We start from the raw sequence: 223,299 nt of genomic DNA, 5'->3' as shown, positions 1-223,299 counted from the left end.
ACAGTCTCGCGGCAGAGGGAGGCTTGCGCTGGAACTGGAAGACGCAGGAGGGCGGCCACCCGGTTGGATGACCGCCCCTATCGTCCGACCCATCAAAAAAATCAGGCGAGATCGACCTTCTTGGTCTCGGTCTTGGGCGACTCGCCGGTGAGCGCGGCCTTCACGTAGCCGTAGATGTGCAGGGCCGTGGCGTTGGGGCTGTCCCAATACTCGCCCTTCTCCGGGTGGATGCGGATGAGCGCGACTTCCGGGTCGTCCTTGCCGTTGGGGAACCAGGTCTTCATGCTCTCGCTCCACTTGTCGTCGACGATGGCCTGATCGGTGACGATCTCGGCCTTGCCGGCGATGGAGACGTAAGTCTGGCTCGACGGGTCGGAATAGGCGAGGTTGACCTGATTGTCCTTGCCGATCTCCGCGGTCTTGGGCGTGTGCAGCTTGGTGAAGAACCAGATGTCGCCGTTCTCGTCGATGTCCTGGCTCCACATCGGGCGGCTGTAGAGCTTCCCGTCCTGATCCGCCGTGGTCATCATCGCGACCTTGATATCCTTGACGAGATCGAACAGCTTCTTCGCGCCCTCGTGGTCGCGGTGGTTGCCTTGATGCATGAACATGGTCTCCTGAAGGTCTGTCGTCCGTATCGGGGCGCGGCGCTCCCGGTCGCGGGCCGGCCCTGAAGGCTGCACTCACAACGGGCCAGGGCTCGCTTGGTTCAGCGCCGTTCGGAGAAGAGGAAGAATGTCTTTGCCCATCCCGACCCGGGGAATCCTCAATCTACTCTTGGGCGTCACCTGCGCCCTCCCCGTCCTCACCGCGCCCGTCGCGGCGCAGGTCCGCTTCGGTCCCGGCGTGCGGATCGGCGGTCACGATTTCTCGAACCGGCGCTACGGCAGCGTCCATATCCAGCGGGTGAAGCGGCTCCCCGGTCCCCCCGGATGCCGCCATGTCCGCAACGGGACGTATCGGCGCGGCGACGGCTCGGTCGTGCGCGGGCCGATGGAGCGGTGCAACCTCATCGCCATCCCGCCGGGGCGGCGCTGAATCCGTCCTCGTCGCGCATATCGGGGGGGTGAGACCGCAAGAGGTCTGGCGTTCTCGTCTTCGTCGGTTACATGCAGAGGGGCGTCCGGTCCGCCGTGTCCGCCTGCCTCGCCCGGAGAACCATCTTGGCCATTACTCGCGACGACGTGCTCAAGGCGCTGTCCGCCGTCACCGTCGATGCCGGCGGGACCACGCTGCCCGCATCGGGCCGCCTCTCGCAGGTGGTGGTCGACCCCACCAACCGGGTCATGTTCTCGATCCTGATCGACCCGAGCGAGGCGGAGCGGTTCGAACCGATCCGTCGTAAGGCCGAGGGCACCGTCCTGGCCATGGCGGGTGTCTCCGGCGTGTTCGCGAGCCTCACCTCGGAGCGCGGCCCGAACCAGCCCGCCCCGCCGGCGCAGGCCGCCGCCCCGCAACCGCCCCAGCCGGGACGGCCCGCTCCCCCCCGCACCGGCCCTGCTTTACCGGGCGTGCGCCACATCGTGGCCGTCGCCTCCGGCAAGGGCGGCGTCGGCAAGTCCACCACCGCCTGCAACCTCGCCCTCGCCCTCTCGGCGCAGGGGCTGAAGGTCGGGCTGCTCGATGCCGACATCTACGGCCCCTCGGTGCCCAAGCTGTTCGGCCTCTCCGGCAAGCCGAAGGTGATCGAGGAGCGCCTGCTCGCGCCGATGGACGGCTACGGCATCAAGGTGATGTCCATCGGCTTCCTCATTGAGCCCGAGACGGCGATGATCTGGCGCGGCCCGATGGTGCAATCGGCCATCACCCAGATGCTGCGCGAGGTCGCCTGGGGCGAGCTCGACATCCTCGTGGTCGACATGCCGCCCGGCACCGGCGACGCCCAGCTCACCATGGCCCAGGCGACGCCGCTTTCCGGGGCCGTCATCGTCTCGACGCCGCAGGACCTGGCGCTGATCGACGCGCGGCGCGGGGTGACGATGTTCCGCAAGGTCTCGGTGCCGATCCTCGGCGTCATCGAGAACATGGCGACCTTCATCTGCCCGAATTGCGGCCATGCCTCGCACATCTTCGGCCTTGGCGGCGCGCGCGAGGAAGCGGCGCGGCTCGACGTGCCGTTCCTCGGCGAGATCCCCCTGAACATGACCATTCGTGAGACCTCCGATTCCGGTCGTCCCGTGGTGGCGGTGGACCCGGACGGGCCGCACGCGAAGGTCTATCGCGGCATCGCCGCCCAGCTCTGGGCCAACCTCACCGGCGGGCCGGCCCCCCGCGCCGCGCCGCGCATCGTCATCGAGTAGCCCGGCGTGGCGCCCGTGCTCGGGGTGGTCCTGGCCGGCGGCCTGTCCCGCCGGATGGGCGGCGGCGACAAGCCGCTGAGACTCCTGGCGGGGCGCACCCTCCTCGACCGGGTGGTGGAGCGGTTCACGCCGCAATGCGGTCTCGGCATCGTCCTCAACGCCAATGGCGACCCGGCCCGGTTCGCGGAATTCCCCGGCCCGGTCGTGCCGGACGGGGTGCCCGACAATCCGGGGCCGCTCGCGGGAATCCTCGCCGCCCTCGACCATGCGGCTGCGCATCACCCCTCCGCCTCCCATGTGGCCAGCGTCACGGGCGACGCACCGTTCCTGCCCCTCGACCTGGTGGACCGTCTCCGGACCGGCCTGTCCGGCGCGCCCATCGCCATGGCCTCCTCGGCCGGGCGAGAGCATTTCACCGTGGCGCTCTGGGCCGTGTCCCTGCGCGACGATCTCCGCACCGCCCTGGTGGAACGCGGCGAGCGGCGCGTCGGCGCGTTCCTTCGCCGTCATGGAGCCGTGGCCGTGGACTGGCCGGCGGAACCGCTCGATCCGTTCCTCAACGTCAACACGCCGGAGGATCTGGCGCTGGCGGAGGCGCTGCTTCGTCAGGCCGATCGGTGATCGCTACGCAGGAGATGCGGGAAACCCGACCTGCGTCGGCTCGTAGCCCAGCATTTCGCCATGCGTGCAGACGGCTTGCGTGATGGCGATGCGCCCGGTCTCGTCGAGGCGTGCGACGCCTGTTTCCAGGTGACGGCGCCAGGAGGGACCTCGGCTCCACGCCTCGACCCAGGAGGCTGCCAGGGCAACGGGCTGGTTCCTGGCCAGGGCCGCGATCAGGAAGCTCGCCTGAGTCAGGTCCTTCGCCTGTTTCTCTCGCTCGGTCCGCTCGTTCGCCACGATGAGTTTGTGGACGGCGTAGCGCTCTGGAGCAGGCACCGTGACCGAGATTCCGCCGGCATGGAGCAGCGTCGAGCGGACCGGGTCCCTGATGAGGAAATCGAGATAGCGAAGCGGCTGGGCGCTGACACCGCCGAGGGCCGGCATCGGGATGAGCGCCCCGGTCAGATCGTCCGAGCCGCGGACCGAGACGAGAAACTCGACCCGAAACCCGTTGGCGTTCGCGAAAGCGCTCGTGCGGTCCGGCCGCGACAGGTTCGGCACCGGACGGAAGCTCGCATCCACGGCCTGAAGTTCTTCGTGAACGGGAGGCATACTCTCTCCGATCGCGACCGAGATGCCGTAATCCTGTGCGAGATCGATGTCGCCGGTCCTGAGCGCTCTCATCGGGCGCTCTCCGACGAGGCCCGGATAGGTCTGGAACGCCACCGTGCCGACCAGAACTCCGCGCAGCCGAAAGAAGCCTGCCTGCGCCAGACGTTCGACGACCCGGCCCGTCAGGGCGTCCGCTGTCGGAAACCCGGCGCTCCGCAACATCCGAACCGCGTCGATACGGGTGCGGTAATCGACTCGTTGGCGGTCATGGGCCTCGACTCGCCGCGTGGTCTCGGAATCCGCCACCGTGCCGACATAGCGGTTGGACTTCGTGCCGGTGGCGGCATCGTAGCCCTGGTAGTACCAGTATTCGCGCGCCTTGATGGTGCGCTTGATGAACTTGCCGTTCTCCGGAAAGTCGCGGTCGAACTCCGCATCGGCGCAGCGCTGATTGAGATCGGCGAAGACCGTCTGCGCGGCGGCATCGATGGACGGCATGGCTCGTACCTGCGTTACAGGAAAATCGCCGTTTTCCTGTAACGCGCGGGGCTGAGCCCCACAAACGAGAAAGGGCGTCCGCGCGGGTCACGCGCGGACGCCCTTTTCATGGACAGGCTGTCGGATCAGGCGGTGCCGACCGTGGCCTTGACGATCTTGTCCGGCGAGCGGGGCGGCTCGCCCTTGTTGAGGCTGTCCACCACGTCCATGCCTTCGGTCACCTTGCCCCAGACGGTGTATTGCTTGTCGAGGAAGCGGGCGTCGCCGAAGCAGAGGAAGAACTGCGAATTGGCCGAATGCGGGAAGTTGGTGCGGGCCATCGAGCAGGTGCCGCGCACATGCGGCTCGTCGTTGAACTCGGCCTTCAGGTCCGGCAGGTCGGAACCGCCCGAGCCGGTGCCCGTCGGGTCGCCGGTCTGGGCCATGAACCCGTCGATGACGCGGTGGAACGGCACGCCGTCGTAGAATCCCTGTCCCGCCAGCGTCTTGAGGCGCTCGACATGGTTGGGGGCGAGATCGGGGCGCAGCCCGATGACGACGCGGCCCTTGGTGGTTTCGAGGATGAGGGTTTCGGTATCGGCCATGGGGTCAGACTCCTTGTCCCTGGGGACCTTGGTAGATGAACCGCAGGGCGATCGGGCGCCCCGCGATGGCGGCGCCGAGCGCCGGCGTGATCGCGACCGGCGTGCAGCGCCGGATCGCGTCGAGGGTCGAGCGGGTCAGGATGTCCCTGCCGCGCTGATCGGCATTCTGCATCGAGAAGGTGATGCGAGGCTCGCCGATGACGGACCCGTCGCGGCGGAGCGCGAAACGGGCGGTGATCTCGGTACGCGGGAAGCCGGCGAGGCCCTGCGGCACCTCCCAGCAGGCGGCGAGTCGGGGGTAGAGCTCTTGGAGCGTGTTGGCCGGACTCGCGGCGATACCGCCCTCCGGGGCCTGCACCGTGGAGCGCAGGGACGCGGGCGGCGTCAGCGGCAGTCCGGCTCCCGCCAGGGCGGCCGATGCAAAACCCGCCGCGAGCGGGATGGCGACCGCCGACGCGGCGACGGCGAGGCGCGTCGGGCGCCTCACTGTCGCGCCTCCGGTCATTTCGCGCCTTGGGCCATCTGCATCTTCACGATCTTGTCCGGGTTCTGGACCGCGCCGCCCGGAGCGCCCGCCGCCGCCTTCTTGATCTTGTCGACGACCTCCATCCCGGAGGAGACCAGTCCGATCACGGTATACTGGCCGTTCAGGAACGGCGCGTCGCCGAGGCAGATGAAGAACTGCGAGTTCGCCGAGTTCGGATCCGACGAGCGGGCCATGCCGAGCGTGCCGCGCCGGAACGGCGATTGGGAGAATTCGGCCGGGATGTTCGGCAGGGAGGAACCGCCGGTGCCGTTGCCCTTCGGGTCGCCGGTCTGGGCCATGAACCCGTCCATGACGCGATGGAACTTCAGCCCGTCATAGAAGCCCTTCTTGATGAGGGTCTTCAGCTGGGCCACGTGCTGCGGCGCGAGATCGGGGCGCAGCTCGATGGTGACGCGGCCGTCCTTGGTGTCGAGATAGACCGTGTTGTCGTCCGCCGCCCGTGCCACGGGCGCGAACCCGATCATGGCGGCAAGCGCCAGGGACAGGAAGGCGGTCCGCCGATGGAGGGTCCGATGAGTCATGAGGGGGCGGTCTCCGGTCCGTTGAAGGAGGTGGATGGAAGGGATCAGGCTTGCGCGAAGCGCGCGGCGAGCCGTTCCGCCACGAGGGGAGGAACGAAGGGCGAGACATCGCCGCCCATGGCCGCGATCTGGCGCACCAGGGTGGCGGTGATCGGCCGAACGCCGGTGGAGGCGGGCAGGAACACGGTCTGCACCTCCGGCGCCATGGCGCCGTTCATGCCGGCGAGCTGCATCTCGTAGTCGAGATCCGTGCCGTCGCGCAGGCCGCGGATGAAGATGCTCGCGCCCGAGCGCCGTGCGGCCGACACCGCCAGATCGCCGAACGTGACGATGTCGAGGCTGGCGCCTTCGGCCTCCGCCAGGGGCGCGCAGGTCGCTTGCAGCAGATCCGCCCGTTCCTCGGGCGAGAACATGGGGGCCTTGCCCGGATGCACGCCGATGGCGATCACCAGGTGCTGCACGAGCCGGCATGCCTGACGGATGACGTCGAGGTGTCCGTTCGTGACCGGATCGAAAGAGCCAGCGTAGAGCGCGGTGCGGATCATCACCGGTGGGCGTAGAGCATTTCGCCCCGAAACGGAACCGCCCGCGACCATCCCGGCGCGCTCGGGGGCTCCCGGCGATCGAGCGGCGCACGAAAAAGGGCGGATGCCCCAATGGAGCGCCCGCCCGAAGTTTCGGTCTTCGAAGTCTGGTCGACGACGTCCGGCTTATGGATTCGCCAAGCGAGGTGCCGGAACGGCAGAGCCTTTTCGCAACTCCACGCTGCGCCGAACGTCTCGTTCGGTCCGGCGCGGACGATGGAGCGATATCTCTCTGGGGCCGAACTTATCCGTGCACCGCGGCGCCGGATATGACTTGGCTGCAACACCGAAGATCAGTGACCGAAACGAAAATGCCGGCCAAGTCTTGCGACATGACCGGCATTCGGGTCGAAAGTTTTTAGACTGATTCCGAATGATTCCAGATTAGTTGGAATAAGGCCTCTTTCAGGGGGCGTCTCCCGTGGGATCGATTGCCGTCACCTCTCCGGCATCGTCCTCACCTTCGCCTTCACCCTCGATATGCTCGACCGAGACCACGCGCTCGGTCTTCTCGGTGTTGAACACCGTGACACCCTGCGAGGCGCGGCCGACGATGCGGATATCGTCCACCGGCACACGGATGAGTTGTCCGGCATTGGTCACCAGCATGATCTGGTCGGAGGGCTGGACCGGGAAAGACGCGACGAGGTTGCCGTTGCGCGGGTTGACCCGCATGGCGGTGATGCCTTTGCCGCCGCGACCCGAGATCCGATACTCGAAGGACGAGCTGCGCTTGCCGAAGCCGCGCTCGGAGAGGGTGAGCACGAATTGCTGGGCCGCGCCCATTTCGGCGTAGCGCTCCTGGGAGAGAAGCGGCGCATCGGTGGCGATGTCCTCGGAATCGGCATCGCCGCCCTCGGTGTCGCCGATCACGGCCCGCTGCATCTTCAGGAAGGCGCCACGCTCCTCGGGCGTCGCGTCGAAGCTGTTGAGGATCGTCATCGAGATGACGCGGTCGTCCTGCGCCAGGCTGATACCGCGCACGCCGGTGGAATCGCGCCCCTTGAAGACGCGGACATCCTCGACGGGGAAGCGGATGCACTGGCCGGCCTGCGTGGTGAGCAGGACGTTCTGATCGGCGCGGCAGATCTCCACGTGGACGATGTGGTCGCCTTCATCGAGCTTCATGGCGATCTTGCCGGCGCGGTTCACCTGCACGAAGTCGGAGAGCTTGTTGCGCCTCACGCCGCCGCTGGCGGTGGCGAACATGACGTCGAGCGTCTCCCAGGAGGCTTCGTCCTCGGGCAGCGGCATGATCGTGGTGATGCGCTCCGTGCCCGCATCCATGGCGAGGATGTTGACGAGCGCCTTGCCGCGCGCGTTGGGGGCCGCCATCGGCAGGCGCCAGACCTTCTCCTTGTAGACCTGGCCCTGGTTCGAGAAGAACAGGACCGGCGTATGGGTGCTGGCCACGAACAGGCGGGTGACGAAATCCTCGTCGCGGGTGGACATGCCGGAGCGGCCCTTGCCGCCCCGGCGCTGGGCCCGGTAGGTCGAGAGCGGCACGCGCTTGACGTAGCCGGCATGGGACACGGTGACGACCATGTCCTCTCGCTGGATGAGATCCTCGTCCTCGACGTTGGAATCCCAGTCGAGGATCATGGTCTTGCGCGGCGTCGCGTAGGCCTCGCGGACTTCGCGCAGCTCGTCCTTGACGATGGTCATGATGCGCAGGCGCGAGCGCAGGATGTCGAGATAGTCGGCGATCTCGTCGGCGAGCTTCTGGAGCTCGTCGCCGATCTCGTCTCGTCCCAGAGCCGTGAGGCGCTGCAGGCGCAGGTCGAGGATGGCGCGGGCCTGGATCTCCGACAGGCGGTAATTGCCGTTCTCGTCCACGCGGTGGCGCGGGTCGTCCACCAGGGCGATGAGCGGCGCGATGTCGAGGGCCGGCCAGAGGCGGCCCATCAGCGCCTCGCGGGCGGTGTTCGGATCGGGCGAGGTGCGGATGAGGCGGATGACCTCGTCGATATTGGCCACCGCGATGGCGAGACCGCACAACACGTGGGCGCGCTCGCGGGCCTTGCCGAGGAGGAACTTGGTCCGCCGCGAGACGACTTCTTCGCGAAAATCCACGAAGGCCGTGAGCAGGTCCTTCAGGTTCATCAATTCGGGGCGGCCGCCGTTCAGCGCCACCATGTTGCAGCCGAAGGAGGATTGCAGCGGCGTGAAGCGGTAGAGCTGGTTCAGCACCACGTCGGCCATCGAATCGCGCTTGATCTCGATGACGATGCGCATGCCGTCGCGGTCGGATTCGTCGCGCAGGTCGGAGATGCCCTCGACCCGCTTCTCCTTCACCAGCTCGGCGATCTTCTCCATGAGAGTCGCCTTGTTCACCTGATACGGGATCTCGGTGAAGATCAGCGCCTCGCGCTCCTTGCGCAGCTCCTCCACATGGGACTTCGCCCGCATGATGACCGAGCCGCGGCCCGTGGCGTAGGCCTGCCGCACGCCGGCGCGGCCGAGGATCGAGCCGCCGGTGGGGAAGTCCGGGCCGGGGACGTATTCGGTCAGCTGCTCGATGGTGAGGCCCGGATCGTCGATGAGGGCGATGCAGGCGTCGATGAGTTCGCCGAGATTGTGCGGCGGGATGTTGGTGGCCATGCCCACCGCGATGCCGCCCGCTCCGTTGACGAGGAGGTTCGGGAAGCGCGCCGGCAGAACCTTCGGCTCCTCGCGCGACTCGTCGTAGTTCGGCTGGAAGTCGACGGTGTTCTTGTCGATGTCGGCGAGCAGCGCGTTGGCGGGCTTGGCCAGACGCGACTCGGTGTAGCGCATGGCCGCCGGCGGATCGCCGTCCACGGAGCCGAAATTGCCCTGCCCGTCGATGAGCATGAGCCGCATCGAGAAGTCCTGGGCCATGCGGACCAAGGCGTCGTAGATCGATTGGTCGCCATGCGGATGGTAGAGACCGATCACGTCGCCGACGATACGGGCCGACTTGACGTATTTCCGCTCGGGCAGGTGCCCGCTCTCATAGGCCGAGTAGAGGATGCGCCGGTGCACCGGCTTCAGGCCGTCCCGCGCATCGGGCAAAGCCCGGCTCACGATCACGCTCATGGCGTAATCGAGATAGGAGCGGCGCATCTCGTCGGTGATGGAAACGGGCTTGATGTCCGAGGCGGGCGGCGTCGCGCCGGCGCCGGTATCGTCTTTCTCTGCCAAGGTCTTCGATCTCTGCCTGTGACGGTCCCGGCGGGCCGGGTCCGCGTGGAGCGACGGGCGCTATGGAAAGTGGGGGCGGGTCGTTCCGCGTGGCCTCGAAAAGGCCGGCCGCGTCACGTCCTGGCTCGGACGTCCGTCATACGCCATCCGGTGCCGCTGCGCCACCGCCACGCATCGCGACGACATCGACAAACCCCATGCGTCGCAAGCGCTTGCGATACCGATCCCGGCGAATGCGGGCCTGTCGGCTTCCAGCCTCTTTCCCGGGCGGGTCGAGCCTCGGCGGAACCCGCTCCGGGGCCTCTCTCGCCGCGTCTCGAGGCGGCCTGAAAGGCGGCGTAAGAGCGCCGTTCCCCTCACCCCGCCGCGGCGCCCGCGAAATCGGACATCTCGTAGAGCGGCCGGATCTCGATCTCGCTCGGGCCGGGCATCGGGTTGGGACAGCGCTTCACCCAGTCGAGCGCTTCCGCCATGTCCTTCACCTGCCAGAGCCAGAAGCCGGCGACCAGCTCCCCGGTCGAGGCGAAGGGACCGTCACTGACGGTGCGGGAGGCGCCGTCGAAGGCGACCCGCTTGCCCCTGGCGGACGGGTGCAGGCCCTCGCCGGCGAGGAGGATGCCCGCCTTGGCGAGTTCCATGTTGAACTCGCCCATGGCGGTGAGGAGATCGAGGGAGGGCATGATCCCCGCCTCGCTGTCCGTGGTCGCCTTGACCAGAACCATGACGCGCATCGATTCGCCCCCCTGCTCGATCGAGCCCATGGAAGCACGAAGGCACGGTTCGTGTGAACTCACAGACCGCTGGGCCGGTTACCCGACGCCATCGATCCCGCCGCATCCATCGACAGGGGCAAAGTCATGCTCACTCGCCCGAAGGCCGTGGCCTTCGACATCATCGGCACCGTGTTCAGCATGGAGCCCATGCGGCCCGCCCTGGTGGCGATGGGCTTGCCGCCCCTCGCCCTGGATTTCCTCTATACCGCCGGCCTGCGGGACATGTTCGCCCTTGCGGCCACCGACACCTTCGCGCCGTTCCAGTCCGTCCTGTCGGGGTGCCTAAACGAGGTGCTCGCCAAGCACGGCCTCTCCGCCTCGCTGGAGGACAGGAATGCGGTGCTCGGCATGATGAAGGCCCTTCCGCCGCACGATGACGCCAAGGCGGCGTTCCAGCTTCTCGCCGATTCCGGCGTCAGGGTCTTCGCCCTGAGCAACGGCGCGGCCGCGACCACGAAGGGACTGCTCAGCGCGGCAGGCATGGAAGATCTCGTGGAGCGGGTTCTGTCCGTGGAGGAGGTGAAGCTGTCGAAGCCGCGCGCCGAGGTCTACCACCACGCCGCGCGGGCCGCCGTCCTCGCTCCGGGCGACATGGCGATGATCGCAACCCACCCCTGGGACCTCCACGGCGCCAGGATGGCCGGCCTCATGACCGGCTACGTCGCTCGGGGTGTGCCGTACTCACCAGCACTTGAGCCGCCGGACCTGACCGGGGAGACCCTGCTGGAGGTCGCATCGGCGATGGCGCGGCTCGCGCCGTCGCAACCCGACGCCTGATGCTTGTTGTCTATCGGGGAGCCCGTCCGTCCGCTCCGTGAGCGGCTGCTGGAGTCACCCATCTGCTCGACCCCCTGTTTATGAGGAGACGATGTGAGGCGCGACGGCACCCCCTCTCCTTCCAGGAGAGGGGCCCCGCGCTGTCCGCGAGATATGTGACTATCGTAGCCGTGAGCGGACTTGGTGGACGCCGATACACAATGCGTCCCATCTGTCGGATGCCGACGACGGGAACGGCAGATCCCTAGAACGGGATATCGTCGTCGAGGTCGTAATTGGGCTTCGACGAAGCCGCCGCGGGCCGACGCTCGCCGCCCGAGGAACGGCCGCCGCCGTATTCGCCGCCGCGATCGCCGCCCCGGTCTCCGCCACGGCCGCCGCCGTAATCGCCGCCGCGGCTGATCTGGCCGCCGCCCTCGTCGTCGGCGCCCATCTCTCCGCCGCCGCCGCTGCGACCGTCGAGGAGCGTGAGTTCACCGCGGAAGCGCTGAAGAACCACCTCGGTGGTGTATTTCTCCACGCCGGACTGGTCCGCCCATTTCCGGGTCTGGAGCTGGCCCTCGATATAGACCTTCGAGCCCTTGCGCAGGTACTGCTCGGCCACGCGGGCGAGGTTCTCGTTGTAGATCACCACCGCATGCCACTCGGTCTTTTCCTTGCGCTCGCCCGACGCCTTATCCTTCCAGGATTCGGACGTGGCGATGCGCAGGTTGACCACGGGATCGCCGGAGGCGAGGCGCCGGGTCTCGGGGTCGCGCCCGAGATTGCCCACCAAAATCACCTTGTTGACGCTGCCGGCCATGCCGCTCTCCTCTCGATCGATCTCACTGACGGAAAGGGCCTCACACGCCGTCCGTCCCGTTCGCCCTTCATGAACTTCGGACAGGCGGCCCGCAATCGGGAGGGCGAATTTGTCCCCACCGATCACAGGTCGATGTTCTATCTTTGTTCGTTTTGGCGCGCAAGGATCGCGCGCCTGGCCGTCACGCGATCCGCACCAGCATCTTGCCGAAATTCCGCCCCTTCAGCAGCCCGATGAAGGCCTCCGGCGCCGCCTCCAACCCGTCGACGATGTCTTCCCGATGCTTGATCCGCCCGTCCCGCAGCCATGTTCCGACCTCGCTCAGGAACTCCTCTTCCTGGTCGGCGAAATCCCACACGATGAAGCCGCGCAGGGTCAGGCGCTTGGTCAGGATGGCGCGCATGACGACGGGGCTGCGGTCCGGTCCCGGCGGCAATTCGGTGAGATTGTAGCCCGAGACGAGGCCGCAAACGGGGATGCGGGCGAAGTCGTTGAGGAGCGGCAGCACGGCGTCGAACACCGCACCGCCGACATTCTCGAAATACACGTCGATCCCGCCGGGACAGGCGGCAGCGAGCGCGCCGGGGAGGTCGTCGGTGCGGTGATCGACGGCCGCGTCGAAGCCGAGTACGTCGGTGAGGTAGGCGCATTTCTCAGGGCCGCCCGCGATGCCGACGGCGCGCGCGCCCTTCAGCTTGGCGATCTGGCCGACGAGGGAGCCCACCGGCCCGGCGGCGGCGGCGACCACCACGGTCTCCCCCGCCTTCGGCTGGCCGATGGTGAGGAGGCCGGTATAGGCGGTCATGCCCGGCATTCCGAGGACGCCAAGCGCCGTGCTCACCGGCGCGGCCTCGGGATCGAGCTTGCGCAGGCCACGGCCATTTGAGATGGCAAAGTCCTGCCAGCCCCCGAAGCCGGTGACCACGTCGCCCTCATGGAAATCCGGATGCCGCGAGGCCGCGACCTCCGACACGGTGGCCCCGACCATGGGCGCGCCGATGGCGACGGGCTCGGCATAGGATTTCGCCGCGCTCATCCGCCCGCGCATGTAGGGATCGAGGGAGAGGATGCGGTTGCGCAGCAGCACTTCCCCCTCCCCCGGCGTCGGGGTGCGGTTCTCCTCGAGCCGGAAATGCGCGGCCGTCGGCTCTCCGTGCGGGCGGGAGGCGAGGACGATGCTGCGGTTCATAGCGACCATGATCTGACGCTCCGGTTGGGGTGAAGGATCTTCTGGACGGGCGTTCCAGTCTCAGGGGACTTCTCGACAAGGCCGATCGGGCGCCGGTGTTCCAGCAATGAGGCCGAGGCACCGCCTGCGCCGAGCGGCGTTGATGCGCAAGTATTCCTGCTCCGTCCCGATAGGACCGTCTCGATGACCCGCATGCTCCCCCTCGCCGCCATCGCCGCGATGTCCGGCTTCGCAGCGCCGGCTTCGGCCGACGACCCCCTCGCCGCCCATCGCTGGAAGTCACGGGTGCTCGTCATCGTGGCCCCGGAAGGCGGAGATCCGCGCATCGAGGCGCAAAGGCGCGAGGCGCGGGCGAGACGGGCGGATTACGCCGAGCGCGACCTCGTTCTTGTGGAAGCGATCGGGACCGGTGCCGAGGCGGACCGCATCCGTCATCGGTTCGGAATCGGCGCGGGGGATTTCCGCGTCGTGCTGGTGGGCAAGGACGGCGAGGCGAAGCTCACCGAAGCCGCACCAATTCCGGCGGCCCGCCTGTTCTCGACGATCGATGCCATGCCGATGCGCAGGGATGAGAAGGTCCGGCGATGAACGCGGCGACCGTAACGAAAAAGGGGCCGCCGAAGCGACCCCTTCCCAGATAAATCCTCCCGAGCGGAACCGCTCAGTAGCAGCGCTCGATCAGGACGCGGCGGGGTCCGTAGGGGGTCCAGCGGGTGCGCGGGACGGTGTAGCAACCGCCACCGTAGCCGCCATAGGCCGCAGGAGCGTAGCCGTAGCCATAGGCCGGGTATCCGCCATAGCCGCCGTAGCCGCCATAGAGCCCACCGGCGGCGAGGCCGAGGCCGACACCGAGGCCGAGACCGCCGAGGCCGTAACCGTAGCCACGACCGTAACCGCCGCGCCAGCCGTAGCCGCGATGTCCACCCCAGCCGCCGCCATAGCCGCGGAAGCCCGCGCCACGGAAACCGCCTCCATAGCCGCGGAAACCGCCGCCGTGTCCACCCCAGCCACCATGGCCGCCATGCCAACCACCGTGGCCACCACCCCAGCCGCCGCGGGCTTCCGCCGTCGCCGGGATCATCGCCAGAGCGCCGACCATCGCGGTCGCTGCCAGAACAATGCGTTTCATCGTCTTGTCTCCAAAGACAGGTTCTTGTCCCCAGTGGTTATAGAACACCCATGGTCCATGAACGGTTCATGGCACATTTTGTCCTGCACGCATCCGGCCGATCACAGGTCGGTGAGAGCGGCGGTCGGCACGCCTTGAAAACGCCTTCCGTTTCGGGCGAGGACACCGCGCGCCACCTCGTCCGCACGAGAGGGCGGAAGATAGCTCCGCCTCGGGATTCAACGATGATGTCACTGCGACGCGCATTTGCCGGAGCCATGCTGTTCGCGTTCGCTGCGGGTCTCGCTCCCCAGCCCGCGCGGGCCGCGCCCGCCGTCGCGTCGCCGTGCAAGGCGGTTCAGTCCGAGGGCGAGACCTTCACGGTCTGCACGGTGGATCTGCGCCGCGAGCGGGTGCGGGTGTTCTGGCTCGGCGCCGACGGTCTGCCCTATTCGTCGCTGTCGACGCTGGGGGAAAAGATCGGGCCCAAGCTCAGCTTCGCCATGAATGGCGGCATGTACGACAAGGGCCAGGCGCCGGTGGGCCTCTATGTGGAGGAGGGCCGCGAGATGAAGGGCGTCTCCACCGCCAACGGGCCGGGCAATTTCCACCTCAAGCCCAATGGCATCTTCTACGTGAAAGGCGAGCGCGCCGGCGTCGCCGACACGGCCCGCTACCTGCGCCAGAAGATCAAGCCGGATTTCGCCACCCAATCGGGGCCGATGCTGGTGATCGACGGCAAGATCCACCCGAAGATCTCCACCGACGGGCCGAGCCAGAAGATCCGCAACGGCGTCGGCGTCCGCGACGACGGCCGCACCGCCATCTTCGCCATTTCCGAGCGCCCCGTGACCTTCGGTTCCTTCGCCCGCCTGTTCAAGGACACGCTCGGCTGCGCCAACGCCCTGTTCCTCGACGGCAGCGTCTCCAGCCTCTACGCGCCGGGCATCAACCGGTCGGACATCAGCCGGCCGTTGGGGCCGCTGGTGGGGGCGGTGGCGAAGTAGGGCGGGCGGATCAGGCCAGCCGTGCCCGCTTGCCGAAGGCGACCCTGAGCCGCGCCTTGGCGAGTTCGGCGATCTCGGTCATCGATTCGATCCGCACCATCGGCATCTCCGCCCCGATGAGGCTCGTCGGCTCGAAGCTGAAGAGCAGGTGGCGCACGCCGATCTCCAAAGCCGTCACCCCGTCGGATTGGGTGAGATCCTCGCCGAAGATCTCGATGAGCGGCCCGTCCGGGTCGCCCTTCTCGATCTGGACGATGAAATAGCCGGCGGGTTCCTCCTCGTCGTCCGCGCCGGAGATCAGGCTGATGCCGTTCTCCTCGTCGTAGCGGACGCGCTGCACCGTGATCGTCGTGATGTCGTCGTCCATTGTCTTTGCCTGAAATCGGGTCAGCGTTGCCCGAACTGGGTGTCGCGGAACAGGGTCTTGAACTGGCGCGGCTGGCAGCGCCAGTACTGCTTGGGCGCGCTGACCTGCGCGCCGAGTTCGGCCGCCGCATGCCACGGCCAGCGCGGATCGTACAGCATGGCGCGGGCGAGCGAGACCGCGTCGGCCTTGCCCTCGGCCAGGATCGATTCCGCATGGGCCGCCTCGGTGATGAGGCCGACCGCGATGGTGGTGAGCCCGGTCTCGGCCTTCACCCGCTCGGCGAAGGGAACCTGATAGCCGGGCGAGAGCGGGATCTCCTGGCGGGTGGAGAGGCCCCCGGTGGAGACGTGGATCGCCGCCGATCCGCGCCGCTTGAGCGCATGGGCCAGTTCCACCGTCTCGTCGAGCGTCCAGCCGCCCTCGACCCAGTCGGTGGCCGAGACCCGCATCCAGACCGGCTTGCCCGCCGGCACGACTTCGCGCACCGCCTCGAAACATTCCAGCGGAAAGCGCATCCGGTTCGCGAGGCTGCCGCCGTAATCGTCCGTGCGCTGGTTGGAGAGCGGCGAGAGGAACTGGTGCAGCAGGTAGCCGTGGGCGCCGTGGAGTTCGAACCCGTCGATCCCGATGCGCAACGCGCGCTTGGCCGTCTCCACGAACCCGTCACGGATGCGCTTCAACCCCTCCGAATCGAGGGCATGGGGCGGCACCTCGCCCTCGCCATGGGCGATGGCTGACGGCGCCTCGGTGCGCCAGCCGTCCGGCATCTCCGGCTCGATCTGCGAGCCGCCATCCCAGGGGGCGCGGCTCGAGGCCTTGCGGCCGGCATGATTGATCTGGATCGCGATGGGGATCGGCGCCCGGAGCCGCACCGCATCGAGCACCCGGCCCAGCGCCAGCTCGGTCTCGTCCGAGTAGAGGCCGAGATCGGTGGGCGAGATCCGTGCCTCCGGCGAGATCGCGGTGGCCTCCAGGGTCAGCAGTCCCGCGCCCGACATGGCGAGCTGCCCCAGATGCATCAGGTGCCAGTCGCCCGCCTGCCCCGCATGGGCCGAATACTGGCACATGGGAGCGACGATGATGCGGTTGGGCAGCGTCAGGCCATCGAGGGCCAGGGGCTCGAACAGGCGTGCGGTCATGTGCGGGCTCCGGCTTTGGCTGACAGCCTAGATGGAGCACCTGAGTCGCCCGCGCCAGGGATGGACGGCTCCGTATCCGCGTTTCCATGGCGCTACGCATCTCTTTATAGCTGGCCCCCGGATCGGGTTCCGCTGGAGCTGCACCGGTCGAGGGAGGGAACGCTCACCCCCCGATCCCCCTCCCCTTCAAGCTCTCGCCGATCTCGTCCAGCACGGCGGCGTCGTCGATGGTGGGTGGAGTGGTCCAGGCTTCGCCGTCGGCGATCTTCTTCATGGTGCCGCGCAGGATCTTGCCCGAGCGGGTTTTGGGCAGCCGTGCCACGGTGAGCGCGAGCTTGAACGCCGCCACTGGGCCGATGCGCTCGCGGATGGAGGCGACGAGTTCGCGCTCGATCTCGGCGGTGTCGCGGGAGACGCCGGATTTCAACACCACGAAGCCGCAGGGCTGTTCGCCCTTCAGCGCGTCGCGGATGCCGATGACGGCGCATTCGGCGACATCGGGATGGGCGGCCAGCACCGCCTCCATGCCCCCGGTGGAAAGCCGGTGCCCGGCGACGTTGATGATGTCGTCGGTGCGCCCCAGCACCGTGACGTAGCCGTCCGCGTCGACGATCCCGGCATCCGAGGTGTCGTACCAGCCCGGATAGGTGGTGAGGTAGCTCTGGCGGAAACGCTCGTCCGAACCCCACAGGGTCGGCAGGCAGCCGGGCGGCAGCGGGAGCCGCAGGGCGATGGTGCCCATCGTGTCGGGCGGCAGCGGCTTGCCGGCCTCGTCGAGCACCGCGAGGTCGTAGCCCGGCATCGGCACGCAGGCGCTGCCATGCTTCACCGGCAGCATGCCGACACCCACCGGATTGCCGGCGATGGCCCAGCCGGTCTCGGTCTGCCACCAATGGTCGATCACCGGCCGGTCCAGCGCCCGCTCGGCCCAGGCCACGGAATCCGGGTCGGCCCGCTCGCCGGCGAGGAAGAGGGAGCGGAAGTCGGAGAGGTCGTAGGAGGCGACGAGTTCGGCGCGCGGGTCGTCCTTCTTGATCGCGCGCAGGGCCGTCGGCGCCGTGAACAGGCAGGCGACGCCGTATTCCGCGGCCACCCGCCAGAGCGCCCCGGCATCGGGCGTCCCCACCGGCTTGCCCTCGTAGAGAACGGTGGTGCAGCCGTGCAGAAGCGGGGCGTAGACGATGTAGGAATGGCCCACCACCCAGCCGATGTCGGAGGCGCAGAAATACACCTCGCCCGGTTTCACGTCGTAGAGGTTGGGCATCGACCACGACAGCGCGACGCAGTAGCCGCCGGTATCGCGCACCACGCCCTTCGGCTTGCCCGTCGTGCCCGATGTATAGAGGATGTAGAGCGGGTCGGTGGCCGCGACTGGGACGCAATCGGCGCTGATCCCGGCGGCCTTCGCCCGGGCCACGGTCTCGGCCCAGTCGCGGTCCCTCCCCTCCACCAGGCCCGCCTCGGCCTGCGGGCGCTGGAGGATGAGGCAGGCCTCGGGCTTGTGCGGCGAGGCCGCGATGGCCGCGTCCAGCAGCGGCTTGTACGGCACGATCCGGCTCGGCTCGATGCCGCAGGAGGCGGCGAGCACCACCTTCGGGGCGGCGTCCGTGATGCGGATGGCGAGTTCGTTGGCGGCGAAACCGCCGAACACCACGGAATGGACCGCGCCGAGGCGCGCGCAGGCGAGCATCCCGAACAGGGCTTCGGGGATCATCGGCATGTAGATGACGACCCGGTCGCCCTTCTCCACGCCGAGCAGCGAGAGGATGCCGGCGAGCGTCGCCACTTCGTCGCGCAAGGCCGCGTAGCTGATCGTCCGCTTCGTCCCGGTGACGGGTGAATCGTACAGGATCGCCGCCTGCTCGCCCCGCCCCATCGCCACGTGGCGGTCGACGGCGTTGTGGCAGGCGTTCAGCGTCGCGTCGGGGAACCAGCGCCCATAAGCGCCCGCCTCCGGGTCGAAGGCGCGGGAGGGGGCGGTCTCCCAGTCGAGGGCAGCGGCGGCGTTCAGCCAGAACCCTTCGGGATCGGCGAGGGACGCCGCGTGGATGGGGCGGTAGGCGTCCGTCCCTTCGGTCGAATCGGGAGGTGTCGCAGCGGCCTGCATGGCGGTTCGTCCCCGGGCGGCCGGTCTGAGGATGCCGGCATCTGCGGGGGAATGTAGCCCAACCTGCCCACGACGATACAAGGGATGGCGATACAAACGAAAACCGCCGCGCTGGGCAGCGCGGCGGCGAAGGTCAATCAAGGAAGGGGAATGATGGGGAGCTGGCTAATGCACCGAGTCCGTTTCGGCACGCAGCCGATTGATCTCGTCCTTCAGGTGAAGTTTGCGTCGCTTCAATTCCGCGATCCGTAGATCGTTCTCGGAAGGGCTTTGAATCGCGGAGTGGATTTCCCGCTCGAGGGCTTCGTGCTTGAGGGCGAGCTGGCTCAGATGCGTCTGCAGCGACATGAGTCGTTTCTCCTGTCTCGTTCCGACTCAGGCAGATTGGCACAGTATGAGCCGGCTGTCGAAACCGAAATCGGCCCTGGGGGCAACATTGGTTAATCACGATCGCCGGAGCCCTCCCCGGTGGAAGAAGCGTCTTCCAGAGCCAATTGCGGGCATCGTCTTGCCGCAAGAGCGCCTGTGCCGCATGGTTTCGGGACGGTACGTGTCGAGGCTGCAGGTGCGATGGCGGGCGAGTTCGAGGATAACGGGACGGCGGAATTCGTCGAGGAACTGGCGCGGCTCCGCCAGGAGCACCGCGACCTCGACGGGGCCATCGACGCATTGGAACTGAGCGTCGCCGGCGACCAGCTGCAGATCCAGCGCCTCAAGCGGCGCAAGCTCGGCCTGCGGGACCGGATTTCCTATTTGGAAGACCAGATCACGCCCGACATCATCGCCTAGCTTCGGTTTGCCTTGATCACAGGATTGGCCCGGGCACCGTCTTGCGGGCGGTCGCCCGCCCGCGTATGCGGCACGGTCCGGGTGCAGGATCGCGTCCCGGGATCGCGCCGCCACGAAGACATGGCCTGAACCCGGCCACGCAGACCAGGCGACCGCGATCGTCTCGGGAAGGGAGTGACGACGATGGCGGGAGCGCCCCCGGTCGCGATCATCATGGGAAGCCAGTCGGACTGGGCGACCATGCAGCACGCCGCCGACACCCTCGACGCCCTCGGCGTGCCGCACGAGGCGTTCATCGTCTCCGCCCATCGCACGCCGGATCGCCTCGTCGCCTTCGCCAAGGGTGCGAAGCAGGCGGGCTACAAGGTCGTGATCGCCGGCGCTGGCGGGGCCGCGCATCTGCCCGGCATGACCGCATCCATGACCCCGCTGCCGGTCTTCGGCGTTCCGGTGGAATCGAAAGCCCTGTCCGGCCAGGACAGCCTGCTCTCCATCGTGCAGATGCCGGCCGGCATTCCCGTGGGCACCCTCGCCATCGGCCGGGCCGGAGCCGTCAACGCGGCCCTCCTCGCCACCGCCGTCCTGGCGCTGACCGACACCGCCCTCGCCGAGCGCCTCGATGCGTGGCGGGCCGCGCAGACCGCATCCGTGGCCGAGAGGCCGGAGACACAGATTCCGTGACCGACATGTCCCTCGCGCCCGGTTCCACCCTCGGCATCGTCGGCGGCGGCCAGCTCGGCCGTATGATCGCGCTGGCCGCGGCCAATTACGGCCTGAAGGTCCATGTCTACGCCCCCGATGCGGCGAGCCCGGCCTTCGATGTCGCGGCCGAGACGACCTGCGCCGCCTATGACGATGCCGAGGCGCTCGCCCGCTTCGCGGCGAGCGTCGATGCCGTGACCTACGAGTTCGAGAACATCCCGCGCGAGACCGCCGACCTGCTGGCGCGCCACGCGCCCCTTCGTCCCAGCGCCGACGCATTGTCCACCACGCAGGACAGGCTCTCCGAAAAGAGCTTCATCAACGGCCTCGGCATCGCCACCGCGCCGTTCCGGCAGGTGGACACGCCGGACGACCTCGCCCGTGCGCTGGAGGCGATCGGCCTGCCGGCCGTGCTGAAGACCCGCCGCTTCGGCTATGACGGCAAGGGCCAGCGCATCATCCGCACCGCCGAAGAGGGCGACCGGAACGCGATCTTCGCCGAGTTCGGTGGCGCGCCGCTGATCCTCGAAGGGTTCGTGCCGTTCGAGCGCGAGGTTTCGGTGGTGGCAGCGCGGTCCCCCGACGGGAGCTTCGCGGCCTTCGACCTGTGCGAGAACGAGCACCGCGATCATATCCTGGCCCTCACCCGCGTGCCCGCCCCGAACCTGTCGGAGGAGACCGCCCGGATTGCGGTGGAGATCGCCCGCCGGATCGCCGAGGCGCTGGATTATGTCGGGATCCTCGCCGTCGAGATGTTCCTGGTGCGCGACGAGGCCGGCGAGCGTCTGATCGTCAACGAGATCGCGCCGCGGGTGCACAATTCCGGTCACTGGACCATCGAGGGCGCCGTGACCTCGCAATTCGCTCAGCATGTCCGCGCCGTCTGCGGCTGGCCCCTCGGCGATGCTTCGCGCGTCGCCGGCGCCTCCGTGGAGATGCGGAACCTGATCGGCGACGACATCGACGCGTGGCAGGCGCTCCTCGCCGAATCCGGCGCGCATCTTCACCTCTACGGCAAGGGCGACGCCCGGCCGGGCCGCAAGATGGGCCATGTCACGCGGGTGATCCCGGCTTCGTGAGGACGGCTCAACCCTGCCGGAGGGCGCGGACGTCCTTCGCCGACATGCCGAACCGCCGCTTGAAAGCCTTGCTGAAGCCGGGTGCATCGGTGAAGCCGCAGGCATGCATCAGGACGTTGATGGGCGTGCGGTCGTTGGAGGCCGATGTCAGCCAGCGATGGATGCGGTCCAGCCGGGCATCGCGGATCTCGGCGGCGATCCCTTCGCCGTCGGCGAAGGCACGATAGAGTTTCGAGCGGGAGACGTTGAGCGCCGCGGCCATCGCTCGAGGCCCATACGACGCGTCATGCGAATGCCGTTCGATGTGCACGCGCGAGAGAGACCGGAGCACCTCGGACGAAGCCCGATCCCCATCGTCCCGATCTCCGACGAGCGAGCGCACGATGTGAAGCGCGCCCTCGACCGCGAGCCCGGCTTCGGCCTCCGACATCCCCGTGGCAGATCGCGCGACGTCGTGCATGTATGTCGTCAGCAACTCGGTGGAGGGACTCGCGCGGATGCGACGGCCGGTCAGGGCGTCGGCGTTCCCGACCCGTGCCTCGAAATTCACGCGAGGGACGCTGAAACGGAGCTCCCGATACGGCGACAGACCTCCCACGGCAAAGGGGCGGTCGAGCCTGATGAAGCCGATATCCCCGACGCCGACCACATGACCGCAACTGCCCTGTTCCAGGTAGCCATGCCCCGACAGGAAGAAGCTGACGACGACCTCGTCGCGGCCGGCCCGCCGGATATGGCGTAGATCGCCCTCGACGCTCACCGGGCTGCTCTCCGTGAGAAGCAACGTCGTGTGCGCTGAAAGGGCGGCCAACCGGTTGGCGGAAAATGCTTCGTGGGGGTTCGGCCGGTCCACGATGCCGAGATTCTTCAACGCGGTGTTTCGCCAGAATTCGAAGGCTCGAACAGGCTCGACGTGCTTCGTCGTTTCGACAACCGTGAGCACCTTCGCGGGGGGAAACACGCACTACTCCTGGTCTCGTTCGAGGGGAACTCATGGCCGGCGCCCGCCGCACGCGTGGAGGGGCGCATCACGTCGTGCCGACGTCACGAGCGTAATCGTCAGCCGACCCAACAACATTCGATGGCGCTGTTGGTTCAATGATGAAGTCTTGTGGCAGACTGCGTAAGTATGGAGCGGCCTGTCGCGCCGCTGCATCCGCAGCCATGATTTTGGGACGGAGAGACAATTTCTGAACGTTGACCTAATCCGCTCGATGCGGGTATTTCCATTGGCGCAGCCCGCACGTTGCGCCATCTATGACGATTAAAAGTAATAAGTATTTCTTCCAATGTCTCCTAAATGCTGTGATCATATCGAATGGCATATTTCTTATAATAGAACGTTATTTTGCTTTCTATAACAAGAATTATTCCTGTAGAACGTTACGCAATTGCGGGCTGTGCTAATAACGTGAGTATTTTTATCGAGAATGATAACTCTGGTTGTAATGTATAAAAGTTTTCTATTATTGATCTACTATCGAAGTCACCAAGCGAGTCTTGCGCCGTATAGTTCGTTTCACCTCTCGCGAGATGGTGGGGAATGCTGCAAGACATCGGTCGTTCAGTCGCCGAGTTGCCTTCCGCGATCGTCATCGTTGAGATGTCGATCCACGTGACATGGACAAATACTGATCGAGCATCGTCGTCGCGCCATCAGTGAGACTGGCGACGAAACAAAGTTCAACTTGAAATAGCAGCATGAACAGGAGAAGTTCCATGGCTTGGATCAAGCTCACGAAGGGGTCTGGTCAAGAAATTTACGTCAATACGTCTCTTCTGGTTGATGTAACCGCGTCCGGTTCCGGCTCACGGATCAGATATGCCGGACATTCCGGGGCCGCAGGTACTGTGAAACCGATATCCAGCAACGTCAATCAACCGCCTGAAGAAGTCATGGATCTGATCCGTCAGATCGAGACATCGAGACAATCAGGTCATTACTAGACCACTCTCGACCTTGGGCCACCTTATTCGTCGGTCGAAGGTGATTCGTATGCCGGCGACGTCAGGGGCACTAGTGCATACATACTAGTATCGATGTTGGAGATGCTTGGCGTTATCTTTGGTGAATCTTGAGATTCTTAAGTGAATACAATTTATTTCACGGACATTTAACGGAACATCTCGTATTGTCGCGTTGTGGCCGCTGAAGGCTGGGTTTCAGGGCTCATATCAGATGAGTTCGCCAATAAATTATGTTATTCGAGGGACCTCGCCGTGGAACGGACAATCGTCGCATTCGCCAAACCAATAGCTCTGGGACTCATTTGTTTCGTATCGATACTCTACATATCGAAGAATGTTGGAGCAGCCTTCGTCATCAGCCTCGTCCCGTTGCTGTTGGGCTGGCTCGGGATCATGGAAACGTTTGCCTACGCGGTTGCGGCGATGGTATTCTTGGCAGCGGTGGCATGGGCCGCGACGCCGGTATCGGTCAAAAGTATTCTGGCCGAGCATTCGGAGCGTGCGCTCACCGATATCCAGCAGGAAATAAAGACGCGATAGGGCGAGGCGGTTGTATCGGGCCGGCGTGCTGATCGGGGGGGCAAGGGCAAGGGCCGCAAGGATTCCCTGGCCTTGCCCTGCCCCGTTCCGTGGACTCGTCCTCCATCGCCAATCCGCTCAATGGATGCATTGCGCCGGGCGGATCCCGCTGGGTTTCCTCACCCTTGGGTGTTCGAGCCAGAGGCGTCGCCTCGTCGGCCGGGCTCGCGAATCTTCGATCCGGACGCCGGGCGTTTGTCCGAGACGGCCGGTCGAGCCATGGCGGGATAACCTCCAGGGCCATCGTGTAGGGCGTCGAAACTGCGTCTTGTCGGACACAGTCTGTCCTCGCCGTGACCTGCCGGACGGCCTTCGCGACCCCGCGCGGAAGCGAGCCTTACCTTCGCCACATCGCGCCGCTTGAGCGGGTGAGCCGGCGGGTTTTAAGCGCGTGTTCACCGCGATGCGAGACTGTGCCGGCACTCGTCGTCTTGTCCGGCATCCGAAGCGCTTCGAGGCGCCATGGTGGATGGGATGATCGATTGCAGCGGACGGGAGCGTGCCTCGGGGGGCATGGCGATCCCGAGGGGAGAGGGGCAATGACGTTTGTAGTGCCGCGTGCGAAGGCGGGTCTGGTCGGGGCCGTAGCGATCGCGGCGGCTTTGGCCGGGTGTGAGACCTATGGCGGTGGCGGGGCTTCGGCGACGCGCCAGTTCGCCGTGGTCGAGAGCGACGCCACGGGTGCCACCAGCGTCAACATCGCCTCGCTCACCGAGGTGATCCAGCGTAATCCCAACGATGCCGGCGCCTACGTCACCCGCGGCGCGGCCTATGCCCGCTCGGGCCAGTTCAACGACGCCATCGGCGATTTCACGAAGGCCGTCCAGATCGATCCGAATTCGGCCTCCGCCTACTACAACCGGGCGCTGGCCTACCGCCAGACCGGCCGCAACGATGGGGCACTCGCCGACTTCTCGAAGGCCATCTCGGCCGATTCGAACTACGGTCCCGCCTATATCGGTCGCGCCAACGTGCTGCGTGCCCAGGGCGATCTCGACGGCGCGATGTCGGATCTCAACCAGGCGATCCGCCTGACGCCGGAATCGGCCGAGGCCTACCATGCGCGCGGCCTCGTGCGTCAGCGCCAGGGCCAGAACACCCAGGCCATCGGCGATTTCGATGCCGCCATCGACCGCAATCCCTTCGTCGCGGCGCCCTACGCCGCGCGGGGCCAGAGCCTCATCGCCACGAACCAGTTCGACAAGGCGATCGAGGATTACAACGCGGCCCTCAACGTCAACAACAAGGACGCCAGCTCCTGGGCCTATCGCGGCCTCGCCTACGAGAAGACGAACCGCAAGAAGGAGGCGATGGAGAGCTATCAGCGCGCCGCCCAGCTCGAACCGGGCAACCCCGTGGCCAAGCAGGGGCTGGGACGCGTCTCGGGCGGTGTCGGATCGCTGTTCAACTGATCCGTCGCTAGGTTACGCCGCGGCTTCACGAAGGGCGTCGCCGCATCGGCGACGCTCGCGCCGTCGTCCAGACGGATCCGGGCCGTCGGGCCTCGTCCGACCTCGCGACGATCGAGCGCCGCGTCGGAGCCGCCGGGGACGGACGACACACCCAGCCGATCAGCCGACGAGCCGGTTCGTCCGCTTCGTCGTCAGTTGCCTCAGAATGCGCCCGAGCTGTTCGGCCGAGTATGGCTTGTGCAGCAGCTCGAAGCCCTCCGCGCCATCCTGCGCCAGGACGTGGCTGTACCCGGACGCGAGAAGCACCGGCAGGCTCGGCAGACGCTCGCGCAATCGCTGGGCCAGGGCGATGCCGCCGATGCCCGGCATCACCACGTCCGAGAACACCGCATCGTATCCGTTGCCGTCCGTCCCGAGCTGCTCCAGAGCTTCCTCGGCGTTGACGGCCCAGGTGGTCCGGTAACCGAGATCTTCCAGGATCTGCGTGGCGAAGCGGCCGACCTCGATATTGTCCTCGACCACCAGGATGCGCTGGCCCACCCCCATCGGCGAGCCTGGCTCCGGTTGAAGCATCTCCCGGTCCGCGCCGTTCTGCTCGATCACGATCTCGGGCAGGTAGAGCGTGAACGTCGTGCCGTGCCCGAGCCTGGTCGACACGTCGACATCGCCGCCGGACTGCTTGGCGAAACCGAACACCTGGCTGAGGCCGAGGCCGGTTCCCTTGCCCACCTCCTTGGTGGTGAAGAACGGCTCGAAGATGCGGCCCAGTTGCTCAGGCGCGATTCCGGTGCCCGTATCGGTCAGCGAGATCGCCGCGAAGGCTCCGGGAGCGACCGCATGCCCACGGATCGGCGGCAGCTTCTCCTGCTGCACCAGAGTCAGGGTCAGGGTCCCCTCCCCGTTCATCGCATCGCGGGCATTCACCGCCATGTTGACGAGGGCGGTCTCGAACTGGCTCAGATCCGCCTTGACGAAGCAGGGTTCGTCCGGCGTCTCGACCGTCAGGCGGATGCGGGCCCCCGTCACGGTGTCGATCATCTCGGAGACGGCGCGCAGGCGCTCGCCGACCTCGAAGACCTCGGGCTTGAGGGCCTGGCGGCGGGCGAAGGCGAGGAGCTGCCCGGTCAGCTTCGCGGCGCGGTCTACCGTATCGGACACCGCATCGAGGTAGCGCCGCTTGCGCTCCTCGGGCAGCTCCGGCCGCCGCAGGAAATCGACGGAGGAGCGGATGATGGTCAGGAGGTTGTTGAAATCGTGCGCCACACCGCCGGTCAGCTGTCCGACGGCCTCCATCTTCTGCGACTGGCGCAGCGCCTCCTGCGTGCTGGCGAGCTCGGCCTCGGCGCGCAGCCGCTCCGAGATGTCCTTGGCGTAGTGGAACGCCCCGACGATGCGTCCTCCCTCGTCGCGCAACGGCGAGTAGGACACCTCCCAATAGGGCTTCGCCAGGTCGGGGTCGCCGAACTCCTCGGTGACGGTGAACGTCTCGCCCCGGAGGGCGCGTTCCATCAGGCCGCGCATGACCGGGGCCTGGTCCGCCGGGAAGAGGTCGGGGAACACCTCGCCGACCTGCACGCGGTGGGCGAAGATGCGGAAGAACTCGTCGCTATGGGCTTGGTTGAAAGCGATGAGCCGGTACGCGGTGTCGAAGGCGCAGATGGGCGCGGCGCTCGATTGGAGAATGTCGCGCGAGAGACGAAGCTCCGCCGTCCGCTCCGCGACCTGCCGCTCCAGATCGTCGTTCAAGGCCTGCAGCGCCTCCGCCCCGGCTTGTCGCGCAGTCTCGGCCCGGTAGCGCTCGGTGATGTCGCGGGAGATGCCGACGAGCTTGAGGGCACCGCCCTCGTCGGGCTGGAACGGCGCGAAGCTCACCTCCCACCAGCGGAGGTCGCCGCCGACGGTCTGGGCCTGCCCCTCGATGCGTGAGACTTCTCCGGCGGCCGCCCGCCGGACGGCATCGCGCAGCTTGGCGCGCTCGCCTTCCGGCCAGAGCCCGGCATATTCCTGCCCGACCACGTCCTGGAGCGATCCGATCCGGTTCAGTTCCAGGCCCCGCGCACTCATGAATTCCAGCGTGCCGTCGGCGGAGAGCACCTTCACGCAATCCGGGCTCGCCCTGAGGATGCCTCTGACGAAGGCGTCGCTGCGCTGGAGCGCCTCCCGGTCGGCGAGGCGCCTGTGCGCGTCGAGATGGAAGCCGATGAGGTCGGCGAACATCCTGAACATGCCGACGATCTCCGGCGTGTTCAGCCGGGCCGGGCGAGGGTCGATGGCGCAGAGGGTGCCGAAGAAGCTGCCGTCCGGCAGGTTGATCGGCATCGAGATGTAGCTCTGGAAGCCGTACATCTCCGGGGTCGGATGCGCCTGGAACGCCGGGTCCTCGGACACGTGATCGATGACCACGCCCGTCCCGGACGAGCGGATCGCGTCGCAGATCGTGGTGGCGACCGGCAGCTCGCCGCCGGGCACCAGACCGAAGGCGATGTCGTCCTTGACGCTGCAGGCGACCCAGCGGTCGTCCGTCACCCTGGCGACGGCGGCAAAGCCCATGCCCGTCGTCCGACAGACCACGTTCAGGATGGTCTGAACCGCGGCGATGCCCTCGACCGCAATGATATCCGCCTGGAAGTCGTTCTGGGCGGACGGAACGGCGATTGAGGTGGTCATCATCGGTCCGCCGCTTAAACGGAGCTATGGCCGCGGGAGCGAGGCACCTTGTGGTCACGCTCGATCAAAAGGCGGAGACCGGCACGGACGACTTCGCTGGCATTCGCATAATGCCCACTCGCGACCTGACCCTTGATGTAGCTCTCCAGCTCATGGGTCAGGGCGATGTTGCGGGTCGGCGTATTCGACATGGCCGGACGGTGTCATAGGCCCCCGGAGCTGTCAAAAGTTGGCAGCCCTGAGTTCCGCCGGGCATCCGCCTGAACCGTCGGCAACGCCCCCGATCCGAAAGCGGCCGGCCCGACATCCGCGCGATTCTGAGAACCGGGGCGGGGCTCGCATGTGGGATGCCGGCCACCCAATCATCCGCTCAGCCCGGACCCAGGATCCGGCGGTACTGGATGAAGCCCGACCGGTCGGCGAGCCTGTCGTAGAGGGCGCGGGCCTGGGTATTGTCTTCCATGGTCAGCCAATGGACGCGGTCGGCGCCAGCGTGCCGGGCCTGCGCGGTCACGGCCTCGATGAGAGCGCGGGCGATCCCCCTGCCCCGTGCCTCAGGCGCCGTGAACAGGTCCTGCAGGTAGCAGTAAGGTCCGCGTGTCCAGGCCGAGGCGTGGAAGAGGTAGTGGACGAGGCCGACGGTCTCGCCGTCCGCTTCCGCCACCAGGGCGTGGAGCGGCACCAGCGGGTCGTGCAGGCGAGACCATGTCAGGTCGCGCATCTCCGGTCCGATCGCGGCCCGGTAGAAGTCGAGATAGCCCGACCACAAGCCCTCCCAGGCCTCGCGCTCGTCGGGCCGTACCGGGCGGATCGTCGGATCCGACACGGCGCTCAGGCCTCGAAACGCTCGGGCCGGCGATGTTCACCGACGATGCGGCGGACCGTACCGGTGGCGGACCGGTAGATGACCGTCTCGGTCACGATCATGCCGGACTTGAACCGCACGCCCTGCAGGAGCGCACCGTCGGTGACGCCGGTGGCGGCCACGATCACGTCGCCCCGCGCCATGTCGGCGAGCTCGTACTTCCGGTTCGGATCGCTGATGCCCATGCGGGCCGCGCGCTCGCGCTTGTCGTGGCTGTCGAGGATCAGCCGGCCCTGCATGTGGCCGCCGATGCAGCGCAGGACGCCAGCCGCGATGACCCCTTCGGGCGCCGCGCCGATGCCGAGATAGATGTCGGCACCGGTCTCGTCGGGGCTCGTCGTGTGGATGATGCCGGCGATGTCGCCGTCCGAGATCAGGCGGATTCCTGCGCCGGTCTCGCGCACGGCCGCCACGAGGGCCATGTGGCGCGGCCGGTCGAGGATGATCGCGGTGATCTCGGATGGGGCGCAGCCCTTGTGCCGGGCGAGCGCGGCGATGTTGTCGGCCGGGCTGGCGTCGAGATCGACGAGGCCCTGAGGATAGCCGGGGCCGATGGCGATCTTCTGCATGTAGACGTCGGGCGCCGCCAGCAGCGACCCGTGCTCAGCGAGCGCCATCACGGCGATGGCGCCGGGCATGTCCTTGGCGCAGAGGGTCGTCCCCTCCAGGGGGTCGACGGCGATGTCGACCTTCGGGCCGGCGCCGGTGCCGAGCTGCTCGCCGATATAGAGCATCGGCGCTTCGTCGCGCTCGCCCTCGCCGATGACGACGGTGCCGTTGATGGGCAGGAGGTTGAGCTCGCGCCGCATGGCGTCGACGGCGGCCTGGTCGGCCTCCTTCTCCCGCCCCTGCCCGCGCAGCCGGGCGGCGGCGATGGCGGCGCGCTCGGTCACCCGCGCCAGTTCGAGGCTCATGGTGCGGGACACCGGACGTCCCACCCCCCCAACGATATCGTCCGCCATCTTGGTCCCGTCCCTCACCTGGTGTCTGGGCCGCGATGGGCGGCCTTCTTATTCGCGTTCGATTCGGATCAATTGCGGCGCCTCGGCGAGGAGGCCATCTGCCGCGATGGCGTCGAGCGCCGCGCGGATGGTTCCTTCGGTGGCGGCGTAGGTGATCAGCACCAGGGGCACCGGCTGGCCGGAGCGGCCATGCGGGTCCTTGCTGGCGGCGCTCTCCGAGCGGCGCTGCAGGATGCTCTCGATGGAGATGTCGCGCTCGGCCATCCGCGTGGCGACGCCGGCCGCGACGCCGGGCCGGTCATGGACCGTGAGGCGAATGTAGTAGCCGCCCTCGTGCCGCTGCATCGCCACCCGCTCCGACGGGGCGAGACTCGCGGCGGGGCGTCCGAAGGTCGGGCGCGCGACGCCGGCCGCGATGTCGGCGATGTCGGCGACCACCGCCGAGGCGGTCGCCTCGCCGCCGGCTCCCGGGCCGATCAGGGTGAGTTCACCCACCGCATCCGCATCGATGGTGACGGCGTTGGTGACGCCCATCACCTGGGCGATGGCGGAGGATTTCGGCACCATCGTCGGGTGGACGCGCTGCTCGATTCCGCCCTCGGCCACCTGCGCGACGCCGAGCAGCTTGATCCGGTAGCCGAGTTCCTCGGCCATGGTGAGATCGAGGGGTTGGATCGCCGAGATGCCTTCCACCGAGACGCCCTCGGCATCGATCTCCACACCGAAGGCGAGGCTGACCAGGATGGCGAGCTTGTGGGCGGTGTCGAACCCCTCGACGTCGAAGGTCGGGTCGGCCTCGGCATAGCCCAAGGCCTGCGCGTCCTTGAGGCAGGCCTCGAAGGTCAGGCCCTCCCGCTCCATCCGGGTGAGGATGTAGTTGCAGGTGCCGTTCATGATTCCGTAGACGCGCGACACGGCATTGCCGGTGAGCCCCTCGCGCAGGGCCTTGATGACGGGGATGCCGCCGGCCACGGACGCCTCGTAGGCCAGGGTCACGCCCTTGGCCTCGGCGGCCTTCGCCAGGGCCGCGCCGTGATGGGCGAGGAGGGCCTTGTTGGCGGTGACCACGTGCTTGCCGGCAGCGATGGCGGCTTCCACCGTGGCCTTGGCCGGCCCTTCCGAGCCGCCGATGAGCTCCACCACGCAATCGACCTCGCCCGAGGAGGCCAGGGCGACGGGATCGTCGAACCAGGTCACGCCGGTGAGATCGAGGCCGCGGTCGCGAGTCTTGTCGCGAGAGGAGACGGCGGTGACGCGCACCTCGCGGCCCGTGGCGGCGGCGATGGCTCCTGCGCGGCGAGCGACCATCCGAACGACGGAAGCACCGACGGTGCCGAGACCGGCGACGCCGAGGCGGAGGCTCTGTGACATGGACGCGATCCGTATCTGACTTCGCTCGGCCGAGAGCGGGTTACCCGTCGTCCAAGCCTGTGCGCGACGCCGCTCCTTCGAACGGCCGGCTCTTCTGCAACGAATCCCTGTGTGGTGCAAGAAAACCCGTGGTTCCTCGCGACGCGGCGTCGAGGGGGAAAATCGGAGACCGACGGAGCCGTCCTCCTCAGGGTGCGGAACGCCGATCGTCAACCGCTGCCTCGAAGCGCCAGGCCGTGGCGATGAGGCCGTAGAGGACGGCTGCGTTGAGGCAATGCCAGAGGAAATGGGTGCCGATCGGCAGGCTCGGGCAGATGGCGGCGTCCAGGGTCCGGAAGGTCAGGGAGAGGGCGAACAGCGCGGCGATGGCGAGGAGCGAGAGGCCGGCGCGGCTCCGTGCCGGGCCGAGGAAGCATGTCTGGGGCATCAGCAAGCCGGCGGCGACGCCGACGAGGGCCAGGATGGCGGGCGCGTAGGCGATGGAACCGTTGCTCAAGCGGTCGACCGATTGGCCCGTGAGCGCGTCGAGGGCCGGTTCCAGCCCGGCCGCGAAGCCGGCAAAGCCGAGTGTCGTCAGGATCGCCGGAACGAGGGAAAGGCCGAGGAGACGCCGAAGGGCCAGGAAGAAATAGGCGTAGATGAAGAGGGCGATGGGGATGACGTCGGCGAGCATCGCCCAGCGGACGGCGAGGGTGTGGAACAGGAACGACCCGATGCCGACGAGGGCGACGAGCCCGGCCAGCGCCGTCGCCGCCCGGTCGCGTTTCGGGCCGGAGCCGGCGAGGCGGAAGGCCAGGAACGCGGCGACGAGGAAGGCGCCGTTGGAGGCGGCGTTCAGCGGCTCGGCCCAGAAGCTCGCATCCCCGCGCTCGCAATAGGCCCGGATCGGTGCGAACCAGCCGTCGGACATCCTGACTTCCTCCCCCGCGCATGCCTTGCCAGCCCGACGCGAAGGCCCGATGACGGGCGGCCCTCTCCGACCGGATCTCAGAGCCCATGCGGATCGCCACCTGGAACGTCAATTCGATCAAGCAGCGGGTCGGCCATCTCGTCGGCTTCCTCGACGAGGCCAAGCCCGACGTGGTCTGCCTGCAGGAGTTGAAATGCCAGGACGAGGGCTTTCCCCGCGCCGAGATCGAGGCGGCGGGCTACGCCGTCGAGACGCTCGGGCAGAAAGCCTATAACGGCGTGGCGCTGCTGGTGCGGGCGCCGCTCGGCATGAGCGAGGTCCGCCGTGGCCTGCCCGGCGACGAGACCGACGAGCAATCCCGCTACATCGAGGCGCTGATCTCGGGAGAGGACGCGGCCCCCGTCCGGGTGGCCTCGATCTACCTGCCCAACGGCAATCCGACGCCGGGACCGAAATACACCTACAAGCTCGGCTTCATGGAGCGGTTGAGGACGCATGCGCGTGCGCTCCTTGCCGCCGAGGAGGCCCTGGTGCTGGCGGGCGATTACAACGTGATCCCCGAGCCCGAGGACGCGGCGGATGCCGCCGCCTGGGTGAACGACGCGCTGTTCCTTCCCGAGACCCGTTCCGCCTTCCGCGCCCTCCTCGCCGAAGGATTCACCGAGGCCCTGCGCGCCTGCGACCCCTCCCCCGACCTCTACACGTTCTGGGATTACCAGGCCGGCTGCTGGCAGCGGAACCAGGGCATCCGCATCGACCACCTGCTGCTTTCGCCGCAGGCGGCCGACCGCCTTGTCTCCGCCTCCGTGCAGAAGCACCTGCGCGGCCTGGAAAAACCCTCGGACCACGTGCCGGTGACGATCGAGCTGCGACCGCGCTGAACGGGGCCCGCGCCATGGATGTGCCGGGCGGGGCAGGACAGGTGAACGAATGATCCGTCCCCGGAGCCATCCGGAGACGATCCTCCGTCACCGGGCGGTCATGCGGATGCCGTAACGGCCCTGGCGTCGATCACGCCAACCAGCGACGCGAGACCTCGCATGACGCGCGCAGCACGGGCCATCCGCCGCGAGACGAGTCTGGGGCTCACCCAGGCCGTCCATCGCAACCGGGCTTTCTCGAAGGCGGGCGTGTCGGAACGCCTGTTCACGGCGGCCTTCAGCGGTCTGGTCTATCCGCAGATCTGGGAAGATCCGGTGGTGGACATGGCGGCACTCCGGCTGCAGCCCGACGACCACGTCGTCACCATCGCCTCGGGGGGCTGCAACGCGCTCTCCTACCTTACGGCCAACCCGGCCCGGATCAGCGCCGTCGACCTCAACGGCGCCCATGTGGCCCTGGGGAAGCTCAAGCTTGCCGCCCTCCGGCATCTGCCCGACCATGCCGCTTTCTTCGGCTTCTTCGGCCGCCCTGCCCGGCCCGAGAACGTCGCTGCCTATGACGAGATCATCCGCCAGCATCTCGACGCCACGTCCCGCGCCTATTGGGAGGCCCGACGCCTCGACGGGCGCCGCCGCATCTCGGCCTTCGAGCACGGCTTCTACCGCTACGGCCTGCTCGGCCGCTTCATCGGTGCGGGGCATTGGCTCGCCCGCCGCTACGGCTGCGATCTCGGCGCCGTGCTGACGGCGCGGGACCTCGCCGAACAGCGGACGATCTTCGAGGCCGAACTGGCCCCGCTCTTCGAGAAGACCTTCATCCGCTGGCTCATCCGCCAGCCGGCCTCGCTCTACGGTCTCGGCATTCCGCCGGCGCAATACGTCGCCCTTGCGGGCGATGGCCCCGGCGGGATGGCGGCCGTCTTGCGTCACCGTCTGGAGCGTCTCGCCTGCGGCTTCCCGATCCGGTCCAACTACTTCGCCTGGCAGGCCTTCGGCCGCGCCTACGACACCGCGCCCGACGCATCGCTGCCGCCCTATCTCCAGGCCGGGAACCACGCGGCCCTGCGCGAGCGCGCCGGCCGCCTCGACTTCCGCCAGCAATCGATGACCGAATTCCTGCGGGAGAGCCCGGCCGCCAGCGTCGATGCCGTGATCCTCCTCGATGCGCAGGACTGGATGACGGATGCCGACCTCACCGACCTGTGGACCCAGATTACCCGCGCGGCCCGGCCCGGCGCCCGCGTGATCTTCAGGACGGCGGCGGACGAGCGCCGGCTGCCCGGCCGGGTGCCGGATTCCATCCTCGGTGCCTGGGATTATGCCGAGGAGGAGAGCCGCCGCCTCGGCGAGCAGGACCGGTCGTCAATATACGGGGCGTTCCACCTCTACCGGCTGGCCTCGTCGTGAGCGAGGCGGCGCGGCTGATGGACCGGATGTACCGGCACCAGCGGCACATCTACGATGCGAGCCGGAAATTCTACCTCCTCGGCCGCGACGGCATGATCGCGGATCTCCGCCCGCCCGCCGGGGGCAGCGTGCTGGAGATCGGCTGCGGCACCGGGCGCAACCTCGTGCGCATCGCGCGGACCTACCCGGATGCCCGCTGCTTCGGCCTCGATGTCTCGTCCGAGATGCTCGATACGGCTGGCCGCGCCACCGCCCGCGCGGGCCTCGCCCACCGCATCCGCCTCTCGCGAGGCGATGCCACGGCCTTCGATCCCGCCCCCCTGTTCGGGGAGGCCGAGTTCGACCGGATCGTGATCTCCTACGCCCTGTCGATGATCCCGCCCTGGCGCGCCGTCCTCGCCGAGGCCGCCGGTCACCTCGCGCCCGGCGGCTCCCTGCACGTGGTCGATTTCGGCGATCAGGGCGGTCTGCCCATGCCGGCCCGATGGCTGCTCAACCGATGGCTCGCGGGGTTCCACGTCACTCCGCGTCAGGGGCTCGCCGACACTCTCGGCGAGGTCGCGCGGACGTCGCGGCGACGCGCCCGGATCGTGCAGCGGTTCGGCGGCTATGCCGTGCATGGGGTGATCGAGCCGGATCGAAGCCCTATCTGAGGGGACGGACGGCAAGAGCCATTCGGCCTGCCCCTTCCTCCCGCCACAACAGGTTGTTTCTCCGCATGATTCTCTACGGCACGAGCTATTCGCCCTTCGTCCGCAAGATCCTCGTCACGCTGGCCGAGAAGGACGTCGCTTTCGAGCACAAGCCCGTTTTCTTCCACGCGCCGGACGAGTCGTTCCAGGCCTGCAGCCCGCTGGGCAAGATCCCGGCGATCGAGGATGACGGCTTTCGGCTGGCCGATTCCTCGGCGATCTCCGCCTATATCGAGGCCAAGCACCCGAATCCGGCCCTGTGGCCGCAGGCGCCGAAGGAGCGCGCACGCGCCGTCTGGTTCGACAAGTTCGGCGATACCGAGCTGTTCCCGGTGCTGATCAAGCCCTTCGCCGAGCGCGTGGTGAAGCCCGTCCTAATGGGCAAGCCCGGCGACGAGGCCGTGGCGGTGAAGGCGGTGACGGACGAGTTCCCGAAGCTCTACGATTACCTGGAGAGCCAGATCGACGGCCCCTACCTCGTGGGCGGCGTCTTCAGCATCGCCGACATCGCGGTCGCCACGACCTTCCACAACCTCCGGCTCGCCAAGGAGCCCGTCGATGCGAGCCGCTGGCCGAAGCTCGCCGCCTATATCGACGCGACGCTCTCGCGTCCGTCTTTCGTCACGGCGATCGCGGCGCCGACGAACTGAGCCAGCCGGGAGCCGGATGTCGCTTCCTTCCCGGATCGCCTGGAGCGCTCTGCGCCGAAGGGGATGCCGGTTCGGCGAAAAGGAGCGCGGCACAACAAAAGCCTAGAGATGTGCCCCGACCCGAGGTGGTCGGGCGCAGCTCTAGCGACGGCGCCGGGACGATCCGGTGACCTGCGACTGAGCCTGGAGGGCCTGGGCCTGAGCCTGGGCCTTCTCTTCTTCCGAGGCGGTGGCCCATGCCTTGTCGGACAGGGTGACGATCCAGTCGTCCTTGCGCCCTTGCGCCGATTCCCGCGCCAGCGACAGCCACATCAGGCCACGGGCCCGCTGGGCCGGAACGCCCTGCCCGTTGACCAAGAGGTCACCCAGCAGAGCCTGGGCCGGAGCATGGCCCTTTTCGGCCGCGAGGTTGAACCAGCGCGCCGCCTGACGTGGGTCGGCATCCACGCCGGTCCCTTCGAGGTAGAGTCGCGCGAGATTGTACTGGGCGTTCGGGTCGCCGAAATACGACGCCGCGTAGTTGAACATGTCGTAGGCCCGCTCCGGGTTCGGGCGCACGTAGGTGCCCTTGATCCCGTCGAGGAAATACGTGCCGAGCGCCGTGAAGGCGCTGGCGACCACGCCCGAATTCTGGGTGTCCGGCCCGTCATCGGTGTTGTCGTCGGCGATGCGCGAGAAGAACTCGAAGGCCTTCAGGTCGTCATGGGGCACGCCGTCGCCCTCGGCATACATCCGGCCGAGCTTCCACAGGGCAAGGGCGTGGCCCTGGCCTGCGGCGTATTCGAGGGCGCGGGCGGCACCCTCCTTGTCGCCGGCATTGTAGTCGCGGACGCCCGAGCGAAGGGCTTCGCGCGCCGTGCGGTAACCGCCCGTCGCGGGCACGGGCGTGCGCGCGGCGGGGTCAAGCGCCAGGGCCGAGGTGGCGCCGACGAGGAGCAGCGCGAGGGCCGCTCCCATCCGCCTCACCCGACGTGCGGCGCGACCGGGATCGGCCCCTGCCGGCCGCGCGGGCCGGCGAAGGTCAGTCCTAGACATCCGCATAGGTTTGAATCTCCTCGGCGCCCCCGGGATGGGTGACGGCGCCGTCCACCGCGGGACCGACGGTCTGCATGTATTTCCAGAGATAGCCGGAGGTCGCGGTGTTGGTCCGCGGCGTCCATTCCGCCCGCCGCTTGGCGAATTCCTCGTCGGTCACGGCCACGTCGAGCGTGCCCTTGATCGCGTCGAGGGTGATCATGTCGCCATCGCGGATCAGGCCGATCGGCCCGCCGATGGCGGCTTCGGGACCCACATGGCCGACGCAGAAACCGCGCGTCGCGCCGGAGAAGCGGCCGTCGGTGATGAGCGCGACTTTGTCGCCCATGCCCTGGCCGTAGAGCGCGGCGGTGGTCGACAGCATCTCGCGCATGCCGGGGCCGCCCTTCGGGCCTTCGTAGCGGATGACGAGAACCTCGCCCTCTTTGTAGGTGCGCTTCTGGACCGCCTCGAAACACGCTTCCTCGCCGTCGAACACGCGGGCCGGGCCGGTGAAGACCTGCTTGTCTTCCGACATGCCGGCGACCTTCACGATGGCGCCCTGGGGCGCGAGGTTGCCGCGCAGGCCGACGACGCCGCCGGTGACGGTGATGGGCGCGTTGGCGGGCCGGACCACGTCCTGGTCCGGGTTCCATGCGACGTGCTCCATGTTCTCGGCGATCGTACGGCCGGTCACCGTCATGCAGTCGCCGTGGATGAAGCCGTGATCGAGGAGCGTCTTGATCAGGAGCGGAATACCGCCGACCTCGAACATGTCCTTGGCGACGTAGCGTCCGCCCGGCTTCAGGTCGGCGATGTAGGGCGTGCGCTTGAAGATCTCGGCCACGTCGAACAGGTCGAACTTGATGCCGCATTCATGCGCGATCGCCGGCAGATGCAGGGCCGCGTTGGTGGAGCCGCCCGAGGCCGCAACGGCGGCGGCGGCGTTCTCCAGGCTCTTGCGGGTGACGATGTCGCGCGGGCGGATGTTCTTGGCGATGAGCTCCATCACCTTCTCGCCCGCGGTCATGCAGAATCTGTCGCGGATCTCGTAAGGGGCCGGGGCGCCGGCCGAGTAGGGCAGCGCGAGGCCGATGGCCTCGGAGACCGTGGCCATGGTGTTGGCGGTGAACTGCGCGCCGCAGGCCCCGGCCGAGGGGCAGGCGACCTGCTCCAGCTCGTCGAGATCGTCGAGGCTCATGTCGCCGACGGCGTGCTTGCCCACCGCTTCGAACAGGTCCTGCACCGTGACGGGCTTGCCTCGGAACGAGCCGGGCAGGATCGAGCCGCCATAGATGAAGATCGACGGCACGTTGAGACGCACCATGGCCATCATCATGCCCGGCAGGGACTTGTCGCAGCCGGCCAGCCCGACGAGAGCGTCGTAGGCATGGCCGCGCATGGTCAGCTCGACCGAATCGGCGATGACCTCGCGGGAGGGCAGCGAGGCGCGCATGCCGGCATGGCCCATGGCGATGCCGTCGGTGACGGTGATGGTGCAGAACTCGCGCGGCGTTCCGTTGGCGGCGGCGACACCCTTCTTCACCGCCTGCGCCTGGCGCATCAGCGAGATGTTGCAGGGCGCGGCCTCGTTCCAGCAGGAGGCGACGCCCACCAGCGGCTGGTGAATCTGTTCCTTGGTGAGACCCATGGCGTAGAGATACGAACGGTGCGGCGCCCGCTCGGGCCCTTCCGTGACGTGGCGGCTCGGAAGCTTCGACTTGTCTGTGGTACGCACGTCCATCGTCTCTCTCGGCCCCGGTCTCAGGCGCTTCGGGTGAAGCCCGGCTGTCGGCTCTCAACGCGATGGCATGCGACGCCGGTGAAGCGTCGTTCGACACCGTGAAACGCAGTCTCGGAATTCAGCGGTAAAGTGTTGGGGAAACTGTCGTTTACCGCGGATGTTGAGGTGGTCCCGGTTTATGGCGGGATCGCGGCGAATGAGGGCGTGTCCCAAGGCGAAGTCGGGATGCTTTCGCGGTGTTGCGACCCCGCCACAGCCACGCTTCGTCGGTGAGGACGGCGGGCGGGATCGGAGTCGGGGAGCGTTCGGCAAGACGACGCGCTGCGCCGCGAGCCGTGACGCGGCCCTAAATGGCGGATCTTCCGGGGCGAGGGAGCGCGTGACGCTCGGGCTTCGCGTATGGCGTAGGCCGTTCCGTCAGGTCCGGGATGCGGTATCGATTCCGTCTTCCAGAGCCTGCTGACGCGGCGGCGGCTCCAGTTCCGGCCCGCTGCCGTCCTTGAGGTTCACGCCCGTGATTCCGCGCACGAAGGCCTCGCGCAGGAGCCAGTCGAGCTTGAACGCGGCGAGGTCGTGCGAGAGCCCGGCGGGGCGGACGTTCGAGATGCAGTTGCGTTCGGCATCCGAACGTCCGACGCGCGGGTCGAGGGTCAGGTAGATGCCGAGGCTGTCGGGCGAGGACAGGCCGGGCCGCTCGCCGATGAGCACGGCGACGGCACGGGCCTTCAGCGCCGCGCCGATCCCGTCGCCGAGGGCGACGCGCCCCTGCGTCGCCACCACGATGGGCGCCAGCGTCCATCCGGCCTTGTCGATATGCGGCTTGAAGGCGGCGAGGAACCCGGCCGCGCCCTCGTGCACCGCCCGGGCCGAGAGACCGTCCGCCACGACGATGGCGAGGTCCACCGGCTCAGAAGGTTTTTCGGCCAGGATCGTCGCGCTGTCGTCACCGAGCGTGCGGCCGAGGTCTGGCCGGCGCAGGTAGGTGGCGCGGTCCGGCGCCGCCGAGGCGAGGGTGAGGGTGGGATAGCCCAGCGCCTCGATCCCCGCGGCGACCTCGGCGGCATCCATCGGCGTGTGGACCGCGTCCCGCGCCTGGGCATGGGCGAGGCCGAAGCGCAGCACCTCGATGGTGGGCATGCCGGTGCCGGCGCGCCCGAGGCCGATCCGCGCCGGCGTCAGGCGGCTCAATCTGGTCCACGGATCCTCGGAGATGTCCTCGGCGCTCATGCGGCGATTCCCTTCTGCGCGGACAGGCCGGGAGCCGCCGCGATGAGCCGCGCGCTGGGCCCATCGGGCAGGAGCGCGCCCTCGGCGTCGGTGAGGCCGATCTGTTCGAGCCACGCCTCGAATTCCGGCGCGCGTTTCAGGCCAAGCACCTCGCGCACGTAGAGCGAGTCGTGGAACGAGGTGGATTGGTAGTTCAGCATCACGTCGTCGGCGCCGGGAATGCCCATGACGAAGGTGCAGCCGGCCGCTCCCAGCAGGGTCAGCAGCGTGTCCATGTCGTTCTGGTCGGCTTCGGCATGGTTGGTGTAGCAGACGTCGCAGCCGAGCGGCAGGCCCATGAGCTTGCCGCAGAAATGGTCCTCCAGCCCGGCCCGGATGATCTCCCGCCCGTCATAGAGATATTCCGGCCCGATGAAGCCGACCACGGTGTTGACGAGGAGCGGCCGGAACGGGCGCGCGACGGCGTAGGCCCGTGCCTCAAGGGTCTGCTGGTCGATGCCGTGATGGGCATTGGCCGAGAGCGCCGAACCCTGACCGGTCTCGAAATACATGCAGTTGTCGCCCACCGTGCCGCGTTTGAGGGCGAGCGCCGCCTCGTGCGCCTCCTTCAGGACGGCCAAGGTGACGCCGAAACTGGCATTGGCCTTCTGCGTGCCCGCGATGGACTGGAACACGAGATCCACCGGCAGGCCCCGGTTCATCGCCTCCAGGGTGGTGGTGACATGGGTGAGGATGCAGCCCTGCGTCGGGATCGCGAGACGCTGGATCAGGTCGTCGAAGAGGTGGAGGAGACCGCTCAGGGTGGAGACCGAGTCGGAGGCCGGGTTGAGGCCGATCACCGCATCGCCGCAGCCATAAGACAGCCCGTCGACGATGGCGGCGGTGATGCCGGCGGCATCGTCGGTGGGGTGGTTGGGCTGGAGGCGGACGGAGAGCCGGCCGGGCAGACCGATCGTGTTGCGGAACTTCGTCACCACCCGGCATTTGAGCGCCACCAGGATCAGGTCCTGATGGCGCATGATCTTCGAGACGGCGGCGGCGATCTCCGGCGTGATGCCGGGCGAGATCCGGGTCAGCGTCTCGGAGGACGCCTTGATCAGGAACTCGCGGAAATCGCCGACGGTGAGATGCGCGATCTCCCTGAAGGCCACCGCATCGTGCGTGTCGAGGATGAGGCGGGTGACGTCGTCCTCCTCGTAGGGAATGAGGGGTTTCGCCAGGATCTCCGACAGCGGCACCTCGGACAGGCACCAGCGCGCCGCCATCCCCTCTTCCGCCGATTCCGCCGCGATGCCGGCGAGCCGGTCGCCCGAGCGGAGCGGCGTGGCCTTGGCCATCAGCGTCGCGAGATCCGCGAAGACGTGGGTCTTGGGGCCGACGATATGGCGATAGGTCATGTCTCAATGCTCCTGCATCGCCGTCGCGAAAACCATGCGTCGCGAAAATCGAGCCACCCGGCAGGGTGGTTATCCCACCTCTCGCCTTGGGCTGAAAAGACCGAGGTCTCTAAAGACCTGCGCCTCGAGGACGGCGCGAAGGACGAGGCCGAACAGGGAGAACGGGAGAATCAGAATTTCCGTGAGGATCGAGGGCGGCGTCCCTGCCCTACCCGCTGGCTGATCGCTGGAGGCGAAGACCAGAACGCCCAGAAGGAGCGCGAGCGCCACGAGAGGGAGGGCCACGCGAAAGCCGATGTAGAAGATGGTCCAGACCTGACCGGCCGTGGCCCGAAACGCGGCCTGCGGCGTGACCTCCAACCCCTCGATCGCGAGGGTGGGTCCGACGGTGAAGAGACGGCTCGTCAGCCAGATGGTGAGGACGAAAGCGGGAATCATCAGGAGACCGAGCGCAGCCATGGGAAGGATCGCCACCCGCGCCCACAGGATGCCGATGAGAAACCATCCGAGGTGATAGGCGATAAGATCCTTCCGCCGCATCGCCTCGTTCAGCAGGGTCTGGGCGCTCTCCGGCCGCAAGCCGAGGACATGACGATAGATCGCCATCGTGTAAGGGACGAGGAGGACGGTGACAGCGATCTCGATGAGAGCGGCCGTCAGTGATCCGCTCGAGTTTTTCGAACCGCTCATACGGGCGGAGAGGAGCGACTGAACGATCAGGGCGAGGGCGACGAGCCCCGTCTCGCGCCACAGGGAAGTGACCGCGCGAAACGCATCGCGGTAAGCCGCGGATGTGGATCCGCGCGTCTGAAGAGGGGCTGCCATCGTGCCTCGTTCCCTACCGTCGTGCGCATGGGAAAAGCCGATCTATAGCCGGCCGAACCATCGTTCGACTGAAAAAAGCGAGGGTGATCCCCTTCAGTCCAGTATCAGGCATGGGAGGGGGCAAGGCTTAGCGTCCGGCGGGATGTGTCGGCTCGATGTCGCCCCCACATGACATCCCAGCCGAATATCGCGCTTGCCTCCTTCCAGATCAACCGGGCTCGGATCACAGGATGCCGTCATCCTGTGATCCTGTCGTTCAGGCCGCGCCCGCATGCGGGGCCGGCAACTCCGTCGAGATCGCGTCCACCGTGCGCTGGGGCGGGCTGCCGAGGCCGTCGGAGCGGGCGATGCGGATCTGCTGGTTGACCGGCTGCATGTTGCCGTAGGGCGTCGAGAACGCGATCTCGGCCGCATCCCGGCCGACGCCGATGCGCACCAGCCCGTCGAGATCGGCCTGACGGGTGGCGTCGAACAGCCACCAGCGGCCGTCGAGATAGGCCTCGAACACTGCGTGGAAGTCGCTCGGCACAAGGCCGTGGGCGTAGCAGCTCACGAAGCGGGCGGGGATGCCCAGGGCCCGGCAGAAGGCCGTTCCGATATGCGCGAAATCGCGGCACACGCCGGCGCGCTTGAGCAGGCTCTCGTCGGCGGTGGTCTCACCGTCGCTGGTGCCGGGCTGATAGGTCAGGTGATCGTGGATCCAATTGCAGATCGCGTTGACGCGCTGATGTCCCTTGGGGTGCGCCCCGAACTCGGCCTGCGCGAAGGGCGTCAGCCGGTCGGAGGAGACGAAGCGGCTCGGCAGCAGGAACGGAAGGATGTCGAGGGGAAGCTGCGAGATCGGCGTCTCGTTGATCGTGGCCGGATCGGCCCGGTGGACGGTGAGTTCGACCTCGGCGTTGTACTCAAGGGAGAACTGGCCGGCGGGGACGTTCACGCCGAGATAGCGGTTCTGCAGGTCGGGCGAGATGTAGATTTCCCGCTTCAGGTCCGGCTTGAGCGTCAGCGTCTCGCTCAGAATCTCGAGGCTCTTCAAACGAGCCACTTCGATATTGAAGATGAAGGTCGTGTCCGAGAGTATGTTATAAGACAGACTGCAACCGAGCGTGTAGCGCATGGACGTTCCTTCCTCCGTTAGGGATGTCCTAGCAAGGATTACGCCCGTCGTGGCGACAAGGATCCTGCGGGAAAGGCCGAGTTCTGCCGTTTCCCGGGGGCAGTGCCAGGGGAGGCGTAGCCCACCCGTCGCCCCTTGAGGCCGACCCGTCAGGCGCGGGGGAGCAGGATCACCGTGAGCGAGCGCACGCCCTGCGCGCCGTGGATCAGCACGCCCTCGATATCGGCGGTGGCCGACGGACCGGTATGGAGCACGGCATAGGCGGCGCGGCCGAAATCCGGCCGGCGATAGGCCGCCTGGATGTTGACCAGGATGTCGGCGGGATCGAGTAGCACGACGAGGTGCTGGGCGAGATAGGCCACCGCGTTCACCTTCAACTCGTCCTGTGTGAACAGCACGGACCCTGTCTCGGCCACGCCGAACACGGCGCGGACGACGGCGACGTCGACATCGGCGAGATCAGTGGGCAACGCCACGCGGGAGAGATCGCGGTTGCCGGCGATCTCCGGCACCGCCGAGGCGATCACCGCGCTGTCGTCCAGCCGCTCGCGCACGGCGGAGAAGGGGTCCTCACCCGGAGCCGGCGCCGCGATGCGCCCGCCCATGCGCTTCAGGCGCTCGCCGAACTCCGCCACGAGATCGTCACCGACAAGCGGCTCGAAGTCCGGGATGTCCGGCAGCTGATGGTCGCCGGCGGGGCGGTTCTTACGGATGCGGGCCAGGGTGTCGTCGCGGGAGTTCATCGGCCGACACTCCAACGACGATCACTCGGCCATAGGGCGTCTCTCAGGACGTGGCTCCTCTGGATACTCCCCCTCACCTTCGGCTGCCGCCTCGGCGCGCTCCCCGACGAGGGGGAGGCGCGCCTCGGCCGGAGTGAGCCGTGGAGCACGACATTCGGCCCGCTCACGCGTCCGTCTCCGGCTTCTTGTCCATCCGGTTCTGCTTGTACCAGCTGTGGAAGCTCTGGCGCGGGCTGTCGGGCATCTCGCGTCCCTTCCCCCAGGTGTTGAGCGGGTTGTAGACCGCAAAGCGCGGCAGCGCCCTGAGGGCGGAATCAGCGGCACCGATGGCGGCGCGGTAGGTGGCGGGCCGGCTCAGCACCTGCCCCGCCGCCTTCATCATGCCCTGCTTCAGGAGCGGGATCTGATGCTCCTCCGCCAGGACCTTGCGCCAGGCGAAGATCTGCTCGTGAATGTTGATCTTCACCGGGCAGACATTGGTGCAGCTGCCGTTCATGGTCGAGGAGAACGGCAGGGTCGAGTATTTCCGCTTGTTGAAGGTCGGGTCGATGATGAGGCCGATCGGGCCGGAATAGGTCGCACCGTAGGAAAGGCCGCCGCTGCGCCGGTAGACCGGGCAGGTGTTCATGCAGGCGCCGCAGCGTATGCATTTGAGCGAGGTCCAGAATTCCTCCATGCCGAGCCGCTCGGAGCGGCCGTTATCGACCAGCACGTAGTGCATTTCGCTGCCCTCGCGGGGCGCGCGGAAATGCGAGGTGTACTGGGTGATCGGCGAGCCGAGGGCCGAGCGTGCGAGCAGGCGCAGGAACACGCCCAGATGTTCGATGCGCGGGATCAGCTTCTCGATGCCGATGGAATGGATCTGAAGCTTCGGCACGTTGCCCGAGAGGTCGGCATTGCCCTCGTTGGTGCAGGTCACCACCGTGCCGGTCTCGGCAATGGCGAAGTTGCAGCCGGTCATGCCTGCATCCGCCTCCAGGATGAGGGGTCGCGTATGCATGCGCTGGCTCTCGGCCAGGTAATGGGCGTCGTCGTTCTCCGGGTCGGTGCCCATGGTCTTGGCGAAGACGGCGGCCACGTCGAACCGGGTCTTGTGCACCGCCGGCACCACCACGTGGCTCGGCTCCTCGTTGTCGAGCTGCTGGATGCGCTCGCCGAGATCGGTCTCGATCACCTCGATGCCCGTGCCGGCCATGTAGTGCCGGAAGCCGCATTCCTCGGTGAGCATCGACTTCGACTTAATCAGCGACTTGGCGCCGTGATCCTTCAGGATGCCGTGGACGATACGGTTGTGCTCGGCCCCGTCCGCCGCCCAATGGACATGGACCCCGTTTGCCTTCGCATTCGCCTCGAATTCTTCGAGATACCGGTCGAGATTCGACAGGGTGTGCGCCTTGATCTGCGAGGCGAGGTCGCGCAGCTCCTCCCATTCCGGAATCCCGAACGCGGCCGTGTCGCGCTTCTTGCGAAGATCCCACAGGCGTTCGTCATGGGCCTTCTGGTGAAGTGGGGCCGCAAGGAAGCGCTCGGCGGCCTCGGCCTGATCGATCGGCCGGTTACCACGAATTTTTGCGCCGCGCGGTTGCGCTTCGCGCACCGCCTTCGCTTTGGGCTCCGCTCCGATCGGCCTCGTGGTCGCTTCGGCATGGTCGAGGCGGCGGCCATCCTGGCCGCGCTCGCTCTCGTCGCCGGCCTTGGCGACGTCCGGATGGATCATACGGTCGCGGGGACCGCTCTCCTCATGCGCGCTCATGCCGAGACTCCGTTGAGGATGCGGGCGATGTGGATGAACTTGAGCGGCACGCCGATCCGGGCGGCGCAGCCCTTCTGGTGCATCATGCAGGATGAGTCGGAAGAGACGACGTATTCGGCCCCGGCACGGCTGTGGTCGCTGACCTTGTCGTAGCCCATCTTGGCGGACACGGCCGGCTCGAACACGCTGAACGTGCCGCCGAATCCGCAGCATTCGTCCGGCCGTGCCGGTGTGACGATCTCGATCCCCTTCACCTTGGACAGGAGATCGAGGGGCTTCGAATAGGCCGGCTTGTTGAGCTCGGAAGGCCGCGCGTGATGGATGCCGCGCAGGGCGTTGCAGTTCGAATGGTAGCCGACCTTGTGTGGGAACTCCGCCCAGGGGAAGGCATCGACCTTCAGCACGTCGTGCAGAAACTCCACCAGTTCGAAGGTCTTGGCACGGACGTCCTTCACCTCGTCCGTCTGCGGGATCGCGGTGAGATGCTCGCGCACCTGATGCACGCAGGAGCCGGACGGGGCGACGATGTAGTCGAACGGGGCGAAGTTCCTGACGAAGAGCGCCTCCGTCGCCGCAGCCTCGGCATGGCAACCGGTATTGGTCATCGGCTGGCCGCAGCAGGTCTGGTCGAAAGGATAGGCCACGTCGAGGCCGAAGCGTTCCAGCAATTCCAGCGTCGCGATGCCGACTTCAGGCTCGAAAGCATCGACGTAGCACGGCACGAACAGTCCGATGCGCATGGAAACCGGTCTTCTCTCCTGGGATGCGGCCGCCGTTCAACCCGTCGGCCGCATCACCGTTCAGTTTGGATACGTTCAAAGATAGAGCGTGGTCTACCGGATGATGTTGGTCTTGGCGAGATCGAGAACCGAATCTCCGCGGCCACTCATCACCGCACGCAGCACGTAGAGGCTGAACCCCTTCACCTGCTGTCCGTCGATCTTCGGGGGGATCGAGAGTTCCTGGCGGTTGACCACCACGTCGAGGACGGCCGGTCCGTCATGAGCGAGCACATCCCGGACCGCGCCCTCCAGTTCGGCCGGATCCTCCACCCGAACCGCGTGAAGGCCGACGGCCCGGGCCATGGCGGCGAAGTCCGGATTCTCGAGGGCGACACCGGTCTCGAGATAGCCAGCGGCCTTCATCTCCATCTCGACGAAGCCGAGGGAGCCGTTGTTGTAGATCACGACCTTCAACGGTAGCTTCTCCTGCCGCAGGGTCAGCAGATCGCCCATCAGCATGGTGAATCCGCCGTCGCCCGAGAGGGCCACGACCTGCCGGCCGGGACAGGCCGCCTGTGCGCCGATGCCCTGCGCCATGGCATTGGCCATGGAACCATGCACCCACGAACCGAGGAGACGGCGCTTGCCGTTCATCTTCAGGTAGCGAGCGGCCCAGATCGTCGGTGTGCCGACATCCGCCGTGAAGACGGCGTCGTCCGCCGCCGCCTCGCTGACGAGCTTGGTGAGGTATTGCGGATGGATCGGGGACTTGGCCGATTTCAATCCGAACCAGCCCTTGGTCGGCGCCCCGGTGGCGAGATCGTCGAGGTCTTCGCGGGCCTTGGCGTAATGTTTCAGGCTGGCATCGAGCCAGGCCCGGTCGGACTTGACGCCGAGCTTCGGCAGGAGCGCCGCGATCGTGTCGCGCACGTCGCCGACCAGGCCGAGATCGAGCTTCGTGCGCCGGCCGAGCTGGTTCGGCCGCAGATCGATCTGCGCCACCTTGGCATGGGCCGGATAGAACTGCTTGTAGGGAAAATCGGTGCCCAGCATCAGCAGCGTGTCGCAGTCGCGCATCGCCGCGTAGCCGGACGAGAAGCCGATGAGGCCGGTCATGCCGACATCGAAGGGGTTGTCGTATTCCACATATTCCTTGCCGCCGAGGGCATGGACGATGGGGCTCTTCAGGGCCTCGGCGAGTTGCAGCAGTTCGGCATGGGCGCCGGCGCAACCCCGGCCGCAGAGCAACGTGATTTTCGACGAGCCGTCGAGCAGTTCGGCGAGCGCATCGAGCTCGGCATCGGCGGGGCGGATAACGGGTTTGGTCGGCAGCAGGCCGGCATTGGGCGCGATGGCCCGGGCCGGCGCATCCTTCAACGCCACGTCGCCGGGGATGATCACCACGGCGACACCGCGCTCACCCACCGCGGCGCGGATGGCGTTCTCGAGGACGAACGGCAGCTGCGAGGGATCGGACACGAGTTCGCAATAATGGCTGCACTGCGCGAACAGGGCCTTCGGGTCCGTCTCCTGGAAGTAGCCGGAGCCGATCTCGGCCGAGGGGATATGCGCGGCGATGGCCAGGACCGGCGTCCGGGTCCGGTGACAATCGAACAACCCGTTGACGAGATGGACATGGCCGGGGCCGCAGGAACCGGCGCAGACCGCCAGCTCTCCCGTGAGTTGGCTTTCCGCGCCCGCCGCGAAGGCTCCGACCTCCTCGTGGCGTACATGCACCCAGTCGATGACGCTCCGCGCCCGGATCGACTCCGTGATGGCGTTGAGGCTGTCGCCGACGACACCGTAGATCCGCCGCACACCCACCTGCTGCAAGGTTTCGACGACGAGATCCGCGACGATGTCGATCTTCATGGGTTCAACTCCTGCTTCAGAAGCCGAACGATGATGCGCCGCACACGTTCCCGTCCGGCGGATACGAGGCGCCGGGACGGGTCAATCCGCGATGTCGCCGACACCCGGAGCGATCACGGCAAAGAGATCGCCGAGGGTGGCTAGGCTCGCGGCCTGCAGAGCGCTCGCGCTCACCACCAAACCATCGGGGCCGGGCAAGGCACGGGTGGCCGTGGTGGACGCCACAACCGTAGGGCTGAAGCCGAGGTTGAAGGCGCCGCGCGCCGTCGAGTTGATGCACATATGCGTCATGAATCCGGCGAGCAGCACCGACTGTACGCCGGATTCCTCGAGATGGTTCTGCAGGTTCGTGCCGACGAAGGCGTTGGGGTAATTCTTGACGATGACCGTCTCGCCGGATTGCGGCGCCACCTCGTCGCTGATCCGCCCGATGGCGGTGGAGATGTCATAGGGCGAGCCCTGCCCGGCGTCGTGCTGGATGTGGACAATGGGGATGCCGGCCTCCCTGGCACGGTCGAGGAGTTCGCGCGCGGCGCGGATGGCGGGCTCCACCTGCTCCAGCCGCATGATTCCCTCGCGGTAGGTGTTCTGCAGGTCGATCATGATCAGGGCGGAGGCGCGCAATCGGGCCGGCGCCGGGCTCAGGCCCGAGACGTCGCGAAGGGTCTTGAGGTCTGGCATGGCGAGGTTCCGATCTGTCGAAGGCATGGTGGGCGTAAGAACGCGGCGGGGGAGGAGACCCCATCCACGGTCGACGTCAATCCCATCCGTCACGGCGGGGGCGCCCGCACCCGGTCGGAGCGTAAGGCTCGCGTTCGCGCCTTTCTCAATCACGAAATCGCGCGTTGAAGCACCGGGTCGCCGTCGGTTGGCGCAGGCAGCGAAAATGTCAGAATTTGTTCAGCGGTCGGGTGTCTTGATGCAGCACGCCCCGAGGTGAAGCTGTGGTCCCGAGGGGATGCGATCCGGAGTTGATGTCATGAAACACGTGAAGACTTTCGGCCTCATCGGCGCCGTCATCGGTGGCCTGACGATGGCTGCCGCGAGCACGACGACAGCCCAGGCCGCCGGCGGCTGCGGCTACGGTTTTTATCCGTCCGCGTTCGGATGCCGGGCCACATCCCGTGCGTACGGCTACTACGCGCCTCGTCCGGTGCCGGTCTACGGCTATGGCTATAGGCCCCGTCCGTATTACCGGCCTTACGCCTATGGCCCCGTCCCCTATGCCTACGCCCCCAGACCCTACGTGCGGTTCGGCTACTGAGCGGTGAAGGGCTATGCTCCCGGCCGGGCCGGGAGCATCCTTGCCCACGGGCGAGGCCCGGGGTGCACCCATGACGATCCACAGGGCGCTTCCGAGCCAATCGGAGGCGCCTTCTTCATGTCCTGAGAGGAAGCGGAGACCGAGGTGACCGGATCAGCCTCGCGTCATCACCACGAAGGTGTGCGTGGCGACCCCGGTTGGGCTCGAACCAACGACCTGCCGCTTAGAAGGCGGCTGCTCTATCCAGCTGAGCTACGGAGTCGGGGTGCCGCGCCCCGTCTAGCACCGCCCTCCCGACCTGTCATTAGCTTCGGGCGAACCCTGGCTTCACACGGCGAGAGCCTGCCGGAGGAAGCGACGACGTGCGTTCGGTCGCCTCGGCGGGGGCCGGTCTGGGATCCCGCAGCCTCAGCGACCTCGGGACCGGGCTAGGCATGCCGCGCAGGCCTTCCGCTTATCGTCGGCTCTACCTGGGCAAGCTCGCGCAGCGGAAGTCTCGTGAGAGACGGTCGGACAAGAGGTCCGCTATGGACCTGCAAGGCTATAGGCCGACACAGACGGTGCGTCTTCGGCCGGGGGAACTCATCGACGGGACTCGTAATCGACCTCGCCAAGGCGGCGGGTGCCCTCCGAGGCCGTGACCGAGACGACAAAATCGAACGACCCGACAGCGCGGCCTCCTTGCCAGAGGTCCCGAATCTGCATCGCCGAACTTCCGGCAGACCTCTCAGCAGCAGCGCCGGCCCTCCCCGGCCTCAGCGAGGAGACTGATGGTACAAGTCCAAACCCGCAGTCGATAATGAAGCTGCCATGCATCTTACGATGACCGATCGTCAGCTCTCACCACAGCCGCTCATATATTCAGCAAAGCTGTCCAGTCACGAGAAAGCCCACTCCCGGCATCGCGCTGGGAGTGGGCTTTCTTGTCACCGATTGGATACATCCGACGTCGACCAAACAGGCGCCGTCGGACGGGCATCAGGCCGCCTGCTTCTTGCGGGGGCCACGGCGCTTCTTTTCGGGCGGGGCGGCGACGGCTTCCTCCTCCGGCTCGCTCACGACCTCCTCGGGCGCAGCCTTGGATACGGGGGTTACGGTCTTGCGGCGCTGCTGACCGAGACCAAGGGCGCGAGCCAATTCTGAACGCTGTTCGGAATAGGCAGCCGACGTCATCGGGTAGTCCGGCTGCAGGCCCCATTTGGCCCGATACTGTTCGGGGGTCAGCCCGCGGAGGGTGAGGTGCCGCCGAAGCGTCTTGTACTGCTTGCCATCCTCGAAGCTGACCAAGTAATCCGGCGTCACGGAGCGGCGGATTTCCTGTGGCGTCGCCTTCGGCGGGCCGGTCTCAGTGGCAGGTGCGCTGCTCGTGCTCACCGAGCGGATGGCCTCGTGCACATCGCTGAGGAGCTTAGGCAGTTCGGCGCTCTGGACGTGATTGTTGCTGACATACGCGGAGACGATATCCGCTGCCAAGGTGATGAGACGGGCTGAGTCGGTGTCGGATTCACTCATGATATTCGCGCCATCGGTTCGCTATGTTGATACTGTACGCTAGCCTATGCTCCGTTCGCGCGTGTAGCAAGATGTTATTGAAAGAAATCCACTGGTTTACGGATCAAGCGTTCAAATATTTCGCGTGTTCGCCGTCTGCGAGCCCCACATCCTTGGTTGCGCATACGTTTGGAGGGTGAAGCGAACAGAATTTACCGATTGTTCTGCCGCATTAGAGCGTCACGGAAGCCCGCTCAACATAGGGTCCAGCGAAGGACGGCATGAAGAACTTTGCCACCGGCGCGAGGCATCGGTAAAAACGGTCTCAACCAATCATTGCAGATTTTTCGGCTTCGGAAGCCCAGGCGGTCGAGCCTGGCGTTCATGCCAGTCGATCCCAACTGCGGATATGTTTGACAACGGTCCGTGGGCGGACACCGTGCGGTCGCCAGCCGCGATCGTCGCTCTCTCTTTGGCGGTACTTCCGTTCAAGTGTCCGTCAGAACGCTCCCCTTCCAACACTTGCCGGTCTACGAACGAGTCGGCCACATAACGCTTGGCAGCCCTCGAATCGCGATCATCGTGGTCTATGCCAGCAGATTGCACGGAGTCTGCGATGATGTGTACTCTCATAAAGTCGTATGTATGCTCTCCCTCTAATGTTTTAAGCTGAGGCGCCGGATGGCGCGGCAGGTGTGTTTGTATCTCTTTCGCCGGAAATCGTCTCCACCACCGGACAAACGATCATCTTGTCACAGGACGGAGCAAGGCCAATCGGCCACGGTCAGAGAATCCCCAGGGGATCCCGCTTCTCTTGTCAAAAGTGAATGAACCGCCTCTCTCACAACGTCATCGAGCATCGATCCCTAACTTGATCGATCATAAACAGTTCCTCGGCTGCGCATTTAAACCGTATTTTTAGACAATAAAATCGATCGGTCTTGCTAGCTTCGGTGGCGAATTTTGCAAAATAATTCGGTCATCACTGGTCTCTCGGCACCAGAAAGCCGGTCTGTGACTGGAGGCGACGGTGGGCAGCCTCGCTGGAACGCGATCGACAGGCGTTAGCGGTGCCCCAATAGGCTGGCACCGATGCAATTCAGGCGCGCGGAGATGGCGGGGACTGGGCGCCCGCAGGAATAGCTCGGCGCGAGTCGGGAAACGGCTTCCGCGATGGGCGGAAGACATTGCTGTGCCTCTTCTGGATAATTGGATCGTGCTTTCCCGGTGCGCGACCGGTTGCATGCTACGGGCTGATCCCCGCGCAGACCCTCGATGATGGTGCTGAACGACCCAGTGGCGGTCGTGATCCCGGCCCCTGGAATCGCGACGTGCCGTCGTCGCGCGAGGTCATCATCGCGAGGGGCGGGAACGTAGCGATCGGGCGGATTGAGGCATGTCCGGCACCGAGGACATGACGTTATTCGACCTCTTCCCCAATCCGCGTCGCGATATCAATCCAGACCGAGCATGAGGCCGATATTCTGCACGGCGGCGCCCGATGCGCCTTTGCCGAGATTGTCGAGCCGGGCCACGAGCAACGCATGAGCATGGTCAGGCGTACCATAAACCCGTAATTCGAGGTGATCGCTGTCGTTCAGAGCTTCGGCGTACGGCTTATCGTCCGGGTTGGTCCGAACCACGGTCACCATCGTGCTTCCGGCGTAATGCGCAGTGAGGGCCGCTTGCAGCGCAGCAGCATCCGGATTCCCCGGCAGAGTATCGAGGTGGAGCGGGATACTCACCAGCATGCCCTGGCGGAAGTTTCCCACGGACGGGATGAAGATCGGCCGCCGGGTCAGGCCGCCATAGACCTGCAGTTCCGGCAGGTGCTTGTGAGCAAAGCCGAGACCATAGAGCTGAAAAGCCGGTGCCTCTCCGGCCTCATATGCCTCGATCATGTTCTTGCCGCCGCCGCTATAGCCGCTGACCGCGTTGACGCTGATCGGCGTATCGGGCGGCAGCAATCCAGCATCGACCAGTGGCCGCACGAGAGCGATGGCACCGGTGGGATAGCAGCCGGGATTCGCGACGCGCCGCGCCTCGCGGATCACTTGTGCCTGACCGGCATTCAATTCGGCAAAACCGTAAGCCCAGCCAGGGCTGACGCGATGGGCGGTGCTCGCATCCAGGATGCGGGGTCCGCCATTGGGCAGGCCATCGGCCAAGGCCACCGTTTCCTTCGCCGCATCGTCGGGCAGGCAGAGAACGACGAGATCCACATCCGCCAGAAGGGCGCGTTTGACTGCTATGTCCTTGCGGCTCTCGTGCGGGATGCTCTTCAGGGAAACACGGCCCTCGCGCTCCAGGCGTTCGCGAATGCCAAGGCCGGTGGTGCCGGCCTCCCCATCGATGAACACTGTAGGCTTTGCCACTGCGCTCTCACTCATTCCAAAAGTCCCGTTCGTCTCGCCTGGGATGGGAGCCGCCCTGCGCGTTCGCGGGGTGGAGGCTGCGGCCTCTCAAGTCAACATCGCGGTTTTACGACGTTTCCGGCTGCGCCGCCTGTATCGTGTTGCTTTTTCACGGATTGATGACACGCCGTCCACCGGGAACCGGCCCCCTCGGTGCAGGTTGATCGCACGGAAACAAGCATAGGCTCGAACGATGGCGGCCAGCGCTGAAAAGACCGACCCTAAACTATGGGACAGGATCAAGTCCGAGGTGACCGCTTCCGACAAGGGAGGCAAGGCTGGGCAATGGTCGGCCCGCAAGGCCCAGGCGGCAACGAAGGCTTATAGGGAGGCCGGAGGCGGCTACAAGGGCAAGAAATCCGACGAGAACAGCCTGACGCAATGGTCGAACGAGGAATGGGATACGAAATCCGGCAAGCCCAGCGGTAAGACCGGGGAGCGCTATCTTCCAAAGAAGGCCCGCTCATCCTTGTCGAAGGACGAGTATGACCGCTCCACGAGAAAGAAGCGCGCGGACACCAAGGACGGCAAGCAGTTCTCCAATCAGCCAAAGGATGTGGCCGAGAAATCCGCGGCCGCCAGGAAGGCCGGGACCAAGCAAGGAAGAGCGTCCGGCGGCCCGACGAAGGCAGAGCTGATGCGGAAGGCCAAGTCCGCGAACATTCGTGGCCGGTCAACCATGTCGAAGGACGAACTCGAAAAGGCGCTTCATGTTGCGTGACCGCATGGCCATGCGGATGCCCAAGCTCGTCTTCCATATCCGTTTTGAACGGAACTGAACCGCGCGGAGTTCTGCCCCAGACATCACCCGCCGTTCAGGAATTTGCCTAGATGATCGCCAGACCCGTCGTTCTCAGCCTATGTCTCGCCCTGTCACCGACGGGAGCCGTCGTCGCGCAGATCATCGAAGCGCCGGCCGGTATCGGTACCGTTCCGTCGAGCCGCGGTGAGGCTATGACACCGGAGGGTGGACGCAGCCAAGCGCCGTCGAGCGCGGCAGTACCAGCCAACGGATCTACGGAAAAATCTCGTGCCAGCCAGGCTCCCGTCGGTGGTGCGGGCGTGGCAACGGGCACGTCGTCCGGCGCGGGCGTCGGCACCGGCGTCGGCGGCCCGCCCGGAACCGGGGCCCTGCCCGGCACCGGCGGGACCTCGGGCGGCCCGGGCGGGATCAATCGCTAACCTGACCGGCACATCCGTATCGCCGCCCTTCCCGAAATTCTGAAACTCGAAAGGCTACGCTATGCCTATCCGCGCGACGCTCGTTTTCGCAGGTCTCGCATCTTTCACGGTTCTAGCGACTGGCGTGGGTACGGCCGAAGCATCGTGCCTGCGACAGGTCACCAACCGGTCCACATTCACCCTGGTGGTGGGCCAGGAGGGTAGTCCCACCGTGACGGTTCGCCCCGGCACCTCGCGGACGATCAGGATCGACGGGCCCGCCCCTGTGGATATCTCGGGCTATTGCGGCCGAGGGCTGCGCGGTGGCGTGCCCCTCGGACAACCTGTCCTTCGGCGAAGCTTCGCTGTGACGGCCGTGAAGGACCGCTGCTTCTACCAGGTCGGCAATGGCTTCTTTGAGCGTGAGCTTGGTCCGAGCTTTTTCCTGCGTGAGGATGCCGGCGCTTTTGCCCTCAATAATCCGCGTCAGGGAGATCTCGCACTCGGTCCGTCCGCTGCCGCCTGCGCCGCCATCCGCTGAGCGACGAGCTGGAACGAGAAAGGCCCGCATGATGGCATGCGGGCCTTTCTTCATAGAGCCTCTTACCCAGGAATCAGTAAGCAGCGACCTTCCGGTTGATGACGAGCGCGCTCAGGGTCGCGACCGCGCCGGACAGGAGATAAACGCCGACCCAGGCCAGACCGAACCGGCTCGACAGGCTGAGGGCCACGAGCGGCGCAAAGCCGGCTCCGATCAGCCATGCGAGGTCGGAGGTAAGCGCAGCGCCCGTATAGCGGTAGCGCGTCCCGAGATTCTCGGTCACCGACCCGGAGGTCTGGCCGTAGGATAGGCCGAGCAGACCGAAGCCGACGAGGACGTAGATCGTCTGCCCGGTCTCGCTATCGCCGAACAGCAGGGGCGCGAGGATGCTGGCGAGGCTGAACAGGCCGATGAGGCTGGCTGCGATTCCCACCAGTCTGCGCCGGCCCACCTGATCCGCCACGATTCCCGAGATCACGATCGCGCCAGCAAAGACGATGGAGCCGACGAACTGCACCAGTAGGAACTCGCCGGCCGAGCGTTTCGTGAACAAGGTGATCCAGCTGATCGGGAAGATGCTGACGAGGTGGAACAGCGCGAAACTCGCCAGCGGCACGAAAGCGCCGATGAGGACGGTCCGGCCCTGTGCGCGAATCATCTCCCAGACCGGGGTCGGGGCGAGTTCACGGGTCTCGAGCAGCTGAGTGAACTCCTCCGTCGCGACGAGGCGAAGCCGGGCGAAGAGGGCGACCACGTTCACCGCGAAGGCGACGTAGAACGGATACCGCCAGCCCCAATCCAGGAAGTCGTCCATGGTCAGATTGGCGAGGAAGAACGAGAATAGGGCACTGGCGAGCCCGAAGCCGATGGGCGCTCCGAGCTGCGGGATCATCGCGTACCAGCCCTTGCGATCGCTGGGTGCCTTGATCGACAGGAGCGAAGCCAGGCCGTCCCAGGCTCCCCCGAGGGCGAGCCCCTGCCCTATCCGGAAGGCGGCGAGCAGCCAGATCGAGGCCATGCCGATGCTGTGATAAGTCGGCAGAAAGGCGATCGACACCGTAGAGCCGCCGAGCAGGAACAGGGCGATGGTCAGCTTCACGCCCCGCCCGTGCCGCCGGTCTATCTCCATGAAGATCACCGAACCGATGGGCCGTGCGACGAAGGCGAGGGCGAAGAGAGCGAACGCGTAGAGAGTGCCATCCAGCGCCGGCACGAACGGGAAGAAGACTTTCGGGAAGATCAATACCGAGGCAATGCCGAAGACGAAGAAGTCGAAGAACTCCGACGTCCGGCCGATGAGGACGCCGACGGCAATGTCGCCGGGGGCGACTTCGGGTTCGGTAGCGCCGGCCCGGGCACCTGTGCTCAGATGCGGCGGGGTCTGCAACGCGTAATCTTGGCTCATGGACGGCCACATTCGCTGCTTGAAGGGTGGGAGGACACGCCGCACTTGGCGCGCCCCTGTGTTCCGATTATGAAGGCTTGTTGCACTGCGGCAAAGCGATGCAACGGCACGTTTCGCGGATCGCTATGGCATATTGTCCGCGATTGATGCTCCCCTTCTTACTGCCTCTCGTCAGAGAAATCAGCTATGCTCTAAACGCCCGGCTGATTGAAGCCGCAGGCCCTTGCCAGGGCGCCTTTGCACTGCGCAGGAGAAGCCCGTATCGAACCGGTGTCGCGGTAAGCGGTCCGGTCCGAACCGCCGCTTCTCGTAAACCAGATGTTTCCTCCCGACGTTCCGTCCACGGACGTCTCACTGCAGCCGGTCGGATGTCATCCAGATCCTTGCGCGCTCTCGCTATCCTGCCTCTCGTGGCCCTTCTGTCGGGCTGCAACATGGTCGTCATGCAACCCGCGGGCGACATCGCCACGCGCCAGCGTGACCTGATCGTTGCCTCGACGGGGCTGATGCTGCTGATCATCTTACCCGTGATCGCATTCACGCTCTTCTTCGCCTGGCGCTACCGTCAGTCGAACACCGAAGCCGAGTACGATCCGGACTGGCACCACTCGACGCAGCTCGAGGTGCTGATCTGGTCCGCCCCGCTCGTGATCATCATCGCCCTTGGCGCGCTGACCTGGATCAGCACGCATACGCTCGATCCCTACCGGCCCCTCAGCCGCATCGACGCCTCGCGGCCCCTCTCGCCGGATGTGAAGCCGTTGACCGTGGAGGTCGTGGCCCTCGACTGGAAATGGCTGTTCTTCTACCCCGATCTCGGCATCGCCACGGTGAACGAGCTCGCGGCACCGGTGGATGTACCGATCAACTTCAAGATCACCTCGGCCTCCATGATGAACTCGTTCTTCATCCCGGCTCTGGCGGGGCAGATTTACGCCATGGCCGGCATGGAGACTAAGTTGCACGCCGTCATCAACAAGGCTGGCGTCTATGAAGGCTTCTCGGCCAATTACAGCGGCGAGGGCTTCTCGCGGATGAACTTCAAGTTCCACGGCGTAACCCAGGAAGGGTTCGACCAGTGGGTGGCCAAGGCGAAAGCCGAAGGTAAGGAGCTCACCCGCGACGCCTTCATCGCACTGGAAAAGCCGAGCGAGCGTGAGCCGGTGAGCTACTACTCCTCCGTCGCTCCAGGCCTCTACAACGCGATCCTCAACATGTGTGTCATCGAGGGTAAGATGTGCATGGGCGAGATGATGAGCATCGATTCAAAGGGCGGCGCCGGCAAGGAGAGCCACGCCAACCAAGAGCGGCTCCGCTACGACAACCGTCATGCCGTCCGCGGCGAGGAGGCGCAGGGTGCGACGTTCCCTGCCTCCGAGAAGAAGCCGCGTACCCAAGAGGTCGACCCCGCCAAGGGGCATGACCACCACCACGACCATTCCGGGCCGGACACAAAACAAAGCGACCCTGCCCCGGCACAATTGAACCGCTAGGCCGACGCGATGACGCGCGGCCTTCGGGACAGGCGCGTCACAGCGACGGCACCACTAAATTGAACCCATGAGAGACGGGTACCGAGTCGATCGGTACGTCCCCTCGCCGACAACCGGGAACGAAGCGATCCCATGTTTGCCAATCTCGATCTTCAGAAGCTCGTCTTCGGGCGCCTGACTCTCGAAGCCATCCCATATCACGAGCCGATCCTGCTCGTGACCTTCATCGGCGTCGCCATCGGTGGCGTCGGGCTTCTGGGCCTCATCACCTACATGCGCTGGTGGGGTCCGCTGTGGCGCGACTGGTTCACCTCCGTCGACCACAAGAAGATCGGCATCATGTATGTGGTGCTCGCCCTGGTGATGCTGCTTCGCGGCTTCTCCGATGCGCTCCTCATGCGTTCGCAACAGGCCATGGCGTTCGGTGCCAACGAAGGCTATCTGCCGCCGCATCATTACGACCAGATCTTCACCGCCCATGGCGTGATCATGATCTTCTTCGTGGCGATGCCCCTGGTCACCGGCCTGATGAACTTCGTCGTGCCGCTGCAGATCGGCGCGCGCGACGTGTCGTTCCCGTTCCTCAACAATTTCAGCTTCTGGATGACCGTCAGCGGTGCCGCGACAATCATGGCCTCGCTGTTCGTCGGCGAGTTCGCCCGCACCGGATGGCTCGCCTATCCCCCGCTCTCCGGCCCTGCCGGCAGCCCGGGCGTGGGTGTCGACTATTACATCTGGGGTCTCCAGATCGCCGGTATCGGCACCCTGCTCTCGGGGATCAACCTGATCGCCACCATCGTGAAGATGCGTGCCCCCGGCATGACGATGATGAAGATGCCGATCTTCACCTGGACCGCCCTCTGTACGAACATCCTCATCGTCGCCGCATTCCCGATCCTCACGGCCGTTCTCGCGCTGCTCTCCCTCGACCGCTACGTGGGCACGCACTTCTTCTCGAACGACCTCGGCGGCAACCCGATGATGTACGTGAACCTCATCTGGATCTGGGGTCACCCGGAGGTCTACATCCTGATCCTGCCGGCCTTCGGCGTCTTCTCGGAGATCGTCTCGACCTTCTCCGGCAAGCGGCTCTTCGGCTACGCGTCCATGGTCTACGCCACCGTGGTCATAACGATCCTGTCCTACCTCGTCTGGCTGCACCACTTCTTCACGATGGGCTCGGGCGCGTCCGTGAATTCGTTCTTCGGCATCACGACGATGATCATCTCGATCCCGACGGGGGCGAAGCTCTTCAACTGGCTCTTCACCATGTACAAGGGCCGCATCCGCTTCGAGGAGCCGATGCTCTGGGCCATCGGCTTCATGGTGACCTTCACCATCGGCGGCATGACCGGCGTTCTGCTCGCCGTGCCCCCGGCCGATTTCGTGCTGCACAACAGCCTGTTCCTCATCGCCCACTTCCACAACGTCATCATCGGCGGCGTGCTGTTCGGCATGCTGGCCGGCATCACCTACTGGTTCCCGAAGGCCTTCGGCTTCCGGCTCGACCCGTTCTGGGGGAAGATGTCGTTCTGGTTCTGGCTCTCGGGCTTCTACTTCGCCTTCATGCCGCTCTACGTCCTCGGCCTGATGGGCGTGACCCGCCGCGTCCAGCATTTCGACGACCCGTCGCTGCAGATCTGGTTCATCATCGCTGCCTTCGGCGCCGGTCTGATCGCACTCGGCATCCTCTCCTTCATCATCCAGCTCGTGGTGAGCTTCATGCGGCGCGAAGCATTGCGTGACCACACCGGCGATCCGTGGGGCGGTCGGACCCTCGAATGGTCGACCTCCTCCCCACCGCCGGACTACAACTTCGCCTTCACGCCGGTGATCCACGACCACGATGCGTGGTCGGACATGAAGCGTCGCGGCTATGCGCGACCGCTCAAGGGCTTCCGTCCGATCCACATGCCAAAGAACACCGGTACGGGCATGATCCTGGGTATCCTCAGCATCGGCTTCTCGTTCGGTATGATCTGGTACATCTGGTGGCTTGCGGCGTTGACCTTCATCGCCATGGCCGTCGTCGCCATCGGTCACACGTTCAACTACAACCGCGACTTCTACATCTCGGCGGACGCCGTCATCGGTACCGAGACTGAACGGACGCGGATGCTCGAAGGTCGGGTCTGAGAACCATGGCGTCGCATTCCCCCACCCTCGCCAAGGACGGCGAGGCACCCTCCTTCTACATGGAGGAGGATCACCATCCCGAAGGCGGCACCATGCTCGGCTTCTGGATCTACCTGATGAGCGATTGCCTCATCTTCGCGGCTCTGTTCGCCACATACGCCGTTCTCGGTCGCAACTATGCGGCGGGTCCGTCCCCGAAGGACCTGTTCGACCTGCCGCTGGTGGCGCTGAACACCTCGATGCTGCTGTTCTCCTCCATCACCTATGGCTTTGCCATGCTGGAGATGGCCAAGGGCGACCAACGGCGGATGCAGCTCTGGCTCGGCGTGACCGGCCTGTTCGGCCTCGCCTTCATCGGGCTCGAACTCTACGAGTTCGCTCACCTCATCCATGAGGGCGCCGGACCCCAGCGTAGCGCCTTCCTGTCGTCGTTCTTCACGCTGGTAGGCACCCACGGCCTGCACGTGACCCTCGGCCTCGTCTGGCTCATCGTCCTAATGGTTCAGACCGAACGGAAGGGCCTGATCCCGGAGAACCAGCGGCGCCTTCAATGCCTGTCGATGTTCTGGCACTTCCTCGACGTCATCTGGATCGGCGTCTTCACCTTCGTCTATCTCATGGGAGTGCTGCAATGAGCGCCGCCAGCCAGTCCGCCCATGCCGCTGACCATGAAGAGGACGTGAAGGGCCACGGCGACCAGAGCGGTCATGGCTCCTTCAAGGGCTACGTCACCGGCTTCGTGCTCTCCGTCATCCTCACCGCCATTCCGTTCTGGCTGGTGATGGGCGATGTGCTTGGAAACCCCCGCCTCACGGGCCTTGTCATCATGGGCTTCGGCGTGGTGCAGATCGTGGTCCACATGGTCTACTTCCTCCACATGAACACCAAGTCCGAGGGTGGGTGGACGATCCTGGCGCTGATCTTCACCCTGACGCTCGTGGTGATCACGCTCACGGGCTCCGTCTGGGTGATGTATCATCTGAACACCAACATGATGCCGATGACGCCGACCAGCCTCCATCAGCACCATTAGCGCATCGCCCCGGAACGGTATCCTGTTCGCTAGACAGACGATGCGACATCGGAAGCCCATGGCCCCGTCCCGGATGCGAAATCCGCGGCGGGGCCATGGATTTTGTGCCGACCCGCTTCGATGAATACGGGGAGATCCTCGCGACGCGCGACGCCGACGCTTGTCGCGGTCGGCGTCCTGACACTCGTGGTCGTGGTGGCTTTCGCGGCACTCGGGACATGGCAGGTGCAGCGCCGCGCGTGGAAGCACGACCTGATCGCCCGGGTCGACGCGAGGATCCAAGCCGATCCGGTCCCCGCCCCAGGGCGCGCGGACTGGCCCGCGCTCGATGTCGGGACAGACGCCTACAAGCGCGTCGTCGCCACCGGGACCTTCGCATATGACCGGGAGACCCTGGTCCAGGCGGTCACGGAACTCGGCGGCGGTTTCTGGGTGATGACGCCGCTGGTGGGGGCCGATGGTTCCACCATCCTTGTCAATCGCGGCTTCGTTCCGGCGCAGATGCGCGATGCCGCGACCCGCGAGATCGGTCGGCGGGCGGGTGAGGGCCGCGTCACTGGTCTGCTGCGCTTGTCCGAGCCCGGTGGCGGTTTCCTCCGCCGCAACGACCCCGCTGCCGATCGCTGGTACTCACGCGATGTGGCGGCCATCGCCGCTTCGCGTGGCCTCGGCCCGACCGCGCCCTACTTCATCGATGCCGATGCGGAGCCCAATCCCGGCGGGTATCCCGTGGGCGGGCTCACCGTGGTCGCCTTCAGCGACAACCACCTCGTTTACGCGCTGACTTGGTATGCGCTCGCCATCATGGCGGCGGCCGGTGGCGCTTACGTGATCCGCGACGGGATGCGCCTGCGCGACGCCTGACCGGTCAGCCCTCCTCCGGAACCCAGCCGATGGTCTGCCGGAGGAATCCCATGCCGAGGGCGAGGAAAGCGGCCGTCTCGGAATTGTCCTTGCCATAGCCGTGGCCGCCGGCCGCCGGCTCGAAGAAGGCCGGGTCGTAGCCGAGATGGCGCAGCTTCTCCGCCATCTTGCGGGCATGCCCCGGATGGACGCGGTCGTCCCGTCGTGTGGTGGCGATGAGGATCGGGGGATAGGGCTTGCCCGCTTCGGCCGTGTGATAGGCCGAGATGGCGCCGAGGAAACTCCAATCCGCCTCCACATCGGGGTCGCCGTATTCGGCGATCCAGCTCGCGCCCGCCAGGAGTTTCGAATAGCGCCGCATGTCGATGAGGGGGATCGTGCAGAACAGGGCGCCGAAGCGCTCGGGGTAGCGGGTCAGCATGTTGGCGATGAGGAGGCCGCCATTCGAGCCGCCCTGCGCGGCGATGCGCTGGGGTTTCGTGATGCCGCGCGCCACGAGATCCGCCGCCACCGCCGCGAAATCGTCATGCGCCAGCGCCTTACCCTCGCGCCGGCCGGCCTGATGCCAGCGGGTGCCGAACTCGCCGCCGCCACGGATGTTGGCGACGACGCCGATGCCGCCCTTCTCCAGCCAGAGCTTGCCGAGCACGGCCTGGTAGGTGGGAAGCAGCGAGATCTGGAAGCCGCCATAGGCTGACAGATGCACGGGCGTGTCACCGCTCGCTCCGGCGGGGCCGACCTGGACGTAGGGGATGCGCTCGCCGTCCACCGAGACGGCCTCGTGGCGGGTGATCGTCAACCCCTTGGTGTCGAAGGCCGATGGCGTCGTGCGCAGGATGGTGGGAGCCGAGAGGTCGCCGGGGATCGACAGCAGCGTCGGCGGCGTCAGCGGATCCTGAACCATGGCGAGGAGCGACCCGTCCGACTCGCTCGGCTCGGAATCGAAGGGCCAGACCGAGACGCTGCCGATCTCGGGCAGGCCCGGAAGGCCGAGGCGCTTCCAGCCGCCCTCCTCTGGTTCAAACACGCTGTAGGACGGGCGCAGATCGTCGAGGGCGTCGACGATGAGGCGCGGCCCGGCCCAGGACACGTTCTGCAGCGCCCTGCGGTCGGAGGGCGTCCACAACACGGTGAAGGCGCGATCCCCGTCGAGGAAGGCCGGTAGGCCGATGGCCAGGACCGTATCGGGCACGTGGAGCGCGCCGCCGATGCTCCAGTCCGAGCGGGTCCGGATGACGAGATGGTCGCCATGGAGGGAGATTTCGGCGTCGGTGGGGGCGTCGATGCGGTGGGTCGGCCCAGTTCGGTCGCCGATATGCAGGATGCCGTCGAAGAAGCCGGTGCGCTCCATGAACACCACGCGCTCGGAGGGCGCGGCGTGGTCGACCTCGCCCCACAGGCCCATATTCTCGGGCGCGGTCTCGAACAGGATGGTGGCCGCGAGCGGGTCCTGGCCGCGCGTCCAGAGCCGAACCGTGCGCGAATAGCCGGAGCGGGTGGCCATGCCCTCGCCGAGGGCGCTGGACAGGATCAGCGTGTCGCGGTCGAGCCAATCGGCCCCGCCCTTCGCCTCGGGCAGGGTGAAACCGTCGGCGACGAAGCTGAGCGTCGGCAGGTCGAATTCGCGCAGGATGGTGGCGTCGCCCCCTCCCCGGCTCAGCTTCAGCAGGGCGCGGTCATGGGTGCCGGGGATGAGCGTCGCGCCGCCCCAAACCCAATCCACGCCTTCGGTTTTCGCCAGCGCGTCGATGTCGAGGAGGGTCTCCCAGGCGGGGGTGCCGGCGCGGTAGGAGGCTTCGTCGGTGCGCCGCCACAGGCCGAGGGGATGCTCGGCATCGCGCCAGATGTTGTAGAGGAGATGGCCGCGCCGTGACACGAGGGGGATCTTGTCAGGCCGGTCGAGGATGGCCTTCACCGCCTCGCGGTCGCGCTCCATGACAGGGTCGGTGAAGCGCGCCAGCGTCTCGGCATTGCGCGCCTCGACCCAGGCGACGGCGTCTTCACCCTCCACCTCTTCGAGCCAGAGATGGGGGTCGTCATCGGGGTCGGCGCGGGTGGGGCGGGGGTCGAAGGTGGGTGTCGTCGGCTCGCTCATGCCCCGAAACTAGGGCGATTCCACCGGAATGGCGACGGCTTTCGAGCGGAATCGGACCCCCCTTTCGACCGGTACGCGACGGGGCTTGGCGCGAATCTCTAACCCTCGAGCGTTCCCCAGCTCGGCTTCCAGGCGCTTTGCGGATCGATGACCACGATTTCCATGCCGCCCTCGTTGGCCACGTGGACGGCGATGCCGAAGGCCTGGGCGATGGGAAGCACCCCGGTGGTGCTGAACTGGCGTCCGTCGGCGAGCTTCACTTCGCCCTTCACCTCGCCGTCGGCCTTCGACAGGCAGAGCGTGACCGCGCTGACGACGGGGGCGTGAACGCGCCGGAAGACGTTGGGCATCGAGAGACCTTCGGACTGTGTCGCGACAAACGAAAAGGGCGGCACGAGGCCGCCCTTTCCAAAACTCGAGAGAACCGAAACGCTCAGCGCTTCGAGAACTGGAAGCTGCGGCGAGCCTTCTTGCGGCCGTACTTCTTGCGCTCGACCACGCGGCTGTCGCGGGTCAGGAAGCCTTCGCGCTTCAGGGGCGCGCGCAGCTCGGGCTCGTAATAGGTGAGCGCCTTGGACAGGCCGTGACGGACGGCGCCGGCCTGGCCGGAGAGACCGCCGCCATGCACCGTGACCGTGATGTCGTACTGGTCGACGCGGTTGGCGATGGTGAGCGGCTGGCGCAGGATCATGCGCAGCACGGGGCGGGCGAAGTAGGTCTCGACCGTGCGGCCGTTGACCACCACGGTGCCGTTGCCGGGCTTGATCCAGACGCGGGCGACCGCGTCCTTGCGCTTGCCGGTGGCATAGGCGCGGCCCTGGGCGTCGAGCTTCTGAACGTGGACGGGGGCCGCGTTCTCGGGATCTTCGACGTTGGCGCGGTTCAGGTCGGAGAGGGACTGGAGGGTCGCCATGATCAAGCGCTCACGTTCTTGCGGTTGAGGCTGCCGACGTCGAGCGCCTGCGGCTGCTGGGCGGTGTGGGGATGCTCGGTGCCCTTGTAGACCCGGAGGTTGCCCATGATCTGGCGGAACAGCGGTCCACGGGGGAGCATGCGCTCAACGGCCTTCTCGACCACGCGCTCGGGGAACCGGCCGTCGAGGATGAACTTCGCGGTCCGCTCCTTGATGCCGCCCGGGTAGCCGGTGTGGTGGTAGTACACCTTCTGCTCGCGCTTGCGGCCGGTGAACTTCACCTTCTCGGCATTGATGACGATGACGTTGTCGCCGCAATCGACGTGGGGCGTGTAGGAAGGCTTGTGCTTTCCACGCAGGCGCATCGCGATGATGGTGGCGAGCCGGCCGACGACCAGACCCTCCGCATCGACGATGATCCACTTCTTGTCGACGTCGGCGGGCTTCAGAGAAAAGGTCTTCATCCCGTGGCGTTCCGTATGATGTCTTGCAAAACGATGCGCCGCCACGTGAGACACGCAGCGGCGTTGGAGGCTGCAATACGGGGCTGCGGATGAGTCGTCAAGGCATTTCGGGTGAGCGGAATCGGCAAAAACCGTAAGCGGATGAAGCATTTCGGGGCTGAGGTATCAGGATACCGCAACGGATAACCCCTCTCCCCTCTGCGGGAGAGGGTGGCCCGCGAATGCGGGTCGGGAGAGGGGAGCGCCATTTCCGGAGAGGTCGCCCCCTCTCCCGCCTGCTCCGCAGGCACCCTCCCCCGCAGAGGGGGGAGGGTGAGGCGGCCGATCACCGCTCCGGCGGGATCGAATACGTCCCCGTGGCGTGGCAGACGAGGTCGTCCGAGCCGGCGGCGAAGAGGCGCGCCTCCCCCACCGCGAGGCGCTTGCCGAGCTTGAGGAGCGTGGCCTCGGCGACGAGGCCGGTGGGGCCGGGTTTGCGCAGGAAATTGAAGGAGAGGTTCGTCGTCACGGCCAGGCCCACCGGGCCGATATTGGCGAGGATCGCCGCGTAGAGGGCGTAATCGGCGAGCGCCATCATGGCCGGGCCGGAGATGGTGCCGCCGGGGCGCAGGAAGCGCTCGTGATGGTCGAGCCGCATCCGCGCGGCGAGCGGACCCACCGATTCGAGGTGGAAGGCCGGCCCGTCATGGTTCATCTGCGGGAAGTCCCGCTCCAGAAAGGCGATGGTCTCAGGCAGGCTCATGGCAGTCGTCATGGCTCGCCTTGCAGCACGGGGCGCGATGACGGACAAGTCTATGAGCCCGTCACGCAAGAGTCCCGATGACCGACCCCGTCGCCGTCCGCCATGATCCTTCCCGGCACGACCGCTATCCCGATGCGCTGATCCGCCGGCTCCTCACGGAGACGAAGACCATCGCCCTCGTGGGCGCGTCCGCGAACCCGGCCCGGCCGAGCTGGATCGTGCTGAAATACCTGCTCTCGCGCGGTTACGACGTGATCCCGGTCAATCCCGGCCTCGCCGGGCAGATGCTGCTGGGCAAGCCCGTTGCCGCCCGCCTCGCCGACCTCCCCGGCCCCGTCGACATGGTCGAGATCTTTCGCAATTCCGAGGCCGCCGGCGGCCTCGTCGACGAGGCCCTGGCCCTGCCGGTGCTGCCGAAGATCGTCTGGATGCAGCTCGGCGTCCGCGACGACGCGGCCGCCGCCCGCGCCGAGGCGGCGGGCATCCAAGTGATCATGAACCGCTGCCCCAAGATCGAGTACGGGCGGATCTCGGGTGAGATCGGCTGGACCGGGGTGAATTCCCGGATCTTGAGTTCGAAGCGGCCGGTTTTGGGGGGGAAGGGGGTGCAAAGGCTGACGATTGAGAGGGGGTGAAAGCTTGAGATAGGCTCGTGTATAAGCTTGCTTCCCCCATGTAGTTTTTAAAAAAATTCTATGTGAGACCGGAATAGTATTAGCATTTTCCGAGTATCAATCTATGGTTGTTCTCTCACGGCGATTCGCGCAGGCGCGACGTATGTGAGCTTGGTGACCTAATTCTTTTTGTCTTGTAGGCTAATAGTCGCAGCAGATGCCAAAGCCAAAATCTCAGAGACTTCGCGATCCAGTTCACAATCTGATCGAGTTTGACAATAGTCAATTCGAGAGCACGTTATGGCAGGTTGTTCAAACTCGACCATTTCAGCGACTTCGCCGCATTCGGCAGCTTGGGTTCTCAGAATTTGTTTTTCCGGGCGCCACACATACGCGCTTCGCTCATAGTATTGGGGTTTTTCATACAGCTCGTCAGCTAATGCGAGTTATCGAGAGGTACGTTGCATCGCATGATCAGCAATTTAAGCAGCAGCAAGCCCAGTTTGCGCTTGCCGCAGCGCTCTTGCATGATGTCGGGCATGGGATGTTTAGTCACGCCTTCGAGTCTGTTGGTAAAGAATTTAAATGGCCGATGGCAAAACACGAAGATGTAAGCCAGCAGCTAATTCGCGATAGTGAGATTGGAGAAATACTTAACAAAGAGCTTGGAAAAGGCTATTCTGGAAACGTTGCTGATATAATAGCTCAGGAAATACCAATCGATCTTTACGGATCGCTTGTATCTAGTCAGTTTGATGCTGATCGATTGGACTATATGCAACGCGACCGATTGATGACGGGCGTTCAGAGTAGCGGAGTCGATCCAACTTGGCTTTTATCAAATCTTGAAGTTGCAGAGGTCCCAACCGGTTCTGATGAAACAAGTACCGGCACGGTCGAAACGTTAGTCCTTGGCCCGAAAGCAGCGCAAACTGCTGAAAGTTATGTTCTGGCATTATTTCATCTATATCCTAATGTTTATCTACACAAAGCTACTAGGGGCGCCGAAGTAGTATTTCAGGCTATGATACGTCGTATTGTTAAGCTGACTAATGATGGGAACATTGATAAAACGGGTCTGCCTATAAACCACCCAATAATTCGATTTATTGCGGAGCCAGGGAATCTAAGTCGGGCAACGGCATTAGATGACACTGTTTTTTGGGGCGCGCTTCCTATGCTTGCCGAATCGGGCGATGAAGATGTCCGTAAACTAGCGCATGCTCTAAGTGAACGCCGTTTGACTCGTTGCATTGATGTGCGGCAACACGTTGAGTCAGAACTGCCGCAAAAGGCTGGCGAAAAGCGCGACCAGCGGCAGGCTCGAGTAAAGTTGACTTGCGATAGTGTTGCCGCTGCACTCAGAGAAATCAACATTGAGAAGTACGGAGACAGTTCTAGAATTATGTTAGACCAATACGTTCGACATCCTTACAAGCGGTTTCAGGACTCAAAGACGCCTCTTAATCAAATCTTAATTCGACTTGGAGATGGTAGATCTAAGGACATGGCTGATCTTTCTCCTATCATCGGGAATGCGGAATCTTTTAATCTTTGCAGGGCATATGTGTTCCGAGATGACGTTGAAGCCAGCGAGATTGTGTGGAACATAATGAGAACAAAGATTGAGGAGTGCAACGATGCCTAGTCGTGATCCGCATTTGGCCGCGGCCCGCATCGTTCAGGACGCTGGAGGAGAGCTTGTTGGGCGTACCCGACTCCAGAAGATCGCCTTTTTAACGCAACTGGCCGGCTTCGGAGATGAATTCGCTTTCGAGTATCGCCACTATGGACCTTATAGCGAAGAGCTCGCTCAGGCGATGGAGATCGCAGTCGTCTTGGGTCCTGTTGTTGAGGAAGAACGTGTAGCTGATTGGGGTGGGCGATATTCGATCTATACTGTCGCCGGAAGTGATAATGATAGTGATCAAGACAGAAAGAACTTTATACAAGAAGCGAAGCGCATTGATGCCGTGGAGCTTGAACTGGCTGCGACGGCCGCCTATTTTTATGTGATTGAAGGTATTGGAGATAAAGTCGAGGGTAATCCCTGGGAGGAGACTCGGCGTCGTAAGCCAAGCAAGGCTACTGGTCAAAGATTGGATCGTGCTTTTAGGGCTTACGAAGAGCTTCGAAAAATGAAAACTTTAAGCCCTCTTCCTTACATATCGATAGGATAATTCCTCCGCAGCTAATTGTGGCGAGATAAATTCTCCATCCCGCCCGTCTCCTCCATCAACGCCACAGCCACAAAGCTAACCCCAGCCGCCACGGCCAGATACAGCCCAACCCAACCGATCCCGCCCCACTCACTCAGCTGCTGCGCCAGATACGGCGCGGCGGAGGCGCCCAGTATGCCGGCGAGGTTGTAGGTCACCGAGGCGCCCGTGTAGCGGACGCGGGTGGGGAAGAGCTCGGGCAGCAGGGCGCCCATGGGGCCGAACAGCCAGCCCATGGCGAAGAGGCCGAGGCAGAGGAAGCCGAGCACCAGGCCGCCCTGCCCGCTTCCCAGCATCGGGCCGAGCAGCAGGCCGAGCGAGGCGGTGAAGGCGAGGCCGGTGAGGAGGACGGGGCGGCGGCCGTAGCGGTCGGCGGCCCAGCCCGAGAGCGGGATGCCTAAGCCCATGAACAGCACGGCGACGCATTCGAACAGCAGGAAGGTCGGGCGGTCGAAGCCGAGTTTCGAGACGCCGTAGCTGAGCGCGAAGACGGTGGAGAGGTAGAACACCGCGTAGCAGGCCACCATGGCGAAGGTGCCGAGCAGCGTCGCCTTGATGTATTTCGTGAAGATGGTGGCGAGCGGCACCCGCTCGGGCGGTGCCTTCTCCATGGCGGCCTTGAAGACCGGGGTCTCTGTGAGCTTCAGGCGGACATAGAGCCCGACGCCGACGAGCACGGCGGAGGCGAGGAACGGGATGCGCCAGCCCCAGGCCTGGAAATCGGCCGGGCTCAAGGCCAGCGCGAGGCCGAGGAAGCCCAGATTGGCAGTGATGAAGCCCACCGGCGCGCCGAGCTGCGGGAAGATGCCGTAGAGGGCGCGTCGCCCCGGCGGGGCGTTCTCCACCGCCAGCAGGGCAGCACCCCCCCATTCGCCGCCGAAGCCGATGCCCTGGCCGAAGCGCAGCACGCAGAGGGCGAAGGGCGCCCACCATCCGGCGGTGGCATAGGTCGGCAGGCAGCCGATGAGCACGGTGGAGAGGCCCATGATCATCAGCGAGGCCACCAGCGTCGCCTTGCGCCCGACCCTGTCGCCGAAATGCCCGAAGAACGCCGCCCCCAGCGGCCGCGCGATGAAGGCGATGGAGAAGGTGGCGAAGGCCGCCAGGGTCTGCACCGAGGGATCGTCGGCCGAGAAGAAGATCGGCCCGATCACCAGGGCGGCGGCCGTAGCGTAGACGTAGAAATCGTAGAACTCGATCGCCGTGCCGACGAAGCTGGCGATGAGGATCCGCGCGGCGGGAACGGAAGGGGGCGGAGCGGGCTGGAGCATGTGCGGCGCTATAACCGCAGGCGGGGCCGAGTGCCATGCGAATTCGTGCAGGATCGTGCCGGGGGTGCGCGCCCTCCCCCCTCTCCCCGCCGGGCGGGGAGAGGATCGTGGACACCTCGTTGTGTCCGCGATGAGCGCAGGCGAAGCCGGAGCGAGGGTGAGGGGGTATCGCCGAGTGGTGCTCTTCCGGACGCACCCCCTCACCCTCGGCTGCCGCCTCGACGCGCTCCCCGACGAGGGGGAGACGCGTCCCTCTCCCCGCCCGGCGGGGAGAGGCGATGCACCGCTCGCGACACCACTCACCCTTGACCCGCGCGCATCGTCCGCCATAAAGAACTTCTGTTCGTTTAAGCGGAACGGGGATGTGGCTCCTCTTCCGTCTGGCCCGGCACAGGCGCTAGAACGACATCCAGTGCGTGCCCGCCGGCCCCCGGAGTAAGTGATGACCGACCGTATCCCAGGCTTCAACACGCTGGCGATCCATGCCGGCGCCGCTCCCGATGCCACCACGGGCGCGCGGGCCACGCCGATCTACCAGACCACGTCCTTCGTGTTCGACGACGTGGACCACGCCGCCTCGCTGTTCGGGCTGCAGGCCTTCGGCAACATCTATTCGCGCATCACCAACCCCACCAATGCGGTGCTGGAAGAGCGCATCGCGGCGCTGGAGGGCGGCACCGCCGCCGTGGCGGTGGCCTCTGGCCATGCGGCCGAGTTCCTCACCATGCACGCGCTGATGCAGCCGGGCGACGAGTTCGTGGCGGCCAACAAGCTCTATGGCGGCTCGATCAACCAGTTCAACCATTCCTACAAGAGCTTCGGCTGGAACGTGGTCTGGGCCGATACGGACGACCCGGATTCGTTCGAGCGGGCCATCACGCCGCGCACCAAGGCGATCTTCTGCGAATCCATCGCCAATCCGGGCGGGGTCATCACCGACATCGCCGCGCTGTCGGTGATCGCCCGGCGCCACAACATCCCGCTCATCGTCGACAACACCATGGCGACGCCGTACCTCATCCGCCCCTTCGAGCACGGGGCCGACATCGTCGTGCATTCGGCCACCAAGTTCTTAGGGGGCCACGGCAATTCCATCGGCGGCCTCGTGGTCGACGGCGGCACCTTCGCCTGGGCCGGCGACGACCGCTATCCGATGCTGTCGCAGCCGCGCCCGGAATATTCCGGCATGGTCCTCTCCGAGACCTTCGGCAATTTCGGCTTCGCCATCGCCATCCGGGTGCTGGGTCTGCGCGATCTCGGGCCCGCGCTCTCGCCGTTCAACGCCTTCCTCATCCTCAACGGCATCGAGACCCTGCCCCTGCGGATGCAGCGCCACTGCGACAACGCGCTGGAGATCGCGACCCATCTCAACGCCCATCCGGCGGTGGAATGGGTGAGCTATCCGGGGCTGGAGACCGACAAGTATCACCAGCTCGCCCGGCGCTACACGCCCCTCGGCTCCGGATCGGTCTTCACCATCGGCCTCAAGGGCGGCTACGAGGCCGGCGTGAAGCTGGTGTCCAATCTCCAGCTGTTCTCCCATGTGGCGAATATCGGCGACACCCGCTCGCTGGTGATCCATCCGGCCTCCACCACCCACCGCCAGCTCACCGACGCGCAGAAATCTGCCGCCGGGGCCGGGCCGGAAGTGGTGCGCCTCTCCATCGGCATCGAGGACCCGGCCGACCTGATCGAGGATCTCGACGCGGCGTTAAGCGCTTGATTTTGCTGGCAGGCCTGGGCGCGTCTCCAGCCCGGCGCCCCCGGGTTGACCCTCGGCGGCGTCGGGACTACCCCGCGAACCAATCCCCCATCGAGATCGTTCGCATTGCATGACGCATGATCCTTTCGAGACTTCCGGCGAGCCCCCGGTCATCCTCCTGGTGGAAGACGACGGCCTCCTCCTGATGGAGGCGGCCGATACCCTGGTCGATGCGGGGTTCCGCGTCCTCGAAGCGCCGCAGGCCGACAAGGCGCTCACCATCCTCGAACGCAACGAGGAGATCGACCTGATGATGACCGACGTGGACATGCCGCAGGGCTCCATGGACGGGTTCGCGCTGGCCCGCCTCGTCGCCCATCGCTGGCCGACGATCCCCGTCCTCGTCGTCTCCGGCATGGGCACGCCCGGCCCGCACGACATGCCCGAGGGCGCGCGCTTCATCCCGAAGCCCTACGCGCCCAACACCCTGGTCCGGACATTGCGGGCCTTCGCCAGGCGCGCTGCCTGACCCCGCCACCTCTTTCGAAGATCGCGACGCCCATCATGGCCACCGAGACCCGCCCGCTCCGCTTCGCCACCCAGGCCGTCCATGCCGGCGCGGCACCCGACCCCGCCACGGGCGCGCGCGTCCAGCCGATCTACTTCACCAACGGCTTCGTGTTCGAATCCACCGAGCAGGCCGCCGACATCTTCGCCATGCGGCGCACCGGCTTCTCCTACTCGCGCGGCTCGAACCCCACGGTCGCCGCCCTGGAGCGCCGGGTCGCCGCGCTGGAAGGCGCCAAGGCGGCCGTGGCCGTCTCCTCGGGCCAGTCCGCCCTGCTCCTCGTGCTGATGACGCTGATGAAGAGCGGGGACGCCTATGTGGCCTCGCCGCGCCTGTTCGGGGGCTCGCTGGGGCTGATGAACCGGCTCGATGCGCGCTACGACCTCAAGCCGCTCTTCGCCAAGGGCCTGACGCCCGCCGATTTCGAGGCCGCGATCACGCCGCAGACGAAGGCCATCGTCTGCGAGTCGATCGTCAATCCCTGCGCCACGGTGATGGACATCGCCGGCATCGCCGAGGTCGCCAAGCGGCACAACCTGCCCCTGGTGGTGGACAACACCCTCGCCTCCCCGGCCCTGATCCGGCCGATCGAGCACGGGGCCGACATCGTGTTCCACTCCACCTCGAAGTTCCTCGGCGGGTCCGGCCAGACCATCGGCGGCATCATCTGCGACGCGGGCACGTTCGACTGGCCGGCGGCCGTGGGGCGCTACAACCTCATCACCGAGCCCTGGGCCGATTACGACGGGCTGGTCGTCTCCGACCGCTTCCCCGATTTCAGCTTCGCGGTCGCCTGTCGACTCTTCGGCCTGCGCGATCTCGGCCCCGGCCTATCGCCGATGAACGCCTTCCTGACGCTCACCGGCATCGAGACCCTGCCCCTGCGGATGAAGCGGCATTGCCAGAATGCCAAGGCGGTGGCCGCCTTCCTCAAGGATCATCCGGCGGTGGAATGGGTGAGCTATCCGGCGCTGCCCGGCCAGAAGGGCGAAGAGCTCGCCGCCCGCTACGTGCCCGATGGGCCGGGCTCGATCTTCACCTTCGCGCTGAAGGGCGGAGAGCCGGCGGCCGTGAAGTTCATCATGGGCCTGGAGCTCGTCTCGCACCTCGTGAATATCGGCGAGATCAAATCTCTGGCGATCCACCCGGCCACCACGACGCACCGCCAGCTGAGCGCGGCCGACAAGGCGGCGGCCCTGGTCGGGCCGGAGACGGTACGCTTGTCCATCGGACTGGAAAACGTCGAGGATCTGATCGCCGATATCGCCCAGGCGCTGGATCAGGTCGACGCCTGATCAGGCGAATTTGAGCTCGGCGGAGACCGCCGCTCCCAGGGAGGCGGCCCTGCCGCTGTGCTTGTTGAGCAACCACGGCACCCGGCTCTGCGGCATGGGCTTGCTGTACAGGTAGCCCTGCGCATAGGCGCAGCCTTGCCCGCGCAGGAATTCCGCCTGCGCCTCGGTCTCGACGCCCTCCGCAGTGACGTCGAGGCCGAGATTCTGGCCGAGCTGCACCACCGCCGTGACGATGGCGGCGTCGTTGGGGTCTCGTTCGAGGTCGCGCACGAAGCTGCGGTCGACCTTGATCTCGTCCACCGGATATTGCTTCAGGTGGGTGAGGGAGGCGTAACCGGTTCCGAAATCGTCCAGCGCGACGCGGACGCCGGCGCGGTGCAAGTCCGAGAGGATCGCCGAGACGCGGTCTCCATGGCCGCCGAGGAGCACCGTCTCCGTCACCTCCACGCCGATCCTGTCATGGGCGAGCCCCGCCGCGGAGAGATCGGCGATCAGGCATTCGGCGAGGTTGTCCTGCGCGAACTGCGCCGAGGACAGGTTCAGGAACACCCGGCCGGGATCGTATCCTTTCGCGATCCACCCCGCGATGTCGGCGAAGATCTGGCGCGCGAGGACATGGCCGACCGCGATCCCGATCTCGGCATCGTCGAAGACCGTCGAGAAACTCGCCGGCGAGAGGAGGCCGCGGGTGGGATGCTGCCACCGCGCCAGGGCCTCGAAGCCGATGATCCGGCCCGTGGCGAGGCAGATCTTGGGTTGGTAATAGGGAATCAGGCCGCCGACTTCGAGGGTCGACCTCATCTCGCGGGCGACGGACACGCGATGTTCGATATCCGCCCGGAGCGCCGGAACGAAGAGCGTCGCGCGGTTTCGTCCGGCCGCCTTGGCCGCGTAGAGGGCGAGGTCCGCGTTGGTGAAGAGGTCGGTCGAATTGGCGGCGTGTTCCGGGTAGAGGGCGAGGCCGAGACTGGCGCGGAGCGAGACCACGCGCCCCGATACCGCCATCGCCGGCTTCAGGACATCGAGGATCGCCCGTGACAGGGCATGGATACGCCGGCTCGGCTGGTGACGGTCCTTCTCGCAGGGGGCGATGATGACGAACTCGTCGCCTCCGAGACGGGCGACGAGATCGCGTTCGCCTATGGCTTTGCCGAGACGCCGGGCGACCTCCTTGAGCACCGCGTCGCCCGCTTCGTGGCCGAGGGTGTCGTTCACTTCCTTGAACGCATCGAGATCGATGAGGATGAGGCCGATGCGCTCTCCCGACGCCTCTGCCCGGCTCAGAGCCGCATCGAGGGTGGTCTGGAACAGGGCACGGTTCGGCAGGCCGGTGAGGACGTCGCGCTGGGCAGCGAGGCGAATCCGCTCTTCCACCGCCTTGCGGCTCGTCATGTCGACGAGGCTGGAAATGATGCGGGTCGACCCGTCCATCTCGACGGTGACCGCCGACAGCATGGCGTCCCGTCGCACCCGCCCCTGGGCTCCCGTGCTGATCTCGATCTCGTCGGCGGTGCCGGTCCTGTCGAGTTCCGCCTGGATCAGGCGGCGGGCATCCCCGTCGAGGAGATCGCGCGTCCTGTATTGTGTCAGGTCTTCACCGTCGTCGAGCCCGTAGAAGCGGTTGGCGGCGTCGTTGGCATCCACGATCTGGCCGTCGTCTCGGCGTGACACCACGATCGGGATCGGCACCGCCTTGAACATGGTCTCGAACAGGCGGCGGCTTTCCGCCAGTTCCGTGTTGGCACGGCGCTCGGCCTGGGTCGCCATCCATTCCAGACGCCTGAGGCGGTTCGACCGCACCACGAACAGCAGCATCGCGATGTTGGACACCAGCACCGCGAGGCAGACTCCAAACGCCGTGGAGGACAGGGGCGCGGGCAGGAGATAGCCCGCCGTGAGCGCAACCGACGCGAGCGCGCTGCTCGCCACGCTCCAGAAGAAGCGCGTCGGCACGACGATCATGTAGATCGCGGGCAGCAGGAGCATGACGAAGAGCGCGATGTCGGACCGCGACGAGCACAGGACCGCGACGCAGCCGGCGACGATGATCTCCCACGTCACCATGACGGCCTGCAGCCTGCCGAAGCTGGCGACGTTCCGGGTCGCCAGCAAACAGATGAGCGAGATCAGGATGACGCCGCCACGGGCCGGTACGGCGACCCAGAAATGGGTCTGACCCGCAAAGCGCCAGTCACTCAGGAGAAAGAGCGTGTTGAGGAAAAGGCCGCAGAGGAAGACCAGCCGGGCATGGCGCAGGGTCTCGGGCAGGCGCTCCTGCTGGAACGCCGCTTCCCGCGCGACCGAGACGAATTCGCCGCCAATGGCGCTGAGACGATGCTTCCACATGGTGCATCACACTCTCACGCAATCGTCGCGCAGGCGTTAAGAACCGGCCACAGCGATAACAATAATCACTCTTTCGCCTTGATCCTGGTCATGGCGCGCAACGCCCCGCGAAACGTCCGGACATCCTGCTCCGTCATGGCCATGCGGTGCAGCATGTCGCGCATGTTGCGGGCGATCACGTCCCGCTTCTCGGGCGGATAGAACCCGCCCGCCTCGAGGCTACCCTCCAGGCTGGCGACGAGGGAGGCCATCGCCTCGCGCGTGGCGGGCGGCGACTGCATCTCCCCGGTGAAGGGGAGCCGGGCCTGGCCCGAGGCCTTGCGCCATTCGTAGCCGACGAGGAGCACCGCCTGGGCGAGATTGAGGGACGGAAAGTCAGGGGAGACGGGAAAGGTGACGATGGCGTCGGCCAGCGACACCTCGTCGTTGGTGAGCCCGATCCGCTCCCGGCCGAACATCACGCCAACGCGCTGTCCCGCCCGCGCGGCCACATCCGCCATCGCCTCGTCGGGGGCATAGGCGCGCTTCATCTGCCCGCGCTCGCGGGCCGTGGTGGCGAGCAGATAGTTCAGGTCGGCGATGGCCTCCGGCACCGTGGCGAAGACGGTGGCGTCGTCGAGGACATGCGTCGCCCCGGAGGCGGCCTCGCGCACGCCCTTCTTCGGCCAGCCGTTCTTGGGGGCGACGAGGCGGAGTTCGGAGAGGCCGAAATTGGCCATGGCGCGGGCGACCATGCCGATATTCTCGGCCAGCTGCGGTTCGACCAGGATGACGACGGGGGCGATCATCGTCGCCCTCTGCCATGGAGCGGGCCGGACGCATAGTCCGTATGGGGAGGATGGGGAGCCGCGGGGCGATCGCCTCGAGCGATGACCCTCGGGAGAAGCGCCTTACAGCCTGTTCGATTGGATTTTTCGGCGGATTTTCGTGCCAATTGAAAAGATCATCCAATCAAATCTCCTCATCCTGAGGTGCCCTTTGCAGGAGCAAAGGGCCTCGAAGGAGCCCTCCAGCGGTCGCGGGATCCCTGGAAGGCTCCTTCGAGGCCGCTACGCGGCACCTCAGGATGAGGTAAATGCTTGGAAAAAACGACTCAGACAGGCGCTCAGATCTTACCGTCGAGGCCCATCTGGTAGTATTTGTGGATGATCTTGTCCTGGTTCTCCAGGAGCCAGTCGATCGAGGGCTCGTTGGTCATGGCCTTGCGGATCGCTTCCGTCATGCCCTTGCGCTGGATCTCGAACAGGGCCTTGTGGTCGACCGTCTCCGCCTCGATCACGCCGGGGCTGAGCCAGACCGAGCAGATGATGCCGAGATCGTTGGCCTTCTCCTTGGGGATGTAGCCGAGGCGCACGGCGTCGAGGACGCCGTTGGCGATGGCGAACTGCACCGTGCCCATGAGGATGGAGGTGTACTTGGATTCCGTGACGCTGACCTTGGAGACGCAGAGCGTCACCGGCCGCACCATGATGTCGGTGTTCAAGAGCGCGAAGACGCGGGAATGGCCCACCACCTGATCGCCCGTGAGGGTGGCGAGCGCCGTGCCGACCGGCCCGTCGAGCTCTCCGATGATGACCTCCGGCTCGGAGGCGGTGTTGGGCGGGCCGCCGGCGACCAGGGCCTCGCCGGCCCGCAGGATGATGCGTTCGCTCATGGACATGTCCTTCTCGATGTCGGAATGGCCCGCACATTCCCGCCCCGTCGCCGGATGTCCAGGGGGATCGGCGAATTTCGAGCCCGCCGACGCCCCGCCCGATCTGTAAGGGGCACGGCTTTCGCGTCCTGTTGCAGCGCGCTATGACCGCCGCAGCGGGAGCGCGGCCGGCCCCGGCCGCGTGATGAGAAAGGTTCTGAGGATCATGTCGAAGATCAAGGTGGCGAACCCGGTCGTCGAACTCGACGGCGACGAGATGACCCGGATCATCTGGAGCGAGATCAAGAACAAGCTCATCCACCCCTATCTCGACCTCGACCTCGACTATTACGATCTCGGCGTCGAGCACCGCGACGAGACGAACGACAAGGTCACCGTCGATGCGGCCGAGGCGATCAAGCGCCACGGCGTCGGCGTCAAATGCGCCACCATCACCCCCGACGAGCAGCGGGTGGAGGAGTTCAAGCTCAAGGAGATGTGGCGTTCGCCCAACGGCACGATCCGCAACATCCTCGGCGGCGTGATCTTCCGCGAGCCGATCATCTGCAAGAACGTGCCGCGCCTCGTGCCGGGCTGGACCCAGCCCTTCGTCATCGGCCGCCACGCCTACGGCGACCAGTATCGCGCCACCGACTTCAAGGTGCCCGGCAAGGGCCGCCTGACCATCAAGTTCGAGGGCGACGACGGCACAATCATCGAGAAGGAAGTGTTCAAGTTCCCCGCCGCCGGCGTCGCCATGTCGATGTACAACCTCGACGAGTCGATCCGCGACTTCGCCCGCGCCTCGCTGAATTACGGCCTCGCCCGCAAGTACCCGGTCTACCTGTCCACCAAGAACACCATCCTCAAGGCCTATGACGGCCGCTTCAAGGACCTGTTCCAGGAAGTGTTCGACGCCGAGTTCAAGGCGAAGTTCCAGGCGCTCGGCATCACCTACGAGCACCGCCTCATCGACGACATGGTCGCCTCCTGCCTCAAATGGTCCGGCGGCTACGTCTGGGCCTGCAAGAACTACGACGGCGACGTGCAGTCGGACACCGCCGCCCAGGGCTTCGGCTCGCTCGGCCTGATGACCTCGGTGCTGATGACGCCGGACGGCCAGACCGTGGAGGCGGAAGCCGCGCACGGCACGGTGACGCGCCATTACCGCGAGCATCAGAAGGGCAAGGAGACCTCCACCAACTCCATCGCCTCGATCTTCGCCTGGAGCCGTGGCCTCGCCCACCGGGCCAAGCTCGACGACAACGGCGACCTCGCCAAGTTCGCCAACACCCTGGAGAAGGTCTGCGTCGACACGGTGGAAGCCGGCTTCATGACCAAGGATCTCGCCCTTCTGGTGGGCCCCGATCAGCGCTGGCTTTCCACCACCGGCTTCCTCGACAAGGTCGACGCGAACCTGAAGACCGCCATGGCCTGAGGGCGAGGCTCGGGTTCCCCCTCTCCCCGCCGGGCGGGGCGAGGGGAATGCCCGGCCATCGCCGCTTCAGGTTGAAGACCTTGCCGCCTCGGCGTTGCGCTTGCGGGTCGCGGCGGCTTTCTTTGCCGAGGCGGAGCGCTGCTCGGCGGTGCGGGAGGCCGAGGCCTTTCCGCCGGCGGCGCCGCCCTTGTGGGCCGCCGGGTGGGAGCTCGATTTGCCCCTCCCCGATCCGCCCGGATGCTTGCCGCCGCCATCGTCCTTGTTGACGGTCGCCCAGGCGCGGGCCTCGGCTTCCTTCTCCGGCACGCCGCGCTCCTCGTAGGAGTCCGCGATGTGCTCGGCCTTGCGGATCTGCTTGTCGGTGTATTTCGACTTGTCACCCTGTGGCATGGCGCGCCTCCCGTAGCGGGCCCCGCGCCGCTGCCTCAGCTGCCGTCGGTCGGACCGTCCAGGATGGCGCGAACGCGGCGGATGAGATCGGTCCGGCGATAGGGCTTGTTCAGGAGATCGAACTCCGAACCCCCGGCATCGGTTCGCTCGAGACTCGCCTCGGCGTAGCCGGTGGTCAGCAGGACCTTCAATCGGGGTTGCCGCCGCTTGGCCTCGCGGGCGAGCATGATGCCGTTCATCCCGCCCGGCATGATGAGGTCGGTGAACAACAGGTCCACCGAACCGCTCGAATCCAGGATCTCCAGCGCCTCGCGTCCGTTCCGGGCCATCAACAGCGTGTAGCCGCTGTCGCGCAGGATGGTTCGCGCCAGTTCGGCCACGTCCTCACGGTCGTCGACGATGAGGATGGTCTCGGTCCCCTGCCGATCCACCGTCCCCGGCACGGCGCGGTTGGGCTCCCGGTCGTCCTCGGCGGCGGCGGGGAAGGACAGGCGGACGCGCGTTCCCTCGCCGACGACGGACTCGATCTGCGCCGCGCCGCCGGATTGCTTGGCGAAGCCATAGACCATCGAGAGGCCGAGCCCCGTGCCCTTGCCCTCGTCCTTCGTCGTGAAGAACGGCTCCATCACCCGCGCCAGGGTCGGCGGCGAGATTCCCGCCCCGGTATCGGTGATGGTCACGGTGACGTAGCGACCCTCACCCAGGGGTTCCGACCCGCCGAAATCCTGCGAGCCCAGATCCTGCGCGCCGATATCCCGGTTCTCGGTGGAGATCACGACGGTGCCGCCCTCCGGCATGGCATCGCGGGCATTGATGAGGATGTTGAGGAGGGCGACCTCCGCCTGTGCCGGGTCGACACGGCAGTTCCAGAGGTCTTCGCCCAGGTCGAGCCGCAGCGTGATCGCGTCACCCAGGCTGCGCGCGGCCATATCCTCCATGCCCTTCACGAGGGCGTTGAGATTGACCGCGCGGCCGTCGAGACGCTGCTTGCGCGCGAAGGCGAGAAGCTGCTGGGTCAGGGTGGTCGCCCGTTCGGCGGCGGTCCGGATGTTGTCGGTTGCGCGCCGAAGGCGGTTCCGGTCCGCATCCGGACGGTCGAGCCCGTGGCTCAGAATATCGATGTAGCCGACGATGACCTGGAGAAGGTTGTTGAAGTCGTGGGCGATGCCGCCGGTCAGCTGGCCGAGCGCCTCCATCTTCTGGGCCTGACCCAACGCCTCCTCGACGGTGCGGCGGCGGGAGACATCGAGCTGCGAGGCGAAGAAATACACGAGCTCGCCGGCCGCATTGTAGATCGGCGCGACGAACAGCGCGTTCCAGAACGTCGATCCGTCCTTGCGGTAGTTGACGATCTCGGTGGCGAATTCCCGCCGGGCCTGGATCGCCTCGCGCAGGGCGTTCACGCTGTCCCGGTCGGTGTCCGGTCCCTGCAGGAAGCGGCAGTTGCGACCGATGATCTCCTCGGTTGCATAGCCTGTGAGGCCCAGGAAAGCCTTGTTGACGAAGACGATCGGATTGTCGTCCTGCCGCGGGTCGGTGACCACCATCGGCATCCGGGTCGCTTCGACAGCCGTAAAGAAGATGTCGCTGGTGTGATCGGCGATCTCCGACACCGCTCCCGTTCTCACGCGCGGCGGTACACCAGCAGGCGGCTTCTCGGGGCTATCGGTCATCATCTGTCGGTTGTCGTGCCAGGGAATGAAGGTGGGTCAGAAATACCCAACGGCTGGCACATCATCCGTTTCCCTCGACACATCTCGCGATGACGACGCAGGCGCCCCCGTCGTCATCGATCGAAACGGCCTGGAGTTGCGCCCGACCGGCGGGGTCGGGACGCATCTCCAGGCCTTCGTCGTGCCGCGCTCGTCGTGGCCGACGCAGCATTCACCTCGGCGGAGCGCGGGTCAGGTCGCCGAGGGGGCGAAGCGCACGCTCTCGATATTGGCGCGTTCGAACGCCTGCATCACGTGCTGGTACGAGCGCTCCATCTCGGTCGCCTCGTCGCCTTCGGTTTCCTCGGGCTTCAGCACGAACATCAGCATCGAGCGTCCGGTGACGTCGTAGCGGTCGCCGATGGCCCAGGTGCCGACCTCCTGGCTGTCGGGCAGGTTGGTGTCGAGGAGCCGCGTCCAGCCGACGCCGCCGACGGAACCCGGCAGGGTGAAGGAGACGAGATCGCTATAGGCGTTGTAGAGGATCAGCAGCGTCGCATCGCCACCCCGGCGGTGGATGCCGGAAGCCTGGGCGCGGCCGTCGAGCAGGACGGCGATGGAATGCGCGCCGCCATCCGTCCAGTTCTCCGTGGACATTTCCTCGCCGTCGGGCCTCAGCCAAGTGACGTCCTTGACGCCGAGGTCTTCGTCATAGGCGCCGGAGAGGAACCGGCCGCGGGTGAGGATCGGCAGGGCCTCGCGCAGGATGGTGAGGCGCTGCGTGAACTCGGCGAGGTCCCGACCGGCATCGTCGATCCCCTCCCAATCGAGCCAGGAGATCTCGTTGTCCTGGCAATAGGCGTTGTTGTTGCCGCCCTGGCTGCGGGCGAACTCGTCGCCGGCAAGCAGCATCGGCGTTCCCCGCGAGAGGAACAGCGTCGCCATCATGTTGCGCATCTGGCGGGTGCGCACCGCCTTGATCGCCTCGTCGTCGGTGGGGCCTTCGACGCCGTAGTTGTTCGAGAGGTTGTGGGAATGCCCGTCCCGCCCGTCCTCGCCATTCGCGAGGTTGTGCTTCTCGTTGTACGAGACCGTGTCGTTCAGCGTGAACCCGTCATGGGCGGTGAGGAAGTTCACCGAGGCCCAGGGCTTGCGCCCGCGCTTGTTGAACTTGTCGGCCGACCCGGTGATGCGCGAGGCGAGGCTCGGCAGAAGACCGGAATCGCCGCGCCAGTAGCCGCGGACATCGTCGCGGAAGCGGTCGTTCCACTCCGCCCAGCCGGGAGGGAAGCCGCCGACCTGATAGCCGCCCGGACCGCAATCCCATGGCTCGGCGATGAGCTTGACCGAGTTCAGCACCGGGTCCTGCCGGCAGGTGTCGAGGAAGCCGCCGCCCTCGTCGAAACCGTGCGGCTCGCGCCCGAGGATGGTGGCGAGGTCGAAGCGGAAGCCGTCGACCCGCATTTCCGTCGCCCAGTAGCGCAGGGAATCGGTCACCAGCTGCAGGACGCGCGGGTGCGACAGGTTGAAGGTGTTACCGGTGCCGGTATCGTTGATGTAGTAGCGCTCGTCGCCCGGCATCAGGCGATAGTAAGAGGCGTTGTCGACGCCCTTGAACGACAGGGTCGGCCCCTTCTCGTTGCCCTCGGCTGTGTGGTTGTAGACCACGTCGAGGATCACTTCGAGGCCGGCGCCGTGCATGCGCGCCACCATCTCCTTGAACTCGGAGAAGGCGAAATCCGGCACCGCCGCGTAGCGCCGGGCGGGCGTGAAGAACGAGATCGTGTTGTAGCCCCAGTAATTCACCAGGGTCTTTTCCTGGAGATAATCGTCCTGCACGAAGGCATGGACGGGCAGGAGCTCCACCGAGGTCACGCCGAGGCTCTTGATGTAGTCGAGCACCGCCGGGTTGCCGAGGCCGGCATAGGTGCCGCGCAGCTTCTCCGGCACGGCCGGATGCAGCTTGGTGAAGCCCTTCACATGGGTTTCGTAGAAGATCGTCTTCTCCCACGGCACGTGGGGCTTGCGGTCCCGTCCCCAGGTGAAGGCCGGGTCGATGACGCGGCTGCGGCGGGTGAAGGGCGCGGAATCGCGCTCGTCGAAGGTGAGGTCGTCGCCCGTCTCCATCTGGTAGCCGAACAGGGCCGGGTTCCAGGTGATCGAGCCGACGAGGCCCTTGGCGTAGGGGTCGATGAGCAGCTTGTTGGGATTGAAGCGGTGGCCGGCCTTGGGCTCGTAGGGGCCGTGGACCCGGTAGCCGTAGATCGTGCCGGGACGCGCGTCGGGCAGGTAGCCGTGCCAGATCTCGTCGGTATATTCGGGCAGTTCGATCCGCTCGAGTTCCTGCTCTCCGGCATCGTCGAACAGGCAGAGCTCGACCTTGGTGGCATGGGCCGAGAACAGGGCGAAGTTGACGCCGAGGCCGTCCCAATTGGCGCCCAGCGGATAGGGCGATCCCTCTTTGATGCGCGATCGTACCGCCTTCGTCTGCGTGGCGGCTTGCGGCATCGGGGGGTTCTTGGCGACCATGATCACTCCAGGGGGGGCTCGCTGCCTGAGGCGGAGCCCGACGGCATGAATTCTGCCGAGTGAACGTTCATGCTTGACCGTAAGGTCCGCCGGCGCGGAAACTTTTTGCGGTGCGAGAGGCACTTTCGCGTCAATGCCGTACTATGGTCGGGTCGCTTTGCCGCGCTCGACATCGTCGCCGTTCTGGAGCCAGCCCATGCCCGACAGATCTTCCGTTTTGCAGACCGTCGCCGACCGGCACGGCGTCAGCGTCGACGCCGTGCGCCATCTCATGCGCGCGCTGGAAGCGGGCAATGGGACCATGGCCCAGTTCAACCATCCCGAACTCGGAGGGTTCGGCCAATGGTCGTCCGGCGGCATGACCATGATCGGCAACATGTTCGACGCGAATCTGAAGTCGCGCGTGGCGGCGATCTGCTCGGATCTCGCCCAATCCCTGCCCCCCGGCGGCTGGGACGACGGCTCGGCTTCCGCGACCTGGTGGCCCGCCGAACTCGGCCGACCGGCGACGTCCGGCTCGCAGAACGGCATGCGCTACGCCTATTTCCCGGATAGCCGGTTGCTCGCGGTGGAAACCGCGGGAACGCTCGTCCTCTACGATACCGGGCATTACGACATTTCCGGCGTCTCGCAGCAGCAGGGCGATACGCAGAGCCTCCGCTTCAGCGGCCGCAACGGTTACGTCGACCTCGAATCGCTCCAGCGGGTCAGCGTGGCCCCCACGCCGGAACGCTCCCTCGAACCGAAGCCGTTCCACCCCGAGCCGATCGTGGCCCCGCCCCGCACCGAAGACCGTCCGCGTCCGGCCCCGGAGCCGGACTTCCACCAGACCGGAGCCCCCTCGGGGGACGTGATCTCGACCCTCGAGCGCTTGTCCGAACTCCACCGCAAGGGCGTGCTCACCGAGGCGGAGTTTTCGTCCAAGAAGGCCGAACTCCTGGCGCGGTTGTAGGGGGCGCGGTCGGCGACGAGCGATTGCGCCGGGACCTCCCTCCCCACGGCGTTTCCCTTGCCGCGGGGCTCGGACCGGAACTTGGAAGTGTCGTCAGGCCCGTCGCGCGCGGCCGGTCATGCAACTGCGCGCGTCATCGCCCGACTGGGCGGAATCACCGGGGACCTGGTCGATCGATCCGACGGCATGCTTCCGGCGTCGAGAGCCCCGCCATACACGGTACGACACAACGTGCGGCGTCCCGAATACCTCCCGGCATCCGGACCCGCTCCCATTTCCGCGGCTTTTATCGTAACGAAGGCTCGATGACCGATAACGAAATGCGCGAATCACGCGCCGCACTCATTCTGCTCGCCGTCGCCGTGGCGTCGGTCCTGATATTCGGCGCGATCACGATTCTGACTCAGATCTGAGCCGAATGCCCCGGCGATCTCAGTGGGTCCAAGGCGCCGTGCGGTTGAATTTGAAATTGTCCGAATAGGACAGGCCCTTGCGGATCGCGGGCTTCTGGGGCTGCTCGACCCGGAAGGTGATGCCGTTGCGGGTGGCGTAGGCGACGGCCTCGTCCTGGGTCTCGAACGACAACCTGACCTGCTGCAGCATGTCCGACGATCCGGTCCAGCCCATCAGGGGGTCGGTGTCGCGCGGGGAGCTCTGGTCGAATTCCAGTAGCCAGGCCTTGGTGCGGGCCGTGCCGGATTGCGAGGCATCCTTGGCGGGCTGATAGATTCGAGCACTCGGCATCGTGGGGTCGATAGCTCCAGCAGGAGAGAACGGCCGATACGCACGCGATTGGTCGGGGCGATAGGATTCGAACCTACGACCCTCTGGTCCCAAACCAGATGCGCTACCAGGCTGCGCTACACCCCGACACGCTCGCGCGCAGAGCGGAGGTACGGTTTTTGGAAGCAAACAGCAAGCGCGCCGCAGAGATAAGCGCCACGATGGTGAAGGCGAGCCGAACTCTGCGGCCCCTCCCCTGTCGGCGGCTCTGCGGATCAGACGGAGAACGCCACGCCGAGCTTCCGGTCCCGTCTCCAGACGACCGTGCAGGCGCGCGGCTTGGCGTAGGCGGTCATCACCAGGATGAACTCGTCCGGAACCTCCTCGGGAGACTCGACCTCGATCTGTGCGCCGGTCTCGGACTGGTCCCAGACCAGGCAGTCGATATCCGCCCGCTCGCCCGCGAAGGAGAGCGCCCCGATGCGAAATGCACCTTTCCGCGAGGCGCGGCGACGATTGGTAGTCACGTCATGGATCCAGCTCTAACCTGACGCCGACTGTCACCCTGGCCGGTTAATTTTCAGGCTATCGGTACAATGTCAGACCAACACGTCGACGACGCGGTTCTGACCTGTCGGGCGGGCGTTCGAGGTTGGTTCGGTACGCGCGCCGACATTGACGGAGACGACGTTCGGCTCGGCCTCGCGTTGGCGCAGGGCGTCGCGTCGGGCATCCGTCACGACGTCGATGGCTTTCAGCAGTCCAAGTGAGCTCAGCGAAACCGTGATCGTCATCGGGAGGGGCCTCCGTCGATGGATGGGGGTGCTATGCCTCGAGCGCGGAGCGGTCTACGGGCGGGATGCTACACGAGGATGTCGAGGACGCGCTTCTCGGTGTCGAGGGTCGATTTCAGCACCGCCGTGTTGACCTCGAAGCTCGCCTTGCTCTCCAACAGTTGCATGGCCGAGCTCGACAGGTCGACCTGGGTCGGGCTGGGGAGGATCTGATCCACCTGGGTCGGGCTGGGCATGGTCATGCCGACCGAGGCGATCTGTTCCGCCGCGTTGCTGAAGCGCTGGGAGGCCGCCACCATCCCGCCGCCGCTGATCGAGATAGCGCTGCTCATCCTGCCGGTCTCCCGCTCGGGTACCCCCGTGAGCGATCATGCAAGCACGAGAACCCTGAAGCAATCGGTCGAACAATCCCTCGCATTCTAGTGACCTGCCACTCGACCAGCCCGGTATTCGCGTGACCGGCGCGGCTTGACCTCGGTGCCGGCGGTCGCCAACTCGACCTTCGGCGCTGCCCGGCAATCGCGGCGCGCTGAAAGGAATTTCGATGATCGATCTGCATTACTGGCCGACGCCGAATGGCCACAAGGTGACGATGTTCCTGGAGGAGGCTGGGCTTCCCTACACGATCAAGCCGGTGAACATCGGCAAGGGCGAGCAGTTCAAGCCGGACTTCCTCGCCATCGCCCCCAACAACCGGATGCCGGCCATCGTCGATCACGAACCGCCGGGGGGCGGCGCTCCGATCACTCTCTTCGAATCGGGCGCGATCCTGCTCTATCTCGCGGAGAAGACCGGACGCTTCATCGCCGCCGACCTGCCGGGTCGGGCCGAGGTGCTGCAATGGCTGTTCTGGCAGATGGGCGGACTCGGGCCGATGCTCGGCCAGAACCACCACTTCTCCCAATATGCGCCGGAGAAGATCCCCTACGCCATCGAGCGCTACGTCAAGGAGACGAACCGGCTCTACGGCGTCCTCGACCGGCGTCTGGCCGACCGGGAGTTCGTCGCCGGGCCGGATTACTCCATCGCTGACATGGCCTCCTATCCGTGGATCGTCCCCTGGGAGAAGCAGGGCCAGAACCTCGACGATTTCCCCAACCTCAAGCGCTGGTTCACCGCCATCGCCGAGCGTCCCGGCACCAAGGCGGCCTATGCTCGCGCGCCCGAGGTCAACCCCGACCACGGCAAGACCATGAGCGAGGACGCCAAGAAGGTAATGTTCGGCCAGACCGCCAAACGGGTCTGACCTATCGCCGGAGGCTGTCCAGCCTCACCGGGGCGGCGTGCGGGCGGGTCGCCAGCATGCCGTCGATGAGCGCCAGCACCTCGGCCCGGCCGCAATTGGCGGCCGGCTCGAACGGGGTCCAGGTCTGGGTGAAGTCGAGTTGGGCGAAGACGTCGCGGTAGCGGCGCAATTCGTTGGTGGTCAGCGGCACCCCGCGCACGAAGGCCTTGTGCGCCGAGATCGTCTCGGCCCGGCGGAAATCCTTCGGGTCGAGCTCGAATTTCAGGGCGTCGCCGCAGAACAGGATCTTTCGCCCCCGGTCGAACAGGATCGCGTGGCCGTCGAAATGCCCTGCCGTGCGGTGGAGTTCGAGGCCGGGCAGCGGTTCGAGGAAATCGTCGTAGGGCCAGGAGACCTGCAAGGCCGCGCTCCAGATGAAGTCGGCGGCCGGCAGGCACAGTTCCGGGTCGAACCGGTCCTGCAGCTGCACCAGCGCCCCATAGGCATGAGGGTGCGAGGAAGACAGCACCTGCATCCCGCCGAGGGACGCGATGTGCTTCAGCGCCGCCTCGCTGAAGACCGGGCAGGCCTCGAAGCCCATATTCCCGTCGGGCGTCTGGATCAGGTAGGCGCTCGGCCCGATGCCGGAGACGGGATCGTTCCAGAAACGCCAGATTCCCGGCTCCAGCTCCTCCCAATGGCAGGGGAAGCGGTCCTGCGCCTCGCGCTCGCTCCAGAACTGCCAGCCCTTCTGCGGCACCACGTGACGTGCGTCGAGGCACATCGGACACGAGGGCGGCGGCGCGAAATGGCGCTGCCAGAACCCGCAATTGTCACAGGTATAGGCGGGGAGATCGAGGGCGCCGGCGAAGGGCAGGTATCCGGGAGACACGGTGGCGTTGCTCGGGTTCGGGGCGGGAGGTCGAGGCCCAGCCATATAGGTCGTGCCGCGAGGCTGTCGCGGGTCGGATGACGAGAGGATCGCTTCGGCGCCGGCCGGAACGCATGGCTCCTGCGCCGGACGGCCCGGTTGCGAAGCGGCGGCGGCGTCGCGATCTCTTCCGGGTGGGGACGTTCATGGCCGGCGCGAGCCGGTCGCTCATGCAAACGGACACGCGATTCATGATCCCTCTTTCCGTTCTCGACCTCGCCTTCGTGCCGCATGGCGCGACGCCCGGCGACGCCCTGCGGAACACCCTCGACCTGGCGCGGGCCGCCGAGCGCCTCGGCTATCGGCGGTTCTGGCTCGCCGAGCACCACAACATGGTGGGCATCGCCAGCGCGGCGACCTCCGTGGTCATCGGCCACGTGGCCTCGGGCACGAGCCGAATCCGTGTCGGGGCCGGCGGGGTCATGCTGCCGAACCACTCGCCCATGGTCATCGCCGAGCAGTTCGGCACGCTGGAGACCCTGTATCCGGGCCGGATCGATCTGGGCCTCGGGCGCGCTCCGGGCACAGACCAGCGGACCTTGCGCGCCCTGCGGCGCTCACCCGAGACGTCCGACCAGTTCCCGCAGGACGTCCTCGAACTCCAGGCGCTGCTGGGCGACGCGCAGCCGGGCCAGGTGATCCAGGCCGTGCCGGGGACGGGCACCAAGGTGCCGCTCTGGATCCTCGGCTCCAGCCTGTTCGGGGCGCAGCTCGCCGCCATGCTCGGCCTGCCCTACGCCTTCGCCTCGCATTTCGCGCCGGATGCGTTGATCGAGGCGCTTTCCGTCTATCGCGAGCGCTTCACCCCGTCCGAGCAGTCGACGGCGCCCCATGCCATGGTGGGCGTCAACGTCGTGGCGGCCGAGACCGATGCCGAGGCATGCCGCCTGTTCACCTCGGCGCAGCAGCAATTCGCCAATATGTTCCGGGGCACGCGGGGCCTGCTGCCGCCGCCCATCGACGATATCGAGACCTATTGGTCGCCCTCCGAGAAGCGCCAGGCTTCGGGGATGCTGGCCCGCGCCATCGTCGGTTCGCCGGAGACCGTGCGTCGGGGGCTCGCCGACCTGATCGCCGAGACCGGGGCGGACGAACTCATGGTGGCGAGCGCCATCCACGACCATGCCGCCCGCCTGCGCTCCTACGAGATCCTGGCGGATGTCGCCGCGGCGCCGGTCCGGGCCGCTCCGGCGCGGGAACTCGTCGCGGGTTGATCCCGGCTGCGCCGGGCGGGGTCTCGCATCGCTTAGGAGGTGTGCCTATGGTGCGCCACCAACCTCACGGGCCGACATGATCAAGAAGACGCACCTTCCCTCCGACGCGACTCTCGCGGACGTCGTCCCCACCCTGGAGGAGGCCGACGCCTATCTGAGCCGGCTGCTCACCAACATGCGCTTCTGCCAGAAACGGCACGGCAATGCCTCGGTCCGCATCGCGGTCACGGGCAAGGGCGGCCACCCGTCCTACCGGGTCGATTACGTCAAGCCGGTGGCGCCGGACCCGGACGGCACGCCGTTCGACGCCTATGGCGGCAAGGCCCATTACAGCTTCACCGCCATCAACATCATGGAGACCAACTGGAGCAGGTGCTCGATGAGCATCGACGAGGTGCTGAAACTCCAGGCGGACTTGCGGAAGCCGAAATTCGAGGAACGGTGAGTCCGGGGGCCTCGCTCTGATCGCTCTCGGCCGAGCCTGCTGCATTTATCCCTCTGCTTTTAGGCAGGGCGCGTCCCTCTCCCCCTTGTGGGGAGAGGTTAGGAGTGGGGGTGGCTCCGCCAGCCTCCGCAGCGTGAGGGTCGCCCAACCACCCCCACCTCCAACTCCTCCCCACAAGCTCGACGGATCTCGGGCAGGCCCGAGATCCGCTGGGGAGGAGGGTCCCGCGCATCCCGCGAGATGCGTGACTCTCATAGCGCTCGACCGCAGGCGGTCGGTTCAGCCTGCCAGCGGGATGCGGGAGGCCCGGTCGGGCAGGCGCGCGGCCTTCGCCCCGCCCGCCTGACCTGCGCCGAAGCCCGGCCGGGACGCGAAGGGCAGGAATGTCCAGCCGTCTCGTGTCCGGCCCTTCGTGGCGTAGAGCGCGGAATCCGCGCATTCGATGAGTTCCTCCGGCGTGTGGTGTCTGCCGGGGACGGCCGAGGTCACGCCGATGCTGATCGTCAGCCCGATGGTCTCCCCACGCCAGAGGAAGGGCGAAGCGCGCAGGGCCGCGTTGGCCTGCTCGGCGATCTCGGTTGCCGCATCCCCCTCGATCCCGCGAAGCAGGATGCCGAATTCGTCGCCGCCGAGCCGCGCGAACACATCGGCGGGGCGGATGCTTCCCCGCACCGCGTCCGCCACGTGCTGGAGCGCGGCATCGCCGGCCACGTGGCCGAGGCCGTCATTGATCCCCTTGAACCGGTCGAGGTCCATCAGCATCACGCTGAACGGCTCGCCGGTCTCGCGCGCGCACTCCCCGGCGAGCTGCCGCATGAACTGGCGGCGATTGGGCAGGCCGGTCAGGTCGTCCTCGGCGGCCAGCCGCTCCACCGTCGCCATCAGGCTGTCGACCACCGAGACGAGGAAGCCGAAATTCCAGACGATGCCCGCCAGGATGAAGACCAGCAGGTCGATGGCCGCGAGGAAGACCAGGGAGACATCCGGTGCGATGCCGCTGAGCCTCACCGTCACCGCGCAGGCGACGATGCCATGGGCCGTGATCGCGGTCGCCAGGGCGCTCATCGTGATGAGTGCGCCGAGCTCCCGAATCCGGCGCCGGGCGAGATAGAGGACGGCGAGCGCGAGAGGAATGCATTGCGACGTGACGTAGAGCGGGTTCTGGCCCCACCAGGGTTGCCAGGTGAGCGCCATGGCGAGCACGCTGGCGGCCAGCAGCCCGGCATGGAGAGCCCAACGCGGCTTGTCCCCGTGGAAGCGGCGCAGGCCGACCGTGTTCAGGTAGAAGGCCAGACAGGCGACGGCATTCCCGCCGACGGTGGTGGCGAAATTCCCGACGCCGCCATCGAGGGCGAGCAGGATGCCGCCCGCCACCTTGGCCAGGCTGCCCGCCAGCCAGTAGCGCACCCCGGCCAGCTCCCTGTAGCGATAGAGGACGCTGGCCCAGAGCACGCAATGGGAGAGCCCGGCTATCAGCACGACCAGATACAGCGTGTAAAAATCCGGCATGCGGGACGGGCACTCTCTCTTTCGGGTCACACGCTCACTGACCAAGCTTGGCGGTTTGGATGTCTGAATACGCTATTCACCGCCGTTTGGGCGACTCGGTGTCTCTCACAAAACTCCCGCTGCGCCGTTGCGCCGTGAGCGAGAAGGGCCGTGAGCGGGAAGCGACCGGGAGTTTCGTGAGGTACTCCCAAGGCGGGCATCGACATGAATGCATCGCCCGCTCGACCATGATCTTGACTTGCGCGGGCTCTCGGACTAGTCCGCCAACCTCATATCCGACGACATGTCGTCAATACGAACGCCGACCGGCCCTGTGAGGCCGGAGGTCAACGCCCGACAGCGCGATGCGCCCTCGGGCGAGTTTCGCGTTGGAAACAGGCCGTCGCTCCGCCGATCCAGACGAGTGAGTCTCGCCCTGTCGCAAGCGCATGAACCCCTTCGCATCGAGGATGCGGTCAACGATGTCTGCCCCTGGTCGGGCAAGCCGATCGCGGCCGATTCCCTGACGCTCTACAACGGGTCCGTCGTCGGGTTCTGCAATCCCGATTGCCGGGACAAGTTCGCGTCGGCGATCAACGCCTTCGAGGCGGCGCTGCAGGTGCGGCGCGTCTCGTCCGCCGGCCTGTTCCAGTAGGTTCGGAGAGCCAGACGATGTTCGAAGGCCTGTCCGACCGCCTGTCCGGTATCCTCTCGGGGCTCACCCGTCGGGGTGCGCTCACGGAAGCCGACGTCACCGCCGCCCTGCGTGAGGTTCGCCGCGCGCTGCTGGAAGCCGACGTCGCCCTCGAAGTGGTGCGCGGCTTCACCGAGAAGGTGCGCGAGAAAGCGGTGGGCGCCGTCGTCGTCAAGTCGGTGACGCCCGGCCAGATGGTCGTGAAGATCGTCAACGACGAACTCGTGGCCATGCTCGGCTCCGAGGCCGGCCTCATCGATCTCAACGCCCCCGCCCCCGTCGCCATCCTGATGGTCGGCCTCCAGGGCTCGGGCAAGACCACCACCACCGCCAAGATCGCCCGGCGCCTGACCAACCGCGACAAGCGCAAGGTGCTGCTCGCCTCCCTCGATACCCGCCGCCCGGCCGCCATGGAGCAGCTGGCGATCCTGGCCAAGCAGGTCGGCGTCGACAGCCTGCCCATCGTCGAGGGCCAGTCGGCGGTGCAGATCGCCCGCCGCGCCATGGATGCCGCCCGCCTCGGTGGTTTCGACGTGGTGATGCTCGACACCGCCGGCCGCATCACCCTCGACGAGGCGCTGATGGCCGAGGCCGCCGAGGTCAAGGCGGCGACGAATCCCCACGAAGTCCTGCTGGTGGCCGATGCGCTCACCGGCCAGGACGCGGTGGTCACCGCCCGCGCCTTCGACGAGCGCCTGGGCGTCACCGGCATCGTGCTGACCCGCATGGACGGCGATTCGCGCGGTGGCGCGGCGCTCTCCATGCGCGCCGTCACCGGCAAGCCGATCAAGCTCGTCGGCACCGGCGAGAAGGTGGACGCCCTCGAGGAGTTCCATCCCTCGCGCGTCGCCAACCGCATCCTCGGCATGGGCGACATCGTCTCCCTCGTGGAGAAGGCGGCCGAGACCATCGACCACGAGCAGGCGCTCCGCACCGCGGAGAAGATGCGCAAGGGCAAGTTCGACCTCGACGACCTGTCGATGCAGCTCGCCCAGATGGAGAAGATGGGCGGCATCGGCGGCCTGATGGGCATGCTGCCCGGCATGGGCGCCATGAAGAAGCAGGTCGAGGGCGCCAATCTCGACGAGAACATGTTCAAGCGCCAGCGCGCCATCATCTCGTCGATGACCGCGCAGGAGCGCAAGAATCCCGACATCCTCAAGAATTCCCGCAAGAAGCGCATCGCCGCGGGGTCGGGGACGAAGGTGGAGGAGCTCAACAAGCTCCTCAAGATGCACCGGACCATGGCCGATATGATGAAGGCGATGGGGTCGGGCAAGCGCGGCATCGGCCAGGCGCTCGGCTCGATGTTCGGTCTCGGCGGCGGTGGCGGGATGGGCGGCATGCCCGGCCTTCCCCCCGGCATGCCCGAGCCGACCCCCGAGCAGATCGAGGCGATGCAGAAGCAGATGGGCGGCAAGCTGCCTCCCATGCCGCCGGGCTTCGGCGGCGGAAAGATGCCGGGCCTTCCGGGGCTCGGAGGACCGAAGGGGCCGGGCGGTCTGCCGGGCCTCGGCGGTTTCCCGTTCGGGAAGAAGAAGTAGGGGCGAATGGGGAGTAGCGAATAGCGAAGGGGCGGCAGGCCGGCCCTCTTCGCTACTCACTACTCGCTATCCGCCCAGAACGATCAGATCACCAACCTCCAGGAGCACACCATGTCCCTCAAGATCCGTCTCACCCGTGGCGGCGCCAAGAAGCGCCCGTATTACCGCATCGTCGTCGCCGATGCCCGCGCGCCCCGCGACGGCCGCTTCATCGAGAAGGTCGGCGTCTACGACCCGATGAAGGCCAAGGACGATCCGGCCCGCATCGTGCTCGAGTCCGAGAAGATCCAGGCCTGGCTCGCCAAGGGCGCCCAGCCCACCGACCGCGTCCTGCGCTTCCTCGACGCCGCCGGCCTCGCCAAGCGTCCCGCGCGCAACAACCCGCAGAAGGCCGAGCCGGGCGAGAAGGCCAAGGAGCGCGCCGCCAAGCGCGCCGAGAAGGCCGCCGCCCCGGCCGAAGACGCCGCGGCCTAAGGCGTTTTCGCGATGGCGCGCCGTCCCGGAGGCAGCAACCCCACCGGCGATGGCGGCCGTCGCGACCGCCCGGGCCGCATCGGCTCGGGCTCGGCGACCTCCGCGCATCGGCCCCGGCCGATGCCGGAGGTGCCGCTACCGTCCACCGATCCGAGCCTCGTCCAGATGGGCGAGTTCGGTCGCGCGCACGGGCTCAACGGCGAAATCCGCCTGAAATCCTATACCGGCGACCCGCAGGCCATCGGCTCCTACGGGCCGCTCATCGGCGCCGGGGGCCAGCGCATCGAGCTCACCGACGTGCGCCGGGCCGGCGGAGCCTCGCCCGACCTGCTCGTTGTGCGGGTGAAGGGCGTCTCCGACCGCAACGGTGCGGAAGCCCTGAACCGCCTCGCCATCTACCTTCCGCGCGACCGCCTCGGCCATGTCGAGGACGAAGACGAGTTCTTCACGGCCGACCTCGTCGGCCTTGACGTGGTGGATGTGTCCGGCGCGCTCCTCGGCACCGTCACCGACGTGCCGAATTACGGCGGCGGCGATCTCCTCGAGATCAAGCCGACGCTGGGCGGTCCCACCGCGCTCCTGCCTTTCACCAAGGCCTTCGTCCCGATCCTCGACGTCGCCAACGGCCGGGTCGTCGTCGATCCGCCCGAAGACCTGTTCGCGCCCGCCGGGCCGAAGCCGCCCGACGAGCCCGCCTGAGGCGGGAGCGACCCGACCGGGCCGTCGCTCAGGGCTTGACGGTCGTCATCGCCGTCCGTGCCATCTCCAGCGGCGCCGACGTCACCGGCATCGGCCCGTCGAAGGGCCGCTCGTGCAGTCCGATCATGCCCAGCGTCGTCACCGTAGCGACCGAGAACAGGATCATCGCCACGGCCTGCGGCACCGGCTTGTCCACGTGGATCAGCCCGATGGACACGAGGGTGAGCAGCGCCAGCACCATCAGCGTCAGCCATTTCGACTGGTCGCCCTGAACGTCGGCGAGGCCGAGGCGCGTGCCGCGCTCGGCCCGCAGGTTCATCACCGCGTCGAGAAGGCTCCCATGCGCGGCGGCTCCCGCCTCGGCGCTGTGCCGGGGATCGGCCACGGACTGCATCAACTCGCCCAGGGCCTCGTTGGCGGTCGCCGACGACTCGCCCACCGTCATCTTCGGCCATTCGTCGTCGATCAGCGCGTTCGCATAGGCGACCAGCTTGGTGCGGATCGCGGACATGTCGGAGGCCGTGGCGAGGCTCAGGTCATGCACGGCGAGGAGGTTGGTCTTCTCCGACTGGACGATCTTCGTCGCCTGCCGCTGACGCTCCCAGGCGTCGTTGGCCACGAAGCCCGTGAGCAGCGCCAGCATCACCGAGATGGCGTTGAAATAGGGGGCGACGACGCCGATCCCGAGCTTGTGCATGCCCGGCCGCGTCGCGGACCAGGTGGAGAGAAGGCTGATGGCACCCATGCAGACCGCGAAGACGGCGCTCAGAAGGACGAACATCAGCCAGACAGGCTGATCGAGCCAAAACGTCAGGACCACGCACTCATTCTCCCGCTCGGTGTTCGAGGAGGGGCCACCCTAGCGCTTCGCCGCTACCGAACCGTGAATCCGGGCGCGATCACCGCTGGTCGGATCGCGTCGCCACGTCCTTGCAGGGGGAGATCGCGGAGGGGACGGGACGCGCGTCGACCGTGGGCGCCTCGAAGATCGCGAGATAGCCGACCCCGCCCTCCAGCACCGAGAAGCCGGTCTCCCGGTAGCCCGCCGCCGCGAGTTCGCACCGCAGGAGGGCCGGCGGCGTCCCGTGCTGCGAGGGAATCGCGTCGGCATCGACGATCCCGACCCGGCCGCCGGGTTTCATCGCAGCGGCGAGGTTGTGCAGGAGGCCATAGGGCTGGCTGATCTCGTGATACATGTGGACCAGCAACGCCGCGTCGAGGGAGCCGGACGGGAGCCTCGGATCGTGGGGCTCGCCCCGTACCACGGTGACGTTGCCGAGCTTGGTCTGCGCGATGCGGGCCGTCAGGTCGGCGAGGTAGCGCGGCGTCACGTCCTCGGCGACGATCCGCCCCTGCGGCCCGACCCGCTCGGCCAGACGCACCGTGTAATAGCCGCTGCCGGCCCCGATATCGGCCACCGTCTCCCCGGGCGCGATCCGCATCAGCCGCGCCACCTGGCCGACCTCGTCGACCTTGTCGCGCTGGGCTTCCGATGCCCAGAGCGGCGCGATGATCTCGGCCACCGGCCTGTCCGGCTTCGGAAAGGCGGAGGCGGGGGCGCCGGGAGGTGCCAGCGGTTCTGTGGCGAAGGCCGGGACAATGAGGGCGAGGAAGGCCGCGAGGGCGAGACGAGGAGACATGGCGGGACAACGAGGCGGCCCGCCCGGAAGTGCCCTCCCCCCGGTTGCGGCGCGTTGGCGTTCGTCGGCGGAGCCCGTAGAGGCATGAGACCGGAAGGGCGTTGTTGACCCGCCCTCACCACACGCGCCATCAAGCGGCATGACGAGCGCGCCCTGGTCCGCCACGATCCTCACCCTCTACCCCGAGATGTTTCCCGGCCTCCTCGGGATGTCGCTCTCGGGCGATGCGCTCGCGCGCGGAACCTGGACCCTGGAGGCCCGGCAGATCCGCGAGCACGGGATCGGCCGCCACCGCGCCGTGGACGACACTCCTGCCGGCGGCGGCGCGGGCATGGTGCTGCGCTGCGACGTGCTGGGTGCGGCCATCGATGCCGTTGCCTCCCCCGGCGATACCCGCCCCCGCCTGCTCATGAGCCCGCGCGGCCGCCCCCTGACGCAGGGTCGCGTGCGCGAACTGGCGGAGGGGCCGGGCATCGTCGTGGTCTGCGGCCGGTTCGAGGGGGTGGACGAGCGGGTCATCGCGGCGCGGGGCCTCGAGGAGGTCTCCATCGGCGACTACATCCTGTCGGGCGGCGAGGTCGCGGCCTTCGTCACCATCGATGCCTGTGTTCGCCTGCTGCCCGGCGTCATGGGCAAGTCGGTCTCGGGGGAGGAGGAGAGCTTCGAGGGCGGCCTCCTCGAATATCCGCATTACACGCGCCCCCGTGAATGGGAGGGCCGTGCGATTCCCGACATCCTCACCGGCGGCAACCATGGCGCCATCGCCCGCTGGCGGCGGGACGAGGCGGAACGGATCACCCGCGAGCGCCGGCCCGACCTGATGGGTGCGAGCAAGTCTCCCCCGACAAAGGCCTGATTCTCAAAGACTTGGTCGGAAATACCCGCTCCGTTGTGCCGGGCGGGACTGAATTTATCGCCCGAGCATCTTGCTAAGTCGCCGGGACGGGTCCATTGGCAGCGCCGGGCCACTCCTCCCCAACGAGGAGCATTCATCTGTAAGGATGGACTTTGTCATGACACGTCCCACCACGCGCCCCCGCGTGCCGAATTTCTCGTCCGGCCCCTGCACCAAGCGTCCCGGCTGGACCCTGCAGGCCCTTCAGAACGCCGCGCTCGGCCGCTCGCACCGCTCCCCCGCCGGCAAGGCCAAGCTGGTCGAGGCCATCGAGCTGACCCGCACCGTGCTGCGCGTGCCCGCCGATTACCGCATCGCCATCGTCCCCGCCTCCGATACCGGCGCCGTCGAGATGGCCATGTGGTCGATGCTCGGCCCCAAGACCGTCGAAGTGGCCGCCTGGGAAGCCTTCGGCTCCGAATGGGTCACGGACGCGCTGCAGGAACTCAAGATCTCGCCCATCGTCCACGAGACCGCCTACGGCGTGCTGCCGGACCTGTCGGCCATCGACACCAAGCACAACGACGTCATCTTCACCTGGAACGGCACCGCCGCCGGCGTCCGCGTGCCGAACGGCGACTGGATCGCCGCCGACCGTGACGGTGTGACCATCTGCGACGCCACCTCGGCCGCCTTCGCCATGCCGCTCGACTGGGCCAAGCTCGATGTCGTCACCTTCTCCTGGCAGAAGGTGATGGGCGGCGAGGCCGCGCACGGCATGCTGGTCCTCTCGCCCCGCGCCGTCGCGCGCATCGAGAGCAACACCCCCGCCTGGCCGATCCCGAAGGTCTTCCGCATGGCCAAGGGCGGCAAGCTGATCGAGGGCATCTTCAAGGGCGACACGATCAACACGCCCTCGCTCCTCGCGGTGGAGGATTACCTCGACACCCTGCGCTGGGCGCAGAGCATCGGCGGTCTCGACGCGCTCCATGCCCGCGCCGACGCTAATGCCAAGGTCGTTCACGACTGGGTGGCGCGGACCCCCTGGATCGGGCACCTCGCCGTCGACCCGGCGACGTATTCGAATACCGGCGTCTGCCTCGTCATCACCGATCCGGACGTGCTGGCCAAGGGTGACGCCACCGTGGCGGCGGTCGCCAAGGGCATCGCCGACACGCTCGATGCCGAGGGCATCGCCTTCGACATCGGCGCCTATCGCGACGCGCCGGCCGGCCTGCGCATCTGGTGCGGCGGCACGGTGGAGACCTCGGATCTCGAGGCCCTGATGCCGTGGCTCAACTGGGCCTATGCGGCCGAGAAGGCGAAGCTCGCCAAGGCTGCCTGAGGCAATGCTCCCTCCCCCCTCTCCCCCCTGCGGGAGAGGGTGGCCCGCGCAGCGGGTCGGGTGAGGGGAGCGCGCTGTCCGGAGAGGTCATCCCCTCTCCCGGTCGCTCCGCGACCACCCTCCCCCGCAATGGGGGGAGGGCCGAGATCTGCCGCGCCGTCACGCCTCACCTGCGAAATAATTCCCTTCCTCAAGAGCCGGAGGCCATCATGGCTGCTCCCAAGGTGCTCATTTCCGATTCCCTCTCGAACGCGGCCGTTCAGATCTTCCGTGACCGTGGAATCGACGTCGACTTCTTCCCCAACCTCGGCAAGGACAAGGAACGCTTCGCGGCCGTCATCGGCCATTACGACGGTCTCGCCATCCGCTCGGCCACCAAGGTCACGGAGAAGGTGCTGGCCCAGACCTCGCGGCTGAAGGTCATCGGCCGGGCGGGAATCGGCGTCGACAACGTCGATGTCGCCGCCGCCACGGCGCGCGGCGTCATCGTCATGAACACGCCCTTCGGCAATTCCATCACCACCGCCGAACACGCCATCGCGATGATGTTCGCCCTGGCGCGGCAGATCCCGCAGGCGGATCTCTCCACCCAGGCCGGCAAGTGGGAGAAGAACCGCTTCATGGGCGTCGAGCTGACGGGCAAGACGCTGGGCATCATCGGCTGCGGCAATATCGGCGCCATCGTGGCCGACCGCGCGGTGGGCCTGAAGCTCAAGGTCGTGGCCTACGACCCCTACCTCTCCCCCGAACGCGCCCTCGAGATCGGCGTGGAGAAGGTCGAGCTCGATGCGCTGCTGGCACGGGCCGACATTATCACGCTCCACGTGCCGATGACCGACAAGACCCGCAACATCCTGTCGGCCGAGAACCTCGCCCGGACGAAGCCCGGCGTGCGCATCGTCAACTGCGCCCGTGGCGGCCTCGTGGACGAGGTGGCCCTCCGTGCGGCCCTCGATTCGGGCCATGTGGCCGGGGCGGCCTGCGACGTGTTCATCGAGGAGCCCGCCACCGCCAACCCGCTCTTCGGCCACCCGAACGTCATCTGCACCCCGCATCTGGGCGCCTCCACCAACGAGGCGCAGGAGAACGTGGCGCTGCAGGTCGCCGAGCAGATGTCCGATTACCTGATGACCGGGGCCATTACGAACGCGATCAACTTCCCGTCCATTTCCGCGGACGAGGCTCCCCGGTTGAAGCCGTTCGTGGCGCTGGCCGAAAAGCTCGGCTCGTTCCTCGGCCAGCTCACGGACGCGCCGATCAAGGGCATCCGCATCACCTACGAGGGCGCTGTCGCCGGCATGAACACCCGCGCGCTCACGGCGGCGGCGGTGACCGGGGCGCTGCGGCCGTTCCTGCAGGACATCAACATGGTCTCCGCCCCCGCCTTGGCGCGCGAGCGCGGCATCGTGGTGGACGAGATCAAGCGCGAGGGCGGGGCGAGCGACTACGAATCGGTCATCCGCATCACCGTGGATGCCGAGGACATGCCGCGCGACGCCGCCGGGACGGTGTTCCATGACGGCAAGCCCCGGATCATCGAGATCCGCTCCATCGCCATCGATGCCGCCTTCGCGCCGCACATGCTCTACGTGCGCAACCACGACAAGCCGGGATTCATCGGCCGGCTCGGCACCATCCTGGGCGAGGCCGGCGTCAACGTCGCGACCTTCAATCTCGGCCGCGAGGAAGAGGGCGGCAACGCCATCTGCTTCTGCGCCGTGGATGCGCCGATCTCGGAGAGCGTGAGGGCGGAGATCGAGACGATCCCGCAGGTGAAGCGGGCACGGCCGGTGAGCTTCTGACCGGGGCGAGCTTTCGTTCGGTCTCACCCTACTACCCCCTTTTGCGGGCTTTCAGATTCGCACATGTCGCGGGATGCGCGGCTCTCCTCCCCCTTGTGGGGAGGAGTTGGAGGTGGGGGTGATTGGGCGACCCTCAGCCGTCGGAGGCGGGCGGAGCCACCCCCACTCCTGACCTCTCCCCACAAGGGGGAGAGGGACGCGGTCTGCCTACGAAAGCAGGTGTGCAAATCAAGCCAGGAAGGTAGGGCGGGATTTCGAGCGGCTGGCCTTCCAGCTCGCACGTCCCTTAAGGACCGAAGCGACAAGCATGGCGCGTGGCCCCAGGACTGGCCCTTGCGCCCGGAACATGCGAGAGGCCCGCGCATGAACATCGACGGCACACCCTACCGCACCATCCTGCCCGCCGCCGACGGCGCGTCCGTCGAGGTCATCGACCAGACCCGCCTGCCCTTCGCCTTCGAGATGAAGCGGCTCGCCACCCTGGACGAAGCGGCCATCGCCATCCGCACCATGATCGTGCGCGGCGCGCCGCTCATCGGCGTCACGGCGGCCTACGGCCTGGCCCTGGGCCTGCGACGGGACGCTTCCGATGCCGGGATCGACCATGCCGTCGAGACCCTGGCCGCCACCCGCCCCACCGCCATCAACCTGCGCTGGGCGCTGGACCGTGTCGCCGCCAAGCTGCGCGAGGTCGAAGTCTCGGAGCGCGCCGCCTACGCCTTCGCCGAGGCCGGGCGCATCGCCGAGGAGGATGTGGAGAGCTGCCATGCCATCGGCCGCCACGGCGCCGCGATCCTGGCCGATCTGCACGAGGCCAAAGGTCGCCGCCTCAACGTGCTGACCCATTGCAACGCCGGTTGGCTCGCCACGGTGGATTGGGGCACCGCCCTCGCGCCGATCTATGTGGCGCACGAGGCCGGCATCCCGGTCCATGTCTACGTGGACGAGACCCGGCCGCGGAACCAGGGCGCGGCGCTCACCGCCTTCGAGCTCAATGCCCACGGCGTGCCGCACACCGTCATCGCCGACAATGCCGGCGGCCACCTGATGCAGCATGGCGAGATCGACGTCTGCATCGTCGGCTCGGACCGCACCACGGCCTCGGGCGACGTCTGCAACAAGATCGGCACCTACCTGAAGGCGCTGGCGGCCTCCGACAACCGCATCCCGTTCTATGCCGCCCTGCCCTTCTCCACCATCGACTGGACCCTCACCGACGGCGTCGCGCAGATCCCGATCGAGGAGCGCGACGGCCGCGAGGTCTCCCACCTCACCGGCCGCCTCGCCGATGGCGGCTTCGCCACGATCGAAGTGGTGTCGCCCGGCAGCCCCGTGGCGAACCCCGCCTTCGACGTGACGCCGGCGCGGCTGGTGACGGGCATCATCACCGAGCGCGGCGTGGCCTCGGCGGATGCGGAGGGATTGTTGGCGCTGTATCCGGAGCGGCGCTCGGCGGTTTAGCCGAGGGACGACTCCGTGCCGTTCCCGGCGGCTGCTCAGAGCCCTTTGTCCACTCGACCGGTCATATCGAGGCTAGACCAAGGAAAACGAAGATCGCCCGGTCGAGCCGGGCGATATCGTCCTCGTCCAAAGTTCCAATCTTGTTGCCGAGCTTAGACTTCGGAACGGTCGTCACCTTGTCGGCCATCAGGCGGGACGCAGCGCGCAGACCATTCCGCATGCTTGGCGTCAGTGGAACCCGGAATAGGGGTGCGTCCGTCGGATCGGTCGTCAATGCACAGACCGTGATGGAATCGGTCGCGTCGAAGCGATCATCCTGAATGATCACGACCGGACGTGGCTTACCGGCGTAATCCTTTCCCCCTGAGACCGTCCAAACCTCCCCTCGCCTCACGCCTCGTCCCAAGACGAGGCGGCATTGATGAAGCTCTGATCGTCCTCGGCATGACGGCTCGTGGCGACGGCCGCCGATTGCCGATGCGCTTCCTCGGCGAACGATGAGGAGCTTGGGTCCGGAATCCAGATTCTCACCGGCTTCAGACCCTGGCGGCGCAAGCGAGCGTGACGCTGACGGATCGTCTCTGTGGTCTGTTCGGACTTCGGTGGGGCGTTCATGGCAAACCTCGGGGCTTGACGGCCCATGCTAACCACGTCGGAGCACGAATGCCAAAGGCATCTGCCTTCTCGGCATCGGACCGTCTCCATCAAACGGGGGCGTCCCATTGCCAGAACACTGACCCCGTGAACTCGAACACCCGCTCCCCGCGCTGGTTCTGCGCGGTGTTGTGATGGGTCGCGACGCCCCAGCCGGGGCGTGAGGCCGACTCGCGCTTGTCGAGGAGGGTGCAGGCGTAAGAGATCGTGTCGCCGGCATAGACCGGGGCGAGCCAGCGCATGTCGCGAAAGCCGGGAGAGGGGCCGAGCTGCGGCACAGGACCGGCCCGTTCCGTCAGGGCGATATCGCGCTGGCGGGTGATGTGCAGGCGCTTCATCCACACCGCCGCCGTGTGCCAGCCCGAGGCGCAGAGGGCGCCGAAATGGGTCTTTCGGGCGGCGTCCGCATCGAGATGGAAGGCCTGCGGGTCGTAGTCCCTCGCGAAGGCGATGATCGCCTCCGGGGTGAAGGCGTGGCGGCCGAGATCGCGGACCGTGCCGAGCTTCGCCTGTTTGAGGAAGAGCAGCATTTCCGCGTCGTTGCCCTCGATCACCTCGGCCGGGTCTCCGGGCGTCACCGCGCGGGGCGGCAGGGGCTTGGCCCCGCGCCGGGCGAACATGACGGTAAACGCCTGGGTCATTACCGACTCGTCGCGCCCGTTCACGACCGTGAGGGTGAAGCGGACGAAGCCGCGATCCGGCTTCGAGTTCGAGGCGCGGCACTCCTCCACCTTGGTGACGATCCGCAGGGCGTCGCCCGGCAGGACGGGGCGCAGCCAGCGCAATTGCGAGATGCCGGGCGAGCCCATGGAGGTGGCGCCGCGAAAGACATGGGCCTGGAGCAGGCGCATGCCGAACCCGGCCGTCTGCCAGCCGGAGCCGATCAACTGCCCCGCCAGCGTCGCCTTAGCGGCCTCCTCGTCGAGATGAAACGGCTGCGGATCGAACTCCTTCGCGAAGGCGACGATCGCCTCCCGCGTCACCGTGAGCGGGCCGCCCTCGATCACGTCGCCGGGGGTGAAATCCTCGAAGGTGATGCCGGTCATTGAACCTCTCGTCTTCGGATCTGAGGATGGCGCCGCGCGAGCCAGAGTGGTGGACCCCCTCTCCCCGCTTGCGGGGAGAGGATCACGAGCACCTCGTCGTGCTTGTGATGAGCGGAGCGAGGGTGAGGGGGCCGGCCCGGAAGAGGCGCATTCCGGACGAGCCCCCTCACCTTCGGCTGCCGCCTTGCCGCGCCGACGACGAGGTCGTCGCGGCCCTCTCCCCGCGTGCGGGGAGAGGGGATGCACACCGTCCTTTTTGCAGAGGCGGCCAAGCGCCGGCCGAGGCTGTTTTGGCCGCTCAATTGGCGAAGCGGAAATGCAGCACGTCGCCGTCCTGCACCACGTATTCCTTGCCTTCGAGGCGGAACTTGCCGGCCTCCTTGGCGCCGCTCTCGCCCTTCAGCGTGGTGTAATCGTTGAACGCGATGGTCTCGGCGCGGATGAAGCCCTTCTCGAAATCCGTATGAATCACGCCCGCCGCCGCCGGGGCGCGGGTGCCCTTCTCGATGGTCCAGGCGCGCGCCTCCTTCGGACCCACGGTGAAGTAGGTGATGAGGCCGAGAAGCTCGTAACCGGCGCGGATGACCCGGTTGAGGCCCGGCTCCACGAGCCCCACCGCTTCGAGGAAGTCGCCCTGGTCGGCCAGCGGCATCACCGCGATCTCGCTCTCGATCTTGGCCGAGACCACCACCGCGCGCGCACCCTCGGCCTTGGCCTGGGCGATCACCGCCTCGGAATAGGCGTTGCCCTTGTCGGCATCCCCCTCGTCCACGTTGCAGACGTAGAGGACGGGTTTGGCCGTCATCAGCCCGAGGGTCTGGAACAGCTTTTCCTCCTCCGGCTTGCGGCTCACCAGACGGGCGGGCTTGCCCTCGCGCAGCAGCGGCAATGCCCGCTGGACGAGGTCGAGCATCTCCTTGGCTTCCTTGTCGGCGCCCTTGGCCTTCTTCTCGAGGGCGAAGAGGCGCTTCTCCAGGCTGTCGAGATCGGCGAGCATCAACTCGGTCTCGATGGTCTCGATATCGGCCTTCGGGTCGACCTTGCCCTCCACATGGGTCACGTCACCATCGGTGAAGCAGCGCACCACATGGGCGATGGCATCGACCTCGCGGATATTGGCGAGGAACTGGTTGCCGAGCCCCTCCCCCTTCGAGGCGCCGCGCACGAGGCCGGCGATGTCGACGAAGGTCAGCCGCGTGGGGATGATCTCCTTCGACGTGGCGATCCGCGCCAGATCGTCCAGGCGCGGGTCCGGCACCGCCACCTCGCCGACATTCGGCTCGATGGTGCAGAACGGGTAATTCGCCGCCTGTGCCGCCGCCGTCTGCGTCAGCGCGTTGAAGAGGGTCGACTTGCCGACGTTCGGCAGGCCGACGATGCCGCATTTGAAGCCCATGATCGCGTGTCCGTCAGGTGAGTGCCAGCGTAGCGCTGGCGTGAGGCGTGAACGGGTTGATGACCCGAACCGTGTCGAGGATCTGTCCATCGGACAGGTCTTCGGACACGAAAGATTTGCACCCGGCCTGGATGGCCGATGCGATGGCCAGGCTGTCCCACCAGGAGAGGCGATACTGCATCTCCATCGCGATCGCCGTGCGGTGGGTCTGCGTATCCAGCGCTGCCGTGCAAGCAGGATAGAGGGTCGCCAGATAAGCGGCGGCGGCGCTCGGCGTCACGAGTTTACGCTTGTGCACCAGGACGGCGTAGCACTCGTTGAGGATTTGCGGACTGATCACGAGCCGGCGTTGACCGAATGCCAGTTTGATCAGGCGCACACTCGTCGCCCGCCTGTCAGCCGCCGCCGGATCCATGGCGTAGACCAGCAGGTTCGTATCGAAGAACAGCCGGTCGGTCATAGAGCTCCTCGCGCCTGGGCAGGTTTTCGGACACGCCCGACCAGCCGGGACCGTCGAGAAAGGCGCTCAAGGCGGCCAACTGATCCGCGACCTCGGGTGTCCTGCGATCGGCCAAGGCCTGGCTCACGAAACGCGACAGGCTTTGCCCGCGCTTCGCCGCCTCGACCCGTGCCCACGCGAAAAGGTCTTCCTCCAGCGTGATGGTGAGGTTCTTCATGATGTCCACCTCCAGGACCGGAGATATCGTGTTCCCGTGTTTTCGTGTCAATCACGGCCGGTGGCCGCCGCATTGACCTGCTTGACGTCGTCCCAGCCCCGGCCCGCCATGGCGAGGTGGACCTTGTTCTGGAAGCTCGCATCCTCGCCCTGGGCCAGCAGCGGAGCGTGGTCCGCCACGGCGCGGCAGAGATCCTCCACCCAGGCCCGCTCGCCCTTGCCGAAATCGTTCAGCACGTAGGCATGAACCAGGGCCTTGTCGCCCGGATGACCGACGCCGAGGCGGACGCGCCGGTAATCGTTGCCGCATTGAGCGGTGATCGAGCGCAGGCCGTTATGGCCGGCATTGCCGCCGCCGAGCTTCACCCGGAGCTTGGCCGGGGCGAGGTCGAGTTCGTCGTGCAGGACGATGACGTCGGCGAGGGCGATCTTGTAGAAGCGCTGCGCTTCCGAGACCGAGCGGCCGGATTCGTTCATGAAGGTCTGCGGCTTCAGCAGGACGACCCGTTCGCTGCCGAGCGTCGCCTCGGTCACCTCGCCCTGGAACTTGCGCCGCCAGGGCGCGGCGCGGTGGACGCGCGCCATCTCGTCGAGGGCGAGAAAACCGATATTGTGGCGGTTGCCCGCATAGCGGGCCCCTGGATTGCCGAGCCCGACGATCAGGCGCATGGCATCATCTCCAAGACGAGTTCGTCACGAGAGCGCTCTCCGCCGAAGTGGATGCCGGTTCGGCGGAAAAGAGCGCGGCAAAGCAGAAGATCTGGAGCTGCGCCCGACCCAACGTGGGCGGGCGCAGCTCCAGGACGGACGACGAAGAGGCGACGTCAAACGAAAAGGTGCCCCGACCTCGCGGCCGGAGCACCCGTGGAGAAAGACGAGACCGGGGCGCGAAGCCCCAGGGCCTCAATCCTCCTTCTTGTCTTCCTCGGCCTCGGCGGCCTCTTCGGCCTCAGCCTCGGCCTTCTCCTCGGCAGCTTCCGTCGACTGCGCCTCGGCGATCGCGGCCTCTTCGGCCTCGACCTCGGCGCCGAGCACGGTCGGCGGCACGACGTTGGCGACGACGGCCTCGGCCTCGCCGGTGAAGGTCGTGTTGGCCGGCAGCGTCACGGCTTCGATATGGATCGAATCGCCGATCTCGAGACCGGTCAGATCGACCTCGACCGCGTCGGGGATCGCGTCCGCCGGGACTTCGAGCGAGAGCGTGTGCAGCACGACGTTGAGGGTGCCGCCGTTCTTCTTGATGCCGGGAGCCTCGTCCTCGTTGATGAAGTGCACGGGCACTTCGACGGTGAGGTTCTGGCCCGCGACGACGCGCAGGAAGTCCACGTGCAGCGGCACGCCGGTCACCGGATCGAGCTGGAAGTCGCGCGGGATCGCGCGGGTCTTCTTGCCGCCGGCGTTGATCTCGAACAGGGTGGTCTTGAAGCCACCGGCGTAGATCAGGGTGCGGGTGCGGACGAGGTCGATGGCGATGGCCTGCGGAGCCTGACCGCCACCATAGATGACGGCGGGAACGTTGCCCTGGCGACGAACTTCCCGGGCGGCCCCCTTGCCGACCCGGTCGCGTGCCACGGCCTCAAGCGGCTTTACTGCGCTCATGGCGTGATCCTTCAAAAAAACAGAAAAAAGCCGCGCAACGCCAAAGGCCGCCCGAAACGGACGGCCCTCACCGATCCACGACGCGCCCGTGCCTCCAAGGGTGTCTGGCGAGCGCGTGAGGTGCATACCCGCAAGAGCCGCGAAGCGCAATAAGAGCCGCGACGCGATGGGGTGAATGCCCGGCATCCCACCAAGGCGGCGTTCATCATCCGAACGGTCCCCTCCCCGCCTGCGCGGACAAGCGAAGACTTCGTTCATTCGCTCCGCCGAGGATCGTACCCCGTGTGGCGAGGGATCCATCGATGACGCAGCCGGTCCTCTGGGCGCTGGGAGTCACCTCCGTCGCGGCGGCGGTCAGTTTGACCCTGGTGACGCGCTTCGAGAACGCCGCCCGCCCTCGGGAGCGCGGCGACGCGGTCCTCAACCTCGACAGCGCGAGCCTCGGCGGGACGAACCCGACGCGTTTCGCGCCCAACTCCGTCATTCTGGCGGCCGATACCCTCGGGCATTTCTCCACCGAGGTCGACGTGGCGGGGCGCAGCCTGAGAATGCTGGTGGATACCGGGGCGAGCATCTGCGCCTTCAGCTACGAGGACGCGCAGCGCCTGGGGCTCCACGTCTACGAGCGCGACTTCAACCGTCGCGTCGACACCGCCAACGGCTCCGTCTCCGTCGCGACCGTACGGATTCCGGTGATGCGGGTCGGGACGATCGGCATCCGCGACGTCGAGGCCGTGATCCTGCCCAAGGGGCGTCTCGGCAAGAGCCTCCTCGGCATGTCGTTCCTGCGGCGTCTCGACGATTTCAAGATGTCCGACGGCCGGTTGACGCTGCGCGGCTGACGCGACCTCGCACCGCGCGCCGCCCTACTTCTGGCCGCCCCCGCCCCCGCCCCCGCCCCCGCCCGTGGCCAGGTTGCGGCGGGCATCGGCCTGTCCGCTCACGTCTCCGAAATACTTCGTCGCGTCGCCCAGCTGCATCGACGGCATGCAGTTCGGGGTGCAGGAATAGGATTCGCGGTCGAGTCCGCGCTGGACCGTGACGATCGACCCCTGCGCGGCCTGCACGCTGATGGTGGTTTCGGCGAGCATCGCACCGGACGCGTCGAGGGCGATGAGGTTGGTGGAGCCGAAGCTCTTGCCGGTGAGGATGACGATCCCGTTCCGCTGAAGGGCGACATCCGCCACGAGGGGGTTGCCGACGATGACCGTCTGCGTCCGCTCGGGCAGGCGAATGACCTTGGCGTTGTCGACGCTCACCGCCACGATGGCCGGCGCCGTCTCCGCTTGGATCGGCGCCGCACCGAGGGCGAGGAAGAGCGCGATTCCCGCCGCTCGGGCGCAACGCTGCAAGGGCGAGGGTGTCGGCATTGACCGGTGGCCCATGGCTCGGGTGATCTCGGCTGCGACGGCGAGGTTTCGACAGGAGCGCGCGCACCGGAGGGGTCGGCCGCCCTTGTCGTCATGACAGTCTTATCGGCGTGTTGGTAAACGAAGATCTAACACCGGAAGGTGACGCGCAGCCGTCCTTCCGGCTTCGCCCATGTCCGCTGCTGCGTCTCGAACGCTTATTGCCCGCGCGACAGTTGCAGCCCGTAATATTTCCCGGATCTCCGCCTGTAACGCTGTGCCGGATCTACTGAAAAAGTGTCCATTTTCCATTTAAAGTTTTTTTACCAAACCCCAACCGAGGGGCGTGTGAGGCCGTTTTCGGGCCCGGATTAACGTAATTTCAAGACAGAACAGGCCATCTTCATCCTCAGTCGCCGGTCGAAATACACCGCTCCTCGACGGCCACTTCGCAAGACGAACCATCAAGGAATACGATCATGTCGAACCTCTTCAAGCGTTTTGCCGCCGACGAGTCGGGTGCAACGGCGATCGAATACGGCCTCATTGCTGCGCTCATCGCTGTCGCGGTCATCACCGTACTCACCACCATCGGCACCAACCTGAATGCGACCCTCACCAAGGTTGCAACCGGCGTTAACAAGTAAGATGGTTTGAGGCGGTCCGGGTTCGGACTGCTTCCCTTAATCTTGCGCAAATGGTCGTCCACGCAGGTGATGCGTGGATCGGACACCTCGCCGGACGATCCGCCCCGATCGTCCGGCAGAGCTCGTTGAAGTCGTCCTGCTCGACGTGGACGGTGCGACAGCGAGCGTCCACCTCCGGCGGGGTCCCGACACGGCCTTTGCCGCCGCGACCGAACACCCTGCGGCGACGGCGTTTCACGGGCGACGATCCGACCTTCGACTCCAGACCGAGACGTCCCCGATGGCGAGTGTCACGCTCCTGATCGTCTTCCCGTTCCTGATGGCCTATGCGGCCGCTCGGGACCTGCTGACGATGACGATCCCGAATGCGGTCTCCCTGCTGCTGCTGCTCGGATTCGCGGCCTTCGCCGGCGCGACCGGGATGTGGGGGTGGGATCTCCTCAGCCATCTCGGAGCCGGCGCGGCGACGCTGGTCGTGACGTTCACCCTCTTCGCGCTGGGCAAGATCGGCGGAGGCGATGCCAAACTCGCTGCCGCCACCGCGGTGTGGATCGGGTTCGACCAATTGGCGCAATACCTGGTCGTCGCTTCGCTTGCCGGTGGCGCTCTCTCCGTGGCGATCCTCGTCGCGCGGGCGCATCCCCTGCCGTCACTCCTCGGTCGCCTTCCCTTCGCCATCCACCTTCACGATGCGAAGACCGGCGTGCCCTACGGCATCGCCCTCTGCCTCGGAGCGCTGATCGTGATTCCGGAAACGGTGACCTGGGCAAGAATGATGGCATCGTGAGGCCGGACACACGTAGCGGGTGAAGTTGCCGGGCCGGGTCCGAAGGTTGACGAACCCTGTGCTTTATCGACCTGACCTATCGTGGGTCGAACAAGATTCGCATGCGTTAGTTTTCGTTAACCGTAATTTGAGGAATCCCGGCGAAGCCTGGACGGCGACGGCAGCAGGCCGTCCTGTCAGGTTCGAACACGGCGATGAAACCAGCCCGCCTTGCCGTCATCGCCATCGCGCTCGCCGCCGGTTCGGGCGCCGCCTTTCTGATGAGCGGCAGCGATGCGCCGCCCCCGGTCCAGGCCGTGGTCGAGGCGCCCCCTCCTCCCCCGCTCCCCGTCACGGATGTCCTGGTGGCCGCCGCCGACCTGCCGATGGGGCAGAATATCCAGGCCGCCGACCTTCGCTGGCAACCCTGGCCGGACCAGGCCATCACCGCCGGCTACATCACGCGCACGGCCTCGCCCAACGGCATGGACACCATCGTCGGCTCGATCGTCCGCACCGCGTTCCTCGCGGGTGAGCCGATCCGCCCGCAGAAGCTCGCGCGGTCCGACGGCGGCTTCATGGCCGCGATCCTGCCCTCCGGCATGCGCGCGGTCGCCATCGTCACCGATACGCGCGGGTCGAGTTCGGCCGGCGGCTTCATCCTTCCCAACGACCATGTCGACGTCATCCGGACCTATCGCGACGAAGACGCCTCGCGTTCCGGGGGCGGCGAAGTCCAGATTTCGGAGACGCTGCTCACCGACATCCGCGTGCTCGCCGTCGGCCAGATCGTTCAGGAGCGGAACGGGACCAACGTCGTCACCGGCGAGACCGCGACCCTCGCTCTGACACCCGCCCAAGCCGAGACCGTCACCCTGGCCCAGAAGGTGGGACAACTCTCCCTCTCCCTGCGCAGCCTCATGGATGCCGGCCGGACCGTGGATGCCCCGCCGGAGACTCAGCAGGACACGGCCCTGACGGTCGTCCGCTTCGGTGTCGCCAAACAACAACCGCGTCGCTGAGATGCCGAACCGCGCGATGATGAAGGATTCTCAGATGACCACGAGACACCGGGTCCGCGTGGGCAGCCTGTCCGTTCTCGCGACCCTCGCCGGCCTGGTCCTCGCCGCCACCGCCGTGGCTGCGCCGCGGGATGGGTTCACGGCCGCCCCGATCGTCGATGTCGGCGGCAACGAATCCGGGACCTCGCGTCGCGTCGAGCTCACGACCGGGCGCTCCCTGGTGATCGACCTGCCGCGCGACGCCAAGGAGGTCTTCGTCGCCAATCCGAAAGTCGCCAACGCCGTCGTGCGCTCGACCCGCAAGGTCTTCGTCATCGGCATGGAGGACGGCGCGACCTCGATCTTCATCATGGACGCCGAAGGCCGCCAGATCACCGCCCTCGACGTCACCGTGGCGCGGGACCTCAAGCTCGGAACCCTGCGGCAGATCCTGCTCCAGAGCATCGCGGGCGGGCGGTTCGACATCCGGACCGCCGGCGATTCGCTGATCCTGTCGGGCTTCGTCGGCTCTGCGGCCGAGTCGGCCCAGGCCATGGACATCGCGACCGCCTTCGTCGGCCAGGCCGGCGGTACCCCCGGCGGAGCCGGGGCCCGGGGCGCCGTCATCAACAACCTCACCATCCGGGGCAAGGATCAGGTGATGCTCCGCGTCACCGTCGTCGAGGTGGCCCGGACCGTGCTGAAGCAGTTCGGCGTCAATCTCAGCGGCAACTGGTCCGGCCTCAACCTCGCGAACGTCGCGCCCTTCGGTCTCAATGGCGGCCAGTTCCCGAACGGGAACGAGATCAAGGCGACGATCAACGGAGGCGGCGGAGCGAGTGTTTCGGCCACCTTGCGGGCCTTCGAACAGGCCGGTGTCTCACGCATTCTCGCGGAGCCGACGCTCACCGCGATCTCGGGGGAATCCGCGAAATTCACCGCCGGCGGCGAGATTCCCGTCCCCGCCTCGCAGAACTGCACGGGGGGCGTCTGCTCCATCGGCATCGCGTTCAAGACCTATGGCGTGACCCTGAACTTCACCCCCGTGGTGATGGCGGAGAACCGCATCTCCGTGCGCGTCGCCACGGAAGTCTCCGAGATCGACCAGACCAACTCCTTCACCTTCGTCCAGGGCGATTCCACTGTCGCGGTGCCCGCCTTCACCCTGCGCAAGACCGAGACCACCGTCGAACTCGCCTCCGGCGGGACCATGATGACCGCCGGCCTGATCCAGCAGCGCAGCAAGGCCGCCGTCGGTGGACTGCCCGGCCTCGTGAACCTGCCCATCCTCGGTGCCCTGTTCCGCTCGCGGGACTACCAGCGGCAGGAGACCGAACTCATGATCATGGTCACGCCCTACATCGCCAAGGCGATGGAGGCGAAGCAGGTCGTGCGGCCGGATGACGGCTTCATCGATGCCCAGGACGGTCAGGGCATCCTGCTCGGCCGCCTGAACCGGGTCTACGGCTCGGGCCGCGCCGCGCCGCTGGGCGCCAATTACCGTGGCCGCGTCGGCTTCATCACGGACTGACGCGGCGATCTAAGATCGCGACGCCACGATCTCGCAGGACGAAGCGGCCCAGGCACCATCAGGACCCGACCCCTCAATGTCACTCCTTCCCTTCCGCTCCCCCGTCGCACTCCTCGCGTCGATCGCCCTGGCCACCGCTTTGGGCGCATGCCGTGCCGACCGCGCCGAGACCACCGGCTCGCTCTATCCGGCCGATTACCGGGTCCGCCATCCCATCGTGCTCGCCGATGCCACGCGCTCGCTGGACGTCTTCGTCACCGGGACCGGCCATGTCGATCCGCGACAGCGCGCCGATATCGAAGCCTTCCTGCTGGAATTCCGCCGCTACGGGCGCGGCACCCTCATCCTCGACATCCCGCGCGGGGTCTCGCCGTCGCAGGGTGCCGCCGTGGAGCGGACCGGGGCGGCGATCCGCAGGCTCGGCGCCGACAACGGCATCGGCGGACGGCAGATGATCGTCACCGGCTACGCGGTGGCGGACCCGTTCCTCGCCGCTCCGCTGCGGCTCAGCTTCCAGCGCATGGAGGCGAAGGTCGCCAGCCAATGCGGCGTCTGGCCCCAGGATCTCGGCGTGGGAAGCCCGGGCTTCTCCTCGCGCAACGAGGCCCACTGGAATCTCGGCTGCGCCATGCAGGCCAATGTGGCGAGCCAGGTGGCCGATCCGGTCGATCTCGTTCGCGGCCGGCCGGAAGGGCGCATCGACTCGATCCGGCGCACCGTCGACATCAATAAGCTGCGCGAGGGCAAGGATCCATCAACCATATGGCGTCAGGATGGGAAGACGTCGGTGAAGTCAGCCATCGAGAACTGATCGGCGCGTCCCTTCCCGTCGTTCGACAGAGCTTCGGCCCTCGTTGTCACCCACAGCCCGGACCCCGCCCCATGCCTGACTTCAACGAGTCACCCGAGCGCGTCATCGCTCCGGTGCCGCGGATCACGATCCAGGCATTCTGCGAGACGGGCGAGACGGCCGCGTCGATCGAGGCGGCGGGAAGCGACAGGCGGCTGCAGAAGGCCCAGATCAAGATCCAGATGGGCGGCGGCCCCGCCGCCGTCGAGGCGTTCCGCCACGCGCCCACGCCCAACGTGGTCATCATCGAGACGCAGGGCACGAAGTCGCGCCCCCTGGAGATTCTCGATTCCCTGGCGGAGGTCTGTGACGAAGGGACGAAGGTCGTCGTCATCGGCCACGTCAACGATGTGCAGCTCTACCGCCAATTCATCCAGCGCGGCGTGAGCGAGTATCTCATGGCGCCGGTGGAGCCGATCGTCCTGATCCAGGCCCTGTCCGACCTGTTCACGGCGCCCGGTGCCAAGCCGGTCGGCCGCACCATCGCGGTGGTCGGCGCCAAGGGCGGCGTGGGCTCCTCCACCATCGCCCACAACCTGGCATGGACCGTGGCGCGCGAGCACGGAATGGCGACGGTCATCGCCGATCTCGACATCGCCTTCGGTACGGCGAGCCTCAACTTCAACCAGGACCCGCCGCAGGGGATCGCGGAAGCGGTCTTCGCGCCCGAGCGCCTCGATTCCAACCTCCTCGACCGCCTGCTCTCGAAATGCAGCGACAACCTCTCGCTGCTCTCCGCGCCGGCCACCCTCGAACGGACCACGGACCTCACCGAGCCGTCCTTCGACAACCTGATCGACCTCCTGCGCGCCGCCGTGCCCTGCGTGGTCCTCGACGTGCCCCATACCTGGTCGGCCTGGACCCGGCGCCTGCTGATCTCGTCCGACGAGATCATCGTCGTCGCCCAGCCGGAGCTCGCCTCCCTGCGCAATCTCAAGAACCTGCTGACCCTGCTGCAGCAGAACCGGCCCAACGACGCCCGGCCGCGCATCGTCCTCAACAGCGTCGGCGTGCCGAAGCGCCCCGAGATCTCGGCCGGTGAGTTCGCCAAGGCCCTGGACGCCACGCTGACGGCGGCGATCCCCTACGATCCGGCCCTGTTCGGCACGGCGGCCAACAACGGTCAGATGATCGCCGAGGTCCAGGCGGGCGCCAAGGCCTCGGACGTGTTCTCGGAGCTCGCCGCGCGCATGATCGGGCGTTCCGAGACGCGTCGTGTCCGCGGGAACCTGTTCGAGCCTCTCCTGTCGCGGCTGTCCCGACGCAGGGCGTCGTGATGGCGGCGCGCTGCGTGGAGGTCCGTCATGTTCGGTAGGAGGAGCCCGGCCTCGGAGATCCCGAAGGCGGTCGCGGTTCCGTCCGCGCCAAAGCCGCAGGTTCCGATTCCCGTCCTCGACGACCAGCCGGGCGTGGCGAAGACCCAGCAGGTGGAACGGCTCGTCCCCGTCCGGGAGGCGGTGAAGTCGGAGGATTACTTCCGCACCAAGAGCATGATCTTCGGTGCGCTGATCGAGGCCATCGATCTGGCGCAGCTATCTCGCCTCGACGTCGAATCGGCGCGCGAGGAAATCCGCGACATCGTCTCGGAGATCATTGGCCTCAAGAACATCGTCCTGTCCATCGCCGAGCAGGAGGAACTCCTCGACGACATCTGCAACGATGTCCTCGGCTACGGACCGCTGGAGCCGCTGCTGGCCCGGGACGACATCGCCGACATCATGGTCAACGGCGCCAACCGGGCCTTCATCGAGGTCGGGGGCAAGATCCAGCTGACCAACGTGCGCTTCCGTGACAACCAGCAGCTGATGAACATCTGCCAGCGCATCGTCAGCCAAGTCGGCCGGCGCGTCGACGAATCCTCGCCGATCTGCGACGCGCGCCTCCCCGACGGGTCCCGCGTCAACATCATCGCGCCGCCGCTCGCCATCGACGGGCCGGTGCTCACCATCCGCAAGTTCAAGAAGGACAAGCTCACCCTCGACCAACTCGTGACCTTCGGGGCGATCTCGCCCGAAGGGGCCCGCATCCTGCAGATCATCGGGCGCGTCCGCTGCAACGTGGTGATTTCCGGCGGTACGGGGTCCGGCAAGACCACCCTGCTGAACTGCCTGACGCGCTACATTGACGAGGACGAGCGGATCATCACCTGCGAGGACGCGGCCGAGCTGCAGCTGCAGCAGGCCCACGTCGTCCGCCTCGAGACCCGGCCCGCGAACATGGAAGGGTCGGGGCAGGTCACCATGCGCGACCTCGTGAGAAACTGCCTGCGCATGCGGCCGGAGCGGATCATCGTCGGCGAGGTGCGCGGCCCGGAGGCGTTCGACCTGCTCCAGGCCATGAATACCGGCCATGACGGCTCGATGGGCACCCTCCACGCCAACTCGCCGCGCGAGGCGCTGGCCCGTATCGAATCGATGATCACCATGGGCGGGTTCAGCCTGCCCTCGCGGACCCTGCGGGAGATGATCGTCGGGTCGATCGACATCATCGTCCAGGCGACGCGCCTGCGCGACGGTTCGCGCCGCATCACCCACATCACCGAGGTGATGGGGCTCGAAGGCGACGTCATCATCACCCAGGACCTCTTCGTCTACGATGTGCTCGGCGAGGACGCGAACGGCAGGCTGGTCGGGCGCCATCGCTCCACCGGCATCGGCCGTCCGCGCTTCTGGGAGCGCGCACGCTATTACGGTGAGGAGAAGGCCCTGGCCGCCGCCCTCGATGCGGCGGCCGACAGCGCCGGCAGCTCATGAACGCGCTGCAGATGCCCCTCGCCGTCGGGCTCGCGGCGGTGGCGGCCGGGGCCATCGCCTATGTGGTGCTGACCCCCCTCCTGTCGGGGGAGAACCGCGCGGCCAAGCGCATGCGAGCAGTCAGCGTGGTGACGTCTCCCGGCAGTCGCGCGGTCACGGCCAGCCGGCGCGAGCAGGTGGCCAGGAGCCTGAAGGAAGTCGAAGCCAAGCGCGGCGGGACGAAGGTCACGCTCGAACTCAGGATCGCCCGGGCCGGCCTGGATTGGACGAAGCAGAAGTTCCGTCTCGTCTCCGTGCTCATGGCCATCGTCGCCGGCCTCTTCGTCTTCGTCCTGACCTCGCACAAGCTCGCGACCCTGGCGGCCCTGTTCGCCGGCGGGTTCGGCCTGCCCCTGTGGATGCTGAGCGTCCTGCGCAAGCGGCGCATCGCCGCCTTCATCGCCGAACTGCCCACCGCCATCGACATCATCACCCGCGGCGTGCGCGCCGGCATCCCGGTGGGCGACTGTTTCCGCATCATCGCGCGGGAAGCCGAGGAGCCCATCCGCAGTGAGTTCCGCCAGGTGGTGGAATCCCAGACCCTCGGTCTCAGCCTCGGCGATGCCATGGTGCGGATGTACGAGCGGGTGCCCGTCTCCGACGTCAACTTCTTCGCCATCGTCATCGGCATCCAGGGCCGGTCCGGCGGCAATCTCTCGGAAGCCCTGAGCAACCTCTCCAAGGTCTTGCGCGAGCGCAAGAAGATGGCCGGGAAGATCCAGGCCATGAGCATGGAGGCCAAGGCCTCGGGCGGCATCATCGCGGCCCTGCCCTTCATCGTGGCGGTGCTGACCTACCTGTCGAGCCCGGCTTACGTCTCGCTGCTGTGGACGACGGATACCGGCAAGATGGCCCTCGTCGCCTCCGCGATCTGGATGTCGATCGGGGTCTTCGTGATGAAGAAGATGATCAGCTTCGAGGTCTGACCGCCCATGTTGTCCCTCATCGGCGAAAAGCTCATCGATCCGCGCTTCATCGGCATGGTTCTGGCCGGGGTGGCGGCCGCGGCGACGGCCTTCGCCCTGCTGCAGCCGCTTCTGGAGCCCGACAAGCTCAACAAGCGCATGAAGCTGATCGGCGACGAGCGCGAGGAGCTGCGCCGCCGCGAGCGTGACCGGCTCAACAATCGATCCACCCTGCGCGTGGCGCCGAAGGCGTACATGAAGCGGGTTGTGGACCAGTTCAACCTGAGCCGCTGGCTCGGCACCGATACCGCCCGGCGACAATTGGTCATGGCCGGATACCGCTCGCCGGGCGCGGAGACCGGGTTCCTGTTCTTTCGCATGATCACCCCGATCGCGGTCGGACTGGCGGCGATCTTCTATCTGTTCGTCCTGAAGGTGCTGGACTACTCCGTCACCGTTCGTCTCATGATGGTCATCGCGGCCCTGCTGCTCGGCATCAAGGGACCGGAACTCTACCTGCTCAATGCCACGAAGAAGCGTCAGGCCGAGATCCAGGCGGCCTGGCCCGATGCCCTCGACCTCGCCCTGATCTGCGTCGAATCCGGGATGTCGGTGGAGCACGCCATCCGCCGGGTCAGCATCGAGACCGTGACCCAGTCGGTCGCGCTGGCGGAAGAGCTCGCCGTCACGGCGGCGGAACTGTCCTACCTGCCCGATCGCCGCATGGCGTTCGAGAACCTCGGCAACCGTGTGGGCCTCGATGCCGTCAAGGCGGTCACCACCGCCTTGATCCAGGCCGAGCGCTACGGCACGCCCGTGGGCCAGGCCCTCCGCGTGCTGTCGCAGGAGAGCCGCGACCACCGCATGAACGCCGCCGAGAAGAAGGCCGCCGCCCTGCCGCCGAAACTGACCGTGCCGATGATCCTGTTCTTCCTGCCGGTGCTGTTCGTCGTGATCCTGACCCCGGCGATCATCCAGATCTACCGCTGAGGCGGCGCTCAGCCCCGCGGCATCTCGCCGGCGAGCGAGCGGCTGGAGGATCGGGGGGCTTTCTGCGCCCGGGCCTGGGCGGTCATCGCCCGCAGGGAGGCGGCGTTTGCGGCTGCCTCCTCCGGGGTCAGGTCGCCCCGGGTCAGTTCCTCCGCCTCCGCGAGCTTGCCCCTCAGGCCGAGGACCAAAGCGAGGTTCTGGCGCACCCGTGCATCCGCGCGTGGCTGGGCCACGGCGTTGCGCATCACGGTCTCCGCCTGATCGAGCTGCCTCGCCAGAGCGTAGGAGAGGCCGAGATTGGACAGGACCGTGGGATCGTCCGGCTGGATCTTCAGCGCGGCCTCGTAGAAGCCCTGCGCGCGGGCATGGTCGCCCATCTGGTCGGCCACCGCGCCCTGAGCGGACAGCACGCGCCAGTCCGGCCGGGCCGGGGTATGGGCGTTCTGGAGCACTTCGGCGGCCTCGGTGAACCGTCCGACCTCCGCCAGGGCCTTGCCGTAGGCCGCCAGCACGGCCGAGTTCTTGGCGTTGCGCAGGGCCGTCTGCTGCAGCACGGCCACGGCCTGCGGCTTCTGGTTCGTCGCCTTCAGCGCCTGCGCATAGCGCAGGGCGAGGCCGACATCGTTCTGATCGGCGTTGTATTTCTGGCCGAGCGCATCGACGTCGCGCAGGGTCACCACCTCGCGGCCCGGCGCACGCCCGAACGTCTTGAGGGAGAGCCCGCCGATCGAGCCGGTGGTCTCCGGTGAGCCCGACTGGCAGGCGCTCGCCAGGAGGCCGAGCAGCGTCACGCCGGCTAGACGCAGCGGGAGCGTCATCCCCGTCCGGGCCGGCCGCGATGACGAGGGCTGGTTTGAACGCAACGACACCATGACGTGCTCCGCACGAGCCTGCCGGTCGACGCTTCACGTCGCCGGTCGTGCGGTGATAGACCGTTAACCCTAATCGCCGGTTAACCCCACTTCAGGGCTTCCAAGGGTCAGCCGGCCGCGCCACGCAATGCCCCCGAGATCCGACCCTGCCCCATCTCAGCGCCGACGATCCCGCCGCCCTCCCGATCTTCTGCATCCGGAGCGAGGACTGGAGCAGCTTCGAAGCGGAACTCGGCGCGAGGCACAGGGCCTTCGCCAAGGCGACCGACTTTCAGCCGAAAGCCGGGCGTGTGGCGCTGCTTCCCGCCGAGGATGGCCGCGTGGATCGGGTCCTGTTCGGCCTCGGGGACGGAGCCGATCCGTTCCTGGTCGGCAAGCTGCCCGCGCTGTTGCCCCCCGGAACCTACCGGCTCGAACCCCGGCCCTCCCTCGACGGGCAGGCCGCTTGCCTGGCCTGGCTGCTCGGAAGCTATCGCTTCACGCGCTACCGCAAGCCGCAGCCGAAGGCCCCCGTCCTCGTGACACCGGAGGGTGTCGATGCCGCCGAGATCCGCCGGATCTCCGAGGCGGTCGCCCTCGGGCGCGATCTCGTCAATACGCCCGCCAACGACCTCGGCCCCGAGGAGATCGAGGCCGTCGCCCGAGCCCTGGCCGATCGCCACGGTGCGGCGATCTCCGTGACCGAAGGCTCGGAGCTCGCCCGCGATTTCCCCCTCGTCCACGCGGTCGGCGCGGCCTCCCCCCGCGCGCCCCGCCTCATCGACATGATCTGGGGAGACGCGGACGCTCCGAAAGTGACCCTCGTCGGCAAGGGCGTGGTGTTCGATACGGGCGGCCTGGACATCAAGCCGTCGAGCGGCATGCTGTTGATGAAGAAGGACATGGGCGGTTCCGCCGCCGCCCTCGCCGCCGCCGCGATGATCATGGGCTCCGGCCTGAACCTGCGCCTGCGCGTCATCGTTCCCACCGTCGAGAACGCCATCGCCGGCAACGCGTTCAGGCCCGGCGACGTGTTCCGGAGCCGCGCCGGGCTGACGGTGGAGATCGGCAATACCGATGCCGAGGGGCGCCTGATCCTCGCCGACGCCCTCGCTTTGGCCGACGAGGAGAAGCCCGATCTCCTCATCGATTTCGCCACCCTCACCGGAGCGGCGCGGGTCGCGCTGGGGCCGGATCTCCCGGCCTTCTTCACCGAAGACGACGCCCTGGCCTCGGCCGTCTACGATGCGGGACAGGTCGCCGCCGACCCGGTCTGGCGGCTGCCGCTCCACAAGCCCTATGCGAGCCTGCTCGATTCCAAGGTCGCGGACCTCAACAACGTCTCCGGCGGCCCCTTCGCCGGGGCGATCACCGCCGCTCTGTTCCTGCGGCGGTTCGCGCCGGGTACGCGGGCGCATGTGCATTTCGACCTGTACGGCTGGAACCCGTCGACCAAGCCCGGAAGGCCGGAAGGCGGCGAGGTCCAGACCGCCCGCCTCGTCTACGCCCTCCTGAAGGAGCGCTATCCGGCCCGGTAGCGGGCGACTTCAGGCCGCGAGCTGCGCCTTCTCGGCGATATAGGCGACGCGCACCACGTCCTTGCCATAGGTCCGTTCCAGGCGGCGCACAGTAAAATGGGCGCGTGCCATCGCCTGGAAATGGTTCATGAAGGCGGTGTTCACGGCCGCCCCCCCGACCGCGCCGAGGATCGGCACCGCCTGCGCCGCGACCTTCTGCGAGACGACGAGGCCGAACCGCGCCGCGATCTGCGTGGAGAAGCGGATCAGGGCCGGGGCCGCCTCGTCGAGCAGGGCGCGGTTGCCGGCATAGCGCGCCGCTTCCGACATGGTCTTGGCGAGTGCGGCGCGCACGGCGAAATACCCGCTCTCCGTCAGCGCCGTCTCGGCGCCGCTGCGTCCGCCCAGCGCGAAGACCTGGACGCAGGCCAGGGCGTTTTCCGGGTCCGACAGGTCTTCGCCCTCTTCCCGCGCGATCTGCGCGATGGAGCGCAGCATCAGCGTGGTCGAGACCGGCAGTTCCACCGGCAGGGTCGCGATGCCGAAGGCACCGCCCACGGCGCCGGACAGGGCCGCCATCGCCTTGTGTCCGAAATCGCCGGTGGGCAGGAAGCGCGCGAAGCGCTCGCCCGCCGTGCTCGCCGCCGGCACGGGGAGGTCGTCGAGCACCGGCACGGCGGTCGCCCCGGCGGCCGAGGCCGGGACGATGGTCTTCTCGGCCTCCGGCAGGGTCGCGAGGGCCACGCGCAGGGCCGTCCGCATGGCCCCTTCCGTGGCGCGCGACACCGCGTCGGTCACGGGCGCCGGAAGGCTGCGGCTGATCATGTCGAGGGGAGCCCCCGCCACCGCGGACAGGCGCGCGGCGAGGCCGGGCGTCTCCAGCGTGCGGACGGCACGCACGAGTGCGGCGCGGTCGGCATCGTTGAGGTCCGGGCCGGCCGACGCTTCGGCCGGGATGGAGCGGGTATCGTCGACGAGGGAAATGTTGCTCACGTCTGCGGTCTCATCCGTGTTTCGGGCGCCGGCGCGCCGGGTCGATCGCTGGAAGCAAGCGTGAGGCCCGCGGGATGGTTCCCGCTCACGGTCTCGGTGTCGCCCGAGGCGGCGGTCTCGGCGGCGGCGCGGGCCGCGCTGCGTTCACCGGCGCGCCCGACGAAGAAGCACAGGATCAGCACCGGGATGCCCACCGCCGCCGTGAAGGCGAAGAAGACCGGGTAACCGTAGCTGGCGACCATGAAGCCGGACGTGCCCGCCACGAGCTTTCCCGGCAGGGCGTAAAGCGAGGAGAACAACGCGTATTGCGTGGCCGCGAAGCCCGGCGCCGTGAGGCTCGACATGTAGGCGATCAGCGCCATTCCGGCGAAGGATCCGCAGAAATTGTCGATGGAGATCGCGGCGGTCAGGCGCCACACCTCCGGTCCGCCATAGGACAGCCACGAGAAGGAGAGGTTGGAGGCCGCGCCCAGGAATGCGCCGGTGACGAGGGTGGGGAACAGCCCGAACCGGGTCATCGCCCAGCCGCCGACGAAGGCGCCGGCGATGCCGATCCAGATACCGTAGAGCTTTGACACCGCGCCGATCTCGGTCAGGGTGAACCCGATCTGCCGGTAGAGCGGGCTCGCCATCACGCCTGAGATGAAATCCGGCATGCGGTAGAAAGCGACCAGGATGAGGATCGCCCACAGGCCCGGGCCGAGGCGGGTATGCAATTCGGTGAGGGGTTCGAGCACGGCGGCGCGGAACGACCAGGCCTTCGCCGGTGCGCCGGCCGGCTGCGCCGATGCGGCGTCCAAAGCCTCGGCGTGCTCCCTGTCGAAGGCGGGAGCGAGGAGTGCGGCGATCATGCCGACGCCCATGAGCCCGGCCATGCTGAAATAGGCCACCGACCATCCGGCCCAGTCGGCGATGAACAGGGCGCCCGCCCCGGCGCACATGAGCGCCAGCCGGTAGCCGAGGTTCGAGGTCGCCGCCATGACGCCCTGGAGATCGGTGCCGGCGGCATCGATGCGCCATCCGTCGATGACGACGTCCTGCGTCGCGGCGCAGATCGCCACGAGAAAAGCCCCGAGGCCGAGGAGGACGAGGCTGCTCGCCGGGTTGGCCGTGGCCATGAGCGAGAGCGCGAGGGCGACGGCGACCTGTGTGGCGATCATCCACGAGCGCCGGCGGCCGATGCGGGCGCTCAGGACGGGCACGTCGAAACGGTCGATGAGCGGCGCCCAGAGGAATTTGAGGGTGTAGGGCAGCGCCAGATAGCTGAAGAGGCCGATCGCCTTGATGTCCACGTCGGAATAAGCGAGCCGCGTGGAGAAGGTGCCGAGCACGAGCAGCAGCGGCAGGCCGGACGAGAAGCCCAGGGCCAGCATCAGGACGATGCGGGGATCCTCGACAATATCCCGCAAGGCGAGCTTGGTGCGCGCCTTTCCCGATACCTCTGCACTCTGAGCCATTCGTGGAACTCCTGAAGGCTTATGACCCTTTAGGGTCGGCTGCCATGTTCGCCGGACGCCGGTTCGTCCAAGGGGTCGTCACGGCGCGGTACGGCCAGTGCCGCCTCGTGTGACTGGAATGAAGAATGGTAACCAGGAACTTAATGAATGCGCATACTTTGTAGGTAGCTATTGGCTCGCAATGAGACATATTCCTTGCCGGCGAGTCGACGTAACGAGGAAATATCCTCCCGATCTATTTGCCGAGGCGGTCGTTTCGGTCTGTGCCGTCGAAGTGCTGCTGTCATCGGATGAGGGCGGTGGTACAAGCGTGATGTCAGGATGATGGGCAGCAGCAACAATCAGGTTTCGGCCGGACTTCGCCCGGTGGGGAACGCCTCCGTGGATGCCAAGATGTTCGCCATGGCTTTCGACGCCAGTCCCACGCCCATGGTGGTGACTGACCCTCGCCTTGCCGACAACCCCATCGTCTGGGTCAACGACGCTTTTCTGACGCTCACCGGTTATGCGCGCGCGGACCTGCAGGGCCGCAACTGCCGCCTGCTCCAGGGGCCGGACAGCGATCCGCGGACGATCGATGCCATCCGCGACGCCTTGAGGCGGCAGGCACCCGTCGAGGTCGAGCTGTGCAACTATCGGAAGGACGGCTCCTCTTTCTGGAACGCCATGACGATCTCGCCGGTCCGCAACGACTCGGGCGAGCTGGTGTATTACTACGCCGCCCAGGCCGACATGACCGAGAAGCACGCTCTCGAACTCGCCCTGCAGGAAACGAACGACGAGCTCGAACGGCAGGTTCACGAGCAGACCGCAGACCTGCGGGCCGCCCTGGAGGAGAAGACCGCGCTGCTCCACGAGGTCGATCATCGGGTCAAGAACAACCTGCAGGTCATCTCCTCCCTGGTTTTGCTGAAGGCGCGGCGAACCCCTCAGGGCGAGGCGCGCGATGCCCTCCAGGGCATGGCCGAGCGCATCGGCGCGCTCTCCATGGTGCACCGCATGCTTTACTCGGCCGGGGACGTGACACGCTTCAATCTGGAAGAGTTCGCCGACGATTTCATGTCCGACCTCACCGCCGGCATCGACCCGGCGCGCACGGCGGTCACCGCCGAGGTCGACCCGATTTCCCTGCCGGCCGCCATCGCGGCACCCCTCGCCCTGATGCTGCACGAACTCGCCACCAACGCCGTCCGCCACGCCTTCCCGAACGATCGCGAAGGACGGGTCAGCATTTCAGCCCGCCGGTGCGAGACCGGCCTGCGCCTCCAGATCGAGGATGACGGCATCGGACGGAATGCCGCGGTGCCGAACCCGGCCGGGTTCGGCTGTTCCCTGGTGGAGATGGTGGTGAAGCAGCTGCGCGGGGTCATCACCTGGCACGAACCCGGTTCGGGTACGCGCGTCGAGATCGTGATTCCCCTTCAATCGGAGAGCCCCAGACCCGCCACGTCCGCGCCGCGTGAAGCCACGCTAGGGCAGGCAGGGTGAGCGGCGCGGAAGGACTTCGTATCCTCGTCGTCGAGGACGAGGCGCTCATCGCCCTCGAACTCCAATGTCTTCTGGAAGATCTCGGCCACGTCATCGCCGGGGTGGCGGCAAGCTCGGCCGAAGCCATCGAACTCGGGCGGGCGACCTCCCCCGACATCGCCCTGGTGGACATCCACCTCATCGACGGCCCGACCGGGGTCGAGGTGGCGAGGATCCTGAGCCTCGACCCGCGCACCAGCGTCGTGTTCATGACCGCCAACGACAAGCGCATCCCCGCGGATTTCGCCGGTGCGTTGGGCGTCATCGCCAAGCCCTATTCGGAACGCGCGGTCGCGGGTGCGTTGCGCTACGTGGCGGCGATCCGGGCCGGGGGGCAACCCGAGCCACACGGATCGGACGGGTTCCGGCCGGCGTCGGAGGGCGTGGCGGAGGATGCCCTCTGGTCGCAGAAGCCCTGGGCCGGGGCGAGGCCCTGACGCCTCCGGGCCTCAGTTCATGTCGTCGCGAGCCGTCTTCTTGAGGCGATAGAGCACCTCCAGCGCCTCGCGCGGTGTCAGGGCGTCGGGATCGATCCGGTCCAGCTCCTGCCGCAGGGGATCGTCCGCCGCTGGAGCCTGCACCTCCGGCAGGGGCGGCGGGGCGAGGCTGGCGAAGAGCGGCAGGTCGTCGATGCGCGGACGGGTCGGGCGGTCGCGCTCCGCCTTCTCCAGGTTTTTCAGGATCGAGCCGGCCCGGGCGATGACCCCGGCGGGCAAGCCGGCGAGGCGCGCGACCTGAAGGCCGTAGGACCGCTCGGCCACGCCCGGCACGACCTCGTGCAGGAACACCACTTCGCCCTTGTGCTCGGCCACTTTCAGCGTCGCATTGTCGAGCCGCGTGAGACGCTGGCTCAAGGCCGTGAGTTCATGGAAATGGGTGGCGAAGAGCGCGCGGCACCCGTTCTGTTCGTGGAGGTATTCGAGGCAGGCCCAGGCGATGGAGAGACCGTCGAAGGTCGCAGTGCCCCGGCCGATCTCGTCGAGGATGACGAGGGAATGCCGGCTCGCCTGGTTCAGGATCGCGGCCGTCTCCACCATCTCGACCATGAAGGTCGATTGCCCGCGCGCCAGATCGTCGGCGGCGCCGACCCGCGAGAACAGCCGGTCCACCACGCCGAGATGCACGCGGGTGGCCGGTACGAAGGCGCCCATCTGGGCGAGGACGGCGATGAGGGCGTTCTGGCGCAGGAAGGTCGACTTGCCGCCCATGTTCGGTCCGGTGATGAGCCGGATGCGGCCGCGCCCTTCGCCGGACAGGTCGCAATCGTTGGCAATGAACGGCTCGCCGGACCGCCGCAGGGCGGATTCCACCACCGGATGGCGGCCGCCCTCGACGACGAAGCTGAAACTGTCGTCGACGAAGGGCCGGCGCCAATCCCGCTCCACAGCCAATTCGGCATGGGAGGCGGTGACGTCGAGGCTGGCCAGGGCGTCGGCGATGGCGGCGACGGTCTTGGCCTGGGCCATGATCCGAGCGGCCAGCGCATCGAAGACCTCGGTCTCGAGGGCCAGCGCCCGGTCGGCCGCCCCCGAGATGCGGCTCTCCAGATCGTTCAGTTCCACGCTCGAGAACCGCATGGCATCGATCATGGTCTGGCGATGGATGAACGTCTCGCGCAAGGCGCCCTTGAGGCAGGTCTCGCCCACCGCCTGCGGCACCTCGATGTAGTAGCCGAGCATGTTGTTGTGCTTGATCCGCAGGGTGCGGCAGCCGGTCTCCTCGGCATAGCGCGCCTGCAGCCCGGCGATGACCTTGCGTGAATCCTGGCCGAGCAGCCGGGCCTCGTCGATCTCGGCATCGTAGCCGGCGCGCACGAAGCCGCCGTCGCGTCGGTTGAGGGGAAGGTCGTCGGCGAGCGCCGCGCGCAGATGCTCGACGAGATCGGCATCCACCGTGCCGAGGCGCTGGACGATGCCGGCGAGATCCTCCGGCAAGGCTTTCACCTCTCCGCAACGCTGCGAGATCGCCAGGGCCGCGTCGAGACCGTCGCGCAGGGCCGCGAGATCGCGCGGCCCTCCGCGCCCGAGGCCCAGCCGTGAGAGGGCGCGAGCGATGTCGGGCGCCCGCGCCAGGGCGTCGCGCAGGCTCCGGCGAAGGGCGCCATCCTCCACCAGGAACGACACCGCTTCGTGGCGGCGCGTGATCGCCGACAGGTCGGTGAGAGGGCCGGCCAGATGCTCGGCCAGCAGCCGCGCGCCGATGGCCGACACGGTGCGGTCGATGGCGTCGAGCAGGCTGCCGGTGCGCTCGCCCGAGAGGGTCCGGGTGAGTTCGAGATTGGCGCGGGTCGCCGCATCGATGGCCAGCGTCGCCCCGCTCGTCTCCCGGGTCGGCGGCGACAGGGCGGGCCGCGCGCCGATCTGCGTGCGCTCGATATAGAGCAGGGCCGCTCCGGCGGCGGCGAGTTCGGCCCGCCCGAACTGCCCGAACCCGTCGAGGGTCGAGACGCCGAACTGTTCCTTGATCCGCCGTTCCGCCGAGGCCGGTTCGAGCTCCGCCTGCGCCAGGGGCGTGACCGGGGCCTTCACCTCGCGCCAGAGGCCGGCGAGCGACGGGTCGGAATGGATCGCCTCGGAAAGCACGATCTCGCGCGGATCGTGCCGTGCGATGGCAGCACCCAGCTCGCCTTCGGGAACCTCGCTGAGCGAGAACCGGCCGGTGGAGATGTCGACGGCGGCGATGCCGTAGGCGTAGCCGGATTCCGAGAACTTGCGGCGTCCGAGTGCCAGGAGGATGCTGGCGCGCGACGGGTCGAGCAGGCGGTCCTCGGTGATCGTGCCGGGGGTGACGAGGCGGACGACCTCGCGGCGCACCACGGATTTCGGTCCCCGCTTCTTGGCCTCCGCCGGGTCCTCGGTCTGGGCGCAGACCGCGACGCGATGGCCGAGGGCGATGAGGCGGCTGAGGTAATCGTCGGAGCGCTCCACCGGAACGCCGCACATGGGGATGTCCGCCCCGCCATGCTTGCCGCGCTTGGTCAGGACGATGCCGAGGGCACGCGATGCGATCTCCGCATCCTCGAAGAACAGTTCGTAGAAATCCCCCATCCGGTAGAACAGGAGGCAATCCGTGTTGGCCGCCTTGATCTCGATGTACTGCGCCATCATCGGCGTCGCGCCGGCGATGTCGAGGGGCGAGGCGCTCACCGTCTCCTCGGCCGGGACGCTGGTCTTCGGGCTGGAGCGGGCGGCGCGTTGGGACATGCGCCATCATAGCAGAGGCCGCCGGACCGGATCAGCGCCCCTGCCAGCATCATCTGGGGAGAACCGTGATCCCACGAAAAAAGGCCGATGCGTCTCCGCACCGGCCCTTCCGACGATGAAGCCGAAGAACGGCTCAGTAGCGCGGGCCGCCCGACGTGGTGCCCTTGCGCTGCATGTAGCCCGGCTGCTGCGGGTTGCGCGAGTTCGGATCGCCGTGGCTGTAGGCGGCCGGGGCGCGGCGGTGGCGCATGCCGTGACGGTGATGGTGGTGGCGATGGCGCATGCCGCGATGGCTGGCGTAGCCCGGGTGATGACCGCGGCTGACGACCTCGGTGGCGAGCGTATCGCCGGCGATCACGGGAGCGGCCGGCATGGCCGGGGCGGCGGAAGCGGCGCCGAGGCCGAGGGCGCTGAAAAAGGTTCCTGCCGCCAGGGCAAGTGCAATCTTGGTCATCGAGTAGTCCATCCGTTCGGATCGCGCCGCGCGCGTCGAGGCAACAAGTCGTTTGCCCGGACTCCGTTCCCATTCTTTTCGATGCACGATTACGCAGCGAAAAGCCGCCGAACGCATGAGGATCATGGGATGATTTTCGCATCGCGCACGTGATCCGCGCCGGCATGGCGAAACGGGGTTGCGCATCCTCCCGCTTGCCCGCACCACCACATCCGCGATGGCGACAAACCCCTCCCCCTCCGCTGCCCTGCCGATCGATGCGGCCCTGCCGGGCCTTCTCGCGGCCCTCGACGCCGGCCCATCGGCGGTGCTCGTCGCGCCCCCCGGAGCCGGCAAGACCACCCGTGTCCCGCTGGCCCTTCTCGACGCGCCGTGGCTCGGCGCGGCCGGCCGGATCATCCTCCTCGAACCACGGCGCCTGGCTGCCCGCGGCGCGGCCGAGCGCATGGCCGCCACCCTCGGTCAGCGCGTGGGCGAGACCGTGGGGCTGCGCGTCCGCCTCGGCTCGAAGATCTCGCGGGCGACGCGGATCGAGGTCGTCACGGAGGGGGTCTTTACCCGCATGATCCTGGACGATCCGGAACTGTCGGGCATCGGCGCGGTGATCTTCGACGAGTTCCACGAGCGCTCCCTCGACGCCGATCTCGGGCTCGCCCTCGCCCTCGACGCGCAGTCCGGCCTGCGCGACGACCTGCGCATCCTCGTCATGTCCGCCACCCTGGACGGTGCGCGGGTCTCGCGCCTGATGGGCGACGCGCGGATCGTCGAATCCGAAGGCCGGGCCTATCCGGTCGAGACACGCCACACGGAGCGCGATCCCAACCGGCGGATCGAGGATGCGATGGCCGACGCCATCCTGCGCGCCCTGCGGGCCGATCCCGGCTCCGTCCTCGCCTTCCTTCCCGGACAGGGCGAGATCCGTCGGGTCGCGACGCTCCTATCCGAACGGATCGACGAGAGCACCGAGATCGCGCCGCTCTACGGCGCCCTTCCCCCGGCCGAGCAGGACCGCGCCGTGGCGCCCGCCCCGCCCGGAACCCGGAAAGTGGTGCTCGCAACCAGCATCGCCGAGACCTCGCTCACCATCGAGGGCGTCCGGATCGTGATCGATTCCGGCCTGTCCCGCGTGCCGCTCTACGAGCCCGGCATCGGCCTGACCCGCCTCGTCACCGCCCGCGCCTCCCGCGCGTCTGTGGACCAGCGGCGCGGTCGCGCGGGGCGGACCGAGCCGGGCATCTGCCATCGCCTCTGGTCGGAGGCGGCGACCAGTGCCCTCGAACTCTTCACGCGGCCGGAGATCCTGGCCGCCGACCTGTCCGGCCTGCTGCTGGACTGTGCCGCCTGGGGCGTCTCCGACCCAGCCACCCTGTCGTTCCTCGATGCCCCGCCCGCTCCCGCCCTGGCGGAGGCGCGCGCGATGCTGCGCGATCTCGCCGCCCTCGATGCCGACGGGCGGCTCACCGAGACGGGGCGGGCCTTGCGCGCCATCCCCCTCCCCCCGCGCCTCGCCCGGATGGTGGTCGCGGCGGCCGGGTTCGGGCGGGCGCGGGAGGCGGCGGATCTCGCCGCGATCCTGGTGGAGCGCGGCCTCGGGGGCGACGATGCCGACCTTGCCGTCCGCGCCGACCGGTTCGCCCGCGACCGCGGACCCCGCGCCTCCGACATGCGGCGTCTGGCGCGCGGCTGGGCCGAGCAGGCCGCCGGATTCGCGGGCGCGGTGCCGACGGCCGATGTTTCCGGGGCCGGAGCGCTCCTTGCGCTGGCCTATCCCGACCGCGTCGCCCGCTCGCGGGGGCGTGACGGCGAGTTCGTCATGGCGAACGGACGCGCCGGGCGCGTGGACCCGGCCTCGGCGCTCGCCCGCGAACCCTTCCTCGTGGTGGCCGACATCGCCGGCACGGCGGCCTCCGGGCGCATCCTCGCCGCTGCCGCGATCACCCTGGACGACATCGAGGCCGCGCTCGCGGAACGGATCGACTCCGTCACCCAGGTGGTGTTCGACAAGGGCTCCCGGTCCCTGAGGGCGCGCGCCTCCCGCCGCCTCGGTGCCGCGACCCTCGGCGAGCGGATCCTGCCGGTGCCGTTGGATGCGGCATCGGCCGTCATCCTGGCGCGGGGCATCGCCGGGCTCGGCCTCGACAGCCTGCCCTGGACGCCGGCCCTGGCCCAATGGCGGTCCCGCCTGAGCTTCCTGCGCGCGGCCGAGGGCGAAGCATGGCCCGACCTCTCTGACGCGGCCCTGAGCGCATCGGTGGAGAACTGGCTTGCGCCGGAGATCGAGGGACGCACCGGCCTCGACGCCGTCACCGCCGACGATCTCGGCCGCGCCCTCAACGCACTCCTCCCCTGGGACATGCGTCACCGCCTCGACGCGGAGGCGCCGACCCATGTGGAGGTGCCCACGGGATCGCGCATTCCCATCGACTACGATGCCGAGGGCGGTCCGGTCCTGGCCGTCCGGGTGCAGGAGCTGTTCGGCCTCGACCGCCATCCCGCCATCGCCGGCGGACGGGTGCCGCTGGTTCTCCACCTGCTGTCACCGGCCTCGCGGCCGATCCAGATCACGAAGGACCTGCCCGGCTTCTGGCGCGGCTCATGGAGTGCCGTGCGCGCCGAGATGCGCGGGCGTTACCCGCGCCATCCCTGGCCGGACGATCCGTTGACCGAGCCGCCGACCCGGCGGGTGAAGCCGAGGGGGACATGATGAACACGCTTGATTCGTTCGCGGCGCTCTTCGATCCGCGAGGCCGGATGTCCCGCCGGAGCTATCATCGCCGATTGATCGGGATGCTGCTGCTTTTCTTCGTCTCCGGCAGCGTCGCTATCCTTGCCGCGTCGCTGGATGCGCGGTTCACGGGCCTCGCCATCGTCGGTGTCAGCGTGGCCGGAATAGCTGTCCTGCTCATGGTGGCGACGATCCGGCGCTTGCACGACCGGGGCCGGACGGGATGGTGGATGCTGCCCGACGTCATCACCACCCTGGCTGGCTTCGCGCCACTCGAGACTCTCGCCGACGTCTATCCGTGGCCCGTGATCGCCGCCACGCTGGCCATGACCGGGTTCAATCTATGGTTCTTCGTGGAAACCATCTGCCGGCGGGGTACGCCCGGCCCGAACCGCTACGGGCCGGAGCCCGAGCGGTAAGCGGGTGTCAGTGGACGCGCGCCCGGTCCACCACGGCACGGGCCGCCTCGAAGGCCTCGTCCGCATCGAGTTCGGTGGTGTCGAGGAGGACGGCGTCGGCGGCCGCCTTGAGGGGCGCCGTCGAGCGTTGAGCATCGCGCGCATCGCGGGCGACGATGTCGGACAGGATCGCCCCGAGGCTCGCCGACTCGCCGCGCCGCAGGAGTTCGAGGTGTCGGCGCCGGGCGCGCTCCTCGGCGGCGGCGGTGATGAACAGTTTCACCTGGGCCTGCGGACAGACCACCGTGCCGATGTCGCGCCCGTCGAGGACGGCACCGCTGGCACCGCCGGCGAAACGCTGCTGCCAGGCGAGCAGGGCCGCGCGCACCGCCGGGATCGACGAGATGCGCGAGGCCGCGTCTCCCATCGCCCTCTCGCGCAGCCTCGGGTCGGCGAGCCGGTCGGCGATCAGCGTCGCGGCGGCCCGAGCGGCGGCGGCGTGATCGTCGAGATTGCAGCCGGCATCGATGACGGTGAGGGCCACGGCCCGGTAGAGCAGACCCGTATCGAGATGCGGCAGCCCGTAATGCGCGGCGAGGCGCTTGGCGAGGGTTCCCTTGCCCGAGGCGGCGGGTCCGTCGATCGCGATGACCATCGGCATGGGGCTCACTCCGCGATGCGGCCGCCGAGTGCCCGCATCGTCGGCAGGAAGCTCGGGAAACTGGTGGCGATCATCGCGCCGTCATCGACGGTCACGGGTTGCTTCGTCGCGAGGCCCATCACCAGGAAGGCCATGGCGATGCGGTGGTCGAGATGGGTCGCCACGGTGCCGCCGCCCCGCGCGGCGGAGCCGTCGCCCTCGACGATGAGGTCGTCGCCCTCGATCCGGTAGGTCACGCCGTTCTCGCGCAAACCATCCGCCACGGCGGCGAGCCGGTCGGATTCCTTCACCGTCAGTTCGTGCAGCCCGTTCATCCGGGTGACGCCCTCGGCAAAGGCGGCGGCGACGGCGAGGACGGGATATTCGTCGATCATCGCCGGGGCCCGCTCGGCCGGCACGTCGACGCCCTTGAGGCGGCTGGCGCGGACATGGAGATCGGCCACGGTCTCGCCGCCCTCGTCGCGCTCGTTGCGCCGCTCGATATCGGCGCCCATCTCCAGAAGCGTCGTGATGAGGCCGATGCGCAGGGGGTTCATCATCACGCCCTGGATCGTCACTTCCGAGCCCGGGACGATGAGGGCCGCCACCAGCGGGAAGGCCGCCGAGGACGGGTCGGCCGGCACGATGACGTCGGTGCCGCGCAGGGTGGGCTGGCCGGTGAGGGCGATGCTTCGGCCGTGGCCGCCGGGTCCATGCGGGCTCACCAATACCTCGGCCCCGAAGAGGCGAAGCATCCGCTCGCTATGGTCTCGGGTCGCCGCCGCCTCGATCACCGTCGTGGTCCCCGGCGCGTTGAGGCCGGCGAGGAGCACGGCGGATTTGATCTGGGCCGAGGCGACGGGAGTCTCGTAGGTGATCGGAATGGCTTCCCTCGGCCCGCGAAGGGTGAGGGGCACGCGGCCGCCCTCCTCCTCGCTCAGAACCTGCGTGCCCATGCGGATCAGCGGATCGAGGATGCGGCGCATGGGGCGCTTGCGCAGGGAGGAGTCGCCGTCGAAGGTCGCGGTGACGTCCTGCCCGCCGACCACGCCCATCATCAGGCGCGAGCCCGTGCCGGCATTGCCGAAATCCAGCACGCCGGCCGGATCGGTCATCCCGCCGATGCCGACGCCGCGCACGACCCAGCGCCCCTCCCCGAGACGATCGATCCCGGCCCCGAGGGCTCTGGCGGCGTCGGCCGTGCGCAGCACGTCGTCGCCTTCGAGCAATCCCTCGATGCGGGTCTCGCCGATGCTGAGGAGACCGAGGATCATCGCCCGGTGGGAGATCGACTTGTCGCCCGGCGGCCGCAGCGCGCCGCGCAAGGGCGAGCCGGCGGAAGCGGTCAGGGGCTGCGGTTCGGAAGTGTGCGACACGGGAATGATGACTTTTCGGCTTCTGGCGCAGTCGGGCCGTCGAAGCCGGCCCTTCGGCCGGCGGCGACGTCATGGGGCCGGTTACCACGCAGGCGGGGCGGCGTCATCCGACCCGTCGCGGCCTCGGCGCGGTCGAATCCGGACGAGGTTCGGGCCGAACGCGGCGGATCGCCGGCGCGGGAGCATTTGACAGGACGGTTTCACCCGACTAACGGGGCGCCTCTCCCAAATCCCTATCAGAGGTTCGCCCGTGGCCAGACCGGAACTCGGCTTGAAGCGTCAATGCATGAGCTGCGGCGCGAAATTCTACGATCTCGACAAGGATCCCGCGACGTGCCCGAAATGCGGGACCATCTATCAGGCCGCCGCGACGTCGCGCATCGCCGCTCCCGCCCTCGCCTCCCGCGCCGCGGCCGTTCCGGCTGACGACGACGAGGATACGGACGCCGAGAAGGGCGGTCCCGAGATCGTGTCCCTCGACGAGGTCGAGGCCGCCGAGGACGAAGCGGATACCACGACCGGCGACGACGATGCCGATTCGACCGACGCCGACGACACCTTCCTCGAGGAGGAAGATACCGGCGACGACGACGTGGCCGATCTCATCGACGGCGATATCGAGAACGACGAAGAAAGCTGAGGCGCGTCCCCGCCTCGCTTTGCCTGTCCCGAGGCCCAGCGCCGAAAATTCTCGGCGATGAATGCGATTAGGGGCTTGAGTCCGGGCAACGGCCCGAATATAGAACCGCCTCCGCCGGACGCCGCGAGGCAGATTGGCGGAACGACCATCGCGAGACGTGTTGCGGTGGTCCCAGAAGTGGGGCCTTAGCTCAGCTGGGAGAGCGCTTCCATGGCATGGAAGAGGTCATCGGTTCGATCCCGTTAGGCTCCACCATTTCTTTTCATCCGGTTCGCGGATGTCGCCCCGAGGGGCGCCGTGGAACGAATCGGACAAGACCAATCTCGGTGAGGTTCACCGATGATGACGACAATCGCGAGACAGCGTCGCGATTGTCCCGGAATGTGGGGCCTTAGCTCAGCTGGGAGAGCGCTTCCATGGCATGGAAGAGGTCATCGGTTCGATCCCGTTAGGCTCCACCATTCGATCTTCGCGGCCACGCCCCGGATGCCGCCAGCCGGCCCGGTCAGGATTGTCATCGGTCATCCCCCTCTTCGATCGTCATGAAGACATGGCTCCGCTGTCGCCTGGCGTGAGGCCTCGCAGGCGCGCGGCCGAAGCGTTCGGCTGATCGGGCCATCGTGGTCCGCCCGGCGCATCAGCCGACCGATCCGTCCTCGCCGCCGCTCACCTCCGCGATGACAGAGACTTCGAACGAAGCGCTTTGGCCGCTTGCTACCATAGGGGCGCCGGTCGATGGCCCTCCGGTGGTACCGGTGGAATTGCGTTCGGGAGGGCGGAGTTCGGTTTCGCTCAGGCCCGCGCTCGTCCCGTCCCTCGCATCGGCCATACCATCACCTCGCATCGAGATGGAGCACCATTCTGCACTATCGCAGACGTTGAGCCCGGAGATGCATTTGACGAGAGGTCGAAGATTATCAATCGATTCACGGAAAGATTGTATCTTGCCTCCGCAGTTCAATCGAAAGGCCTATGGGTTTCCCGATGAACGCGCGGCGAGGCCCGAATTCTACAAGGTCTGACGATGTCTTCGATACAATACACCCGCGATTCGAATTACAACGATGTCAACAGCGATGAAGTATTTTTCCCTTTTCCAATAAACGAAATCTATAAGATAGCGACGCGTTTTGGTGACTTCATAGCCGAAACTCCCACCGAGGTCGGGAATCTGCAGGGTTTCGGGGGAATCGACATGCTGTCGGTCGACAATGCGAGCATCTTCGCGGATTTCAGCGATTCGTCCGCTGCGTTGGATTTCACCGGGGGGAATTTCGGCGACATCCTGGTGACCGGAAGCGGCGACGATATCCTCAACGGCGGCAGCGGTAACGACACCCTCGACGGCGGTGACGGCAATGACATCCTCAACGGTGGCGATGGCGGCGACACCCTCTACGGCGGCGACGGCAACGACATCCTGGAAGCCGGTCTGGGCACCAACACGATCGACGGTGGCGGGGGGACGAACACTCTGAGCTATGCATCGTTCACGGAAAGCTCCGAGTATCAACCCGGCCGTTTCTTCGGCGTCTCTGTCGGTATCGGGAGTGGCAGTAGCATCGATAATACTGGGGCGAAACTTCAAGACACTTTCAGCAATATTCTTAATCTGCGCTTGACGGATTTCGACGACAGCGCGAGCGGCGATGGTAACAACAACGTCATCGAGGGCGGCGCGGGAGGCGATAGCCTCTACGGCGGTGCTGGCATCGATACATTGAGCTATGCCCATTCGGCGAGAGGCGTAGCCGTGAGTTTCGCGGAAAATATCGCCGCGAGCGGGGACGCGGAAGGAGATACGTTCGGCGGCTTCGAGAACCTGCTCGGCAGCGCCCAAGGCGATATCCTCGGCGGAAACTCCGGCAACAATACCATCAACGGCAATGGCGGTACCGATCGGCTCTACGGCGATGGCGGCAACGACCGTCTCGTCATCAGCGAATCGCCCGATATCGTGGATGGCGGCGAGGGGACCGATTTCCTCTTTCTGATGGGTACCGGCTCCGTCAGACTCTCCGACGACCGGTCCAGCGGGAACTTCACCGGCATCGAGGCCATCTACATCCGCGGCGACATGGACCTCGACATGTCGGGCTCGACCACGGGCATCAGGATCGTGTCTCAAACCTCGGCCGACGTGGAGATCATCGGCACGTCGGGCGCCGACCGCATTGTTGTCAGCAGGGGCAGCAACGTCATCGAGGGCGGGGCCGGCGGCGACAAGATCATCGCGAGCGGTCGTGACAACACGTTCCACTTCGAGGCCGGCTTCGGCCGCGACAACCTCTACGGATTCAACATCGACGTCGACCACATCTCCGTGGATATCGATGGCGTCGTCGCGAGTGACGTCATCCTGCGCGGTCTCAATAACGGCCGAGACACGCTGGTGACCTTCAAGGACGTCGCCTCCTCCAACAAGATCATCCTGCACGATGTGGCGAGCGCAGACGTGCAGGACGCGATCAACGAGTTGTTCGTCTTCGGCGCTTGACGCGGGCGCCTCTGCCGATGGGCTCCGTTCCCGGTCGCACCGGGAGCGGAGCCCGGCATTCGGTTCCATGGGCCCGGTGTGAGCGGACGATCCGGTGGTCCTTAATCGGTCGGGCACGAAGAAGGATGATGGCGTGTGTCGCCTTCGGCCCCATGATAGGTCGGAGCCATGACCCTACCCGCCGGACGGCATTCCCTCACCACCCCCACCTCGGACGCCGAGGCGCTGATCGAGACCCTGAGCGCACGGCTCCTGAACGGCGACAGCGCGACGACGGTGCTGGAGGGCTGGTGCGAGGAGCGTCGGCTCGCGTCGGAGGCCCGTCTGGTGGCGACGCGAGTTCCGGGTCCCGAACGGCTCCCGAGCCCGGTGCAGAGCCGGCGGCTGGCTTTGTCCGACGGAGAGGCGGTTCGCTACCGGCACGTCCGCCTGAGTTGCGCCGGCTACGTCCTGTCGCAGGCCGAGAACTGGTACGTCCCGGCGCGTCTGACGACGGAGATGAACCTGTCCCTCGACAGGACGGAGGCTCCCTTCGGCCGGGTGGTCCACACCCTGTTCCCGAAACGCAGGAACCTCCGGCTGCTGAGATTGTGGCCGCGGGATGCGGGCGTTCCCAGCCCGTCGGATCTCGTCTTCGCCATCGAGGCGATCCTCTCGGACCGGTCGGGGCGTCCGATCTGCGAGGTCAGCGAGACCTATACGGGCGCCATCCTCGCCAGGGGCGAGGTCTAGGCGAGCGGCTCACTCGTCGAGGCGGGATTCCGGGTCGAGCTTCGACAGTTTCAGCAGGTTCTGGCCGTAGGCGGTCTTGGCGAAGAGCTCGCCACGGGCGATCAACTGCGCCTTGTCGATGAAGCCTTGGAGATAGGCGATTTCCTCCAGGCAGGCGACCTGGAGGCCCTGCCGGTTCTGCAGCGTGCGCACGAACTCGCCCGCCTCCAGCAGGCTGTCATGCGTCCCCGTATCGAGCCAGGCATAGCCGCGCGACATGCGCTGCACATGGAGTTCGCCCAGGTCGAGATAGGCTTGGTTGACGGATGTGATCTCCAATTCGCCGCGCGCCGAGGGCTTCACTGCGGCGGCGATGTCGAGCACCCGGTTGTCGTAGAAGTAGAGGCCGGTCACGGCCCATGGGCTTTCCGGCTCCGTGGGCTTCTCGACGATGCGCAGGGGCCGCCCGTCACGGTCGAGGGTGACCACGCCGTAAGCCTCCGGGTGGTCCACGTGATAGGCGAAGATCGTCGCGCCGGTCTTCCGTTCGCGCGCCTGTTTGAGCATGGCGCTCATGCCCGAGCCGAAGAACAGGTTGTCCCCCAGCACGAGGGCGACGTCGTCCGTGCCGACGAAGTCGCGACCGATGGTGAAGGCCTGGGCGAGGCCTTCCGGGCGCGGCTGAACGGCGTAGCTGAAGGAGAGGCCGAACTGCTCGCCGGTGCCGAACAGACGCTCGTAATTGCCGAGATGCTCGGGGCTCGAAATGATCAGGATCTCGCGGATGCCGGCGAGCATCAGCACCGAGACCGGATAATAGATCATCGGCTTGTCGTAGACGGGCAGCAGCTGCTTGTTGATCGACAGGGTCGCCGGATGGAGGCGCGTGCCGGACCCACCGGCGAGAACGATGCCCTTCATGACTGTGCCTCTGCTGAATGATGCGCGGGGCCGACAAGCCGGTCGAGGATGTCGTCGAGGGCGGCCTGCCAGGGGCGCGGCGCCAGCCCGTAGGCCTTCGTCAGGCTCTCCGTCGACAGTTCCGAATTGGCGGGCCGCCGCGCGGGCGTCGGATAGGCGCTGGTGGGGATGCCGTTGACCGGAACGCTCCGCCCGCCGCGCGCGGCCGAGCCGGCGACGATGGCTTGCGCGAAACCGTGCCAGGTGGTGGCGCCCGCATTGACGAAGTGATGCGTGCCCGTGGGCGCGTCGCTGTCGGCGGAAAGACGCAGGGCGATGTCCGCGAGGGCGGCGGCGAGATCGGCGGCCGAGGTCGGGCAGCCGCGCTGGTCGTTCACCACGTTCAGCGCATCCCGCTCGGCTGCGAGCCGCAGCATCGTCTTCACGAAGTTGCCCCGGTGCGGGCTCACGACCCAGGCGGTACGCAGGATGGCGTGGCGCGGATTGGCGGTGCGGACCGCCATCTCGCCGGCGGCCTTGCTGGCGCCGTAGACGCTGGTCGGACGGATCGGCGCGTCCGGCGCATAGGCGCCCGATGCGGCGCCGTCGAAGACGTAATCGGTGGAGACGTGGACGAGGGGGATGCCCCGCCGCGCCGTCTCGGCCGCCAGGATGGCGGGGGCCAGGGCGTTGAGGCGCCAGGCTTCCACCACCTCCGACTCGGCCTTGTCCACGGCGGTGTAGGCGGCGGCGTTCACCACCGCCCCGATGGTGCGCTCGGTAAAGATCCGCGCCACGGCTGTGGCATCGGTGACGTCGAGTTCGGTACGGGTCGGGGCGACGAGGGTCACGCCCGCGCCCCAGTGCCGGGAGGCCTGCAGTTCGGTGCCGACCTGGCCCGCCCCGCCGAGGATCAGGATATCCATCTCAAGCCTTCGCCGCTTGCGTGCCGAGGCCGAGGCGCTCGCCGGTATAGCGGCCCTCGCGGATCGGACGCCACCACGCCTCGTTGTCGAGATACCAGCGCACGGTCTCCTCAAGCGCTTCCTCGAAGGATTTGGTGGGGGTCCAGCCGATCTCCCGCTCGGCCTTGCCGGGATCGATGGCGTAGCGCCGGTCGTGGCCCGGCCGGTCGGCCACGAAGGAGATCAGGCGCTCGTGCGGCCCATGCTCCGGCCGCAGCCGGTCGAAGGCGGCGCAGAGCGCCTTCACCACGGCGAGGTTGTTGCGCACCGAGCGGCCGCCGAGAAGGTAGGTCTCCCCCAGCGATCCACGTTCCAGCACGGCGACGAGGCCGCGTGCGTGGTCCTCCACGTGGATCCAGTCGCGCTCGTTGAGCCCGTCGCCATAGACCGGCAGCGGACGGCCTTCGAGGGCGTTGAGGATCATCAGGGGGATCAGCTTCTCCGGGAAATGCCGGGGGCCGTAATTGTTGGAGCAGTTCGTGACCAGCACCGGCAGGCCGTAGGTCTCCCCCCAGGCCCGTGCCAGATGGTCGGAGGCGGCCTTGGAGGCCGAATAGGGCGAGCGCGGGTCATAGCGGCTGTCCTCGGTGAAGAACCCGTCCGGCGGGAGCGAGCCGTAGACCTCGTCGGTGGAGACGTGGAGGAACCGGAACGCCGCCTTCGCTTCGCCGCCGAGGCTTTCCCAGTAGGTGCGGGCGCCATCGAGCATCACCTGCGTGCCGACGACGTTGGTGCGGATGAAGGCGCCCGGGTCGGTGATCGAGCGGTCCACATGGCTCTCGGCGGCGAGATGCATCACCGCGTCAGGCCGGAACTCGGCGTAGAGGGCGTGTACGGCGGCGGGATCGCAGATGTCGCCGGTCACCAGCCGGTGCCGCGGATCGCCATCGAGGGGAGCCAGCGAGATCGGATTGGCCGCATAGGTCAGCGCGTCGAGGGTCGCGACCTCATGGCCGAGATCCTGGACGAGGTGCAGGACCAGAGCCGAGCCGATGAAGCCACAGCCGCCCGTGACCAGAATGCGTTGGGATTTGGCCATGTTCATAGATCCTGGTGGTCACGCATGGGCGGTTCGGTATCGCGTCGTTCCGACGTGCCTTCGCCGAGGGGGCGGGCGGTACGTCAGAACACCGCGCCCAGATCGGCGAAGGACGGTGCCACGCGGTCCTTGTCGGACAAGACCGCCTCGTCCTCGCCGACCGGCCAGTCGATAGCCAAGTCCGGATCGTTCCATGCCAGATTGCGGTCGTGCTCGCGGCTGTAATAGGCCGACACTTTGTAGGCGACCATGGTGTCGGGTTCCAGGGTGCAGAACCCATGGCCGAAGCCCACCGGGACGTAGAGTTGTTCGCCCTCGGCGGCGTCGAGCCGGACGGCGACATGCTGTCCATAGGTCTCGGATCCGCGCCGCAGGTCGACGGCGACATCGAGGATGGAGCCCGACAGGACGCGCACGAGCTTGGCCTGGCCCGCCGGTGCGAGCTGGAAATGCAGGCCGCGAACGGTCCCGCTCTGGGCGGAGAAGGATTGGTTGTCCTGCACGAAGGCGTCGGCGATCCCGGCCCCGGCCAGGACATCGGCCCGGAAGGTCTCCGAGAACCAGCCCCTGTCATCGCCGAAGCGATTGGGCACGACCCGCTTCACCGCGGGAATCCGTGTCTCGACCACACGCATCGCGATTCTCCATTCAACTTCGGCGGTCTCTAGGCGCGTGCCGGGGCGCCCTGTCAAGGCATGCGGTGGCGTATCGGGCCGGTCTCGACCCTGCGCTTGCCCCTCCCATGCCGGAGGGCTAACTCCCGCTTCCCGCGAGGCGGGGCCGCCCCGGCGGTCGCCGGAACCGTTCGAGAGGACGAAGGATGACGATGAAGTTCACAGCGATGCCAACGCGATCCGCCGTGGCCGTCATGGCCCTGATCGCGATGACGGGAGGGGGCTTCGCCCAGAAGGGGGCCGACCCGAGCGGGGTCTGGCTCACCGAGAACGGGGATTCGAAGGTTCGGATCGCGCGCTGCGGCGGTGGCTATTGCGGCACCCTGGTGAGCGTGCCGGGCAAGGGCCTCGATTCCAAGAACCCGGATGCCTCGCTGCAATCCCGCAGCCTGATCGGCGTCCAGATCATGAACGCGGCGACCCCGTCCGGGGACGGCTACGAGGGCTCGCTCTACAACCCCAACGACGGCAAAACCTATTCCGGCAGTCTCACGGTGAAGGGGCCGAACGTGGTCGAGGTCGCCGGTTGCGTGATGAGCGTGTTCTGCAAGCGCCAGACTTGGAAGCGCGTCAACTGACGGAGAGCGCCTGGGCGATGGCGTCGATCGCCGCCTGGGCGCCGGTTCCCTCCGGGCCACCGGCCTGGGCCATGTCGCGGCGTCCGCCGCCGCCCTTGCCGCCGAGATGCCCGGCCCCGGCGCGGACGAGGGAGACCGCGTCGAACCGGTCGGTCAGATCCTCGGTGACGCCGACGACGAGGCCGGCCTTGCCGTCCGGCGACACGCCCACCAGGGCGACGATGCCGGAGCCGATGCGGCTCTTGCCGGCATCGGCGAGACTCTTCAGGTCGCGCATCTCGACGCCCTCGACGACCTTGGCCATCAGCTTGACGCCGCCGACCTCGACGATGCCGTCGTCGTTCCCCGACGAGCCGCCCATGGCGAGCTTCTTCTTGGCGTCCGACAATTCGCGCTCCAGGCGGCGGCGCTCCTCGATGAGCGCACTCAGCCGCTCGGGGACATCGGCGCTCTGGACCTTGAGGAGCCCGGCGATCTGGCCGAGGGTGCGGCTCTCCTCGGAGCGGTGACGACGGGCCGCCCCGGCGGTGAGGGCCTCGATGCGGCGCACGCCGGCGCCGACCGCACTCTCGCCGAGCACCGAGATCTGCCCGATCTCGCCCGTGCGGCCCGCATGGGTGCCGCCGCAGAGTTCGATGGAGAAGGCCGGAAGCCGGCCCTCCTCCGCGAGCTCGCCCCGATCGTCGACCGGGCGTCCCATGGAGACGACGCGCACCTCGTCGCCGTATTTCTCGCCGAACAGGGCGCGGGCGCCTGAGGCGACGGCCTCGTCCTGGGCCATCAGCTTCGTCACCACGGGCGTGTTCTGCAGGAGCACCGCATTGGCGATGTCCTCCACGGCGCGGAGCTCGGCCTCGTCCATGGGTTTGGGATGGCTGAAATCGAAGCGCAGGCGCTCGGCCGAGACCAGCGAGCCCTTCTGGGCCACATGGTCGCCGAGCACCTGGCGCAGGGCCTCGTGCAGAAGATGGGTGGCCGAATGGTTGGCGCGGATCGCCGACCTGCGGGCGTGATCGACGGTGAGCTCCGCTGCCTGCCCCAGGGTCAGCCGCCCCTCGTCGACGGTGACGTGATGCACGAAGAGATCGCCGAGCTTCTTCTCCGTGGCGGTGACCCGCGCGGTCAAGCCCGACGCGGACAGGCGGCCGGTATCGCCCACCTGACCGCCGGATTCGGCATAGAACGGGGTCTGGTTGAGCAATACGAGGCCGGTCTCGCCGGCCGACAGGCTTTCCACCTCGGCCCCGTCGCGCAGGAGCGCGGTGACGATGCCTTCCGCGCCCTCGGTCTCGTATCCGAGGAACTCGGTGGCGCCGACGCGCTCCTTGATGCCGTACCAGACCGTCTCGGTGGCGGCCTCGCCCGAGCCGGTCCAGGCGGCGCGGGCGGCTTTGCGCTGGCGCTCCATCGCCTGGCCGAACGCGTCGGTGTCGACGCCGATGCCGCGGGCCTTCAGGGCGTCCTGGGTCAGGTCGAGGGGGAAGCCGTAGGTGTCGTAGAGGGTGAAGGCGGTCTCGCCGGACAGGTTCTGGCCGGAGACCAGGGTGCGGCTCTCGGAATCGAGGATGGCGAGGCCCCGCTCGAGGGTGCGACGGAAGCGGGTCTCCTCCAGGCGCAGGGTCTCCGAGATCAGGCTCTCGGCGCGGGTCAGTTCGGGATAGGCCTGCCCCATCTCGCGGACCAGGGTGGGAACCAGGCGGAACATCACGGGCTCGCGGGAGCCGAGGAGTTCGAGGTGGCGCATGGCCCGGCGCATGATGCGGCGCAGGACGTAGCCGCGGCCCTCGTTCGACGGCAGCACGCCGTCGGCGATGAGGAACGAGACGGAACGCAGGTGATCGGCGATGACGCGGTAGGAAGCGACGGTGCCGGGCTCCGGCGGCCGGCCAACCGCGTGGCTCACCGCATCGATGAGGGCCTTGAACAGGTCGGTGTCGTAATTGCTGGTGACGCCCTGGAGGATCGCCGCCATGCGCTCCAGCCCCATGCCGGTATCTATGGAGGGGCGCGGCAGGGCGAGGCGGTTGCCCGGCTCGATCTGCTCGTACTGCATGAAGACGAGGTTCCAGAATTCCAGGAACCGGTCGCCGTCCTCGTCCGGCGAACCGGGAGGACCGCCCTGGAGGCCGGGACCCTGATCGATGAAGATCTCCGAACAGGGACCGCAGGGGCCTGTATCGCCCATCTGCCAGAAATTGTCGGAGGTGCCGATGCGGATGATCCGGTCGTCGCCAAAACCCGCGATCTTCTTCCAGAGATCGGCCGCATCGTCGTCATCCGCATAGACGGTGACGAGCAGCCGGTCCTTCGACAGGCCGAATTCCTTCGTGATCAGGCTCCAGGCCAGTTCGATCGCCTGCGGCTTGAAATAATCGCCGAAGGAGAAGTTGCCGAGCATCTCGAAGAAGGTGTGGTGGCGGGCCGTGTAGCCGACATTGTCGAGGTCGTTGTGCTTACCGCCGGCGCGGACGCATTTCTGCGCCGTGGTGGCACGGTTGTAGGGCCGCTTCTCGACGCCGGTGAAGACGTTCTTGAACTGCACCATCCCCGCATTGGTGAACATCAGGGTCGGGTCGTTGCGGGGGACGAGGGACGACGACGGCACCACGGCGTGGTCCGCCTTGGCGAAATAGTCGAGGAAGGCCGACCGGATCTCGTTGACGCCGCTCATCGTGAAATGACTCTGTCGTGCGCTTTGGGCCGTCGAGACGACGACCCGAGGCTTCTTCGTGGCTTGCGCCCTCATAAGGAGGCCGGACCGTCGAGTCACGCCCGGTCGATTGCGGTGGGTTCCGCTTTTTCACGACGTGGGCTGCAAAACGGCCGCGGCGCCCGTTGCGTCCCCTCGGAATGGCGGTTCGAGGGTGGCTTCGTAAGTCCGTCGCGGGCCACGCGAAGGTAGTGCGTGCGAGCCGTTCGGGCTCTCGTCGAGGTCAAGCCGGAGGGCGGATCGATACTGCACCGATCCGATCATCAAAAAAGGCCGCCGCAGGGAGCTGCGACGGCCTCTTCGATGACCTGCGAGGCGATCAGGCCTCGCCTTCGTCCAGATCGTCCTCGGTGGGCTTGGCCGTCTCGAGGATCTTGTCTGCGAGCAGGCCGGAATTCTGCCGGATCGCCGCTTCGATCTTGTTGGCGATGTCCGGGTTGTCGCGCAGGAAGCCCTTCGAGTTCTCGCGGCCCTGGCCGAGGCGCTGGCTCGCATAGGAGAACCAGGCGCCGGACTTCTCCACGATCCCGGCCTTCACCCCGAGGTCGATCAACTCACCGACCTTCGAGACGCCCTCACCGAACATGATGTCGAATTCCACCTGCTTGAAGGGCGGCGCGACCTTGTTCTTGACCACCTTGACGCGGACTTGGTTGCCGATGGCCTCGTCACGGTCCTTCAGGGTCGAGATGCGGCGGATGTCGAGGCGCACCGACGCATAGAACTTGAGCGCGTTGCCGCCCGTGGTCGTCTCCGGGCTGCCGTACATGACGCCGATCTTCATCCGGATCTGGTTGATGAAGATGACCATGCACTTGGAGCGCGAAATCGAGCCCGTGAGCTTGCGCAGGGCCTGGCTCATCAGGCGCGCCTGAAGACCGGGCTGGCTGTCGCCCATCTCGCCCTCGATCTCGGCGCGGGGCGTCAGCGCCGCCACCGAATCGACAACGAGCACGTCGATGGCACCCGAGCGCACCAGGGTGTCGGTGATTTCCAGGGCCTGTTCGCCGGTATCGGGCTGCGAGATCAGGAGATCGTCGAGCTGGACGCCGAGCTTGCGCGCATAGACCGGATCGAGGGCGTGCTCCGCGTCCACGAAGGCGCAGACGCCGCCCTTCTTCTGGGCTTCGGCGATGGTGTGAAGGGCAAGGGTGGTCTTGCCCGAGGATTCGGGGCCGTAGATCTCGATTACCCGGCCACGCGGCAGGCCGCCGACGCCGAGCGCGATGTCGAGGCCGAGCGATCCGGTGGAGATGGTCTCGACCTCCGCCACCTTATCGTTCTTGCCGAGCCGCATGATCGAGCCCTTGCCGAAAGCACGCTCGATCTGGGACAGCGCGGCATCGATCGCCTTCGCCTTGTCCTTGTCCACCATCGGGGAATCCACAACTTTCAGCGCGGGCTGGGCCATTCGTCGGCATCCTTATGCATGGGGAGAGCTCAAGGCTCAATGTGCCTCGGATGCGAATGATGTACTTGGTTTGTTCTCTTTTCGCAAGGTGCCGGGCGCCAATTTCGCATCATTCGGTGGGAGAACGTCGCCCTAACGGGCGATCGTCTCCTTCACCGTTTCCACGAGCTGCTTGAGGCTGAAGGGCTTGGGCAGGAAGTTGAAATCCTCGCCCTCGGGGAGGTTCTTGCGGAACGCGTCCTCGGCATAGCCGGAGACGAAGATCACCTTCAGGTCCGGGCGGTGCTTGCGCAATTCGCGCAGCAGCGTCGGACCGTCCATCTCCGGCATCACCACGTCGGAGACGACGAGGTCGATGGTCTGGTCGACATCGCTGATGAGGGCCAGGGCGTCGAGGCCGGAGGCGGCTTCCAGAACCGTGTAGCCCCGTGCCGACAGGGCTCGGCTGTTGACCGCGCGCACCGGATCCTCGTCCTCGACCAGCAGGATCACGCCCTGCCCCGTATGATCCGGCGAGGGTTTGCGCGGGGCGGATTGCCCGCTGCCGGGCTTTTCGACGTCGCGTGCTCCCCGGAGCCGGCTGGCGGCGATCTCCGCGTTGCTCTGCGGGGCGGCGGATGCGAGGGCGGGCTCGGGGGCGGGCTCGGCGGCCGGTTCGTGACGCGGCAGGTAGATTCGGAAGGCCGTGCCGCTGCCCACGGTCGATTGCACGTCGATGGTGCCGCCGCTCTGCTTGACGATGCCGAACACGGTGGAGAGGCCGAGGCCCGTCCCCTTGCCGATGTCCTTCGTGGTGAAGAACGGCTCGAAGATCTTCTCCATCACGTCGGGCGGGATGCCCTCGCCGGTATCCAGCACCTCGATCAGGACGTGGTCGCCCGCCGGTGCGCCTGGCCGGCGCTCGGTGTTCTCCAGACCTTCGAGGATGTTGGCGGTGCGGATGAGCAGGCGCCCGCCATTGGGCATCGCATCGCGGGCATTGACCGCGAGATTGACGATCACCTGCTCGAACTGGTTGACGTCGGCCTTGATCGGCCAGATGTCGCGCCCGTGCTTGAGGTCGAGGTCGACCCGCTCGCCGAGCAGACGCTTGAGCAGCAGCGTCAGGTCGGACAGCGCCTCGCCGACATTCATCACCTCCGGGCGCAGGGTCTGGCGCCGCGAGAAGGCCAGCAGCTGCCGCACCAGGCTGGCTGCCCGGTTTGCGTTCTGCTTGATCTGCATGATGTCCTGGAAGGCCGGATCGGTGGGCCTGTGGCTCGCCAGCAGCAGGTCGGAATAGCCGATGATGGCCTGGAGGACGTTGTTGAAGTCGTGCGCGATGCCGCCGGCGAGCTGGCCCACCGTGTCCATCTTCTGGGTCTGGGCGATCTGCTGTTCGAGCTGGCGCTGTGCCGTGGTGTCGAGGGCGTAGAGGATCACGCGCTCGCGGTCGGGCTGGGAGGACCCGTCCTCCGCAGCCGCGGTGTCGCCGCCGGCCGGGCTGAGCCAGACCCGCGCCGAGCGGTTCCCCGGCCCCGCCAGTGCGACCTCGATGGGTTGCACCTCGATGGTCCCGTCGGCGGCCTTCACCAGGGCGCTCTCGAGGGCGGCCCGGTCGCGGTCGACCAGGGCCTCCCACATGGTCGGCTCTGTGCCGAGTTCGCCGCGCCCGTCCGGCACGGCCTGGCGCGGCGTCCCGCCGAAGAGCCTGGCGAAGGACGCGTTGGCGCGCGCGATGCGCCCGGTGGGGTCGAGGGTCGCGATGGCGATGGGGCTGTTGTTGAGGAAGCGGGCGAGGCGCACCTCGGCGGCGCGCTGCGGCTCGTCGCTCTCGGCCCCGGCCGAGCGGTTGAGTACGAAGGTGCGCGACGGCCCGGGCTTGCCGTCCTGGCCGAAGGCCACGCGGTGATAGAGTCGGGTCGGCAGGGGCTGGCCGTTGCGGCGCCGCAGGTCGAGGTCGAAACGGTCCGTGCGGACCTCGCCGGGTAGTCCCTCGGTGGCGGTGAGCACATCGGCGCTGGGCGCGATATCGGGCAGGCGCAGGCCGCCCGAGCCGACCGTGGCGAGGTCGTAGCCGAGCCAGAAGGCCAGCGTCGCGTTCATGTAGACGATGGAGCCCGACGGATCGATGGAGAGGAAGCCGGCCGGCGCATGATCGAGGTAATCGATCGCGTGCTGGAGCTCCTGGAAGACGTTCTCCTGGCGCTCGCGCTCGTGGGTGATGTCGGTGACCGTCCACAGGGTCGCCGGGAGCCTCGGCCGCTCCACCGCCCGCACGGCGATGCGGAACCAGGCGAAGGCGCGCTCGGTCTCGCCCTGGGGCGGGGGCGCCATGCGGATCTCCTCCACATGGCCGCGCCCGTCATGGGCCGCCTGGGCGAGGCGGTAGACCGCCTCCGACACGTCCGGCGAGCCGACGAAGACGCGCTCCACCGGCCGCAGGTTGGAAAAGGTCTCCCCACCGGAAATACGCAGATAGGCCTCGTTGGCGTAGATCAGGCGGCCGCCATCCTCGACGACGATGGCGCCTTCGGGCGAGGCGTCGACGATGGCCTTGGTGATGTCGTCGCGGCCGGTCTGGCCCGCGAGTTGGAGCGCGCCGATCGCCAGGGCGAACAGGCAGAACACGCCCGCCATGGCGAGCAGGGCGAGAAGCCCCAGGATGAGCGGCTGCGCCTGCTCGTTGGCGACGAAGGAGAGGCCCACCGCCGCGCCGACGAGAAGTCCGGCCAGGACGAGGAGCAGCCCGACCCGCCCAGGCCTTTCCGACCGGTCGATGGCGCTCGACACCGGTTTCGTTGGTCCGCTCACCTCAGCCATCTCGGCGCCATTCCACCCTCGAGCGATCCCGGTTAGCGCCCAGGCCGCGTCGGCAGCAAGGGTGTCCGCCGGACGTTAGGGACAAGTCTCGTCAAAAAAGGTGCATAAAGCGTGGCGCTTTCACGCCGCCCTGCGCTTCAGCCGCATGACGAAGCCGATCACCTCGGCCACGGCGCGATAATGCTCGGCGGGAATCTCGGAATCGATCTCCACCGTCGCATGGAGCGCCCGCGCCAGCGGCGGGTTCTCCATGATCGGCACATCGTGCTCCTTGGCGACGGCGCGGATGCGCAATGCCAGGGAATCGACGCCCTTGGCGACGCAGATCGGCGCCGCCATGCCCGCCTCGTAGCGCAGGGCGACGGCGTAGTGGGTGGGGTTGGTGACGATGACCGTGGCGGTGGGGACGTCGGCCATCATGCGCTTGTTGCCCCGCGAGGCGCGGATCTGCCTCATCCGGCCCTTCACCTCCGGATTGCCCTCGCTCTCCTTGTGCTCCTGCTTCATCTCCTCCTTGGTCATGCGCAGCTTCGAGCGCCAGCGGAAGCGCTGGTACAGGGCGTCGCCCATGGCGATGACCACGAAGATGGCGAGCATGCCGCCGAGAAGCTTGAGGGCGATGCCGAGGATCGCGGGCAGCATCGCCGCCGGATCGAGCCGGGCGAAGACTTCGAGCCGGTCGCGCTCGTTCCACAGGATGGTGCTCGCGACGACCCCCACCAGCATCAGCTTGGCGAGCCCCTTGAGGAACTGGACCAGTGCCTCGACGCCGAAGATGCGCTTGATGCCCGCCATCGGCGAGATCCGATCGAATTTCGGCATCAGGGCATCGGTGGAGAAGACAAGCGGGTGCTGGACGAGACCGCCGGCGAGGCCTGCGATGACCACGAGGCTGACCGGAATCACGAGCGCCTGGGCGCAGATGAGCAGCATCCGCATCCCCATCTCGGTATAGGCGGTGGGGTCGGAGGGGACCTGATGCGCGTTCATCAGGAAGGCGCGCAGGCTCACCACGAGATCCTTGGCGATCGTTCCCGATGCCAGCAGCAGCGCCATCGTGAAGGCTGCCAGGATGAAGAAGGTGTTGACCTCGATGCTGTTGGCGACGTTGCCCTGCTCGATCGCCTTTTCGATGCGCCGTTGAGTCGGCTCTTCTGTCTTGTCTTCCTGGTCGCTGTCGTCGGACACGGCTCAGCGCTCCCCTGTCCGGCGCATCGTCGGACCGTTCGACACCGCCTTCATCGCCCGGTCAACTCGCCGAGGTAGCGGCCGATATCGTCGAGGAAGACGCTCATCATGATGCCGAGGCTGCCGAACAGGATCAGCATGCCGATGAGCACGGAGGCCGGCACCGCGATGAAGAACACCTGCATCTGCGGCATTAGGCGCGAGAGCACGCCGAGGCCGACATTGAACAGGATACCGAAGGCGATGAACGGCGCCGAGATCTGGACCGCCAGGAGGAAGCCGCGCGCCATGGCCCGGAGCGCCAGCTGGGCCGCCTCGCCCATGGCCAGAACGCCGTCGGGCGGCAGCATCACGTAGCTCCGGCCGATGGCGTCGAGCGCCACATGGTGCAGGTCGGTGGCCAGGATGAGGGTGATGCCCAGCATCATCAGGAAGTTGCCGAGCGCCGCCTGCTGGCCGCCCTGCGTCGGGTCCACGGTCATCGCGTAGGACAGGCCGAGCTGCTGCGAGACGATGACGCCCGTGGTCTGCAAGGCGGCCAGCACCATGCGGACGGTGAGGCCCAGGACGAGCCCGATCAGCAATTCGCCGATGAGGAGCGATATCAATCCGGGGGCCGCTAGGGCCGCGCCCTGCATCGGCAGCAGCGGGCGCACCATCGGGAACAGGATCAGCGAGACGAGGAGCGCGAAGGCGAGACGGATGCGCGGCGAGACGGATTGTTCGCCGAGCCCCGGCAGCAGCATCATCAGCGTGCCGATGCGCGCGAAGGTGAGCAGGTAGGCCGCCGCGATGCCGGGCAGGAGCAGGTTCATGATCCTGCATAGCAGCGCCCGGCCCGGCGCGTCATCCGCCCGATACGATGCGGGCGGCGATGCGGGTCATGTAGCCGGCGAGCGCGTCGCCCATGAAGGGCAGCATGAACAGGAGCGCCGCGAAGACGGCGACGATCTTGGGCACGTAGATGAGCGTCTGTTCCTGGATCTGCGTCAGCGCCTGGAGCAGCGACACGATGAGGCCGACCACGAGGGCGACGATCATCAGCGGCCCCGCGACCTTGAGGAAGACGAAGATTCCGTCCCGGGAGACGTCGAGGATGGCAAGGCCGGTCATGGACTGATGTCTCGTTGTGGGTGGAATGGCAGCGTCTGGTGCGCATCCCCCTCCCCACTGAGGCTACTGGATTCGCACATTTCGCGGGTTGCGCGGCCCTCCTCCCCCTTGTGGGGAGGAGTTGGAGGTGGGGGTGGTCGGGTGACCTTGATGCTGCGGAGGCTGGCGGAGCCACCCCCACTCCTGACCTCTCCCCACAAGGGGGAGAGGGACGCGATTTACCTGAAAGGAAAAACGGGTGGATCCAGTCGCCCGGTGAGCTGAGGGGATTCTCGCGCTAGATCTGCATCCGCATGATTTCCTCATAGGCGGAGATCACGCGGTCGCGGACGGCGACCAGGGTCTGCAGGGCGGTCTCGCTCTCGGCGACGGCGGTCACCACGTCGACGACGTTGGCCTTGCCGCCCGCCACCGACAGGGCCTGGGCATCGGCTTTCGCGCCGCTCTCGCCGATCTTGTCCATGGCCGAGGTGAGCAGCGAGGTGAACCCGCCATCCGCCCCCGAGGTCGGGGCGATTCTGGGCGTGCCGCCCTTCATCCCGCCGATGTTCTGGACGGCGGCGTAGGCTCCTGCGGCGAAGGCGTTGGTCGGCATGGCGGCGGACTTTCGGGAGAGGAAGAGCGTCAGGCCTTGAGGATGGCGAGGGTGGCGTTGATCATCTTGCGGGTCGCGGTGACCATGTTCAGATTGGCCTCGTAGGAGCGCTGGGCCTCGCGCATGTCCATGTTCTCGATCAGCCCGTTGACGTTGGGCATCCGCACCTCGCCGCGCGCATCGGCGCTGGGATTTCCCGGATCGTACTTGGTGCGGAACGGCGAGTTATCCCGTCTCACCCGCCCGGCCTCGATCATCGACGCGCCGGTCTCGCGGTCGATATGCTGGGTGAAGGTGGGGATCTTGCGCCGGTAGGGCTCGGCGCCGACCCCGCTCGGGGCCGAATCCGCATTGGCGATGTTCTCGGCGATGATCCGCATCCGGCCCGACTGGGCCTTGAGGCCGGATGCCGCGATGGTCAGGGATTTCAGGAATTCCACGGCGCGTACTCCGCAAGCTCAGGGGGGGCGGTACGATCAGCGCTTGCCGATGGCGATCTTCAGTTTGTCGAGGCTCTTCTGGTACATCGTCGCGGCGAGCTGATAATCGGCCTGGTTGTCACCCGCCTTCATCATCTCCTCCTCGAGATTGACCCCGTTCCCGCTCGGCCTGATCTCGAACCCGTTGAACCGGCGCGGCTCCGCGCCCGGGCCTTCGGGGCCGCCGTTGAGGGCGATGTGAGCCGGGCTGGTGACGGCGAGGCCCGAATTGCCACCCGTGGATCCGGAGGGCTGGGCGAGATCGCCGGTCCCGCCGCCGAAGCTGGGGCTCGCGAGATCGCGCGGCTTGAAACCCGGCAGATCGGCGTTGGCGACGTTCTCGGCGAGAAGCTTCTGGCGCGTCTGATGCCACTGCATCCGCGTGCGAAGCATGGAGAGAATGGGAAGATCGGTGACGGACACGGTGCTCGGAGCCCCTCGGCGCCGCCGGACGACCCCGGAGCGATGGGCAAAATCTGCCGCCTCCATGGTTAACGTCCGGTTAAGAGCCTGTCTGTCAGCAGCGGATGCTCGGCGCGGAAGTTGCCTGTTAACGAACTCTTAACGTTATTGCCTTCCGCCGCTGCGACCGTGATATCAGGACAACCTGTGCTGCGTAGGGCCTCCGGCCCGAAACCCGAAAGAGCCCGATCTTGTCAGCGTTCTTTAATTCGGACGGCTCCTTCCCGCTCCAGTTCCTGATCATATTCGCCGTCATTTTCGCCGTTCTGGCCGCCATCGTCCTGATCTTCCGGCGGTTCTCCGGCAGGGGCATGGCCCTGTCGAAATCCGGTCCGCGCGGCCGTCAGCCCCGTCTCGGCATCGTCGACATCTACGAACTCGACCGGCAGCGGCAGCTGATCCTGCTGCGCCGGGACAATGTCGAGCATCTGCTCCTCGTCGGCGGTCCCAACGACGTCATCGTGGAGCGCAACATCCACCGGGGCGCGGGAGCCCGGCTCCCGCTCGACGAGTCGGCCCGGGCGGAGCCGCTCCCCGAAGAGCCGGTCTTCGAGCCGGCGCGGCCCGCCGATCCGCCCGCGCCGCCGGTCATGCAGCCTCCCGTCTTCCACGAGCCCAGGGCGCCGATTCCGGAACCGGCCGCGATCGTCAACGCGCCCGCCGAGCCCCCTGGCGAGGGCCTCGCCGAGTCGAAGCCCGCTCCCCGCTTCACCAAGGCGGATCTGATTGCGGCGAAGGCGGCGCGGCGGAACCCGCCGCCGTTGGCCAACCTGAAGCCCGAAGCTCCGGACCTGCCACGTCCGGCGCTCACCGCGCCGGACGTGGTCGCCGAACCGATCGTCCCTGCCGTCGAAGCGCAGAAGCCAGTCAAGGCGCCGGAAGCCCCACCCGCACCGGTGGCGCCCGCCGTGATCGAGGCGCCGAGCCCGGAGAAGGCCCCGGAGAAGGCCCCGGAGAAGGCCCCGGAGAAGGCGGTGCGGCCACAACCTCCGGTGAAACCCGCGCCCGTCGCGGAGGCGGCTCCCGTCGTTCCGCCGACCCTGGCGCGGCCGACGAGTTCCCGCCCCGTGGACGCGGCCATCCTGTCCGACATGGCGCGGCAGCTCGAAGAGGCCCTGCGCCGGCCATCGGCCGCGATCTCCCCGTCCACGCAGGCCGTCCCGTCGACACCGCCAAAGGCGCCCCCCGTGCCCCCCGCCGAGCCGAAAGCGGCGGCGGCGAAGCCCGAACCGCGTCCCGAACCCGTTGCCGCGGAGAAGGCAAAGGCGGACCAGCCGATCGACCCGATGGCGGCCGCCATGGCCACGCCCGTGGAGATCGCCCCGGACGAGTCGCCCGTGATTCCTGCGAAGGACAAGCTGACAGCTGCAAACCCGACGCCTGCCGAACCGGTCTTCGCCGATGCCGTGTCGAGCGAGCCCGCACGGAGCGAACCGGCGACCACCGAACCGGACGTGTTCCTTCCGGCCCCGCCGCCTCCGCCCGCTCCCAAGAAGGTGACTGCCGCGAGCCAGAATCCCTTCTCCGTGGAGGAGATCGAGGCAGAATTCGCGCGGTTGCTGGGACGTCCCCTCGACAGGAAGGGCTGACCCCGCCGCGGCTATTCCGCGGCGGAGCGTGACGGGAAGCCCTTTCCGTCATTGGCGAGTGTGGTCGGAAGGGCGAAGGCCCCCTCGGTGGGCTCGTCCTTGCGCCCGATGAAGCGACCGAAGAGCCGGACGAAGAAGCGCGACAGGTCGTCCACCAGGACGAAGATCGCCGGCACGAAGATCAGGGACAGGCCGGTCGAGACGATGAGGCCGCCGATGACCGCGACGGCCATCGGCGCGCGAAATTCGCCGCCGATGCCGAGCGCCATGGCCGACGGCACCATGCCCGCCGCCATGGCGATGGTGGTCATGACGATGGGGCGGGCGCGCTTGCGCCCTGCATCGATGATCGCGGTGGCGCGGTCGACGCCCCGCGCCATCTCCTCGATGGCGAAATCCACCAGCATGATCGCGTTCTTGGTCACCACGCCCATGAGCATCAGGATGCCGATCACCACCGGCATCGAGATGGGCATGTGGAAGATCAGCAGCCCCAGGATCGCGCCACCGATGGAGAGGGGCAGCGAGAACAGGATGGTGAGCGGCTGAAGGAAGTTGCCGAACAGCAGCACCAGAACGCCGAACACCATCATCAGTCCCGCGCCCATGGCGAGCGCGAACCCTTCGAACACCTCCCCCATGATTTCCGCGTCGCCGGTCTGGCTGATGCTCACGCCCGGCGGCAGGTTCTTCGCGGTCGGCAGCGCCATCACGGATTCGATGAGGGTGCCCAGCGCGTCCGAGCCCTCCATGTCGGCCTCCAGGGCCACGCGGATCGAGCGGTCGTAACGGTCGATCGCCGTGGGACCACGCCCGAGGCTGAGATCGGCCACCGTGGAGAGCGGAACGGAGGCGCCCCCCTTCACCGGGACTTTCAGGCTCTCCAGCTGGGACAGGTCTCCGCGCAGGGCGAGGGGCAGCTGAACCCGGATCGGAACCTGCCGGTCGACGGCGTTGAACTTGGCGAGGTTGGCGCCGATGTCGCCGATGGTCCCCACCCGCACGGTCTCGGCGATGAGGTCCGTCGAGACTCCGAGATCGGCCGCGACGCCGGCCTTCGGGCGGATGCGGATCTCGGTGCGGTCGAGGGGTGCCGTGGAGAGCACGTTGACGAGGTGGGGCACGGAGGCGGCCTCGCGCTGCAATTGCGCCGCCGTCTCCGAGACGAGGCGCAGGTCCGGCCCCGAGACGATGAGGGCGAGATCGCGCTGGCCGCTGTCGCGCAGGGACCAGAACCGGATGTCCGGCTCCTCCCGCAGGATCGCGCCGATGACCCTGTCGAGCTGCTTCTGGGTGCGGTGACGGGCGTTCTTCGGAGTCAGGTTGATGGTGAAGCTCGCGAGCCGCACCTCCTTCTTGGCGGGCAGCTGGCGGCCGCCATCCACGAACACGCTGCGCACTTCGGGCAGCGCCTTGATCCTGTCGACGATGCCGTCCGTGACGCGGGTGGTGTCGGCGAGACGGGCACCGGGCGGCAATTCGACCACGAAGATCGTCCGTGCCGCATCCTCCGCAGGCAGGAAGCCGGCGGGCAGCAGACCGGTGGACATGATCGATCCGGCAAAGCAGGCGAGCCCCACCACCAGGGTGATGAACTTGTGCCGCACCGACCACGCGACCACGCGGGTATAGGCCCGCATCACCGGCCCCTCGCGCTCGTGATCCGGTCCGTGATCGCGCAGGAAATAGGCGGCCAGCAGCGGCGTGATGAGGCGCGCCACCAGCAGGGACATGAACACGGCCGCCGCGATGGTGAGGCCGAACTGCTTGAAATACTGGCCGGCGATGCCGCTCATGAAGGAGACGGGTGCGAAGATCGCGATGATCGTGGCGGTGATCGCGATGACGGCGAGGCCGATCTCGTCTGCGGCCTCGAGAGCCGCCCGGTAGGCGGATTTCCCCATCCGCATGTGCCGGACAATATTCTCGATCTCGACGATGGCATCGTCCACCAGAATGCCGGTCACGAGGGTGATGGCGAGCAGGCTGACCGCGTTGAGCGAGAAGCCGAGGGTGCTCATCACCCAGAAGGTCGGCAGCACCGAGAGGGGCAGCGCGATGGAGGCGATGAGGGTCGCCCGCCAATCGCGCAGGAACAGGAACACCACGATGACGGCCAGCGCCGCGCCCTCGATGAGGCTCAGCATCGCCGAGTGATAGTTGCCCACCGTGTTGATGACGGAGGTGTCGATCAGGTCGAACCGCACACCGGGATGCTTGGCGGCGAGATCGGCGATCTTGCGTGCCACGGCGCTGGCGACCTCGGCATCGCTGGCGCCCGTCGCGCGTGAGATCGCGAAGGCGACGACGGGCTCGCCGTTGAAGCGCGCGAAGGTGCGCGGCTCCTCCGACCCGTCCACCAGCGTCGCCAACTCGTCCAGGCGGACCTTGCGGTTGCCCGGCACGACGATCGAGGTCTGGGCCAGGGTGTCGAGGCTGGCGGCACCGGCCAGCGTCCGGATCGACTGTTCCTGGCCGCCGAGTTCGCCGCGCCCGCCAGCCATGTCGGCCGAGGTGAGGCGGAGCTGGCGGTTCACGTCCGCCGCGGTGATGCCCAGCGCCAGGAGCCGGTCGGGTTTGAGCGTCACGCGGATCTCGCGGGCGACACCGCCCAGGCGCTCGACGCCACCGACGCCCTTCACGCCCTGGACCTGCCGGGCGATCACGTCGTCGATGAGCCAGGACAGGTCCTCCGGCGTCATGGCCGGTGCCGAGGCGCCGTAGACCATGATCGGCAGGCCGGCGATCTCGACGCGGCTGATGATCGGCTCGTCGATGGTGCGCGGAAGCGTCACCCGCACCTTGGCGATGGCGTCCTTCACGTCGTTGACGGCGCGGTCCACGTTCACTTCGAGCCTGAACTCGATGGTGGTGGCCGAGACGCCCTCCGAGATCGTCGAGATGATGTGCTTGACGCCCTTCACCCCGGCAACGGCATCCTCCACCACCTTCGTCACCTGGGTCTGCAGCTCGGAGGGAGCCGCGCCGGCCTGGGTGACCTGGATCGCCACGATCGGGATGTCGATGTTCGGGAACTGCGTGATCGGCAGCGAGCGGAAGCTGACGAGCCCGAGGATCATCAGGACGAGGAACAGCACGATCGAGGTGATCGGCTTGCGGATCGCCCAGGCGGAGATGTTGAGGCGCATGGGCTGACGGGTCCGATTCTCAGCGCGACGTCACGGAGGCGGCGGCTTCGGCCTTCGGCTGCACCGGTCTGACCCGGTCGCCATGGCGCAGGAAGCTGCTGGCCCGCGCGACGACGGCCTCGCCGGATCTCAACCCCTCGCGGATTTCCATGAACCCGTCCGCCGCGAGGCCGGAGACGACCTTGCGGGCCTCCACCGTGCCGTCATTCACCACGTAGACGAGGGCCGAGCCATCGATCCCGTAGAGTACGGCGGAGAGGGGAACGGCCACGGAGTTGCGCCGCGCCACCTCAACCTTGCCGCGGGCGAAGGCACCGATACGCAGGGCCGGGTCGCGGTCGAGGCTGATGCGGATCTTGCCGAGGCGCGTCAGCCGGTCGATCTCCGGGTCGATCCGGCGGACCTTGCCCGTCACGATCCTCCCCTGGTCCGCTTCGAGACGCACGATGTTGCCGCGCTCGATCCGGGGCATCCAGGTTTCCGGCACCTCGCCTTCGAGTTCGATCTCGCCGCGCGCGATGAGCCGGAACAACGGTTCGCCCGTGGAGGTCGCCGCCGCGCCGATCCGGGCGGTGCGGCGGCTGACGATGCCTCCGTCGGGTGCCTTGATGTCGGTGCGCGCGCGCCTGAGGGCGATCTCGTTGCTCTGCGCCCGCGCCGCCGCGAGATCCGCTTCGGCGAGTTGCAGGCCGCCCTTCGCGGCAGCGAGCCTGCCTTCGCCGCCTTGAGCGGCCGAGACCCGCTGCTCCAGCACCGCCGCCGTGGCGTTCCCGGTCTTGATGAGGGAGCGGGCACGCTCCAGCGAGAGGTTGGCCTCGATCTGCGCGGCCTCAGATTGGACGATCTGGCTACGGGCCTGGACGATCGCCGCCTGCGCCTTGGCGATGGCGGCGACGTTGGCCGCCTCCTGCGTGGCGATCATCTCCAGGGAGAGCCGGGCCAGAACCTGCCCTTTCTCGACCTCGGCGCCTTCCTCCACCAGCAATTCGGTGATGCGGTAGCCCTCGATTTCGGGCGCCACCAGGATCTCGTCGCGCGGGACCAGGGTGCCGGTGACCACCGCCTGCTCGACGATCTCGCGATCGGCGGCGGCGACGATGGTCACCGCCGGCGCGGGCGCGGTGGAACCGCTCGCCGGCGGGACTTCCGCCGCGTGGATCACATGGGACGACACGAGTAGCGGAAGGATCGAGAAGAGCCGAAGCAGGCGCATGAAGAGGTGGCTCACCGTTCGGCGGATCGATCTGGAAGACATCGTCGGCGCGGAGCCGCTTTATACGCTGATGCAACGTGACACCGGCGTTTTCGTGACGCTCGACGCATTGCGTGTCGCAACGCTTTGACCTTCGACGGTGCGACCCGCCGAAATGTACCGGCGTCCGGACATTCGGGACGACCTCATGGCCTGTCGGTGAAAGCTTTCTCCAGGAATTTTGCCGCCGCGAGCGCTCGCGCATCGTCTCCGAAGCGGGCGATGACCTGCACCCCGAGCGGCGGGCCCTCCCCCGGCACGGGGACGGTGACGCACGGCACGCCCATCATCGTCCAGAGGCGGTTGAAGCGGGAATCGCCGGTGGAGGCGTAACCCTCCGGCGCTCGGCCCGGGGCCGAGACCGTCAGCAGGACGTCGAGGTCGGAATTGCGCAGGATGTCCCTCAGGCTGCGCCTGGCGTGATGCGCCACGCGCCGGGCCGCGTCGTAGGCGGCGGCCTCGATGGTCCGGGATGTGTCGAGATGGGCGCGCAGGAGCGGGGGCAGCGAATCGCGGTGGGTTTCGTATTCCCAGGCGAGGGCTTGCGCGGATTCGAAATCCTGGATCGTCGCTTGCTCGTCGAAGGCATGGCGGAACTCGTCGGGCAGGGTGAAGGCGCGGATGCCGGCGCCCGCCGCTTCCGCCATCGCCCGCGCCCGGTCGAGGGCCTCCAGCGCCTCGGGTTCGGCAGCCTCGCAATAATCCGGGATGAGCAGCCCGATCCGCGGCACTGTGGCGGGCTGGTCGATCTCCGGCCGGCCGGCGATGAGGGCGAGGGCATGGGCGGCATCGGCCGCGCTCGCGGCGAACAGGCCGAGCGTGTCGAGGGTCCAGGAGAAGCACTTCACCCCCACCGTCGGCAGGAGTCGGAACGACGGTTTCACGCCGACGACGCCGCAATAGGCAGCCGGACGGATCACCGAGCCGCCGGTCTGAGTTCCCAGCGCCAGCGGCAGCATGCCCGCGGCCACGGCCGCCGCCGAACCGGCGGAGGATCCGCCCGGCGTCCGGCCCGGCGCACGGGGATTGCGGGTTTCGGTCGGATCGATGAAGGCGAAGGCGGTGGTGGTGGTCTTGGCCAGGGGCACCGCGCCGAGGCGCTTCAGCCGCGCCACGATGGGGGCATCGGCGCGCGGCTGCCAGTCACGATAAATCGATGACCCCATCTGCGTCGGCAGGTGGGCGGTGTCGATGATGTCCTTGATGCCCACCGCGATTCCAGACAGCGGTCCCGTGTCGGGAACGTGCGGATCGGGATCGGTCGCCACGAAGGCGCGGATCGATGGTTCGTGCTCGGCTATCGCGTCCCGGGTCAGCGCCACGGCCTCAGCGGGGGTGAGCGACCCGGCTTCGATACGGGCGCGCATGGACAGGAGCGAGAGCATCGTCATCGGGTGGCTCGCGGGGACGCGGTTGATGGGAAGCGGGTGGCTCGTTCTAAGCAGGTTTCACCTAGACGGTCACCGGTTTGGCGTTCCGAAACCTCTGACACCCCAAAGGTAGGAGCGAGGTGAAACCTCGGCCTGCCGACGCGAACCCGCTCAGGGGGCGGCGAGGAGCGTCTCCGGCCGCCCGTTAGGATCGTCGAGGTGATGGCAGTTGCGCCGGGGAACGTCCAGCGGAGCGCCGTTCCGCGAGGCGTCGGCCTTGCAACTTCCGGATGAGCCATTCATTGCCGCTCAGCTTTGGTCTCTGTCATGCATGGCGCGTCGGCCGAGGGAGAGCGACGACGGAAAGCGTGCCCGAGACACGCCCGTGGCCGGAGCACTTCGAGAGTAGGGATGTGGGAGACGATGGCGGGAGTCGAGACGCAGGCGGCCAAGGATCGCGTGGGCATGATATGCCAGTCCCTGCGCCGCGCCATCGTCGAGCGTGCGCTGGCGCCCGGCGACCGCCTGCCGGAGGATGCCCTGGGCGAGCGCTTCGGCGTGAGCCGCACCATCGCGCGGCAGGCTCTGGGGCAACTCGCCGGTGAGGGGCTGGTGGAACTGCGCCGCAACCGGATCGCCATCGTGGCGACCCCGAGTTGGGAAGAGGCGCGCGACACGTTCGAGGTCCGCATTTCCCTCGAGCGCCTCGTGGTCCAGCGCTTGGCCGGTCGCCTCACCGCCGAGCAGGAAGCGAGCCTGCTGGCCCATATCGACCAGGAGGACGCGGTTCGCGGCGGACCCGAAGCCCCGTCGATCCGCCTCGCCACCGAGTTCCACCTGCTTCTGGCGCGGATGACCGGCAGCCCCGTCCTCGTCCGCTACGTGGCCGAGCTCGGCTATCGCTGCGCGCTGACCCTCTCGCTCTACAGCCGGCCGCATTCGTCGGATTGCGCGGTCAACGAACACCGCGAGATCGTGGCCGCGCTGATGGCCGGCGACGTCGACCGGGCGACCCACCTGATGGATCACCACCTCGATGCCGTGGCGGTGCGCGCGCACATCGTCGCCGAGCCGCCGCGAGACCGCGACCTCGGCCGGGTCCTGGCGCCCTACGTCACCGAGAAGAGTACTTTGCGACGCAGGGCTGGTTGAAGCGGCGCAAATGCGATTCCGCGCCGGCTTGCGACATGCGCCAATCCATCGGCTTTAATCTCTCGGCAACCCTGAAAGCCTAGGCCCCTCTCCTCGGACAGCCGGCCCTGACAGGAGAAGCCCGACTTGCGCGAACCGTTCGTTCCCGATGCGCTGGCCGAGCGGCTGCGGGCCAAGCGGCGCAATACGAGGCCGGTGGCGGCCCTGGTCTGCGAGCCCGCCAAACCCGTCTTCGCCGAGTTGCTCGATGGGCGCGGGCATGGCACCGGGCAGTTCGTCCGGCTGTCGCAGGGCATGGTGGAGCGCATCGCGCGGGTGATGCGCGATGAGGTCGTCGGCGGAGGGGCTTGAACGGCCGGCGAGGCCGCATCCCGCTGGACTGCTGTTCCGGTTCGGCGAGAACGGCCGTACAGAGCCGGCGATGGATCTCAGACCCTACCAGCGTGCCAGCCTCGATGCCCTCTATGCCTCGTGGCGCGACGAGACCGGCGATGGGCTGATCGTCCTGCCCACGGGGGCGGGCAAGGCCTTCGTCATCGCGGCCCTGGTGCGGGAGGTGATCGCCGAGCGTCCCGAGGCGCGGATCGCCATCGTCACCCATACCCGCGAGCTCATCGCCCAGAATCATCGTGAGCTCATGACCTACTGGCCGGATGCGCCGGCCGGCATCTACTCGGCGGGGCTCAACCGGCGCGAGACCGCGACGCAGATCCTGTTCTGCGGCATCCAATCGGTCTGGAACCGCCTCGACGCCATCGGTGCCTTCGACGTCGTGGTGGTGGACGAGGCCCATCTGATCCCGCGCGATGCCGAGACCCGCTACGGCCGGTTCCTCTCGGGCCTGCGCGCCGCTCGGCCGGACCTGCGCGTCGTCGGCCTCACCGCGACCCCGTACCGGCTCGATAGCGGCCGCCTCGACGTGGGCGAGGGCCGGCTGTTCGAGCGGATCGTCTACGAGGCCAATGTCGGCGACCTGATCCACCAGGGCTACCTCGCCCCCCTGATCTGCAAGGCCACCGCCACGGCGCTCGACGTCTCGGGTGTCGCCAAGCGCGGCGGCGACTACATTCCCAGCGCCCTCGAAGCGGCGGTGAACCAGGATTGGATCACCCGCGCGGCGGTGGAGGAAATGGCCGGTTTCGGCCGCGACCGCCGGGCGTGGCTCGCCTTCTGCGCGGGCATCGCCCATGCGGAGGCGGTGCGCGATGCGGTGCGGGCGGAAGGCTTCAGCTGCGAGATGGTGACAGGCGAGACCGGCAAGCGCCAGCGCGACCGGATCGTGCGCGATTTCACCGCCGGGCGCCTGCGCTGCCTCACCTCGGTGGGCGTCCTCTCCACCGGCTTCAACGTGCCGCGCGTGGATCTCATCGCCCTGTTGCGGCCGACCCAGAGCACGGGGCTCTACGTCCAGCAGGTGGGCCGTGCCTTGCGCACCGCGCCGGGCAAGTCCGATGCGCTGATCCTCGACTATGCCGGGCTGGTGCGGATGCACGGGCCGGTGGACATCGTCACCGCGCGCAGTGCCGCCGCGATCAAGGGCCGTGAGGGCGAGGTGCGGGCCAAGCCCTGCCCCGGCTGCGGCGCGCTCATCGCCCTCAATGCCAGCACCTGCGAGGCGTGCTGGGTGGAGCCGGACGAGACCGACGAGGATGGGCCTGGCCACGAGGCGGCGGCCGACGACGAGCATCCGATCCTGTCCCGCACGGTTCCGGTCTGGCAGGGTATCTCCCGATGGCGGCTCGGTCGCCATGCGGCGTCCGGCAGCCTCGATGTCGAGTTCCGGACCGAGGACGGATCGAGCCACAGGGTGCGGATCGCCCTGGAGCAGGCCGGCTATGGCCGCGAGAAGGCGGTGCAATGGTGGCGTCAGCTCGGCGGGGGGCGCGACGTGCCCATGACCGTCGTCGAGGCCCTGGCGCGGACCGAAGAACTCACCCGCCCCGCCGCCATTCTGGTCCGCGCCAACGGCCGATTCTCGGAAAGCGTCAGCTATCGCTTTGCGGACGGCCGCACCTTCGTCGATACGCGGCGGCTCGCCGGAGCCGACGCCTGAGCGCGCTCGCTTATGCCGAGACGCCGTGCTTCGTGAGCAAGCGTTCGGCGCTGTCGTTCCAGACCTCCATCGTCACGATCAACCCGCCGCGGACGGTGAAGCGGTCGACGTAGCGGTTGCCCTCGAACGGGGTGCCATCCGGCCATTCGCCGTAGAGGGTGCCGAGGCTGTAGACCGTGGTGAACCCCTCCCCCGGCACCACGTCCAGACGCTCCATGCGCTTCTTCACCCAGGCATAGCGGCCCGCGTTGAACGCCGTCACCTCGCGCGGATGCCGGAAGACGCGGGCGCCGGTGAAGACGATCTCGATCCCCGGTGCCATGTAGCCCGCCGCCCTCTCCGGATCCGGCACCATGGAGGCTTCGAGATAGGCGGTGACGATGGCCGCGTCGGTGCCGGTATCGGTTTTCGGTGTGTCGCTCATGCTTCCGCTCCCCATTCGATCGCGAGCCTGCCCGAAGCTCGACCGAAGTGCATGCAATTAGTGTATGCAGTTTGGCGTGAAAGCAGGCAGCGGGATTCCTGTGCGCAGGAATTATCTATATATTTCAATTGCCTGGGAAATGGCATGGCGGTTGCGGCGACGGATGCAATTCTTCCGGAGTTCCGATCCATGCGCAAGCACAGCCCATCGCCGATGACCCGCCGCCTCGCCCTCGGGGCGACAGCCCTGTTCGGGCTCTCGCTGATCGCTCCGGTCCAGGCGGCCGAGTCGATCAAGATCGGCCTCGTCACCGCCCTGTCCGGTCAATCGGCGAAATCGGGCGAAGCGATCTCGCGCGGCATCGGGCTCGCCATCGACGAGATCAACGCGGCCGGAGGCGTCCTCGGGCGTCCCCTGGAACTCGTGGCCCGCGACGACGAAGCCAACCCGTCGAAGGGCGTGCTGGCCGCCCGTGAGCTGGTCCAGCGCGTCGGCGTCGTCGCCCTGGTCGGCGGTCTCGATACCCCGGTATCCATGGCGATCGTGCCCATCGCGAACCAGATGAAGGTGCCCTTCCTCGGCCCCTGGGCGGCGGGCACCGGCATCACCCGCAACGGTGCGGCCGACAATTACGCGTTCCGGGTCTCGGCGGTGGACGCCCTGGTCGACGAGGCCCTCGTCGCCTACGCCGTCAAGACCTATCAGGCCAAGAAGCCCGGCATGATCCTCGTCAACAACGCCTGGGGCGAGTCGAACCAGCAGGGTCTCACGGCCGCCCTGAAGGCCGCGGGCCTGCCTGCCGCCGGCATCGAGAAATTCGAGGCGTCCGATGTCGACATGGTGCCACAGCTGACCCGGCTGAAGGAGGCCGGCGCCGATACCCTGTTCATGGTGGGCAATGTCGGTCCCTCGGCCCAGGTGGTCAAATCCCTCGACCGGATGGGCTGGACCGTCCCCGTCGTGTCGCATTGGGGACCGGCCGGGGGGCGGTTCGACGAACTCGCCGGCCCGAGCGCGGCCAAGGTGCATTTCATCCAGACCTTCACTTTCGCGGGCAACGCCTCGCCCAAGGCCGTCGCCGTGCTCGATGCCCTGAAGGCGAAGTACCCGGCGATCAAGTCCATGGCCGACGTGACCCCGGCGGTGGGCATCGCCAACGCCTACGACGCGACGCATCTCCTGGCCCTCGCGATCGGCGAGGCCAAGTCCACGAAGGGGCCGGACGTGCGCGACGGCTTCTACAAGATCGCCACCTATCCCGGCCTCATCAAGACCTACGACAAGCCCTTCGCCCCGGACCGTCACGACGCGCTCGGGCCGCAGGACTACGTCTTCACGCGGTTCAAGGACGGCGAGATCGTCGCCGTGTCGAACTGAGGGAGCGGCCATCGCCGTTCATCCCACCCGCCACCTCATTCTGAGGCGCCGCGAAGCGGCCTCGAAGGAGGTCTCCAGAACTCACTGTGCGAACTTGACGCCTCCTTCGAGGCCTCCGCTTCGCTGTGGCGCCTCAGGATGAGGTGGCTGGGTGGGATGGACGACATGATACGGTGAAAGTGAGAATTCCATGCTGACCGGCTCCCTCGTGAGCGGCCTCGGTCTCGGGAGCATGTACGGGCTCATCGCCCTCGGCTTCCATGTGACCTATGCCGTCTCCGGCACCGTGAACTTCGCGCAAGGGAGCGCCGTCACCCTCGGGGCGGTGCTCGGCTACATGCTCGGCATCACGCTCGGCTGGCCGATGCCCCTGGCGGTGGCGGCGGCCCTGGCCGGCTGCGCGCTGCTCGGCATCGTGGTCGAACGCATCCTGGTGCGGCCCTTCGTCGAGCGAGGCTCCGATGCCTGGCTGCTGGCCACGGTGGCGGGCGGCGTGGTGCTCGACAACGTCATCCTGTTCACCTTCGGCAAGGAGCCGCGCAGCCTACCCTCGCCCCTGGCGCGTGACCCGATCGACCTGTTCGGCACCGGAATATACCCGCTGCAGATCGTGATTCCGGTAGTCGGCCTCGCCGTCGCCTTCGCCATCCGGACGGTGTTCCGCCGGACCGATCTCGGCCGCGTTCTCCTGGCGGTGGCGCAGAATGCCGACGCCGCGCGGCTGATGGGCATTGATGTGCGTCGCACGGTGGCCTGCGCCTTCGCGCTCTCCGCCCTGCTCGCGGGGGCGGCGGGCCTCCTCATCGCCCCGCTGTTCTCGGTCTCGGCCGAGATGGGCACCCTGTTCGGCATCAAGGCCTTCGCCGTCGCCATTCTCGGCGGGATCGGCTCCGCCACCGGCGTGGTCCTGGCCGGGCTGCTCTACGGCGTCGTGGAGGCTCTGGTCACCGGATATCTCGGCTCCGGCTACACCCAGATCGTCGTGTTCTCGGTGATCATCCTCGCGCTGGCGCTGCGCCCCGACGGCCTTCTCGGCCGGGCCGCCGTGAACAAGGTCTGAGCCGATGCGCGCCGGAAGCTCCGCCCTGCCCCTCGCCATTCTCGCCCTCACCGTCGCGGGGATCGGCCTCGTGGCCGCCACCGACGGCTACAGCCATTTCATCATCGCCCTCGTGGCGTTGACGACGCTGGCCGGAACGGGGCTGAACGTCCTCCTCGGCCTCACCGGCCTGATCTCCTTCGGCCATGCCGGATTCTACGCGATCGGCGCCTATGCGAGCGCCATACTGACCCTTTCCGGGGTCAGCTTCTGGCTGGCGCTCCCCGCCGCCGGCCTGCTCTCCGGGGTTCTCGGCGGCGTACTCGCGATCCCCGCCATGCGGGTGAAGGGCCCCTATCTCGCCATGGTGACGATCGCCTTCGGCTTCATCGTCGAGCATGGGCTGATCGAAGGCGGCGCGCTCACCGGAGGCCAGAACGGCCTCGTCATCGCCACCGGCCCGACCCTGTTCGGATTCCCGTTCCTGGAGCGCGAACTCGCGATCCTGTCGGTGCTGGGTGCCGGCCTCGCCCTCTACGGCTTCCACCGCCTCGCGCGCAGCCGCCTCGGCCTCGCCATGCGGGCGGTACGGGACGCGGATGTCGCCGCCGCCTCCCTCGGCTTCGATCCGGTGCGGGTGAAGACCCTGGCCTTCATGATCTCGGCGGCGCTGACCGGCCTCGCCGGGGCGGTGCTGCCGCCGTTGATGCTGTTCATCGCGCCGAGTTCGTTCCCGTTCACCCAGTCGATCCTGTTCGTGCTCTCGGTGGTGGTGGGAGGCGCCGGCACGGTGCTGGGGCCGCTCTTCGGTGCCCTCGTCACCGTCCTCTTGCCGGAGACCCTGTCGGGTCTCGCCGAATACCGCCTGCTGTTCTTCGGCCTCGCCACGCTCGTCGTGTTGTGGCTGGTGCCGGCGGGCATCGTCGGCAGCCTCGCGAGGCTGCTGCCGCGCCGCCTCACCGGAACTGCGTCCGGAACCGGCGGCGACGTCGCGTCCTATCTGGCCCAGCCACAGCCCGAGGCGCTCGCGGTGGAGGGGATCGGCATCAGCTTCGGCGGCATCAAGGCGGCGCAGGACGTCTCGGTAACGGCCGCCCCCGGAGCCGTCACCAGCATCATCGGCCCGAACGGGGCCGGCAAGACCACCGTGCTCAACATGGTCTCGGGTTTCTATCGGCCCGGTGCCGGGGCGATCCGACTCGCGGGTCGGGATCTGGCCGGACTGTCCGCCCACCGCATCGCCCGCGCCGGAATCGCGCGGACCTACCAGACCACGCGGCTGTTCGGCTCACTGTCTGTCATCGACAACGTGACCCTCGCCATCGCCCCCGGACGCCTGTTCAGGGCGGGCGCAGGAAGCGACGTCGATGCTGCCACCGCGCTCCTCGCCTTCGTCGACTATACCGGGGGCCTCCACCGGCCCGCCGCCGAACTGCCGCATGTGGACCGCCGCCTCGTGGAGATCGCGCGCGCTCTGGCGGGCCGACCGCGCGTCCTCCTTCTCGACGAGCCGGCGGCGGGCCTCACCCGCGCCGATACCGACCGCCTGGGCAGCCTCCTGCGTCGGATCGCGGAGTGCGGAATCGTGGTGGTCCTCGTCGAACACGACATGCCCCTCGTCATGGGCATCTCGGATCATATCCTCGTCATGGATGCAGGACGACCCATCGCGCTGGGGGATGCCGCCACGGTACGGGCGGATCCCGCCGTTCTGCGGGCCTATCTCGGAGGCGCCGACACCCCTGCCCGGCCGCGTCCGTCCCCATGGACGGGCCCCGCCGACGCGGTCCTTTCGGCCCTCGACCTGACGGCAGGCTACGGTGCCGCTCCGGTCCTCGACCGCCTCTCCCTCGATGTCCGGCCCGGTGAGACCGTGGCGCTCCTCGGGGCGAACGGGGCCGGCAAATCCACCGCCATGCGCGCGCTCAGTGGCCTGCTGCGTCCGGTGGACGGATCCGTCATCTTGGAGAACCGCTCCGTTGCCGGCCTGCCGGCCCATGCCATCGCCCGCCTCGGCCTCGCCCTCGTGCCAGAGGGCCGGCAGGTCTTTCCGGAACTGTCGGTGGTGGAGAACCTGCGCCTCGGCGCGCATGGACGGAAGACCGCCATCGATCCCAGCGAGGTGGAGGCCCTGCTCGACCGGTTCCCCCGCCTGCGCGACCGGGCGACGAGCCGGGCCGGCCTGCTGTCCGGCGGAGAGCAGCAGATGCTCGCCATCGCGCGCGGGATGATGGCGCATCCGCGCATCCTCCTCCTCGACGAACCCTCCCTCGGGCTTGCGCCGTCCATGATCAACGCCCTCTACGCCGTGGTGGCGGAGTTGCGCGACCAGGGCGTCACCATCCTCATCGTCGATCAGATGGCCGCACTGGCCTTGACCGTTGCGGATCGCGGCTACGTCCTGGAGCAGGGCCGCGTCGTCGCCACCGGATCGGCGGCGGAGCTCTCCGCCGATGAAGGTCTCGCCGCCGCCTATCTCGGCGCTGCGTGACAATCTGAGCCTATGAGACAGATGAAGGAGCGCGACGCTTTGACGGACGCAGGTAACGACCATGGCCGCTATGCCTACAGCGCCCTGCCCGACCGCCCGGTCTACGATTGGCCGGGGGGCAAGCGCCTCGCCGTCTACGTGGCGCTCAATCTCGAGACCTTCGATTTCGGATCGGGCCTCGGCGCCGAACTGGCTCCCGGCGGCCCTCAGCCCGACGTGCTGAACTACGCCTGGCGCGATTGGGGCAATCGCGTCGGTGCCTTTCGGATGAAGGCCCTCTTCGACGAGCTACGCCTTCCCGCCAGCGTGCTGGTCAACAGCCGGCTCTACGAGGATTGTCCCGGCCTGATCGAGGCCTTCCGGGCGCGGGGCGACGAGATCGTCGGGCATGGCCGCACCAATGCCGAGCGCCAGGGCAACCTCGAAGAGGAAGCCGAGCGAGCACTCATCGCCGAGGCCACCGCCACCCTGACGCGGGAGGAAGGCAAGCCCCCCGCCGGATGGCTCGGCCCCTGGATCTCGCAATCACGCGTCACGCCCGATCTCCTGGCGGAGGCGGGCTACCGGTATCTCCTCGACTGGGCGCATGACGACCAGCCGGTCTGGTTCGCCACCCGCGACGGCGGTCGCATCCTCTCCGTGCCGTATCCACAGGAACTCAACGACATCCCCGCCATCGTCGCGAGGAAGGACTCCGCCCGGGACTTCGCCGCCATGATCGTCGACGCGTTCGACGAGATGCTGGTGCAGTCGCGGGAGGCGCCCCTCGTCATGGGGATCGCTCTGCATCCCTACATCGTCGGCCAGCCGCACCGGCTGCGGCCGCTGCGAGAGGCGCTCACCCATATCGCCTCTCATCGCGACGAGATCTGGCTCACCACCGCCGGAGGTATCGCAGGCCACGTGATGGCGAGCGCGTTAGCCGATCCGCAATAGGGCGGACGCCACGGGGCAATCGACCGGGACGACGAGATTGGCCACTCCGTCCGTAATTCGCCGGTCAGAGATGCGGTATAAAAGGGTGGAAGGCGCCGGAACCTTGCGCCATATAGGGGACATGACCGAAACATCGACATACCCCTACACCCTGGAAATCCTCAGCCCCCGCACCGAGGGCGCGACCTATCAGTGGGCCATTCGCAAAGGCGGCAAGCTCGTCCAGCGCTCGGATCGCAGCCTGACCAGCGAGGCCAAGGCCCGCGAGAACGGACTCGCCCAGATCGAGAAGCTTCTTTCCGGCTTCGGCGAGCGGTAAGTTCGTCGTCCTTCGATCAAGGTTGCATGAGCGGCGGCTGACCCATCAACGCGGCAATGCCGTGAATCATGCGCGCTTCGAAGAAGCCCCCGTCGGGAATGTCCGGCGGGGGCTTCTTTCGTTTCCATCGTGACACGGACGCCCTCGAACGGTCGGTCCGTGTCATCAGCCAGGATATGGCGCGGTCTGCCGGGACATCGCTGTCGGTGAAACCTCGGCAGCTTGAGGCGGCAAGCTGCTTCGGAATCTTTTCTGGCATATTATATCCCAGTGGTGCATTCCTGAGTTCGATTGCTGGGAGGCCGTTTCATGGCAAAGCCGATACAACCCGATCGTCCGATCTGGCCCCAACTTCCGGACAAGCCCGGCGACGTCGATCCGGTTTTCGAAGATCAGACTCCGTCGAGCGAGCCTTCGCCGAGCCTGCCGCAAGCCGATCGCATATCCGCCGACCCGGCGGAGGGTAGCGAGCCTGTGCGCCTGCGTTGAGTGCCGAAATCGTTCCCGGCGAGAATCAAGAGTCGCAGGCCCATATAAGACGATCCGGCTGCGAAGCTTGAAACCTCTCGTCGGCCGCGTTGGTTGACCTCCCAGAGATCCACTCGTGAACTTTGGGACGTTTGATGACGAAGAATGCCGCGTTACTCGCCAGTGTGTTGTTGACTGCCTCAGTACCTGCCTTCGCGCAGTCGACGGGTCCTGCCGAGATCAAACAGCCGGGTCCGGCGCGCATGACCTCGCCGGGCACGTCGGATGTGCCGGTGGTCAAGCCGGGCGGCATCGATAACAGCGGTCCGGGTTCCATCGGGACCGAAGCCTATGGCTCCACCGGCGCGGAAAGCCGCTCGAACAATTCGGGGGCCGCGGGCAACGCCAACAAGCCGGAAGTCGCGATCCCGAACACCGGCGGTGGTGGCGGTCGATAAACGGAAGGCGGTGGACGACCGACCGGCCCGCGTGAGGGGGCACAATCGCGGGCCGGTCGATGTACCGCGCGTTCATGGCCTGAACGCGCGATCCCTGGAATGTCCGGTGGAGCCGGGCGCGAACGACGTCCTGCTCAGGACGCCGCGGGGTGAGCCATCGCGGCTTCGCCGGGCGATGCCCGTTCTCCCGCCGGCTCCCGCTTCACGCGGAACCAGAGGGCGTAGAGGGCCGGGAGAAACAGCAGGGTCAGCAAGGTGCCCACGCCGACGCCGCCGATGAGGACGTAGGCCAGCGCTCCCCAAAACACCGAGTGGGTAAGCGGGATGAAGGCGAGCATGGCGGCGGCGGCGGTCAGGATGACCGGGCGGGCGCGACGCACGGTCGATTCGACGATGGCCTCGTAATCCGACAGCCCCGACGCCCGGTCATGGTGGATCTGATCCACCAGAATGAGTGTGTTGCGCATCAGGATGCCCGACAGGGCGATGAGGCCGAGGATCGCGTTGAACCCGAACGGCTGATGGAAGATCAGCAGGGTCGGCGCGGCGCCCACGAGGCCCAGCGGCGCGGTGGCGAACACCATGAACATGGTGGCGAAGGAGCGCACCTGGATCATGATGACCGTGAGCGTCACGATCAACATGATCGGGAACACCGCCACGAGCGACATCATCGCCTTCGCGCTTTCCTCCACGGCGCCCGCCGTGTCGATGCGGTAGCCCGGTGGAAGCTTGGCCTTGATCGGTTCCAGCAGGGGGAAGATCTGGGCGTGGATGTCCGGCGGCTGTCTCCCGTCGAGGACGTCGCCCTGCACCCGGATGTAGCTTTCCCGGTTGTAGCGCTTCAGCACCGCATCCTCGCTGCGGCTCTCGAGCCGTGCGACCTGGGAGAGGGGTACCTGGCGCCCGTCCTTCGTCGCGAGGGTGAGGTCCCCGACTTCGCCGAGCGAGCGCCGTTCCGGGCCGGGGCTGCGTAGCAGGACATCGACCGAGCGCAGGTTCTCTCGCACCTGGGTCGCCGGCATGCCGTTGAGGTAGCTCTGCAATTGCTGGCCGGCTTCCTTCGGTGTCAGGCCGATCAGGCGCAGTCGCTCCTGGTCGAGAGCGAGGTGCAGGTTGGGGGTCTTGTCGCCCCAGTCGAGATGGACCATCCGCATGTTCGGGTTGGCCGCCATGACGTCGCTGACCTCGGCGGCGATGCCCCGGATCACGTCGAGATTCGGCCCGACCACCCGGAAGGCCACGGGGAAGCGGATCGGTGGCCCGAAGACGATCTGCAGGACCCGCACCCGTGCCTCGGGAAAGCGCCCCTCGTCGACGAGTTTGCGGACCTTGGTCCGCAGGGCGTCGCGCGCCGCCGCGTCGGCGGTCTGCACCACGATCTGCGCGAAGGCAGGATCGGGTAGCTCGGGATCGAAGGACAGGACGAAGCGCGGCATGCCCTGGCCGACATAGCTCGTGATCTCACCGGCTTCCGGCAACTCGCGCAGGGCGGTTTCCAGCCGCGTCACGCTGGCCTCGGTGGTGGCGAAGGCCGAGCCCGCCGGCAGGGTCACCTCGACGATGAGTTCGGCGCGCTCCGAGTTCGGGAAGAACTGCTGCTCCACCTTGCCCATGGCCACCACCGCGCCCGCGAACAGGGCCACGGTGATGCCGGCCGCCATCCATTTGTGGTCGACGGACATCCGCACGAGGCGGCGCAGGCGCTGGTAGTTCCTGGTGGCGTAGATCGCGTCGTGGCCGCCTTCCACCCGCTTGATGTTCGGCAGGAGCTTGACCCCGAGATAGGGCGTGAAGGTCACGGCCACGATCCAGGAGATGATCAGCGAGAAGGCCACCACCCAGAAGATGTTGCCGGCATATTCGCCGGCCGTGGACGCAGCGAAGCCCACGGGGAGGAAGCCCGCGATGGTGACGAGGGTGCCCGTCAGCATCGGCGCGGCGGTGGCGCTCCAGGCATAGGTCGCCGCCTCGATCCGGTCGGCGCCCTCCTCCATGCGCACGACCATCATCTCGATGGCGATGATCGCGTCGTCGACGAGGAGGCCGAGCGAAATGATGAGGGCGCCCAGGGTGATGCGGTCGAAGTCGCGACCGGTGATCATCATCACCACGAACACCGCCGACAGGGTGAGCGGCACGGCCAGCGCCACCACGATGCCGACCCGGAAGCCGAGCGCGGCGAGGCTGACCACGATCACCACCCCCAGGGCGGTGAAGAACTTGACCATGAACTCGTGGATGGCCTCGTCGATGACCTTGGCCTGGTCGGTGATCTTCGTGAACGAGATGCCGACGGGCGTTTCATGATGGATCGCGATCTCCTCGGCATTGAGCGCCGCACCGAGATTCAGCCCGTTGAAGCCGGGCTTCATCACCAGGCCGAGCATCAGCGCGGGCTCGCCGTCGTTGCGGATGGCGAAGGTCTTCGGATCCTCGTAGCCGCGCTTCACCTCGGCGATGTCGCCGAGCTTGAAGCTGCGATCGCCCGCCGCGACGGGCAGGTTGCGGAGGGCATCGAGCCCATCGATGGCGCCGTCGAGGCGGAGATAGACGCGCGGTCCCCCCGCCTCGACGAATCCGGCCGGGGTCACGTCGTTCTGGTTGGCGAGAGCCGCCAGCAATTGCTGGCCGGTGATGCCGAGGGTGGCGAGGCGCTGGTAGGAGATCTCGACGAAGATCTTCTGGGCCTGCTCGCCGAGGATGTTGATCTTCTCGACGCCGGGTATGCGCAGCAGGCGCTGGCGAAGCTCCTCCGCCCGCATCACCAATTGCCGGTGCGGCAGATCCTTGGCTTGGAGTGCGTAGAGAGCGAAGTAGATGTCGGAGAATTCGTCGTTGGAGAGCGGTCCCAGCACGCCGCGCGGCAGGCTGGAGGCCTGGTCGGAGAGCTTCTTGCGCGCCTGATAGAACTCCGCCTGGAGCCTAGCCGGAGGCATGTTGTCCTTGAACAGCACCTTCATCAGCATGAGCCCGGGCCGGACCGTGGTCTCGACGCGGTCGTAGTAGACGAGCTCCTGCAGGCGCTTCTCCAGCGGATCGGCGACCTGGCGCTGCATCTCGTCGGTGGTGGCGCCGGGCCATGCGGCCGAAACCACCATGACCTTCACGGTGAAGGCGGGGTCCTCGGCCCGACCGAGCTTCTCGAAGGCGAAGAAGCCGGCGCCGGTGAGCGCGATCAGTAGGAACAGCGTGACCGCCCGCTCCCGGACGGCGAGCGCGGAGAGATTGAAGCCGCTCACGGTGCCACTCCGGTCGTAGCGAGGGGAGAGACCCGGACTTTCTGCCCGGCCTTGAGGAGATGCGCCCCGAGGGCCACGATTCGGTCGCCGGGATGCAGGCCGGAGACGATGTCGGCGTTCTCCTCGGCCATGCGGGCGACGGCGACGGATTGGGCCGTGACGGTCTGGGTCTCCGCGTCGTAGCGCCAGACCGACGCGCCCTGGCCCTGGTCGAACAGGGCGCCGAGCGGCACCGCCACCGCGGCCGCCCGTGCGGCGTCGGTGGATTTGAGTTGGAGCGTCACCGTGGCGCCCAGCGGTGCGGTCTCGCCGCCGCCCGAGAGAATGTAGCGCGCCCTGTAGGTCCGGGTCGCGGCATCCGCCGTGGCGGAGAGCTCACGCAGCCGCGCCGGATAGGTCACCTCGCCCTCCGCATAGAGGATGGCCGAGGCCTCGCCCTGCGCGGCGCGCCGGCTCCCCTCGGGCAGGAACACCTCGGCCTCGCGGGCGCCGTCGCGCGCCAGCTTCACCACGGTCTGCCCGGCGGCGACAACCTGGCCCGGTTCGGAGGGCACCTCCATCACGACGCCGTCGGCATCCGCCTGCAACTCGGAGTACCCGGCCTGATTGGCGATCTGGCTCGCCTGCGCCTCGGCATTGGCGAATTGCGCGATGGCGGAATCGGCCGCACCCTTGTTCTGGTCGTAGGTCTGTTTCGAGGTCCAACCGTCGGAGACGAGCTTGCGGCTGCGCTCCTCATCGGCCTTCGCCTTGATCATCTGTGCGCGAGCCGCCTCCACCGAGGCACGGGCTGCATTGAGCGCCAGGCTGAAGTCGGTCCGGTCCAGGCGCATCAGCGGCTGGCCCCGCGTCACCCGATCCCCCGGGTCGACGAGCCGTTCGAAGATCTTGCCGCCGACGCGAAAGCCGAGATTGCTCTCGGTCCGAGCCCGGACGACGCCGGTATAGCGCGCGATCCCTCCGCCACCCCGCGCGACCTCGACGGTCTGGACCAGGGGCGGTTGAGGCGACACCGCGGTCTCACCGGGCGAGCAGGCCGCCAGGGCAAGACCGACAATCCCGAGGGCAATCCTCGCATCCATCACGCATTCCCCCGGCAACGGCACCATCATTAAGATGATGATCGTAATATATTCGGGCGTAGGTCAGCGTCAAGGGTGTGGCGAGAGCATGCTGTGGCCATGCAGGCAGCCGGGATGGTCAGGGCACGACCGTGACGGTGCGCGGCCGGCCGCATCACCGTCGCCGACCCGCTCCTCGAAGCGAAAACGGCGGCCGAGGGAGATCAGACAAATCGGGAAGCTTCGGCCAAAGCGACGCAGCCGTGGGACGCCCGCTGCGATCGTATTCCGATCACCATGTTCCGACCGCCGAGCGCCGAGCGCCGAGCGATCGATCAGGAGCGGCAGCGAGGCGCCGGGACACGTGCTGATGCCCGGCAGCGACGCATATTCGCTGGGACGTCGGTCGCGGCGCCGGGAAAGGCTCATTCCCGCAGGGGGCGAGCTTCGAGGATGGCCGCCAGAATGAAGGGACGCTTCATCAGCGGACCGGTATTCCCGCGGTTGACGAAGTCGTTCGCGCCGGGATGTCGTCGCACGGCTTTACCGAGATCGAGCCGGTAGCCCTCCTTGAAGACGAACGGGGGCGCCATGGAATTCGAGAGGTAAGTTTCAACGGCAGCCGCCACCTCCTCCTGGGAGATGAGGTTCAGTTTGCAAAGGGCGGCTGTCGTCAGCTTCTCGGTCATTCGGAACGGTAAGACTGCGGGGCAATCCCCGCAACCGTCCCGCCGTCGCGCCGTACCGAAGAAGACGGGTGAGCGTATGGCGCCGCCGTCTTAGCGGTCGCGACGCTCCCGAACGGTGCCACGCTCTTCACGCCGCTCCATCCGCTCCTCGCGCCGATCCGGATCGACACCGAGCACGCCCCCGACGGTGCCCGTCGCGGCCCCGACCGCACCGCCGACCACCCCACCGACGGGACCGGCCGCGCGATTGCCATCCTCGATCCCGCGTTCGGCGCCCCGTACCGTCCCCTGGGCCTGTGCCGATGCGGTCAAGGCGAGGGGCGAAAGAAGGACGGCCGCAGCGATAATGGCATGTTTCATGAGGGTCTCCTCGACTGATGGATCGAACGGGAGGCTCACTTGGGCGAGCCTACCCTGCGTGATCGAACAACGGTCGAAAGACGGATTGGTCGCAAGCGTGACCCTAAGAGACACACTGGAGCGTCAACTAGAGCTGCGCCCGACCACGTTGGGTCGGGGCACATCTCTAGGCCTTTGTTTTGCCGCGCTCTTTTTCGCCGAACCGGCATCCACTTCGGCGTAGAGCGCTCTAGGGCGTTCCATCAGGGCAGGTTGGAGATAACGGAGCGGCACTAGGCCAGGGAGGCACGTCGAAGGACGAAGCTCCTTGGACGCCAACTCGCTGTTCCAATCAAACCTATGGCTTGACCGCCGCCTTCTTGGACGGCTCCGCGTGTTTGATGCTGCCTGTCTCGGAGACTCGATCCCGCGCCTGATCGAGGCGCTTCTTCGAGGCGACAAGCTCGCGCTGTGAGCCGGCAAGCTGCCCCTTGGCTGCGTCGCGCGCGGCAGCAGCTTGTTGAAGTTCCTCTCGCGCAGAGGCGAGCTTGCCTTGCCACTCACGCTGGAGATCGTTGTTTGCCTGTTCCAACTCTTTTTGGCGGTTGACCGCCCCGTCGCGATCCGCCCGCAGGAGCCCGACCTGGTCGGTGAGATCGCGGTATGCCGAAGCCTTGTTCGCGAAGGCTCCCCATCCTGCAAAAGCGTAGACCGCCAGAATCAAGTTCAACGCCACCGTACGTGTCGGCGTCCAAGCAAACAGCACCGCAAGTTTCCAGCGCAGAAGTTCAAGCAGGCGAGGCATGGACCGTTTGTCTCCCACCGCAACTGGGCGGACCCCCTGGTCCGAACGGCTGACCGATGAATGTCGAGAGAATGCCCGTGCAGCGTTAATGCTTGCTTACGACGAGCAAGAGTGAGTCGCTCCTGAATGTATCACGAGGTCGCCGTCGACGACCGCCGCTATGAACGAGAGTGTCGATCAATCGCCGCGTCGCTGTTACCGTCCCGCTGGAGTTCTTCCGGCAGGACGAGCGCAAGGTTCTGGCGGGCAATCAGATCGGTGACGCCGACAGGCCGGTAGGCCCAGGCATCCACGCCGACATCGCATGAAAAGCGGGTATCGGGCAGCGATCCATGGGTGTGGCCGTAGAGATGCCGCGTCCCGCGCCACAAGCCGGGCCAAGCTCGATGGGCGTAATGAGCGAGGAACAGCCGCCATTCCTTGCCGACGGCATCGCTGACGGTGATCCGCGCACTCTCCTGCGGCGGCTTTACCCATGGCAGTTCGAGGACCCGATTGGTGTCGTGATTGCCGCGGATCAGCTGCTTTCGCCCCCTCAAGGCAAAAAAGATCTCCGCACAGCGAGCCCGGCTGGCGCCGGCCGCGAAATCGCCGAGATGCCAGACTTCGTCGTCGTCGCCGACGACCTCGTTCCAGCTTTTGATCAAAGCCGCGTCATGATCATCGAGCGACTCGAACGCAACTCCCCGCTGACGCAGAATGTGGGAGTCTCCAAAGTGTGTGTCGGCTGTGAAGAAGGTGGCCATGCGACTCCCACGGCGCCGGGTGCCTCGAGCGGTCGCCTGCCATTCAAACGCTTCCACTTTGCGGGGGATCGGCACTCCGGCAGAAAAGTCGCGTTGATCAGCACGCTGCCATGCACTTCCATCGCTCGGCCGCGTGCGTGCGAGACAGAAGTCGAGCGGAATTCAGCTTTGGCCGACACGGGCCGACACGAAATGGGGGGAACTCGTGCGGGCCGTCCGTCAGGCCGAATCCGCAAGCAACTGCAAGGGTTTGGCTAAGTGGCGGAGGGAGCGGGATTCGAACCCGCGATACCGTTTCCGGTATACACACTTTCCAGGCGTGCGCCTTCAACCACTCGGCCACCCCTCCAGTCTCTCACATCGTTGCCAGCTTTTGCAGCGGCGGCGATGAGCGAGTGGCGTGCTGTACAAGCCGAGTTCCCCCCGTGCAAGGGACCAGCGTACCGATCCGGTGAGGAAACATGCGATTTTCCGGTTGCCGCCGGGTGCCTGTGTCCCATCGGCACCGGAGCGGTCGCGCCTGAGGGTGGGGATTGCGTTACCGCTTGAGGATCACGCTGGCCGAGCGCGATGCGTCGAAGGATGCCACGGACAGGTGCGATACCGCGGGCTCGGGGGATCGGACCCGGTATCGCCAGGGATCCTCCCGGATTGGGAACGGCGCGAGCGAGACCGAGTTTTATTGACCTCCACCGTGCCTCGTTAACTCTTCGCTAACCCTGAGCCCGGCAATTCTTGCCGGGTCCACGTTGGACGCGAAGGGTGTCGAGAATGAGCGAGGCGGGCTCCGCCGCGTCGGGTCCGGGGATGAGCGTCTCGCAATTCGCGAGCTTCGCGATCCCGAACCGTACCAACCTGACCGCGCTTTCGAAGCGCACAGACCTGTTCTTCGCCACCGCCGTGATGGGCATCCTCACGGTGCTCATCTTCCCGCTGCCCGCGTTCCTGCTCGACCTGCTGCTCGCCGTCTCGATCATCATCTCGGTGCTGATCATGATGACGGGGCTGTTCATCGACAACCCGCTCGAATTCACCGTCTTCCCGACCCTTCTCCTCGTCGCGACCCTTCTGCGGCTGGCCCTGAACCTCGCCTCGACGCGGCTCATCCTCGGCCATGGCCACGAGGGGACGGCGGCGGCGGGCCACGTCATCGAAGCCTTCGGCAACTTCGTGATGGGCGGCAACTTCGTCATCGGCATCATCGTGTTCGCGATCCTCATCATCGTGAACTTCGTCGTCATCACCAAGGGTTCGGGCCGTATCGCGGAAGTCGCCGCCCGCTTTACCCTCGACGCCATGCCCGGCAAGCAGATGGCGATCGATGCCGACCTCTCGGCCGGCCTCATCGACGAGAAGGTGGCGAAGGCCCGACGCGCCGCGCTGGAGGAAGAATCCTCCTTCTTCGGCGCCATGGATGGTGCCTCGAAATTCGTGCGCGGAGATGCCATCGCCGCGCTGCTCATCACCTTCATCAACGTGATCGGCGGCATCATCATCGGCGTCGCCCAGCAGGGCATGCCCTTCGGCGCGGCCGCGAAGTCCTACACGCTGCTCACCATCGGCGACGGCCTCGCGAGCCAGGTGCCGGCCCTCATCGTCTCGACGGCGGCGGGCATCCTCGTCTCCAAGGCGGGTGTGAAGGGCTCGGCCGACAAGGCGCTGGGCAAGCAGCTCGCCAACTACCCGAAGGCGCTCGGCATGTCGTCGGGCGTGATGGTGCTGCTCTCGTTCCTGCCGGGCATGCCGATGCTGCCCTTCCTCGCCCTCGCGGGGGCCTCGGGCTACGCCGCATGGCACTTCGCCAAGATCGCCCGCGAGGCCCCTCCCCTCGATTCCGATGGTGCGCCGATGGACGCCACCGCGGTGGCCGCCGCCCAGGCCGCCAAGGAGGAGACGGTGACCGATCTCCTCAAGCTCGACGACCTCAAGCTCGAAATGGGCTACGCGCTCCTCGCCCTCGTCAACGGACAGGAGGGCCAGGACCGCCTGACGGACCAGATCAAGGCCCTGCGCCGCCAGCTCGCGGCGGAACTCGGCTTCGTCATGCCCTCGGTCCGCATCCTCGACAACGTCCAGCTCGATTCCAACGCCTACGTGGTGCGGGTGAAGGAGATCGAAGCCGGCACGGGGCAGATCTTCCCCGGCCAGTTCATGGCCATGGACCCGATGGGCGGACAGGTGCAGCTGCCCGGCCAGCACATGCTCGAGCCGACCTTCGGCCTGCCCGCCACGTGGATCGACGCCTCCCTGCGCGATCAGGCGCAGCTCAAGGGCTACACCGTGGTGGATGCGGCGACGGTGGTCTCGACCCATCTCACCGAGATCATCAAGGCGCATGTCTCGGAACTGCTGAATCACGTGGAGGTCCAGAAGCTCCTGAAGGAACTCTCGAAGGACCATGCCGACCTTCTCAAGGAGGTGGTGCCCTCGCAGATCGGCACCACGGGTATCCAGCGCGTGCTGCAGTTCCTGCTGGCCGAGCGGGTCTCGATCCGCGACCTCGGCTCCATCGTCGAGGGCATCGCCGAAGTGGCGGGCCATGTGAAGAATCCGCGCGACATCGTCGAGCATGTCCGTGCCCGCCTCGGCCGTCAGATCTGCGCGCAGTACCAGGGCCATGACGGCATGCTGCCGATCATCACCCTGTCACCGGCCTGGGAGCAGGCCTTCCTCGAATCCATCGCGGGCGAGCGCGACGAGCGCTACCTCGCCATGCAGCCGTCCAAACTCTCGGAATTCGTCAACACGGTGCGCGACCGCTTCGAACAGGCAGCACGCATGGGCGAGATGCCGGTCCTCGTCACCTCGGCTCAGGCCCGGCCTTTCGTGCGTTCCATCATCGAGCGCTTCCGCCGTGAGACGGCGGTGATGAGCCAGGCGGAAATCCACCCGCGCGCCCGGCTGCGGACGGTGGGTTCGGTCTGAGGCCGAGATCCGGATTTACCGTGAGCGTCTGCCTGCCGCCGAGTCCGGAGACAGACCCTCCGGACCGGCCCTGAGGCTATAGCGTCGAACTGGCCGAACCCTTGCTCGGTTCCTGGCGGAACTGCCGCCGGACCCGAAGTGAGATGTGTCTGTGAGCGGGGACCTGTCCGCCCGACCGTATCGCGGCGGACGGGCCTCGAGCCGCTTGGCCTCGGCGCTCGGCTTTCACGTGACGTGGTGTGGAGCCGTTTGAGGGACTGTTTCTTTCGTTCTCGCAGCGCTCCACCTCATCCTGAAGCGCCGCCTTGCGGCCTCGAAGGAGACTTCCGGAGATCGCGCTACTACGACCACCGCAGGTCTCCTTGGAGGCCTTCCCTGCGCTTCGGCACCTCAGGATGAGGTGGTCTGATTGGATGATGGACCTTCGTGAGAGTACCCGCTGAGACATCCGATCGAGCGGAGGCTCAGAGCGGCTTCTTCTCCAGCTTCTTCTTGATCCTGGTCGGATCGAGACCGGGCGCGACGACCGGCGGTGCTGGCACGGCCGAGGCCTGCGGCGCTCTGGCGAGGTCGGCGAGGCGTGAGCGCTCGTAGAGCAGGACGACCACCACCGAAATCAGCGCCGGGATCCAGAAATAGAACACCCGGAACACGATGACGGCCGCGATGATCGCATCCTTCTGTCCGGGATCGGTGATCTGCATCGCCGTGATGAAGACCAATTCGAAGACGCCGAGCCCGCCCGGTGCGTTCGAGACCAAAGCGACGGAGAACGAGGCGAGGAAGATCGCGATGACGGCGATGGGGCCGGGATTCACTGCTTCCGGCAGGGCGAAATATAGGATGCCGGCCGCGCCGAGCAGTTCGAGCGGTGCCGCTAGAAGCTGGCGCCCCATGATCGCCGGGCGCGGATATTCGAGCTTGAACTTGCGGATGTGGAGCGGCGGGAGGCGCAGGATCGACCCGGCGACGTAGAGCGCGACGAAGGCCAGAAGGCCGATGCCGACGATGAGCGCGGTCTTCGGGTCGGTGAGAAAACCGGGCAGGATCCCCTTGAGCCGTGAGAGCAGCTGCGGTTCGATCACCAGGACGACGCCACCGAGCAGGATCGTCCCGAGGAAGAAGGTGAACGAGCACAAAGCCACCAGCACCGCCACCTGGGCGGCCGAGAGTCCCTTGGCCGTGTAGGCTCGGTACCTCACCAGGGCGCCCGAGAAGACCGAGGCGCCGATATTGTGGGAGAGCGCGTAGGTCGTGAACGAGCACACCGCTACGAAGAACCACGAGATTCCGCGCACGCCGAGATGCAGCAGCGCGATCCGGTCGTACCAGGCGAGGGCCGCATAGGCGACGAGGGTCGAGAGCCCCGCCAGGGCCATGCGATGGGGCGGGATGGCGACGATGGCCCCCCATACCGCCGCCATCGATGTGGTCTTCAGCTCCTGGTAGAGAAAGTAGCCGGAGATCGCGATCGCCAGGATGCCGATGAGCGGCCAGGCGAAATCCTTGATTGTCTTCATTGCGAACCGGTCATGCCCCCACAGCCCAGACTACCTGCACGACCGCGCTGAGCATCGCAAGCGAGACGGCCGGCTAAGGCATTCCCCGGACAGATGTCATGTGAACATGACGACTTCGTGCCGCCTGCGCCTACGGATCGCTCAAGCGCGAATGCGGGAGAGGCCGATGCCGTCCATGGCGGCCTGGTCGCGGGCCGCTTCTGCGACGCGTTCGGCCGTGCGCTCGCGATCCTCGAGGATCTCGATCTTCTTGAGTTCCTCGAACGCCTCGCCGAGTTCGGCCTTGGCATCGGTGAGCTGGCTCTCGAGGGCGAGCGCGGATTGGCGCATGTTGTCCCGGCGCGTCGCGGCGGCGCGGGCGTAGGTGGGATAGGCGAAATGGCCGGTATCGGTGATGCCGGCGCGGCCTTCCTCGTAGGCGACCTCGCGGTCGAGTTCGGATGCCATCCGGTTGAAATCGGCCATCATCATCTCGATTTGCGTCACCCGCCGACGCTTCTCGTCGACCTGGAAGCGGCGCAGCCGGATCAACGTGTCACGCGATTTCATATTGAGGGTCCCATTCCACGCCACGCACGAAAGGCCGGTGCTGTCGGCGCCTGAAGCGAATGAGATGACGTTCCGAACGTCACTCAGGCGCTACCGACGATCGCTGCCAACCGTTGATAACCCTCGCCTATCGAGGTTGCTTCTTCCTTACTCTGACCCAGAAAAGCCTCGATACTTGGCATCAACGCCACCGCCTCGTCGACTTCCGCCGACGCGCCGGCCCTGTAGGCGCCGAGCCGGATCAGCTCTTCCATGTCGGCATAGGTGGACAGGATGCGCCTCGCGCGTCTCACGGTGGGCAGATGGACGGGATCGCAGGACCGAGGCATCGTCCGGGAGACCGAGCGCAGCACGTTGATGGCGGGGTAGCGTCCCCGCTCGGCGATGCCGCGCTCCATGACGATATGGCCGTCGAGGATGCCGCGCACCGCGTCGGCCACCGGTTCGTTGTGGTCGTCGCCTTCCACCAGCACCGTGAAGAGGCCCGAGATCGCGCCCTGCCCCGTTCCGGGGCCGGCGCGCTCGAGCAGGCGCGGCAACTCACTGAAGACCGTCGGCGTGTAGCCCTTGGCGGTTGGCGGCTCGCCCGCGGCGAGGCCGATATCGCGTTGGGCCATGGCGAATCGGGTGATCGAATCGATCATGCACAGAACCTGCGCGCCCTGATCGCGAAAATACTCGGCCATGGCCAGGGTGACGTAGGCGGCGTTGCGCCGCATGAGCGCCGGCTCGTCCGACGTCGCCACCACCACCACGGACCGGGCGAGGCCGGCGGGGCCGAGATCGTCCTGCAGGAACTCCTGCACTTCGCGCCCGCGCTCGCCCACGAGACCGATCACCGCCACGTCCGCCGCCGTGTAGCGCGCCAGCATGGACAGGAGGACGGATTTGCCGACGCCGGAGCCGGCGAAGATGCCCATGCGCTGGCCGGCGCACATGGTGATGAAGGTGTTGATGCAGCGGATGCCCAGATCCAGGGGCGGGCCGACCCTGCGCCGGGCATGGGCCGGTGGCGGGTCCGCGCGCAGGGGGTAGATGGCCGGGCCGGGCGGCAGCGGGCCGAGACCGTCCACGGGTCGACCGAGGGCGTCGATGGTTCGCCCGAGCCAGCCGGCGGACGGACGAATCGCGCCGGCGGCCTCGTCGCGCACCATCGCCGGACATCCGCGACGGACGCCCTCGAGGGATCCGAACGGCATCGCCAGTGCCCGGTCGCCTTGAAAACCGATGATCTCGCAGGGAACGGCGCCCGTGGCGTTCTCAACCATGATGTCGAGGCGCCCTCCGAGGCGCATGGCGCCCACCGGCCCTGCGACCTCGACCAGCAGCCCCTTGATGGCGACCACGCGACCATAGGTCTCCAGCGTCTCGATTCCGGCCAGGGCGGCCTGGGCCGAGGCCAGATTGAGTGTGGAGGAAACCCGGGGTCGCACGGTCATCTGCGCTTCTCGCAACGTTTCGTTTACCTCCCTCCTTAACACTGCGTATATCGGGCACGAAGCGGTCCGTCGTCATTGGGTGGCGGATGCCTTTCGGTACCGGTCACGATGTGCCGCTTGAGAGTGTCTCTTGAGTTACATGTGACGACAAAGGCAAATCGATCAAGTGCTTAGCGGAATGTTTTGATGTAATGCATCTGCCGGCTCCACACCTCGCGGGGCCAAATGACCGATCGGCGGCAGCATCATTTCTCGAGACATTCAAATCTGTGCTTGCCACCGAGAATCAGGTTTTGTTAACGATTAACCATTAGCGTTTCACGTCTATGACGAGGGAGCGTCCGCCACGGGCCGGTGGTGGACGAACGGCGGGGGCTTGCCCGAACGCTGAATACGGCCGGCTGGGCTGGGGACCGACGATGCGGGTACTTCTGATCGAAGACGACAGCGCGACCGCGCAGAGCATCGAACTGATGCTCAAGTCGGAGAGCTTCAACACCTACACGACGGATCTCGGCGAGGAAGGAATCGACCTCGGCAAGCTCTACGACTACGATATCATCCTTCTCGACCTGAACCTTCCCGACATGTCGGGCTACGAGGTGCTGCGCAACCTGCGCGTGGCGAAGGTCAAGACGCCGATCCTGATCCTCTCCGGCATGGCCGGCATCGAGGACAAGGTGAAGGGCCTCGGCTTCGGAGCCGATGACTACCTCACCAAACCTTTCCATAAGGATGAGCTGGTCGCTCGCATTCACGCGATCGTCCGCCGCTCGAAGGGCCACGCCCAGTCGGTCATCACCACCGGTGACCTGATCGTGAATCTCGATCAGAAGACCGTCGAGGTGACCGGCAGCCGGGTCCATCTCACCGGCAAAGAATATCAGATGCTGGAGCTTCTCTCGCTGCGGAAGGGCACGACCCTGACGAAGGAGATGTTCCTCAACCACCTCTATGGCGGCATGGACGAGCCTGAGCTGAAGATCATCGACGTCTTCATCTGCAAGCTGCGCAAGAAGCTCGCCAACGCCTCCTCCGGCAAGAACTACATCGAGACCGTCTGGGGACGCGGCTACGTGCTGCGCGAGCCCAACGAAGGCGAAGAGCGCATCGCCGTCTGATCCTCCTCGCTTCGGAACTCGAAAAAGGCCTCGCGGGAGCGGGGCTTTTTTGTTGGGCGATGGCCAAACGAAGCGGGACATCGATCTCTGTGCGACGACACGCGGCGCGAGGACGCCCAGTGGCGTAGTGACCCCAACCCATATGTCAGGGGCGAGTGAGGTGTCAGAGGTGGTGAGGTTCGGCGGACGTCTGCGGCTTCGCAGTCCCGTGGACGGACCTCGACGACTCAGGCTCGTCGACAAATGGTATGAGCGGGATTCGCGCAAGCGGGCACTGGTTTGGAGCCAGAGGTCCGGCCCCTCTTGAAAGGGCCAGACGAGAGGCGAGCGTTGTCGCGCCGATACGAATTTGCTCGGACGCTCTCTCCTGCGTCCCGGACCGGCCGGCAACGGCCGGCCGGCGATTACAGCCCGACCACTTTCCGCAGCGGAAGCGGCGGCTGCGTGGTCAGGCCCGGCCGTGCGGCGCTTGGCGCCTGGCCGTAGAGCCCGCGATGCTGCGGGTGCGGTACGAGCCGGTCGGTGAGACCGATGACCGTCTCGGCGGCGCCCAGAAGGACGACGCCGTCCGGGGTCAGGCTGGAACTGAGACGTCCCAAGACGTCGCCCTTCGTCGGCGCGTCGAAATAGATCAGCACGTTGCGGCAATAGATGATGTCGAACGTCCCGAGCGAATCGAATGGATGCAGCAGGTTCAGGGGGCGGAAATCCACCATCTGGCGCAGGCTCGCGGAGATCCGCCATTGCTCGCCCACCTGCTCGAAATGCTTCAGCAGGGATTGCACCGGCAGGCCACGCTGGACCTCGAAATGGCTGTAGAGGCCGGCCTTGGCCTTCTCCAGCACCTCGGTGGACAGGTCGGTGGCAACGATGTCCACCTGCCATCCGGCGAGGCGCGGCGCCGCGTTCTGGATCAGCATGGCCAGGGAATACGGCTCCTGGCCCGTGGAGGACGCCGCGCACCAGATCCGCAGGCGGCGCTGGGCCGCACGGCGGACCAGGGCTTCCGGCAGCAGCACGTCCCGGAACAGGTCGAAGGGGACGCGGTCGCGGAAGAAGAAGGTCTCGTTCGTGGTCATCGCCTCGACCACCGCGCGTTCCAGGCTCTGGTCGCGTGATGCCTTCAGCATGGTGACGAGATCGTGGAGGGTCGCGAGATTGAAGCGGCGGCAAACCGGCGTGAGCCGGCTTTCGATGAGGTAGCGCTTCTCGGCGCTGAGGGCGAGGCCCGAGCGCGTCTTAAGGTAGCCGCGCAGGAAGTCGAACTCGAGGTCGGTCATGCGCCATGCCCCGTCAGGAGGTTGCGGAGTGCCGATCCGAGCTCACCGAGCGGCAGGACGGCCTGGGCGAGGCCCGCCTTTGCGACGCTGCCGGGCATGCCCCAGACGGTGCTGGTCGCCTCGTCCTGGGCGAGCACGGGCGCACCGGCATCCGTGAGGGAGCGCGCGCCGTTGGTCCCGTCCGATCCCATTCCGGTGAGGATCACGGCGAGGGCCGCCGCGCCGTAGAGGGCGGCGGCATCGTGGAACAGCACGTCCACCGCGGGCCGGCAGAAATTCACGACCGGTCCGTCGTCGAGCCGGATCGAGAGGTCGTTCCGGCTTCCCTGCAGGCCCATATGGCGGCCCCCCGGCGCCACGTAGATGCGGCCCGGCTGGATACGCTCGTCGGGCTTCCCTTCCGCGGCCGGCAGGCCGACTCTGGCACCGAGATGTTCGGCGAAGACTGCCGTGAAGACCGGGGGCATGTGCTGGACGATCAGCACCGGGAACTGGCGCAGGGTGGCGCTGCCGATCTTCTCCAGTACTTCGCCGACCGCGCGCGGGCCGCCCGTGGAGGAACCGATGAGGAGGCAGCGCGGCGGGATCCCGGTGCGGGCCTTCGGGCGTAGGACGAACGGCGTCGCCGGTCGTTGAGCCGGCGCCGGGGCGATGTGGACCGCTCCCACCGCAGCCGGAGCCGCATGCGGTCGTCGCCGGGCACGGGCGGCTCCGAACACGCGGACGCGCTCGATCAGTTCGACGCGGAACGTGTCCGAGGTGGTGACGCCGCGATTGCTCTCCGGCTTGGCGAGGTAGTCGACGGCGCCGAGGGCGAGACATCGCAGGGAGATGTCGGCGTTGCGCGTCGTCAGCGTCGACATCATGACGACCTGGACGCCCGGGCTCTTGGCGAGAATCAGAGGCAGGGCCTGCGTCCCGTCGAGTTCCGGCATGTCGATGTCGAGGAGCACCACGTCGGGATCGGTGCGCGCCATGGAGTCCAGTGCGATCCGGCCGTTGGAGGCGGTCGCCACCACCTCGAATCCCGCCTCGCCGATCCATCGGGCGACGAGGCCGCGAACGACAGCCGAATCGTCGGCGATCATGACGCGCACACGAGCGGCGTTGTTCGCGGTGCCTCCCGCGGAGGGAGCGAAGACTGGAACGGAGGCGGCAGCGGCCATGGAACTCTACGCTTCGTCGTGATGACGGGGATGATTCAGCGACGATCCTGCGAGACCAGAGACCCACGCCGCCTTCCGTGTCAGGCGGCGTCGGCCTCCTGGCCGAAACCCACCTGTTCGAGCTTGGCCGTGACGATGTCGCGGTCGAAGGGCTTCATGATGTACTCGTCGGCGCCGGCATGCAGGGCCCTGGCGATGGCGCCGACGTCGTTCTCCGTGGTGCAGAACAAAACCTTCGGCACCATCCCGCCGGGGGTCTGGCGCAGGGCACGGAGGAACTCGTAGCCGTCCATGGTCGGCATGTTCCAGTCGAGCAGGATCACGTCGGGCATCGCTTCGATGCAGGCCGTGAGGGCCTTGGCGCCGTCCTCGGCTTCACCGACCTTGAAATTCATGGTCTCGAGGATGCGCCGCGCGACCTTCCGGATGACGGCGGAATCGTCGACGACGAGACAGTTTTTCATGGGGCTGTCCTCGATCTCGAAGGTCAGGCGGCGCCAGCGATGTCGCGCTGCGTTCCGAAGGCGAGAAGCGCATCGACATCGAGGATGACGAGGAGCCGGCCATCGAGGCGGTGCACACCGAGGGAGAGATTCCGCCAGCGGGAATCGAGGTTGATCGGCACCGGCTCGTGCGTGTCGCCTCCCAGCTTCAGCACCTCGCCGACACCGTCGACCACGAGGGCGAAGGTTTCTCCGCCCTGCTCGAGCCCGATCGCCATCTTCTGGCTATCGTCGGCACGATCCGGGAGACCGAGACGGCGGCGCAGGCAAAGGGCCGTGACCACGCGTCCGCGCAGGTTGAGAAGACCGACGATCTCCGGCGGAGCCAGCGGTACGGGCGTCACCCCGGCGGGGATGAAGACGTCGTGAACCCGGTCGATGGCGAGGCCGAACATGGTGTCGGCGACGAAGACCGTGATGAAGTCGGTGATGGCGCCGTTCTCGACGCCCTTGTTGCTGTTGGCGGCCTGCATCATGGCTCAGATTGTCCGATCTCGTTCGAGGGCCAAGTTCAGGCGGCTTTGGGAAGGCTGACGATGTCGACTTCGCCGAGGGCCGAAATCAGCCCGCTGCGGTCGAACTTCGCCACCAGATCGAGGATCGAGAGGGAGCGAGCCCGTTCGATGGCGTCGACGCCGACAGTGCCGGAGAGGCCGATGACCGGTAGCTGGGAGAGACGCTCGTCACCCTTCCGCATGGCGGCGACGAGGTCGAAGCCGTTTCGGCCCGGCATTTCCAGGTCGCACACCACCACGTCGATACGACCGTTGGCCATCAGCGTGGTGAGGGCGGCTTCCGCGCTTCCGGCGGTGATCACGTTGTAGCCGGCGGCCTTCAGGACCGGGCTGAGCATGTCGCGGAAGAAGGCCGAATCGTCCACGAGAAGCAGCGTCGCATTGCGCTTCTCGGGCTTGTGCGCGCCCCGGGCCCAGTCGTCATAGGCCAGCGGAAGGAAGTGGGCGATGTTGATGATCTCGGTGGCGCGGCCGCGCAGGACCGCCGAACCGATGAGGTCCGAACGCTCGGCTGCGATCTCCACGTCGAGACGCTCCTCGACGATGTCGATGATCTCGTCGACCACGAGGCCCATGGCCCGTTCGCCGTCCGAGAATACCACCAGGGCCTGTGTCCCCTCGCTCCTGATCTCGATCGACTGATCGGCCGGGACCAGCGGCATGAGCCGGCCACGGTACTGGATCAGCGGGCGTCCGCCGACCCACTCGATCTTGCTCGCCTCGATTTCCTCGAGCCGTGTCACGAGCGAGAGCGGCACCGCCTTGAAGCTGCCTCCGCCGCCCTTGAACACCAGCAGCGTCGCCTTGGCGTCGGCGGCATCGGTCTCCTCCGGCTCGGCATCAACCGGGATGGCGCCCGTCTGCGTGCCCTGGCTGACCTGACGGGCGATACCGTTGGGATCGACGATCAGGACCACCGCGCCATCGCCGAGAATGGTGTTGCCGGCGAAGAGCGGCAGGTGGCGCAGCTTGGACGACATCGGCTTCACGACGATCTCTTCCGTGTGGAAGACTTCGTCCACCAGGATGCCGAAGCGCTGGCGACCGACCTGTGCGACCACCACGAAACCGGAATCGATGCTCTCGGCATTCTCCTTCTGACCCAGCACCCCGGTGAGGGTCACGATCGGCAGAAGGCGCTCGCGGAGGCGCAGCACCGGCGAGCCGTTGATGCGCTCCACCTTCTGGGCGGTGGCCTTGTCGACGCGCACGAGTTCCAGCACGGCCACCTGCGGCACGGCGTAGCGAAGGTCGCCGGCCTTGACGATGAGGGCGGCGATGATCGCCAGGGTCAGCGGGATCTTGATGGTGAATGTGGTGCCGCGGCCGAGCTGCGTGTTGATGTCGATGACACCGCCGATCAGCTCGATATTGGTCTTCACCACATCCATGCCGACGCCGCGGCCGGAGACGGAAGTGACCGCCTTCGCGGTGGAGAAGCCGGGATGGAAGATGAACTTCGCCACCTGGGCGTCGGTCATCTTGTCGATGTCGCTCTGGCTCGCGACGTTGCGCTCCACGGCCTTGCGGCGGATGGCGGCGAGATCGAGGCCCTTGCCGTCATCGGCGATCTCGATCGTGATCGTGCCACCCTCGTGATAGGCGGCGAGACGGATCGTGCCACGGGCCGGCTTTCCCGCCGCCTTCCGGTCGGCGGTGGATTCGATGCCGTGATCGGCCGAATTGCGCACCATGTGGGTGAGCGGGTCCTTGATGACCTCGAGCACCTGACGGTCGAGCTCGGTCTCGGCACCGCTCATGATGAGCTCGATCTGCTTGCCGAGTTCCGACGACAGATCGCGGACCACGCGCGGCAGCTTCTGCCAGGCATTGCCGATCGGCTGCATGCGCGTCTTCATGACGCCTTCCTGCAGCTCGGCCGTCACGTGGCTGAGGCGCTGCAGGGGAACCTTGTAGGTCGAGTCGTCGTGGCGGCGGGCGATCTCGAGGAGCTGGTTGCGGGTCAGCACCAGCTCGGACACCATCGTCATGAGGTGTTCGAGCGTGTCGACGTTGACGCGGATGCTCTGAACCTTCGAGGCGCCGCCCTCGGATTCTCCGGAGGGAGCGTCCGACCCGTTCTTCCGGTTGGCGCCCTTGGAGGACGCATCCTCGGCGAGCGACGCAGGTTCGAACTCGGGAGCGGTGAATTCGGGCTGCTTCGGTTCGGCCATGGCGACGGGTGCCGGCTCCAGGGGGAGCGGCTCCGACAGGTCGGGACCTTCGGCTTCGAGGAAGGCGCGCTCCAGATCGTCGAGGGAGACTTCGCCGGGCTTCAGCTCACGAACGACGGGGTCGGGGAGTTTCGTTTCGACCACCGGGGCCGGCGCTACGAACGGGGCGGCCGACATCGCATCAAGGGCGTTGATCAGGTCGTCGTCGTTGCCGGTCGGCTCGGTGCCGGTGATTTCGAGATCGCCGAGGATCTGCTTGAGCCTGTCCAGCGTCACGAGGATGAGACTGACGGCGGGGCTGCTCACCGGCATGCCGTCGCGGAACTGGCCCATCAGCGTCTCGGCCGCATGCGCCAGCGCTTCGAGGCGCGGCAGGCCGAGGAAGCCGCACGTCCCCTTGATCGTGTGGACGAGGCGGAAAATGTTCCGGAGGATCGTCTGGTTGTTGGGATCCTGCTCGAAGCGGACGAGCTCGGCGTCCACGGTATCGAGATGCTCTGCGCTCTCGGTCAGAAACTCACGCAGCAAGTCATCCATCAGAGGCACTCGGTCCAGACGCGCACTAGGTTTGTGCGAGTTCCACCTTGAGGCCGACAGGTTAGTGAAGAGTTTCGAGAGAGAGACAAATTCACAAGTCGCGGCAGGATTTGATCCAGCCTGCCGCGACGGCCGTTCCGGCGATCAGGCGAGCGACGTCTCGGGCGGCTCGTTGTCGGAGGGGCGCGTATCCTCCAGGGGGCGCCCGGCGGGTGCCGCAGCCGGTGCGACGGTGGCGGCCACCGGCTCGGCGCGGATCGTCACTTCGTCGCCCTCGATTCCGAAGCGGACGTTCATCGCGGCCGCGCGGGCCACGAGCCCGGCATAGAACGGCAGGATGCTGTGGGCGTCCACCGCGCCGTTCTCCGGCGTTCCCGCGATCAGATCCTCCACATGGGCGGGGATTCGGGCGTGCGACCCCTTCGATGTGATGACGATGGAGGGGGCCTCCCCGTCGCCGCTGACGACCACGTCGATCCGGCCGCCACGGGGAATGGTGGTGGTGGCGATCATCACGAGGTTGAGGAGGAGCTTGACCTTGTTCTTCGGATAGAGCGCCTGCGGTGCGCTCCAGGCCAGTTGGGTCTTCTCGTCGCCGAACATTCCGCGCGAGACTTTCTCGGCATCGGCCAGGTCGATCGACGCGCCCGCGGATCCGGCGGCGCCGAACGCGATGCGGGCAAATTGCAGCCGTGCCGAGGCCTGCTTCGCGCTCTTGCCGATCAGTTCGAGGGCGAATTCCCGCATCGAGGTGTCGCTCTCGTCCTCCAGGACTTCGAGTCCGTTCACGATGGCGCCGACCGGGCTGATGACGTCGTGGCAGACGCGCGAGCAAAGCAGCGCGGAGAGATCGAGGGAATCGAGATCGACGGGGGTCATCGTGCTCTCCGCACAGGGCAATGAAGGGGCCGCGGATGCGGCCGGTCCGTCGGCTTCGAGAGATGAAACCAACTGAGGGCGGCACCGATAGACGGCACAGGATGCTTTGAAAAGCGACGCGAGGAGTGCGTAGTGCGCTTCGGAGCCGACTCTAGAGTCGACAAGGCGCGGCTCGCAAGGCAAGACTTTCCTATGCCCCTCGATCCGCGGATGCGCGACAGCATCGCGACGACATTGACCGACATCGCCTGCGAAGCCGGCGACATCCTCCGCCGACATCATGGTGGCGACTGCGCGCACGTGATCAAGCCGGACGGGACTCCGTCGAGCGTCGCCGACATCGCATCCGAAAAGCTGATCTTCGATGCCCTGAGGCAGCGCTACCCGACGATCCCCATCGTCTCCGAGGAATCCACTCACGACCTGCCGCCGGCCGACTTGTTCTTTCTGGTCGACCCTCTGGACGGCACGCGCGATTTTCTGGCCGGAAACCCGGATTACAGCGTCAATATCTGCCTGATCGAAGGGAACAGGCCGGTCGCATCGGCCGTGGCGGGTCCGGGCATCGGCCGCGTCTGGGGGGCCGGCGCCACGGCCTTCGAGGCGGTGATCCATCGCGGGCGACCGACGACGCGGAATGCGATCCGGGTCAGGAAGGTGCCGGAGGACGGACTCGTCGCCCTGGTCAGCCGGCGCCACGGCGATACCGAGACGGAGGCCTGCCTCGCGGGACTTCCCATCGGCCAGAGGCGCGGCGTCGCATCGGCCCTGAAATTCTGCCTCATCGCGTCCGGCGAGGCCGACATCTATGTGCGCTGCGGCCCGACCATGGAATGGGACACCGCCGCCGGAGACCATGTGCTGACCACCGCCGGCGGCTGCGTCATCGTGTCGTCGGGGCGTGAGATCACCTATGGCCATTACGGCATTTTCTACCGTAACGGCCCTTTCGCGGCCCTCGGCGATCCGAGCTATACGGGCCGCCTCGGCCTGCCCGATCGCGGGCCGAGCCTGAACACGGTCCGCCAGGGATCTGCCGCGCAGACAACGCCTCAGGTGTGAGAAAGCCTTCTCAGGGTGGCGCGCCATCCTCGGTGAGCTTGCGCAGGGCCGGCCATTTCTCTTCCGCCGCCGCGACGATGGCCGGTGACGCGACGACCCTCGAACGGTGTTCCCGATTGCGGAACAGGTAGAGACCCTCCCCCGCCGGACCGGCCAGGATCGCGAAGATCTGCGGGTCCGTGTCCACGATCCGGCCATCGAGCACCCCGATCGGATCGTAGCCGGACAGACGCGGCGCATAGGCGGAGGGCGCATCGCGGAAGGCCGCGAGGTTTCCCGGGCGCGAGAAACGCCAGGTCCGACCTTTCCAATCCCATTCGAAGGCCGGTTTGCCCGGTACCGGCTGTCCCTCGGGATCGAGGAAATAGCTGACCGCGTCGAACCCATCGAGGGCGATGAGTCCTGGCCCCGCGAAGGAGGCACAAGGTGCGACGAGGCACGATGCCAGCGCGATTCCTGCGAGGTTACGGCGCGTTAACCCTATCATGCGGTACTTCATGCTCTAATCGGCGCTACGCGGGCTCGTGCCTCCGCTTGTCCCGGCTCGGACAAATCCGGCCAGGAGAATGTCGGCGAACGGGACGGATGTCGAACCTTGTGATGGGCGAACATGGTGCTCCGGATGACAGATCCTTCGAACCCCCTCGCCGCATCGGGCGAGCCCTCGCCGCTCACAGCCCGGCGCCGCGCTCTCATCCTCGGTGCAGCCGCAGCCGCCCTGCTCATCGCGGCGCCCGTCGCTCCGGCCCTGGCCTTCGACGAGCCGCCCCCCGGACGGTTCCGGCCCGCCGAGATCGTGGATAACGGGCATAAGTTCTTCGGCTCGATGTCGCGGGGTCTCGCCCTCACCGTGGAAGAGGCGACCCGGCGCTGGGGCGAGCCCAACGGCTACATCCTCGGACAGGAAGCGTCCGGCGCCATCGTCGGCGGCGTCCGCTACGGCGAAGGCACACTCTATACACGCAATGCCGGGCAGCGCCGGATCTACTGGCAGGGTCCGTCCATCGGGTTCGACCTCGGCGGCGACGGCGATCGCACGATGATGCTTCTCTACAACATGCCCTCGGTCTCCGGCCTCTACCGGCGTTTTGCCGGGGTCGACGGCTCCGCCTATTTCATCGGCGGGTTCGGGATGACCGCCGTGACGAATGACGGAATGGTGGTGGTGCCGATCAGGACCGGCGTCGGTGCGCGCCTGGGGATCAATGTCGGCTATCTGAAATTCACGTCGAAGCCGACCTGGAACCCCTTCTGATCCGACCCGACTCGTGGGCCTCGGCCGGCGGCGGTTCGTCTCTAACCCGTCAAAGGATTGGTCTCGCCTGGGGGAAATGGTCTAAAGACATGCGCGTCGCGGTTTTTCCGACCGCGCCAGGGGCTAGGAAGAGCATTCCCGCGTGATCGAAACCGTGATGATCTTCGCGCTCGGCTTCCTCGCGGCGAGCCTGTGCGCCCTCATGGTCCTGCCGGCCGTCAACGCCCGGGCGACCCGCCTGGCCAAGCGCCGGCTCGAAGGCCTCGTTCCCCTTTCTGCCTCCGAAATCGCCGCCGAGAAGGATTATCTGCGCGCGCGGTTCGCCGTCACCCAGCGCCGCCTCGAGCGGAAGGTGGAAGCGGCGCGCGCCAGCCGCCATGCGGATATGGCGGCCATCGGCGCGCGGACCCTTGAGATCGCCGCCCTGTCGCGGAACGTGGAGGAGCGGGATGCCGCCCTGGCATCGACGCGGGCGAACCTGGACGGAGTCGAGCGCGACCTCGCCACCGCCCGCGCGGAGGGAACCCTCAGCCTCGCCACGCTCGAAGTTCTCGAGAACGCCCATCGCGAACTCCTCGACGATCTCCATGCCCTGCGCGAGGCGAGGGCGGCGCAGGCCGACGTGCCGGCCGATGACGAGGCAGGGCAGGATCTGCAGGCGCGCTACTCGGCGCTCATCGCCGAATGCGAAGCCCTGCGCACGGCAAAGGCGTCTCCCGACGCTGAGATCGCCGCCCTTCGCCAGCGCATCGTCGAGGTGGCGGATTCGCTGCTGCGACAGAACCGGCTTCCGTCCGTCGATGTTTTCGCCATGCCGGGCTCGCAGGCCGGTTCGATTCCGGTGAAACAGACCGAACCCGTCTGATTTACCCGCGGGTGGAGAGAGGGCCGTTGCAGGCGGCCGGAGGAGTGGCGTAGAAGCCGCGTCTTCATGGGATGACCACCGGCGTGCCTTGTTTCGACCATGCAAAGGCATCATCGGGTTCGTTACATCCTCACTGTCTGAGACGGATCGCGTTCCCTATGACTTCCAAGATGACTTCGCTTGCCCTCGCACTCGTGACAGTGTCCGTGTTCTCGTCGGCGGCGGCCTTCGCCCAAGCCGCTCCCCAGACGAAGCGGGGCAACGAGACGCTCAAGAAGTATTGCACCGGCGATTACCTCACCTATTGCGGCAACCTCTCTCCCGACGATCCGGCGGTGGACAAGTGCTTCCAGACCAACTGGACCAAGCTGTCCGAGAATTGCCGCCGCGCTATCGACGCCTACGAGAAGACGGGCGGCAAGAAGGGCTGATCCCCTTCATTGAGGCCCCGGTGCTTCAGGCAGCACAAAGCGTGGCCGTTGCGCTCGCATCAGCGGGACGCAACGGCTATGATGCCGACGCCCGAGGCTCCGGACCCACGTTGATGTTGTTTCGTTCCCGACTGACGTTGCTCCTCGTTCTGGGCTGCGTGTCCCTGGCCGGCTCCGGCTGCGGCCGACGCGGTGCCCTGCAGGCCCCCGATACGCGGGCTCCGGTACAATCCTCCGGAGTCGGGCTCGGATCGTCCCCGGTGGCGGATTCCACCGCCGTGGCCGACGGCGACGATCTCGACCCCTCGGCGATTTCCGGCACGCCTCAGGCGATCAAGGAAGCGCCCGTGCAGACATCGAAGGGCGTCAAGCGCGGCTACACCATTCCCAAACAGCCCTTCATTCTCGATCCGCTGCTGTAGAGGATCGCCGGCGGGCCGACCGCCGCGCTCTCCTTTTCAGATCCGCGTTTCAGGATCCGCGTCCCAAGGCCCGTCGATGCACCATTTCCATTATCGCGACGGCCTGCTGGCGGCCGAGGATGTCGATCTGACCGGCCTGGCCGCGGAGGTCGGTACCCCGTTCTACTGCTACTCCACCGCGACGCTCGAGCGGCATTACCGCGTCTTCGCCGAGGCCTTCGCCGGGGACGACGCCCTCGTCTGCTACGCGATGAAGGCGAATTCGAACCAGGCGGTGCTCACCACGCTGGCGCGTCTCGGCGCGGGGATGGACATCGTCTCCGAGGGCGAGCTGCGCCGCGCCCTTGCCGCCGGCGTCGATCCGCAGCGGATCGTGTTCTCCGGCGTGGGCAAGACCCGCGAGGAGATGGCGGCGGCGCTGCATGCCGGCATCTACTGCTTCAACGTGGAGAGCGAGCCCGAGCTCGAAACCCTGTCCGAGGTGGCCTCTTCTCTTGGCGCGACCGCTCCGGTCTCCGTCCGGGTCAACCCGGACGTGGATGCCGGAACCCACGCCAAGATCTCCACCGGAAAATCCGAGAACAAGTTCGGCATCCCCATCGGGCGCGCGGCCGATGTCTATGCCCGCGCGGCGTCCCTGCCGGGGATCGCGGTGTCCGGCGTCGACATGCATATCGGCAGTCAGATCACCGATCTCGCGCCCTTCGCCCATGCGGCCGGGCTGCTGGCGGAACTGGCGCGCAGCCTGATGGCGCAGGGTCACCCCCTGCATCACATCGACTTCGGCGGTGGCCTCGGCATTCCCTATCGCGAGGACAACGCCCCTCCCCCGGAGCCCGCCGCCCTGGCGGAGATCCTACGCCCTCACTATCGGTCCCTCGGCCTGCGCCCTGTCTTCGAGATCGGCCGCATGATCGCCGGCAATGCCGGCATCCTGGTCACCCGCGTCCTCTACGTGAAGCGCACCGAGGGCCGTACCTTCGTCATCGTCGACGCGGCGATGAACGACCTCATCCGCCCGACGCTTTACGAGGCCTACCACGCCCTCCGTCCGGTCATCGAGCCCGGTGCCGACGCCCCACGCCTCGTCGCCGATGTGGTCGGACCGGTCTGCGAGAGCGGCGATTACATCGCGCTGGGCCGCGATATTCCCGATGTCGCACCGGGCGACCTTGTCGCCGTGATGACGGCGGGCGCCTACGGGGCTGTCCAGGCCGGAACCTACAATACGCGCCGCCTCGTGGCCGAGGTTCTGGTGAGCGGCGACCGCGCGGCCATCGTCCGGCCGCGTCAGACCTACGACGACCTCATCGGCCTCGACCGCGTGCCCGACTGGCTGCGGTCGGAATAGCCGCGCCCGCGATGCGGGTGGGCCGATTTGACCCGATCGCCGTGCGCCGCCACCATGCTAGGCTGACAGCGCGGGATGCGGCGAGCACTCACCGCCTCGGGAGCCCAGCAGAATGGACGAGGCCGACGCGACGACCTCCGGTGCGACCCAGATGACGACCCCGAAGCCGCCGGCCGCGCGAAGCCGGCTCGATCGGCTCGTGTCGCGATCGCAGGCCGCCGGGCTGTGGGAGCGGGCATGGCCCCTGCTCTGGCGGGGGCTCGCCGTGATCCTCGCCTTCCTGGCGGTCTCATGGCTGGGGCTCTGGCTCGATCTGCCACCGATCTGGCGGATCTCGGGGCTTTCCGCTTTCGCCGTCGCACTCCTCGCCGCGCTGGTTCCCTTGATCCGGCTTTCCCGCCCGAGCCGCCGGGATGCCCTCGCGCGGCTCGACCGCGATGCCGCTGCGGGCAATTCCAGCCTGTCCCACAATCCCGCTTCCGCCATCGAGGATACGCTCGCCGTCGGGACGACAGATCCGGCGACACAGGCTCTCTGGGCCCTGCACCAGCGCCGTGCGGCCGAGGCGGTGGCACGATTGAACGTCGGCCTACCGCGTCCGGGTATGCCGCGCCGAGACCCCTTCGCCCTGCGTGCGGGGCTCGTCGTGGCGGCGGTCGCCAGCCTGTTCGTCGCCGGCCCGGAATGGCGCCAGCGCATCGGCAGCGCCTTCGACTGGCACGAGGCCGCCGGCCCTGCACCGAGCTTTCGGGTGGATGCCTGGATCGATCCGCCGCTCTACACCCGGCTTCCGCCCCTCGTCGTCACCATGAACGGCACCGAGCAGCGCCTGCGCGCACCGGTGAACGCGACGCTGATCGTCCGGATCGCCGGTCAGGGCGATGTCGTGCTGACCCCGAATGCCGGTTTCAAGCCAATGCCTGGCAAGGAAGCGCGTCCGGACCTCCGTGAGGACCGCTTCCAGCTCGTCGGTGGCACCGCCGATCTCGTCATCGCCGCGGGCTCGGCGCCCACGCAGCATCTCATCGTCGAGACCATCCCCGATCTCGCCCCGGAAGTCAGGCGTATCGGCGGCCTGGAGGTGAATGCACGCGGTACCTTCAACCTGACCTACCGAGCCAAGGACGATTACGGCATTGCCTCGGCCGACGGGATCATCGAGCCCCTGGCCGGCGCGCGCTCCCTGGTTCCGGTGCCGAAGATGCCACTCGCCCTGCCTTCCGATGTGAGCGGGGACACCGACACGAAGACGCTGGTGGATCTGACCGACAACCCATGGTCCGGCGCGCGTGTCCGCCTCACCCTCGTGGTCAAGGACGAGGCCGGCCAGGAGGGGCGGACCGAGACGGCGGAGATCACGTTGCCGGCGCGGCCGTTCCGCGAGCCTCTGGCGCGCGCCTTAGCGGAAGAGCGCCGACGCCTCGTCACCGCTCCCGACGAAAGTCGGCGCCGGGTGCAGACCGCCCTCGACGCGCTGATGATCGCGCCGGACCAGTTCACACCGCAGCCGTCGATCTTCCTCGGGCTGCGCACCGCATCCCGCCGGCTCAAAGCTGCGCGGACCGACGGAGCCCTCGTCGAGGTCGCCGACCTGTTGTGGGAGATGGCGCTCAAGATCGAGGACGGCGATCTGTCCGACGCGGAGAAGAGCCTGCGCGCCGCACAGGACAAGCTGAAGGACGCCATCGAGCGCAACGCGCCGGACGAGGAGATCAAGAAGCTGACGGAGGACCTGAAACAGGCCCTCGACAAGTTCATGAAGCAGATGGCCGAGCGCCAGCAGAAGCAGCCTCAGCAGCAGGGCGAGAAGGGCAAGTCGCAGCAGAACGCCAAGACCGTCACTCCGGACGATCTGAACAAGATGCTGAAGGACATGGAAGAGGCGATGAAGCGCGGCGACACCGCCGAGGCGCAACGCCTGCTCGAAGAGCTTCGCAGCATCCTCGAAAATCTTCAGACAGCCGAGCCGGGAGCTAAATCCGACCCGAATGGCCGTGAGATGAGCAAGCAGGCCGAGGAACTCGACAAGATGTCCCGCGAGCAGCAGGCGCTCCGCGACGAGACTTTCAAGGACGGCCAGAACAAGCGCGGCCAGCAGCCCGGGCAGAAGCAGGGCCAGAAGCCCCAGCGCGGCCAGCAGGGGCAGCAGCAGAATGGCGATCAGGGCCAGCAGGGCGGAGAGCAAGGGCAGCAAGGCCAAAAGGGTCAGAAGGGCCAGAAAGGCGAGCAGGGCCAGGGCGGCGCCGGCGAACGCCAGCAGGCCCTGCGCCAGCGGCTCGAGGATCTGCAGAAGCGGATGAAGGAGCTCGGGATGCAGGGCGAGGAAGGCCTCGCCGACGCCGAGGAGGCGATGCGCGACGCCGAAGGCGCCCTCGGCGAGGGCAAGGAAGGCGATGCCGTCGACGCTCAGGGCCGCGCCCTCGATGGCCTCAAGCGCGGGGCCGACGGGATGCAGAAGCAGATGGAGGAGATGGCCCAGGGCGAGGGTGAAGGCGAGGGCGAGCAGGAGGGCGGCGAGAACCCCAGTCAGCAGGGGCAGGCCGGCAATCGCGACGACGATCCGCTCGGCCGTCCGACGAAGGGCCGCGACCTCTCCGACGGCCGTGGCAAGGTTCCGACCGCCGACGAATCCGCGGTCCAGCGCACGCGCCGGATCATGGAGGAGTTGCGCCGCAAGCTCGGCGATCCGAGCCGGCCGAGAGAAGAGCTCGACTATTTCGAGCGACTGCTCCGGCGAAACTGAGGAGCGCATCCGTTCATCGGGTGCGATGCCCTGCCCTATGGGCTAGGGTAGCATCGGAGCCATATGGGCTTCGTCCCCGCGTTCCGAGCCCGAGCCGTCATGTCCTCCAACTCCCTCGTCCTCGTCGCCTGTCTCGCCGTGGCCGTCGTGCTGTTGCTCGGCCTCGTCAACATGATGCGCGGCGGCAGCGCCAACACGTCCCAACGCCTCATGCGTCTGCGCGTATTGCTGCAGTTTGTGGCGATCGTCTTCATCATGGGCGTGGTGTGGTGGCGCTCCGCCTGAGCCACGATCACATCTCGGTGAGTGTGGCGGACGGGCCTCACACGCGATCTAACACGATGACGAGGCGGGATTACTGAGCCGTCGGACTGCCGCCAGCGTATTTCCGCGTGGTAGGAAGGTTCCGTTCACTTTGGATCCGTCATCGATGCAAGCCATCTGCTCTCGCCTGGTCGCCGGCATTCTCGCCCTGCCTGTCGTGTGTTCCGCCCAGGCCGCCGATCTCGGATCGCCGCCTCCCGCCGCGGCCTACGTCACGCCTGTCCAGCCGCTGAGCATCGTCTCCGAGGTGCGTATCGGCGGGGCCGTCCAGGATCCCGGCAGCGCCGAGAAGAACACCAACGCCATCAACGGCGAGATCCTGTTCTACAAGCCAATCGTGAGCCTCGACCCGTTCTGGCAGGCCTTCGTGGCGCGCCCGACCGTGGGTGGCAGCTACAACTTCGATGGCCGCACCAGCTACGCCTATATCGGCCTGACCTGGACGGTGGACCTCTTCCCGCAGACCCTGAACAACCGGGTCTTCCTCGAAGGATTCTTCGGCGCGGGCGCGCATAACGGCTATACCGGCCTGAAAGCCAACGCACCGGCCGGCTTCAACTCCCTCGGTTGTAATCCGCTGTTCCGCGAAGCCGCGGCGCTCGGCTATCGTCTGACCGAGCATTGGAGCATCATGGCCACCGTCGAGCACATGTCGAATGCCGGCCTGTGCCACGAGAATCGCGGCCTGACGAATTTCGGCGGCAAGATCGGTTACACGTTCTAAGCCCGACGCCTGGATCTGAGATCGGATAACCCTTGGTCACCCTGAACCGCATCTACACGCGAACCGGCGACAAGGGCTCCACGGCGCTCGCCAATGGCGAACGTCGCTCCAAGGCGGATCTGCGGGTCGAGGCCTACGGGACGGTCGACGAGACCAATGCCTGCATCGGCCTCGTCCGGCTCCATGCCGATATCGTCCTCGACGCCATGCTCGGCCGCATCCAGAACGACCTGTTCGATCTCGGTGCCGATCTCGCCACCCCGGAAAGCGACGAGCCGCCGGCTTACGAGCCCCTGCGTATCGTCGCGAGCCAGGTGAAGCGCATCGAGGCGGATATCGACCTGCTCAACGCCGAGCTGTCGCCGCTGAAATCCTTCGTGCTCCCCGGCGGTTCGGCAGCCTCCGCCGCGCTCCATCTCGCCCGCACGATCTGCCGCCGGGCCGAGCGCCTGACGGTGGCCCTCGCTGCCGTGGAAGGCGAGCGCGTCTCGCCGGAGGCGCTGCAATACCTGAACCGCCTGTCGGACTTCCTCTTCGTGGCGAGCCGCACGGCAAATGCCAATGGAGCCGACGACGTGCTCTGGGTTCCGGGCAAGAACCGCTGAAGCGGGATATCTGGTAGACCGCATACAAGCGAACGTGGATTACGATTCGCATGTGTTCGACGCGGGGCTAGACTGTCGCACGCGTTGACAAGTCTGAAATCCCCCCGTTACGGTCCGCCGCTTCATTCCAAGAGGGTGCCCGGACCTTCGACCGCGTCGAAGGCCCCTCGCGCGCTGCGCCGGCCCTTGCCAAGAAAATCATTGGAGGATTGTGACCGCCATGAAGGTTCTGGTGCCCGTCAAGCGGGTCGTCGACTACAACGTCAAGATCCGCGTCAAGGCCGATGGTTCGGGTGTCGAACTCGCCAACGTCAAGATGTCGATGAATCCCTTCGACGAGATCGCCGTCGAAGAGGCGATCCGTCTCAAGGAAAAGGGCAAGGCGACCGAGATCGTCGCCGTGTCCATCGGCCCGCAACAGGCGCAGGAGACGTTGCGCACGGCTCTGGCCATGGGTGCCGACCGGGCGATCCTGGTGAAGACCGACGGTCTCGTGGAGCCGCTGGCGGTGGCCAAGATCCTGAAGGCAATCGTCGAGAAGGAGGCCCCCGGCCTCGTCATCCTCGGCAAGCAGGCCATCGACGACGATTCCAACCAGACCGGACAGATGCTGGCCGCCCTGCTCGACTGGCCACAGGGCACCTTCGCCTTCAAGCTCGAGTTCGGCGAGGGTTCGATCGACGTCACCCGTGAGGTCGATGGCGGCCTGCAGACCGTCACCCTCGCCCTGCCGGCGATTGTGACCACGGATCTGCGCCTGAACGAGCCGCGTTACGCGTCGCTGCCCAACATCATGAAGGCGAAGAAGAAGCCTCTCGAGGAGCTCAGCCCCGATGCCCTCGGCGTCGATGTGACGCCGCGTGTCAAGGTGCTGAAGACCGTCGAGCCGGCCGGACGCAAGGCGGGCATCAAGGTCGGCTCCGCGGCCGAACTCGTCCAGAAGCTGAAGGGCGAAGCCTCGGTCATCTGAGCTTCGCGCTCGCGCATCGGCCGTCGCAGGATGGCCGATGCCGGCCCACAATCCCTCCCTTCGGCCGCAGACCGGCGCGACGCCGCGACGGATGCCAGGCCGCACCGCAATGAGGTTCGACGCATAGCATGGCCATTCTCCTCCTCATCGAGCACGATAACGGCGCCGTGCGCGACGCCAGCCTGAAGGCACTCTCCGCCGCCAAGGAAATCGGCGGACCGATCCACGCCCTGGTGGCCGGGGCCGGAAGCCGTCCCGCAGCGGACGCCGCCGCCGCTCTCGACGGTGTCGACAAGGTGCTGCTGGCCGAAGACGCCGCCTACGACCACGCCCTGGCCGAGCCGACGGCCGCGCTGATCGTCTCGCTCGCGGGCGATTACGACGTGATCATCGCCGCCGCCTCCACCACAGGCAAGAACGTGCTGCCGCGCGTGGCCGCCCTCCTCGACGTGGCGCAGATCTCGGACATCATGAGCGTGATCTCGCCCGACACGTTCGACCGGCCGATCTATGCAGGCAACGCGATCCAGACCGTCCAGGCCGCCGAGGGCAAGAAGGTCATCACGGTCCGCATGGCGGCGTTCAAGGCCGCTGCCGCCGGGGAATCGACGGCCCCGGTGGAGCCGGTCTCGGCGAGCGCGCCGGCTTCCTCCAAGTCGACCTTCAAAGGCGAGGAGATCGCCCAGTCCGACCGGCCCGAACTGGCCGCTGCCAAGATCATCGTCTCGGGCGGCCGCTCGCTCGGCTCCTCGGACAAGTTCAAGGAGCTCATCGAGCCACTGGCTGATGCCCTCGGCGCGGCGGTGGGTGCCTCGCGCGCCGCCGTGGATGCGGGCTACGCCCCGAACGACTGGCAGGTCGGCCAGACCGGCAAGGTCGTGGCACCGGACCTCTACGTGGCAGTGGGCATCTCCGGCGCGATCCAGCATCTGGCCGGAATGAAGGATTCGAAGGTCATCGTCGCCATCAACAAGGACGAGGACGCGCCGATCTTCCAGGTGGCGGATTACGGCCTCGTCGGCGACCTGTTCCAGATCGTCCCCGAGCTTCAGGCCGAGATCGCCAAAGCCAAGGGCTGATCCCGGGTCCCTGAACCACGACAGGACTTCGCCGCGGGCATCCGCGGCGGAGTTCTTTTCCCATTTAAGCGCTTGCCCGGGCTGCACCTCAGCGAGAAAATGATCTAGGAATTTTGTGCGCCGCATTTCAATTGCGGTGCCAACGCCTCGATCGCTAGGCGGGCGTTCTGCGGCCGAACCGGCCGCGCCTCAGGGGTGCGAGTTCAAGCGATGGCCATCGAGATCAAGACCGTCGGAATCATCGGCGCCGGCCAGATGGGAAGCGGCATCGCCCATGTCTGCGCCATGGCCGGGTTGGACGTGCGGCTGAACGACCGTGACACCGCCCGCATCCATAGCGGGCTCGCGACGATCGACGGCAATCTGGCACGTCAGGTCTCCAAAGGCACGATCACCGATGAGCAGAGGCGCAGTGGCGTTGCCCGTATCCTCGCCGCCGAAAGCTACGACGACCTCGCCCCCTGCGATCTCGTCATCGAGGCGGCGACGGAAGACGAGGCGACCAAGCGCCAGATCTTCACCGCCCTGTGCCCGTCGCTGAACCCTGATGCCATCGTGGCGACCAACACGTCGTCGATCTCGATCACGCGCCTCGCAGCCGCGACCGACCGGCCGGAGCGGTTCATCGGCATCCATTTCATGAATCCGGTTCCGGTCATGCAGCTCGTGGAGCTGATCCGGGGCATCGCCACGGCGGACCCGACTTACGTCTCCGCCAAGGCCTTCATCGCCAAGCTCGGCAAGACCTCCACCATGTCGGAGGATTTCCCGGCCTTCATCGTCAACCGCATCCTGCTGCCGATGATCAACGAGGCGATCTATACGCTCTACGAGGGCGTCGGCTCCGTGGAGGCCATCGACACCGCGATGAAGCTCGGCGCCAACCATCCGATGGGCCCGCTGCAGCTGGCCGATTTCATCGGTCTCGATACCTGCCTCTCGGTGATGCAGGTGCTCTACGAAGGGCTGGCGGATTCGAAGTACCGCCCCTGCCCGCTTCTGGTGAAATATGTCGAAGCCGGCTGGCTCGGCCGGAAGACGAAGCGCGGCTTCTACGATTATCGCGGCGAAGTCCCGGTTCCGACCCGCTGAGAGACGGCAGTCCGTGAAAGCTCAGGCCCCGAGTGAGGGTCGTGGCTCATCGGGCGAAGACATCTTGCGATGGATCTCGCCAGATCAACGACGCTTCTCAATAAAAAACGCTACGGCTTCGAAGCGGTTAAGTCCGCCGCAATGCCGTAGCGCGCTGTCGTCGTTGCCGGTCGTTAGAACCGACATGACGTCTGGCCTATTTCTGGCCACCGTTAGCCGACGGCTGGGCCGGCGCCGGGTAGGCCGGGTTACCGGCGGGAACGTTGCCGGTGTTCGCGGACGACGCTCCGTTTCCGGCTCCATTCACGGAACCGGTGACTTGAGCGCGGGAGGCGTCCTGGCTCTGCGACGCGTAGTCCTTCGGGGAATTTGCACCCTGCCAAGTCATCAGACCGGTGATCGCGATGGCGAGGAGGACGAGGCTGCCGATCAGGACGTAGAGGACCGGCTTGCCCTTCTTGCCTTGACGTGCGTTCTGGCCGTCGAGTCGTTCTGCCATGGAAAACCTTTCGGAGCTCGGCCGAGTGCGGCCGTCATGTTCAACCTGAGACATTGATGTCCCATCTGGTGAGTTGAACGCGACGGCCGAGCTCCCTGTTCCGACGCGATCCGCCCTGGCGGTGGCATCTGACGGAAAAGCCGCACCGCTATCGAGGTGAAGTCCTGCTTCAGCGCCCGGTCTTCAGCATGATCTTGCCGAGATGCACGCTCGACTCCATGAGCGCATGGGCCTCGGACGCCTTCTCCAAAGGGAAGGTGGCGTGGATGATCGGCTTCATCCGGCCGTCGGCGAGGAGTGGCCAGATGTCCCGACGCAGTCCCTCGGCGATGGCCGCCTTCTCCGCTTTGGGACGCGCCCGCAGGGTCGCACCGGTAAATGTGAGCCGCTTCATCATGATCGGCGTCATGCTGAAGCTCTCGACCTTGTAGCCTCGCATGAAGGCGATCTGCACGAGGCGTCCCTCGATCGCCAGGGAGGCGAGGTTGCGGGCGAGGTAGGGCGCGCCCACCATGTCGAGGATGACGTCGACGCCCTTGCCCTCGGTGAGGCGCTTGATCTCCTCGGCAAAATCCGTCTCGCGGTAATTGATCGCCTCGTCGGCGCCGAGCTCCTTGCAGAACGTGCATTTCTCGGTCGAGCCGGCGGTGGCGAAGACCCGCGCGCCGTGCAGCTTCGCCATCTGGATCGCCGTAGAACCGATGCCGCTCGATCCGCCATGGACGAGGAAGCTTTCGCCCGGCTTCAGGCGTCCGCGCTCGATAACGTTGCTGTAAACGGTGAAATAGGTCTCCGGCAGTCCGGCGGCCTCGATCAGCGAGAGCGGAGCCGGGCGTGGCAGGCATTGTCCGGTCTCGGCCACGGCGAATTCGGCATATCCGCCGCTGATGGTGAGGGCGCAGACCTCGTCGCCGATGGCGAAGCCCTCAGCCCCCTCGCCGAGGGCCGCGATCCGGCCGGCGACTTCGAGGCCCGGGATTTCGGTGGCGCCCTTCGGCGGCGGATATTTGCCTTCGCGTTGCTGGATGTCGGGCCGGTTCACGCCGGCCGCGACCACTTCGATGAGCACCTGGCCGGAACCGGGCTGGGGCAGCGGCACCGTCTCGAGCCTCAGGACGTCCGGCCCACCTGCTCCCGCGAACCGGATCTGGCGCATGGTCTCTGGCAGGTCTGGGCTTGACGTCATCGCATCACATCTCCGGTTGGCGTGACCCGTCATGTGCGGCCGGAGGGCGGGTTGGCAAGGGCGCAGTTGGTAAGCGAGGACTGTCTCAACGGGTGCCGTACATCCGGTCGCCGGCATCCCCGAGGCCGGGCACGATATAGCCGTGGTCGTTGAGGTGGCTGTCGATGGAGGCGGTCCAGACCGGCACGTCGGGATGCCTCGCCTGGAGCTTGGCGACGCCTTCCGGCGCGGCGAGAAGGCAGACGAAGCGCAGGTCGCGCGCGCCGCGCTGCTTCAGGAGGTCGATGGCGGCGATGGCCGAATTGGCCGTGGCGAGCATAGGGTCGAGGACGAGGACGGTGCGGTCGGCGAGGTCGGACGGTGCCTTGAAATAGTATTCCACCGCCTCAAGCGTCTCGGGGTCGCGATAGAGCCCGACATGGGCGACGCGCGCGGAGGGCACCAGCGAGAGCATGCCGTCGAGAAAGCCGACGCCCGCGCGCAGGATCGGGGCGAGAACCAGCTTCTTGCCCGCGATCTGCGGCGCTTCCATCGCCTGGATCGGCGTTTCGATGGTCACCCGCTCCAGGGGAAGGTCGCGGGTGACCTCATAGGCGAGGAGCATCCCGATCTCGTTGAGGATCTGGCGGAAGCCCTTGGTCGAGCGCTCCTTCTGTCGGAGCAGGGTCAACTTGTGCTGGACCAGGGGATGGTCGACCACCGTGACCGTCGCGCGGATCTCCGCGCCGGTAACGTCCGTATTCGCCATCGCCTTCACTCCCCCGAGAAGCGGCCCACCGTGCCACGAGCGGCACCGGACCGACCCCACGCTCTTTTGAACTCCCGCCCTTATGGCCCCCCGGGGCATGAAAATCCGATAAAGAAGCGCGGCCATGACGCGGTGGGGGCGCGTCCCGGTCGTCGGAGCGAGGCAAACAGGGTGGTCCGGATCGTCGATGAAACTTATCCGAAACAGCACGCCCATGAGCAAGTCCGCCCGGAACGACAGGGTCCGCTATCGCGCGACGTTTCTCAACACGCTCGGGGCGTCCCTGGTGATGGTCGGCTTCTTCCTGCCGGGGATGCGGCTCTACGAGGGGTATGACCACCGCCTGTCCCGCGCCGAGGCGTGGAGCGTCTCGCTGCGGTTCTTCCAGACCGAGCCGGGTGCGGTGAGCGTGACGGCGCTGATCCTCGGCTTCTGCCTGCATTTCATTGCCCTGCATCACCTGAAGAAACTGCAGGATTGATCGGGCCACTGGACGAACGAAAAAGGGCTCCCGGCATTGCTGCCGGAAGCCCTCCGTGACCCCGGATGGGGTATCGATCAGACGTTCTGCGTCGGGCCGCTCGTATTACGCTTGGCCATGAAGGCGTCGAACTGCTCGCGGTCCTTGGCGCGCTTCAGTTCTTCCACAAACTCGGCGAAGGCACGGCTCTCCTCCTGCAGCGCCTTGCGCTGGGCATTGAGCCGGTCGAGTTCGGCGCGGCGGTAATCGTCGAAGGCGAGGTTACCGGTGCCGCGCAGATCCGCGGCCTCGAACGCCTGAGCGAAGCGCGATTTGCGCATGCCCGCCTGCCAATCGGACCCACGGCCGATCATGCCGCGCAGTTCGGACAATGCCGGGTAACCCGCCACCTTCCAGGCGATGTAGGCCGCCGCCAGCGGCCACCAGTAGAAGAACGCGACGACGACGGCGCCGATCTCGAAAGAGCGGCGGGGAAACGGACCGCTGCGGCAGGCTTTGCCGGTGGCCCAGGGAGAGGTCGAGGAAAAGCTCACGGCTCACAGCTCCGATGTTAATGTGAACCACATTTACTTGCGAACGCGACGTGGTGGTTTCAAGGGTCGTTCTCAGAGAGTGTCAGGCCGAGTGTCGGGGACGACCCGCGCCATGGACGAGGGCCAGCACGCCGGCGCGTAACAGCTCGTATTTGTCTGGCATGCCCGGCCCCTTCGGCAGATGGCCGGAGGCCGAGAGCGTGGCGAGCCCGTGCGAGAGGGCCCAGACTTCCAGGGCGACGAAACGAGGCTCGACTCCGCCGAAGCCATCCGGAAACGTCGATTTCAGCGCTTCGAGCAGAAGGTCGAAGGGGCTGGGCCTCGGCGGGACGTCGGAGGCTGCTTGCTCCGCCGTCATCGGGGCGCCACGCGTCTCGAAGATGGCGGCATAATAGCCGGGCTCTTCCTCCGCGAAGGCAAGATAGGCCTCCCCCATTCGGGTGAAGCGCTCCAGTGGTGTTCCGCGTGAGGTGAGGGAGCGTGCCAGACGCTCGGCGAGGTCGGTGAAGCCACGGCCGGCCACCTCCTCCAGCAGAGCTTCGCGACCCCGGAAATGGCGATAGAGCGCGGCCGGTGTCACGCCGACGAGGCGTGCCGCATCTACCAGGGTGAAACCGCCCACCCCACGTTCGGCGATGAACCGGCGCGCCGCTTCGATCAGCGCCTCTTTGAGGTTGCCGTGATGGTAGCTTCGCCGGTCTCCCGGTCCTTCTCGCCAGGGTCGCACTGGATTCCATCCTCGGGCGATCGCCGGCCAGCGGCTGCACCTTTGCCGCGACTCTGCCGGGATGGCCCTCCCCTAACACGCGGAGCGCGCTTTTCGACCCTCCTCTGTCTACCCGTGGACAGAGATTTTCGAACGGCGATTGACAGGCACGATCCTACAAAATGTAATGGTATTACATTGCATTGTGGATATCTGATGAGCCAGCGCGATCACCGTCTCCCCGTCACCGTCCTTTCCGGCTTTCTCGGTGCCGGCAAGACGACGCTGTTGAACCACATTCTCAACAACCGCGAGGGGCGACGCGTCGCCGTGATCGTCAACGACATGAGTGAGGTGAATATCGACGCCGCCTTCATCCGCGAGGGCAGCGCCAACCTCTCTCGCACCGACGAACGCCTGGTGGAGATGACCAATGGCTGCATCTGCTGCACGCTGCGGGACGACCTCCTGGCCGAAGTCCGGACGCTCGCGGAGGAAGGGCGGTTCGATTACCTCCTGATCGAAGGCACGGGCATCGCCGAGCCGCTGCCGGTGGCGAGCACCTTCTCCTTCCGCGACGAAGACGGGGCTGCGCTGAGCGACGTCGCTCGCCTCGACACCATGGTCACCGTGGCCGACGCGGTGAGTCTCCTGCGCGATTACGGTTCGACGGCGTTCCTGCGCGACCGGGGCCAGACCGCGGGAGAGGAGGATGCCAGGACCCTCGTCGACCTTCTCGTGGAGCAGATCGAGTTCGCCGATGTGGTCGTCGTCAACAAGGCGGGTGATGTCGGGGCGGATCAGCTCGCTCTGGTCCGCTCGGTGATACGCGGGCTCAATGCCGATGCCCACATCGTCGAGGCTTCCCATGGCCGCGTCGCGCTCGATCGGGTTCTGGATACCGGCCTGTTCAGCGAAGAGAAGGCGCAGGAGCACCCGCTCTGGTTCAAGGAGCTCTACGGCGCCCCCGAGCATGTCCCCGAAACCGAGGAATACGGAATCGGCTCCTTCGTCTACCGCGCCCGCCGTCCCTTCGCCCCCGAGGCGTTCGACGCTTTCACCAAGGCGACATGGCCGGGCCTCATCCGCGCGAAGGGGCATTTCTGGCTGGCGACGCGCCCGGACTGGGTCGGCGAATTCTCCCTCGCGGGTTCCATCGCGCGGGTTTCACCGATGGGGGCATGGTGGGCCTGCGTGCCGAAGGCGCGCTGGCCGGAGGATACGGAGTGGCGTATTCACCTGTCCCGGAACTGGAGCGAGCCCTGGGGCGACCGCCGCCAGGAACTCGTCTTCATCGGGACGGGTCTCGACGAGGAAGCGATCACCGCCGCACTCGATGCCTGCCTGGTCGGTTCCGAGGATGTGACGCGGTTCGATCCGGCGCCGTACCGCGCCCTGCCCGATCCGTTTCCCGCCTGGCAGCGTGCCGCCGCCTGATGGCGTTTCTTTCTTTGAAGGATGCCCGCGCTCGCTCGGCCGCACGCTCTGCCGATGCGGCGAGGCTGAAAGGCGAGCTTCGCCTGGGTCTCGGGCTCGGCGAGGATGACGTCCTTGCCGTCAACGAAATCGCCTGTGGCGAGCCCGGCTGCGCCGATCGCGAGACCATCGTCCTGGTGATGCGGGTCGGCGAGCCGACGCGGGTGCTGAAGATTGCGCGTGGACTCGAGGCGGTCGTGGCCGATGACATCGCCCGGCTGGGGGCGGAAGAGGATGCCATGAGGCGGGAGGGCGCGGCCCCGCCCGGAGCTTCCGCGCCTATAGTTTGAAAATCGAGGATGCCCGGTCCAGGGCGGTCTTCTTGCCCGTTCGGGCCGATTCCAGGCGCTCGATCTCGGCACGCAGCAGGGCGATCCGCTCGGCGATCTCGTCGAGGGAGAGAGTGTCGAGGTTCTCGCCGATCGTATGGGAGACCGTGCGCTTCGGCCGGTCCATGTCGTCGTCGCGCATGGCTTGTCCCCCTGTCATCCGGCGCTCGCCTAACGGTCCCACCGCGAGACCGAGCGAACGTGCTGCTGAGTGCCGGCATATTGCTTGAGGAATGTCGTCATTTCCGACAGTTCCGGCGCCTTCGAACGGAAGGTGACTGAGAGGGCCAGAAGCGTGTCGGCATGATCGAGACCGGGATAGATCCGCTCCTGCACCGGCACGCGCACCGCGCGCAATCGCGCCGCGAGGCTCTGGGTGTTCTGCGGGCGCACGATGGTGTCGTTGTCTCCGCTGGCGAGGAAGGCTGGGGGCGAATGAGGACCGGCGAAGGTGATCGGCTGCGTCGCCGCCGGATCGGGGGCCTGTCCGAACACGTCGCGCGAGGTGTCCTGGTCGAAAGGATGGAAGTCATAGGGGCCGGACAGACCGGCCACGGCCCGGATCACCTTCGGGTCGACCCCCGCCTTGCGCAGGTAGCGCGGATCGAGGCCGAGCATCATGGCATTGTAGGCCCCGGCCGAATGGCCCGCGAGGACGATGCGGCGTGGGTCGCCGCCATATTCGGCGATGTTGTCGCGAACCCAGGCGATGGCGGCGGCGCCGTCATCGAGGAAGTCGGGGAACCGGACTTCCGGATAGACCCGGTAATCGGGGATGACGGTGACGAAACCCTGGGCCGCCAGGGCCTGACCGACGAATTCGTAATCGTCCTTCGCGCCCGATTTCCACGAGCCGCCATAGAAGAAGACCAGGACCGTCGCATCCGCCGCGCCGCCGACGGGCGTGAAGACATCGAGGCGCTGCCGCGGATGGGTGCCGAAGGCGGCGCTCTTCTGGGCGAGCCTGCCGCCCTGGTCGCGTGGGCCGATGGCATCGAAGAGGGCGAGGGGCGAACAGGCCGTGACCCCGAAGGCGGCCAGTGCGAGGCAGGCGAGAGTGGCGAAGGCGGCGAAAGCGCGGGTCATGCATCTCTCAAACGGGGAAACGAAGACCCGAATGACACGTGCCGCACGGCGGATTCATGACCGGAAAAAGGGTTTTTCGGATTCAGGTACGCAGCACGATGCAGGCGCCCCCGACCTTGCGGATGCGGCCGCACAAGATATCGCCCGCCGCCCGGCTCTCGGCCGGGATGCGGACCCGGTAGAAGGCGCGCGTGCCGCGACTGCGCAGGCGCGTCCCGATGATCATCGGCCGCACCTCGCCGATCACGCCGGCATAGAGTTTCCGGGTGCGGGAGAAGCTCTGGAGGGCGAGGGATTTCGAGAAATTCCCGGCGAGCTGAATGCCCCAAGGGGCGGCCGGCCCCTCGTTGCCGCCGAGGGCGAAGCGATCGCCGCGTGAGGGTATCCGCAACGCAGCGGTGACCTGCAGGCAGGTCTTCGGCGCTTCCGCCTTCGATGATTCCTTCTTGGGGGCTTCTGCCTCCCCCTCGGCACCGTTGACGGCCGCGCCCCCGCGCCAATCCTCGGCCGGTGCACCGGTGATCGCCATGACATAGGCGCGCGTCTCGGCGGGCAGGCCGCCCGTTCCGGCGAGCCAGCCCGAGACCCGGCCCGCGCCGCCGTTATAGGCCGCGGCCGCGAGGCCGAGATTTCCGAACTGGCGATTGAGATCGGCGAGGAGATGGGCGGCGTGCGGGATCGCCTGTTCGGGATCGAACGGGTCGGTCAGCCCGCGCTCGCGTGCCGTTCCCGGCATGAACTGCGCAACACCCTGCGCGCCCACCGGACTCACGGCCGTGACGCGAAAACTGCTTTCCCGCCAGATCAGCCGTGTCAGGAACGGCACGGGCAGGCCGCGCACCCTGGCTGAATCCTCGATCAGGCGGCAGAGCGCCTGCTCCACGGTCTCCGTCGCCACCTCGGCCGAGGCCGGCGCGGCGGCGAGGAGACAACAGGCGAGGATCAGGCTGCGGAGGGATGTCACGGGGCGTTTGTAATGCGGTCTGGCGCCGGATCAATCGCCGTTCGCCGATCTCATCGCGCCGCGCTATAAGAACCTCGGCTTCCCCAATCCGCGGACCCGGTGCCCTTCCCTCGATGACTGACACGCTGCTCGACGTCCAAGACCTGTCGGTCGCCTTTCGCTCGCGTGAGCGTGAGACGCTGGCGGTGGATCGCGTGAGCTTCACGATTCACAAGGGTGAGACCGTGGCCCTGGTCGGCGAGTCCGGGTCGGGCAAGTCGGTGACGGCCCTGTCGATCCTGCGTCTCCTCGATGGCAGCGCCGTCCATCCCGGCGGTCGCATCCTGTTCAAGGGACGGGACATTCTGGCCTTGCCGGAGCCGGAGCTGCGCAAGATCCGCGGTGCCGACATCACCATGGTGTTCCAGGAGCCGATGACCTCGCTCAATCCGCTGCACACGATCCAGCGGCAGATCGGCGAGGTTCTGGAGATTCATCGCGGCCTGTCCGGCCGCAAGGCCCGTGCCCGTATCCTCGAATTGCTCGAACTCGTCGGCGTCCGCGACGCCGAGCGGCGCATGGGCGCCTATCCGCACGAACTGTCTGGGGGGCAGCGCCAGCGCGTCATGATCGCCATGGCGCTCGCCTGCGAGCCGGACCTGCTGGTGGCGGACGAGCCGACCACCGCCCTCGACGTCACCGTGCAGGCGCAGATCCTGACATTGCTCGCCGACCTACAGAAGCGTCTCGGCATGTCGATGCTGTTCATCACCCACGATCTCGGCATCGTGCAGCGCATCGCCTCGCGGGTCTGCGTGATGCTCGCCGGCCGCATCGTCGAAGCGGGGCCGGTCGACGAGATCTTCGCCAAGCCCAAACACGAATATACCCAGCGCCTGCTCGCCTCGGAGCCGAAGGGGCGTGCGAACCCGGTTGCGGACGACGCTCCGCGCCTGCTCGAAGCCGGTCCGCTCAAGGTGTGGTTCCCGGTCCGCGAGGGGCTTCTCCGGCGCACCACTTTCCACGTGAAAGCGGTGGATGGTGTGTCCCTCGCCGTGCGCGAGGGGGAGACGATCGGGATCGTCGGGGAATCCGGATCGGGCAAGACCACTCTGGGGCTCGCCCTGCTGCGCCTCACCGGCAGCGAGGGCCCTATCGTCTTCCTCGGCCAGTCCATCGCCGGGCTCGGCCCCGGACCGATGCGACCGTTCCGCCGCGACATGCAGGTGGTTTTCCAGGATCCCTACGGCTCGCTCTCGCCGCGCATGACGGTGGCCGACATCGTCGCCGAGGGCCTCGTGGTACAGGGGGCGGTGAAGTCGCGGGCAGAGCGTCGCGCCGTGGTCGCCAAGGCGCTCACCGATGTCGGTCTCGATCCGGCGACGATGGATCGTTATCCGCACGAGTTCTCCGGCGGCCAGCGCCAGCGCATCGCCATCGCCCGCGCCATGGTGCTGAAACCCCGCTTCGTCGTCCTCGACGAGCCGACCTCGGCCCTCGACCGGTCGGTTCAGGCGCAGATCGTCACCCTGCTCCGCGACCTGCAGAAAGAGCGCAAGCTCGCCTACCTCTTCATCAGTCACGACCTCAAGGTCGTGCGCGCGTTGGCGAACTACGTGCTGGTGATGCAGAACGGCAAGGTCGTGGAGGAAGGCCCGGCGGAGGCCATCTTCGCCCGGCCGCAGACCGAATACACGAAGGCCCTGTTCGCTGCCGCCTTCGATCTCAACAGCGCCACCACCGAAGACGTGGTCCCGGCCTGAACACGACGGGACCCATGGCGCGCGTCTTTCTCATCGTCCTCGATTCGGTCGGCATCGGCGGAGGGCCGGACGCTGCCCGCTACGGCGACGAGGGCTCGGACACGCTCGGCCATATCGCGGAAGCCTGCACCGCCGGTGTGGGCGATCGCGAGGGCCTGCGAGGCGGCCCCCTCGCTCTGCCGAACCTGACGCGTCTCGGCCTCGGTCTCGCCGCCGAGGGGGCGAGTGGCCGCATCCCGCCCGGTCTCGATCCATCCGGTCCGGTCGTTGGGGCCTACGGCCATGCCACCGAGACCGCGCCCGGCAAGGACACGCCCTCCGGTCATTGGGAGATCGCGGGCGCCCCCGTCACCGAGGAATGGGGCTACTTTCCCGACAGGGTGCCGGCCTTCCCCACTGCGCTCACCCAAACGCTGATCGAACGGGGCGGACTCTCCGGTATCCTCGGCGATTGCCACGCCGCGGGCATCCCCATCGTCGAGCGTCTCGGGGCAGAGCATGTCCGGACGGGCAAGCCGATCTGCTACACCTCGGCCGACAGCGTCTTCCAGATCGCCGCCCACGAGGAAACGTTCGGGCTGGACCGGCTCTACGAGCTCTGTCGGACCGCCCGCGAGATCTGCGATCCCTACCGCATCGGCCGGGTCATCGCCCGCCCCTTCCTCGGTTCCGAGGAGACCGGTTTCCGGCGCACCGCGAACCGAAAGGATTTCGCCACGCAGCCGCCGGGCGAAACCCTCCTCGACCGCCTGAGCGAGCGGGGACGCGTCGTGGTCAGCGTCGGCAAGATCGGTGACATCTTCGCCCACCGCGCCACGGGCCGCGAGATCAAGGCCGCCGGCAACATTGCCTGCCTCGATGCGGCGCTGGCCGCGTTCCGCACCCTCCCCGAGGGCGGGCTGGTCTTCCTGAACCTGGTCGATTTCGACACGGAATACGGCCACCGCCGCGATGTGCCCGGCTACGCCGCCGAGCTGGAGCGCTTCGATGCGCGCGTGCCGGAGATCCATGCGGTGCTCGCGGAGGGCGATGTCTGCATCGTCACTGCCGACCATGGCAACGACCCGACCTGGCCGGGGACGGAGCATACCCGCGAGCAGGTACCGGTCCTGGCCTTCGGTCCCGGTCTTTCCGCCCGGTCACTCGGGCGTAGGGAAACCTTCGCGGATATCGGCGCCTCCATCGCCCACCATCTCGACGTCGGCGAATTGGGACGCGGTACATCGTGGTGGTGATACGGTCCCGCTCATTCCCGGCGGGAGCGAACCTCACACCTCCCAGGTCTCTTCCACTTCCGGCGGGATCGGCCTCGGACGGCGGTCGCTGCCGATGGCGACGAAGGTGAACAGGCCTTCCGTCACCTTCATGGTGGTCTCGCCTTCGCGCTCGCGGCGCCAGACCTCGACCTGGATGCGAAGCGAGGTGCGGCCGACCTTCACGATCCAGGCATAGATGCTGACCTCGTCGCCGACGATGACAGGGCGATGGAAGGCCATGGCATCCACGGAGATCGTGGCGCAGCGGCCCCGCGCGCGGCGCGCAGCGACGTTGCCCGCCGCCAGATCCATCTGTCCCATCAGCCAGCCGCCGAAAATGTCCCCGGCCGGATTAGTGTCCGCGGGCATCGCGATCGTGCGAACTACGGGAGAGCCGCGGTCGGTGGGCTGTCGCGTCTCGGAAAAATCGGTCGACATGGGGTGGTGCGGGCTCCCGTGATCTCGGCCGGCCAATGCAAGCGGCACGCCGCCTGTGTCCTCCTGTCACATCCGACCGGCGGCGAACAGGTGAGCCGCTTGAGGGGTGGCGGAGGTCGTCACGCCCTGATCACAGTCCGGACCGTCCTGTTCCTCCCTGCGCCGGCGAAGGCGGGCGCTTGCGCAGAATCACCGCCCCGCCCGCCAGCAGCGCGATGCAGAGCAGGGCGTAGGGCAGGCTCAACAGCAACAGGAAGAAGCCGACGCTCGCTTCATCACCGCTGGCGCCGCCAGGGTTCTGATCGAGAAGCCAGCCCAGGACGCCCGTGACCGCCAGGAGGACGATACCGTTCAGCAGGATGGCACCCCCGACGGCGAGGCAGCCCCAGCCGATGCGTCGACGCTCATCGCCCACGCGGGCAAGGAGGAGCGTCACGGCGATCACCACGGCGGCCTGAAGACCGATGGCGAGGAAAGGCAGCATGTCTAAAGCCGGTCCCGGCCAGGGTATGGCGGCATCCCGCATTCCGGGGTTGGGTCGGACCATCATACCGATGAGGGCGGTCAGGGCGGGGAAGATCACCCCGCCGATCGCCCAGCCCACGAACAGGCCGAAGACGCTACTGATGAGCCAGCGCCGGGTGTTGGGGTTCATGTGATCGCTTCCCGCCATTGGGCAAATGCGCTTCGCCCGGTCATCGCAAGCTGGCGTCCGTCGTACGCCGACCCCTCGATCATGCCGATTCTCGAACCCCTACCACGGTGGTTCGTAGCCTTGCAGGCCAAGCTTGCAGGAGGGAGGTCCGGCACGGAGTCGCCGCGGCCGAATGCGCCACGCTTAAAGGCGATGTGAAGTCCGTCGAGGCAGGCATGCAAAATGACGAGAGCCCGTCAGTCCGGCAGGGCGAACACGACGAGCGCGTCGCCCGTGCCGAAGCCCGAGCCCTTGGTGAAGGAGGCTCCACCGGCCGCCACCGCCACGTATTGCCGGCCCTCCAGCGAATAGGTGATCGGTGGCCCACCGATCCCAGCACCGCACTGGAACCGCCACAGCATCTCGCCATTGGCAGAGTCATGGGCGTCGAGATGGCCGTCCTCCTCGCCGGAGAAGACCAAGCCGCCAGCGGTAGCGAGGGTGCCGCCCGAAAGGCGGCTTCCCGCCTTGACCGACCACTTGATCGCGCCGCCCTTGGCGAGATCGACGGCCGTGAGCGTGCTGAAGGATGGCTCTCCCTTCGCTTCGCTCGTCTCGGTGAAGCGGATCTGCGGCCTGCTATTCGAGGCCGGGACGGTCCTCACCGTATAGGTGGTCGCGCCGTGCCGGACCTGGGCGTAGGCCATGCTCGTCGTCGGATCGAAGGCGACCGGATGCCAGGAGATCGCCCCGAGGGGACCGGGGCTGACCACGGTTCCGGTTTCTGTGGGCGGTGCGTAGAGGTTCTTTTGAGTCGTGAGCGGCGCGGACTTGCCGAGGAGCGTGCCGGTCGCCCGGTCGTGAACGTAGAGCCAGCCGGTCTTGCTCGCCTCGGCCACCGCCTTCACCGGACCCTGCGGCGTCGCGTAATCGAGCAGGAAGGGCGGGCTCGCGACGTCATAGCCCCATTCGTCGTGCGGGACCTGCTGATAGTACCAGCGCAGCGTGCCGGTCTTCACGTCGAGCGCAACGAGGCTCATCGTGTAGAGGTTGTCGCCGGGCCGCGAGAGGCCGAAATTCTGCGGTGCGGGGTTGCCGGTGCCGACATAGATCAGGCCGAGATCGGCATCGTAGGCCGGGGTCATCCAGAGCGAGCCACCGCCGACCTTCCAGGCCTCCCTCTGCCGGGGGGCGGCCGCCTTCTCGGCGGCGATGTCGCGGTTGAGCGGCACCCCATCGGCGGTCTTCTCGACGAAGCCGCCTTCCCAGCCATCCTCCTTGGTGACGTACCAGCGCCAGCGCTCCTCGCCGGTGGCCGCATCGTAAGCGGCGAGCCAGCCGCGGCGTCCGTAGCCGCCTTCGATCCCGACCACGGCGCCGCCGTCGAGCCCGCCCTTCTCGTCCTCCACGTGGAGGCCGTAACCGGCCCCGGCCACGCCGACGATGACGAGCCCGTCGGCCACGAGGGGCGGCATCTTGAACCCGAGCCGGCTCGATCCCTGGATCGCACCCGCGCCGAGCGTTCCGGCGAGATCGGAGGCGGTTTCGGACTCGCCCTCCTCCGGGCGGACGGCCTCATGGTCCCACAAGACCTTGCCTGTCTTGGCGTCGAGAGCGAGGACCCGCCCGTCCATGGTCGCCTCGAAGACCTTGCCGCCCGAGACCGCGACACCGCGATTCGAGGGCGGGCCGAAGATCTTCTCCGTCCGGGCCTTGTGGGTGTAGGTCCACATCACCCGGCCGGTCTTCGCCTCCAGGGCAGCCACGTGGTTCTGCGTGGTGGAGAGATACATCACGCCGTCCACCACCACCGGCTCGGCCTGGAAGTAGCCGGTGATCCCTGTCTGGAAGATCCAGGCCGGGCGCAGCTTGGCGACGTTGCCTCGGTCTATGACTGTAAGGGGCGAGAAATGCCGGTTGGTATGGTCTCGGCCGAACATCGGCCATTCCTCGGCGTGCGCACTTGGAGTGAGCGTCAGCGTGCCGGCCAGCAGGGACAGGGAGGACGCGCGCGCGATCGAAAGCCGAGTTGTCATGCCGCTTCGCCCCTGGTGAATCATGAAAACCCGGCTCAATCGATCACGAGTCGGGCGAGTCGTTCGGCGGCCTCGAGCTGAAACGGGGTATCCGCAGCATTCATGGAGCGGGCGAGATCGGCGGCGCTCTGCCCGTTTCCGTCGCGCTTGGTTGGGTCGGCGCCTTTCGACAGGAGCAGTTCCACCATCTCGGTGCGGTTGAACATGGCCGCCGTCATCAGCGCCGTACGCGTACCGGTTCCGGTGCCGTCGATAGTGGCGCCCTTCTCCAGCAACAGCTCGACGATGGCCATGTCGCCCTTGAAGGCGGCGCCGGCGAGTGGCGTCTGTCCGCGGTCGTTGGAGAGTTCGGGGTCGCCACCGTTGTCGAGGATGAGGCGCGTGGTCTCAACCTGCCCGTTATAGGCGGCCAGCATCAGCAGGCTGTCGCCCTTATCGTTGAGGAGGTTCGCCGGGAGCCCCTGTGCGAACAGTTTTGCCAACTCGTCCACATGCCCCGCCCGCGCGTATTGAAAGACCCGGCCCGCGAAGGCCAGGGTCTCCGAGTCGAGTTCGGGAAGCGCTGGGGTGGGCGAGGCCGGCATTTCAGATTGCATCGTCACTTTCTGTCTCAGTGAATGCTGTCTCAGGGAATGACTTTTTCGGCCCGCAGCCGGCCGAACAGGTCGAGGAAGCTGTCGTCGCTGGGCTGATAATCGAGGAAGCCGAGCCGGCGGCTGCGCGCCATGTCGGTGACAACCTCGATCGGACGGCCGAGATCCGCATCGGTGTGCCATGCGGAGGCGAGACGGTCGAGATCGGACTCGACCAAGCCATGGCGTTTCGCCAGCTCGGCCCAGACCGGCCCGTCCTGCGCCATCTGCTCCTCGAGTGGGGTCGGCGAGCCGGGATAGGGAGCCGGTTCGAGGCCGAACCATTCCGCGATGCGGCCCCACATCCACGACCAGCGGAAGACGTCGCCGTTGACCACGTTGAACGCGGTGTTCGCCGCGGCGGGATCGGTGGAAGCCCAGGCGAGATGACGGGCCAGCAGCCGCGCATCGGTGACGTCGGTCAGGCCGTTCCATTGCTGCGACGAGCCCGGGAACAGGAACGGCCGTCCGGTCTCTCGGCAGAGGGACGCGTAGACGGCCAGCGTCACACCCATGTTCATGGCGTTGCCGAGGGCATAGCCGACGATGGTGTGCGGACGGTGCACGCTCCAGCCGAATCCCTGGCGCTCGGCACCGGCGAAGACCTCATCCTCCTGCACGTAGTAGAAGTTCTCCACCGGCAGGCGGTCCTGGTCCTCGCGGAACGGCGTCTGCGGCAGCGTACCTTTCCCGTAAGCTTCGAAGGGCCCGAGATAATGCTTGAGCCCGGTCACCAGGGCCACGTGGCGCAACGGAGCGGATTGCAGGGCGTCGAGGAGGTTGCGCACCATGGCGCCGTTGACGCGGCAATTCTCGGCCTCGGTCGACTGCCGCATCCAGGTGGTGATGAACACATGCGTCGGCGCGAGGTCCGACAAGGCCGCCCGCAGGGAAGCAGGATCGGTGAGGTCCGCCGTCACCGGGGTCACACCCTCGATATCCACGGGCCGGCGTGCCAGACCCAGGACGTTCCAGCCCTCGGCGACGAGGTGACGGGCGAGGTTGTTGCCGACGATGCCGCTCGCACCGGCGATGAGCGCCGTACCCTTGATCCTGTCCGACATGCTGTCTCCAATAGAGGTGCATTCCTCCTCGGCCCATCCGATGGGGGGGACCGGCTAAGGAGGGAATGTGTCTACCGGAACGCGGGAGGTCGGATGTCGATCCGGCGTGGGTCCGCTTCAGGCGACGGGGGTCAGCTCGCCGGTCTCGCTGATCTCGTCGGTATGCACGTCGAAGCTCGCGAGCAGGGCCGTGCTGAAGCTCGTGGAGATCGCCACGTCGGTGGCGTCGCGGCCGCGCGCGATGAGGATGCGGCCGATGCGGCGCTTGTTGTTGCGGGCGTCGAAGGTGAACCAGCGCCCGTCGAGATAAACTTCGAGCCAGGCCGAGAAGTCACCCGGCGGCACCACGGGCACGCCGATATCCCCGAGATAGCCGGTGCAGTACCGCGCCGGGATGTTCATGCAGCGGCAGAAGGCCACGGCCAAATGGGTGAAGTCGCGGCAGACGCCGATCTTCTGGGTATAGGCCTCGTAGGCCGTACGGGTGGCGTCGGCCTGCTGGTAATCGAACTTGATGTGCCGATGCACGAAATCGTGGATCGCCTGGACCCGTGCCCAGCCCTCGGGTGTGGTCCCGAATAGGCCCCAGGCGATGTTCGAGAGCTTGTCGGTCTCGCAGTAGCGGCTTCCGAGCAGGAACGGCATGACGTCGTCCGGCAGATCCTGCACCGGATGCTGTTTCGCCTCGGGTACGAGCTCGTCCAGCTCGCCGGAATCTTCGATCATGAAATCGGCCGACACCGTGATCCGGCCACCGGGGGCGAGGATGCGGGTGCAGACGTTGCCGAACGGATCGAGGTAGCTGTGGGACTCCACCGGCGGCTCGATCGTCATCGTCTCCGGCGTCAGCAGGTCTCCCGCGCGCGAGGGATGGACGTTGAGCATCAAGGTGATCGGCGTCGGGCCGAACGTGTCGTAGCCGATCGTGTAGCCGGTCCGGATTTTCATAAGTTCGCTCGCATCAGGCAATGGGACAGGTGGGATCGCTACTCATTTCCACCCGCCGCCGGCGCGCTCCCGCGGCCTTCGGCCTTGCTCGAGCGAGGGGCGTCGAGGCGGCGACGGTCTGGTGCCGTCATGCTCGCCTCAGCCACCCTCACCGAGGGTGGCACCGTCTGAATAAGCAGGTAGCACACCGGAGGGTTGCCGCCTAACGGTTTGCCGCTCCTCATGAATGCTCTCCAGCCGCGCGGAGATCGGCGAGGTCGAGTCGGCGGGTGAACATGGTGAGGCCGCCCTCCGCGTCACGCGGCCAGTCCGCTTCCGGTCTGTCCCGGTAGAGTTCGACCCCGTTCATGTCGGGATCACGCAGGTAGAGCGCTTCGCTGACACCATGGTCGCTGGCGCCGTCGAGGGCGATGCCGGCTTCGTCGAGGCGGCGCAGGGCATCGGCGAGGGAGGCGCGTGTCGGGTAGAGTATGGCGAGGTGGAACAGGCCGGTCGTGCCGGGCGCCGGCGGGCTGCCGCCTTCGCTCTCCCACGTGTTGAGCCCGATATGGTGGTGGTAGTCCCCGGCAGCGATGAAGGCGGCCTGGGTGCCATAGCGAGCTTTCAGGGTGAAGCCGAGCACTCCGCAATAAAAGGCCAGCGCTCGGTCGAGGTTCGCGACCTTGAGATGGACATGGCCGATCCGCGCCTGCGGATGGATCGGGTTCGACGTCGTCGTCATGATGGGTCTCGCTCCTGATCGTCGCGAAGCGATGGGCCGCCCTTTCCCCTTTCGTTCCGCGGGGCCATATTCCACCCATGCCTCCTGCGAACAAACCCCGCGTCTCCTCGGCGAAGGCTTCGAAGCCCGAGCTGAAACCGCTCGACGAGCATCTGGCGGCCCTGCTGAGCCCGGCGCTCAACCGCAACCGGCTGCCCGCCGTGGAGAATCCCACGCCGCCGGCTCCGCCGAAGAAGCCCGGCAGGCCCAAGAAAGCCGCATCGCCCCCCGGCGGTTTCGGTGAAGCGCCGCAGGCCGGGTTCACCCTCGGCGACGCGGCCGAGGTCGACCCACGCCTTGCGCAGGCGTTGGGGATCACGTCGCCGGAAGACGGTCCGGCACCCGAGGCGCTGGCGAACGAGGATGAGGGTTCGCTGGCCAGCGACGGCGTGTCCGCCACGGTGGACGCCCTGTCGCGCCTCCTCACCGAAGGCAACCCGCTGTTCCGGGACGGCAAGACCTGGGCGCCGCATCGCCCGGAGCGGCCGAAGAAATCCGAGGGCGGCCTCGCCTTCACGTTGAAATCCGAGTTCGAGCCCGCGGGCGACCAGCCCCGCGCCATCGCCGAACTGGTGGAGGGGGTGAACAAGAACGAGCGCGATCAGGTGCTGCTCGGCGTCACCGGCTCCGGCAAGACCTTCACCATGGCCAAGATCATCGAGGCGACGCAGCGCCCCGCCCTGATCCTGGCGCCGAACAAGACGCTAGCGGCGCAGCTCTACGGCGAGTTCAAGAGCTTCTTCCCCGACAACGCGGTGGAGTATTTCGTCTCCTACTACGATTACTACCAGCCCGAGGCCTATGTGCCGCGCTCCGATACGTTCATCGAGAAGGAATCCTCGATCAACGAGCAGATCGACCGGATGCGCCACTCGGCCACCCGCGCTCTGCTGGAGCGCGACGACGTCATCATCGTCGCGTCGGTCTCGTGCATCTACGGTATCGGCTCGGTGGAGACCTACACCGCCATGTCGTTCACGGTGTCGCTGAACGAGCGGATCGAGCAGCGCCAGCTGGTCGCCGACCTCGTGGCGCTCCAATACAAGCGCATCCAATCCGATTTTGCCCGCGGCACCTTCCGGGTGCGTGGCGACGTGATCGAACTCTGGCCTGCCCACTTGGAGGATCGCGGCTGGCGCATCGGCCTGTTCGGCGACGAAATCGAGTCGATCACCGAATTTGATCCGCTCACCGGCAAGAAGATCAACGACCTGAAA

The 223,299-nt window shown here is 67.0% G+C and carries 216 protein-coding genes and 5 tRNA genes (1 of these 221 running past the window's edge); 97 read left to right on the top strand and 124 right to left on the bottom strand.

The window, feature by feature from the left end:
* Positions 1-101: 101 nt before the first annotated feature.
* Positions 102-605 carry a pyridoxamine 5'-phosphate oxidase family protein gene (locus ASF08_RS10615; protein WP_056144830.1) on the bottom strand — a complete coding sequence of 168 codons (504 nt, stop codon included), beginning with the start codon at positions 603-605 and terminating at the stop codon, positions 102-104.
* 130 nt (positions 606-735) lie between these two features.
* Here ASF08_RS10615 and ASF08_RS10610 point away from each other — a divergent pair, with 130 nt between their 5' ends.
* From ASF08_RS10610 to mobA, 3 genes are all read left to right on the top strand, one after another.
* On the top strand, positions 736-1,038 hold the full coding sequence (locus ASF08_RS10610) for a hypothetical protein (RefSeq protein ID WP_244474497.1): 303 nt from the start codon (positions 736-738) through the stop codon (positions 1,036-1,038).
* 125 nt (positions 1,039-1,163) lie between these two features.
* Positions 1,164-2,300, top strand: coding sequence for an Mrp/NBP35 family ATP-binding protein (locus tag ASF08_RS10605; RefSeq protein ID WP_056144648.1), 1,137 nt, complete (start codon positions 1,164-1,166; stop codon positions 2,298-2,300).
* 6 nt (positions 2,301-2,306) lie between these two features.
* Entirely contained in the window at positions 2,307-2,921 is a 615-nt protein-coding gene (gene mobA / locus ASF08_RS10600) for a molybdenum cofactor guanylyltransferase MobA (RefSeq protein ID WP_082473147.1), read from the top strand.
* Between the two features lie 3 nt (positions 2,922-2,924).
* Here the strand turns inward: mobA and ASF08_RS10595 are convergent, their stop codons facing one another.
* The 7 genes from ASF08_RS10595 to ASF08_RS10565 all read right to left on the bottom strand — a co-directional run bounded on the left by ASF08_RS10595 (position 2,925) and on the right by ASF08_RS10565 (position 10,142).
* Complete coding sequence (locus ASF08_RS10595; protein ID WP_056144645.1) at positions 2,925-4,013, bottom strand: nucleotidyltransferase family protein; 1,089 nt, start codon at positions 4,011-4,013, stop codon at positions 2,925-2,927.
* 125 nt (positions 4,014-4,138) lie between these two features.
* Entirely contained in the window at positions 4,139-4,597 is a 459-nt protein-coding gene (locus tag ASF08_RS10590) for a peptidylprolyl isomerase (protein ID WP_018043013.1), read from the bottom strand.
* A gap of 4 nt (positions 4,598-4,601) precedes the next feature.
* Positions 4,602-5,102: a hypothetical protein gene (locus tag ASF08_RS10585; RefSeq protein ID WP_147833237.1), complete on the bottom strand. Its 501-nt coding sequence runs from the start codon at positions 5,100-5,102 to the stop codon at positions 4,602-4,604.
* Positions 5,099-5,665: a peptidylprolyl isomerase gene (locus tag ASF08_RS10580; protein WP_018043011.1), complete on the bottom strand. Its 567-nt coding sequence runs from the start codon at positions 5,663-5,665 to the stop codon at positions 5,099-5,101. Before ASF08_RS10580 ends, ASF08_RS10585 begins: the two co-directional genes overlap by 4 nt.
* 44 nt (positions 5,666-5,709) lie before the next feature.
* Positions 5,710-6,210 (bottom strand): pantetheine-phosphate adenylyltransferase, encoded by a 501-nt coding sequence (gene coaD / locus ASF08_RS10575; protein ID WP_056144642.1) that lies wholly within the window; start codon positions 6,208-6,210, stop codon positions 5,710-5,712.
* Positions 6,211-6,654: 444 nt separating this feature from the next.
* Entirely contained in the window at positions 6,655-9,411 is a 2,757-nt protein-coding gene (gyrA, locus tag ASF08_RS10570) for a DNA gyrase subunit A (protein WP_018043009.1), read from the bottom strand.
* A gap of 356 nt (positions 9,412-9,767) precedes the next feature.
* Positions 9,768-10,142, bottom strand: coding sequence for a YciI family protein (locus ASF08_RS10565; RefSeq protein ID WP_056144816.1), 375 nt, complete (start codon positions 10,140-10,142; stop codon positions 9,768-9,770).
* 126 nt (positions 10,143-10,268) lie between these two features.
* Between ASF08_RS10565 and ASF08_RS10560 the strand changes: the two genes are divergently transcribed.
* Entirely contained in the window at positions 10,269-10,961 is a 693-nt protein-coding gene (locus ASF08_RS10560; RefSeq protein WP_056144639.1) for an HAD family hydrolase, read from the top strand.
* A gap of 244 nt (positions 10,962-11,205) precedes the next feature.
* Here the strand turns inward: ASF08_RS10560 and ssb are convergent, their stop codons facing one another.
* Entirely contained in the window at positions 11,206-11,763 is a 558-nt protein-coding gene (gene ssb, locus ASF08_RS10555) for a single-stranded DNA-binding protein (protein ID WP_056144636.1), read from the bottom strand.
* Positions 11,764-11,944: 181 nt separating this feature from the next.
* Complete coding sequence (locus ASF08_RS10550) at positions 11,945-12,961, bottom strand: NADP-dependent oxidoreductase (protein WP_056144633.1); 1,017 nt, start codon at positions 12,959-12,961, stop codon at positions 11,945-11,947.
* A 174-nt stretch (positions 12,962-13,135) separates the two neighbouring features.
* Here ASF08_RS10550 and ASF08_RS10545 point away from each other — a divergent pair, with 174 nt between their 5' ends.
* A complete protein-coding gene (locus ASF08_RS10545; RefSeq protein WP_056144630.1) occupies positions 13,136-13,540 on the top strand; it encodes a DUF4174 domain-containing protein in 405 nt (134 codons plus the stop codon).
* Positions 13,541-13,613: 73 nt separating this feature from the next.
* Here the strand turns inward: ASF08_RS10545 and ASF08_RS10540 are convergent, their stop codons facing one another.
* Positions 13,614-14,081, bottom strand: coding sequence for a hypothetical protein (locus ASF08_RS10540; RefSeq protein ID WP_056144627.1), 468 nt, complete (start codon positions 14,079-14,081; stop codon positions 13,614-13,616).
* Positions 14,082-14,305: 224 nt separating this feature from the next.
* Between ASF08_RS10540 and ASF08_RS10535 the strand changes: the two genes are divergently transcribed.
* Positions 14,306-15,067 (top strand): phosphodiester glycosidase family protein, encoded by a 762-nt coding sequence (locus ASF08_RS10535; RefSeq protein ID WP_147830211.1) that lies wholly within the window; start codon positions 14,306-14,308, stop codon positions 15,065-15,067.
* Between the two features lie 10 nt (positions 15,068-15,077).
* Here the strand turns inward: ASF08_RS10535 and ASF08_RS10530 are convergent, their stop codons facing one another.
* The 4 genes from ASF08_RS10530 to ASF08_RS10515 all read right to left on the bottom strand — a co-directional run bounded on the left by ASF08_RS10530 (position 15,078) and on the right by ASF08_RS10515 (position 19,028).
* Positions 15,078-15,434: a hypothetical protein gene (locus ASF08_RS10530; protein ID WP_056144625.1), complete on the bottom strand. Its 357-nt coding sequence runs from the start codon at positions 15,432-15,434 to the stop codon at positions 15,078-15,080.
* A gap of 20 nt (positions 15,435-15,454) precedes the next feature.
* Positions 15,455-16,573, bottom strand: a complete 1,119-nt coding sequence (locus ASF08_RS10525) for an NADH:flavin oxidoreductase/NADH oxidase (protein ID WP_056144623.1) — start codon at positions 16,571-16,573, stop codon at positions 15,455-15,457.
* A gap of 163 nt (positions 16,574-16,736) precedes the next feature.
* Complete coding sequence (locus tag ASF08_RS10520) at positions 16,737-18,680, bottom strand: propionyl-CoA synthetase (protein WP_056144621.1); 1,944 nt, start codon at positions 18,678-18,680, stop codon at positions 16,737-16,739.
* 165 nt (positions 18,681-18,845) lie between these two features.
* Positions 18,846-19,028: a YdcH family protein gene (locus tag ASF08_RS10515; protein ID WP_018042998.1), complete on the bottom strand. Its 183-nt coding sequence runs from the start codon at positions 19,026-19,028 to the stop codon at positions 18,846-18,848.
* A 222-nt stretch (positions 19,029-19,250) separates the two neighbouring features.
* Here ASF08_RS10515 and ASF08_RS10510 point away from each other — a divergent pair, with 222 nt between their 5' ends.
* The 3 genes from ASF08_RS10510 (at position 19,251) to ASF08_RS10500 (ending at position 21,250) form a co-directional block, all read left to right on the top strand.
* Entirely contained in the window at positions 19,251-19,469 is a 219-nt protein-coding gene (locus ASF08_RS10510) for a YdcH family protein (RefSeq protein WP_018042997.1), read from the top strand.
* 183 nt (positions 19,470-19,652) lie between these two features.
* Positions 19,653-20,150 (top strand): 5-(carboxyamino)imidazole ribonucleotide mutase, encoded by a 498-nt coding sequence (gene purE / locus ASF08_RS10505; protein WP_018042996.1) that lies wholly within the window; start codon positions 19,653-19,655, stop codon positions 20,148-20,150.
* Positions 20,147-21,250, top strand: coding sequence for a 5-(carboxyamino)imidazole ribonucleotide synthase (locus ASF08_RS10500; RefSeq protein ID WP_373321309.1), 1,104 nt, complete (start codon positions 20,147-20,149; stop codon positions 21,248-21,250). Before purE ends, ASF08_RS10500 begins: the two co-directional genes overlap by 4 nt.
* 7 nt (positions 21,251-21,257) lie before the next feature.
* Here the strand turns inward: ASF08_RS10500 and ASF08_RS10495 are convergent, their stop codons facing one another.
* Complete coding sequence (locus ASF08_RS10495; protein ID WP_056144619.1) at positions 21,258-22,211, bottom strand: helix-turn-helix domain-containing protein; 954 nt, start codon at positions 22,209-22,211, stop codon at positions 21,258-21,260.
* A gap of 758 nt (positions 22,212-22,969) precedes the next feature.
* On the opposite strand from ASF08_RS10495, the gene ASF08_RS24710 reads away from it, so the two are divergent.
* From ASF08_RS24710 to ASF08_RS10485, 3 genes are all read left to right on the top strand, one after another.
* Positions 22,970-23,197: a hypothetical protein gene (locus ASF08_RS24710; RefSeq protein WP_156629532.1), complete on the top strand. Its 228-nt coding sequence runs from the start codon at positions 22,970-22,972 to the stop codon at positions 23,195-23,197.
* A gap of 273 nt (positions 23,198-23,470) precedes the next feature.
* Positions 23,471-23,758, top strand: a complete 288-nt coding sequence (locus ASF08_RS10490; RefSeq protein ID WP_056144612.1) for a hypothetical protein — start codon at positions 23,471-23,473, stop codon at positions 23,756-23,758.
* A gap of 578 nt (positions 23,759-24,336) precedes the next feature.
* Entirely contained in the window at positions 24,337-25,209 is an 873-nt protein-coding gene (locus ASF08_RS10485) for a tetratricopeptide repeat protein (RefSeq protein WP_043764308.1), read from the top strand.
* A 159-nt stretch (positions 25,210-25,368) separates the two neighbouring features.
* On the opposite strand, the gene ASF08_RS10480 is transcribed toward ASF08_RS10485, so the two are convergent.
* From ASF08_RS10480 to ASF08_RS10455, 6 genes are all read right to left on the bottom strand, one after another.
* Positions 25,369-27,876, bottom strand: coding sequence for a PAS domain-containing protein (locus ASF08_RS10480; protein WP_056144804.1), 2,508 nt, complete (start codon positions 27,874-27,876; stop codon positions 25,369-25,371).
* A 14-nt stretch (positions 27,877-27,890) separates the two neighbouring features.
* The gene (locus tag ASF08_RS10475) at positions 27,891-28,067 is read right to left on the bottom strand and encodes a type II toxin-antitoxin system ParD family antitoxin (protein ID WP_056144609.1); all 177 of its coding nucleotides are present in this window, start codon (positions 28,065-28,067) and stop codon (positions 27,891-27,893) included.
* A gap of 179 nt (positions 28,068-28,246) precedes the next feature.
* On the bottom strand, positions 28,247-28,702 hold the full coding sequence (locus tag ASF08_RS10470) for a GNAT family N-acetyltransferase (RefSeq protein WP_056144606.1): 456 nt from the start codon (positions 28,700-28,702) through the stop codon (positions 28,247-28,249).
* Between the two features lie 5 nt (positions 28,703-28,707).
* The gene (glpX, locus tag ASF08_RS10465; protein ID WP_026175788.1) at positions 28,708-29,703 is read right to left on the bottom strand and encodes a class II fructose-bisphosphatase; all 996 of its coding nucleotides are present in this window, start codon (positions 29,701-29,703) and stop codon (positions 28,708-28,710) included.
* 48 nt (positions 29,704-29,751) lie between these two features.
* Positions 29,752-31,074 (bottom strand): homoserine dehydrogenase, encoded by a 1,323-nt coding sequence (locus tag ASF08_RS10460; protein ID WP_018042987.1) that lies wholly within the window; start codon positions 31,072-31,074, stop codon positions 29,752-29,754.
* Between the two features lie 187 nt (positions 31,075-31,261).
* Positions 31,262-31,984 carry a ceramidase domain-containing protein gene (locus ASF08_RS10455; protein ID WP_056144593.1) on the bottom strand — a complete coding sequence of 241 codons (723 nt, stop codon included), beginning with the start codon at positions 31,982-31,984 and terminating at the stop codon, positions 31,262-31,264.
* Positions 31,985-32,070: 86 nt separating this feature from the next.
* Here ASF08_RS10455 and xth point away from each other — a divergent pair, with 86 nt between their 5' ends.
* From xth to ASF08_RS10435, 4 genes are all read left to right on the top strand, one after another.
* Entirely contained in the window at positions 32,071-32,865 is a 795-nt protein-coding gene (xth, locus tag ASF08_RS10450; RefSeq protein WP_056144591.1) for an exodeoxyribonuclease III, read from the top strand.
* Between the two features lie 159 nt (positions 32,866-33,024).
* Positions 33,025-34,272 carry a DUF3419 family protein gene (locus ASF08_RS10445; RefSeq protein ID WP_056144588.1) on the top strand — a complete coding sequence of 416 codons (1,248 nt, stop codon included), beginning with the start codon at positions 33,025-33,027 and terminating at the stop codon, positions 34,270-34,272.
* 26 nt (positions 34,273-34,298) lie between these two features.
* A complete protein-coding gene (locus ASF08_RS10440; RefSeq protein WP_056144585.1) occupies positions 34,299-34,925 on the top strand; it encodes a class I SAM-dependent methyltransferase in 627 nt (208 codons plus the stop codon).
* Between the two features lie 65 nt (positions 34,926-34,990).
* A complete protein-coding gene (locus tag ASF08_RS10435) occupies positions 34,991-35,614 on the top strand; it encodes a glutathione S-transferase family protein (RefSeq protein WP_056144801.1) in 624 nt (207 codons plus the stop codon).
* Between the two features lie 141 nt (positions 35,615-35,755).
* Here ASF08_RS10435 and ASF08_RS10430 read toward each other — a convergent pair whose 3' ends face one another.
* From ASF08_RS10430 to ASF08_RS10380, 11 genes are all read right to left on the bottom strand, one after another.
* Positions 35,756-36,655: a tetratricopeptide repeat protein gene (locus ASF08_RS10430; RefSeq protein ID WP_056144582.1), complete on the bottom strand. Its 900-nt coding sequence runs from the start codon at positions 36,653-36,655 to the stop codon at positions 35,756-35,758.
* Entirely contained in the window at positions 36,642-38,372 is a 1,731-nt protein-coding gene (ilvD, locus tag ASF08_RS10425; protein WP_018042980.1) for a dihydroxy-acid dehydratase, read from the bottom strand. The genes ASF08_RS10430 and ilvD overlap by 14 nt, the downstream gene beginning before the upstream one ends.
* A 417-nt stretch (positions 38,373-38,789) precedes the next feature.
* Entirely contained in the window at positions 38,790-39,599 is an 810-nt protein-coding gene (gene eutC, locus ASF08_RS10420) for an ethanolamine ammonia-lyase subunit EutC (RefSeq protein WP_056144581.1), read from the bottom strand.
* Complete coding sequence (locus ASF08_RS10415) at positions 39,596-40,996, bottom strand: ethanolamine ammonia-lyase subunit EutB (RefSeq protein ID WP_056144578.1); 1,401 nt, start codon at positions 40,994-40,996, stop codon at positions 39,596-39,598. Before ASF08_RS10415 ends, eutC begins: the two co-directional genes overlap by 4 nt.
* Positions 40,997-41,065: 69 nt before the next feature.
* Complete coding sequence (locus ASF08_RS10410) at positions 41,066-41,821, bottom strand: hypothetical protein (RefSeq protein WP_056144575.1); 756 nt, start codon at positions 41,819-41,821, stop codon at positions 41,066-41,068.
* A gap of 256 nt (positions 41,822-42,077) precedes the next feature.
* Positions 42,078-42,938, bottom strand: a complete 861-nt coding sequence (locus tag ASF08_RS10405; RefSeq protein ID WP_056144572.1) for a transglutaminase-like domain-containing protein — start codon at positions 42,936-42,938, stop codon at positions 42,078-42,080.
* Positions 42,939-43,087: 149 nt separating this feature from the next.
* Positions 43,088-43,681, bottom strand: a complete 594-nt coding sequence (locus tag ASF08_RS10400) for a LutC/YkgG family protein (RefSeq protein ID WP_056144569.1) — start codon at positions 43,679-43,681, stop codon at positions 43,088-43,090.
* Positions 43,682-43,844: 163 nt separating this feature from the next.
* Positions 43,845-45,434, bottom strand: coding sequence for a lactate utilization protein B (locus ASF08_RS10395; protein ID WP_056144566.1), 1,590 nt, complete (start codon positions 45,432-45,434; stop codon positions 43,845-43,847).
* On the bottom strand, positions 45,431-46,174 hold the full coding sequence (locus ASF08_RS10390; protein ID WP_018042973.1) for a (Fe-S)-binding protein: 744 nt from the start codon (positions 46,172-46,174) through the stop codon (positions 45,431-45,433). Before ASF08_RS10390 ends, ASF08_RS10395 begins: the two co-directional genes overlap by 4 nt.
* 93 nt (positions 46,175-46,267) lie before the next feature.
* Positions 46,268-48,028, bottom strand: a complete 1,761-nt coding sequence (poxB, locus tag ASF08_RS10385) for a ubiquinone-dependent pyruvate dehydrogenase (protein ID WP_056144562.1) — start codon at positions 48,026-48,028, stop codon at positions 46,268-46,270.
* Between the two features lie 81 nt (positions 48,029-48,109).
* Complete coding sequence (locus tag ASF08_RS10380; RefSeq protein ID WP_056144559.1) at positions 48,110-48,709, bottom strand: cysteine hydrolase family protein; 600 nt, start codon at positions 48,707-48,709, stop codon at positions 48,110-48,112.
* Positions 48,710-49,007: 298 nt separating this feature from the next.
* Here ASF08_RS10380 and ASF08_RS10375 point away from each other — a divergent pair, with 298 nt between their 5' ends.
* The gene (locus ASF08_RS10375) at positions 49,008-49,292 is read left to right on the top strand and encodes a GCG_CRPN prefix-to-repeats domain-containing protein (protein WP_056144556.1); all 285 of its coding nucleotides are present in this window, start codon (positions 49,008-49,010) and stop codon (positions 49,290-49,292) included.
* Between the two features lie 185 nt (positions 49,293-49,477).
* On the opposite strand, the gene ASF08_RS10370 is transcribed toward ASF08_RS10375, so the two are convergent.
* The 3 genes from ASF08_RS10370 to argC form a co-directional block, all read right to left on the bottom strand.
* Positions 49,478-49,554 (bottom strand) — tRNA-Arg (locus tag ASF08_RS10370).
* 716 nt (positions 49,555-50,270) lie between these two features.
* A complete protein-coding gene (locus ASF08_RS10365; RefSeq protein ID WP_056144553.1) occupies positions 50,271-50,804 on the bottom strand; it encodes a MucR family transcriptional regulator in 534 nt (177 codons plus the stop codon).
* A gap of 1,433 nt (positions 50,805-52,237) precedes the next feature.
* Positions 52,238-53,173 (bottom strand): N-acetyl-gamma-glutamyl-phosphate reductase, encoded by a 936-nt coding sequence (gene argC / locus ASF08_RS10360; protein WP_056144549.1) that lies wholly within the window; start codon positions 53,171-53,173, stop codon positions 52,238-52,240.
* A gap of 217 nt (positions 53,174-53,390) precedes the next feature.
* On the opposite strand from argC, the gene ASF08_RS10355 reads away from it, so the two are divergent.
* The 3 genes from ASF08_RS10355 to ASF08_RS24700 all read left to right on the top strand — a co-directional run bounded on the left by ASF08_RS10355 (position 53,391) and on the right by ASF08_RS24700 (position 54,899).
* Positions 53,391-53,918, top strand: a complete 528-nt coding sequence (locus ASF08_RS10355; protein WP_056144547.1) for a hypothetical protein — start codon at positions 53,391-53,393, stop codon at positions 53,916-53,918.
* Positions 53,919-54,028: 110 nt separating this feature from the next.
* Positions 54,029-54,379 (top strand): hypothetical protein, encoded by a 351-nt coding sequence (locus ASF08_RS24705; RefSeq protein WP_156629531.1) that lies wholly within the window; start codon positions 54,029-54,031, stop codon positions 54,377-54,379.
* A 346-nt stretch (positions 54,380-54,725) separates the two neighbouring features.
* A complete protein-coding gene (locus tag ASF08_RS24700; RefSeq protein ID WP_156629530.1) occupies positions 54,726-54,899 on the top strand; it encodes a hypothetical protein in 174 nt (57 codons plus the stop codon).
* Positions 54,900-54,972: 73 nt separating this feature from the next.
* Here ASF08_RS24700 and ASF08_RS10345 read toward each other — a convergent pair whose 3' ends face one another.
* Complete coding sequence (locus tag ASF08_RS10345) at positions 54,973-56,304, bottom strand: MFS transporter (RefSeq protein WP_018042806.1); 1,332 nt, start codon at positions 56,302-56,304, stop codon at positions 54,973-54,975.
* A 368-nt stretch (positions 56,305-56,672) separates the two neighbouring features.
* On the opposite strand from ASF08_RS10345, the gene cyoA reads away from it, so the two are divergent.
* The 5 genes from cyoA (at position 56,673) to ASF08_RS10320 (ending at position 61,830) form a co-directional block, all read left to right on the top strand.
* Complete coding sequence (gene cyoA, locus ASF08_RS10340) at positions 56,673-57,797, top strand: ubiquinol oxidase subunit II (protein ID WP_056144543.1); 1,125 nt, start codon at positions 56,673-56,675, stop codon at positions 57,795-57,797.
* Positions 57,798-57,929: 132 nt separating this feature from the next.
* Positions 57,930-59,933: a cytochrome o ubiquinol oxidase subunit I gene (cyoB, locus tag ASF08_RS10335; RefSeq protein WP_018042804.1), complete on the top strand. Its 2,004-nt coding sequence runs from the start codon at positions 57,930-57,932 to the stop codon at positions 59,931-59,933.
* 5 nt (positions 59,934-59,938) lie between these two features.
* On the top strand, positions 59,939-60,568 hold the full coding sequence (cyoC, locus tag ASF08_RS10330; protein ID WP_056144540.1) for a cytochrome o ubiquinol oxidase subunit III: 630 nt from the start codon (positions 59,939-59,941) through the stop codon (positions 60,566-60,568).
* A complete protein-coding gene (cyoD, locus tag ASF08_RS10325; protein WP_018042802.1) occupies positions 60,565-60,966 on the top strand; it encodes a cytochrome o ubiquinol oxidase subunit IV in 402 nt (133 codons plus the stop codon). The genes cyoC and cyoD overlap by 4 nt, the downstream gene beginning before the upstream one ends.
* A 120-nt stretch (positions 60,967-61,086) precedes the next feature.
* A complete protein-coding gene (locus ASF08_RS10320) occupies positions 61,087-61,830 on the top strand; it encodes an SURF1 family protein (RefSeq protein WP_056144537.1) in 744 nt (247 codons plus the stop codon).
* Between the two features lie 4 nt (positions 61,831-61,834).
* On the opposite strand, the gene ASF08_RS10315 is transcribed toward ASF08_RS10320, so the two are convergent.
* The 5 genes from ASF08_RS10315 to ASF08_RS10295 all read right to left on the bottom strand — a co-directional run bounded on the left by ASF08_RS10315 (position 61,835) and on the right by ASF08_RS10295 (position 66,044).
* Entirely contained in the window at positions 61,835-63,925 is a 2,091-nt protein-coding gene (locus ASF08_RS10315; RefSeq protein ID WP_056144533.1) for a prolyl oligopeptidase family serine peptidase, read from the bottom strand.
* A gap of 98 nt (positions 63,926-64,023) precedes the next feature.
* The gene (locus ASF08_RS10310; protein WP_056144529.1) at positions 64,024-64,275 is read right to left on the bottom strand and encodes a hypothetical protein; all 252 of its coding nucleotides are present in this window, start codon (positions 64,273-64,275) and stop codon (positions 64,024-64,026) included.
* Positions 64,276-64,358: 83 nt separating this feature from the next.
* Entirely contained in the window at positions 64,359-64,838 is a 480-nt protein-coding gene (gene rpsI, locus ASF08_RS10305) for a 30S ribosomal protein S9 (RefSeq protein ID WP_026175762.1), read from the bottom strand.
* A gap of 2 nt (positions 64,839-64,840) precedes the next feature.
* Positions 64,841-65,302 (bottom strand): 50S ribosomal protein L13, encoded by a 462-nt coding sequence (rplM, locus tag ASF08_RS10300; protein WP_018042797.1) that lies wholly within the window; start codon positions 65,300-65,302, stop codon positions 64,841-64,843.
* Positions 65,303-65,627: 325 nt separating this feature from the next.
* The gene (locus tag ASF08_RS10295) at positions 65,628-66,044 is read right to left on the bottom strand and encodes a PaaI family thioesterase (RefSeq protein ID WP_443136811.1); all 417 of its coding nucleotides are present in this window, start codon (positions 66,042-66,044) and stop codon (positions 65,628-65,630) included.
* A gap of 77 nt (positions 66,045-66,121) precedes the next feature.
* On the opposite strand from ASF08_RS10295, the gene ASF08_RS10290 reads away from it, so the two are divergent.
* The 3 genes from ASF08_RS10290 (at position 66,122) to ASF08_RS24695 (ending at position 68,838) form a co-directional block, all read left to right on the top strand.
* Positions 66,122-66,679 carry a CoA-binding protein gene (locus ASF08_RS10290; RefSeq protein WP_056144524.1) on the top strand — a complete coding sequence of 186 codons (558 nt, stop codon included), beginning with the start codon at positions 66,122-66,124 and terminating at the stop codon, positions 66,677-66,679.
* A 196-nt stretch (positions 66,680-66,875) separates the two neighbouring features.
* The gene (locus tag ASF08_RS23975; RefSeq protein WP_082473146.1) at positions 66,876-68,306 is read left to right on the top strand and encodes an HD domain-containing protein; all 1,431 of its coding nucleotides are present in this window, start codon (positions 66,876-66,878) and stop codon (positions 68,304-68,306) included.
* Positions 68,299-68,838 carry a hypothetical protein gene (locus tag ASF08_RS24695; protein WP_156629529.1) on the top strand — a complete coding sequence of 180 codons (540 nt, stop codon included), beginning with the start codon at positions 68,299-68,301 and terminating at the stop codon, positions 68,836-68,838. Before ASF08_RS23975 ends, ASF08_RS24695 begins: the two co-directional genes overlap by 8 nt.
* Positions 68,839-68,849: 11 nt before the next feature.
* Here ASF08_RS24695 and ASF08_RS10280 read toward each other — a convergent pair whose 3' ends face one another.
* A complete protein-coding gene (locus tag ASF08_RS10280; protein WP_056144518.1) occupies positions 68,850-70,148 on the bottom strand; it encodes an MFS transporter in 1,299 nt (432 codons plus the stop codon).
* Positions 70,149-70,590: 442 nt separating this feature from the next.
* Between ASF08_RS10280 and ASF08_RS10275 the strand changes: the two genes are divergently transcribed.
* From ASF08_RS10275 to ASF08_RS10265, 3 genes are all read left to right on the top strand, one after another.
* Complete coding sequence (locus ASF08_RS10275; protein WP_056144514.1) at positions 70,591-71,871, top strand: O-acetylhomoserine aminocarboxypropyltransferase; 1,281 nt, start codon at positions 70,591-70,593, stop codon at positions 71,869-71,871.
* Between the two features lie 109 nt (positions 71,872-71,980).
* The gene (locus ASF08_RS10270; protein WP_056144511.1) at positions 71,981-72,379 is read left to right on the top strand and encodes a response regulator; all 399 of its coding nucleotides are present in this window, start codon (positions 71,981-71,983) and stop codon (positions 72,377-72,379) included.
* A 35-nt stretch (positions 72,380-72,414) separates the two neighbouring features.
* A complete protein-coding gene (locus tag ASF08_RS10265) occupies positions 72,415-73,713 on the top strand; it encodes an O-acetylhomoserine aminocarboxypropyltransferase/cysteine synthase family protein (protein ID WP_056144508.1) in 1,299 nt (432 codons plus the stop codon).
* Here ASF08_RS10265 and ASF08_RS10260 read toward each other — a convergent pair whose 3' ends face one another.
* From ASF08_RS10260 to ASF08_RS10250, 3 genes are all read right to left on the bottom strand, one after another.
* Positions 73,714-76,059, bottom strand: a complete 2,346-nt coding sequence (locus ASF08_RS10260; protein ID WP_056144502.1) for a putative bifunctional diguanylate cyclase/phosphodiesterase — start codon at positions 76,057-76,059, stop codon at positions 73,714-73,716.
* 65 nt (positions 76,060-76,124) lie between these two features.
* Positions 76,125-76,847, bottom strand: coding sequence for an RNA methyltransferase (locus ASF08_RS10255; RefSeq protein ID WP_056144500.1), 723 nt, complete (start codon positions 76,845-76,847; stop codon positions 76,125-76,127).
* Positions 76,848-77,164: 317 nt separating this feature from the next.
* Positions 77,165-77,713, bottom strand: coding sequence for a formaldehyde-activating enzyme (locus tag ASF08_RS10250; protein WP_018042789.1), 549 nt, complete (start codon positions 77,711-77,713; stop codon positions 77,165-77,167).
* A gap of 205 nt (positions 77,714-77,918) precedes the next feature.
* Between ASF08_RS10250 and ASF08_RS10245 the strand changes: the two genes are divergently transcribed.
* Positions 77,919-79,130, top strand: a complete 1,212-nt coding sequence (locus ASF08_RS10245) for an NADP-dependent isocitrate dehydrogenase (RefSeq protein WP_056144499.1) — start codon at positions 77,919-77,921, stop codon at positions 79,128-79,130.
* Positions 79,131-79,196: 66 nt separating this feature from the next.
* Here ASF08_RS10245 and ASF08_RS10240 read toward each other — a convergent pair whose 3' ends face one another.
* The 3 genes from ASF08_RS10240 to glgX all read right to left on the bottom strand — a co-directional run bounded on the left by ASF08_RS10240 (position 79,197) and on the right by glgX (position 83,701).
* Positions 79,197-79,520: a hypothetical protein gene (locus ASF08_RS10240; protein ID WP_056144496.1), complete on the bottom strand. Its 324-nt coding sequence runs from the start codon at positions 79,518-79,520 to the stop codon at positions 79,197-79,199.
* Between the two features lie 35 nt (positions 79,521-79,555).
* Positions 79,556-81,193, bottom strand: coding sequence for a hybrid sensor histidine kinase/response regulator (locus tag ASF08_RS10235; protein ID WP_056144800.1), 1,638 nt, complete (start codon positions 81,191-81,193; stop codon positions 79,556-79,558).
* 231 nt (positions 81,194-81,424) lie between these two features.
* On the bottom strand, positions 81,425-83,701 hold the full coding sequence (glgX, locus tag ASF08_RS10230) for a glycogen debranching protein GlgX (protein WP_244474496.1): 2,277 nt from the start codon (positions 83,699-83,701) through the stop codon (positions 81,425-81,427).
* 196 nt (positions 83,702-83,897) lie between these two features.
* On the opposite strand from glgX, the gene ASF08_RS10225 reads away from it, so the two are divergent.
* Positions 83,898-84,653: an SHOCT domain-containing protein gene (locus ASF08_RS10225; protein ID WP_056144494.1), complete on the top strand. Its 756-nt coding sequence runs from the start codon at positions 83,898-83,900 to the stop codon at positions 84,651-84,653.
* A 432-nt stretch (positions 84,654-85,085) separates the two neighbouring features.
* Here ASF08_RS10225 and ASF08_RS10220 read toward each other — a convergent pair whose 3' ends face one another.
* The 5 genes from ASF08_RS10220 to ASF08_RS10200 all read right to left on the bottom strand — a co-directional run bounded on the left by ASF08_RS10220 (position 85,086) and on the right by ASF08_RS10200 (position 86,502).
* Entirely contained in the window at positions 85,086-85,397 is a 312-nt protein-coding gene (locus ASF08_RS10220; protein ID WP_018042781.1) for an ETC complex I subunit, read from the bottom strand.
* 49 nt (positions 85,398-85,446) lie between these two features.
* Positions 85,447-85,523 (bottom strand) — tRNA-Pro (locus ASF08_RS10215).
* Positions 85,524-85,651: 128 nt separating this feature from the next.
* On the bottom strand, positions 85,652-85,903 hold the full coding sequence (locus ASF08_RS10210) for a hypothetical protein (protein ID WP_056144492.1): 252 nt from the start codon (positions 85,901-85,903) through the stop codon (positions 85,652-85,654).
* Between the two features lie 72 nt (positions 85,904-85,975).
* Positions 85,976-86,170, bottom strand: coding sequence for a hypothetical protein (locus tag ASF08_RS10205; RefSeq protein ID WP_056144489.1), 195 nt, complete (start codon positions 86,168-86,170; stop codon positions 85,976-85,978).
* Positions 86,171-86,238: 68 nt separating this feature from the next.
* Positions 86,239-86,502, bottom strand: a complete 264-nt coding sequence (locus tag ASF08_RS10200; RefSeq protein ID WP_156462927.1) for a hypothetical protein — start codon at positions 86,500-86,502, stop codon at positions 86,239-86,241.
* A 212-nt stretch (positions 86,503-86,714) separates the two neighbouring features.
* Between ASF08_RS10200 and ASF08_RS10195 the strand changes: the two genes are divergently transcribed.
* On the top strand, positions 86,715-87,416 hold the full coding sequence (locus ASF08_RS10195; protein WP_056144483.1) for a glutathione binding-like protein: 702 nt from the start codon (positions 86,715-86,717) through the stop codon (positions 87,414-87,416).
* 1 nt (position 87,417) lies between these two features.
* On the opposite strand, the gene ASF08_RS10190 is transcribed toward ASF08_RS10195, so the two are convergent.
* Positions 87,418-88,332, bottom strand: coding sequence for an MBL fold metallo-hydrolase (locus ASF08_RS10190; protein WP_056144480.1), 915 nt, complete (start codon positions 88,330-88,332; stop codon positions 87,418-87,420).
* Positions 88,333-88,517: 185 nt separating this feature from the next.
* On the opposite strand from ASF08_RS10190, the gene ASF08_RS10185 reads away from it, so the two are divergent.
* Both ASF08_RS10185 and ASF08_RS10180 read left to right on the top strand, forming a co-directional pair.
* Positions 88,518-89,540, top strand: a complete 1,023-nt coding sequence (locus ASF08_RS10185) for an LLM class flavin-dependent oxidoreductase (RefSeq protein ID WP_056144794.1) — start codon at positions 88,518-88,520, stop codon at positions 89,538-89,540.
* 76 nt (positions 89,541-89,616) lie between these two features.
* Positions 89,617-89,985 (top strand): hypothetical protein, encoded by a 369-nt coding sequence (locus tag ASF08_RS10180; RefSeq protein WP_056144477.1) that lies wholly within the window; start codon positions 89,617-89,619, stop codon positions 89,983-89,985.
* A gap of 279 nt (positions 89,986-90,264) precedes the next feature.
* Here ASF08_RS10180 and ASF08_RS10175 read toward each other — a convergent pair whose 3' ends face one another.
* Positions 90,265-91,494 carry a GGDEF domain-containing protein gene (locus ASF08_RS10175; RefSeq protein WP_056144474.1) on the bottom strand — a complete coding sequence of 410 codons (1,230 nt, stop codon included), beginning with the start codon at positions 91,492-91,494 and terminating at the stop codon, positions 90,265-90,267.
* A 403-nt stretch (positions 91,495-91,897) separates the two neighbouring features.
* Between ASF08_RS10175 and ASF08_RS10170 the strand changes: the two genes are divergently transcribed.
* From ASF08_RS10170 to rimM, 4 genes are all read left to right on the top strand, one after another.
* Positions 91,898-92,128 carry a hypothetical protein gene (locus ASF08_RS10170; protein WP_056144470.1) on the top strand — a complete coding sequence of 77 codons (231 nt, stop codon included), beginning with the start codon at positions 91,898-91,900 and terminating at the stop codon, positions 92,126-92,128.
* 17 nt (positions 92,129-92,145) lie between these two features.
* Positions 92,146-93,711, top strand: coding sequence for a signal recognition particle protein (ffh, locus tag ASF08_RS10165; protein ID WP_056144465.1), 1,566 nt, complete (start codon positions 92,146-92,148; stop codon positions 93,709-93,711).
* A 111-nt stretch (positions 93,712-93,822) separates the two neighbouring features.
* Positions 93,823-94,185 carry a 30S ribosomal protein S16 gene (rpsP, locus tag ASF08_RS10160; RefSeq protein ID WP_018042769.1) on the top strand — a complete coding sequence of 121 codons (363 nt, stop codon included), beginning with the start codon at positions 93,823-93,825 and terminating at the stop codon, positions 94,183-94,185.
* Positions 94,186-94,197: 12 nt separating this feature from the next.
* A complete protein-coding gene (gene rimM / locus ASF08_RS10155) occupies positions 94,198-94,884 on the top strand; it encodes a ribosome maturation factor RimM (RefSeq protein WP_056144461.1) in 687 nt (228 codons plus the stop codon).
* Positions 94,885-94,912: 28 nt separating this feature from the next.
* On the opposite strand, the gene ASF08_RS10150 is transcribed toward rimM, so the two are convergent.
* Positions 94,913-95,704 (bottom strand): bestrophin-like domain, encoded by a 792-nt coding sequence (locus ASF08_RS10150; RefSeq protein WP_056144458.1) that lies wholly within the window; start codon positions 95,702-95,704, stop codon positions 94,913-94,915.
* A gap of 79 nt (positions 95,705-95,783) precedes the next feature.
* Positions 95,784-96,524: a class I SAM-dependent methyltransferase gene (locus ASF08_RS10145; protein ID WP_056144455.1), complete on the bottom strand. Its 741-nt coding sequence runs from the start codon at positions 96,522-96,524 to the stop codon at positions 95,784-95,786.
* Positions 96,525-96,663: 139 nt separating this feature from the next.
* On the opposite strand from ASF08_RS10145, the gene trmD reads away from it, so the two are divergent.
* From trmD to mtnA, 4 genes are all read left to right on the top strand, one after another.
* Positions 96,664-97,380 carry a tRNA (guanosine(37)-N1)-methyltransferase TrmD gene (trmD, locus tag ASF08_RS10140; RefSeq protein WP_056144452.1) on the top strand — a complete coding sequence of 239 codons (717 nt, stop codon included), beginning with the start codon at positions 96,664-96,666 and terminating at the stop codon, positions 97,378-97,380.
* 157 nt (positions 97,381-97,537) lie between these two features.
* A complete protein-coding gene (locus ASF08_RS10135) occupies positions 97,538-98,704 on the top strand; it encodes a phosphoserine transaminase (RefSeq protein ID WP_056144449.1) in 1,167 nt (388 codons plus the stop codon).
* 209 nt (positions 98,705-98,913) lie between these two features.
* On the top strand, positions 98,914-100,506 hold the full coding sequence (serA, locus tag ASF08_RS10130) for a phosphoglycerate dehydrogenase (protein WP_056144446.1): 1,593 nt from the start codon (positions 98,914-98,916) through the stop codon (positions 100,504-100,506).
* Positions 100,507-100,869: 363 nt separating this feature from the next.
* Positions 100,870-101,967, top strand: coding sequence for an S-methyl-5-thioribose-1-phosphate isomerase (gene mtnA / locus ASF08_RS10125; RefSeq protein ID WP_056144443.1), 1,098 nt, complete (start codon positions 100,870-100,872; stop codon positions 101,965-101,967).
* A gap of 61 nt (positions 101,968-102,028) precedes the next feature.
* Here the strand turns inward: mtnA and ASF08_RS10120 are convergent, their stop codons facing one another.
* The 8 genes from ASF08_RS10120 to ASF08_RS10085 all read right to left on the bottom strand — a co-directional run bounded on the left by ASF08_RS10120 (position 102,029) and on the right by ASF08_RS10085 (position 107,338).
* Positions 102,029-102,361, bottom strand: a complete 333-nt coding sequence (locus ASF08_RS10120) for a type II toxin-antitoxin system PemK/MazF family toxin (protein ID WP_056144439.1) — start codon at positions 102,359-102,361, stop codon at positions 102,029-102,031.
* On the bottom strand, positions 102,358-102,582 hold the full coding sequence (locus tag ASF08_RS10115) for an antitoxin MazE family protein (protein ID WP_026175752.1): 225 nt from the start codon (positions 102,580-102,582) through the stop codon (positions 102,358-102,360). Before ASF08_RS10115 ends, ASF08_RS10120 begins: the two co-directional genes overlap by 4 nt.
* Positions 102,583-102,671: 89 nt before the next feature.
* The gene (locus ASF08_RS10110) at positions 102,672-103,667 is read right to left on the bottom strand and encodes a MaoC family dehydratase (protein ID WP_056144436.1); all 996 of its coding nucleotides are present in this window, start codon (positions 103,665-103,667) and stop codon (positions 102,672-102,674) included.
* A gap of 298 nt (positions 103,668-103,965) precedes the next feature.
* Complete coding sequence (gene ychF / locus ASF08_RS10105; RefSeq protein ID WP_056144433.1) at positions 103,966-105,063, bottom strand: redox-regulated ATPase YchF; 1,098 nt, start codon at positions 105,061-105,063, stop codon at positions 103,966-103,968.
* Between the two features lie 13 nt (positions 105,064-105,076).
* Positions 105,077-105,523, bottom strand: a complete 447-nt coding sequence (locus ASF08_RS10100) for a PIN domain-containing protein (protein WP_082473145.1) — start codon at positions 105,521-105,523, stop codon at positions 105,077-105,079.
* Entirely contained in the window at positions 105,459-105,740 is a 282-nt protein-coding gene (locus ASF08_RS10095) for a hypothetical protein (RefSeq protein WP_051074372.1), read from the bottom strand. The genes ASF08_RS10100 and ASF08_RS10095 overlap by 65 nt, the downstream gene beginning before the upstream one ends.
* 47 nt (positions 105,741-105,787) lie before the next feature.
* Positions 105,788-106,408, bottom strand: a complete 621-nt coding sequence (gene pth / locus ASF08_RS10090) for an aminoacyl-tRNA hydrolase (protein WP_056144423.1) — start codon at positions 106,406-106,408, stop codon at positions 105,788-105,790.
* Positions 106,409-106,642: 234 nt separating this feature from the next.
* Positions 106,643-107,338 (bottom strand): 50S ribosomal protein L25/general stress protein Ctc, encoded by a 696-nt coding sequence (locus tag ASF08_RS10085; RefSeq protein ID WP_056144420.1) that lies wholly within the window; start codon positions 107,336-107,338, stop codon positions 106,643-106,645.
* 302 nt (positions 107,339-107,640) lie between these two features.
* Between ASF08_RS10085 and ASF08_RS10080 the strand changes: the two genes are divergently transcribed.
* Positions 107,641-108,180: a retropepsin-like aspartic protease family protein gene (locus ASF08_RS10080; RefSeq protein WP_056144416.1), complete on the top strand. Its 540-nt coding sequence runs from the start codon at positions 107,641-107,643 to the stop codon at positions 108,178-108,180.
* Positions 108,181-108,204: 24 nt separating this feature from the next.
* On the opposite strand, the gene ASF08_RS10075 is transcribed toward ASF08_RS10080, so the two are convergent.
* Positions 108,205-108,708, bottom strand: a complete 504-nt coding sequence (locus ASF08_RS10075) for a pilus assembly protein N-terminal domain-containing protein (protein ID WP_056144413.1) — start codon at positions 108,706-108,708, stop codon at positions 108,205-108,207.
* 458 nt (positions 108,709-109,166) lie between these two features.
* On the opposite strand from ASF08_RS10075, the gene ASF08_RS10070 reads away from it, so the two are divergent.
* The 9 genes from ASF08_RS10070 to ASF08_RS10030 all read left to right on the top strand — a co-directional run bounded on the left by ASF08_RS10070 (position 109,167) and on the right by ASF08_RS10030 (position 118,169).
* A complete protein-coding gene (locus ASF08_RS10070; RefSeq protein ID WP_056144408.1) occupies positions 109,167-109,334 on the top strand; it encodes a Flp family type IVb pilin in 168 nt (55 codons plus the stop codon).
* A 280-nt stretch (positions 109,335-109,614) separates the two neighbouring features.
* Positions 109,615-110,121 carry an A24 family peptidase gene (locus ASF08_RS10065; RefSeq protein WP_056144405.1) on the top strand — a complete coding sequence of 169 codons (507 nt, stop codon included), beginning with the start codon at positions 109,615-109,617 and terminating at the stop codon, positions 110,119-110,121.
* A gap of 194 nt (positions 110,122-110,315) precedes the next feature.
* Entirely contained in the window at positions 110,316-111,122 is an 807-nt protein-coding gene (gene cpaB, locus ASF08_RS10060) for a Flp pilus assembly protein CpaB (RefSeq protein WP_056144402.1), read from the top strand.
* Between the two features lie 34 nt (positions 111,123-111,156).
* Positions 111,157-112,632 carry a type II and III secretion system protein family protein gene (locus ASF08_RS10055; RefSeq protein ID WP_056144791.1) on the top strand — a complete coding sequence of 492 codons (1,476 nt, stop codon included), beginning with the start codon at positions 111,157-111,159 and terminating at the stop codon, positions 112,630-112,632.
* Between the two features lie 76 nt (positions 112,633-112,708).
* Positions 112,709-113,443: a CpaD family pilus assembly protein gene (locus ASF08_RS10050; RefSeq protein WP_056144399.1), complete on the top strand. Its 735-nt coding sequence runs from the start codon at positions 112,709-112,711 to the stop codon at positions 113,441-113,443.
* Positions 113,444-113,514: 71 nt separating this feature from the next.
* The gene (locus ASF08_RS10045) at positions 113,515-114,759 is read left to right on the top strand and encodes an AAA family ATPase (RefSeq protein ID WP_056144396.1); all 1,245 of its coding nucleotides are present in this window, start codon (positions 113,515-113,517) and stop codon (positions 114,757-114,759) included.
* A gap of 27 nt (positions 114,760-114,786) precedes the next feature.
* Positions 114,787-116,235 (top strand): CpaF family protein, encoded by a 1,449-nt coding sequence (locus ASF08_RS10040; RefSeq protein ID WP_056144393.1) that lies wholly within the window; start codon positions 114,787-114,789, stop codon positions 116,233-116,235.
* Positions 116,232-117,200 carry a type II secretion system F family protein gene (locus ASF08_RS10035; RefSeq protein ID WP_018042741.1) on the top strand — a complete coding sequence of 323 codons (969 nt, stop codon included), beginning with the start codon at positions 116,232-116,234 and terminating at the stop codon, positions 117,198-117,200. The genes ASF08_RS10040 and ASF08_RS10035 overlap by 4 nt, the downstream gene beginning before the upstream one ends.
* Positions 117,201-117,206: 6 nt before the next feature.
* Positions 117,207-118,169, top strand: a complete 963-nt coding sequence (locus ASF08_RS10030) for a type II secretion system F family protein (protein ID WP_056144388.1) — start codon at positions 117,207-117,209, stop codon at positions 118,167-118,169.
* A gap of 8 nt (positions 118,170-118,177) precedes the next feature.
* On the opposite strand, the gene ASF08_RS10025 is transcribed toward ASF08_RS10030, so the two are convergent.
* Entirely contained in the window at positions 118,178-118,987 is an 810-nt protein-coding gene (locus ASF08_RS10025; protein WP_018042739.1) for a tetratricopeptide repeat protein, read from the bottom strand.
* A gap of 200 nt (positions 118,988-119,187) precedes the next feature.
* On the opposite strand from ASF08_RS10025, the gene ASF08_RS10020 reads away from it, so the two are divergent.
* A complete protein-coding gene (locus ASF08_RS10020) occupies positions 119,188-120,558 on the top strand; it encodes a leucyl aminopeptidase family protein (protein ID WP_056144386.1) in 1,371 nt (456 codons plus the stop codon).
* Between the two features lie 9 nt (positions 120,559-120,567).
* Here the strand turns inward: ASF08_RS10020 and ASF08_RS10015 are convergent, their stop codons facing one another.
* Together ASF08_RS10015 and ASF08_RS10010 are read right to left on the bottom strand one after the other, a co-directional pair.
* Entirely contained in the window at positions 120,568-121,494 is a 927-nt protein-coding gene (locus tag ASF08_RS10015; RefSeq protein ID WP_443136812.1) for an EcsC family protein, read from the bottom strand.
* Between the two features lie 32 nt (positions 121,495-121,526).
* Positions 121,527-122,987, bottom strand: a complete 1,461-nt coding sequence (locus ASF08_RS10010) for an AmpG family muropeptide MFS transporter (RefSeq protein ID WP_056144383.1) — start codon at positions 122,985-122,987, stop codon at positions 121,527-121,529.
* Between the two features lie 321 nt (positions 122,988-123,308).
* Between ASF08_RS10010 and ASF08_RS10005 the strand changes: the two genes are divergently transcribed.
* Positions 123,309-124,475, top strand: a complete 1,167-nt coding sequence (locus ASF08_RS10005; protein WP_244474495.1) for a PAS domain-containing protein — start codon at positions 123,309-123,311, stop codon at positions 124,473-124,475.
* Complete coding sequence (locus ASF08_RS10000; protein ID WP_056144379.1) at positions 124,472-124,951, top strand: response regulator; 480 nt, start codon at positions 124,472-124,474, stop codon at positions 124,949-124,951. The genes ASF08_RS10005 and ASF08_RS10000 overlap by 4 nt, the downstream gene beginning before the upstream one ends.
* Before the next feature lie 12 nt (positions 124,952-124,963).
* On the opposite strand, the gene mutS is transcribed toward ASF08_RS10000, so the two are convergent.
* Positions 124,964-127,717 (bottom strand): DNA mismatch repair protein MutS, encoded by a 2,754-nt coding sequence (gene mutS, locus ASF08_RS09995; protein WP_056144376.1) that lies wholly within the window; start codon positions 127,715-127,717, stop codon positions 124,964-124,966.
* Between the two features lie 133 nt (positions 127,718-127,850).
* Positions 127,851-128,171, bottom strand: a complete 321-nt coding sequence (locus ASF08_RS09990; protein WP_056144783.1) for a hypothetical protein — start codon at positions 128,169-128,171, stop codon at positions 127,851-127,853.
* A gap of 217 nt (positions 128,172-128,388) precedes the next feature.
* Between ASF08_RS09990 and hrpB the strand changes: the two genes are divergently transcribed.
* Complete coding sequence (gene hrpB / locus ASF08_RS09985) at positions 128,389-130,875, top strand: ATP-dependent helicase HrpB (RefSeq protein ID WP_056144780.1); 2,487 nt, start codon at positions 128,389-128,391, stop codon at positions 130,873-130,875.
* Positions 130,872-131,315 (top strand): DUF805 domain-containing protein, encoded by a 444-nt coding sequence (locus ASF08_RS09980; protein ID WP_018042730.1) that lies wholly within the window; start codon positions 130,872-130,874, stop codon positions 131,313-131,315. The genes hrpB and ASF08_RS09980 overlap by 4 nt, the downstream gene beginning before the upstream one ends.
* Before the next feature lie 7 nt (positions 131,316-131,322).
* On the opposite strand, the gene cmk is transcribed toward ASF08_RS09980, so the two are convergent.
* The gene (gene cmk / locus ASF08_RS09975) at positions 131,323-131,955 is read right to left on the bottom strand and encodes a (d)CMP kinase (protein ID WP_018042729.1); all 633 of its coding nucleotides are present in this window, start codon (positions 131,953-131,955) and stop codon (positions 131,323-131,325) included.
* Between the two features lie 5 nt (positions 131,956-131,960).
* Complete coding sequence (gene aroA / locus ASF08_RS09970; protein WP_056144372.1) at positions 131,961-133,310, bottom strand: 3-phosphoshikimate 1-carboxyvinyltransferase; 1,350 nt, start codon at positions 133,308-133,310, stop codon at positions 131,961-131,963.
* Between the two features lie 250 nt (positions 133,311-133,560).
* Between aroA and ASF08_RS09965 the strand changes: the two genes are divergently transcribed.
* The 5 genes from ASF08_RS09965 (at position 133,561) to ASF08_RS09945 (ending at position 137,179) form a co-directional block, all read left to right on the top strand.
* Positions 133,561-133,950, top strand: a complete 390-nt coding sequence (locus ASF08_RS09965) for a TIGR02300 family protein (protein ID WP_026175741.1) — start codon at positions 133,561-133,563, stop codon at positions 133,948-133,950.
* A 179-nt stretch (positions 133,951-134,129) separates the two neighbouring features.
* Positions 134,130-134,205 (top strand) — tRNA-Ala (locus ASF08_RS09960).
* A 130-nt stretch (positions 134,206-134,335) separates the two neighbouring features.
* Positions 134,336-134,411, top strand: a tRNA-Ala gene (locus ASF08_RS09955).
* Between the two features lie 734 nt (positions 134,412-135,145).
* Positions 135,146-136,447 carry a calcium-binding protein gene (locus ASF08_RS24690; protein ID WP_056144368.1) on the top strand — a complete coding sequence of 434 codons (1,302 nt, stop codon included), beginning with the start codon at positions 135,146-135,148 and terminating at the stop codon, positions 136,445-136,447.
* Between the two features lie 168 nt (positions 136,448-136,615).
* Positions 136,616-137,179, top strand: coding sequence for a hypothetical protein (locus ASF08_RS09945; protein WP_056144365.1), 564 nt, complete (start codon positions 136,616-136,618; stop codon positions 137,177-137,179).
* Between the two features lie 9 nt (positions 137,180-137,188).
* Here the strand turns inward: ASF08_RS09945 and rfbA are convergent, their stop codons facing one another.
* From rfbA to rfbC, 4 genes are all read right to left on the bottom strand, one after another.
* Entirely contained in the window at positions 137,189-138,079 is an 891-nt protein-coding gene (gene rfbA, locus ASF08_RS09940; RefSeq protein WP_018042723.1) for a glucose-1-phosphate thymidylyltransferase RfbA, read from the bottom strand.
* Positions 138,076-138,984 (bottom strand): dTDP-4-dehydrorhamnose reductase, encoded by a 909-nt coding sequence (rfbD, locus tag ASF08_RS09935; protein ID WP_018042722.1) that lies wholly within the window; start codon positions 138,982-138,984, stop codon positions 138,076-138,078. The genes rfbA and rfbD overlap by 4 nt, the downstream gene beginning before the upstream one ends.
* Before the next feature lies 1 nt (position 138,985).
* The gene (rfbB, locus tag ASF08_RS09930) at positions 138,986-140,068 is read right to left on the bottom strand and encodes a dTDP-glucose 4,6-dehydratase (protein ID WP_200931842.1); all 1,083 of its coding nucleotides are present in this window, start codon (positions 140,066-140,068) and stop codon (positions 138,986-138,988) included.
* 77 nt (positions 140,069-140,145) lie between these two features.
* On the bottom strand, positions 140,146-140,697 hold the full coding sequence (gene rfbC, locus ASF08_RS09925) for a dTDP-4-dehydrorhamnose 3,5-epimerase (RefSeq protein ID WP_056144364.1): 552 nt from the start codon (positions 140,695-140,697) through the stop codon (positions 140,146-140,148).
* A 185-nt stretch (positions 140,698-140,882) separates the two neighbouring features.
* On the opposite strand from rfbC, the gene ASF08_RS09920 reads away from it, so the two are divergent.
* Complete coding sequence (locus tag ASF08_RS09920) at positions 140,883-141,314, top strand: DUF2147 domain-containing protein (protein ID WP_187273464.1); 432 nt, start codon at positions 140,883-140,885, stop codon at positions 141,312-141,314.
* Here ASF08_RS09920 and alaS read toward each other — a convergent pair.
* The 9 genes from alaS to flgB all read right to left on the bottom strand — a co-directional run bounded on the left by alaS (position 141,307) and on the right by flgB (position 152,035).
* Positions 141,307-143,985 (bottom strand): alanine--tRNA ligase, encoded by a 2,679-nt coding sequence (alaS, locus tag ASF08_RS09915; RefSeq protein WP_056144361.1) that lies wholly within the window; start codon positions 143,983-143,985, stop codon positions 141,307-141,309. The genes ASF08_RS09920 and alaS overlap by 8 nt on opposite strands.
* Positions 143,986-144,343: 358 nt before the next feature.
* On the bottom strand, positions 144,344-145,435 hold the full coding sequence (gene recA, locus ASF08_RS09910; RefSeq protein WP_056144359.1) for a recombinase RecA: 1,092 nt from the start codon (positions 145,433-145,435) through the stop codon (positions 144,344-144,346).
* Between the two features lie 132 nt (positions 145,436-145,567).
* Positions 145,568-148,237 carry a cell cycle histidine kinase CckA gene (gene cckA / locus ASF08_RS09905; RefSeq protein ID WP_056144356.1) on the bottom strand — a complete coding sequence of 890 codons (2,670 nt, stop codon included), beginning with the start codon at positions 148,235-148,237 and terminating at the stop codon, positions 145,568-145,570.
* Positions 148,238-148,357: 120 nt separating this feature from the next.
* Positions 148,358-149,425, bottom strand: coding sequence for a flagellar biosynthesis protein FlhB (gene flhB, locus ASF08_RS09900; RefSeq protein ID WP_018042714.1), 1,068 nt, complete (start codon positions 149,423-149,425; stop codon positions 148,358-148,360).
* A 50-nt stretch (positions 149,426-149,475) separates the two neighbouring features.
* A complete protein-coding gene (gene fliR / locus ASF08_RS09895) occupies positions 149,476-150,240 on the bottom strand; it encodes a flagellar biosynthetic protein FliR (protein ID WP_018042713.1) in 765 nt (254 codons plus the stop codon).
* 31 nt (positions 150,241-150,271) lie between these two features.
* Positions 150,272-150,538: a flagellar biosynthesis protein FliQ gene (gene fliQ / locus ASF08_RS09890; RefSeq protein WP_018042712.1), complete on the bottom strand. Its 267-nt coding sequence runs from the start codon at positions 150,536-150,538 to the stop codon at positions 150,272-150,274.
* Positions 150,539-150,815: 277 nt separating this feature from the next.
* Positions 150,816-151,133 (bottom strand): flagellar hook-basal body complex protein FliE, encoded by a 318-nt coding sequence (fliE, locus tag ASF08_RS09885; RefSeq protein ID WP_018042711.1) that lies wholly within the window; start codon positions 151,131-151,133, stop codon positions 150,816-150,818.
* A 29-nt stretch (positions 151,134-151,162) separates the two neighbouring features.
* Positions 151,163-151,573 carry a flagellar basal body rod protein FlgC gene (gene flgC / locus ASF08_RS09880; protein ID WP_018042710.1) on the bottom strand — a complete coding sequence of 137 codons (411 nt, stop codon included), beginning with the start codon at positions 151,571-151,573 and terminating at the stop codon, positions 151,163-151,165.
* 36 nt (positions 151,574-151,609) lie between these two features.
* Positions 151,610-152,035, bottom strand: coding sequence for a flagellar basal body rod protein FlgB (gene flgB / locus ASF08_RS09875; protein ID WP_027174273.1), 426 nt, complete (start codon positions 152,033-152,035; stop codon positions 151,610-151,612).
* Between the two features lie 230 nt (positions 152,036-152,265).
* On the opposite strand from flgB, the gene ASF08_RS09870 reads away from it, so the two are divergent.
* Positions 152,266-153,663 carry a hypothetical protein gene (locus ASF08_RS09870; RefSeq protein ID WP_056144355.1) on the top strand — a complete coding sequence of 466 codons (1,398 nt, stop codon included), beginning with the start codon at positions 152,266-152,268 and terminating at the stop codon, positions 153,661-153,663.
* Between the two features lie 11 nt (positions 153,664-153,674).
* Here ASF08_RS09870 and ASF08_RS09865 read toward each other — a convergent pair whose 3' ends face one another.
* Positions 153,675-156,812, bottom strand: coding sequence for an efflux RND transporter permease subunit (locus ASF08_RS09865; protein ID WP_056144352.1), 3,138 nt, complete (start codon positions 156,810-156,812; stop codon positions 153,675-153,677).
* A 19-nt stretch (positions 156,813-156,831) separates the two neighbouring features.
* Positions 156,832-158,025: an efflux RND transporter periplasmic adaptor subunit gene (locus ASF08_RS09860; protein WP_056144350.1), complete on the bottom strand. Its 1,194-nt coding sequence runs from the start codon at positions 158,023-158,025 to the stop codon at positions 156,832-156,834.
* Here ASF08_RS09860 and ASF08_RS25995 point away from each other — a divergent pair.
* Positions 158,024-158,155, top strand: coding sequence for a hypothetical protein (locus tag ASF08_RS25995; RefSeq protein WP_274534480.1), 132 nt, complete (start codon positions 158,024-158,026; stop codon positions 158,153-158,155). The genes ASF08_RS09860 and ASF08_RS25995 overlap by 2 nt on opposite strands.
* Before the next feature lie 55 nt (positions 158,156-158,210).
* On the opposite strand, the gene ASF08_RS09855 is transcribed toward ASF08_RS25995, so the two are convergent.
* Positions 158,211-159,449 carry an amidase gene (locus ASF08_RS09855; RefSeq protein WP_056144770.1) on the bottom strand — a complete coding sequence of 413 codons (1,239 nt, stop codon included), beginning with the start codon at positions 159,447-159,449 and terminating at the stop codon, positions 158,211-158,213.
* Between the two features lie 408 nt (positions 159,450-159,857).
* Here ASF08_RS09855 and ASF08_RS09850 point away from each other — a divergent pair, with 408 nt between their 5' ends.
* From ASF08_RS09850 to ASF08_RS09840, 3 genes are all read left to right on the top strand, one after another.
* Positions 159,858-160,586 (top strand): GntR family transcriptional regulator, encoded by a 729-nt coding sequence (locus ASF08_RS09850; protein ID WP_056144768.1) that lies wholly within the window; start codon positions 159,858-159,860, stop codon positions 160,584-160,586.
* Between the two features lie 126 nt (positions 160,587-160,712).
* A complete protein-coding gene (locus tag ASF08_RS09845; protein ID WP_018042701.1) occupies positions 160,713-160,937 on the top strand; it encodes a hypothetical protein in 225 nt (74 codons plus the stop codon).
* Between the two features lie 70 nt (positions 160,938-161,007).
* Complete coding sequence (locus tag ASF08_RS09840; protein ID WP_056144346.1) at positions 161,008-162,639, top strand: DEAD/DEAH box helicase; 1,632 nt, start codon at positions 161,008-161,010, stop codon at positions 162,637-162,639.
* Positions 162,640-162,649: 10 nt separating this feature from the next.
* Here the strand turns inward: ASF08_RS09840 and ASF08_RS09835 are convergent, their stop codons facing one another.
* Complete coding sequence (locus ASF08_RS09835; RefSeq protein ID WP_056144766.1) at positions 162,650-163,063, bottom strand: nuclear transport factor 2 family protein; 414 nt, start codon at positions 163,061-163,063, stop codon at positions 162,650-162,652.
* Between the two features lie 189 nt (positions 163,064-163,252).
* Here ASF08_RS09835 and ASF08_RS09830 point away from each other — a divergent pair, with 189 nt between their 5' ends.
* The 5 genes from ASF08_RS09830 to ASF08_RS09810 all read left to right on the top strand — a co-directional run bounded on the left by ASF08_RS09830 (position 163,253) and on the right by ASF08_RS09810 (position 169,225).
* Positions 163,253-164,440, top strand: a complete 1,188-nt coding sequence (locus ASF08_RS09830) for an ABC transporter substrate-binding protein (protein ID WP_056144762.1) — start codon at positions 163,253-163,255, stop codon at positions 164,438-164,440.
* Positions 164,441-164,630: 190 nt separating this feature from the next.
* The gene (locus tag ASF08_RS09825) at positions 164,631-165,500 is read left to right on the top strand and encodes a branched-chain amino acid ABC transporter permease (RefSeq protein WP_018042697.1); all 870 of its coding nucleotides are present in this window, start codon (positions 164,631-164,633) and stop codon (positions 165,498-165,500) included.
* A gap of 4 nt (positions 165,501-165,504) precedes the next feature.
* Positions 165,505-167,970 (top strand): branched-chain amino acid ABC transporter ATP-binding protein/permease, encoded by a 2,466-nt coding sequence (locus ASF08_RS09820; RefSeq protein WP_056144342.1) that lies wholly within the window; start codon positions 165,505-165,507, stop codon positions 167,968-167,970.
* 21 nt (positions 167,971-167,991) lie between these two features.
* On the top strand, positions 167,992-168,906 hold the full coding sequence (locus ASF08_RS09815; RefSeq protein WP_056144340.1) for a polysaccharide deacetylase family protein: 915 nt from the start codon (positions 167,992-167,994) through the stop codon (positions 168,904-168,906).
* A gap of 121 nt (positions 168,907-169,027) precedes the next feature.
* On the top strand, positions 169,028-169,225 hold the full coding sequence (locus ASF08_RS09810) for a hypothetical protein (RefSeq protein ID WP_018042694.1): 198 nt from the start codon (positions 169,028-169,030) through the stop codon (positions 169,223-169,225).
* Positions 169,226-169,241: 16 nt separating this feature from the next.
* Here ASF08_RS09810 and ASF08_RS24685 read toward each other — a convergent pair whose 3' ends face one another.
* Entirely contained in the window at positions 169,242-169,484 is a 243-nt protein-coding gene (locus ASF08_RS24685) for a hypothetical protein (RefSeq protein WP_156629526.1), read from the bottom strand.
* A gap of 364 nt (positions 169,485-169,848) precedes the next feature.
* On the opposite strand from ASF08_RS24685, the gene ASF08_RS09805 reads away from it, so the two are divergent.
* Positions 169,849-170,151, top strand: coding sequence for a hypothetical protein (locus ASF08_RS09805; protein WP_056144336.1), 303 nt, complete (start codon positions 169,849-169,851; stop codon positions 170,149-170,151).
* A gap of 134 nt (positions 170,152-170,285) precedes the next feature.
* Here the strand turns inward: ASF08_RS09805 and ASF08_RS09800 are convergent, their stop codons facing one another.
* The 7 genes from ASF08_RS09800 to ASF08_RS09770 all read right to left on the bottom strand — a co-directional run bounded on the left by ASF08_RS09800 (position 170,286) and on the right by ASF08_RS09770 (position 177,382).
* Complete coding sequence (locus tag ASF08_RS09800; RefSeq protein ID WP_056144334.1) at positions 170,286-173,393, bottom strand: efflux RND transporter permease subunit; 3,108 nt, start codon at positions 173,391-173,393, stop codon at positions 170,286-170,288.
* Positions 173,390-174,475: an efflux RND transporter periplasmic adaptor subunit gene (locus ASF08_RS09795; RefSeq protein ID WP_056144758.1), complete on the bottom strand. Its 1,086-nt coding sequence runs from the start codon at positions 174,473-174,475 to the stop codon at positions 173,390-173,392. The genes ASF08_RS09800 and ASF08_RS09795 overlap by 4 nt, the downstream gene beginning before the upstream one ends.
* A 404-nt stretch (positions 174,476-174,879) precedes the next feature.
* Complete coding sequence (locus ASF08_RS09790; RefSeq protein ID WP_056144331.1) at positions 174,880-175,143, bottom strand: hypothetical protein; 264 nt, start codon at positions 175,141-175,143, stop codon at positions 174,880-174,882.
* A gap of 90 nt (positions 175,144-175,233) precedes the next feature.
* The gene (locus tag ASF08_RS09785) at positions 175,234-175,503 is read right to left on the bottom strand and encodes a hypothetical protein (protein ID WP_056144755.1); all 270 of its coding nucleotides are present in this window, start codon (positions 175,501-175,503) and stop codon (positions 175,234-175,236) included.
* Between the two features lie 337 nt (positions 175,504-175,840).
* Positions 175,841-176,287, bottom strand: a complete 447-nt coding sequence (locus tag ASF08_RS09780; RefSeq protein WP_056144326.1) for a hypothetical protein — start codon at positions 176,285-176,287, stop codon at positions 175,841-175,843.
* A gap of 158 nt (positions 176,288-176,445) precedes the next feature.
* Positions 176,446-177,033 carry a metallophosphoesterase gene (locus tag ASF08_RS09775; protein ID WP_056144323.1) on the bottom strand — a complete coding sequence of 196 codons (588 nt, stop codon included), beginning with the start codon at positions 177,031-177,033 and terminating at the stop codon, positions 176,446-176,448.
* A gap of 259 nt (positions 177,034-177,292) precedes the next feature.
* Positions 177,293-177,382: transfer RNA gene (locus tag ASF08_RS09770), tRNA-Ser, on the bottom strand.
* Positions 177,383-177,840: 458 nt separating this feature from the next.
* On the opposite strand from ASF08_RS09770, the gene flhA reads away from it, so the two are divergent.
* Positions 177,841-179,958, top strand: coding sequence for a flagellar biosynthesis protein FlhA (gene flhA, locus ASF08_RS09765; protein ID WP_238253871.1), 2,118 nt, complete (start codon positions 177,841-177,843; stop codon positions 179,956-179,958).
* Between the two features lie 464 nt (positions 179,959-180,422).
* Here flhA and ASF08_RS09760 read toward each other — a convergent pair whose 3' ends face one another.
* The 3 genes from ASF08_RS09760 to fliI all read right to left on the bottom strand — a co-directional run bounded on the left by ASF08_RS09760 (position 180,423) and on the right by fliI (position 183,466).
* Positions 180,423-181,478, bottom strand: a complete 1,056-nt coding sequence (locus tag ASF08_RS09760) for a lysylphosphatidylglycerol synthase domain-containing protein (protein WP_056144318.1) — start codon at positions 181,476-181,478, stop codon at positions 180,423-180,425.
* Between the two features lie 141 nt (positions 181,479-181,619).
* A complete protein-coding gene (fliJ, locus tag ASF08_RS09755; RefSeq protein WP_018042684.1) occupies positions 181,620-182,027 on the bottom strand; it encodes a flagellar export protein FliJ in 408 nt (135 codons plus the stop codon).
* 83 nt (positions 182,028-182,110) lie between these two features.
* Entirely contained in the window at positions 182,111-183,466 is a 1,356-nt protein-coding gene (gene fliI / locus ASF08_RS09750) for a flagellar protein export ATPase FliI (protein WP_018042683.1), read from the bottom strand.
* Positions 183,467-183,885: 419 nt separating this feature from the next.
* On the opposite strand from fliI, the gene ctrA reads away from it, so the two are divergent.
* Positions 183,886-184,587, top strand: a complete 702-nt coding sequence (ctrA, locus tag ASF08_RS09745; protein WP_018042682.1) for a response regulator transcription factor CtrA — start codon at positions 183,886-183,888, stop codon at positions 184,585-184,587.
* A 404-nt stretch (positions 184,588-184,991) separates the two neighbouring features.
* On the opposite strand, the gene ASF08_RS09740 is transcribed toward ctrA, so the two are convergent.
* From ASF08_RS09740 to chpT, 6 genes are all read right to left on the bottom strand, one after another.
* Entirely contained in the window at positions 184,992-185,867 is an 876-nt protein-coding gene (locus ASF08_RS09740) for a CheR family methyltransferase (RefSeq protein ID WP_056144313.1), read from the bottom strand.
* Complete coding sequence (cheB, locus tag ASF08_RS09735; RefSeq protein ID WP_018042679.1) at positions 185,864-187,033, bottom strand: chemotaxis-specific protein-glutamate methyltransferase CheB; 1,170 nt, start codon at positions 187,031-187,033, stop codon at positions 185,864-185,866. The genes ASF08_RS09740 and cheB overlap by 4 nt, the downstream gene beginning before the upstream one ends.
* An 80-nt stretch (positions 187,034-187,113) precedes the next feature.
* A complete protein-coding gene (locus tag ASF08_RS09730; RefSeq protein ID WP_018042678.1) occupies positions 187,114-187,497 on the bottom strand; it encodes a response regulator in 384 nt (127 codons plus the stop codon).
* Between the two features lie 23 nt (positions 187,498-187,520).
* Positions 187,521-188,009: a chemotaxis protein CheW gene (locus tag ASF08_RS09725; RefSeq protein ID WP_026175731.1), complete on the bottom strand. Its 489-nt coding sequence runs from the start codon at positions 188,007-188,009 to the stop codon at positions 187,521-187,523.
* A 38-nt stretch (positions 188,010-188,047) separates the two neighbouring features.
* Positions 188,048-190,762, bottom strand: coding sequence for a hybrid sensor histidine kinase/response regulator (locus ASF08_RS09720; RefSeq protein WP_056144311.1), 2,715 nt, complete (start codon positions 190,760-190,762; stop codon positions 188,048-188,050).
* Positions 190,763-190,906: 144 nt separating this feature from the next.
* Positions 190,907-191,641 (bottom strand): histidine phosphotransferase ChpT, encoded by a 735-nt coding sequence (gene chpT, locus ASF08_RS09715; RefSeq protein ID WP_056144306.1) that lies wholly within the window; start codon positions 191,639-191,641, stop codon positions 190,907-190,909.
* A gap of 192 nt (positions 191,642-191,833) precedes the next feature.
* Here chpT and ASF08_RS09710 point away from each other — a divergent pair, with 192 nt between their 5' ends.
* Complete coding sequence (locus ASF08_RS09710) at positions 191,834-192,703, top strand: 3'(2'),5'-bisphosphate nucleotidase CysQ family protein (protein WP_056144303.1); 870 nt, start codon at positions 191,834-191,836, stop codon at positions 192,701-192,703.
* Positions 192,704-192,713: 10 nt separating this feature from the next.
* Here the strand turns inward: ASF08_RS09710 and ASF08_RS09705 are convergent, their stop codons facing one another.
* Positions 192,714-193,190, bottom strand: coding sequence for a YHS domain-containing (seleno)protein (locus ASF08_RS09705; RefSeq protein WP_244474494.1), 477 nt, complete (start codon positions 193,188-193,190; stop codon positions 192,714-192,716).
* Positions 193,191-193,325: 135 nt separating this feature from the next.
* Here ASF08_RS09705 and ASF08_RS09700 point away from each other — a divergent pair, with 135 nt between their 5' ends.
* The 12 genes from ASF08_RS09700 to ASF08_RS09645 all read left to right on the top strand — a co-directional run bounded on the left by ASF08_RS09700 (position 193,326) and on the right by ASF08_RS09645 (position 204,564).
* Positions 193,326-193,958: a DUF1134 domain-containing protein gene (locus ASF08_RS09700; RefSeq protein WP_056144752.1), complete on the top strand. Its 633-nt coding sequence runs from the start codon at positions 193,326-193,328 to the stop codon at positions 193,956-193,958.
* A gap of 142 nt (positions 193,959-194,100) precedes the next feature.
* Positions 194,101-194,823 carry a hypothetical protein gene (locus ASF08_RS09695; RefSeq protein ID WP_056144297.1) on the top strand — a complete coding sequence of 241 codons (723 nt, stop codon included), beginning with the start codon at positions 194,101-194,103 and terminating at the stop codon, positions 194,821-194,823.
* A gap of 158 nt (positions 194,824-194,981) precedes the next feature.
* Positions 194,982-195,254, top strand: a complete 273-nt coding sequence (locus ASF08_RS09690; RefSeq protein WP_018042670.1) for a hypothetical protein — start codon at positions 194,982-194,984, stop codon at positions 195,252-195,254.
* A 113-nt stretch (positions 195,255-195,367) separates the two neighbouring features.
* The gene (locus ASF08_RS09685) at positions 195,368-195,676 is read left to right on the top strand and encodes a hypothetical protein (protein WP_018042669.1); all 309 of its coding nucleotides are present in this window, start codon (positions 195,368-195,370) and stop codon (positions 195,674-195,676) included.
* 76 nt (positions 195,677-195,752) lie between these two features.
* On the top strand, positions 195,753-197,027 hold the full coding sequence (gene lysA, locus ASF08_RS09680; RefSeq protein WP_056144296.1) for a diaminopimelate decarboxylase: 1,275 nt from the start codon (positions 195,753-195,755) through the stop codon (positions 197,025-197,027).
* Between the two features lie 112 nt (positions 197,028-197,139).
* Positions 197,140-199,770: a TIGR02302 family protein gene (locus ASF08_RS09675; protein WP_056144293.1), complete on the top strand. Its 2,631-nt coding sequence runs from the start codon at positions 197,140-197,142 to the stop codon at positions 199,768-199,770.
* Positions 199,771-199,869: 99 nt separating this feature from the next.
* Complete coding sequence (locus tag ASF08_RS09670; protein WP_018042666.1) at positions 199,870-200,055, top strand: twin transmembrane helix small protein; 186 nt, start codon at positions 199,870-199,872, stop codon at positions 200,053-200,055.
* Between the two features lie 145 nt (positions 200,056-200,200).
* Positions 200,201-200,818 carry an acyloxyacyl hydrolase gene (locus tag ASF08_RS09665; RefSeq protein WP_018042665.1) on the top strand — a complete coding sequence of 206 codons (618 nt, stop codon included), beginning with the start codon at positions 200,201-200,203 and terminating at the stop codon, positions 200,816-200,818.
* 32 nt (positions 200,819-200,850) lie between these two features.
* Positions 200,851-201,423 (top strand): cob(I)yrinic acid a,c-diamide adenosyltransferase, encoded by a 573-nt coding sequence (locus ASF08_RS09660; RefSeq protein ID WP_018042664.1) that lies wholly within the window; start codon positions 200,851-200,853, stop codon positions 201,421-201,423.
* A gap of 220 nt (positions 201,424-201,643) precedes the next feature.
* Entirely contained in the window at positions 201,644-202,393 is a 750-nt protein-coding gene (locus ASF08_RS09655) for an electron transfer flavoprotein subunit beta/FixA family protein (protein WP_018042663.1), read from the top strand.
* Positions 202,394-202,521: 128 nt separating this feature from the next.
* Positions 202,522-203,472: an electron transfer flavoprotein subunit alpha/FixB family protein gene (locus ASF08_RS09650; RefSeq protein ID WP_056144290.1), complete on the top strand. Its 951-nt coding sequence runs from the start codon at positions 202,522-202,524 to the stop codon at positions 203,470-203,472.
* A gap of 210 nt (positions 203,473-203,682) precedes the next feature.
* Positions 203,683-204,564, top strand: a complete 882-nt coding sequence (locus ASF08_RS09645) for a 3-hydroxybutyryl-CoA dehydrogenase (protein WP_018042661.1) — start codon at positions 203,683-203,685, stop codon at positions 204,562-204,564.
* Between the two features lie 196 nt (positions 204,565-204,760).
* Here ASF08_RS09645 and ASF08_RS09640 read toward each other — a convergent pair whose 3' ends face one another.
* The 3 genes from ASF08_RS09640 to upp form a co-directional block, all read right to left on the bottom strand.
* Positions 204,761-205,063: a hypothetical protein gene (locus tag ASF08_RS09640; protein WP_056144286.1), complete on the bottom strand. Its 303-nt coding sequence runs from the start codon at positions 205,061-205,063 to the stop codon at positions 204,761-204,763.
* Positions 205,064-205,232: 169 nt separating this feature from the next.
* The gene (locus ASF08_RS09635) at positions 205,233-206,249 is read right to left on the bottom strand and encodes an NAD(P)H-quinone oxidoreductase (RefSeq protein ID WP_056144282.1); all 1,017 of its coding nucleotides are present in this window, start codon (positions 206,247-206,249) and stop codon (positions 205,233-205,235) included.
* 85 nt (positions 206,250-206,334) lie between these two features.
* Positions 206,335-206,997: a uracil phosphoribosyltransferase gene (gene upp, locus ASF08_RS09630; RefSeq protein WP_018042658.1), complete on the bottom strand. Its 663-nt coding sequence runs from the start codon at positions 206,995-206,997 to the stop codon at positions 206,335-206,337.
* 214 nt (positions 206,998-207,211) lie between these two features.
* Here upp and ASF08_RS09625 point away from each other — a divergent pair, with 214 nt between their 5' ends.
* A complete protein-coding gene (locus ASF08_RS09625; protein WP_018042657.1) occupies positions 207,212-207,478 on the top strand; it encodes a hypothetical protein in 267 nt (88 codons plus the stop codon).
* A 77-nt stretch (positions 207,479-207,555) separates the two neighbouring features.
* On the opposite strand, the gene ASF08_RS09620 is transcribed toward ASF08_RS09625, so the two are convergent.
* Positions 207,556-208,011: a DUF2852 domain-containing protein gene (locus tag ASF08_RS09620; RefSeq protein ID WP_056144279.1), complete on the bottom strand. Its 456-nt coding sequence runs from the start codon at positions 208,009-208,011 to the stop codon at positions 207,556-207,558.
* A gap of 82 nt (positions 208,012-208,093) precedes the next feature.
* A complete protein-coding gene (locus tag ASF08_RS09615) occupies positions 208,094-208,738 on the bottom strand; it encodes a TetR/AcrR family transcriptional regulator (protein ID WP_018042655.1) in 645 nt (214 codons plus the stop codon).
* 195 nt (positions 208,739-208,933) lie between these two features.
* Between ASF08_RS09615 and zigA the strand changes: the two genes are divergently transcribed.
* A complete protein-coding gene (gene zigA / locus ASF08_RS09610; RefSeq protein ID WP_056144276.1) occupies positions 208,934-210,154 on the top strand; it encodes a zinc metallochaperone GTPase ZigA in 1,221 nt (406 codons plus the stop codon).
* Entirely contained in the window at positions 210,154-210,483 is a 330-nt protein-coding gene (locus ASF08_RS09605) for a hypothetical protein (RefSeq protein WP_056144273.1), read from the top strand. Before zigA ends, ASF08_RS09605 begins: the two co-directional genes overlap by 1 nt.
* Here ASF08_RS09605 and ASF08_RS09600 read toward each other — a convergent pair.
* The 3 genes from ASF08_RS09600 to ASF08_RS09590 form a co-directional block, all read right to left on the bottom strand.
* Entirely contained in the window at positions 210,473-210,664 is a 192-nt protein-coding gene (locus ASF08_RS09600; RefSeq protein WP_056144270.1) for a DUF1192 domain-containing protein, read from the bottom strand. The genes ASF08_RS09605 and ASF08_RS09600 overlap by 11 nt on opposite strands.
* A gap of 29 nt (positions 210,665-210,693) precedes the next feature.
* Complete coding sequence (locus tag ASF08_RS09595) at positions 210,694-211,608, bottom strand: alpha/beta hydrolase (RefSeq protein ID WP_056144266.1); 915 nt, start codon at positions 211,606-211,608, stop codon at positions 210,694-210,696.
* Between the two features lie 82 nt (positions 211,609-211,690).
* Positions 211,691-212,572 carry a lytic transglycosylase domain-containing protein gene (locus ASF08_RS09590; RefSeq protein ID WP_156629525.1) on the bottom strand — a complete coding sequence of 294 codons (882 nt, stop codon included), beginning with the start codon at positions 212,570-212,572 and terminating at the stop codon, positions 211,691-211,693.
* Between the two features lie 113 nt (positions 212,573-212,685).
* Between ASF08_RS09590 and ASF08_RS09585 the strand changes: the two genes are divergently transcribed.
* On the top strand, positions 212,686-214,314 hold the full coding sequence (locus ASF08_RS09585; protein WP_056144263.1) for an ABC transporter ATP-binding protein: 1,629 nt from the start codon (positions 212,686-212,688) through the stop codon (positions 214,312-214,314).
* 14 nt (positions 214,315-214,328) lie between these two features.
* Complete coding sequence (locus tag ASF08_RS09580; RefSeq protein WP_056144260.1) at positions 214,329-215,549, top strand: phosphopentomutase; 1,221 nt, start codon at positions 214,329-214,331, stop codon at positions 215,547-215,549.
* 33 nt (positions 215,550-215,582) lie between these two features.
* Here the strand turns inward: ASF08_RS09580 and ASF08_RS09575 are convergent, their stop codons facing one another.
* The 7 genes from ASF08_RS09575 to ASF08_RS09545 all read right to left on the bottom strand — a co-directional run bounded on the left by ASF08_RS09575 (position 215,583) and on the right by ASF08_RS09545 (position 222,043).
* Complete coding sequence (locus ASF08_RS09575) at positions 215,583-216,008, bottom strand: acyl-CoA thioesterase (RefSeq protein ID WP_056144257.1); 426 nt, start codon at positions 216,006-216,008, stop codon at positions 215,583-215,585.
* Positions 216,009-216,138: 130 nt separating this feature from the next.
* On the bottom strand, positions 216,139-216,663 hold the full coding sequence (locus ASF08_RS09570; protein WP_147829007.1) for a hypothetical protein: 525 nt from the start codon (positions 216,661-216,663) through the stop codon (positions 216,139-216,141).
* Between the two features lie 236 nt (positions 216,664-216,899).
* The gene (locus ASF08_RS09565) at positions 216,900-218,678 is read right to left on the bottom strand and encodes a pyrroloquinoline quinone-dependent dehydrogenase (RefSeq protein ID WP_244474493.1); all 1,779 of its coding nucleotides are present in this window, start codon (positions 218,676-218,678) and stop codon (positions 216,900-216,902) included.
* Between the two features lie 35 nt (positions 218,679-218,713).
* A complete protein-coding gene (locus ASF08_RS09560; protein WP_056144247.1) occupies positions 218,714-219,274 on the bottom strand; it encodes an ankyrin repeat domain-containing protein in 561 nt (186 codons plus the stop codon).
* Between the two features lie 29 nt (positions 219,275-219,303).
* On the bottom strand, positions 219,304-220,362 hold the full coding sequence (locus ASF08_RS09555; protein WP_156629534.1) for an SDR family oxidoreductase: 1,059 nt from the start codon (positions 220,360-220,362) through the stop codon (positions 219,304-219,306).
* A gap of 129 nt (positions 220,363-220,491) precedes the next feature.
* Positions 220,492-221,322: a transglutaminase-like domain-containing protein gene (locus ASF08_RS09550; protein ID WP_056144241.1), complete on the bottom strand. Its 831-nt coding sequence runs from the start codon at positions 221,320-221,322 to the stop codon at positions 220,492-220,494.
* Between the two features lie 220 nt (positions 221,323-221,542).
* Positions 221,543-222,043, bottom strand: a complete 501-nt coding sequence (locus ASF08_RS09545; protein ID WP_018042641.1) for a VOC family protein — start codon at positions 222,041-222,043, stop codon at positions 221,543-221,545.
* A 77-nt stretch (positions 222,044-222,120) separates the two neighbouring features.
* Here ASF08_RS09545 and uvrB point away from each other — a divergent pair, with 77 nt between their 5' ends.
* Positions 222,121-223,299 carry the start of an excinuclease ABC subunit UvrB gene (uvrB, locus tag ASF08_RS09540; RefSeq protein WP_056144239.1) on the top strand. It continues 1,509 nt past the right edge of the window, so 1,179 of the gene's 2,688 nt are visible here — the first part of the coding sequence; it begins with the start codon at positions 222,121-222,123; its stop codon lies off the right edge, out of view.

The organism is Methylobacterium sp. Leaf85 (genome assembly GCF_001422125.1).
Classification (GTDB): Bacteria; Pseudomonadota; Alphaproteobacteria; order Rhizobiales; family Beijerinckiaceae; genus Methylobacterium; species Methylobacterium bullatum.
The sequence above is the reverse complement of the archived record's forward strand: the minus strand, read 5'-3'. Positions and strand labels throughout refer to the sequence as shown.

What these genes read in the sequence shown, in the direction of transcription:
- ASF08_RS09575 (WP_056144257.1), bottom strand. Translation starts at nt 216,008, where the DNA reads ATGTCGACCGATTTTTCCGAGACGCGACAGCCCACCGACCGCGGCTCT.
- purE (WP_018042996.1), top strand. Translation starts at nt 19,653, where the DNA reads ATGGCGGGAGCGCCCCCGGTCGCGATCATCATGGGAAGCCAGTCGGAC.
- ASF08_RS10270 (WP_056144511.1), top strand. Translation starts at nt 71,981, where the DNA reads ATGACGCATGATCCTTTCGAGACTTCCGGCGAGCCCCCGGTCATCCTC.
- ASF08_RS09855 (WP_056144770.1), bottom strand. Translation starts at nt 159,449, where the DNA reads ATGCTCTCGCTCCTGTCCATGCGCGCCCGTATCGAAGCCGGGTCGCTC.
- ASF08_RS09600 (WP_056144270.1), bottom strand. Translation starts at nt 210,664, where the DNA reads ATGCGCGACGACGACATGGACCGGCCGAAGCGCACGGTCTCCCATACG.
- ASF08_RS10135 (WP_056144449.1), top strand. Translation starts at nt 97,538, where the DNA reads ATGACACGTCCCACCACGCGCCCCCGCGTGCCGAATTTCTCGTCCGGC.
- ASF08_RS10565 (WP_056144816.1), bottom strand. Translation starts at nt 10,142, where the DNA reads ATGCGCGTCATGGTTCTGGTCAAGGCGACCACGGACAGCGAGGCGGGG.
- ASF08_RS10235 (WP_056144800.1), bottom strand. Translation starts at nt 81,193, where the DNA reads ATGACCGATAGCCCCGAGAAGCCGCCTGCTGGTGTACCGCCGCGCGTG.
- ASF08_RS10440 (WP_056144585.1), top strand. Translation starts at nt 34,299, where the DNA reads ATGTACCGGCACCAGCGGCACATCTACGATGCGAGCCGGAAATTCTAC.
- ASF08_RS09835 (WP_056144766.1), bottom strand. Translation starts at nt 163,063, where the DNA reads ATGAGCGACACACCGAAAACCGATACCGGCACCGACGCGGCCATCGTC.
- ASF08_RS09690 (WP_018042670.1), top strand. Translation starts at nt 194,982, where the DNA reads ATGACTTCCAAGATGACTTCGCTTGCCCTCGCACTCGTGACAGTGTCC.
- fliI (WP_018042683.1), bottom strand. Translation starts at nt 183,466, where the DNA reads ATGACCGTGCGACCCCGGGTTTCCTCCACACTCAATCTGGCCTCGGCC.
- ASF08_RS10290 (WP_056144524.1), top strand. Translation starts at nt 66,122, where the DNA reads ATGACCGACCCCGTCGCCGTCCGCCATGATCCTTCCCGGCACGACCGC.
- ASF08_RS10045 (WP_056144396.1), top strand. Translation starts at nt 113,515, where the DNA reads ATGCCTGACTTCAACGAGTCACCCGAGCGCGTCATCGCTCCGGTGCCG.
- ASF08_RS10095 (WP_051074372.1), bottom strand. Translation starts at nt 105,740, where the DNA reads ATGAAGAACCTCACCATCACGCTGGAGGAAGACCTTTTCGCGTGGGCA.
- ASF08_RS10005 (WP_244474495.1), top strand. Translation starts at nt 123,309, where the DNA reads ATGATGGGCAGCAGCAACAATCAGGTTTCGGCCGGACTTCGCCCGGTG.
- ASF08_RS10400 (WP_056144569.1), bottom strand. Translation starts at nt 43,681, where the DNA reads ATGAACTCCCGCGACGACACCCTGGCCCGCATCCGTAAGAACCGCCCC.
- ASF08_RS10550 (WP_056144633.1), bottom strand. Translation starts at nt 12,961, where the DNA reads ATGGTCGCTATGAACCGCAGCATCGTCCTCGCCTCCCGCCCGCACGGA.
- ASF08_RS09705 (WP_244474494.1), bottom strand. Translation starts at nt 193,190, where the DNA reads ATGATAGGGTTAACGCGCCGTAACCTCGCAGGAATCGCGCTGGCATCG.
- argC (WP_056144549.1), bottom strand. Translation starts at nt 53,173, where the DNA reads ATGAGTGAGAGCGCAGTGGCAAAGCCTACAGTGTTCATCGATGGGGAG.
- ASF08_RS10085 (WP_056144420.1), bottom strand. Translation starts at nt 107,338, where the DNA reads ATGAGCGCAGTAAAGCCGCTTGAGGCCGTGGCACGCGACCGGGTCGGC.
- ASF08_RS09920 (WP_187273464.1), top strand. Translation starts at nt 140,883, where the DNA reads ATGACGATGAAGTTCACAGCGATGCCAACGCGATCCGCCGTGGCCGTC.
- ASF08_RS09585 (WP_056144263.1), top strand. Translation starts at nt 212,686, where the DNA reads ATGACTGACACGCTGCTCGACGTCCAAGACCTGTCGGTCGCCTTTCGC.
- ASF08_RS10025 (WP_018042739.1), bottom strand. Translation starts at nt 118,987, where the DNA reads ATGACGCTCCCGCTGCGTCTAGCCGGCGTGACGCTGCTCGGCCTCCTG.
- ASF08_RS10175 (WP_056144474.1), bottom strand. Translation starts at nt 91,494, where the DNA reads ATGCCGGATTTTTACACGCTGTATCTGGTCGTGCTGATAGCCGGGCTC.
- ASF08_RS09685 (WP_018042669.1), top strand. Translation starts at nt 195,368, where the DNA reads ATGTTGTTTCGTTCCCGACTGACGTTGCTCCTCGTTCTGGGCTGCGTG.
- lysA (WP_056144296.1), top strand. Translation starts at nt 195,753, where the DNA reads ATGCACCATTTCCATTATCGCGACGGCCTGCTGGCGGCCGAGGATGTC.
- ASF08_RS10480 (WP_056144804.1), bottom strand. Translation starts at nt 27,876, where the DNA reads ATGACCACCTCAATCGCCGTTCCGTCCGCCCAGAACGACTTCCAGGCG.
- ASF08_RS24695 (WP_156629529.1), top strand. Translation starts at nt 68,299, where the DNA reads ATGCCTAGTCGTGATCCGCATTTGGCCGCGGCCCGCATCGTTCAGGAC.
- alaS (WP_056144361.1), bottom strand. Translation starts at nt 143,985, where the DNA reads ATGAGCGGCGTCAACGAGATCCGGTCGGCCTTCCTCGACTATTTCGCC.
- ASF08_RS24685 (WP_156629526.1), bottom strand. Translation starts at nt 169,484, where the DNA reads ATGCCAGAAAAGATTCCGAAGCAGCTTGCCGCCTCAAGCTGCCGAGGT.
- ASF08_RS10115 (WP_026175752.1), bottom strand. Translation starts at nt 102,582, where the DNA reads ATGAACGCCCCACCGAAGTCCGAACAGACCACAGAGACGATCCGTCAG.
- rfbC (WP_056144364.1), bottom strand. Translation starts at nt 140,697, where the DNA reads ATGCGTGTGGTCGAGACACGGATTCCCGCGGTGAAGCGGGTCGTGCCC.
- fliR (WP_018042713.1), bottom strand. Translation starts at nt 150,240, where the DNA reads ATGAACCTGCTCCTGCCCGGCATCGCGGCGGCCTACCTGCTCACCTTC.
- ASF08_RS24705 (WP_156629531.1), top strand. Translation starts at nt 54,029, where the DNA reads ATGATCGCCAGACCCGTCGTTCTCAGCCTATGTCTCGCCCTGTCACCG.
- ASF08_RS10525 (WP_056144623.1), bottom strand. Translation starts at nt 16,573, where the DNA reads ATGACCGCACGCCTGTTCGAGCCCCTGGCCCTCGATGGCCTGACGCTG.
- ASF08_RS10585 (WP_147833237.1), bottom strand. Translation starts at nt 5,102, where the DNA reads ATGACCGGAGGCGCGACAGTGAGGCGCCCGACGCGCCTCGCCGTCGCC.
- ASF08_RS09675 (WP_056144293.1), top strand. Translation starts at nt 197,140, where the DNA reads ATGGACGAGGCCGACGCGACGACCTCCGGTGCGACCCAGATGACGACC.
- ASF08_RS09700 (WP_056144752.1), top strand. Translation starts at nt 193,326, where the DNA reads ATGACAGATCCTTCGAACCCCCTCGCCGCATCGGGCGAGCCCTCGCCG.
- cyoD (WP_018042802.1), top strand. Translation starts at nt 60,565, where the DNA reads ATGAGCGCCGCCAGCCAGTCCGCCCATGCCGCTGACCATGAAGAGGAC.
- ASF08_RS09860 (WP_056144350.1), bottom strand. Translation starts at nt 158,025, where the DNA reads ATGCGCCTGCTTCGGCTCTTCTCGATCCTTCCGCTACTCGTGTCGTCC.
- ASF08_RS09780 (WP_056144326.1), bottom strand. Translation starts at nt 176,287, where the DNA reads ATGCCTCGCCTGCTTGAACTTCTGCGCTGGAAACTTGCGGTGCTGTTT.
- ychF (WP_056144433.1), bottom strand. Translation starts at nt 105,063, where the DNA reads ATGGGCTTCAAATGCGGCATCGTCGGCCTGCCGAACGTCGGCAAGTCG.
- ASF08_RS24690 (WP_056144368.1), top strand. Translation starts at nt 135,146, where the DNA reads ATGCTGTCGGTCGACAATGCGAGCATCTTCGCGGATTTCAGCGATTCG.
- ASF08_RS10415 (WP_056144578.1), bottom strand. Translation starts at nt 40,996, where the DNA reads ATGACCTATCGCCATATCGTCGGCCCCAAGACCCACGTCTTCGCGGAT.
- ASF08_RS10260 (WP_056144502.1), bottom strand. Translation starts at nt 76,059, where the DNA reads ATGTGGAAGCATCGTCTCAGCGCCATTGGCGGCGAATTCGTCTCGGTC.
- ASF08_RS10110 (WP_056144436.1), bottom strand. Translation starts at nt 103,667, where the DNA reads ATGACCGGCATCACCTTCGAGGATTTCACCCCCGGCGACGTGATCGAG.
- ASF08_RS10595 (WP_056144645.1), bottom strand. Translation starts at nt 4,013, where the DNA reads ATGCCGTCCATCGATGCCGCCGCGCAGACGGTCTTCGCCGATCTCAAT.
- ASF08_RS10545 (WP_056144630.1), top strand. Translation starts at nt 13,136, where the DNA reads ATGACCCGCATGCTCCCCCTCGCCGCCATCGCCGCGATGTCCGGCTTC.
- ASF08_RS09760 (WP_056144318.1), bottom strand. Translation starts at nt 181,478, where the DNA reads ATGAAGACAATCAAGGATTTCGCCTGGCCGCTCATCGGCATCCTGGCG.
- ASF08_RS09720 (WP_056144311.1), bottom strand. Translation starts at nt 190,762, where the DNA reads ATGGATGACTTGCTGCGTGAGTTTCTGACCGAGAGCGCAGAGCATCTC.
- ASF08_RS10245 (WP_056144499.1), top strand. Translation starts at nt 77,919, where the DNA reads ATGTCGAAGATCAAGGTGGCGAACCCGGTCGTCGAACTCGACGGCGAC.
- ASF08_RS10560 (WP_056144639.1), top strand. Translation starts at nt 10,269, where the DNA reads ATGCTCACTCGCCCGAAGGCCGTGGCCTTCGACATCATCGGCACCGTG.
- ASF08_RS10310 (WP_056144529.1), bottom strand. Translation starts at nt 64,275, where the DNA reads ATGCCCAACGTCTTCCGGCGCGTTCACGCCCCCGTCGTCAGCGCGGTC.
- ASF08_RS09785 (WP_056144755.1), bottom strand. Translation starts at nt 175,503, where the DNA reads ATGAAACATGCCATTATCGCTGCGGCCGTCCTTCTTTCGCCCCTCGCC.
- cyoC (WP_056144540.1), top strand. Translation starts at nt 59,939, where the DNA reads ATGGCGTCGCATTCCCCCACCCTCGCCAAGGACGGCGAGGCACCCTCC.
- ASF08_RS10535 (WP_147830211.1), top strand. Translation starts at nt 14,306, where the DNA reads ATGATGTCACTGCGACGCGCATTTGCCGGAGCCATGCTGTTCGCGTTC.
- glpX (WP_026175788.1), bottom strand. Translation starts at nt 29,703, where the DNA reads ATGGCGGACGATATCGTTGGGGGGGTGGGACGTCCGGTGTCCCGCACC.
- ASF08_RS10225 (WP_056144494.1), top strand. Translation starts at nt 83,898, where the DNA reads ATGCCCGACAGATCTTCCGTTTTGCAGACCGTCGCCGACCGGCACGGC.
- ASF08_RS09730 (WP_018042678.1), bottom strand. Translation starts at nt 187,497, where the DNA reads ATGAAAAACTGTCTCGTCGTCGACGATTCCGCCGTCATCCGGAAGGTC.
- ASF08_RS09665 (WP_018042665.1), top strand. Translation starts at nt 200,201, where the DNA reads ATGCAAGCCATCTGCTCTCGCCTGGTCGCCGGCATTCTCGCCCTGCCT.
- ASF08_RS25995 (WP_274534480.1), top strand. Translation starts at nt 158,024, where the DNA reads ATGAAGAGGTGGCTCACCGTTCGGCGGATCGATCTGGAAGACATCGTC.
- ASF08_RS24710 (WP_156629532.1), top strand. Translation starts at nt 22,970, where the DNA reads ATGGCTTGGATCAAGCTCACGAAGGGGTCTGGTCAAGAAATTTACGTC.
- cyoB (WP_018042804.1), top strand. Translation starts at nt 57,930, where the DNA reads ATGTTTGCCAATCTCGATCTTCAGAAGCTCGTCTTCGGGCGCCTGACT.
- ASF08_RS10590 (WP_018043013.1), bottom strand. Translation starts at nt 4,597, where the DNA reads ATGGCCGATACCGAAACCCTCATCCTCGAAACCACCAAGGGCCGCGTC.
- ASF08_RS10405 (WP_056144572.1), bottom strand. Translation starts at nt 42,938, where the DNA reads ATGCGCTACACGCTCGGTTGCAGTCTGTCTTATAACATACTCTCGGAC.
- ASF08_RS10195 (WP_056144483.1), top strand. Translation starts at nt 86,715, where the DNA reads ATGATCGATCTGCATTACTGGCCGACGCCGAATGGCCACAAGGTGACG.
- ASF08_RS10080 (WP_056144416.1), top strand. Translation starts at nt 107,641, where the DNA reads ATGACGCAGCCGGTCCTCTGGGCGCTGGGAGTCACCTCCGTCGCGGCG.
- ASF08_RS09650 (WP_056144290.1), top strand. Translation starts at nt 202,522, where the DNA reads ATGGCCATTCTCCTCCTCATCGAGCACGATAACGGCGCCGTGCGCGAC.
- ASF08_RS10030 (WP_056144388.1), top strand. Translation starts at nt 117,207, where the DNA reads ATGTTGTCCCTCATCGGCGAAAAGCTCATCGATCCGCGCTTCATCGGC.
- ASF08_RS10615 (WP_056144830.1), bottom strand. Translation starts at nt 605, where the DNA reads ATGCATCAAGGCAACCACCGCGACCACGAGGGCGCGAAGAAGCTGTTC.
- ASF08_RS09560 (WP_056144247.1), bottom strand. Translation starts at nt 219,274, where the DNA reads ATGCAATCTGAAATGCCGGCCTCGCCCACCCCAGCGCTTCCCGAACTC.
- ASF08_RS10395 (WP_056144566.1), bottom strand. Translation starts at nt 45,434, where the DNA reads ATGAGCGCGCATGAGGAGAGCGGTCCCCGCGACCGTATGATCCATCCG.
- ASF08_RS09645 (WP_018042661.1), top strand. Translation starts at nt 203,683, where the DNA reads ATGGCCATCGAGATCAAGACCGTCGGAATCATCGGCGCCGGCCAGATG.
- ASF08_RS10435 (WP_056144801.1), top strand. Translation starts at nt 34,991, where the DNA reads ATGATTCTCTACGGCACGAGCTATTCGCCCTTCGTCCGCAAGATCCTC.
- ASF08_RS09605 (WP_056144273.1), top strand. Translation starts at nt 210,154, where the DNA reads ATGGCGTTTCTTTCTTTGAAGGATGCCCGCGCTCGCTCGGCCGCACGC.
- ASF08_RS09980 (WP_018042730.1), top strand. Translation starts at nt 130,872, where the DNA reads ATGATGAACACGCTTGATTCGTTCGCGGCGCTCTTCGATCCGCGAGGC.
- ilvD (WP_018042980.1), bottom strand. Translation starts at nt 38,372, where the DNA reads ATGGACGTGCGTACCACAGACAAGTCGAAGCTTCCGAGCCGCCACGTC.
- ASF08_RS10320 (WP_056144537.1), top strand. Translation starts at nt 61,087, where the DNA reads ATGAATACGGGGAGATCCTCGCGACGCGCGACGCCGACGCTTGTCGCG.
- ASF08_RS10380 (WP_056144559.1), bottom strand. Translation starts at nt 48,709, where the DNA reads ATGCCAGACCTCAAGACCCTTCGCGACGTCTCGGGCCTGAGCCCGGCG.
- ASF08_RS10460 (WP_018042987.1), bottom strand. Translation starts at nt 31,074, where the DNA reads ATGTCACAGAGCCTCCGCCTCGGCGTCGCCGGTCTCGGCACCGTCGGT.
- trmD (WP_056144452.1), top strand. Translation starts at nt 96,664, where the DNA reads ATGACGAGCGCGCCCTGGTCCGCCACGATCCTCACCCTCTACCCCGAG.
- ffh (WP_056144465.1), top strand. Translation starts at nt 92,146, where the DNA reads ATGTTCGAAGGCCTGTCCGACCGCCTGTCCGGTATCCTCTCGGGGCTC.
- ASF08_RS09945 (WP_056144365.1), top strand. Translation starts at nt 136,616, where the DNA reads ATGACCCTACCCGCCGGACGGCATTCCCTCACCACCCCCACCTCGGAC.
- fliE (WP_018042711.1), bottom strand. Translation starts at nt 151,133, where the DNA reads ATGCCGACCAACGCCTTCGCCGCAGGAGCCTACGCCGCCGTCCAGAAC.
- ASF08_RS09990 (WP_056144783.1), bottom strand. Translation starts at nt 128,171, where the DNA reads ATGACCAAGATTGCACTTGCCCTGGCGGCAGGAACCTTTTTCAGCGCC.
- ASF08_RS09565 (WP_244474493.1), bottom strand. Translation starts at nt 218,678, where the DNA reads ATGACAACTCGGCTTTCGATCGCGCGCGCGTCCTCCCTGTCCCTGCTG.
- ASF08_RS10315 (WP_056144533.1), bottom strand. Translation starts at nt 63,925, where the DNA reads ATGAGCGAGCCGACGACACCCACCTTCGACCCCCGCCCCACCCGCGCC.
- ASF08_RS10520 (WP_056144621.1), bottom strand. Translation starts at nt 18,680, where the DNA reads ATGCAGGCCGCTGCGACACCTCCCGATTCGACCGAAGGGACGGACGCC.
- ASF08_RS10010 (WP_056144383.1), bottom strand. Translation starts at nt 122,987, where the DNA reads ATGGCTCAGAGTGCAGAGGTATCGGGAAAGGCGCGCACCAAGCTCGCC.
- ASF08_RS10180 (WP_056144477.1), top strand. Translation starts at nt 89,617, where the DNA reads ATGATCAAGAAGACGCACCTTCCCTCCGACGCGACTCTCGCGGACGTC.
- eutC (WP_056144581.1), bottom strand. Translation starts at nt 39,599, where the DNA reads ATGAGCGCCGAGGACATCTCCGAGGATCCGTGGACCAGATTGAGCCGC.
- ASF08_RS09625 (WP_018042657.1), top strand. Translation starts at nt 207,212, where the DNA reads ATGAGCAAGTCCGCCCGGAACGACAGGGTCCGCTATCGCGCGACGTTT.
- ASF08_RS09805 (WP_056144336.1), top strand. Translation starts at nt 169,849, where the DNA reads ATGACGAAGAATGCCGCGTTACTCGCCAGTGTGTTGTTGACTGCCTCA.
- ASF08_RS10540 (WP_056144627.1), bottom strand. Translation starts at nt 14,081, where the DNA reads ATGAAACGCATTGTTCTGGCAGCGACCGCGATGGTCGGCGCTCTGGCG.
- ASF08_RS10275 (WP_056144514.1), top strand. Translation starts at nt 70,591, where the DNA reads ATGACCGACCGTATCCCAGGCTTCAACACGCTGGCGATCCATGCCGGC.
- ASF08_RS10185 (WP_056144794.1), top strand. Translation starts at nt 88,518, where the DNA reads ATGATCCCTCTTTCCGTTCTCGACCTCGCCTTCGTGCCGCATGGCGCG.
- ASF08_RS10510 (WP_018042997.1), top strand. Translation starts at nt 19,251, where the DNA reads ATGGCGGGCGAGTTCGAGGATAACGGGACGGCGGAATTCGTCGAGGAA.
- ASF08_RS09740 (WP_056144313.1), bottom strand. Translation starts at nt 185,867, where the DNA reads ATGACCGACCTCGAGTTCGACTTCCTGCGCGGCTACCTTAAGACGCGC.
- ASF08_RS10365 (WP_056144553.1), bottom strand. Translation starts at nt 50,804, where the DNA reads ATGAGTGAATCCGACACCGACTCAGCCCGTCTCATCACCTTGGCAGCG.
- ASF08_RS09545 (WP_018042641.1), bottom strand. Translation starts at nt 222,043, where the DNA reads ATGACGACGACGTCGAACCCGATCCATCCGCAGGCGCGGATCGGCCAT.
- ASF08_RS09635 (WP_056144282.1), bottom strand. Translation starts at nt 206,249, where the DNA reads ATGACGTCAAGCCCAGACCTGCCAGAGACCATGCGCCAGATCCGGTTC.
- flhA (WP_238253871.1), top strand. Translation starts at nt 177,841, where the DNA reads ATGAGCGTCTCGCAATTCGCGAGCTTCGCGATCCCGAACCGTACCAAC.
- cpaB (WP_056144402.1), top strand. Translation starts at nt 110,316, where the DNA reads ATGAAACCAGCCCGCCTTGCCGTCATCGCCATCGCGCTCGCCGCCGGT.
- ASF08_RS10375 (WP_056144556.1), top strand. Translation starts at nt 49,008, where the DNA reads ATGAAACACGTGAAGACTTTCGGCCTCATCGGCGCCGTCATCGGTGGC.
- rfbD (WP_018042722.1), bottom strand. Translation starts at nt 138,984, where the DNA reads ATGGATATCCTGATCCTCGGCGGGGCGGGCCAGGTCGGCACCGAACTG.
- zigA (WP_056144276.1), top strand. Translation starts at nt 208,934, where the DNA reads ATGAGCCAGCGCGATCACCGTCTCCCCGTCACCGTCCTTTCCGGCTTT.
- ASF08_RS10065 (WP_056144405.1), top strand. Translation starts at nt 109,615, where the DNA reads ATGGCGAGTGTCACGCTCCTGATCGTCTTCCCGTTCCTGATGGCCTAT.
- glgX (WP_244474496.1), bottom strand. Translation starts at nt 83,701, where the DNA reads ATGGTCGCCAAGAACCCCCCGATGCCGCAAGCCGCCACGCAGACGAAG.
- ASF08_RS09595 (WP_056144266.1), bottom strand. Translation starts at nt 211,608, where the DNA reads ATGACCCGCGCTTTCGCCGCCTTCGCCACTCTCGCCTGCCTCGCACTG.
- upp (WP_018042658.1), bottom strand. Translation starts at nt 206,997, where the DNA reads ATGGCGAATACGGACGTTACCGGCGCGGAGATCCGCGCGACGGTCACG.
- ASF08_RS09815 (WP_056144340.1), top strand. Translation starts at nt 167,992, where the DNA reads ATGAAGGAGCGCGACGCTTTGACGGACGCAGGTAACGACCATGGCCGC.
- ASF08_RS09865 (WP_056144352.1), bottom strand. Translation starts at nt 156,812, where the DNA reads ATGCGCCTCAACATCTCCGCCTGGGCGATCCGCAAGCCGATCACCTCG.
- ASF08_RS09710 (WP_056144303.1), top strand. Translation starts at nt 191,834, where the DNA reads ATGCCCCTCGATCCGCGGATGCGCGACAGCATCGCGACGACATTGACC.
- ASF08_RS10255 (WP_056144500.1), bottom strand. Translation starts at nt 76,847, where the DNA reads ATGATCGCCCCCGTCGTCATCCTGGTCGAACCGCAGCTGGCCGAGAAT.
- ASF08_RS10205 (WP_056144489.1), bottom strand. Translation starts at nt 86,170, where the DNA reads ATGACGATCACGGTTTCGCTGAGCTCACTTGGACTGCTGAAAGCCATC.
- ASF08_RS09825 (WP_018042697.1), top strand. Translation starts at nt 164,631, where the DNA reads ATGCTGACCGGCTCCCTCGTGAGCGGCCTCGGTCTCGGGAGCATGTAC.
- rfbB (WP_200931842.1), bottom strand. Translation starts at nt 140,068, where the DNA reads ATGAACATGGCCAAATCCCAACGCATTCTGGTCACGGGCGGCTGTGGC.
- ASF08_RS10070 (WP_056144408.1), top strand. Translation starts at nt 109,167, where the DNA reads ATGTCGAACCTCTTCAAGCGTTTTGCCGCCGACGAGTCGGGTGCAACG.
- fliJ (WP_018042684.1), bottom strand. Translation starts at nt 182,027, where the DNA reads ATGAAATCGCGTGACACGTTGATCCGGCTGCGCCGCTTCCAGGTCGAC.
- ASF08_RS10475 (WP_056144609.1), bottom strand. Translation starts at nt 28,067, where the DNA reads ATGTCGAATACGCCGACCCGCAACATCGCCCTGACCCATGAGCTGGAG.
- ASF08_RS10250 (WP_018042789.1), bottom strand. Translation starts at nt 77,713, where the DNA reads ATGAGCGAACGCATCATCCTGCGGGCCGGCGAGGCCCTGGTCGCCGGC.
- ASF08_RS10220 (WP_018042781.1), bottom strand. Translation starts at nt 85,397, where the DNA reads ATGCCGAGTGCTCGAATCTATCAGCCCGCCAAGGATGCCTCGCAATCC.
- rimM (WP_056144461.1), top strand. Translation starts at nt 94,198, where the DNA reads ATGGCGCGCCGTCCCGGAGGCAGCAACCCCACCGGCGATGGCGGCCGT.
- pth (WP_056144423.1), bottom strand. Translation starts at nt 106,408, where the DNA reads ATGCGCCTGATCGTCGGGCTCGGCAATCCAGGGGCCCGCTATGCGGGC.
- ASF08_RS10295 (WP_443136811.1), bottom strand. Translation starts at nt 66,044, where the DNA reads ATGAGCCTGCCTGAGACCATCGCCTTTCTGGAGCGGGACTTCCCGCAG.
- ASF08_RS10580 (WP_018043011.1), bottom strand. Translation starts at nt 5,665, where the DNA reads ATGACTCATCGGACCCTCCATCGGCGGACCGCCTTCCTGTCCCTGGCG.
- ASF08_RS09830 (WP_056144762.1), top strand. Translation starts at nt 163,253, where the DNA reads ATGCGCAAGCACAGCCCATCGCCGATGACCCGCCGCCTCGCCCTCGGG.
- ASF08_RS09550 (WP_056144241.1), bottom strand. Translation starts at nt 221,322, where the DNA reads ATGAAAATCCGGACCGGCTACACGATCGGCTACGACACGTTCGGCCCG.
- fliQ (WP_018042712.1), bottom strand. Translation starts at nt 150,538, where the DNA reads ATGACCGGCCTTGCCATCCTCGACGTCTCCCGGGACGGAATCTTCGTC.
- ASF08_RS09725 (WP_026175731.1), bottom strand. Translation starts at nt 188,009, where the DNA reads ATGCAGGCCGCCAACAGCAACAAGGGCGTCGAGAACGGCGCCATCACC.
- ASF08_RS23975 (WP_082473146.1), top strand. Translation starts at nt 66,876, where the DNA reads ATGCCAAAGCCAAAATCTCAGAGACTTCGCGATCCAGTTCACAATCTG.
- ctrA (WP_018042682.1), top strand. Translation starts at nt 183,886, where the DNA reads ATGCGGGTACTTCTGATCGAAGACGACAGCGCGACCGCGCAGAGCATC.
- ASF08_RS10610 (WP_244474497.1), top strand. Translation starts at nt 736, where the DNA reads ATGTCTTTGCCCATCCCGACCCGGGGAATCCTCAATCTACTCTTGGGC.
- cyoA (WP_056144543.1), top strand. Translation starts at nt 56,673, where the DNA reads ATGTCATCCAGATCCTTGCGCGCTCTCGCTATCCTGCCTCTCGTGGCC.
- ASF08_RS10265 (WP_056144508.1), top strand. Translation starts at nt 72,415, where the DNA reads ATGGCCACCGAGACCCGCCCGCTCCGCTTCGCCACCCAGGCCGTCCAT.
- mtnA (WP_056144443.1), top strand. Translation starts at nt 100,870, where the DNA reads ATGAACATCGACGGCACACCCTACCGCACCATCCTGCCCGCCGCCGAC.
- coaD (WP_056144642.1), bottom strand. Translation starts at nt 6,210, where the DNA reads ATGATCCGCACCGCGCTCTACGCTGGCTCTTTCGATCCGGTCACGAAC.
- rplM (WP_018042797.1), bottom strand. Translation starts at nt 65,302, where the DNA reads ATGAAGACCTTTTCTCTGAAGCCCGCCGACGTCGACAAGAAGTGGATC.
- xth (WP_056144591.1), top strand. Translation starts at nt 32,071, where the DNA reads ATGCGGATCGCCACCTGGAACGTCAATTCGATCAAGCAGCGGGTCGGC.
- ASF08_RS09850 (WP_056144768.1), top strand. Translation starts at nt 159,858, where the DNA reads ATGGCGGGAGTCGAGACGCAGGCGGCCAAGGATCGCGTGGGCATGATA.
- ASF08_RS10200 (WP_156462927.1), bottom strand. Translation starts at nt 86,502, where the DNA reads ATGAGCAGCGCTATCTCGATCAGCGGCGGCGGGATGGTGGCGGCCTCC.
- ASF08_RS10430 (WP_056144582.1), bottom strand. Translation starts at nt 36,655, where the DNA reads ATGCGGATGTCTAGGACTGACCTTCGCCGGCCCGCGCGGCCGGCAGGG.
- ASF08_RS09655 (WP_018042663.1), top strand. Translation starts at nt 201,644, where the DNA reads ATGAAGGTTCTGGTGCCCGTCAAGCGGGTCGTCGACTACAACGTCAAG.
- ASF08_RS09790 (WP_056144331.1), bottom strand. Translation starts at nt 175,143, where the DNA reads ATGACCGAGAAGCTGACGACAGCCGCCCTTTGCAAACTGAACCTCATC.
- ASF08_RS09580 (WP_056144260.1), top strand. Translation starts at nt 214,329, where the DNA reads ATGGCGCGCGTCTTTCTCATCGTCCTCGATTCGGTCGGCATCGGCGGA.
- ASF08_RS10040 (WP_056144393.1), top strand. Translation starts at nt 114,787, where the DNA reads ATGTTCGGTAGGAGGAGCCCGGCCTCGGAGATCCCGAAGGCGGTCGCG.
- cheB (WP_018042679.1), bottom strand. Translation starts at nt 187,033, where the DNA reads ATGGCCGCTGCCGCCTCCGTTCCAGTCTTCGCTCCCTCCGCGGGAGGC.
- ASF08_RS09795 (WP_056144758.1), bottom strand. Translation starts at nt 174,475, where the DNA reads ATGGATGCGAGGATTGCCCTCGGGATTGTCGGTCTTGCCCTGGCGGCC.
- ASF08_RS10050 (WP_056144399.1), top strand. Translation starts at nt 112,709, where the DNA reads ATGTCACTCCTTCCCTTCCGCTCCCCCGTCGCACTCCTCGCGTCGATC.
- mutS (WP_056144376.1), bottom strand. Translation starts at nt 127,717, where the DNA reads ATGTCCCAACGCGCCGCCCGCTCCAGCCCGAAGACCAGCGTCCCGGCC.
- ASF08_RS09820 (WP_056144342.1), top strand. Translation starts at nt 165,505, where the DNA reads ATGCGCGCCGGAAGCTCCGCCCTGCCCCTCGCCATTCTCGCCCTCACC.
- ASF08_RS09670 (WP_018042666.1), top strand. Translation starts at nt 199,870, where the DNA reads ATGTCCTCCAACTCCCTCGTCCTCGTCGCCTGTCTCGCCGTGGCCGTC.
- poxB (WP_056144562.1), bottom strand. Translation starts at nt 48,028, where the DNA reads ATGAAGATCGACATCGTCGCGGATCTCGTCGTCGAAACCTTGCAGCAG.
- ASF08_RS10530 (WP_056144625.1), bottom strand. Translation starts at nt 15,434, where the DNA reads ATGGACGACGACATCACGACGATCACGGTGCAGCGCGTCCGCTACGAC.
- hrpB (WP_056144780.1), top strand. Translation starts at nt 128,389, where the DNA reads ATGGCGACAAACCCCTCCCCCTCCGCTGCCCTGCCGATCGATGCGGCC.
- ASF08_RS09775 (WP_056144323.1), bottom strand. Translation starts at nt 177,033, where the DNA reads ATGGCCACCTTCTTCACAGCCGACACACACTTTGGAGACTCCCACATT.
- ASF08_RS10485 (WP_043764308.1), top strand. Translation starts at nt 24,337, where the DNA reads ATGACGTTTGTAGTGCCGCGTGCGAAGGCGGGTCTGGTCGGGGCCGTA.
- chpT (WP_056144306.1), bottom strand. Translation starts at nt 191,641, where the DNA reads ATGACCCCCGTCGATCTCGATTCCCTCGATCTCTCCGCGCTGCTTTGC.
- ASF08_RS09570 (WP_147829007.1), bottom strand. Translation starts at nt 216,663, where the DNA reads ATGAACCCCAACACCCGGCGCTGGCTCATCAGTAGCGTCTTCGGCCTG.
- ASF08_RS10240 (WP_056144496.1), bottom strand. Translation starts at nt 79,520, where the DNA reads ATGCCACAGGGTGACAAGTCGAAATACACCGACAAGCAGATCCGCAAG.
- cmk (WP_018042729.1), bottom strand. Translation starts at nt 131,955, where the DNA reads ATGCCGATGGTCATCGCGATCGACGGACCCGCCGCCTCGGGCAAGGGA.
- recA (WP_056144359.1), bottom strand. Translation starts at nt 145,435, where the DNA reads ATGGCCCAGCCCGCGCTGAAAGTTGTGGATTCCCCGATGGTGGACAAG.
- ASF08_RS10145 (WP_056144455.1), bottom strand. Translation starts at nt 96,524, where the DNA reads ATGTCTCCTCGTCTCGCCCTCGCGGCCTTCCTCGCCCTCATTGTCCCG.
- ssb (WP_056144636.1), bottom strand. Translation starts at nt 11,763, where the DNA reads ATGGCCGGCAGCGTCAACAAGGTGATTTTGGTGGGCAATCTCGGGCGC.
- ASF08_RS09640 (WP_056144286.1), bottom strand. Translation starts at nt 205,063, where the DNA reads ATGGCAGAACGACTCGACGGCCAGAACGCACGTCAAGGCAAGAAGGGC.
- ASF08_RS09810 (WP_018042694.1), top strand. Translation starts at nt 169,028, where the DNA reads ATGACCGAAACATCGACATACCCCTACACCCTGGAAATCCTCAGCCCC.
- rpsP (WP_018042769.1), top strand. Translation starts at nt 93,823, where the DNA reads ATGTCCCTCAAGATCCGTCTCACCCGTGGCGGCGCCAAGAAGCGCCCG.
- ASF08_RS10075 (WP_056144413.1), bottom strand. Translation starts at nt 108,708, where the DNA reads ATGCCGACACCCTCGCCCTTGCAGCGTTGCGCCCGAGCGGCGGGAATC.
- ASF08_RS10190 (WP_056144480.1), bottom strand. Translation starts at nt 88,332, where the DNA reads ATGGCTGGGCCTCGACCTCCCGCCCCGAACCCGAGCAACGCCACCGTG.
- ASF08_RS10355 (WP_056144547.1), top strand. Translation starts at nt 53,391, where the DNA reads ATGGCGGCCAGCGCTGAAAAGACCGACCCTAAACTATGGGACAGGATC.
- ASF08_RS10410 (WP_056144575.1), bottom strand. Translation starts at nt 41,821, where the DNA reads ATGGCAGCCCCTCTTCAGACGCGCGGATCCACATCCGCGGCTTACCGC.
- ASF08_RS10345 (WP_018042806.1), bottom strand. Translation starts at nt 56,304, where the DNA reads ATGAGCCAAGATTACGCGTTGCAGACCCCGCCGCATCTGAGCACAGGT.
- rfbA (WP_018042723.1), bottom strand. Translation starts at nt 138,079, where the DNA reads ATGAAGGGCATCGTTCTCGCCGGTGGGTCCGGCACGCGCCTCCATCCG.
- ASF08_RS10515 (WP_018042998.1), bottom strand. Translation starts at nt 19,028, where the DNA reads ATGTCGCTGCAGACGCATCTGAGCCAGCTCGCCCTCAAGCACGAAGCC.
- ASF08_RS10055 (WP_056144791.1), top strand. Translation starts at nt 111,157, where the DNA reads ATGACCACGAGACACCGGGTCCGCGTGGGCAGCCTGTCCGTTCTCGCG.
- ASF08_RS10390 (WP_018042973.1), bottom strand. Translation starts at nt 46,174, where the DNA reads ATGCGCATCGGACTGTTCGTGCCGTGCTACGTCGATGCTTTCGAGCCT.
- ASF08_RS10455 (WP_056144593.1), bottom strand. Translation starts at nt 31,984, where the DNA reads ATGTCCGACGGCTGGTTCGCACCGATCCGGGCCTATTGCGAGCGCGGG.
- cckA (WP_056144356.1), bottom strand. Translation starts at nt 148,237, where the DNA reads ATGGCTGAGGTGAGCGGACCAACGAAACCGGTGTCGAGCGCCATCGAC.
- serA (WP_056144446.1), top strand. Translation starts at nt 98,914, where the DNA reads ATGGCTGCTCCCAAGGTGCTCATTTCCGATTCCCTCTCGAACGCGGCC.
- rpsI (WP_026175762.1), bottom strand. Translation starts at nt 64,838, where the DNA reads ATGGCGACCCTCCAGTCCCTCTCCGACCTGAACCGCGCCAACGTCGAA.
- ASF08_RS10035 (WP_018042741.1), top strand. Translation starts at nt 116,232, where the DNA reads ATGAACGCGCTGCAGATGCCCCTCGCCGTCGGGCTCGCGGCGGTGGCG.
- ASF08_RS09840 (WP_056144346.1), top strand. Translation starts at nt 161,008, where the DNA reads ATGGATCTCAGACCCTACCAGCGTGCCAGCCTCGATGCCCTCTATGCC.
- ASF08_RS10280 (WP_056144518.1), bottom strand. Translation starts at nt 70,148, where the DNA reads ATGCTCCAGCCCGCTCCGCCCCCTTCCGTTCCCGCCGCGCGGATCCTC.
- ASF08_RS10100 (WP_082473145.1), bottom strand. Translation starts at nt 105,523, where the DNA reads ATGACCGACCGGCTGTTCTTCGATACGAACCTGCTGGTCTACGCCATG.
- ASF08_RS10445 (WP_056144588.1), top strand. Translation starts at nt 33,025, where the DNA reads ATGACGCGCGCAGCACGGGCCATCCGCCGCGAGACGAGTCTGGGGCTC.